Annotated in this window: 205 protein-coding genes, 2 tRNA genes, 1 other RNA gene and 2 pseudogenes (1 of these 210 cut by a window edge); 75 read left to right on the top strand and 135 right to left on the bottom strand. The window is 61.9% G+C overall.

The window, feature by feature from the left end; genetic code table 11:
- Window positions 1-969: the 5' portion of a quinolinate synthase NadA gene (nadA, locus tag ACIOTL_RS15305; RefSeq protein ID WP_400343362.1), read on the bottom strand. The gene continues 315 nt to the left of window position 1, outside the view; only the first 969 of its 1,284 coding nucleotides appear in the window; its start codon is at window positions 967-969; its stop codon lies beyond the left edge, outside the window.
- Window positions 970-1,020: 51 nt separating this feature from the next.
- Window positions 1,021-1,746: an NUDIX hydrolase gene (locus ACIOTL_RS15300; RefSeq protein ID WP_400343360.1), complete on the bottom strand. Its 726-nt coding sequence runs from the start codon at window positions 1,744-1,746 to the stop codon at window positions 1,021-1,023.
- 116 nt (window positions 1,747-1,862) lie between these two features.
- Between ACIOTL_RS15300 and ACIOTL_RS15295 the strand changes: the two genes are divergently transcribed.
- Window positions 1,863-2,612, top strand: coding sequence for an alpha/beta fold hydrolase (locus ACIOTL_RS15295; RefSeq protein ID WP_400343358.1), 750 nt, complete (start codon window positions 1,863-1,865; stop codon window positions 2,610-2,612).
- An 88-nt stretch (window positions 2,613-2,700) separates the two neighbouring features.
- On the opposite strand, the gene ACIOTL_RS15290 is transcribed toward ACIOTL_RS15295, so the two are convergent.
- From ACIOTL_RS15290 to ACIOTL_RS15280, 3 genes and pseudogenes are all read right to left on the bottom strand, one after another.
- A complete protein-coding gene (locus tag ACIOTL_RS15290) occupies window positions 2,701-4,479 on the bottom strand; it encodes an ATP-dependent nuclease (RefSeq protein WP_400343509.1) in 1,779 nt (592 codons plus the stop codon).
- A 66-nt stretch (window positions 4,480-4,545) separates the two neighbouring features.
- Window positions 4,546-4,692: pseudogene (locus tag ACIOTL_RS15285) on the bottom strand (AAA family ATPase); the annotation flags it as partial.
- A 119-nt stretch (window positions 4,693-4,811) separates the two neighbouring features.
- Window positions 4,812-5,591, bottom strand: coding sequence for a helix-turn-helix transcriptional regulator (locus tag ACIOTL_RS15280; protein ID WP_400343356.1), 780 nt, complete (start codon window positions 5,589-5,591; stop codon window positions 4,812-4,814).
- Window positions 5,592-5,676: 85 nt separating this feature from the next.
- Between ACIOTL_RS15280 and ilvD the strand changes: the two genes are divergently transcribed.
- The gene (ilvD, locus tag ACIOTL_RS15275) at window positions 5,677-7,596 is read left to right on the top strand and encodes a dihydroxy-acid dehydratase (RefSeq protein WP_400343354.1); all 1,920 of its coding nucleotides are present in this window, start codon (window positions 5,677-5,679) and stop codon (window positions 7,594-7,596) included.
- Window positions 7,597-8,042: 446 nt separating this feature from the next.
- Window positions 8,043-9,662 (top strand): hypothetical protein, encoded by a 1,620-nt coding sequence (locus tag ACIOTL_RS15270; RefSeq protein ID WP_400343353.1) that lies wholly within the window; start codon window positions 8,043-8,045, stop codon window positions 9,660-9,662.
- A gap of 284 nt (window positions 9,663-9,946) precedes the next feature.
- Here the strand turns inward: ACIOTL_RS15270 and ACIOTL_RS15265 are convergent, their stop codons facing one another.
- On the bottom strand, window positions 9,947-17,833 hold the full coding sequence (locus ACIOTL_RS15265) for an LPXTG cell wall anchor domain-containing protein (RefSeq protein WP_400343351.1): 7,887 nt from the start codon (window positions 17,831-17,833) through the stop codon (window positions 9,947-9,949).
- Between the two features lie 835 nt (window positions 17,834-18,668).
- On the opposite strand from ACIOTL_RS15265, the gene ACIOTL_RS15260 reads away from it, so the two are divergent.
- The 3 genes from ACIOTL_RS15260 to ACIOTL_RS15250 are packed head-to-tail and all read left to right on the top strand — an operon-like array spanning window position 18,669 to window position 21,677.
- The gene (locus ACIOTL_RS15260) at window positions 18,669-19,748 is read left to right on the top strand and encodes an efflux RND transporter periplasmic adaptor subunit (protein WP_105661078.1); all 1,080 of its coding nucleotides are present in this window, start codon (window positions 18,669-18,671) and stop codon (window positions 19,746-19,748) included.
- The gene (locus ACIOTL_RS15255; RefSeq protein ID WP_105658038.1) at window positions 19,738-20,445 is read left to right on the top strand and encodes an ABC transporter ATP-binding protein; all 708 of its coding nucleotides are present in this window, start codon (window positions 19,738-19,740) and stop codon (window positions 20,443-20,445) included. The genes ACIOTL_RS15260 and ACIOTL_RS15255 overlap by 11 nt, the downstream gene beginning before the upstream one ends.
- Entirely contained in the window at window positions 20,442-21,677 is a 1,236-nt protein-coding gene (locus ACIOTL_RS15250; RefSeq protein ID WP_400343349.1) for an ABC transporter permease, read from the top strand. Before ACIOTL_RS15255 ends, ACIOTL_RS15250 begins: the two co-directional genes overlap by 4 nt.
- A gap of 189 nt (window positions 21,678-21,866) precedes the next feature.
- Here ACIOTL_RS15250 and ACIOTL_RS15245 read toward each other — a convergent pair whose 3' ends face one another.
- Window positions 21,867-23,495, bottom strand: coding sequence for a hypothetical protein (locus ACIOTL_RS15245; protein ID WP_400343347.1), 1,629 nt, complete (start codon window positions 23,493-23,495; stop codon window positions 21,867-21,869).
- A 547-nt stretch (window positions 23,496-24,042) separates the two neighbouring features.
- Here ACIOTL_RS15245 and ACIOTL_RS15240 point away from each other — a divergent pair.
- The 4 genes from ACIOTL_RS15240 to hpaD all read left to right on the top strand — a co-directional run bounded on the left by ACIOTL_RS15240 (window position 24,043) and on the right by hpaD (window position 28,958).
- Window positions 24,043-25,566 (top strand): fumarylacetoacetate hydrolase family protein, encoded by a 1,524-nt coding sequence (locus tag ACIOTL_RS15240; RefSeq protein ID WP_400343345.1) that lies wholly within the window; start codon window positions 24,043-24,045, stop codon window positions 25,564-25,566.
- Window positions 25,566-26,225 (top strand): GntR family transcriptional regulator, encoded by a 660-nt coding sequence (locus ACIOTL_RS15235; RefSeq protein ID WP_332488680.1) that lies wholly within the window; start codon window positions 25,566-25,568, stop codon window positions 26,223-26,225. The genes ACIOTL_RS15240 and ACIOTL_RS15235 overlap by 1 nt, the downstream gene beginning before the upstream one ends.
- A 78-nt stretch (window positions 26,226-26,303) precedes the next feature.
- Window positions 26,304-27,797 carry a 5-carboxymethyl-2-hydroxymuconate semialdehyde dehydrogenase gene (gene hpaE / locus ACIOTL_RS15230; protein ID WP_105658032.1) on the top strand — a complete coding sequence of 498 codons (1,494 nt, stop codon included), beginning with the start codon at window positions 26,304-26,306 and terminating at the stop codon, window positions 27,795-27,797.
- A gap of 63 nt (window positions 27,798-27,860) precedes the next feature.
- Window positions 27,861-28,958: a 3,4-dihydroxyphenylacetate 2,3-dioxygenase gene (hpaD, locus tag ACIOTL_RS15225; RefSeq protein ID WP_400343508.1), complete on the top strand. Its 1,098-nt coding sequence runs from the start codon at window positions 27,861-27,863 to the stop codon at window positions 28,956-28,958.
- 126 nt (window positions 28,959-29,084) lie between these two features.
- Here hpaD and ACIOTL_RS15220 read toward each other — a convergent pair whose 3' ends face one another.
- Complete coding sequence (locus ACIOTL_RS15220; protein ID WP_105658031.1) at window positions 29,085-29,450, bottom strand: VOC family protein; 366 nt, start codon at window positions 29,448-29,450, stop codon at window positions 29,085-29,087.
- 64 nt (window positions 29,451-29,514) lie between these two features.
- Here ACIOTL_RS15220 and ACIOTL_RS15215 point away from each other — a divergent pair, with 64 nt between their 5' ends.
- A complete protein-coding gene (locus ACIOTL_RS15215; protein ID WP_400343343.1) occupies window positions 29,515-30,540 on the top strand; it encodes a helix-turn-helix transcriptional regulator in 1,026 nt (341 codons plus the stop codon).
- Window positions 30,541-30,619: 79 nt separating this feature from the next.
- Here the strand turns inward: ACIOTL_RS15215 and ACIOTL_RS15210 are convergent, their stop codons facing one another.
- Both ACIOTL_RS15210 and ACIOTL_RS15205 read right to left on the bottom strand, forming a co-directional pair.
- Window positions 30,620-31,933: an MFS transporter gene (locus tag ACIOTL_RS15210; RefSeq protein WP_105658029.1), complete on the bottom strand. Its 1,314-nt coding sequence runs from the start codon at window positions 31,931-31,933 to the stop codon at window positions 30,620-30,622.
- A gap of 9 nt (window positions 31,934-31,942) precedes the next feature.
- Window positions 31,943-33,358 (bottom strand): M20 family metallopeptidase, encoded by a 1,416-nt coding sequence (locus ACIOTL_RS15205; protein ID WP_388025811.1) that lies wholly within the window; start codon window positions 33,356-33,358, stop codon window positions 31,943-31,945.
- Between the two features lie 126 nt (window positions 33,359-33,484).
- Between ACIOTL_RS15205 and ACIOTL_RS15200 the strand changes: the two genes are divergently transcribed.
- On the top strand, window positions 33,485-34,381 hold the full coding sequence (locus ACIOTL_RS15200; protein WP_400343341.1) for a LysR family transcriptional regulator: 897 nt from the start codon (window positions 33,485-33,487) through the stop codon (window positions 34,379-34,381).
- Window positions 34,382-34,810: 429 nt separating this feature from the next.
- Here the strand turns inward: ACIOTL_RS15200 and ACIOTL_RS15195 are convergent, their stop codons facing one another.
- The 3 genes from ACIOTL_RS15195 to ACIOTL_RS15185 form a co-directional block, all read right to left on the bottom strand.
- Window positions 34,811-35,806, bottom strand: a complete 996-nt coding sequence (locus ACIOTL_RS15195) for a permease prefix domain 1-containing protein (RefSeq protein WP_400343339.1) — start codon at window positions 35,804-35,806, stop codon at window positions 34,811-34,813.
- A gap of 1 nt (window position 35,807) precedes the next feature.
- Complete coding sequence (locus ACIOTL_RS15190; RefSeq protein WP_105658025.1) at window positions 35,808-36,137, bottom strand: PadR family transcriptional regulator; 330 nt, start codon at window positions 36,135-36,137, stop codon at window positions 35,808-35,810.
- Window positions 36,138-36,670: 533 nt separating this feature from the next.
- The gene (locus ACIOTL_RS15185; RefSeq protein WP_400343338.1) at window positions 36,671-37,381 is read right to left on the bottom strand and encodes a FadR/GntR family transcriptional regulator; all 711 of its coding nucleotides are present in this window, start codon (window positions 37,379-37,381) and stop codon (window positions 36,671-36,673) included.
- A gap of 153 nt (window positions 37,382-37,534) precedes the next feature.
- On the opposite strand from ACIOTL_RS15185, the gene ACIOTL_RS15180 reads away from it, so the two are divergent.
- The 8 genes from ACIOTL_RS15180 (at window position 37,535) to ACIOTL_RS15145 (ending at window position 46,404) form a co-directional block, all read left to right on the top strand.
- The gene (locus ACIOTL_RS15180; protein WP_400343337.1) at window positions 37,535-38,896 is read left to right on the top strand and encodes an SLC13 family permease; all 1,362 of its coding nucleotides are present in this window, start codon (window positions 37,535-37,537) and stop codon (window positions 38,894-38,896) included.
- 44 nt (window positions 38,897-38,940) lie between these two features.
- A complete protein-coding gene (locus ACIOTL_RS15175; protein ID WP_400343335.1) occupies window positions 38,941-40,170 on the top strand; it encodes a CaiB/BaiF CoA transferase family protein in 1,230 nt (409 codons plus the stop codon).
- The gene (locus ACIOTL_RS15170; protein ID WP_400343333.1) at window positions 40,167-41,675 is read left to right on the top strand and encodes a carboxyl transferase domain-containing protein; all 1,509 of its coding nucleotides are present in this window, start codon (window positions 40,167-40,169) and stop codon (window positions 41,673-41,675) included. Before ACIOTL_RS15175 ends, ACIOTL_RS15170 begins: the two co-directional genes overlap by 4 nt.
- Window positions 41,676-41,876: 201 nt before the next feature.
- A complete protein-coding gene (locus ACIOTL_RS15165; RefSeq protein WP_400343331.1) occupies window positions 41,877-42,323 on the top strand; it encodes an HD domain-containing protein in 447 nt (148 codons plus the stop codon).
- Between the two features lie 162 nt (window positions 42,324-42,485).
- Window positions 42,486-43,097, top strand: a complete 612-nt coding sequence (locus tag ACIOTL_RS15160; RefSeq protein ID WP_400343330.1) for a TetR/AcrR family transcriptional regulator — start codon at window positions 42,486-42,488, stop codon at window positions 43,095-43,097.
- Between the two features lie 2 nt (window positions 43,098-43,099).
- Complete coding sequence (locus ACIOTL_RS15155) at window positions 43,100-44,029, top strand: ABC transporter ATP-binding protein (protein WP_400343328.1); 930 nt, start codon at window positions 43,100-43,102, stop codon at window positions 44,027-44,029.
- Entirely contained in the window at window positions 44,026-45,675 is a 1,650-nt protein-coding gene (locus tag ACIOTL_RS15150; protein ID WP_400343327.1) for an ABC transporter permease, read from the top strand. The genes ACIOTL_RS15155 and ACIOTL_RS15150 overlap by 4 nt, the downstream gene beginning before the upstream one ends.
- 66 nt (window positions 45,676-45,741) lie before the next feature.
- A complete protein-coding gene (locus ACIOTL_RS15145; protein ID WP_400343325.1) occupies window positions 45,742-46,404 on the top strand; it encodes a phosphoribosyltransferase in 663 nt (220 codons plus the stop codon).
- A 68-nt stretch (window positions 46,405-46,472) separates the two neighbouring features.
- Here the strand turns inward: ACIOTL_RS15145 and ACIOTL_RS15140 are convergent, their stop codons facing one another.
- Together ACIOTL_RS15140 and ACIOTL_RS15135 are read right to left on the bottom strand one after the other, a co-directional pair.
- The gene (locus ACIOTL_RS15140; protein WP_400343323.1) at window positions 46,473-47,465 is read right to left on the bottom strand and encodes an NAD(P)-dependent oxidoreductase; all 993 of its coding nucleotides are present in this window, start codon (window positions 47,463-47,465) and stop codon (window positions 46,473-46,475) included.
- 10 nt (window positions 47,466-47,475) lie between these two features.
- Window positions 47,476-48,570 carry an isocitrate/isopropylmalate dehydrogenase family protein gene (locus ACIOTL_RS15135; protein ID WP_105661067.1) on the bottom strand — a complete coding sequence of 365 codons (1,095 nt, stop codon included), beginning with the start codon at window positions 48,568-48,570 and terminating at the stop codon, window positions 47,476-47,478.
- Between the two features lie 210 nt (window positions 48,571-48,780).
- On the opposite strand from ACIOTL_RS15135, the gene ACIOTL_RS15130 reads away from it, so the two are divergent.
- Window positions 48,781-49,425, top strand: coding sequence for an IclR family transcriptional regulator (locus tag ACIOTL_RS15130; protein WP_400343321.1), 645 nt, complete (start codon window positions 48,781-48,783; stop codon window positions 49,423-49,425).
- Between the two features lie 81 nt (window positions 49,426-49,506).
- Here the strand turns inward: ACIOTL_RS15130 and ACIOTL_RS15125 are convergent, their stop codons facing one another.
- The 5 genes from ACIOTL_RS15125 to ACIOTL_RS15105 form a co-directional block, all read right to left on the bottom strand.
- Window positions 49,507-50,910, bottom strand: a complete 1,404-nt coding sequence (locus tag ACIOTL_RS15125) for a 2-hydroxycarboxylate transporter family protein (RefSeq protein ID WP_105661065.1) — start codon at window positions 50,908-50,910, stop codon at window positions 49,507-49,509.
- 93 nt (window positions 50,911-51,003) lie between these two features.
- Window positions 51,004-51,885: a hydroxymethylglutaryl-CoA lyase gene (locus ACIOTL_RS15120; RefSeq protein WP_286134517.1), complete on the bottom strand. Its 882-nt coding sequence runs from the start codon at window positions 51,883-51,885 to the stop codon at window positions 51,004-51,006.
- Window positions 51,882-53,117 (bottom strand): CaiB/BaiF CoA-transferase family protein, encoded by a 1,236-nt coding sequence (locus ACIOTL_RS15115; protein WP_105661063.1) that lies wholly within the window; start codon window positions 53,115-53,117, stop codon window positions 51,882-51,884. The genes ACIOTL_RS15120 and ACIOTL_RS15115 overlap by 4 nt, the downstream gene beginning before the upstream one ends.
- Before the next feature lie 310 nt (window positions 53,118-53,427).
- Window positions 53,428-54,672, bottom strand: coding sequence for an MFS transporter (locus ACIOTL_RS15110; protein ID WP_400343319.1), 1,245 nt, complete (start codon window positions 54,670-54,672; stop codon window positions 53,428-53,430).
- Between the two features lie 27 nt (window positions 54,673-54,699).
- Entirely contained in the window at window positions 54,700-55,065 is a 366-nt protein-coding gene (locus ACIOTL_RS15105; RefSeq protein ID WP_105658020.1) for a metalloregulator ArsR/SmtB family transcription factor, read from the bottom strand.
- A gap of 83 nt (window positions 55,066-55,148) precedes the next feature.
- On the opposite strand from ACIOTL_RS15105, the gene ACIOTL_RS15100 reads away from it, so the two are divergent.
- Window positions 55,149-56,789, top strand: coding sequence for an ABC-F family ATP-binding cassette domain-containing protein (locus ACIOTL_RS15100; RefSeq protein ID WP_400343317.1), 1,641 nt, complete (start codon window positions 55,149-55,151; stop codon window positions 56,787-56,789).
- Window positions 56,790-56,916: 127 nt separating this feature from the next.
- Window positions 56,917-58,017: a fatty acid desaturase family protein gene (locus ACIOTL_RS15095; RefSeq protein ID WP_400290833.1), complete on the top strand. Its 1,101-nt coding sequence runs from the start codon at window positions 56,917-56,919 to the stop codon at window positions 58,015-58,017.
- Between the two features lie 22 nt (window positions 58,018-58,039).
- Here ACIOTL_RS15095 and ACIOTL_RS15090 read toward each other — a convergent pair whose 3' ends face one another.
- The 7 genes from ACIOTL_RS15090 to ACIOTL_RS15060 all read right to left on the bottom strand — a co-directional run bounded on the left by ACIOTL_RS15090 (window position 58,040) and on the right by ACIOTL_RS15060 (window position 65,961).
- Window positions 58,040-58,456, bottom strand: a complete 417-nt coding sequence (locus ACIOTL_RS15090) for an META domain-containing protein (RefSeq protein WP_105658452.1) — start codon at window positions 58,454-58,456, stop codon at window positions 58,040-58,042.
- Between the two features lie 45 nt (window positions 58,457-58,501).
- Complete coding sequence (locus tag ACIOTL_RS15085; protein WP_332488224.1) at window positions 58,502-60,058, bottom strand: MFS transporter; 1,557 nt, start codon at window positions 60,056-60,058, stop codon at window positions 58,502-58,504.
- 98 nt (window positions 60,059-60,156) lie between these two features.
- Window positions 60,157-60,912 (bottom strand): TetR/AcrR family transcriptional regulator, encoded by a 756-nt coding sequence (locus tag ACIOTL_RS15080; protein WP_105662609.1) that lies wholly within the window; start codon window positions 60,910-60,912, stop codon window positions 60,157-60,159.
- Window positions 60,913-60,975: 63 nt separating this feature from the next.
- On the bottom strand, window positions 60,976-61,965 hold the full coding sequence (locus ACIOTL_RS15075) for a hypothetical protein (RefSeq protein ID WP_332595165.1): 990 nt from the start codon (window positions 61,963-61,965) through the stop codon (window positions 60,976-60,978).
- Window positions 61,966-62,066: 101 nt separating this feature from the next.
- Window positions 62,067-62,981 carry a sugar ABC transporter permease gene (locus ACIOTL_RS15070; RefSeq protein WP_105658448.1) on the bottom strand — a complete coding sequence of 305 codons (915 nt, stop codon included), beginning with the start codon at window positions 62,979-62,981 and terminating at the stop codon, window positions 62,067-62,069.
- On the bottom strand, window positions 62,981-64,576 hold the full coding sequence (locus ACIOTL_RS15065) for an ABC transporter permease subunit (protein ID WP_400343314.1): 1,596 nt from the start codon (window positions 64,574-64,576) through the stop codon (window positions 62,981-62,983). Before ACIOTL_RS15065 ends, ACIOTL_RS15070 begins: the two co-directional genes overlap by 1 nt.
- 116 nt (window positions 64,577-64,692) lie before the next feature.
- Window positions 64,693-65,961, bottom strand: a complete 1,269-nt coding sequence (locus tag ACIOTL_RS15060; protein WP_105658446.1) for a maltose ABC transporter substrate-binding protein — start codon at window positions 65,959-65,961, stop codon at window positions 64,693-64,695.
- Window positions 65,962-66,227: 266 nt separating this feature from the next.
- On the opposite strand from ACIOTL_RS15060, the gene ACIOTL_RS15055 reads away from it, so the two are divergent.
- On the top strand, window positions 66,228-67,916 hold the full coding sequence (locus ACIOTL_RS15055) for an alpha-amylase family glycosyl hydrolase (protein WP_400343312.1): 1,689 nt from the start codon (window positions 66,228-66,230) through the stop codon (window positions 67,914-67,916).
- A 112-nt stretch (window positions 67,917-68,028) separates the two neighbouring features.
- Window positions 68,029-69,036, top strand: a complete 1,008-nt coding sequence (locus ACIOTL_RS15050; protein ID WP_105658460.1) for a LacI family DNA-binding transcriptional regulator — start codon at window positions 68,029-68,031, stop codon at window positions 69,034-69,036.
- Window positions 69,037-69,233: 197 nt separating this feature from the next.
- Here the strand turns inward: ACIOTL_RS15050 and ACIOTL_RS15045 are convergent, their stop codons facing one another.
- Window positions 69,234-70,574 (bottom strand): MFS transporter, encoded by a 1,341-nt coding sequence (locus ACIOTL_RS15045; RefSeq protein ID WP_105658444.1) that lies wholly within the window; start codon window positions 70,572-70,574, stop codon window positions 69,234-69,236.
- A gap of 266 nt (window positions 70,575-70,840) precedes the next feature.
- Between ACIOTL_RS15045 and ACIOTL_RS15040 the strand changes: the two genes are divergently transcribed.
- On the top strand, window positions 70,841-71,536 hold the full coding sequence (locus ACIOTL_RS15040) for an IclR family transcriptional regulator (RefSeq protein ID WP_105658443.1): 696 nt from the start codon (window positions 70,841-70,843) through the stop codon (window positions 71,534-71,536).
- 115 nt (window positions 71,537-71,651) lie between these two features.
- Here the strand turns inward: ACIOTL_RS15040 and ACIOTL_RS15035 are convergent, their stop codons facing one another.
- The 3 genes from ACIOTL_RS15035 to ACIOTL_RS15025 all read right to left on the bottom strand — a co-directional run bounded on the left by ACIOTL_RS15035 (window position 71,652) and on the right by ACIOTL_RS15025 (window position 77,295).
- Entirely contained in the window at window positions 71,652-72,926 is a 1,275-nt protein-coding gene (locus ACIOTL_RS15035) for an MFS transporter (protein ID WP_105662606.1), read from the bottom strand.
- A 113-nt stretch (window positions 72,927-73,039) separates the two neighbouring features.
- A complete protein-coding gene (locus tag ACIOTL_RS15030; protein ID WP_400343309.1) occupies window positions 73,040-76,132 on the bottom strand; it encodes an AAA family ATPase in 3,093 nt (1,030 codons plus the stop codon).
- Window positions 76,129-77,295 (bottom strand): exonuclease SbcCD subunit D, encoded by a 1,167-nt coding sequence (locus ACIOTL_RS15025; protein ID WP_400343307.1) that lies wholly within the window; start codon window positions 77,293-77,295, stop codon window positions 76,129-76,131. Before ACIOTL_RS15025 ends, ACIOTL_RS15030 begins: the two co-directional genes overlap by 4 nt.
- A gap of 51 nt (window positions 77,296-77,346) precedes the next feature.
- Here ACIOTL_RS15025 and ACIOTL_RS15020 point away from each other — a divergent pair, with 51 nt between their 5' ends.
- Complete coding sequence (locus ACIOTL_RS15020; protein WP_400343306.1) at window positions 77,347-78,285, top strand: hypothetical protein; 939 nt, start codon at window positions 77,347-77,349, stop codon at window positions 78,283-78,285.
- 77 nt (window positions 78,286-78,362) lie between these two features.
- On the opposite strand, the gene ACIOTL_RS15015 is transcribed toward ACIOTL_RS15020, so the two are convergent.
- The 5 genes from ACIOTL_RS15015 to ACIOTL_RS14995 form a co-directional block, all read right to left on the bottom strand.
- The gene (locus ACIOTL_RS15015; RefSeq protein WP_105658459.1) at window positions 78,363-79,364 is read right to left on the bottom strand and encodes an exonuclease domain-containing protein; all 1,002 of its coding nucleotides are present in this window, start codon (window positions 79,362-79,364) and stop codon (window positions 78,363-78,365) included.
- A gap of 227 nt (window positions 79,365-79,591) precedes the next feature.
- Window positions 79,592-80,089, bottom strand: a complete 498-nt coding sequence (locus tag ACIOTL_RS15010) for a polyketide cyclase (protein WP_400343304.1) — start codon at window positions 80,087-80,089, stop codon at window positions 79,592-79,594.
- A 189-nt stretch (window positions 80,090-80,278) separates the two neighbouring features.
- Window positions 80,279-80,974: a hypothetical protein gene (locus ACIOTL_RS15005; protein WP_105658437.1), complete on the bottom strand. Its 696-nt coding sequence runs from the start codon at window positions 80,972-80,974 to the stop codon at window positions 80,279-80,281.
- The gene (locus ACIOTL_RS15000; protein WP_105662601.1) at window positions 80,971-81,888 is read right to left on the bottom strand and encodes an ABC transporter ATP-binding protein; all 918 of its coding nucleotides are present in this window, start codon (window positions 81,886-81,888) and stop codon (window positions 80,971-80,973) included. The genes ACIOTL_RS15005 and ACIOTL_RS15000 overlap by 4 nt, the downstream gene beginning before the upstream one ends.
- A gap of 29 nt (window positions 81,889-81,917) precedes the next feature.
- Window positions 81,918-82,277 carry a GntR family transcriptional regulator gene (locus ACIOTL_RS14995; protein WP_181148913.1) on the bottom strand — a complete coding sequence of 120 codons (360 nt, stop codon included), beginning with the start codon at window positions 82,275-82,277 and terminating at the stop codon, window positions 81,918-81,920.
- 383 nt (window positions 82,278-82,660) lie between these two features.
- On the opposite strand from ACIOTL_RS14995, the gene ACIOTL_RS14990 reads away from it, so the two are divergent.
- The gene (locus ACIOTL_RS14990; RefSeq protein WP_400343301.1) at window positions 82,661-83,788 is read left to right on the top strand and encodes an HNH endonuclease; all 1,128 of its coding nucleotides are present in this window, start codon (window positions 82,661-82,663) and stop codon (window positions 83,786-83,788) included.
- Between the two features lie 66 nt (window positions 83,789-83,854).
- On the opposite strand, the gene rdgB is transcribed toward ACIOTL_RS14990, so the two are convergent.
- The 3 genes from rdgB to ACIOTL_RS14975 all read right to left on the bottom strand — a co-directional run bounded on the left by rdgB (window position 83,855) and on the right by ACIOTL_RS14975 (window position 85,964).
- Window positions 83,855-84,487, bottom strand: coding sequence for an RdgB/HAM1 family non-canonical purine NTP pyrophosphatase (gene rdgB, locus ACIOTL_RS14985; RefSeq protein ID WP_105658434.1), 633 nt, complete (start codon window positions 84,485-84,487; stop codon window positions 83,855-83,857).
- Window positions 84,484-85,218: a ribonuclease PH gene (rph, locus tag ACIOTL_RS14980; protein ID WP_105662598.1), complete on the bottom strand. Its 735-nt coding sequence runs from the start codon at window positions 85,216-85,218 to the stop codon at window positions 84,484-84,486. Before rph ends, rdgB begins: the two co-directional genes overlap by 4 nt.
- Before the next feature lie 89 nt (window positions 85,219-85,307).
- Complete coding sequence (locus tag ACIOTL_RS14975; protein ID WP_332595123.1) at window positions 85,308-85,964, bottom strand: transcriptional regulator; 657 nt, start codon at window positions 85,962-85,964, stop codon at window positions 85,308-85,310.
- Window positions 85,965-86,052: 88 nt separating this feature from the next.
- Here ACIOTL_RS14975 and ACIOTL_RS14970 point away from each other — a divergent pair, with 88 nt between their 5' ends.
- Complete coding sequence (locus ACIOTL_RS14970) at window positions 86,053-86,517, top strand: hypothetical protein (protein ID WP_286134697.1); 465 nt, start codon at window positions 86,053-86,055, stop codon at window positions 86,515-86,517.
- 228 nt (window positions 86,518-86,745) lie between these two features.
- On the opposite strand, the pseudogene ACIOTL_RS14965 reads toward ACIOTL_RS14970, so the two are convergent.
- From ACIOTL_RS14965 to clpS, 4 genes and pseudogenes are all read right to left on the bottom strand, one after another.
- A pseudogene (locus ACIOTL_RS14965) lies at window positions 86,746-87,540 on the bottom strand (MBL fold metallo-hydrolase); the annotation flags it as partial.
- Window positions 87,537-88,460: a glutamate racemase gene (gene murI / locus ACIOTL_RS14960; RefSeq protein ID WP_105662596.1), complete on the bottom strand. Its 924-nt coding sequence runs from the start codon at window positions 88,458-88,460 to the stop codon at window positions 87,537-87,539. The pseudogene ACIOTL_RS14965 and the gene murI, both read right to left, overlap by 4 nt.
- A gap of 3 nt (window positions 88,461-88,463) precedes the next feature.
- Window positions 88,464-89,042, bottom strand: a complete 579-nt coding sequence (locus ACIOTL_RS14955) for a DUF2017 domain-containing protein (protein WP_105662595.1) — start codon at window positions 89,040-89,042, stop codon at window positions 88,464-88,466.
- A gap of 2 nt (window positions 89,043-89,044) precedes the next feature.
- On the bottom strand, window positions 89,045-89,329 hold the full coding sequence (gene clpS / locus ACIOTL_RS14950; RefSeq protein WP_105658428.1) for an ATP-dependent Clp protease adapter ClpS: 285 nt from the start codon (window positions 89,327-89,329) through the stop codon (window positions 89,045-89,047).
- 142 nt (window positions 89,330-89,471) lie between these two features.
- Here clpS and ACIOTL_RS14945 point away from each other — a divergent pair, with 142 nt between their 5' ends.
- Both ACIOTL_RS14945 and ACIOTL_RS14940 read left to right on the top strand, forming a co-directional pair.
- Window positions 89,472-90,770: a nicotinate phosphoribosyltransferase gene (locus tag ACIOTL_RS14945; protein ID WP_400343299.1), complete on the top strand. Its 1,299-nt coding sequence runs from the start codon at window positions 89,472-89,474 to the stop codon at window positions 90,768-90,770.
- Between the two features lie 104 nt (window positions 90,771-90,874).
- Complete coding sequence (locus ACIOTL_RS14940; protein WP_105658426.1) at window positions 90,875-91,468, top strand: isochorismatase family protein; 594 nt, start codon at window positions 90,875-90,877, stop codon at window positions 91,466-91,468.
- Between the two features lie 78 nt (window positions 91,469-91,546).
- Here ACIOTL_RS14940 and ACIOTL_RS14935 read toward each other — a convergent pair whose 3' ends face one another.
- From ACIOTL_RS14935 to ACIOTL_RS14910, 6 genes are all read right to left on the bottom strand, one after another.
- Window positions 91,547-93,313: a DEAD/DEAH box helicase gene (locus tag ACIOTL_RS14935; RefSeq protein WP_105658425.1), complete on the bottom strand. Its 1,767-nt coding sequence runs from the start codon at window positions 93,311-93,313 to the stop codon at window positions 91,547-91,549.
- Window positions 93,314-93,368: 55 nt separating this feature from the next.
- Complete coding sequence (locus ACIOTL_RS14930) at window positions 93,369-93,620, bottom strand: DUF3039 domain-containing protein (RefSeq protein ID WP_105658424.1); 252 nt, start codon at window positions 93,618-93,620, stop codon at window positions 93,369-93,371.
- 301 nt (window positions 93,621-93,921) lie between these two features.
- Window positions 93,922-95,487, bottom strand: a complete 1,566-nt coding sequence (locus ACIOTL_RS14925; protein ID WP_105658423.1) for a transporter — start codon at window positions 95,485-95,487, stop codon at window positions 93,922-93,924.
- Window positions 95,469-96,227 (bottom strand): ABC transporter ATP-binding protein, encoded by a 759-nt coding sequence (locus ACIOTL_RS14920; protein ID WP_105658422.1) that lies wholly within the window; start codon window positions 96,225-96,227, stop codon window positions 95,469-95,471. The genes ACIOTL_RS14925 and ACIOTL_RS14920 overlap by 19 nt, the downstream gene beginning before the upstream one ends.
- 139 nt (window positions 96,228-96,366) lie before the next feature.
- Window positions 96,367-97,278 (bottom strand): co-chaperone YbbN, encoded by a 912-nt coding sequence (locus ACIOTL_RS14915; RefSeq protein WP_400343297.1) that lies wholly within the window; start codon window positions 97,276-97,278, stop codon window positions 96,367-96,369.
- A 5-nt stretch (window positions 97,279-97,283) separates the two neighbouring features.
- On the bottom strand, window positions 97,284-98,978 hold the full coding sequence (locus ACIOTL_RS14910; RefSeq protein ID WP_332595122.1) for a hypothetical protein: 1,695 nt from the start codon (window positions 98,976-98,978) through the stop codon (window positions 97,284-97,286).
- A 161-nt stretch (window positions 98,979-99,139) separates the two neighbouring features.
- Between ACIOTL_RS14910 and ACIOTL_RS14905 the strand changes: the two genes are divergently transcribed.
- Window positions 99,140-100,507, top strand: coding sequence for an AI-2E family transporter (locus tag ACIOTL_RS14905; protein ID WP_105662591.1), 1,368 nt, complete (start codon window positions 99,140-99,142; stop codon window positions 100,505-100,507).
- A gap of 24 nt (window positions 100,508-100,531) precedes the next feature.
- Here the strand turns inward: ACIOTL_RS14905 and ACIOTL_RS14900 are convergent, their stop codons facing one another.
- Window positions 100,532-100,903: a hypothetical protein gene (locus tag ACIOTL_RS14900; RefSeq protein WP_105658418.1), complete on the bottom strand. Its 372-nt coding sequence runs from the start codon at window positions 100,901-100,903 to the stop codon at window positions 100,532-100,534.
- A 59-nt stretch (window positions 100,904-100,962) separates the two neighbouring features.
- Here ACIOTL_RS14900 and nucS point away from each other — a divergent pair, with 59 nt between their 5' ends.
- The 3 genes from nucS to nagA all read left to right on the top strand — a co-directional run bounded on the left by nucS (window position 100,963) and on the right by nagA (window position 103,880).
- Window positions 100,963-101,658, top strand: coding sequence for an endonuclease NucS (gene nucS, locus ACIOTL_RS14895; protein WP_105662590.1), 696 nt, complete (start codon window positions 100,963-100,965; stop codon window positions 101,656-101,658).
- Window positions 101,659-101,795: 137 nt separating this feature from the next.
- Complete coding sequence (locus ACIOTL_RS14890) at window positions 101,796-102,542, top strand: DUF4126 domain-containing protein (protein WP_146112977.1); 747 nt, start codon at window positions 101,796-101,798, stop codon at window positions 102,540-102,542.
- 129 nt (window positions 102,543-102,671) lie between these two features.
- Complete coding sequence (gene nagA, locus ACIOTL_RS14885; protein WP_400343295.1) at window positions 102,672-103,880, top strand: N-acetylglucosamine-6-phosphate deacetylase; 1,209 nt, start codon at window positions 102,672-102,674, stop codon at window positions 103,878-103,880.
- 23 nt (window positions 103,881-103,903) lie between these two features.
- Here the strand turns inward: nagA and ACIOTL_RS14880 are convergent, their stop codons facing one another.
- Window positions 103,904-104,890: an NAD-dependent epimerase/dehydratase family protein gene (locus ACIOTL_RS14880; protein WP_400343293.1), complete on the bottom strand. Its 987-nt coding sequence runs from the start codon at window positions 104,888-104,890 to the stop codon at window positions 103,904-103,906.
- Between ACIOTL_RS14880 and ACIOTL_RS14875 the strand changes: the two genes are divergently transcribed.
- A complete protein-coding gene (locus ACIOTL_RS14875; protein WP_181149085.1) occupies window positions 104,889-105,026 on the top strand; it encodes a hypothetical protein in 138 nt (45 codons plus the stop codon). The genes ACIOTL_RS14880 and ACIOTL_RS14875 overlap by 2 nt on opposite strands.
- A 130-nt stretch (window positions 105,027-105,156) precedes the next feature.
- Here the strand turns inward: ACIOTL_RS14875 and ACIOTL_RS14870 are convergent, their stop codons facing one another.
- The 20 genes from ACIOTL_RS14870 to argS form a co-directional block, all read right to left on the bottom strand.
- Window positions 105,157-105,585: a DUF2550 domain-containing protein gene (locus tag ACIOTL_RS14870; protein WP_105658413.1), complete on the bottom strand. Its 429-nt coding sequence runs from the start codon at window positions 105,583-105,585 to the stop codon at window positions 105,157-105,159.
- Between the two features lie 8 nt (window positions 105,586-105,593).
- On the bottom strand, window positions 105,594-105,863 hold the full coding sequence (locus ACIOTL_RS14865; protein WP_038990466.1) for a F0F1 ATP synthase subunit epsilon: 270 nt from the start codon (window positions 105,861-105,863) through the stop codon (window positions 105,594-105,596).
- Between the two features lie 2 nt (window positions 105,864-105,865).
- Window positions 105,866-107,311 carry a F0F1 ATP synthase subunit beta gene (gene atpD, locus ACIOTL_RS14860; protein WP_133834459.1) on the bottom strand — a complete coding sequence of 482 codons (1,446 nt, stop codon included), beginning with the start codon at window positions 107,309-107,311 and terminating at the stop codon, window positions 105,866-105,868.
- A 35-nt stretch (window positions 107,312-107,346) separates the two neighbouring features.
- Complete coding sequence (locus ACIOTL_RS14855; protein WP_133834460.1) at window positions 107,347-108,240, bottom strand: F0F1 ATP synthase subunit gamma; 894 nt, start codon at window positions 108,238-108,240, stop codon at window positions 107,347-107,349.
- Window positions 108,241-108,316: 76 nt separating this feature from the next.
- Complete coding sequence (gene atpA / locus ACIOTL_RS14850; RefSeq protein WP_332731252.1) at window positions 108,317-109,954, bottom strand: F0F1 ATP synthase subunit alpha; 1,638 nt, start codon at window positions 109,952-109,954, stop codon at window positions 108,317-108,319.
- A gap of 125 nt (window positions 109,955-110,079) precedes the next feature.
- Entirely contained in the window at window positions 110,080-110,892 is an 813-nt protein-coding gene (locus ACIOTL_RS14845; RefSeq protein WP_332488160.1) for a F0F1 ATP synthase subunit delta, read from the bottom strand.
- Window positions 110,892-111,446 carry a F0F1 ATP synthase subunit B gene (locus tag ACIOTL_RS14840; RefSeq protein WP_013348622.1) on the bottom strand — a complete coding sequence of 185 codons (555 nt, stop codon included), beginning with the start codon at window positions 111,444-111,446 and terminating at the stop codon, window positions 110,892-110,894. Before ACIOTL_RS14840 ends, ACIOTL_RS14845 begins: the two co-directional genes overlap by 1 nt.
- 80 nt (window positions 111,447-111,526) lie before the next feature.
- A complete protein-coding gene (locus ACIOTL_RS14835) occupies window positions 111,527-111,739 on the bottom strand; it encodes an ATP synthase subunit C (protein ID WP_013348621.1) in 213 nt (70 codons plus the stop codon).
- 107 nt (window positions 111,740-111,846) lie between these two features.
- The gene (gene atpB / locus ACIOTL_RS14830) at window positions 111,847-112,638 is read right to left on the bottom strand and encodes a F0F1 ATP synthase subunit A (protein ID WP_105658410.1); all 792 of its coding nucleotides are present in this window, start codon (window positions 112,636-112,638) and stop codon (window positions 111,847-111,849) included.
- 285 nt (window positions 112,639-112,923) lie between these two features.
- The gene (locus ACIOTL_RS14825; RefSeq protein ID WP_146112315.1) at window positions 112,924-113,280 is read right to left on the bottom strand and encodes a hypothetical protein; all 357 of its coding nucleotides are present in this window, start codon (window positions 113,278-113,280) and stop codon (window positions 112,924-112,926) included.
- Window positions 113,281-113,527: 247 nt separating this feature from the next.
- Window positions 113,528-114,649 (bottom strand): MraY family glycosyltransferase, encoded by a 1,122-nt coding sequence (locus tag ACIOTL_RS14820; protein ID WP_400343290.1) that lies wholly within the window; start codon window positions 114,647-114,649, stop codon window positions 113,528-113,530.
- Window positions 114,646-115,329: an L-threonylcarbamoyladenylate synthase gene (locus tag ACIOTL_RS14815; RefSeq protein WP_400343288.1), complete on the bottom strand. Its 684-nt coding sequence runs from the start codon at window positions 115,327-115,329 to the stop codon at window positions 114,646-114,648. The genes ACIOTL_RS14820 and ACIOTL_RS14815 overlap by 4 nt, the downstream gene beginning before the upstream one ends.
- Before the next feature lie 34 nt (window positions 115,330-115,363).
- Window positions 115,364-116,221: a peptide chain release factor N(5)-glutamine methyltransferase gene (prmC, locus tag ACIOTL_RS14810; RefSeq protein ID WP_400343286.1), complete on the bottom strand. Its 858-nt coding sequence runs from the start codon at window positions 116,219-116,221 to the stop codon at window positions 115,364-115,366.
- Between the two features lie 7 nt (window positions 116,222-116,228).
- On the bottom strand, window positions 116,229-117,302 hold the full coding sequence (gene prfA / locus ACIOTL_RS14805) for a peptide chain release factor 1 (protein WP_105658405.1): 1,074 nt from the start codon (window positions 117,300-117,302) through the stop codon (window positions 116,229-116,231).
- A gap of 188 nt (window positions 117,303-117,490) precedes the next feature.
- Window positions 117,491-119,731: a transcription termination factor Rho gene (rho, locus tag ACIOTL_RS14800; RefSeq protein WP_400343284.1), complete on the bottom strand. Its 2,241-nt coding sequence runs from the start codon at window positions 119,729-119,731 to the stop codon at window positions 117,491-117,493.
- Between the two features lie 335 nt (window positions 119,732-120,066).
- Entirely contained in the window at window positions 120,067-120,999 is a 933-nt protein-coding gene (gene thrB / locus ACIOTL_RS14795; RefSeq protein ID WP_400343282.1) for a homoserine kinase, read from the bottom strand.
- 130 nt (window positions 121,000-121,129) lie between these two features.
- On the bottom strand, window positions 121,130-122,230 hold the full coding sequence (gene thrC / locus ACIOTL_RS14790; RefSeq protein WP_400343280.1) for a threonine synthase: 1,101 nt from the start codon (window positions 122,228-122,230) through the stop codon (window positions 121,130-121,132).
- Between the two features lies 1 nt (window position 122,231).
- Window positions 122,232-123,518: a homoserine dehydrogenase gene (locus ACIOTL_RS14785; RefSeq protein ID WP_105662581.1), complete on the bottom strand. Its 1,287-nt coding sequence runs from the start codon at window positions 123,516-123,518 to the stop codon at window positions 122,232-122,234.
- Window positions 123,519-124,940 (bottom strand): diaminopimelate decarboxylase, encoded by a 1,422-nt coding sequence (lysA, locus tag ACIOTL_RS14780; protein WP_400343278.1) that lies wholly within the window; start codon window positions 124,938-124,940, stop codon window positions 123,519-123,521. It lies immediately after the preceding gene.
- 6 nt (window positions 124,941-124,946) lie between these two features.
- Window positions 124,947-126,590 carry an arginine--tRNA ligase gene (gene argS, locus ACIOTL_RS14775; protein WP_400343276.1) on the bottom strand — a complete coding sequence of 548 codons (1,644 nt, stop codon included), beginning with the start codon at window positions 126,588-126,590 and terminating at the stop codon, window positions 124,947-124,949.
- Window positions 126,591-126,756: 166 nt separating this feature from the next.
- On the opposite strand from argS, the gene ACIOTL_RS14770 reads away from it, so the two are divergent.
- From ACIOTL_RS14770 to ACIOTL_RS14755, 4 genes are all read left to right on the top strand, one after another.
- A tRNA-Arg gene (locus ACIOTL_RS14770) sits at window positions 126,757-126,832 on the top strand.
- Between the two features lie 181 nt (window positions 126,833-127,013).
- Window positions 127,014-127,850 (top strand): SDR family NAD(P)-dependent oxidoreductase, encoded by an 837-nt coding sequence (locus tag ACIOTL_RS14765; protein ID WP_332487232.1) that lies wholly within the window; start codon window positions 127,014-127,016, stop codon window positions 127,848-127,850.
- A gap of 276 nt (window positions 127,851-128,126) precedes the next feature.
- Window positions 128,127-128,609 (top strand): hypothetical protein, encoded by a 483-nt coding sequence (locus ACIOTL_RS14760; RefSeq protein ID WP_146112314.1) that lies wholly within the window; start codon window positions 128,127-128,129, stop codon window positions 128,607-128,609.
- An 826-nt stretch (window positions 128,610-129,435) separates the two neighbouring features.
- Window positions 129,436-129,561 (top strand): hypothetical protein, encoded by a 126-nt coding sequence (locus ACIOTL_RS14755; protein WP_286134315.1) that lies wholly within the window; start codon window positions 129,436-129,438, stop codon window positions 129,559-129,561.
- A 261-nt stretch (window positions 129,562-129,822) separates the two neighbouring features.
- Here the strand turns inward: ACIOTL_RS14755 and ACIOTL_RS14750 are convergent, their stop codons facing one another.
- From ACIOTL_RS14750 to ACIOTL_RS14740, 3 genes are all read right to left on the bottom strand, one after another.
- The gene (locus ACIOTL_RS14750; protein WP_133834474.1) at window positions 129,823-130,614 is read right to left on the bottom strand and encodes an ABC transporter ATP-binding protein; all 792 of its coding nucleotides are present in this window, start codon (window positions 130,612-130,614) and stop codon (window positions 129,823-129,825) included.
- Window positions 130,607-131,524: an ABC transporter permease gene (locus ACIOTL_RS14745; protein ID WP_105658396.1), complete on the bottom strand. Its 918-nt coding sequence runs from the start codon at window positions 131,522-131,524 to the stop codon at window positions 130,607-130,609. Before ACIOTL_RS14745 ends, ACIOTL_RS14750 begins: the two co-directional genes overlap by 8 nt.
- Window positions 131,525-131,623: 99 nt before the next feature.
- Window positions 131,624-132,619 (bottom strand): ABC transporter substrate-binding protein, encoded by a 996-nt coding sequence (locus tag ACIOTL_RS14740; RefSeq protein ID WP_105658395.1) that lies wholly within the window; start codon window positions 132,617-132,619, stop codon window positions 131,624-131,626.
- 398 nt (window positions 132,620-133,017) lie between these two features.
- On the opposite strand from ACIOTL_RS14740, the gene hrpA reads away from it, so the two are divergent.
- Window positions 133,018-136,977, top strand: coding sequence for an ATP-dependent RNA helicase HrpA (hrpA, locus tag ACIOTL_RS14735; RefSeq protein WP_400343272.1), 3,960 nt, complete (start codon window positions 133,018-133,020; stop codon window positions 136,975-136,977).
- On the opposite strand, the gene ACIOTL_RS14730 is transcribed toward hrpA, so the two are convergent.
- Both ACIOTL_RS14730 and ACIOTL_RS14725 read right to left on the bottom strand, forming a co-directional pair.
- Window positions 136,972-137,295, bottom strand: coding sequence for a branched-chain amino acid transporter permease (locus ACIOTL_RS14730; RefSeq protein ID WP_105658393.1), 324 nt, complete (start codon window positions 137,293-137,295; stop codon window positions 136,972-136,974). The two genes, hrpA and ACIOTL_RS14730, sit on opposite strands and share 6 nt — an antisense overlap.
- Complete coding sequence (locus ACIOTL_RS14725) at window positions 137,285-138,061, bottom strand: AzlC family ABC transporter permease (protein WP_400343271.1); 777 nt, start codon at window positions 138,059-138,061, stop codon at window positions 137,285-137,287. Before ACIOTL_RS14725 ends, ACIOTL_RS14730 begins: the two co-directional genes overlap by 11 nt.
- A gap of 81 nt (window positions 138,062-138,142) precedes the next feature.
- On the opposite strand from ACIOTL_RS14725, the gene ACIOTL_RS14720 reads away from it, so the two are divergent.
- Window positions 138,143-138,577 carry an Lrp/AsnC family transcriptional regulator gene (locus ACIOTL_RS14720; RefSeq protein ID WP_105658391.1) on the top strand — a complete coding sequence of 145 codons (435 nt, stop codon included), beginning with the start codon at window positions 138,143-138,145 and terminating at the stop codon, window positions 138,575-138,577.
- Here ACIOTL_RS14720 and ACIOTL_RS14715 read toward each other — a convergent pair.
- From ACIOTL_RS14715 to ACIOTL_RS14700, 4 genes are read right to left on the bottom strand one after another with little or no spacing between them, the layout of a single operon-like run.
- Window positions 138,574-138,954 carry a hypothetical protein gene (locus tag ACIOTL_RS14715; protein WP_105662574.1) on the bottom strand — a complete coding sequence of 127 codons (381 nt, stop codon included), beginning with the start codon at window positions 138,952-138,954 and terminating at the stop codon, window positions 138,574-138,576. The two genes, ACIOTL_RS14720 and ACIOTL_RS14715, sit on opposite strands and share 4 nt — an antisense overlap.
- Window positions 138,955-138,957: 3 nt before the next feature.
- Window positions 138,958-139,386, bottom strand: a complete 429-nt coding sequence (locus ACIOTL_RS14710; protein WP_105662573.1) for an HIT family protein — start codon at window positions 139,384-139,386, stop codon at window positions 138,958-138,960.
- A gap of 29 nt (window positions 139,387-139,415) precedes the next feature.
- Window positions 139,416-140,252, bottom strand: coding sequence for a sulfurtransferase (locus ACIOTL_RS14705; protein WP_388025369.1), 837 nt, complete (start codon window positions 140,250-140,252; stop codon window positions 139,416-139,418).
- On the bottom strand, window positions 140,249-140,953 hold the full coding sequence (locus ACIOTL_RS14700) for an MBL fold metallo-hydrolase (protein ID WP_133834478.1): 705 nt from the start codon (window positions 140,951-140,953) through the stop codon (window positions 140,249-140,251). The genes ACIOTL_RS14705 and ACIOTL_RS14700 overlap by 4 nt, the downstream gene beginning before the upstream one ends.
- A 152-nt stretch (window positions 140,954-141,105) precedes the next feature.
- Here ACIOTL_RS14700 and ACIOTL_RS14695 point away from each other — a divergent pair, with 152 nt between their 5' ends.
- Window positions 141,106-141,531: a Fur family transcriptional regulator gene (locus tag ACIOTL_RS14695; protein WP_105658386.1), complete on the top strand. Its 426-nt coding sequence runs from the start codon at window positions 141,106-141,108 to the stop codon at window positions 141,529-141,531.
- A gap of 114 nt (window positions 141,532-141,645) precedes the next feature.
- Window positions 141,646-143,106, top strand: a complete 1,461-nt coding sequence (locus ACIOTL_RS14690) for an HNH endonuclease (RefSeq protein ID WP_133834479.1) — start codon at window positions 141,646-141,648, stop codon at window positions 143,104-143,106.
- Window positions 143,107-143,151: 45 nt separating this feature from the next.
- On the opposite strand, the gene ACIOTL_RS14685 is transcribed toward ACIOTL_RS14690, so the two are convergent.
- The 5 genes from ACIOTL_RS14685 to ACIOTL_RS14665 all read right to left on the bottom strand — a co-directional run bounded on the left by ACIOTL_RS14685 (window position 143,152) and on the right by ACIOTL_RS14665 (window position 148,073).
- A complete protein-coding gene (locus tag ACIOTL_RS14685; RefSeq protein ID WP_133834480.1) occupies window positions 143,152-143,781 on the bottom strand; it encodes a maleylpyruvate isomerase family mycothiol-dependent enzyme in 630 nt (209 codons plus the stop codon).
- 78 nt (window positions 143,782-143,859) lie between these two features.
- Window positions 143,860-144,717, bottom strand: a complete 858-nt coding sequence (locus tag ACIOTL_RS14680; RefSeq protein ID WP_105658383.1) for a metal ABC transporter permease — start codon at window positions 144,715-144,717, stop codon at window positions 143,860-143,862.
- Window positions 144,718-144,726: 9 nt separating this feature from the next.
- Window positions 144,727-145,560: a metal ABC transporter ATP-binding protein gene (locus ACIOTL_RS14675; protein ID WP_105662569.1), complete on the bottom strand. Its 834-nt coding sequence runs from the start codon at window positions 145,558-145,560 to the stop codon at window positions 144,727-144,729.
- Between the two features lie 130 nt (window positions 145,561-145,690).
- The gene (locus tag ACIOTL_RS14670) at window positions 145,691-146,764 is read right to left on the bottom strand and encodes a hemolysin family protein (protein ID WP_400343269.1); all 1,074 of its coding nucleotides are present in this window, start codon (window positions 146,762-146,764) and stop codon (window positions 145,691-145,693) included.
- Entirely contained in the window at window positions 146,757-148,073 is a 1,317-nt protein-coding gene (locus tag ACIOTL_RS14665) for a hemolysin family protein (protein WP_105658381.1), read from the bottom strand. The genes ACIOTL_RS14670 and ACIOTL_RS14665 overlap by 8 nt, the downstream gene beginning before the upstream one ends.
- A 429-nt stretch (window positions 148,074-148,502) precedes the next feature.
- Here ACIOTL_RS14665 and ACIOTL_RS14660 point away from each other — a divergent pair, with 429 nt between their 5' ends.
- The 3 genes from ACIOTL_RS14660 to ACIOTL_RS14650 all read left to right on the top strand — a co-directional run bounded on the left by ACIOTL_RS14660 (window position 148,503) and on the right by ACIOTL_RS14650 (window position 153,255).
- Complete coding sequence (locus ACIOTL_RS14660; protein ID WP_105658380.1) at window positions 148,503-152,261, top strand: multifunctional oxoglutarate decarboxylase/oxoglutarate dehydrogenase thiamine pyrophosphate-binding subunit/dihydrolipoyllysine-residue succinyltransferase subunit; 3,759 nt, start codon at window positions 148,503-148,505, stop codon at window positions 152,259-152,261.
- Between the two features lie 215 nt (window positions 152,262-152,476).
- Window positions 152,477-153,082, top strand: a complete 606-nt coding sequence (locus ACIOTL_RS14655; RefSeq protein WP_105658455.1) for a GDSL-type esterase/lipase family protein — start codon at window positions 152,477-152,479, stop codon at window positions 153,080-153,082.
- A 98-nt stretch (window positions 153,083-153,180) separates the two neighbouring features.
- Window positions 153,181-153,255, top strand: a complete 75-nt coding sequence (locus ACIOTL_RS14650; protein ID WP_369299107.1) for a 50S ribosomal protein bL37 — start codon at window positions 153,181-153,183, stop codon at window positions 153,253-153,255.
- A 70-nt stretch (window positions 153,256-153,325) separates the two neighbouring features.
- On the opposite strand, the gene rsrA is transcribed toward ACIOTL_RS14650, so the two are convergent.
- Complete coding sequence (gene rsrA, locus ACIOTL_RS14645; protein WP_105658379.1) at window positions 153,326-153,586, bottom strand: mycothiol system anti-sigma-R factor; 261 nt, start codon at window positions 153,584-153,586, stop codon at window positions 153,326-153,328.
- A gap of 1 nt (window position 153,587) precedes the next feature.
- A complete protein-coding gene (locus ACIOTL_RS14640; protein WP_166650812.1) occupies window positions 153,588-154,241 on the bottom strand; it encodes a sigma-70 family RNA polymerase sigma factor in 654 nt (217 codons plus the stop codon).
- Between the two features lie 295 nt (window positions 154,242-154,536).
- Between ACIOTL_RS14640 and aroA the strand changes: the two genes are divergently transcribed.
- The 7 genes from aroA (at window position 154,537) to crcB (ending at window position 159,807) form a co-directional block, all read left to right on the top strand.
- Window positions 154,537-155,853: a 3-phosphoshikimate 1-carboxyvinyltransferase gene (gene aroA, locus ACIOTL_RS14635; protein WP_400343505.1), complete on the top strand. Its 1,317-nt coding sequence runs from the start codon at window positions 154,537-154,539 to the stop codon at window positions 155,851-155,853.
- Window positions 155,853-156,944, top strand: coding sequence for a ribosome small subunit-dependent GTPase A (locus ACIOTL_RS14630; RefSeq protein ID WP_105658377.1), 1,092 nt, complete (start codon window positions 155,853-155,855; stop codon window positions 156,942-156,944). The genes aroA and ACIOTL_RS14630 overlap by 1 nt, the downstream gene beginning before the upstream one ends.
- 14 nt (window positions 156,945-156,958) lie before the next feature.
- A complete protein-coding gene (locus ACIOTL_RS14625) occupies window positions 156,959-157,765 on the top strand; it encodes an inositol monophosphatase family protein (RefSeq protein ID WP_105658376.1) in 807 nt (268 codons plus the stop codon).
- Window positions 157,766-157,779: 14 nt separating this feature from the next.
- Entirely contained in the window at window positions 157,780-158,409 is a 630-nt protein-coding gene (locus ACIOTL_RS14620) for a metal-dependent transcriptional regulator (protein ID WP_105658375.1), read from the top strand.
- Window positions 158,410-158,483: 74 nt separating this feature from the next.
- The gene (locus ACIOTL_RS14615) at window positions 158,484-158,969 is read left to right on the top strand and encodes a universal stress protein (RefSeq protein ID WP_166650813.1); all 486 of its coding nucleotides are present in this window, start codon (window positions 158,484-158,486) and stop codon (window positions 158,967-158,969) included.
- Entirely contained in the window at window positions 158,966-159,427 is a 462-nt protein-coding gene (locus ACIOTL_RS14610; protein ID WP_105658373.1) for a CrcB family protein, read from the top strand. The genes ACIOTL_RS14615 and ACIOTL_RS14610 overlap by 4 nt, the downstream gene beginning before the upstream one ends.
- Window positions 159,427-159,807: a fluoride efflux transporter CrcB gene (crcB, locus tag ACIOTL_RS14605; protein ID WP_105658372.1), complete on the top strand. Its 381-nt coding sequence runs from the start codon at window positions 159,427-159,429 to the stop codon at window positions 159,805-159,807. The genes ACIOTL_RS14610 and crcB overlap by 1 nt, the downstream gene beginning before the upstream one ends.
- Before the next feature lie 47 nt (window positions 159,808-159,854).
- Here the strand turns inward: crcB and ACIOTL_RS14600 are convergent, their stop codons facing one another.
- From ACIOTL_RS14600 to ACIOTL_RS14535, 14 genes are all read right to left on the bottom strand, one after another.
- Complete coding sequence (locus tag ACIOTL_RS14600) at window positions 159,855-160,328, bottom strand: DUF2568 domain-containing protein (RefSeq protein ID WP_166650814.1); 474 nt, start codon at window positions 160,326-160,328, stop codon at window positions 159,855-159,857.
- A gap of 177 nt (window positions 160,329-160,505) precedes the next feature.
- Window positions 160,506-160,874: a transfer-messenger RNA gene (ssrA, locus tag ACIOTL_RS14595) on the bottom strand.
- Window positions 160,875-160,987: 113 nt separating this feature from the next.
- Window positions 160,988-161,467 (bottom strand): SsrA-binding protein SmpB, encoded by a 480-nt coding sequence (smpB, locus tag ACIOTL_RS14590; RefSeq protein ID WP_105658370.1) that lies wholly within the window; start codon window positions 161,465-161,467, stop codon window positions 160,988-160,990.
- A 54-nt stretch (window positions 161,468-161,521) separates the two neighbouring features.
- A complete protein-coding gene (locus ACIOTL_RS14585; protein ID WP_105658369.1) occupies window positions 161,522-162,985 on the bottom strand; it encodes a M23 family metallopeptidase in 1,464 nt (487 codons plus the stop codon).
- 53 nt (window positions 162,986-163,038) lie between these two features.
- On the bottom strand, window positions 163,039-163,953 hold the full coding sequence (gene ftsX / locus ACIOTL_RS14580; protein ID WP_105658368.1) for a permease-like cell division protein FtsX: 915 nt from the start codon (window positions 163,951-163,953) through the stop codon (window positions 163,039-163,041).
- Window positions 163,950-164,747 (bottom strand): cell division ATP-binding protein FtsE, encoded by a 798-nt coding sequence (gene ftsE / locus ACIOTL_RS14575; protein WP_105658367.1) that lies wholly within the window; start codon window positions 164,745-164,747, stop codon window positions 163,950-163,952. The genes ftsX and ftsE overlap by 4 nt, the downstream gene beginning before the upstream one ends.
- Before the next feature lie 280 nt (window positions 164,748-165,027).
- Entirely contained in the window at window positions 165,028-166,143 is a 1,116-nt protein-coding gene (prfB, locus tag ACIOTL_RS14570) for a peptide chain release factor 2 (protein WP_105658366.1), read from the bottom strand.
- 391 nt (window positions 166,144-166,534) lie between these two features.
- Window positions 166,535-166,990, bottom strand: coding sequence for a hypothetical protein (locus ACIOTL_RS14565; protein ID WP_133834484.1), 456 nt, complete (start codon window positions 166,988-166,990; stop codon window positions 166,535-166,537).
- Window positions 166,983-167,429 (bottom strand): hypothetical protein, encoded by a 447-nt coding sequence (locus tag ACIOTL_RS14560; RefSeq protein ID WP_105658364.1) that lies wholly within the window; start codon window positions 167,427-167,429, stop codon window positions 166,983-166,985. Before ACIOTL_RS14560 ends, ACIOTL_RS14565 begins: the two co-directional genes overlap by 8 nt.
- Window positions 167,422-167,841, bottom strand: coding sequence for a TadE family protein (locus tag ACIOTL_RS14555; RefSeq protein ID WP_400343264.1), 420 nt, complete (start codon window positions 167,839-167,841; stop codon window positions 167,422-167,424). Before ACIOTL_RS14555 ends, ACIOTL_RS14560 begins: the two co-directional genes overlap by 8 nt.
- A gap of 6 nt (window positions 167,842-167,847) precedes the next feature.
- Window positions 167,848-168,081: a hypothetical protein gene (locus ACIOTL_RS14550; protein ID WP_388025383.1), complete on the bottom strand. Its 234-nt coding sequence runs from the start codon at window positions 168,079-168,081 to the stop codon at window positions 167,848-167,850.
- 63 nt (window positions 168,082-168,144) lie between these two features.
- Window positions 168,145-169,086, bottom strand: a complete 942-nt coding sequence (locus ACIOTL_RS14545) for a type II secretion system F family protein (RefSeq protein WP_105662566.1) — start codon at window positions 169,084-169,086, stop codon at window positions 168,145-168,147.
- Window positions 169,083-169,934, bottom strand: coding sequence for a type II secretion system F family protein (locus ACIOTL_RS14540; RefSeq protein ID WP_388025386.1), 852 nt, complete (start codon window positions 169,932-169,934; stop codon window positions 169,083-169,085). The genes ACIOTL_RS14545 and ACIOTL_RS14540 overlap by 4 nt, the downstream gene beginning before the upstream one ends.
- Before the next feature lie 2 nt (window positions 169,935-169,936).
- Window positions 169,937-171,157, bottom strand: coding sequence for a CpaF family protein (locus ACIOTL_RS14535; RefSeq protein WP_400343262.1), 1,221 nt, complete (start codon window positions 171,155-171,157; stop codon window positions 169,937-169,939).
- A 249-nt stretch (window positions 171,158-171,406) separates the two neighbouring features.
- Here ACIOTL_RS14535 and ACIOTL_RS14530 point away from each other — a divergent pair, with 249 nt between their 5' ends.
- From ACIOTL_RS14530 to ACIOTL_RS14520, 3 genes are all read left to right on the top strand, one after another.
- Entirely contained in the window at window positions 171,407-175,216 is a 3,810-nt protein-coding gene (locus tag ACIOTL_RS14530; RefSeq protein WP_400343260.1) for an FtsK/SpoIIIE domain-containing protein, read from the top strand.
- A gap of 638 nt (window positions 175,217-175,854) precedes the next feature.
- On the top strand, window positions 175,855-176,103 hold the full coding sequence (locus ACIOTL_RS14525) for a WhiB family transcriptional regulator (protein WP_013348560.1): 249 nt from the start codon (window positions 175,855-175,857) through the stop codon (window positions 176,101-176,103).
- 202 nt (window positions 176,104-176,305) lie between these two features.
- Entirely contained in the window at window positions 176,306-178,522 is a 2,217-nt protein-coding gene (locus ACIOTL_RS14520; RefSeq protein WP_105659068.1) for a Stk1 family PASTA domain-containing Ser/Thr kinase, read from the top strand.
- Between the two features lie 72 nt (window positions 178,523-178,594).
- On the opposite strand, the gene ACIOTL_RS14515 is transcribed toward ACIOTL_RS14520, so the two are convergent.
- Complete coding sequence (locus tag ACIOTL_RS14515; RefSeq protein WP_105659067.1) at window positions 178,595-179,998, bottom strand: class II 3-deoxy-7-phosphoheptulonate synthase; 1,404 nt, start codon at window positions 179,996-179,998, stop codon at window positions 178,595-178,597.
- A 71-nt stretch (window positions 179,999-180,069) separates the two neighbouring features.
- Complete coding sequence (locus ACIOTL_RS14510) at window positions 180,070-180,741, bottom strand: 1-acyl-sn-glycerol-3-phosphate acyltransferase (RefSeq protein ID WP_105659066.1); 672 nt, start codon at window positions 180,739-180,741, stop codon at window positions 180,070-180,072.
- Window positions 180,742-180,876: 135 nt separating this feature from the next.
- Here ACIOTL_RS14510 and ACIOTL_RS14505 point away from each other — a divergent pair, with 135 nt between their 5' ends.
- From ACIOTL_RS14505 to ACIOTL_RS14495, 3 genes are all read left to right on the top strand, one after another.
- Window positions 180,877-181,650 carry a carboxylesterase gene (locus tag ACIOTL_RS14505; RefSeq protein ID WP_133834487.1) on the top strand — a complete coding sequence of 258 codons (774 nt, stop codon included), beginning with the start codon at window positions 180,877-180,879 and terminating at the stop codon, window positions 181,648-181,650.
- A complete protein-coding gene (locus ACIOTL_RS14500) occupies window positions 181,647-182,081 on the top strand; it encodes a hypothetical protein (protein WP_133834488.1) in 435 nt (144 codons plus the stop codon). The genes ACIOTL_RS14505 and ACIOTL_RS14500 overlap by 4 nt, the downstream gene beginning before the upstream one ends.
- Window positions 182,082-182,194: 113 nt before the next feature.
- Window positions 182,195-184,006 carry an AMP-dependent synthetase/ligase gene (locus tag ACIOTL_RS14495; protein WP_388025390.1) on the top strand — a complete coding sequence of 604 codons (1,812 nt, stop codon included), beginning with the start codon at window positions 182,195-182,197 and terminating at the stop codon, window positions 184,004-184,006.
- Here ACIOTL_RS14495 and ACIOTL_RS14490 read toward each other — a convergent pair.
- Both ACIOTL_RS14490 and ACIOTL_RS14485 read right to left on the bottom strand, forming a co-directional pair.
- Window positions 183,979-184,521: a hypothetical protein gene (locus ACIOTL_RS14490; protein WP_332487293.1), complete on the bottom strand. Its 543-nt coding sequence runs from the start codon at window positions 184,519-184,521 to the stop codon at window positions 183,979-183,981. The two genes, ACIOTL_RS14495 and ACIOTL_RS14490, sit on opposite strands and share 28 nt — an antisense overlap.
- A 98-nt stretch (window positions 184,522-184,619) precedes the next feature.
- Complete coding sequence (locus ACIOTL_RS14485) at window positions 184,620-188,072, bottom strand: pyruvate carboxylase (protein WP_332487295.1); 3,453 nt, start codon at window positions 188,070-188,072, stop codon at window positions 184,620-184,622.
- 351 nt (window positions 188,073-188,423) lie between these two features.
- Between ACIOTL_RS14485 and ACIOTL_RS14480 the strand changes: the two genes are divergently transcribed.
- Complete coding sequence (locus ACIOTL_RS14480; RefSeq protein WP_105659072.1) at window positions 188,424-189,239, top strand: ParA family protein; 816 nt, start codon at window positions 188,424-188,426, stop codon at window positions 189,237-189,239.
- Between the two features lie 46 nt (window positions 189,240-189,285).
- Here the strand turns inward: ACIOTL_RS14480 and ACIOTL_RS14475 are convergent, their stop codons facing one another.
- The 4 genes from ACIOTL_RS14475 to ACIOTL_RS14460 all read right to left on the bottom strand — a co-directional run bounded on the left by ACIOTL_RS14475 (window position 189,286) and on the right by ACIOTL_RS14460 (window position 191,927).
- On the bottom strand, window positions 189,286-189,879 hold the full coding sequence (locus tag ACIOTL_RS14475; protein WP_105659060.1) for a MerR family transcriptional regulator: 594 nt from the start codon (window positions 189,877-189,879) through the stop codon (window positions 189,286-189,288).
- 242 nt (window positions 189,880-190,121) lie between these two features.
- Window positions 190,122-190,604 carry a bifunctional nuclease family protein gene (locus ACIOTL_RS14470; RefSeq protein ID WP_105662558.1) on the bottom strand — a complete coding sequence of 161 codons (483 nt, stop codon included), beginning with the start codon at window positions 190,602-190,604 and terminating at the stop codon, window positions 190,122-190,124.
- Window positions 190,605-190,644: 40 nt separating this feature from the next.
- Window positions 190,645-191,400, bottom strand: coding sequence for a MerR family transcriptional regulator (locus ACIOTL_RS14465; RefSeq protein ID WP_286134412.1), 756 nt, complete (start codon window positions 191,398-191,400; stop codon window positions 190,645-190,647).
- Window positions 191,401-191,474: 74 nt separating this feature from the next.
- Window positions 191,475-191,927: an FHA domain-containing protein gene (locus tag ACIOTL_RS14460; RefSeq protein WP_105659058.1), complete on the bottom strand. Its 453-nt coding sequence runs from the start codon at window positions 191,925-191,927 to the stop codon at window positions 191,475-191,477.
- Between the two features lie 267 nt (window positions 191,928-192,194).
- On the opposite strand from ACIOTL_RS14460, the gene ACIOTL_RS14455 reads away from it, so the two are divergent.
- Complete coding sequence (locus tag ACIOTL_RS14455; RefSeq protein WP_133834491.1) at window positions 192,195-192,557, top strand: DUF488 domain-containing protein; 363 nt, start codon at window positions 192,195-192,197, stop codon at window positions 192,555-192,557.
- Window positions 192,558-192,793: 236 nt separating this feature from the next.
- Here the strand turns inward: ACIOTL_RS14455 and ACIOTL_RS14450 are convergent, their stop codons facing one another.
- Window positions 192,794-194,683 carry an FAD-binding monooxygenase gene (locus ACIOTL_RS14450; protein WP_105662555.1) on the bottom strand — a complete coding sequence of 630 codons (1,890 nt, stop codon included), beginning with the start codon at window positions 194,681-194,683 and terminating at the stop codon, window positions 192,794-192,796.
- A gap of 211 nt (window positions 194,684-194,894) precedes the next feature.
- Entirely contained in the window at window positions 194,895-195,206 is a 312-nt protein-coding gene (locus ACIOTL_RS14445; RefSeq protein WP_388025394.1) for a hypothetical protein, read from the bottom strand.
- A gap of 18 nt (window positions 195,207-195,224) precedes the next feature.
- On the opposite strand from ACIOTL_RS14445, the gene ACIOTL_RS14440 reads away from it, so the two are divergent.
- On the top strand, window positions 195,225-195,695 hold the full coding sequence (locus ACIOTL_RS14440) for a hypothetical protein (RefSeq protein ID WP_388025396.1): 471 nt from the start codon (window positions 195,225-195,227) through the stop codon (window positions 195,693-195,695).
- Here ACIOTL_RS14440 and abc-f read toward each other — a convergent pair.
- The 10 genes from abc-f to ACIOTL_RS14390 form a co-directional block, all read right to left on the bottom strand.
- The gene (gene abc-f, locus ACIOTL_RS14435; RefSeq protein ID WP_332487307.1) at window positions 195,688-197,394 is read right to left on the bottom strand and encodes a ribosomal protection-like ABC-F family protein; all 1,707 of its coding nucleotides are present in this window, start codon (window positions 197,392-197,394) and stop codon (window positions 195,688-195,690) included. The genes ACIOTL_RS14440 and abc-f overlap by 8 nt on opposite strands.
- A gap of 209 nt (window positions 197,395-197,603) precedes the next feature.
- The gene (locus ACIOTL_RS14430) at window positions 197,604-198,446 is read right to left on the bottom strand and encodes a PhzF family phenazine biosynthesis protein (protein WP_400343255.1); all 843 of its coding nucleotides are present in this window, start codon (window positions 198,444-198,446) and stop codon (window positions 197,604-197,606) included.
- A gap of 100 nt (window positions 198,447-198,546) precedes the next feature.
- Window positions 198,547-198,620: transfer RNA gene (locus tag ACIOTL_RS14425), tRNA-Pro, on the bottom strand.
- A gap of 101 nt (window positions 198,621-198,721) precedes the next feature.
- Window positions 198,722-200,254 carry a ribosome biogenesis GTPase Der gene (der, locus tag ACIOTL_RS14420; protein ID WP_105659051.1) on the bottom strand — a complete coding sequence of 511 codons (1,533 nt, stop codon included), beginning with the start codon at window positions 200,252-200,254 and terminating at the stop codon, window positions 198,722-198,724.
- A gap of 65 nt (window positions 200,255-200,319) precedes the next feature.
- Entirely contained in the window at window positions 200,320-201,015 is a 696-nt protein-coding gene (gene cmk, locus ACIOTL_RS14415; RefSeq protein ID WP_105659050.1) for a (d)CMP kinase, read from the bottom strand.
- Window positions 200,997-202,097, bottom strand: a complete 1,101-nt coding sequence (locus ACIOTL_RS14410; RefSeq protein ID WP_133834497.1) for a prephenate dehydrogenase — start codon at window positions 202,095-202,097, stop codon at window positions 200,997-200,999. The genes cmk and ACIOTL_RS14410 overlap by 19 nt, the downstream gene beginning before the upstream one ends.
- Before the next feature lie 3 nt (window positions 202,098-202,100).
- A complete protein-coding gene (locus ACIOTL_RS14405) occupies window positions 202,101-203,168 on the bottom strand; it encodes a pseudouridine synthase (RefSeq protein WP_400343253.1) in 1,068 nt (355 codons plus the stop codon).
- A 101-nt stretch (window positions 203,169-203,269) separates the two neighbouring features.
- On the bottom strand, window positions 203,270-203,860 hold the full coding sequence (gene scpB, locus ACIOTL_RS14400) for an SMC-Scp complex subunit ScpB (RefSeq protein ID WP_105659047.1): 591 nt from the start codon (window positions 203,858-203,860) through the stop codon (window positions 203,270-203,272).
- Window positions 203,853-204,755, bottom strand: coding sequence for a ScpA family protein (locus ACIOTL_RS14395; RefSeq protein WP_105659046.1), 903 nt, complete (start codon window positions 204,753-204,755; stop codon window positions 203,853-203,855). Before ACIOTL_RS14395 ends, scpB begins: the two co-directional genes overlap by 8 nt.
- Window positions 204,755-205,651, bottom strand: a complete 897-nt coding sequence (locus ACIOTL_RS14390; protein WP_013348536.1) for a ParA family protein — start codon at window positions 205,649-205,651, stop codon at window positions 204,755-204,757. The genes ACIOTL_RS14395 and ACIOTL_RS14390 overlap by 1 nt, the downstream gene beginning before the upstream one ends.
- Window positions 205,652-205,837: 186 nt before the next feature.
- Between ACIOTL_RS14390 and ACIOTL_RS14385 the strand changes: the two genes are divergently transcribed.
- From ACIOTL_RS14385 to ACIOTL_RS14375, 3 genes are all read left to right on the top strand, one after another.
- Complete coding sequence (locus tag ACIOTL_RS14385; RefSeq protein ID WP_332728413.1) at window positions 205,838-206,218, top strand: hypothetical protein; 381 nt, start codon at window positions 205,838-205,840, stop codon at window positions 206,216-206,218.
- Between the two features lie 44 nt (window positions 206,219-206,262).
- Window positions 206,263-206,433 (top strand): maleylpyruvate isomerase N-terminal domain-containing protein, encoded by a 171-nt coding sequence (locus ACIOTL_RS14380; protein WP_105662611.1) that lies wholly within the window; start codon window positions 206,263-206,265, stop codon window positions 206,431-206,433.
- Between the two features lie 69 nt (window positions 206,434-206,502).
- Window positions 206,503-206,853 (top strand): VOC family protein, encoded by a 351-nt coding sequence (locus ACIOTL_RS14375; protein ID WP_105659044.1) that lies wholly within the window; start codon window positions 206,503-206,505, stop codon window positions 206,851-206,853.
- A gap of 16 nt (window positions 206,854-206,869) precedes the next feature.
- Here the strand turns inward: ACIOTL_RS14375 and ACIOTL_RS14370 are convergent, their stop codons facing one another.
- From ACIOTL_RS14370 to ACIOTL_RS14360, 3 genes are all read right to left on the bottom strand, one after another.
- A complete protein-coding gene (locus ACIOTL_RS14370) occupies window positions 206,870-207,313 on the bottom strand; it encodes a cytidine deaminase (RefSeq protein WP_105662547.1) in 444 nt (147 codons plus the stop codon).
- 9 nt (window positions 207,314-207,322) lie between these two features.
- On the bottom strand, window positions 207,323-207,934 hold the full coding sequence (locus tag ACIOTL_RS14365) for a GDSL-type esterase/lipase family protein (RefSeq protein ID WP_400343250.1): 612 nt from the start codon (window positions 207,932-207,934) through the stop codon (window positions 207,323-207,325).
- Window positions 207,935-208,049: 115 nt separating this feature from the next.
- Window positions 208,050-209,348 carry a cation:dicarboxylate symporter family transporter gene (locus ACIOTL_RS14360; protein ID WP_105659041.1) on the bottom strand — a complete coding sequence of 433 codons (1,299 nt, stop codon included), beginning with the start codon at window positions 209,346-209,348 and terminating at the stop codon, window positions 208,050-208,052.
- Window positions 209,349-209,515: 167 nt separating this feature from the next.
- On the opposite strand from ACIOTL_RS14360, the gene ACIOTL_RS14355 reads away from it, so the two are divergent.
- Together ACIOTL_RS14355 and ACIOTL_RS14350 are read left to right on the top strand one after the other, a co-directional pair.
- Window positions 209,516-211,222 (top strand): ATP-binding protein, encoded by a 1,707-nt coding sequence (locus tag ACIOTL_RS14355; RefSeq protein ID WP_400343248.1) that lies wholly within the window; start codon window positions 209,516-209,518, stop codon window positions 211,220-211,222.
- A gap of 14 nt (window positions 211,223-211,236) precedes the next feature.
- Window positions 211,237-211,986, top strand: a complete 750-nt coding sequence (locus ACIOTL_RS14350; protein WP_332503127.1) for a response regulator — start codon at window positions 211,237-211,239, stop codon at window positions 211,984-211,986.
- A 13-nt stretch (window positions 211,987-211,999) separates the two neighbouring features.
- Here ACIOTL_RS14350 and ACIOTL_RS14345 read toward each other — a convergent pair whose 3' ends face one another.
- Window positions 212,000-213,916: an AMP-binding protein gene (locus tag ACIOTL_RS14345; protein WP_400343247.1), complete on the bottom strand. Its 1,917-nt coding sequence runs from the start codon at window positions 213,914-213,916 to the stop codon at window positions 212,000-212,002.
- 187 nt (window positions 213,917-214,103) lie between these two features.
- Here ACIOTL_RS14345 and ACIOTL_RS14340 point away from each other — a divergent pair, with 187 nt between their 5' ends.
- From ACIOTL_RS14340 to ACIOTL_RS14315, 6 genes are all read left to right on the top strand, one after another.
- Window positions 214,104-214,757 carry a GntR family transcriptional regulator gene (locus ACIOTL_RS14340; RefSeq protein ID WP_332487334.1) on the top strand — a complete coding sequence of 218 codons (654 nt, stop codon included), beginning with the start codon at window positions 214,104-214,106 and terminating at the stop codon, window positions 214,755-214,757.
- Window positions 214,754-216,271 (top strand): MmgE/PrpD family protein, encoded by a 1,518-nt coding sequence (locus ACIOTL_RS14335; RefSeq protein ID WP_400343245.1) that lies wholly within the window; start codon window positions 214,754-214,756, stop codon window positions 216,269-216,271. Before ACIOTL_RS14340 ends, ACIOTL_RS14335 begins: the two co-directional genes overlap by 4 nt.
- A 1-nt stretch (window position 216,272) precedes the next feature.
- Entirely contained in the window at window positions 216,273-217,202 is a 930-nt protein-coding gene (gene prpB, locus ACIOTL_RS14330; RefSeq protein WP_400343243.1) for a methylisocitrate lyase, read from the top strand.
- 95 nt (window positions 217,203-217,297) lie between these two features.
- A complete protein-coding gene (locus tag ACIOTL_RS14325) occupies window positions 217,298-218,437 on the top strand; it encodes a bifunctional 2-methylcitrate synthase/citrate synthase (protein WP_105659034.1) in 1,140 nt (379 codons plus the stop codon).
- A gap of 180 nt (window positions 218,438-218,617) precedes the next feature.
- Window positions 218,618-219,115, top strand: a complete 498-nt coding sequence (locus ACIOTL_RS14320; RefSeq protein ID WP_105662543.1) for a DUF2975 domain-containing protein — start codon at window positions 218,618-218,620, stop codon at window positions 219,113-219,115.
- Window positions 219,115-219,327 carry a helix-turn-helix transcriptional regulator gene (locus tag ACIOTL_RS14315; protein WP_105659032.1) on the top strand — a complete coding sequence of 71 codons (213 nt, stop codon included), beginning with the start codon at window positions 219,115-219,117 and terminating at the stop codon, window positions 219,325-219,327. The genes ACIOTL_RS14320 and ACIOTL_RS14315 overlap by 1 nt, the downstream gene beginning before the upstream one ends.
- 14 nt (window positions 219,328-219,341) lie before the next feature.
- On the opposite strand, the gene ACIOTL_RS14310 is transcribed toward ACIOTL_RS14315, so the two are convergent.
- The 10 genes from ACIOTL_RS14310 to ACIOTL_RS14265 form a co-directional block, all read right to left on the bottom strand.
- Window positions 219,342-219,848, bottom strand: coding sequence for an 8-oxo-dGTP diphosphatase (locus tag ACIOTL_RS14310; RefSeq protein ID WP_400343242.1), 507 nt, complete (start codon window positions 219,846-219,848; stop codon window positions 219,342-219,344).
- Complete coding sequence (gene xerD, locus ACIOTL_RS14305; RefSeq protein ID WP_400343240.1) at window positions 219,848-220,771, bottom strand: site-specific tyrosine recombinase XerD; 924 nt, start codon at window positions 220,769-220,771, stop codon at window positions 219,848-219,850. Before xerD ends, ACIOTL_RS14310 begins: the two co-directional genes overlap by 1 nt.
- Window positions 220,768-221,412: an NUDIX domain-containing protein gene (locus ACIOTL_RS14300; protein WP_400343239.1), complete on the bottom strand. Its 645-nt coding sequence runs from the start codon at window positions 221,410-221,412 to the stop codon at window positions 220,768-220,770. The genes xerD and ACIOTL_RS14300 overlap by 4 nt, the downstream gene beginning before the upstream one ends.
- 120 nt (window positions 221,413-221,532) lie before the next feature.
- Window positions 221,533-223,212 carry a CTP synthase gene (locus ACIOTL_RS14295; RefSeq protein WP_105659028.1) on the bottom strand — a complete coding sequence of 560 codons (1,680 nt, stop codon included), beginning with the start codon at window positions 223,210-223,212 and terminating at the stop codon, window positions 221,533-221,535.
- 107 nt (window positions 223,213-223,319) lie between these two features.
- The gene (gene recN / locus ACIOTL_RS14290; protein ID WP_400343238.1) at window positions 223,320-225,074 is read right to left on the bottom strand and encodes a DNA repair protein RecN; all 1,755 of its coding nucleotides are present in this window, start codon (window positions 225,072-225,074) and stop codon (window positions 223,320-223,322) included.
- Window positions 225,075-225,191: 117 nt separating this feature from the next.
- Window positions 225,192-226,217 carry an NAD kinase gene (locus tag ACIOTL_RS14285; RefSeq protein ID WP_105659026.1) on the bottom strand — a complete coding sequence of 342 codons (1,026 nt, stop codon included), beginning with the start codon at window positions 226,215-226,217 and terminating at the stop codon, window positions 225,192-225,194.
- A 74-nt stretch (window positions 226,218-226,291) separates the two neighbouring features.
- A complete protein-coding gene (locus tag ACIOTL_RS14280) occupies window positions 226,292-227,080 on the bottom strand; it encodes a TlyA family RNA methyltransferase (protein ID WP_105659025.1) in 789 nt (262 codons plus the stop codon).
- The gene (locus ACIOTL_RS14275; protein WP_388063492.1) at window positions 227,077-227,250 is read right to left on the bottom strand and encodes a hypothetical protein; all 174 of its coding nucleotides are present in this window, start codon (window positions 227,248-227,250) and stop codon (window positions 227,077-227,079) included. Before ACIOTL_RS14275 ends, ACIOTL_RS14280 begins: the two co-directional genes overlap by 4 nt.
- A 2-nt stretch (window positions 227,251-227,252) precedes the next feature.
- A complete protein-coding gene (locus ACIOTL_RS14270) occupies window positions 227,253-228,260 on the bottom strand; it encodes an HAD-IIA family hydrolase (RefSeq protein ID WP_105659024.1) in 1,008 nt (335 codons plus the stop codon).
- A gap of 48 nt (window positions 228,261-228,308) precedes the next feature.
- Window positions 228,309-229,229, bottom strand: coding sequence for a hypothetical protein (locus tag ACIOTL_RS14265; RefSeq protein ID WP_400343236.1), 921 nt, complete (start codon window positions 229,227-229,229; stop codon window positions 228,309-228,311).
- Window positions 229,230-229,310: 81 nt separating this feature from the next.
- Here ACIOTL_RS14265 and ACIOTL_RS14260 point away from each other — a divergent pair, with 81 nt between their 5' ends.
- Complete coding sequence (locus tag ACIOTL_RS14260; protein ID WP_400343235.1) at window positions 229,311-230,207, top strand: hypothetical protein; 897 nt, start codon at window positions 229,311-229,313, stop codon at window positions 230,205-230,207.
- Window positions 230,208-230,686: the final 479 nt, after the last annotated feature.

Genomic DNA, 230,686 nt, shown 5'->3' with positions numbered 1-230,686 from the left:
GTCCACAACTTCCATGGGGCATTCCGGATGCACAATCACGCGCACGCCGGGGAAATCCTCACGCGCCTTGGCGATCTGCGCGGGGTTGAAGCGCTTGTGCACGGAGCAGAAGCCGTGCCACAAAATAACCTTGGCATCGAGCAAGGTGATGGCTTCGTTCCCGCCTAATTCCTTGCGCCGGGTCCACATCGGCATCTGCTCCAGGGAAATGCCCATCGCCTTAGCGGTGTTGCGTCCAAGGTGCTGGTCCGGGAAGAACAGGACACGGCGTCCACGCTCGAAAGCCCACTGAAGAACAGTTGCAGCGTTGGAGGACGTGCAGACCAGTCCGCCGTTGCGACCGACAAAGGCCTTGAGCTCTGCAGAGCAGTTCATGTAGGTCACCGGAATGACCGGCATCCGCCCGCCATCGGCTTCATCCGCATATAGGGCGGTGAGCTCTTCCCAGCACTGTTGCACGCTCGGACCGTCTGCCATGTCCGCCATGGAGCAGCCTGCAGCAAGATTCGGAAGGATCACCGATTGGTCCTCACGGCTGAGAATATCTGCCGTTTCGGCCATGAAGTGCACCCCGCAGAACACGATGGCTTCGGCCTTGTCGCGGGTCAATGCGGCGTTGGCCAGCTGGAAGGAGTCACCCACGAAATCTGCGTACTTCACGACTTCATCGCGCTGGTAGAAGTGCCCGAGGATCACTGCCCTGTCCCCCAGGGTTTCCTTGGCTGCCAAGATGCGGGTATCAAGCTCTGCGTCGCTGGCCTCCAGGTATTCCTCCGGGATCGAACCCTGCACCGGGTAACCAGCTGGAACCGAATCCTCTTGGGAGGCACCTGGCCCGTAGCCCGCAGGGGTGTCCCACGGGTTGGAGGCCAGGTCGGTGGAACAGGTGGAAGCCGGAGCCAGCAGATTGAGCCGAGCGATATTCTGGGCTACCGAGGCGTTGGCGTTGTCAGTGATTTGGGTGCTCATGGGTTCGTCCGTTTCTTGCAGGATGACGGTGAAAAGTATGGATGGTGCTTGCTAGTCGTGCAGCGGGTCGACTTCCAACGGGTCCGGTCCGTGGCCTACGTAGCGATATAGCCGTGGTGGCCGGTGCTGTCCGCCAGCTAGGTATTCGTCGGTCTCCTCAATGGATGCCGTGCTCTTGAGCGTTCGGCGGAAGTTCGCAGGGTCCAGACGGCGTCCGAGGATGGCTTCATAGACTCCGCGCAGGGCCGCCAGGGTGAAGCGTTCGCCGAGCAGCCGATGGGCTATCTGCCCGTATTCGGTTTTGTTGCGCAGCCTCCACATGGCGTAGTCCAAGATCTTCCGGTGGTCGAAGGCCATCTGGGCAATCTGCGGATCATCGATATCGAACCAGGCCACGTTGTCGTCTTGGACGATGGCACCGACCTGGTCGGCGTTCAGCAGCGCAAAGTAGGCGATGGTGACGAGGCGGTGGGTTGGCGAGCGGTCGATATCACCGAAGGTGTAGAGCTGTTCCAGATAGGTGGGGCGCAGGCCCGTGGTTTCGGCAAGGTTGCGCCCGGCCGCTTGGCCGAGGGATTCGCGCGGATCAACGGGTCCGCCTGGCAGCGCCCACATTCCGGTGTGGGGTTGGCGAATGCGGCGCACCACTGGCAAGCAGAGTTTGTCGGGTCCGCCATCCTTGCCTTCACGGATTCCCAGGATCACAGTGGAGACCGCAAGAGCGGGTGGGAGGTTGCGGCGTTCGTCGACATTCGCCCAACCCGGTACGGATGACATTTCTTATTTGCCTCGTTTTCAGCACATTCGGATTCGTTAGAGTCATTCTGACATTAACGCTCTTCAGGCGCTAGCCCAGACCACATTTCGAGGGAGAATGGCCTATGATCAATGGCATGACATTGGATCTGAATCTTCGAGTGGTTCGCGCAAACACTGAGGTGAAAAGCCCATCCGTGCTTTTCATCCACGGCTTCGCCTCATCCGGCGAACTGAATTGGGACCGCTCGCGTTGGCTGAAATATTTCACTGATGCAGGACGAGATGTCCTTCTGGTTGACTTGCCCGGCCATGGAGAAGATCCTCGCCGCAATGACGGCAGCTGGGCGCCAAGCCAGATTCGCCAGGCCCTCGCTGCCATCGTGATGGATCTGGATGATGGTCCCGTAGACGTCATCGGCTACTCTTTGGGTTCCCGGCTGGCTTGGGAGTTCGCCGCTTTCAATCCGGATTTGGTGAATCATCTGGTCATCGGGGGTCCAGGAGCCGGTGATCCGCTGGCCGCCTTCGAATTGGGCCAGGCCCGCGCCTACGTCGAGACGGGCGAAACGATCCATGACGACTACACCGCCGCCATCATGCGGATTGCCGAGGCTGAACCGTCCAATGATCTATCAGCGCTCTTTGAGCTGATAGAAGCAATCAAATCCGAGCCTTACGATCCGGCAGCCAAGGTGCCGTCAGTTCCAACCTTGCTGGTCGCCGGAGACCAGGACGATCTCGCGACGACCATGCCGCATTTGCGTCGCCTCCTGAAAGACGTAGGAACACGCAATGAAGTGCTGTGGCTGTCAGGTCGCAATCACGCCAACGCTGTGACCAGTCGCGAGTTCAAAGAGAGAGCCCTTGAGTTCGTGAAGTCCTAGGCGCATTTTCAAAACCATTTAGCTGCCCTATAGGTGCGCCCTGAAACCAATTCAATCAACACCTGAAATGCATCCAACCATCTGCAAATCAGCAACCGTAAGAATTGTTGAATTCGTCATCTCCGTTCAGCCCTTTCGGTCGATCCATTATTGACATAGATCGCGAATTGACTAATTCATCCAACTCCACGTTTTCAACTACACTAATCACGTTACCCGTCTGCTCTCTGGCGGAGCTAAGTTCTTTGAATTTTTCTGATAAACGTGTCATTTCCAACGGCATCATTTCGCTTGATTCTCTTGACTTAATCAGGACGGCGTTCACCAGTAGTGCGGCACTACTGAATGCATTCCATTTTTTCTGCACACCCGCAAGAATCTTCTTCCCGGAAACTACCTTTCGCCAGTCATCATTCCAGAGTTCATCGATAAATTCTTCAATTTCGCCTCGCATAACCGAATAATTATCGACCCTAAAACTCAAATCATCGAACTGAGCAATTAGTCTTCCATGAACCCTATCAATCGCCTTCCTGGGAGTTTCACTTGATGTTGAACTGACCTGTAGGCGGCGGATTCCATATTCAACAAATTGATCATACGAGGCATTTTTATTCTGTTCGGCAAGTTGCTCCATAAACCTCTCTACGTCTCCAATCTCGGCACCTGTGGGCTCCAAAACCTTCGCTATGAGAGAAGCGTCAAGGAAGACATTTTCAAACATTCGGAAATTCCAGATAAACAAATTATCCTTGTTTGACTGGGTTCGATATTCAGCTTCTAGATAAAAATCACGGTCAATAATACATATCCAAGGTATCGGGAGTCCTAATGCTTCCATTGAACCGTGTAGTTTCAACACGTTTTCCCTACTCCCCGCAACGATTACCTTCGCCCGGGCGAAGTAGTCAGGGAAAGCCAAGCTCAAGCGAGCTTTATCATGCTCCCCTTCGATCACTACCATGAAATCAAATTGGAATAGCTCTCGCTTAGTGACGCCAAGCTCCGCGAGCAATCCGGCCGTGTCATCGGCATCCATAATCTTCGTAATTTGATTACCAGGGACATTCCAAGCACCTTCTACCACAAGCACCTTGTCCATCTGTGCCGCAGAAATAAGATTAGCTGAATGCGTCACTACCAGTAGCTGCCCCCTATCAGCTACATGCATCATTGCTTTTAGCACTGCGAGCTGAAGCGATGGATGCAAATGCTTCTCCGGCTCATCCAACAACAACACCCCGCCGTTCGCGGAAAGCTGGCTCACATAGTACAGCATTCCCAACATCTCACGTTCACCGTTCGATAGGTCTTCGAGCCTGTGAGTTGCACCGGACGTCAAATGAACGTTAATGAAGGTTTCAACTGCCATCGGATCAAACTTAGGTTTAAGAATGCCTTTGCCAGTTGCTTCCATAAAGATCTCCGCGAGCCGGTCATACTCTCCACGCTCGGCATGACCATCACGCGCTGCAATGAAATCCCTGTAATCCAGTGACGTGAGATATGTGCCAATATCCGGCATCTGCATGGAAGATTTCCACCGGATTTCCTGTTCGTACATCCTTCGACGGTCATCAGCTACCGATGTACGATCTAGCATTTTGAGATCTACAGATGTACTTGTATCAATGGAAACTTGCCGTCTGGCCGAAAGGAGATCGATACTAGTAAAAGGATGTGATCGAGAAAAGACTGGATTCATCAGTGTTTCCAGAACTTCATCTTGCTCCGAGTAGAAGCCAGATTCCTCAGAGTTCAAAGACATAACTTCTAGAATGTGTTCAGCCTTATGCTCCGCTCGGCTCATCCCCCTTGCATCTCGCCAAGAGTCGATTGCCGCTTTCTCAGATTGTTCTAGTTTCACGGCAATTCTTATTCGGAGACTAGCCCCATATGGTCCCACCAAATCCGGAAGATTAATATTTCCAGACCATACGGCTGCAATTGCTTCCAGAACCAGACTTTTCCCGGTACCATTTCGCCCAGTTATGAGCACCAAAGGACTCTCGTCAAGGTTCTCGGCCTTGGCATTTCTAATTCCCCTATAATTATCAATCTCAAACCATCTAATTCGCACGCTCACACCTTCCTAAAATTTCCATAGAATAATTCGGCATTTTATTAAATGGTACAATAAATGGCCAATCTGGTCCTTGATCATGAAATATTGGAAATTAATCCTTGAATGCTGTCGAATTACCGCGGCGTGTACATCAACAGGGTCAAGTCCGTGGCTTCCGTCGGCGTCAGGTTGTGCTGCTCGTAGCGCGTCAGCCCCAATTTAGGATGCCGGAACACCCGTTCACCGGTGCGGAAACCGGCAACGTCGCGTTCATTCCAGATAGCGGCAAATTCCGGGGAGGCCGCCGAGACCCGCGCAACGATGCCGCTCTCCCCCGATGGGCTGAGCCATCCACGCGTTTCGGCACGGAAGCTTCCCACGAAACCGCGGCTTTGCACTTCCCAATCCGGGAGCATCTCACGCAATTGCGCATCGGTGAAAACGAGCCACAACAGGTTCCGATCTTCGCTGTCCAGTGAAGCCACCCGCGGATACAGCTGTTCATAGGCCTCATTCCAGCCCAGGATGGTCCAGTCGGCGGAGAGCAGGAAGGCCGGGAACTGCAAAGCATCGAGCAAACGCTGCAGGGCTGGAGTCATGCCGCCGGTGCCAATCGGGTCAAGCTCACCGTGCCCAGCCAGAGAAAACAGGTACGAGGATTCCACCGGGGTGAGCCGGAACAGCCGTGCCAAGGACTGCAGAACCTGGCGCGAGGGATTGATGTCGCGGGCCTGCTCAAGCCAGGTGTACCAGGTAACAGAAACGCCGGCCAAGGTGGCGACCTCCTCGCGGCGCAGGCCGCGCACCCGGCTGCGTCCGATCTCCGGCAATCCATGGGAAGCCCTGTCAGCCCGGGCCCGGCGGTCCTTGAGGAATGCCGCGAGTTCTTCGCGACGTCTTTGACTTGGAGTCACGGGGTAAACCTCATTGCATGGTAGTAGTACTACTAGTATCGTCACCGTCTGGGTTTGAGGGCAAATATATGGTGAGATTTTAGGTATGACCACACTTCGTTCACACACTGTCACCCATGGCCGCAATATGGCCGGCGCTCGCGCACTGTTCCGCGCAGCCGGCGTGAACGGCGCTGACCTCGGGCGCAAGCCGATTATCGCTGTCTCCAACAGCTTCACTGAATTCGTTCCAGGGCACACCCACCTGCAGCCGGTAGGCCGTATTGTCTCCGACGCCATCACCGCCGCCGGTGGCATCCCCCGCGAATTCAACACCATTGCTGTGGACGACGGCATCGCCATGGGCCACGGAGGCATGCTCTACTCGCTGCCATCGCGCGACCTCATTGCCGACTCCGTGGAATACATGGTCAATGCCCACTGTGCCGACGCGCTGATCTGCATCTCGAACTGCGACAAGATCACCCCGGGCATGCTGATGGCCGCATTGCGCCTGAACATCCCTACGGTCTTCGTCTCCGGTGGTCCGATGGAAGCCGGCCGCGCCACCCTGGTAGATGGCACCGTGCGCACCTTGGACCTGGTGGATGCCATCTCCGAGGCCGTGAACGAGAACGTATCGGATGCAGACCTGCTGCGCATCGAAGAGTCGGCCTGCCCGACCTGCGGCTCCTGCTCGGGCATGTTCACCGCCAACTCGATGAACTGCCTGACCGAGGCCATGGGCTTGTCCCTGCCGGGCAACGGCTCCACCCTGGCTACCCACACGGCCCGCAAGGACCTGTATGAAAACGCCGGCAAGCTGGTAGTCGATATCGCCAACCGCTACTACGGCGAAGACGACGAGACGGTCCTGCCACGCAGTATCGCCACCAAGAAGGCCTTCGGCAACGCCATGGCACTGGATATCGCCATGGGCGGTTCCACCAACACCATCTTGCACCTGCTGGCCGCCGCCCGCGAGGCCGGCGTGGAATTCGGCCTCGATGAGATCGATGAAGTGTCCCGCCGTGTCCCGTGCCTGGCCAAGGTTGCACCCAACGCTGCCGGCAACGGCACCATCTACTACATGGAAGATGTCCATCGTGCCGGTGGCATCCCCGCAATCCTCGGCGAGCTGCGCCGCGGCGGCCTGCTGGATGAAACCGTGCACACGGTTCACTCGGCAACCCTGGGCGAATGGCTCGATGACTGGGATATCCGCAGCGGCAAGGCCAAGGAGGAATCCTTCGACCTGTGGCACGCAGCCCCGGGCGGCGTGCGTTCCTCCACCGCCTTCTCGCAGTCCGAGCGGTGGGCGGCGCTGGACACCGATGATGCAGAAGGCTGCATCCACTCGGTTGAGAACGCCTACTCCAAGGACGGCGGCCTGGCCGTACTGCGCGGCAATATCGCCGTGGACGGTGCAGTGGTCAAGACCGCTGGCGTTGACCCTTCGATCTGGACCTTCTCCGGCCCGGCAGTGGTCTGCGAATCGCAGGATGAAGCCGTCGAGAAGATCCTGAACAAGCAGGTGAAGGAAGGCGACGTAGTGGTCATCCGCTACGAAGGTCCCAAGGGCGGGCCGGGCATGCAGGAAATGCTCTACCCCACCTCGTTCCTCAAGGGCCGCGGCCTGGGCAAGGCCTGCGCACTGATCACCGATGGCCGCTTCTCTGGTGGCACCTCGGGCCTGTCCATCGGGCACGTCTCCCCCGAGGCCGCTTCCGGTGGCATGATCGCCCTGGTGGAAGATGGCGATACCATCTCCATCGATATCCCGACCCGCGAGCTGACCCTGAACGTCTCTGACGAGGTTTTGGCACAACGCCGCGAGCGCTTGATTGCTACCACCGGCTACCGCCCGAAGAGCCGCGAGCGCGTGGTCTCCCCTGCGTTGCGGGCCTACGCCGCCATGGCGTTGTCCGCTGACAAGGGTGCGGTCCGCGACGTGGATCGCGTAGAGCGTGCCATGCGCGAAGCCGATGAGCGTGACGCCGCAGCCCAAAGCGCGGCCCAAATCTAGCCAGAAGGCTTGACCACGGCAACAGGCCCGGACCACTTATGCGAATAAGCGGACCGGGCCTGTTCTGCTTCCAAGGCACTGTTGATGTCCGGAGAATATTCAAGAACCGCAGTGCCTGATCAATGGTGCAATTACTCCCGTGAGAAAAGTTCAATTGCGATTTGCCGACGCAGCTGCCATCGGCAGCAATTCATCAATCGCCGCTGATGGAAGTGACTCACCATCGTCTTCACCCGAATCACGCTTCGCCACGATGTTCAATCGAAGACAAGGCAATTTCATCCGAGCTCTTTGTTTGGCAAGCTCCCTCACCTACACCCGCGAAGCAACACTTGAGGTGCGCTGCACAGTGACAGATAGACTGCTGTGGTGTTCACTTGGCCTCTATTCTTCGATGGGGCCTTGCTACTCGCCGTCATGAACCACTTGCGCAGAAAGTCCATTGAATGCCTAACCCAGAAGTTCCCACGCCCGATACTCCAGAAGTCATTGGGAACAATGCATCCAGCTCAGCATTGGCCGCACAAGCATCCGAAATCGCATTGCTGGAGGTAGGTGACGGATACGCGATGCTTTTCGCGGACCATGCGCCGAAAGACGTTGATCTCTTTGGATTCGATTTATTGGGGCCGAATGCAAGCCAACGCCTCGTTGAACACTTTTCAGCTATAACCGGCGTGGGAAACCTCGTTGCTGTTGGTGTAGGCGCCTTGCCTCAACTCCAAGGTATTGTCCGCTTGGCTCCAGAATCTCTGCAAATTCTGAACCAGACCGGCAATTCTTTGATGCAGTCCGCAGGCCAGAGCCTGGGCACGATAGTGAACGGTAGCGGAACGGTCGTTGCCCATGCCCGATTGCTTCCCGCAGGAGTAGCTCAGGGAGCCATCCTTGGAGCAGCGCTAGCCCCGGCAATGGTGCTTCTGGCTATTCAGTTCCAACTTGCTTCGATCTCCCGCAAAGTCGACGAGAATATCGAGCTAACACGAGATGTGTTGCGTGCTCTTCACCAGGACCATTGGGCCACCTTGGTCGGCCTGCATGAAACCAGTATTCGTGCGCTCCAGGAAGCAGACGCCGCCGGAACAGTGAATGACCATATCTTTGCCCCCTTGGCTACTCGCGAAGCGGATCTGCGCAAGTGTCGAAACGTCTTCGTCGACTTTGTGCAGGTGCATGTCATGAACCTCGCCGGTGATGCCAAATCAAGACGAAGCTATGTCAAGCAAAATTTCGACCAGATCCTTGCCGACTCCCACGGCATGCTGATGGCCGAGTTTGCCTGGTACCGTGCTCAGGTACTCCGCGGAGTCCTTATCAGCCAGGACTCGCAGCATTCGGACGCCAATGATCGACTCCTTTCCCATCATGTCGAGGAAACGAAGTCCGCACATGCAGACGCGATGGTTGAAGTCACCAAATTGCTCGCCGAAGTGGAAAGCCAAGTGCGCTTGCTCGCACTCCTGCCTGCTGCCCGAAGCCTTCCATTTACGGCTAAACGCCGCAGCCTAGACAACGCGCTTGAGATGGCCGAAGCACTGGCAAGTGCGGTTGCTGAGTTAAGAAACCAACTTCGCCCTCAAAGGGAAATTCTGGCCCCAGCAGTTCCAGTCTTCAAGTCCGGCATGCCGGACAAGGTGGCAGACATTCTCACCTGGGCACTCCCGGAAAATGCCCAGCTACTGGCCTTGGCGGATGCAAATCAAGAGAAGCTGCTCGCGAACAATGTTTACCTCGGAATTACCGATAACTATTTCTTTGTCGCCGACCAGAGTGACCTCATCAAAGAAGGCTCTATCGAAAATGTGGTTCCTCTCGCAGATGTCCGTTACGTGCGATTCGCGGAACGGACCAAGAAAGGCCCCAAGCTGGACATCATAACCAGGGACGAGAATTACTCATTCACATTCGATTCCTGGGCAAGCGAAGGCACGGCGCTTGAGGCAACTCGGCGGATGGCAAACGTCTTCGCTAGCGTAATGAATCTGCCTGCTGAAGAGCAACGGACAGATCCACTCATTGAGACCAGTGTGGAAGGCAAAGCGACGCGCGATCAGATCGAGTCCTAGGACTTTTCCGCCATCGGCCATCAGCCGGACGATATCCTCCACTTCGGTCGTTCCCAGCAGAAACCTCATCAGCGGACGGTTCGCTAGTTAGATTCACTGACGCGGCCCAAATCTAGCCAGAAGGCTTGACCACGGCAACAGGCCCGGACCACTTATGCGAATAAGCGGACCGGGCCTGTTCTGCTTCCAAGGCACTAGCCCCGAAGCAGCAGGGATTGTTCCCCCGCACGCCGAATGCCGGCCCTGCCCCGAAAGGCAAGACCGGCATCCAGCTGGCGCGCGGACTATGGGTTCCGGCGACGGTACCGAAGCAGGATCAATGCTCCGGCGATAATCACCATTCCGGCAGCCCCTGCCAGCCACAACGAACCCTGGTCAAGGCCGGTTGCCGCTAGTGGTGCTGGCTGGGCTGGTGGCGCTGCCGGCACCGGTGGTGCTGGTGGAGCCGGTGGCGCTGCCTGCGGAGCCTCGGCGCAAACTTCCACGTCCGCCGAATCCGAATTGTTCCCATCCTCGCCGGACTTCTCCGGAATCGAGGCCGTATTCGTCATCGTCTGGCACTTGCCGGCTACGCCGTCCAGGACCAGTTCGTACGTGAACTTCTTGCTCTGCTCCTGGGCCTTGACCTTGCCCAGTTCCCGCGGTTGGCCGGGATTGGTGTAGTCATCGAAGACCGTCACCATTTCATCGGTGGCCGATGCGGCCTCGAATTCCAGCGGCGCCTTGGCACTGGCCGTATGAGTTTCCCCATCCTCACCGGTCCAGCTGGCGTTCACCGTGTTCTCGTGGCCGGTGTAGTCGGCCTCGGCAACAGGTGTTTCGAAGGTGCAGCTGTACTTCACAGTGCTGGTTTCCCCGGCGGGGATCGCCAGCTTCCCATCCGCCATTCCTTCGATGGAGCAGGTGGCCCCTTCGATGGATATCGTGTCTTCCAGGAGCACTTGCGTGTCCTTGAAGTCGTTCGGATTGCCCAGGGTGATCTCTCCGGTGACGGTGAAGTCCTGGTCTTCGTATCCCTCCAGCTTTGCCTCGACCGTGTATTGGGCCGTGGCTTGCCCATCCGCGTCAACCTCGAATTGCGTTTGCTTCGCCTCCTTGCGGGTTGACCAGTTGTAGTCCCGGACGTACTGGGCTTCGGCGCTCTTGGCGATCATCAGGTCCTGCTCGATGCACAGTTGCAGGTCCACCGAGGATTCGTCCTTGCCGTTGCCATCGGTACTCTCATGCACTGCCGCGGTATTGGTGTATACCGTGCAGGTTCCCGCTTCGGGTTCCAATACCTGTTCGTATTCGAACTGCATTGGCGCTTGCGGGACATGGACTTCTCCGAGCACCTTCGGCTCGGCTTCGGGATCCATCATGTCGTCGGTGACTCTCACCGATTCGTCGGTGACTGCATCGATCTGGAAATCAACCGGTGCTTCAGCGCGCACTTCGCGATCATCGAAGGTGGCAATCACGGTATTGACTGCTCCTTCGAATGCGTCGGTGGTGAGCCAGCTGGCGAGGTCGCATTCATACCGGGCCCCCAAGTTCTCCCCGGCATCGAGCACGACCTGCAATCCAGCGGCCGCCTCATCGGCGTCTTCCAGGTCGATCCGGCAGCTGGTGCCGGCGGTATCGATCCGGTCTTCCAAGGTGGCGGTGATGGAACCGAAGTCATTCGGATTCTGTACCTGCACCGTTCCATCCAGCCGCAGATTCTGCTCAGCCACTGCGGTGTTGCGGGCTTCCACCCAGTAGCGGGCGGTGACGGTGCCATCCTCGTTCTGCGTGAGCTGGCTCTGGTCTATCTGCTTCTCTACCTCCCATTCGTAATCCAGATCCACCAGTCCCTGTGCGGTCTTCTGCAGGCCCAGGGCCTTCTGTCCGCAGATGGACACGGTGGTTGAGTCTTCGGCCCCGGTTTGATCGATCACCGCGGTGTTGGTGAACTCGGTGCAGGTGCCAGCTTGGGCCTGGTGGCGCAGGGTGTAGTCGAAGTCGACCGGGGTGCCTTCGGCATTCCAGATCGCTTCGCCCAGCACTACCGGCGACTCGGGGTTGGTCTTGTCATCGATGACGGTGACCTGCTGATCGGTTTCAGCATCCAGCAGGTAGTCGACCGGTGCGGTTGACGTGGCCATCGAATCCTCGCCCCACGTAGCGGTGGCGGTATTGCTGCCGTGCAACTGAGCGGGGGTACCCGAGCAGCTGTATGGCAGTTGCACCGTGGCTCCGGCTCCGTCGCTGCCCACCGGGACCGCGACTTGCAGGCCCCCGGTTTGCGGATCGGCGTCCTCGGCGTCGATGGTGCACGTGACCCCTTCAATGCTGATCTCGTCGGTGATGGTGGCTACCGTCGAGGCTGCTTCGAAGCGGTTCGGATTCACCAGCACGATCATGCCGTTCACTTCATGGCCCGAATCCTCCGAACCGTCCGGAATGGCCGAAACGGTGTAGGAGAAGTCGGCGGTGCCGTCCTCGGCGACAGTGACCTCGGTGCGGTCTACCTTCTTCTCAAGATCCCAGAGGTAGGTCCGATCGAAGCTGGCCCCGGCATCCTTGGCAATCATCAGATCGAGCAAGCCGCAGAGCTGCACGGTCGCCTCATCCCTCGGATCCTCCCCCGCCTGGATATCAACCCATGCGGTGTTCGTGTAGCTCATGCATTCACCGGCGGGAGCATCATGTTCCAGCTGGTACTCGATGAGCACCGGCGAATCATCAATGTCCACGGTGCGCATCAGCACCGGCTCTTGTGGATTCGACTGGTCATCCCAGATCTCGACCTCCCGATCGATTTGGGAGTCAATGGCGAATTCGATGGGCACCTGCGTGCTCGATGCCCGGTCATCGCCCCAGCTGACCATGGCGGTGTTGGTGCCGCCGCTGTAGGAACCGGCATCGACTCCCGCGGATACATCGCAGCTGTAGCCGACGGTGATCATCCCGTTGGCCGGGATGCTCACCAGCGATTCCGAAGTGGTGCAGGTGATCGATTCCAGATCGACCACGTCCTGGATCGTGGCGTCAATGCCCGTGTACTGGTTCGGGTTGGTGATGGTGATCTGGCCTTCCAGCACCCATCCCGAATCCTCGTACCCGGTGTTCTCCACCTTGATCACGTAGTCCACCGGTTCGCTGGCCGCACCGTTGGTGGTGATCTGCTGGTCCTGGCCTTCGGCCAGCGACTTCTCGATCTGCCATTGGTAGGTGCGGTCGTACTCGGCTTCGACGGTCTTGCTGATCTCCAAGGCCGCCTCGCGGCAGGCTTCGGCGAGCGCATTGTCCGTCGCGGTGAAGCCGTCATCGCCGGTGAGCGTGGCGACGTTCTCGAATACCTGGCAGGTGCCTGCCTGGTCCACGGTCCACGTCACCGAGTAGTCCCGGCTTTGCGGCCCATCGGCCACATCCACTGTCCACGCCGGATCGAACTCATGAGCGCTGTCCGTGATGGTCACCGTGTCGTTCAGCGGCGTCTGGGTCCAGTCGGCTTCCGAGATCTGTACGGTATCCGAGTCCTGGCTATTGGCCGTGCTCAGCGCCTGGGCATCCCAATCCACGGTGGCGGTGTTGCTGCCGTTGTACTCCGGCTGGGATTCGAAGGTGCACGAGTAGTCCATCACCCATTCGGCTCCTGCGGGGATCACCGTTTGGAAGCCGGCTTGCCCGGCGGACATGTCCGCCACCGCTTCGCCCTGCACCCCGGTGATCGTGCAGCTCACGTCCCCGCCGACATCGGCGAAGTCCTGCACCGTGATCGGCGCGTCCTGCCAGTCGTTCGGGTTGGCGAGCGTGATTTCTCCGCTCATCGCCCAATTGCCATCCTCGTGGCCTTCGGGGGTCACGGTGATCCGGTAGTTCGCGGTGGCTTCACCGGTATTGGGGTTGGCTGCCAGCGGTTGCCCGGAGAGCAGTTCCTTGTCCAGCGACCACAGGTAGGAGCGGTCGAAGGAGGTCACGACGTTCTTGGCGATATCCAGATCGGCGCCGGCGCACACCGTGGCGCTGGCCGAAGCCGTGTTCTCCTCGCCCTCGCCGGTGGCCTCATCGAGCACCGCGGTGTTGGTGTAGTCGGTGCAGGTTCCTGCCACGCCATCCAGTTCCACGTCGTACTCGAAGGTCTTCGGCGATTCCTGGGCCTTGGCGGTGCCAAGGACCGTTACCTGTCCTTCAACGGTCTGGTCATCGGTGATGGCGACTTCGCCGTCGGTCAGCAGGGCCTGCTCGAACCCGAAATCGACGTCCGTTTCAGCCTGGCGTTCCTGGCCCCAGGCCACGGTTGCGGTGTTCGTGTACTGGGCGGTGATGTCGGTGTCCGCCGGGACCTGGCAGTTGTAGCCCAGGGTGGTGCTTTCCCCGTCACCGAGCACGAGCTGGAAACCGCCGGCGGTTTCATCCGCATCGGTGCCCTCGATGGTGCAGCTGGCCGACGGGATGGAGAGCACATCGGTGACCGTGGCCGCCAGGTCCCCGACTTGCGTGTTCGGGTTGCTGATGGTGATAGTTCCGGACACCTGCTTCGCGCTGTCCTGCGCTTCGCCGGCGGTGGCCACTACCGTGTAGTGCGCGGTGACCGTGCCGTTGCCGGCGACCGTGAATTCGCTGCGGTCCACCTGCTTGTGAAGCGACCAGTCGTAGTCGCGTGCGTAGCTGGCGTCCACGTCCTTGGTGATAACCAGATTCTTCTGGTCGCAGATGCCCACGTCCTGCGAGTCCTCGATGTCCTCGCCGGCCAGATCCACCCACGCGGTATTCGTGAAGACCAAGCATTCATCACGCGGCACTTCGTAGGTGATCTCGTAGCTGAAGCTCTGCGGGGCGTCGGCGTAGTGGACCGTGCCCAGCAGTACCGGGTCCCCGGAAGGATCAGCCTGGTCATCCCAGACTCCAACTGATTCATCGGTGCTCTCATCCAGGGTGAATTCGATGGGTACCGGCTGGCTCTCAGCCTGCAGCCCATCACCCCAGGTGACCACCGCGGTGTTGGTGTTGCCGGTGTAGTCGGCCTCCGCCACGGCCGATGCATCGCAGTTGTAGTCCACGGTGATCGAGCCGCTGCGCGGCACCACCTGCTGCATGCCTTCCATTCCCGGATTCGTGTCCTCGGCAATGATGGTGCAGGCGGCCGAGAGGGTATTCTCGTCGCTGATCGTCACTTCGAGGTCTTCGAATTCGTTGGGATTGCTCACCGTGATGGATCCGGAAAGCTGCTGCCCGGAATCCTCGTAGCCGGTGTTGTCCACCAGCACCGTGTAGTGAACGGTGGCGGTTCCGTCTTCCTCGACGACGGCATCTGGCGATTGGCCCTCGGCCAGCTGCTTGTCGATGCTCCACAAATAGGTGCGGTCATAGGAGGCTGTCACGTCCTTGGTGACGGTCAGCCCTGCCTGGCGGCACGCTTCGACTTGGGCGTCATCGCTCTTGACCAGCTGGTTGCTTCCGGTGATCGTGGCGGTGTTCATGAAGCTCTGGCACGTGCCGGCTTCCTCCACCGTCCAGGTGTATTCATAGGTCCGAGTCTGCGGTCCATCGGAGTAATTGATGGTCCAGGCCGGATCGAATTCATGCAGCGGGTCGGTCACGGTCACCGTCTGGTTCAGTGGTGTCTGCGTCCAGTCGCCTGCATCCACCGGTACAACTTCGGTGGCGCTGCCCGAAGCGGTGGAGGCCTCGCTGGAGGACCACGTCACTTCGGCGGTGTTGCTGCCCTCGTAATTCGGCTGCGATCCGAAGGTGCAGCTGTAGCTGAAGGTCAGTGTTTGGGAGGCATCCAGTGTTGCCTGGAAGCCCGGTGCCACCGGATCGGCGTCCAGCGTGTCCGGTTCGCCGGCAATGCCGACCACCTGGCAGGTTGCGTCCCCGCCCACATCGACCTGGTCGGTGACGGTCACGTCAATGGCTTGCCAGTCATTGGGGTTGGATACCGTGATGGTTCCGCTCATGGCCCAGTCGCTGTCCGAATAGCTTTCGGGAGTGACAGTGACGGAGTATTGCGCGGTGAATTCGCCGGTTTCCGGATCCGCGGTGAATGGCTGCTCGCCTACTGCGTCCTTGGCGATGCTCCAGTCGTAGCTGCGGTTGAAACTGGACACGACCAGTTTCTCGATAGCCAGGTCCTGGCCGATGCAGACTTCCACGGTGGCATTGTCGGTCAGCGTTTCACCGTCGTCTGCGGCGAGGCTGGCGATGTTCTGGTAGTCGGTGCATTCTCCGAGCACGCCGTCCCACTCGATGGTGTACGCGAAGGACTTCGGGCTTTCCCCGGCTGTAACGGTGTTACCGCCGGCGATGCCCGAAAGGTCGATTTCGCTATCGGTAACGGTGACTTCATCGTCGGTCACCGTTGGCGAGACGGACGCGAAATCGTAGTCGGCCGAGGCGCTGGCTTGGCCATCGGTGCCATAGTAGGCCTCCGGGTCCCAGGTTGCACTGACCGTGTTGGTGCCGGCGCTGGCGGCACTGGTTCCCTCGGGCAGGTCGCATTCATAGGTGAAGGAATTCTCGCCGGGCTGGACGGTCACCGGATTGGCGATCGGCGATCCGCCAGCGGAGATGACGCAATTGGCTCCATCAAGCTGGTCGGCCAGCGTGATCCCGGACATCTCCGTGTCATTCGGGTTCATCACGGTAATGGTGCCGGAGAGCTGGAAATTGCTGTCCTGGGCCTCGCTGGCGGTGGCGACCACGTTGTAGTCGACGTCCACTCCGGTGGCCGTGGCCTTCACTGTGGCTTGCTGGCCCTGGGCCAGCGACTTGTCCAGATCCCAGTCGTAGTCGCGGTCATAGGATGCCTGCACATCCTTGTGGACCGTGAGCTCGTCGTAGGTGGTCTTCGTGTTGGTGAAGGTACAGGTGACTTCATCGTTGTCGCCCAGGTTGAAAGTGATGGCCGAACCGCTGCGGATAGCGGCGGCGCCGGTGCAGGCGATCGAGGAAAGATTCCAGCCAGCTGGCAAGTCCTCTTCGGTGACGGTGATCGTAGCTGGCGCCACGGTGTAGGTGACGCTCTGCGGCAAGCTCGCGCCGGTATCGGAATCGGCACTGTCATCGAGGTTGAATGATGTCGAGTCGCCGAAGCGGTCCTCGGCGAGGGTGAACCCGAAATCAGTGCCATCGGCAGGAACCGCGTCCTTGATGACGGTCACGAAACCTGCTTGGACCGCCCCGGCCTGGATCTGGTTATCGCGTTGGCCAACGGACTTGCAGTTCAACGACGAGATCAGGACGTGGTACGGCGAACCGTTGATTGAGGAAGCGCCGGTACCCGGGCCGTGATCCAGCTCCGAGGCGATATGCGCATCGAAGTAGAGGGTGACGCTTGACTCGTCGCCTTCTTCTCCGTCGACCATCAATGTGATGAAGACGGTGTCGACGCGGTCGTTCCCGGCGCCTTCATCGACAGTCCAGCCGGTGATGTTCGCGCCGTCCACTGTCTCGTTGAGCAAATAGTCATAGGCCCATTTGCCGGCCTGCTTGACCTGGTAATTGATGACCAGCTCGTTTTCGCCTGCGGGCAATGTCATTTCCAAGCGCTGGTGAACCACACCGCCCTCATAGAGCCCGTCGTGGACATTGCCGTTGGCGAAGGTGGGCATCTCATCGGACTTCTGCATGAAGGTGTCGACCGAGCCGTCTCCTTCGTTGTACTCGCAAATCCGCGGAGCACCTGACTCAAGGGCAGCGGCCGTGATCGGCTCGCGGGCCGCTGTCGAGGACCCGGTAGAATCTTCCGATTCCGAAACTTCGGCCTTCGGCTGCGCAAGTTCCGGTGAAGCCTTGTCCACTGGCTTCTTCTCTGTCTTGGGCGCAGCTGATTCCACAGGTTGCGCTTCGGGTGCCGGCTGCGTGGTTTCCACAGCTTTTGGCTTTTCTGGCTTCTGAGTTGCCGGTGCCGGTGCAGGGGCGGACTCGGGTTCGGCCGCTGCTTCTTCCTCTGGCGCCGAGGTCTTGGCGCTGTCTACTGCTTCGGCAGCTGGCTGTTCTTCCCCCGTGTCAGCCGTGGACGATTCGTCGGCTTCGGCCTTGGTTTCCTCGGCCGAGCCGGTGGCCAGGACCGATTCAGAGTTCTCCGGTTCAGTCCCCTGCTGTTTGGCCTCGACTTCTTCCCCAACAGAAGCTTCGGCAGCAACTGCCATGCCCGGAATGGTCATGACAAAGCACAAGGAAATCGACGAAATTATCGCCAAGCATCCTTTTAATAATCTGTTTAAAGCTGTTTTACGGCGCAAATTTGGCACAAAAGTGCCACGCCTTTGATGCCTAGACATTTCTCCCCCATACAAGAATGTCCTGAGTGGATCGCGCGGCGTGCAGGAGCGATCCACCCGAAAAAGAGCGAGCTATAGTAAGGCTTTGACCTCAGATAATGAAAGCCTGGCCCATGATTCAGCCACCCCATGTGGCTCAACTGCTCAGGATAAGTTCCCCAATGCATCTAAAGATGCGAAATGAATGCGAGTGTTTCAATTCGTCTTTAAATCCCCCAATTCAAGACAACGATATGCCGACATCCTACGCCGGCATTCGGCTTTGTGCCAGCAAATGGAAGGAAATAAATTTGGCTGAAAATGAAGCAATCGGTGCACTTCTTTGCCCATGGATTAAACGTGCTTGTCACCTGCCAAATTCACGATTCAGGCCCTAGCGGACAGCAATGAAGGTCGATGCTCTGCGACAGCGGCTTCGGCACCCCCGCTCGCCCGCGGCACCCGAAAGGCTTGGCAGAAACCGGCCTGGAACAATCCTGCCGACCCCGGGGCCAGTACAGAAGCAATGGCACTGCGCCTCGGGAGCTCCACATCCACCGAAGAGCTCCGCGGCATCGAGCCCCGGAGACTGCCCCGCCTCACCCCGGGACGTCGAGAAGATTCACTACGACCTTCAACTACTAATTTGAGTACCCGGTCTGACCTGCAAAGTAAAAATAAATCTCAATCTGATAAAGGTTGCGTGTTTTCTCCGTTTGAGCTTGGTAGTTGCTGAACACTTTGGTAATCATTGAATGGTGAAAAGAGCAACCCTATGAGCCAACGACGCGCGTTCCGTCGCATATTCCTTCCCGCTGCATGGCTAGTTATCGGCGCCTTGATCGCCGTCAGCCTCGTGAAACTCGCGTTTGCCGGCGGCACTGCCAGCGCCGACGATGACCTGTTCCCCACCGGAGAGATCCCGGCAGAGACCATCTTTGCTGAGAAAGCCACGGTAGAGAACAAGCTGTCCATTCCCGGAACCATTAAGCTCACCGAATCGAAAGAGCTGAATGCGCCCGTGGACGGCGTTGTCAATTGGGCTTTCGTCAAGCCAGGCGACAATGTCTCCCTCGGCGATCGAATCTTCCAGGTCCGCGCCGAATCCCAGCCAGAGAGCGTTGAGGCCAACGACTCGGATAGTGAAGGTTCACAAGACGAGCAGCAACCGCAGGAAGCTGCGCCAGTGGTGAAGTACCACGACGTCTACGCAACGGCCACAGGCAAGGTCGGCGCTTTCCAGATCGAGGTTGGCGATGACGTCACCAAGGGCACAGGACTCGGCGCGATCCAGCCCCAAGAATTCTTGGCCGCCGGTTCGATCGATCCGCTGGACCGCTACCGGTTGCTCGATGAAAGCCTCGAAGCAACGATCACCATTGACGGCGGACCGGAGCCATTCACCTGCAAGGACCTGTCTGTCGGTGACAGCGCTTCGAAGAAAACCAGCGCCGGCTCCGCCGACCAGGACATGGTATCGCAGGTGGATCCAATGGCATCCGGAGAATCCACGGAGAGCTCTTCGGGCAGCGAGATTTCTTGTGCCGTACCTGCAGACATCGTGGTTTTCGACGGCCTGAGCATGAACATGGAAATTGATGCAGGCACCGCCGAGGACGTATTGACCGTACCGGTATCGGCTGTTCGCGGCCTGGTTGGCCAGGGTGCGGTGTGGAGGCTGGATGAAAACGGCAAGGAAATCCGCACCGAGGTAGAGCTTGGCGTGACCGACGGAAAGGTCATCGAGGTGATTTCAGGACTGAAGGATGAGACGGAAATTCTCCGCTTCGTCCCAGGATCCACCCCGGCACCTGAAGAAATGATGGATATGGAGTCCTACTCAGATGAGTGGTGAGCCATTGCTGAAGCTCGAGAATGTCACGCGCAGCGTCCTGCTGCCCGACGACAGCGAGCTGCATATCCTCAACGGGATTGATCTCACGGTGTCCGAAGGCGATCACATAGCCATTGTCGGCCGTTCGGGTACGGGCAAGTCCACGCTGCTGAATATCCTTGGCCTGCTTGATCGGCCCACCAACGGTAGCCTGCTGTGGCGAGGCAAGGATGCGACCCGGCTGAGCGCCAAACAGGCGGCCCATGCACGCGGGCGCGACCTCGGTTTCGTTTTCCAGCAGTTCAACCTCCTGCCAGGACGCACTGCCCTGGAAAATGTCATGGCTCCACTGATGTACGCCGGTGGACGCGACTTCTGGAATCGGCGCAAGCTAGCAACCGAATCCTTGGAGCGCGTGGGACTGGGCAAACGCTTGGATTCAATGCCCCAGACCCTCTCCGGTGGTGAGCAGCAACGTGTGGCCATCGCTCGCGCGCTGGTCCGCCGGCCACGAGTCGTACTGGCCGATGAGCCCACCGGTGCCTTGGATGTCACTACCGGACGTGCGGTGATGGATCTCTTGGATTCCGCCACGGTTGATTCCGGCGCTGCCCTGATCACCATCACGCACGACAGCAATGTTGCGGCCTTGGCCCGAGAACAGCTGCAGTTGGATGGCGGGCGGCTGCATCCGCTCAGTGAGGTGGCGGCAAGATGAAATCCTTAACTCGCTTAGGAACCGGTTTTGTTGCTGCGCTGCTGGAGGCATGGCAGGAACTGCGTATTCACAAGTTGCGCGTCTTGCTCTCCTTGGTTGGTGTCACCATTGCGGTGGCCTCGTTGACTACGGCATTGGCCGGAGCTGGCATGGCGCGTCAGATGATGACCGAAAGCCTTGAAAGCGAGGGTCGGCCAGCAATGATTGTTGTCTACGCCTACGACCCGAACTCGGATGCTGGTCCTGCGGGCAACGACCAAATCGATGAGGCCTTTCAAAAGACCAGTGACCGGTTCAAGGTCGAGTACACCACCATGATGGGACGCAGCTACGACCAGAAGGCTTCAACCCAAGGGCTGAGCCTTGATGCCGAGATCATGGTGGTTGATCCCGACTACGCTCCAATGCACCGGTTAGTTGTTACTGACGGCCGCTGGCTGGAAGCCGAAGATGCACAGAATCTTGCCCCAGCGGCGGTGGTTGACCACACCTTCATCAAAGAATTGGGACTGGAAGGCCAGCGACTGCCTTTAACCGTGGATTTGATGAGCAATGGGAACACCGTCTCAGTTACGGTCATCGGAACCACCAAAGCATCTAGCTACGGCATGGGCGGCAAGCTGTGGATGCTGCCGGCCACCTATGAGCACTGGTTCGGCATGCAAGCTCCGCTCAATGAGGTCAGCTACAAGCTGTGGGTGCCCATCGAGGGATCCGAAGAGCTGGCCATGCACTTCGGCCAGCAAATGCAGGCAGAACTTCCTGGTCTCACAGTTGATGCGCACCGCGAAGATTATCTGATGTGGGGTGCTGATGAGAGCTTGAAGATGTTGACCATGGTGGTTGCCGGGATCGCAATCATCATCTTGCTGCTTGGTTCCCTGAGTCTGCTCAATGTTGCCATGGTGACCATGAAGCAGCGTATCCGCGAAGTGGGTATCCGACGCAGCTTCGGTGCAACAACCGGACGCGTATTCTTCTCGGTGATGATGGAAAGCGTCGTGGCCACGGCCGTAGCAGGTGGCATTGGCGTGCTCATCTCCGTTGCCTTGGTCTCCAACGAGAATCTGCTGAATATGGTGATGGCTACCGAGCTGGATCAAATGCCGGCCTTCCCTATCGGTGCGGCCCTACTTGGCATGGGAGTTTCCATCGCCGTAGGCGCACTGACCGGTGTGCTTCCCGCGCTGGTGGCAGCCCGAGTCAAGATTGTGGATGCTATTCGCGTCTAATATGCAGATGCCGCTAAGGCGCTGGAACGGAATCATGACTTCCGTTCCAGCGCCTTCTGCGTACCCCTGGTGAGTCGGCTGATTAACTGCGGTAGCCGAGGACCGTTGAGAAAGCCTCCGTCGCCGAGGTCTCAAACCAAGAGGTTCTTCTCCAGCTCAGTGGCCGCGAACTGTGTTGAGCTGATCTGTTTATCCCTTGTTCACGGCAGGGAGGGATTCGTCGCTGCGCGATGCGCCTCCGGTCGCGCGTTTTCTATCCTTCTTCCTCTTTCCATCTTCCGTCTTCATCCAAGCAATCAGCCCGATAGTAGTGACAGCAGCGATGCCGATCCAAATAGTTCCCCAAAGTGTGGATAACTGGATCCCCAGACCTCCGGTAACGGTGAAAATCAGTGTGGCCGGCAGGAATATAAACGCAAAAATATTCACTCGGTGACTGAACTTCTCACGCTTAACCGCCTCTTCGCGCAGTTGTTCGGCTCGTTCGCGATTCACCTGCTCTTCTTCGGCGCGCTGGTTGGCTTCCAGATAATCCATGATGGATTTCTGCTCGATCAGTGAATGCTTGATTCTTTCTTCCAGCATGCGCACGTTCTGCATGGCTTGCAGCACCCGAGTTGCAGATTCACGTCCAGGTATCTCCTGCAACCAGCGCTTACCGTGGAACTCGATAAACCTTTTTTGAATGTCCTTGTATCGCTTAAGCGAAGCAGCGGAATCCTCAAGGTTTCCGGTTGCCGCTAGATTGGCCAGGTGTCCGGCGCGCTGGGTCAAGAATTCATCTTGCTGCATCGTCAAGACCGCCAAATCGACGAAGACTGAATGCGCTAAGGCCACCGTATGCCCAGTCTCTGCGATCCAGTGTTCAGGATCGCCATCCGGACGGGACTGGGCAACAATCCCCATCCCCCGATCACTGCACCAACCAATTGACGGGCCAAGGGAGACTTGGGCTTTGCTAACTCCGAGGTCGGACCAGTCGCTCAAAGTTGGCTTAGGCGTGGCGGTTTGAGCAATGCTCAGTGCATGCGCCCAGCGCACTGCAGGGTTGTCCATCGCGCTCGGTCCGTGCCAGTGTTTTTGGCACTGAGGAATCTTGTCTTGCGGAATAAAAGTGGAGATCGTATAGATGTTCCCCCATGGATCCTGCTTGTCTTTTGATTGCAGAGCGCCGCCATTATTCAGTTCTACTGCCAAGCCTGCTGAACGCAAGGCGTTGTTTACACCCGCTCGCAAGTCCTTGCCATCGATGTTTGTGCCCGGCAGTAGCCCAGCACGAGTCGGCCGGTGCAGCGCAGAGGTCACCCAACCGGGGTTTTGCAATGCCTCTTTCGAAAGCTTCAGGTGCAAGGCGACGTATTCAGCGTTGCCGGCTCCTGTTTCCGCCTCACTACGAGAACGTGAAATTCCAGCGATCCGGATACCGGCGCCGGTCAGCTTGCTGATTACCTTCTGGTTGTCGAAAGCAAACGTTGGAGCACCCGATAGTGCTTGCTTCGCGTCGGCAGTCATGGCCAGGAAATGAGGTCCGACCGAAGTCTTGTCGAACCAGCTTTTTGATGCTTTATGCAGATTTCCCGCGTCGTTTTGGAGAAACTCAGAGGTTTCGCTTTGCAGATCTTTGCAGAACATCTTCCACGTGATATCCGCGGCATTCGACGGGACCCACCACAAGTTTCCATCAGGTTCCGTGATCGAAGATGCCGGAACTCTGGCGACCAACGCCACGGATCCCCACATCCAGCTATTTGCGTGGACCTCGGTGGGGTGCGACGGCAGCGTCGAATCAATCACGCCTGTGTTTTGACCTGAAGACATCTTTTTCCTTGCGCTCTCATCTCAGCGAGTTTCGGATATTAAATACACTCCCCATAAATACAGGCTATCTACAATTACCCGGCATGCAGGAGGGAACAACGGAATATTTCTCGTGAACAATCCATGACTCCACTTGCCCTCACCCTCAGTGAAATGGCCTATTTCCACGATCGGCAAAAGAGCGCCTGCCGTAGCTCGGCTTCGGTTCGCGAGCGAGCTTGCCCCTGCCGCCCAGCTGGCAAGAGGATAGCGCCGGTCGGGCATCCTTTGCCGACTACAGGGCAACGATGGCCATGCAGGGAATCCGGCATCAGATCGACTGGCTAGCCAGGATTCCTGCTATCGATTGTGTGCTGCAGTACATCCGTTCCGGCGCCCCGCAACTGTCCATTTCGAAACATTCCCGCTCCCGGAGAATTCCGCGTGATCTTGCGGATTCCCAGGCCTTCACGATAATCATTTCCAAAGATCTCCAAAGCCCGCTTGACACCGTTTGAGATTCGGCGCACACTGATCGTATACGATTTGATGTACGAGATGATGTTCGATGAAAGCAGGCCGATCAACGGTGAGCAATATTGTCCCAGTAACCGAAGAGACCTTCGCGCAGGCAGGCAAGATCCTGGCCGTACACCTTAGCTACTCCTCGCGTGCGGCGCAGCGCGGACGCACCCCGAAGTTCCCCAGCTACTTCATGAAGGCCACCAGCTCGCTGGCCGCCAGCGGTTCCACCGTGGAACGCCCAGCTGGCACCGAGCTGCTCGCCTTCGAGGGCGAGATCGCACTGATCATCGGCAAGACCGCTCGCCGCGTCTCGGTAGACGAAGCCTGGGGCTACGTCGGGCAGGTCACCGCATCGAACGACCTCGGCGTGCACGACATGAAGTACGCGGACAAGGGCTCGAACATCCGCTCCAAGTCCGGCGACGGCTACACCCCGGTGGGTCCCAACGCCCTGGATGCCGCCACCTTGGATCCTGCCAAGCTGCGCGTGCAGACCTGGGTCAACGGCAAGCTCGCCCAGGACGCCGACACCTCCGAGCTGCTCTTCTCCTTCGCAACCATCATCGCCGACCTGTCCCAGCAGATGACCTTGCAGCCAGGTGACATGATCCTCACCGGCACCCCGGCCGGCTCCACCGTCTTCTTCCCCGGCGACGTTGTCGAGGTCGAGGTCACCGACCTGGTCTCCGGCGCCACGACCGGCAAGCTGGAGACCACCGCCGTCGAGGGCACTGCGGCCTTCGCCGCTTTCGGCAACCAGCCAAAGGTCACCGACAAGGACAAGGAAGATGCCTACGGCGATCGCGAGACCGCCGGCATGGCCCCGATCATCACCGGCAAGGACGTGCTGACCGACAAGGTCCGCGAGCAGCTGGCTTCGGTGGCTACCGCCACCTTGTCCGCCACCTTGCGCAAGCGCGGCCTGAACAACGTGAACATCGAAGTCCCCGGTGCCACCAAGGGCATGCAGCGCGTGATCGGCACCGCCCGCACCCTGCGCTACATCCCCAACCGCGAGGACCTGTTCAAGGCCCACGGCGGCGGCTACAACATGCAGAAGCAGTCCATCGACTCGCTCAATGACGGCGAGATCCTGGTCATGGAAGCCCGCGGCGAGACCGGCTCGGCCACCCTGGGCGACATCCTGGCCCTGCGCTCCCAGCAGCTCGGCGCCGTCGGCATCATCTCCGATGGCGGCGTACGGGACCTGGATGCCGTGTCCAACCTGGAAATCCCGGTCTTCTACAACGGCGCCCACCCGGCGGTTCTCGGCCGCAAGCACGTGGCCTGGGACAAGGACATCACCGTGGCCTGCGGCGGCGTTTCGGTGCAGCCAGGCGATGTGATCGTGGCCGACTCCGATGGCATCGTGGTCATCCCGCCAGCGATGGTGGCCGAGGTGGCCGCTGAAGCCGCGGTGACCGAATCCAATGACGAATTCATCTTCGCCATGGTCCAGCGCGGCCACGGCATCGAGGGCCTGTTCCCGATGAATGATGCGTGGAAGAGCAAGTACAACGCCTGGAAGGACGCAGGCAGCCCGGATCTGGACTCATGGTCGCTGTAATGACCGCCTCCAAGTCCGAAGCCGCCTACCAGCTGGTTTCCGAGCGCATCGTCAACGGGGCATACTCCCCCGGCTACCGGCTGGTGCTGGGCACCATTGCCGATGAGCTGGGCTGCTCCGTGGTTCCGGTGCGCGAAGCGATCCGCCGGCTGGAGGCCGAGGGCCTGGTGCACTTCACCCGCAACGTCGGGGCGACGGTGGCCCACGTGGATTCCACCCTGTACCTGCACACCATGCAGACCCTGATGGTCATCGAGCCGGCCGCTACCGCGCTGGCTGCCGATGCCATGGATGCCGCCTGGCTTGCCAAGGCGCGGGCGCTGAACGAGAACATGCGCCAGTGCTTGGCGGATTTCGATCCGGTGGCCTTCACCCGGATGAATACCGAATTCCACCAGCTGCTCTACGGCCAGTGCCCCAATCCGCACATCCTGGACCTGGTCCAGCGCGGATGGCGCCGGCTGGCGGCCATGCGGGCCAGCAGCTTCACCCACATTCCCAACCGGGCTCGCGCTTCGGTTCAGGAGCATGAGGCGCTGCTGGATCTGATCGGCAACCATGCCACCCCGGCGCAGATCGAAGCTGCCTGCCGGGACCACCGCTCGAATACGCTCAACGCCTATTTGAAAGCGGCCGGCATGGCACCTAGCGCCATCTAGCCAGCAGCACCGAGAACTTTCATAGATTTGCCACAACCCATCCGGTGAAAACACCGGCACAGCACGAAAGGAACTGCCATGAGCAAGCACTTCGTACCGGAAAACCTTCCGACCCACCTGCAGCACTACATCAACGGCGAATTCGTTGACTCCATCGGCGGAGCCACCTTCGACGTGCAGGAACCGGTAAGCAACACCAACTACGCCACCGTGGCTTCGGCACAGCCCGAAGACGTGGACCTGGCAGTTGCCGCCGCCAACAAGGCCTTCAAGGAAGGCCCTTGGGCCAAGATGCTGCCACGCGAGCGTTCCCGCGTGCTGCACAAGATCGCTGACATCGTCGAATCCCGCGACGAAGAGCTCTCGCTGCTCGAGTCCTACGACTCCGGCCTGCCGATCACCCAGGCCAAGGGCCAGGCCCGCCGCGCCGCGGAGAACTTCCGCTTCTTCGCCGACCTGATCGTCGCACAGGTGGATAACTCCTTCCGCGTCCCGGGACGCCAGATGAACTACGTGAACCGCAAGCCCATTGGCGTCGCCGCGCTGATCACCCCGTGGAACGTTCCATTCATGCAGGAATCCTGGAAGCTGGCTCCGGCCATCGCCACCGGCAACTCGGTGGTCCTCAAGCCTGCCAGCTACACCCCGCTCTCCGCTGGCCTGTGGCCAGAAATCTTCCGCGAAGCCGGCCTGCCAGAGGGCGTCTTCAACCTGATCTTCGGTTCCGGCGGCGTGGCCGGCGACTACCTGGTCAAGCACCCGGATGTGCCACTGGTGTCCTTCACCGGCGACTCCTCCACCGGCGCCACCATCTCCACCGCGGCCGCGCCATTCTTCAAGGGCCTGTCCCTGGAACTCGGTGGAAAGTCCCCTGCAGTGGTCTTCGCCGACGCTGATCTGGAAGCTGCCCTGGACGCCACCGTGTTCGGCGTGTTCTCGCTGAACGGCGAGCGTTGCACCGCCGGTTCCCGCGTGTTGGTCCAGCGCGATATCTACGATGATTTCGTAGCCAAGTTCGCAGAACGCGCCAAGAACATCCGCGTTGGCCTGCCGAGTGACCCGAAGACCGAAGTCGGTGCACTGGTGCACCCTAACCACTTCGAGAAGGTCATGGGCTACATCGAGATCGGCAAGACCGAAGGCCGCTTGCTGGCCGGCGGCGGCCGCGCCGAAGGCTTCGAAGAGGGCAACTACGTTGCTCCGACCGTCTTCGCCGATGTTGCCCCGGATGCGCAGATCTTCCAGGACGAGATCTTCGGCCCGGTTGTTGCCATCACCCCGTTCGACACCGACGAGGAAGCACTGGAATTGGCCAACAACACCAAGTACGGCCTGGCAGCCTACGTGTGGACCAGCAACTTGAAGCGCGCGCACAACTTCGCGCACCAGATCGATTCGGGCATGGTGTGGCTGAACTCCAACAACGTCCGCGACCTGCGCACCCCATTCGGCGGCGTGAAGGCTTCGGGCCTGGGCCGCGAAGGCGGCTACCGCTCGGTGGACTTCTACACCACCCAGCAGTCCATCCAGATCACCCTGAACGAAGCGCACTCCCCTAAGTTCGGCGTCTAGGAAGCACGCGCTTCCCGCCCCTAGTTTTTCTTGCTTGCAAAGGAGCAAATCATGAGCAAAGAGATCGCAAACCCGATCCCAACCCCTTCGGTTCCAGCACCGGATATCCTGCGCTGCGCCTACGCTGAACTGGTCGTCACCGACCTGGAGCGCTCGCGCAAGTTCTATGTGGACGTACTGGGCCTGCACGTGTCCTACGAAGACGAGAACCAGATCTACCTGCGTTCCTTCGAGGAATTCATCCACCACAACCTGGTGCTGACCAAGGGTCCGGTGGCAGCACTGAAGGCCATGGCTTTCCGTGTGCGCAGCGCCGAAGAGGTCGACAAGGCCGAGGCCTACTACAAGGAACTGGGCTGCCGCACCGAGCGCCGCAAGGAAGGCTTCGTCAAGGGCATCGGCGATGCACTGCGCGTCGAGGATCCACTGGGCTTCCCGTACGAGTTCTTCTTCGAGACCACCCACGTTGAGCGCCTGCACATGCGCTACGACCTGTACTCGGCCGGCGAACTTGTCCGCCTGGACCACTTCAACCAGGTCACCCCGGACGTGCCACGCGGCCGCAAGTACCTCGAGGACCTGGGCTTCCGCGTCACCGAGGACATCCAGGACGACGAAGGCACCACCTACGCAGCCTGGATGCACCGCAAGGGCACCGTGCACGACACCGCTTTGACCGGCGGCAACGGCCCGCGCCTGCACCACGTGGCCTTCTCCACCCACGAGAAGCACAACATCATCCAGATCTGCGACAAGATGGGCGCACTGCGCATCTCGGACCGCATCGAGCGCGGCCCCGGCCGCCACGGCGTCTCCAACGCGTTCTACCTGTACATCCTGGATCCAGATGACCACCGCATCGAGATCTACACCCAGGATTACTACACCGGCGATCCGGACAACCCGACCATCACCTGGAACGTGCACGACAACCAGCGCCGCGACTGGTGGGGCAACCCGGTTGTTCCATCGTGGTACACCGAAGCTTCCAAGGTCCTGGACCTGGATGGCAACGTGCAGGAAGTCATCGAGCGCACCGATGACTCCGAGCTGGAAGTCACCATTGGCGCCGACGGCTTCTCCTTCACCCGTGCCGGTGACGAAGACGGCTCGTACCATGGCCAGGCTTCCAAGGGCTTCAAGCTGGGCAACCAGCTCTAAGCCAGGCAAGCTCTTCTAGACCCAGAGCTTGGCAGCTTCCCTGAGCTGCAACACAAGAATCCCGGGACATCAGCGAATTTCTTCGCCGATGCCCCGGGATTCTGCTTTTATTGGCCACGCTAATTCCTAGTCCATCGGCGAGACCCTGATCAGGTTGCCATCTGGATCCGCGGCAACAAAGGTCCTGCCAAAGACTTCGTCGTAAGGTTCTTGCACGATGCGCACTCCCTTGGCGGACCATTGGCGGCAAGTTTCGTCAACGTCACCGCCGGAGCCGGGGACCATCAAACCCACCTCGCTGGTGCGCGGGGTTTCCGGGACCGCATCTTCATTCTTGCCGGACCACACAGCGAAGCTCACCTGCTCGCTGAGGGCGAATGCCACATAGCGCGGCGAGACGAAGACGGGATCCATATCGAACAAATCGCCATAGAATTCGGCAGCTTTCCGGGCATCCTTGACATAAACGAGGAACAGGTTCGGGCGGGGCATCGGGGACTCCTGGGATCAATGAATTAGTGGACATTAGCAGTCCACCAGAAAATCACGACAGAACATGTCTTCTTTTCTGGGATACTTGGAGGTCATGAAAGCTTCCAGGCTGTTGCACCTGCTCTTGCTGTTGCAGACTCGTCAGCGCATCAGCTCCTCGGAACTGTCCCAGACGCTGGAGGTCTCGCGACGGACCATCCTGCGCGATGTCGAAGCGCTGTCCATGGCTGGCGTCCCTGTCTACGCCGAGCGCGGGCGCCACGGAGGAATCGCCTTGCTGCCGGGCTCCCGATTGAATCTGGCCCATCTGGAGCCGCCGGAGCTGGAAGCCTTGTCCGTGGCGGGGCTCGATGAACGGCATTTGGAACTTCTGGGCTTGCGGGACGCACATGCTACGGCGGCGCGCAAGGTCGCGCTGAAGCAGGACGCAGCTCCAGCGGCCCATCCCCGGGCTACGTTGGCCGATATTGTCATGGTGGATAGTTCTGCCTGGCTGTCGGGCCGGAGCCTGCTGGTCGATATCGCGGATCTGGCAACCGCGTTGCGGCTTCGGCGCCAGCTGCGCATCAAGTATCGGCGCAGTACCGAGGCGCACCCAGCGTTCCTGCTCGTGGATCCCTATGGACTCGTGGCCAAGTCCGGTCGCTGGTATCTCGTCGCCGAACAGCAAGGTGAGCAGCGGCTGTTCTCGTTGGAGCGGCTCTACTCATTCGAAATCCTGCGGGCGCCGGCAAACTTGCAGGTCGACGCCACCCTGCGCACGGTGTGGCTCTCGCTCAAGGAACGCACAGAGGCACCCGGGGACGTGATGATCACGGCCCGCCTGCGTGCAACTCGACTGGATTTGGCCCGGCGAATCTTGGGCGAGCGTCTCCGGGACGTGGACGCAGCCGAAGGAGGGTGGTACCCGATCACTATCGTGTTCCGGCAAATCCAAGACGTGCGCCAACTGCTCCAATTTGCCGACCATATCCACGTAACTGGTCCCCCAGCGGCACGTGACATGATTCGCGCGCTGGCCACCGATCTGGTTTCGCGCCATCAGGATCCATCCGCCGCACCGGTGCCCCGAGAGCCGGATCGTTCGTGATCGTCGCGAGCGCGCAAAGGCCGGCAACCGCTGCGGTTGCCGGCCTTGTGCTTCCTGCGCTGCTTCACCAGTGGCGGGGTCAGCGCACCGCCCGGAAACGGAAGGCGGAGCCCAGCGCCGCGATGCTCACGATGGCCAGCACCGCCAGGTAGTAGCCCGGGGCAATCGGCTGGCCAGTGGCCTCGATCAGGAAGGCGCAAATCATCGGGGTGAATCCGCCGAAAATCGCCACAGAGGTGTTGTAGCTGAAGGACAGGCCCGTGGCCCGCGAGGAATCGCTGAAGACATCAGCCATCACCGACGGCAGCGCACCGAAGTACAAAGCCTTGAGCAATCCCAGGATGACCATTACGACCGCGAGGACCAGGAAGGTCTTGCCCGCAATCAACCAGAGGAACAGCGGGATGGTCAGCAGCATGATCGCCAGGGCGGCGGGAATCATGATGCGCAATCGTCCGAAGCGGTCCGAAAGGTGGCCCACCACTGGCGTGGCGAAGGTCAAGATCGCCCCGGAGATAATCAGCGAGGAAAAGGAAACGGTAGGGCTCATGCCCAATTGGCTGATGCCGAAAGTCGGCATGTACTGCAGCACGAAGTTCAGCGCTGTCGAAATAGCCAGCGCTCCGCCGGCGATGAACACCGAGGCCTTGTTCGAGCGGAACAGCTCGCGCACCGGGGCATGCACCGCGTTCTTGGCGCTGTGCCGATCCCCCGGGGCCGCTTCGGGCAGCGGCGCTTCATCGACGTGGCGACGGATCCACCAGCCGGCAGGGCCCACCAGCAGACCGATGAAGAACGGTATGCGCCAGGCCCAGTCGTTCATCTGCTCCGTCGTGAAGATACTGGTCAAAGCGACCACCGTGATGGCAGCCATCATCGCGCCCAGGCCTTGGCTTGCGAACTGGAAGCTGCCCAGGAATCCCTTGCGCCCCTTGTCCTGCGCCAAGAGGTACGAGGTGGCGGCACCGAACTCGCCACCGGCGGAGAAGCCCTGGATGAGCCGCCCCAGGATGAGCCCCAGCGGAGCGAAGATGCCGATGGTGTCGTAGCCGGGCAGCAGTGCAATGATCGCCGTACCCACTACCATCAGCCTGATAGTGAGGATCAACCCCTTTTTCAAGCCCTTGCGATCCGCATAGGATCCGAGTACAAGTCCACCTAGAGGGCGGATCAGGTAGGAGATACCGAAGACCGCAAAAGCCTGGATGACCTCTACTGCCGGATTTTCCGAGGGGAAGAAGTTGTGGCCGATATAGATTGCCAACAGCGCATAGATGGCCATGTCGTACCACTCCAGCGCATTGCCAATGGTGGCTGCGGCGATACCGCGAGCGGTGGACTGGCGTCGGGCCGGCGCTGTCTGGTCTTTAACTGGTAATTGCTGATTTTCCATGCTGGAGTCCTAGATCTTCTCGCTGCTAGCCGCTACCGTGCGCGGCAAGGTCGTGTTCGTTGCCAGGTCATGGAAGAGCCCGCACATCATTTTCAGTCCTTGGCGCAGCACCGGCTCCAGGGCGTGCTCGTTGGGCCCGTGCTGCTGGCACCCCGGATAGGAATGCGGGACCCACAAGGTCGGCAGGCCAAGCGTCGATTCGAAGACCGCATTGGGCAGCGAACCGCCGATATTGGGCAAGACCACCGCGGGCACGCCGGTGCTCCGCTGGATGGACTCGCTGGCCCAGCGCACCCAAGGGTTGTCGGGGTTGGTCCTGCTGGCCGGGAAGCACTGTCCCATGGCCAGCTGCACCATCGGGTAGCCGGCCTCGTCCAGTGCCCGCCGGATCGCCGCTTCCAGCCCCGCCAGATCCGTTCCAACGACGAAGCGCAGTTGCAGGACCGCCCGGGCCTCACCCGGGATGGCATTGACCGGCCGGGCGACGTCGGCCGATTGCAGGGCGATCACCTCCAGGGTATTCCAGGCGTAGAGCCGTTCTGCCGCGCTCAGCCTGGTGTCGCCCCAGCCGTCGGCCAATTGCGGGTCCTGCGCTCCTCCGCCCACCTGCACCGATTGGAGCGCTTGGCGCACCGAGTCGGGCAGTTCGTCGGGAAGCAGCCCTGGTACTTGGATACGCCCATGCCCATCGACCAGTGCACCGATCGCGCCAGCCAGCGTGGTTGCGGGGTTGCGCAGCAGGCCGCCCCAATTCCCTGAATGATAGCCGCCCGCGCGCAGCGGAATGCTGAGTTCGAAGGTCGCCCCACCCCGTGCGCCAAGGAATATCGTGGGTTCCTGGGCTGACAATCTGGGGCCGTCCGAGGCGATGAAGAGATCTGCGGCGAGTTCTTCGCGGTGCGCCGCGGCGTATTCATCCAGCTGCGGGGACCCGATTTCCTCGCCGGCTTCGAACAGGAAGACCGCGTTGAATCCCAATTCCCCGCGCTGGGCCAGCAGCATCTCGAAGGCCTTGAGGTTCACCAGGTGCTGGCCCTTGTTATCCGCCGCGCCGCGTCCGTACCAGCGCTCGCCTTGGGCATCCAGCACGAAAGGATCGCGCCCCTGCTCCCATTGCCCCGCTTGGCCGTCAACCACATCGGCATGCCCGTAGCACAGCACCGTAGTGTAATCCCGATGTTCTGTGCGAACCGCGCGCAGGAAAGAATTGCCCGATCCCCGCCAGTCCAGATCAAGCCGCACAGTAAAGCCCATGCCTTCGAGCCTCGATCGTAAGTTCTTATCCAGATATGAGTTCGTTGCAACCCTCTGGCTGGGGTCGGTGCTGACCGTCGGGCAGGCAACCAGCTCGGACAAGTCCTCGAACAGCTCCCCCGAGTCGACATACTTGTCCGCAGCTACTAGCAAATATTCTCTATTCGGCATGATTTCTCCCCGCTCGGCGTGTTGTACTGTAGATCACATTAGGAGATGGGCGCGACGGGAACCAGTGCCGTTTCGTGCATCAGGTTTGAGTTAAATGCAAAATGCTAATCGAACGGGAACAAGAGAATGCAAACATTGCCAACGGCGCTGCGCTACTTCCATGAGGTGGCTAGCACGGGATCTATTTCCGATGCCGCCGAATCGCAACATGTTTCCGCGTCGGCGATCAGCCGGCAGATCAGCCAGCTCGAACGCCACGTCGGCGCGGCAATTTTCCGCCGCCATGCCCGCGGCATGGAACTGACCGATGCCGGGGTGCTGCTGCTGGCCCATACCCGCCGCATGCTCTCCGAAGGCGAGCAACTGGCTCAGGATCTGAGCGAGCTCTCCTCGGGGGCTTCACGAGTCATCGAGGTGGCCAGCTCGGAAGGACTTGCTGCCTCGGTGACTCCTCGCGCCGTCTCCGCGTTCTGCAAGGAACATCCCGAGGTGACGGTTCACCTGGGCGTCTTGCCCTCGGCCGAGGCCACCAGGCAGGTTATCGAAGGCACTGCGGATCTCGCGACGATCTTTGCCCTGGGCCCGCAGCGCCATGTAACCGTCGAGCATTCCTGCCCAGCTCCGGCTTATGCCGTGGTTTGCGCCGACCACCCCCTGGCTGAGCGGACGCAGCTGTCGCTGGCCGAGCTCTGCGAGTACCCGATGTCCATGCCGGCCAAGGGCATCACCCAGCGCGAGCTTTTTGACATCGCCACCTCCATGGCCGGACTCACGCCGAAGATCGCGCTAACTACCGATCACATCAATCCGGCCATGGAGTTCGCGCGTTCCGGCGCGGGGGTGACCTTGCTCAGCCGCTTCGCTCGTCGCGATGGGCTGAGCCAAGGGCTGAGGTTCATCCCGATTGACCATCCGGCTCTGGCCGAACGCAGCGCACAGATCCTCACCATGCCGCGACGACGGCAACCAGCCTTGGTCAGTGCGCTGATCCAGCAGATCACGGCCCTGATGCAGGAATACTGATCCGGGAAGAAGACGGCCTCGCCGCAGGGGCCGGCATGGGATTCTACTGGCCGAACAGCGGCCCTTGCTAATGGGTGGCGGTGCGGCACGGAGGCAGTCGCATGTACCGTGATGGCCCCTCCGAGGGATCGCTGATTGCCGGAGGCTTCGCTCGTCGGGTGCACCCGGGATTCGAACGGCGAGTATTTGCGCAGGCGGAGCCGAGCGAGCACCGGAAGCGTTCGGAGCAGTCGTGGTTGACGGCGCTCTTCCTGATCGTGATGACGTGCTTTCCTAGGTGCCTTTCGAGCAACTGTCGGCCCAATTGATGGAGGGGCTTCCGTGCCGGAACACAAGCCGGGGGAAGTGACCCGCGAGCTCGTATCATTGCCGGCAGGCAGCTCAGCGCTGGACACGGTGGCACGGACTCCCACCTGCCATTCAGCGCGTTCACCCCCGGGCTGTGCCCCGTTCCCGCACAGCCTTGCGCCAGCCGTCAACGATATCCCAGCCAATGCCGGCCGCGATTCCGCACCCGAGCAGCACGGCGAGAATGCGGAAGATACCGCCATTGCCAGCGGCCTGTGCGTTTCCGGCGGCGAACCCGTCGCCTCCGGCAATCGCAACGAACGAGAGGAATTCCGGGTTGACGAGCTCGCCGTGCAACAGCAGGATCAGCGCCCAGGCCGCGAAGGCCAAGGCGAGCACGGTGTTCAGCACCGCCATGGCAGTTGTCCAACGACGCAGGCGGAACAGCGCGACGGCGAAGACGGCCTCGAGGATGATCAGTGCGAACAGGACGCCGATCCACCACGGCCACAGCCCCGGGTTGAGGATCGGGATCGGTTCACCGCCTGTGGGGAAGAATCCTCGGACCAGGTCCCACACCACCGCGCCGGCGGCGATGCCCAGGAATACCAGTGACGCGATCAACTCGCTGCGGCCCGCGCCATCCTCGGGAATTTCCGGCAGCAGGTCGACATCCCACTTCACGCCAGTGTCCGCGCCAGTGCGCTCGAGCACGACGAACACGAGCGTGGTCCAGAAGCCCACGTGCACGATGACCTGCAGCCCGACGGAAAGCGACTGGACGATGCTTTCGCCCACGTCCTGTCCAGAGACCAGCAAACCCAGCGCCATTGCCCCTGCCACGCAGAGCGGCACGATCCACAGCAGCAGTTTCAGCAGGCGCCACCAAGCCAGGTAGTACTTCGGCCCGAGCAGGTGCAGCGGCCGGTCTGCGTAGCCGGCGGCGAGGATGCCGGGGTCGCCGAGTTCGGCCAGGACTCGGCGTTCCGCCTGCTGCGCGGCTTCGCCTTGGGCTACGCGCGCCTCGATGGCGTCGGCAATGGAGGCTTCGAGTTCGGCGCGGATGTCGTTCCGCATCCCGGGCTCGAGGCTGCGGATCGTGGCCGAGATGTAGCGTTCGGTCAATGTGGCAGTCATGTCAGTGCTCCTCTTCGGTGAGCGAGGCGATCGCCGTTGCCAGTGATCGCCATTCCGTGGTCAACGTGTCGGCAAGGCGGATACCGTCAGGCGAGGTTCGGTAGAACTTGCGTGGCCTGGCCTCCTCGGTGTTCCACTCGCTGGTGAGGTAACCCTGCTTCTCCAGGCGCCGCAGCAGCGGATACAAGGTGTTGGCATCGGTGGAGAAACCGTGGTCGTCGAGCTGCTCCAGCAGGCTGTAGCCATACCCGGCACTGCGCAGCAGCTGCAGGCAGGCGAGCACAACGGTGCCGCGTCGCAGCTCTTGCAGTTGGGTATCGAACTCTTCCATGCCGCTCACATTACCGTGCGCCACACACTATCGTCAATCACACATTACCGTCACAAGGTGAGAACAGGTGTTCAATGCTATTCGTTGCAGAACTGGGCGCCGCAGCCGGAAGTGAGCTGGGCGCTGAGGCGGGACAAGCAAACCAGCAAGTAACGCATCGCGTAGCGGCAGGACTGGCGACTGGACTGGAGTGCCAAGATCCGTTGAATTCCAGCGCAGCGTGCTCCACGCTGCGCGCTCAAGGCCTTATGCGGCGACGAGATCAACAGCCTCGGCTTCCCCGAGCCCGGCAGCATGGTCCATAGTCGGCAGTGGCCTAGCTTTTCCCGCGCACCGCCCATCGCCTTTTGCTAACTGTGAACTTTCCGCAACGGGCCAACCTCCGGCCACGGCGGTCTTCCGCGCACTGCGCGCGGGAGAATAGCAAAAGCCAGCGGCCGGCAGCACCTCGAGCCGCCCGGACATTGAAGAAAACGGCTCCGGCGGAAAAGGGCCAGCCTCGCCCGGCAGCAATTGGCTGAACGGCTTTGCGGCTACCTGCCGTCCCTGAGCAGGGCCACGTCGGAGACCATTTCTATATGCTCGCCCATCGCGGCGGCGGCACCCGTGGAATCGCCGCGGCGAATCGCATCGGCGATTTTCAGGTGCGACTCCAGCGAACGCTCCGGGCGTCCTGGCTGCCCCAACGATTCGATGCGGGTTTCGAGCACCATCTCGGCGATAAACGTCATGAGTTTTTGCAAAACCGCTGATTTTGCTGCAGCGGTAATTGCCTCGTGGAAAAGCTCATCACCGCGCTCGCCGCGGCCACCCTCGCCAATTTCCGCGGCCATCACCTCCAGCGCGTGATCGATTTTGCGCAGGTCCGCCTCGGTGCGGCGTGCGGCAGCCAGCGCGGCCAGCTTGACCTCCAAGGTACTGCGCGCCTCGACGATATCCGGCAACCGGTTCTTGTGCTCGCGCAGTTCGCGCAGCACCGTGGCAACGCTCGGACGGTGCACGAGCACCGCGCCGGTTCCATGCTGCACGTCGATGACCCCGAGTACTTCCAGCGCCACCAGGGCCTGGGCCAGGGTCGCTCGCGAGACGCCGAGCTGCTCTGCCAGCTCGCGCTCGGCCGGCAGATGGTCGCCGGGCCCCAACTGCTCTGCTTCGACGAAAGCCAGGATCTGCTGCATCAACTGCTCATAGAGCCGAGGACGCTGCACCTTCGCGAACGCCCTGGCCTTCTTGGCTTCAGCCACAACCACTCCCCACCTGAAAATGTGTTCTTCCTCAAACTTACACCGAAAATTACCTTGACAAGACACCGAGAGTCTAGGAGGCTAGGCCAGTGAGCCAGTGACACCCGTCACAGCAAAACCACTCAGTGCAAAGCCTCCCGAAAAGGATTACCCATGTCTGTCGCACTCGTCTCCATCATCGTCTTGGCGGTGATGTTCATAATTGCCACGATGTTCCCGATCAACATGGGAGCCCTGGCCTTCGTTGGCGCCTTCCTGCTCGGCACGATATTCCTCGGCATGGATGCCAAGGACATTCTCGCCAGCTTCCCCGGAGGACTGTTCTTGACCCTGGTCGGGGTCACCTACCTCTTCGCCATAGCCCAGAACAATGGCACCATCGACATCCTGGTTGACCGGGCGGTGAAACTTGTCGACAACCGGATCTCGCTGATCCCCTGGGTCATGTTCGCCATCACCGCAGCCATTACCGCCATTGGCGCCCTGGGCCCGGCAGCGGTGGCGATCATCGCCCCGATCGGCCTGCGCTTCGCGCAGAAATACGAGATCAACCCGCTCATGATGGGCATGCTGATCGTGCACGGCGCGCAAGCCGGCGGCTTCTCCCCGATCGCCGTCTACGGCGTGATCGTCAATGGGCTGATCCAGGAAGCCGGGTTCGCCTTCAGCCCCACCGCCCTGTTCCTCACCAGCTTCGCCTTCAACCTGGTGATCGCCATCGTGCTGTTCCTGGTCCTGGGCGGGCGCAAACTGGCTGGCCAGCGGGCCAGCGCCATCGCCGAACGCGTTGCCGAGGCCCGCCTGTCGGTCTCCGTGGGCTCGCAGGCAGCCGATGTCGATTTCAAGGGAAGCGGCTCGGGAACCTACGGTCCCCGCGATCCTGCCGGCGACGGCGCCGCGCCGCATGCCCCGGGCCAGCGCTTCGGCCAGGCGATGACCATCCTCGGCCTGGCCGCCCTGGCAGTGATCGCGTTGGGTTTCAAGGTCGACGTCGGCTTCGTTTCGATCACCATCGCGGTCGTCCTGGCCTTGGTCAACCCCGCTGCCCAGAAAGGGGCGGTCAACAAGATCAGCTGGTCCACGGTCCTGCTCATCTGCGGCATGCTCACTTTCGTCGGAGTCCTGGAGGAAGCCGGCACCATCGAATACGCTTCGAACGCCGTGGCGACCCTGGGAGCACCGCTGCTTGCGGGCTTGCTCATCTGCTACATCGGCGCCGTTGTCTCGGCTTTCGCATCATCCACTGCCATCCTGGCCGCGCTCATCCCGCTGGCGATCCCGTTCCTGGGCTCGGGCTCGATCAGCGCTACCGGATTGATCTGCGCGCTGGCCATCGCCTCGACCATCGTGGATGTCTCGCCCTTCTCCACCAACGGCGCCCTGGTCCTTGCCAACGCCCCGGAAGGCACCGACAAGGACCGCTTCTACAAGCAGGTCCTGGGCTACGGCGGCATCATCGTCCTGGCCGGCCCCGTCCTGGCCTGGGCGCTGCTGGTCTTGCCCGGCTGGCTGTAGGCACCAGCGGAACCGCCAATCTTTCCACTCCTAGGAGGTATCTCTTGAGCTCGATTACAGTCCAACCCGAAGAAACCCTGGCCACCGGCACCGGCCCCCTGAGCGGCTACGTGGTCCTTGACCTGACCCGTGCACTGGCCGGGCCTCATGCCGGAATGATGATGGGCGACCTGGGTGCCAAGGTCATCAAGATCGAAGCGATGGGCACCGGGGACGACACCCGCGGCTGGGGCCCACCCTTCGTCGGGCCGGAAGACAACCGGCAGGCCACCTACTTCCTGTCATGCAATCGCAACAAGCAGTCTGTTGCGCTGAACCTGAAGGATTCCGCGCACCAAGCCAAGCTGGCCGAGCTGGTCAGGAACTCGGATGTGCTCATGGAGAACTTCCGCACCGGTGTGCTGGACCGGCTCGGCTTCAGCGTCGAGGTGCTCCATGAATTGAATCCGCGGCTGGTGATCCTGTCCATTACCGGCTTCGGGCACGACGGCCCCGAATCCCACCGCAGCGGCTACGACCAGATCCTGCAGGGCGAGGCCGGGCTGATGTCCATTACCGGCCCCGGCCCGGAGGATCCGCAGAAGGTCGGGGTGCCCATCGCGGATCTGCTCTCGGGGATGTATGGAGCGTACGGGGCGCTGGCAGCGCTGCTGGAACGCGAAAGGACCGGTCGCGGCCAAGTGGTCCGCACCTCCCTGCTGGCCTCGATCATCGGGGTCCATGCCTTCCAGGGCACCCGGCAGACCGTGGCCGGGGAGAATCCCCAAGCCATCGGCAACCACCATCCCTCCATTGCACCCTACGGCCTGTATTCCTGTGCCGATGGGAAAGTGCAGATCAGCATCGGCAGCGAAAAGCTCTGGCAGGCCTTCGCCTCCCGGTTCGGCTTGCCCGCCGAGGATCCCCGCTTTGCCAGCAACTCCCAGCGCGTGGAGAACCGCGCGGCGCTCAATGAGCTGATCGAACGGGCTTTTAGCGCATACGATGCGGCGCAGCTGCTCAACTCCCTTGACGCAGCCGGCATTCCAGCGGGAAAGGTGCGCTCCATCGAGGAGGTCTATGACTGGGACCAGGTCCACTCCCAAGGACTCATCGTGGAGGTGGAGCACGAAGTGCTGGGCAGGGTCAGCCTGCCCGGCCCTCCCCTGCGTTTCTTCGATGCCGCCACCAGCAAGGAGACCACCCGCAAGGCGCATACCGCTCCGCCCCTGCTCAATGCTGATGCAGCGGACGTGGACCGCTGGCTCGAAGAGCAGAAGGAAGACCAGTCATGAGCACCAGAACCCAACGGATTGACGCGTCGGCGCTACTGTCCATCGTCTTGGATGAAGACTCCTTCGAGTCCTGGGACAGCCAGCCGCAGCAGCCCGAGCTCAGCGAATCCTATGCGGCCGACCTCGATGCCGCCCGCGCAAAAAGCGGCACCGATGAGTCGGTGCTCACGGGCAAGGGACTGATCCAGGGCCGCGAAGTTGCGGTGATCGTCTCGGAATTCAACTTCCTGGCCGGTTCCATCGGGCAGGCCGCCGTGAAGCGCATCGTCGCGGCCATCGAGCGCGCAACGGCGGCCGGACTGCCGCTGCTGGCAGGGCCCGCTTCCGGGGGCACCCGCATGCAGGAAGGCACCTTGGCCTTCCTGGGGATGGTCGCCATCACCGATGCGGTCCGCCGGCACAAGGCGGCAGGAGTTCCCTATCTGGTCTACCTGCGCCATCCGACCACCGGCGGTGTCATGGCCTCCTGGGGCTCTTTGGGGCACATCACCGTTGCCGAACCAGGGGCGCTACTGGGTTTCCTGGGTCCACGGGTCTACCAGGCGCTCTACGGACAGGACTTCCCGGAGGGCGTCCAGGTCTCGGAGAACCTGTTCCGCAAGGGCTTGATCGACGCGGTTGTCCCGCCGCAGGACCTTCCGCAGCTCGTGGACCGGGCACTGCAGATCCTGCAGCCCGTACAAGATTCCGGCGCTTTCCCGGCACCGGTGGGCAGCATCTCGTGCAGTGCGGACGAGGACGCCTGGCGCTCTGTGCAAGCCAGCCGGAACCCGCGCCGACCGGACACCCGGATGCTGCTGGCCTCAGCTGACGACGCGCTGCCCTTGAACGGAACCGGACAGGGAGAGAAAGACCCCGGGCTGATGCTGGCGTTGGCGCGGTTCGCAGGACAGCGCTGCGTGGTGCTCGGCCAGCAGCGGCCGCGGCACCCGGACACGGCCAGCCTCGGGCCCGCCTCGCTGCGCGAGGCCCGCCGCGGGATGCAACTGGCCCAGGAACTCGGCCTGCCGCTGGTCACCATCATCGACACCACCGGCGCCGAGCTCTCGGTGCAGGCAGAGGAAGGCGGGTTGGCCGGAGAGATTGCCCGTTCGCTCAGCGAATTGATCGGCTTGCGGTCCCCCTCGGTGTCGGTGCTCCTCGGCCAAGGTACCGGCGGCGCCGCACTGGCGCTGCTGCCGGCGGACCGGACCATCGCAGCCCGCAATTCCTGGCTCTCGCCGTTGCCGCCCGAGGGCGCCAGCGCCATCATGCACCGCAGTACCAGCCATGCCCCGGATATGGCCCGCCAGCAGAAGATCGGCGTTGCTTCGCTGTGCGACTTTGGCCTGGTGGACCACGTGGTGGACGAGTTCGACGACGCTGCCACCCGGCCGCGCGAGTTCTGCCAGGAACTCGGAACGGCTATTGCTGCGGAGATCTCCTTGGCCCTTGCCATTCCCGAGGCAGATCGGTTGGAGCGCCGGCAGAAAAAGTTCCAGAACTTGGGACGAGCCTCCAGCTAGTTCCGCACTGGGACACCGGGCCGGTCCGGCAACGGCTGCTGGACCGGCCAATGGCATGCCTGCCACCGCCACTGCCGTCTCGCCGGGCCGGCCGGCTGCACTCTGCAGGCACGTGGAAGTTCAAGGATCACGCTTCCTGCCCAAATGCCGGCCGCCATGCGTAGAGTGGGACTCGACAGGAACTACCCAGCGAGGCGGACTATGCGCGAGCACAAATCGATGATCGATACGGCCAAGGACATCGCGTCCGGCGCCCACGAAGGACAGGTCGACAAGCTCGGCGCCGCGTATATCGGGCATCCGGCACGAGTGGCCGGGCACGCCCGCGACCTTGGGGGTTCGGCAGAAGCCATCGCGGCCGCCTGGTTGCATGATGTGATCGAGGATTGCGACGTCTCCGCGGCGGACCTGCGTGCCGCCGGCATTCCCGACACGGTCATCGTGGCGGTGGAACTGCTGAGCAAGCGGCCCGGGCAGAGCCTGGAAGTATATTGCGCCGGGGTGCGCGGCAATGCGCTGGCCTTGCTGGTCAAGGAAGCGGACCTGGCCGATAACACCGACCCGGAACGCACAAGCCAGCTGGATCAGGCTACCCGGCAGCGGTTGGTCGAGAAATACCAGCGCACCCGATTCCTCCTGGGTCTCTAGCAGCACTGGAGTCCCAGATTCCACCCGCGCCCCAAGGATTCGTGCTCCCCTGATGCCCGAGAATAGCTCCTTGCCAAGATCCCCCAAGCCCGCCGCCGAACGTTTTCCGGAAATTTCCTGCACCTCTTGACCCTCCGGCTGAACAAGCGTTCAATATTGAACATGTGTTCAACCAAGCGTGCCCCGCATACCGCCCCGCTAACTGCGCAGCGCATCCGCGAAGCGGCCATCGCGCAGTTCGCCGCCCACGGCTTCGCCAAGAGCACCGTGCGGGCCATCGCGGCACGTGCCGGGGTTTCCGCAGGCCTGGTGATCCACCATTTTGGATCGAAGCACGAATTGCGCGCGGCCTGCGATGAGCATGTGTTCACCACGCTGACCGAAACGAAGCGGGCGAACGCCACCAGCAATCCGCTGGTCGTCGCCGAAATGCTCAGCGAGGGACCGATGCGGATATATGCCGACTACCTGCTCAAATCGCTGCTGGACCCCTCCGAACAGGGCCAGCGCTTCTTCGACCACTACGTGGAATCCATCGAGCAGATCATCGAGGAGGGCTTCGCCGGCTACACGCTGCGCCAGGCCGAGGACCGCCGTGCCCAGTCCACCGCCATCGCCATGCTGGCACTGGCCCCGATGCTGCTTGAACCGCGCATCCGCCATGCCTTGGGCACCGCGGACCTGGCCGGATCGATGGCCCGGCTCACGCCCTACCTCTTCGGGCTCTACCAGCACGGATTCATCGAATCCGTCCCCGAGAAGAAGGAAGGCTGAGCATGCAAACTACTCCTCGTCCCACCGGTTCAGCCCCGGCGATCAGCATTGCCGGGCTGTCCAAGAACTTCGGCTCGGCAAGGGCCCTGGATGGCCTGGATCTGGACGTCGCCCCGGGCGAAGTCCATGGCTTCCTCGGTCCCAACGGGGCCGGCAAATCCACCACCATCCGCATCCTGCTGGGCATCCTGCGCCACGATGCGGGCACCGTTCGACTGCTGGGCGGGGACCCATGGAAGGACGCGGTGCCCCTGCACCGGCGCATCGCGTATGTGCCCGGCGATGTGGAACTGTGGCCCAACCTGACCGGGGGCGAAGCCATCGACCTGTTCGTTCGGCTGCGCGGCGGGGCCCATAAAAAGCGCCGCAACGAGCTGATCGAGCGTTTCGACCTGGATCCGCGCAAGAAGGGCCGCACCTACTCCAAGGGCAACCGCCAGAAGGTCGCACTGATCTCGGCCCTGGCCTCTAATGCCGAGCTGCTGCTGCTCGATGAGCCCACCGCTGGGCTTGACCCGCTGATGGAAGCGGTATTCCAGCAGCTCATCGGCGAGGCCAAGGATGCCGGGCGCACGGTGCTGCTCTCCAGCCACATCCTGGCCCAGGTCGAGGCGCTGGCCGACCGCATCTCGATCATCCGCAAGGGGAAGATCGTCGAATCAGGCACGCTGGGACAGCTGCGCCACCTGAAGCGCACCGCCATCAGCGTGCAGACCAGCTTGCCGCTGGCTTCGCTGTCCAGCCGGGAGGGGATCCACGACCTGCGTGAGGAAGGCGGGCAGCTGCGCTTCAGCGTCGATGCCCCGCAGCTCGATGCGGTGATGCGCGAGTTGGCCGCCCACGGCGTGCAATCGCTGACCGCTACCCCGCCAACCCTGGAGCAATTGCTGCTGCGCCATTACGGCGATGAAATGCACCGGAGCGCATTATGAGCCCGGCACATCGGCAAACCACGGCCAATAGCCGCAACGGTTCGCTGGCCGGAACCGGGCAGCTGCTGCGCTTCATGCTGCGCCGGGACCGCATCCGCTTCCCGGCATGGGTTCTGGGCCTGTCGCTGATGCTGGCCTATTTCGCCAATGCGCTGGGACTGGTGCTCGACGAGCAGTCGCTGGCCACCTTCGCCGCCTTCGCCGCGAATCCGGTGATGGCGCTGATCGGCGGGCCTGGCTACGGCTTTGAGGCGATCACCCTGGGCCGGTTCCTGGTGGGGATGTACGGAGTATTCCTCATGATCGGCGCTGGGCTGATGGGCATCACCACCATCTCCCGGCACACGCGCGCCGAGGAGCAGAGCGGGCGCGCAGAGCTGATCCGCGCCAATGCCGTGGGCCGGCACGCGCAGCTGGCCGCCGCCCTGGCGCTGGCGATCCTGATGAACCTGGCGCTGGCCGTGCTCATGGCCCTGGTTTTCATGGCCTCCCCGGCCCAGGCACCGGCACCCTCTGCCTTCCTGTTCTCCTGCGGCGTCGCCGCCGTGGGCCTGGTCTTCTGCGCGGTGGCAGCGCTGGCGGTGCAGCTCTCGGCTTACTCCCGAGCGACTTCCGGGCTGGCCGGGGCTGTACTCGCTGCCAGTTTCATGACCCGCGGCCTGGGCGACATGTCCGCTGCGCAAGGCGGGAATCTTTCCTGGCTGTCCTGGCTTTCCGCCTTTGGTTGGTCCCAGCACACCGCACCGCTGGTGCTGGACCGGTGGTGGCCGCTGCTGCTTTCGCTGACCGCCGCCGTGCTGCTTTCGCTAGCCGGGTTCGCGCTGCAGTCCCGGCGCGATCTGGCCGCCGGGATCCTGCCGGACCGGTCCGGCGGCCAACGCGCCCCGGGCTGGCTGGGCAGCCCGCTGGCACTGGCCTTCAGGCTGCAGCGCTCGGCGCTGGCCTGGTGGTCCTTCGCGCTGCTGCTCTCGGGCATAGTCTTTGGCGCGTTCGTGCAGCCGATGGCCGAAAATGCCGCGGGCATGCCCGAAGAGCTGCTGGCGGTCTTCGGCGGCGCCCAAGGCATGGTTGAAGGCTATCTGGGCTTCATGGGTCTGTACCTCGCCATCCTGGTCTCAGTGTTCGCGATCCTTTCGATTCTTTCCCTGCGTGGCGAGGAGCAGGCGGTGCGCGCCGAGCCGATCCTAGCCGCGTCCGTCTCGCGCGCCGGGTGGCTCGCTTCCTGGGTACTGGTCACGGTCCTGGGCTCGCTGTGGCTGATGCTGCTCGGCGGGGTCGGCAACGGCATCGGGTCCGGGCTGTCCACCGGCGACTGGACCCTGCTGGCCCGGGCAACCCTCGGCCACTTGGTGCAAACTCCGTCCGTCTGGGTGCTGGCGGGACTGGCTACCGCGCTCTACGGGTTCCTGCCACGGCTGGCAGCCCTGGCTTGGGCCGTGTTCGCCTACTGCTCGGCGCTCGGGTTCTTCGGCGAAATGCTGCAGCTGGACCAACCGGTTCTGGACTCCTCGGTATTCTTGCATATCGGCCAGTATCCGGCCGCTGAAATTGACTGGACCGCGGTGGGCGGCCTGAGCCTGCTGGCAGTGACCCTCATTGCCCTGGGCGCCACCGGCTTCCGGCGGCGGGACCTGATCACCGCGTAGAACTCGGAATGCATGAATTTCCCGCAGTCCCCTTGCAATCGGGCGCCATTGGGCAAGACTTGGACTATGGCAACAGGCAGTAGAACAGTGTTCGAAAACCGCAGCCATGCCGGCGCCGCGCTGGGCATGAAGCTGTCCACCCTGCTGCCCGCCGGCGAATACACCGTGCTGGGTTTGCTGCGCGGCGGAGTGCCCATTGCCCATGAAGTGGCCAAGGCCCTCGGGGCCACCCTGGGCGCGGTGGCAGTGCGCAAGCTAGGAGTGCCCCGCAATCCCGAACTGGCATTCGGCGCCATTGCCCGGTACGGGACTGGCAGCGCTCGCCACATCAACGAGGCGATCTACCGCCGGGCTCTGCAGTATTTCGGCAAGGACGAACTCGAATCCGTAGAACGCGGCGCCGGTGCCGACCTGCTGGCCCTGGCCAGCACCTTCAAGGACTACTGCCCCGATCTGGCCGGGCGCGACCTGCTGCTTTGCGATGACGGAATGGCCACGGGCGCCACGATGAAGGCCGCGCTGGATCTTATCCAGGGCCTGGCTCCCGCCTCCATCACGCTGGCAGTTCCGGTGGCTTCGCCTGGAACGGCTGCCGAATTGGCACCCGGGGTCAATGGCATCTGCCAACTGCTCACCCCGGAAAATTTCACTGCCGTCGGAGCCTTCTACGAGGACTTCGGGCAAGTGGGCCAGGACCAGGTCCTGGAAATGCTGCGCTCCGCGCGGTGAGGTCCCAGGACCTAGTCAGCCAAGCCGGTCATCTTGTTCAGGATAGACAGGCCTGGCCAACCGGCGGATCAACCTACGGCACCGCTTATCGGGACGCGCTTGGTTTCGGTGACCACCCCAAGAGGAACTTCTGAGCGCAAGACGGCATCGATGTTGTCCCAAACTGTGGCCAGCCTCCGCTGTACATTCTCCCAGCCCACCCCCGCCATATGGGGCGTGCAGATCACCGAGTCCAGGCTCAATAGCTCGCTTCCCAGTTCCAGCGGCTCCAGTTCGAAGACATCCAGCCCGGCACCGGCAATGCTCCCGGTGCGCAAGGCGTCAATCAATGCCTCTTCATCGATGACCTCGCCGCGACCGACATTGACCAGCACGGCGGACGCCTTCATCATGGCCAGTTCCTCGCGTCCAATGAGCTTGCCGGTCCCCTGATTCAGCGGAAGGCTTACGCAGACAACATCGGATTCGCGCATCAAAGTCTCCAATGACACCGCCCGTGCCGAGATCAGCTCGGACACTGTCAGCGGGATCTGGGCAGTGTCGTAGTAGACGACGTTGGCACCGAAGCCATGGTGCACCACCTTGCCAATCCAACGCCCAATATTTCCCAGGCCTACGATTCCCACGGTCTTGCCATAAAGTTCCGCATAGGAGGCTTCATCCAGGTCCTGGCGCCATTTGCCCTCGCGCAAAAGCTGCATCGAGGACGGAATACGGCGCAACAAGTTAAGGATCAGGCTCACCGCGTGCTCGGCCACCGAGATCGAATGGGTTTTCATTTGCGCCACGGGAATGCCCAGGTCGTTGAGCACCCCCAACGGCAGCTGGCCGTAACCCGAGCTCATGTACTGGATGAACTTCGCGCGGGTGGCTGCACGGAAGACTTCTTCGGGGACCTCGATGCCCGAAATGATGAAGTCTGCGTCAGCTGCCTCGGCTACCAGCTCCTCCACGCTGGTGCCAGCTGGCAATACCACCAGCTCGAACCCTTCGGGAGTCGATGCTTTCAGGCCGTCGATGTAGTCATTTAATGGGTTGATGAATAGGACTTTCCAGGTCATGATTATCCTTTCAGGATCCGGCCGGGATACTTGCGGAGGCTTGCAGGGCGCGGAGTACCGCGTCGGTCACTTCCCCGGTGCTGGCATTCCCGCCCAGATCGGCCGAGCGCGGACCGGTGGCGAGCACCTCTTGGACAGCGGAGTTAATGCTGCGTGCAGCGCAGACGAGCGCTTCATCCTCGCGTTTTTCTCCCAGCCAGTCGAGCATCATGGCGGCAGAGAGGATCATTGCTGTGGGATTGGCCTTGCCAGTGCCGGCGATATCCGGCGCGCTGCCATGCGACGGCTGGAAGACCCCGTGGGTCCGGCTCACATCAGCCGAAGGTGCCACGCCCAGTCCGCCAACTAGACCGGCGGCAATTTCCGAAGTGATGTCGCCGAAAATGTTCTCGCTGACGATCACGTCAAACCGCCCCGGATCAGTCACCATGTACATCGAACCGGCGTCAATATAGTACTTGCTGCTATCGATGTCGGTATTCTTCGCTGCGACTTCGTCGAAGACCTTTTCCATCAGCACGTTGCTGCGCAGGGCATTGGACTTATGCAGCAGGGTCACCCGGCCGGGGGTACCGCGCTTGCGGCGGGACCGGGCCTGGTCGAAGGCCTCAGCAAAGAGCGTTTCACAGGTCGCCCGCGTGATGGTCATCCGGTCGGTGGCTTCCACATCGCTGGGTTCATGCTTGTCGTGCAGACCTGCGAACATGCCCTCGGAGGTCTCACGGATCACCAGCATGTCTATGTTCTCAGCCCGTACCGCGTTCGGAACACCCTTGAAGAGCTTGACCGGACGCAGGCTGGCGAACAGCTTGTAGTGGGCGCGCATCTCGACCTGCGCTCCAAGTTCCAGGCCTTCTTCGTCTCGCACGTCGGGCAGCCCCATGGCCCCGAAGAGCACTGCGTCGCTCTTTCCAATCTCGTCCATGTCGGCAGCGGTGATCTTGCGCCCGGTGCGCCGGTACAGGTCAGCTGAGAAATCGTAGGTGACGTAGTCAAGGGTGAACCCGAACTGCTCCTGGACCTCTCCGAGCAACTTCAGCGCCGAGTCGACGACTTCCGGCCCGATCCCGTCACCGGGAATGACCGTAATCCTGTAATTGGCCATGACAACCTCCTGATATTCCTATGTAGTGGGATTCAATTGCTATTCAGCGGGAATACAATATCAGTACGTATCGAGGATCACTAGACCCCAGGGCAGTATTCATTACTGGCCAGCGAAATCCACTTCCCATACAGTAGGAATCACTGATTCAATCCCCGAGCACCGACCACGCCACCGCCCGTTTACCCGTTACCCTGAAAGGCCCGCTCCATGACTGAACCCACGACCAATCGGCAGCTGGAACGCATCTGCCAGCTCCTCGACGCGCTCGAATTCGGTGATGCAACGGCCAGCGAGCTGGCCCGCCAAACCGGACTGTCCACTTCCACCGCCCACCGGCTGGCACTGAGCCTAGTCGAGTACGACTTCCTCAAGCGCGAGCCGTCGGGCAACTACAGCCTGGGGAGGCGGTTCGTGCGCAGCCGGCTTGAACTGGTCGGACTCGGACACCTCACCGAACTGCGCGATGCGACCGGTGAGACGGCGCAACTATGGATTCGCCGCGGCGATCATCGGGTTTGCATCAGCTTCGTGGATTCCCGGCACGAATTGAAGGCGACCTTGCCCCCAGGAGCAAGCCTCGCCCTGCCGCATGGTTCCAGCGGACGGCTGCTGGCCTTCGACCAGGAGGCCATGGCCTCGATCGAAAGCCACGGCTGGGTGGAATCCGTGGGGCTGCGCACTCCCGGGCTGGGATCGGTGAGCGCACCGGTACTCCAGAGTGATCACATCATTGCTTCGATCTGCCTGGCCATGCCGCTCTCGCGATGCGAAGTCTCCCCCGGCACCGATCACGGCCAGCTGGTAGCGGGCACCGCAGCGAGGATCTCCGCGGCCTTCAGCGACCAGAGGTAGCGCCACCCCGGCAATCACCAAAAGGATCCGGCCCCGCCATCGATGCGTGGACCGGATCCTTGGCGAGCACGCCGCGGTTCGCTAGCCCATGAATGGCACCAGCAGTGTAGTCAAGAAGAGCACGAAGGCCCCTCCGATGCGGTTGGAAAGGGCCGCGAACGGCATCAGGTGCATGCGCTCCGACGCGCTGAGTACCGACACGTCGCCCGAACCGCCGGTGTCGGCCATGACCAGGCCCGGGGTGATGGCCGCTTCGACGAAGTTGAACTTCAGCAGCCAGCCCACAATTCCGGCGCTCAGTCCGGCGATCAGCACGGTAATGACCACCAGCACGATGAACATCGGGTCGCCCAGCGAAGCCAAGACCTCGTTGATGTCGATGTAGGAAATGCTCACGCCCACCAGCAGCGCCGGGACCAGCACCGAGGTGATCATCTCGCCCCAGTCGGTGGTGGCTTCCTCGATATCCTTGGGCAGCAACCCGAAGATCTTCAGCGCGGCCACGACGATGATCATCCAGGCGTAGGGATGCAGGAATGCGAAGAACCCGCCGAGCAGTTCCCCCAGCACGTAGAGCCCTGCCGTCAGCACCAGTCCCTTGCCCAAGGTGAGGAAACTCGCCATGGTGCGCTTGGGCGGGTTGGACAGCTCCTTGCTGGTTCCCTTCACGCGCATCAGGTCGCCGTTGCCGCTGAAGCCGATAAACAGCTGCTTGCGCTTGCCCAGTCCGTTGAGGATTCCGGCGAAGAGGATGCAGAAGACATTGGCGACGACCACAGCCGACATCAGGTCGCCCATGAATGCCGAGGAATCCTGCCCGGTCTGGGCGCCGTACATTTCGCTCATCGGCACCGCCCCCAGGCCCAGGCCGCCAGCCATGATCGGGGCCGCTACGGTGAGCATCGCGTTCCAGAAACCGAATCCTGCTACGGCTCCGATCAGTCCGATTGCAGCAAAGGAGATCAGGATGCAGGAAACCAGCGGGATCGCGAAGCGCGGACCTGCCTTGAGCAGCAGGGCGCGCGGCGCGCCGAGGATCGAGCCGGCGATCACCGCAGCCACGAAGAAGTCAAGGAACCCGTGGGTGGTGATGAAGTCAGTGACCACGGTAATGATCGCCTCCGGCATGAACCCGTAGAACATCACCAGCGCCGGGACGAAGGTGCACAGGATCGTCGGCAGCCCGAAGTCACGGACTATCGGGAACAGGTTGCCGAACCAGATCAGCAGGCCGCCCAGCAGCATCGCGACGGCGAAGCCTGGCAACATGCCGCCGGGAAGCTTGCCGGTCACGGCTGCGATGAGCACTACTGCGGCCATGGTCAGGTAAAGCCAGATCGGCAGGCCCGAGATGGCGAAGTGCCGGGGGTTGGCGTGGTGGGCGCCCTTGGGCAGCTGGGCCTTTTCGTTCAGCCGCCGCAGAAGGTCTTGGTCTTCACCCTGGATGGAACGCGGAAGCTGGGCTTCCTGGTTGGTCTTTGACATCGTATTCTCCCGATGTTTCGTGGCTTGCAAGGCTACCGGCGTCTTTGCGCGGAAGGCCGTTGCATGGCCAGCCGTGAAGGCAGGCCTGGTTGCCTAGTGGATGGAGAGGGAATCTGTTTGGACAGGTGGTGCGTTGGAGATCGTTGCGCGGGCCAGATCGGTGGCCTTTGCGAGCCCTGAAGGATCAATTCCTGTGATGTGCCCTTCGGCGTGCAGAAAATCCACGAGCTCTTCTGTGGACAGGTTTCCTGCCGCGCCCGGAGCGAATGGGCAGCCCCCATAGCCGCCCAGTGCGGCATCGAAGCGGGTAATGCCCGCATCGATGGCCAATTTCACCGTGTCCAGGGCCAGGCCGTGGGCATTGTGCAGGTGCAACGAGTAGGCCAGGTCGGGTTCAGCGTCCTGGATGTGCTTCACGCTGTCGATCAGGCGTTGCGGTGGCGTGGTTCCGAGGGTGTCAGCCAGCCCGATGTCCGTGATGCCCATGGACTTGAAGGCGCGTACCAGTTGCAGGAGACGAGAGGGGTCGATCTCGCCCTCGTAGGGGCAGGTGAAGGCGGTGGAGATCCCGGCGTGGAATCCGGTTTCCGGGTGGGCTGCGACATCGCCCGCGAGCGAGGCCAGTGACTTCTCGATGCCAGCACCGGCGTTGGCATTGCTGTGCGCCTGGCTGGCCGACGCCACCACCTGGACTTCGCGCGCTCCGGCAGCTGCCGCCCGGGCGATGCCCTGGCCGTTCAGGGCCAGGACCGTGAAACGCACCCTGGATTCCATGGACAGCGCGGACAACACGTCGCTGGCGTCGGCCATTTGCGGCACGCGCTTCGGGTTGACGAATGACGCGATCTCCATGCGCTCGACACCTGCGTCCATGGTGGCTCGGGCGATCTTCACCTTGTCGGCCGTGGAAACGATGACCGGTTCGTCCTGCAATCCGTCACGCAAGAACACGTCGGTGATTTCGATCCGCATCATTTCACCGCCTTGTTGCCCATGGCCCGGATCTGCCCTTCATCGAAGCCAGCCAGGTCCTTGAGGACTTCCTCTGTATGCTCCCCCAGGTCCGGGCCGACCCACTTGACCTCGCCCTGGTGGCCGGGAATCCTTGGCACCACGCCCGGGAAGCGGATCAGTTCGGGCTCCTGGTCGACCTTCACTTCGTGGGTCTCGATCATGCCGCGGGCAAGGTAGTGCTCGTCCTGGGCGATGGAGGCAGCGTCGTAGACCGGAGCCGCCGGAACCCCGGCCGCATCCAACGCGTCGAGCACCTGCGGCAGCGGCAGGGATCCGGTGAATGCCTCGATGGCTCCGTTGAGCTCTGCCTCGCGGGAACCGCGAGCCTCGGTGGTTAAAAGGGACTGGTCGTTGGCCAGGTCCTCGCGCCCGACAGCGCGCATCAACCTGGTGAATACCGAGTTGGAGTTCCCTCCGATAACCACCTCCAGGCCATCCTGGCAAGTATAGGAGCCGGTAGGCACCACTCCTGGAAGCCGGCCGCCGGTACGCTCGCGGACCATGCCGTAGGCATCGTAGTCCGGGACCAGTGATTCGAGCAGCGAGAAGACACCTTCGTACAGTGCCACATCGACGACGTTCTGCTCCTGGTTGCTCCCTCCCTTGGCCTTGTTGAGCATCAGCATCAAGGCGCCGATGACTCCGTAGAGACCTGCGACGGTATCACCCAAGGAGGCGGCGGCCCGTCCTGCGGGACGGTCGGGTTCGCCGGTGATGTAGCGCAATCCGGCAAATGATTCAGCAGAACTGCCGAATCCGGCGCGGTCCTTATAGGGTCCAGTCTGACCGTAGCCCGAGATACGCACGATCACCAGTTCAGGGTTGATTACACTGAGCACCTCAGGGCCAAGCCCCCACTTTTCCAAAGTGCCAGGACGGAAATTCTCGATCAGCACATCTGTGGTCCTGATGATTTCCTTAATTGCCCTCGCACCTAGCTCGCTGCGCAAATCGAGCTCGACAGATTTCTTGTTGCGCGCGATAGTGCGGAAGAGCATGGAGGTTTCACCGCGGGCCTTGCGCCAGTCGCGCAGTTCATCTCCCCCATCAGGTCGCTCGATCTTGATTACTTCAGCGCCGAAATCGCCAAAGATCCGGGCAGCGAAGGGAGCAGCAATGAAGTTTCCAAGTTCCAGCACGCGCACGCCTGCTAACGGAAGGTTGTTCTCGCCGAGGTTCAGCTGATCGTCCATCAGAATGACCCCTTTTCATGTTAATCTGAAGGTAAGTGTTCCCACTGAATGGGATCGGAATCCCTTTTAGCGGTAAGACTGTAGCAAGTGAGCCACAACACAGCAAGAACTTTTTGAAATAAGTGGATTCATCTCACCGTCCCGCGAGACACGGCAACCATCTTGTCATCGGCGCCCGTGCCTCGCCAGCTAGTAATTGGCCGACCGGCGGTGGCAGGATGAGCGCACCGCTCCGCCGCTGCACGGTACTTGGAACACGATCCACCGGCCTGTTGCCGTGCAGCCGCGCATAAATCCCGAAGACGACAGCTCAAGAATTGGCGTTGGGTATCGGATCAGCCTGGTGCGCCGAAACCGTTTCCGGGCGCCACGAGGCAAATGCCAGCACCGTACCGACCACTCCGATGCCGACCAGGACCAGAGCCGCACCCCACAGGCGGATCGAAGCGCCCAGGGCGCCGGCCACCGGATAGGTCAGCAAGAAGCATGCATGGGACAAGGAAAATTGCGCGGCAAAAACACCGGGGCGGTTTTGCTCGGTGCTGTTGCGGCGCAGCAGCCTCGACGAGGGCGTGAGGATAGTTGCGGTCGCCGCACCCAGGGCCAGCCACAGGCCAAGGAGCCCGGCCCATTGGCCAGAACCCTCGCCCCAGCCGATCACAGCGGCACCGATGAACAGCAGCAGCGGCATCATCACGGCGCCGGCGAGCATCACGCTGCGGTCTTCGAATCGCTCCAGCAACCCCGGCATGCCCAGTGCCACCGCCATCGAACCTGCACCGTATGCTCCGAGCAGCAGCGCCACATCCACCTGCGAGCGGCCCAGATCCCCCTTCACCAGCACCACTGTGTTGACGATGACCATGGCGGAGATCGCGGCGACCACCAGATTCAGCGCCATCAGGCTGCGCAGTTCCCGTGCCGCCCAGAATGCCCGGGTTCCCCCGGTGAGGCGATGGAAGAAGAGCGACTTCTGGGGCGGCGGGATCGCCGGGAAGCGCGTCGCGGCAACAAGCAGAGCAGACGCGGCAAAGCCGAGCACGGTCCCGGCGAAGAGGTTGTGGTAGCTGGTGACGGTCAGCAGCGCGGCCGCCAGCATCGGGCTGGCCAACGACTCCATGTCATAGGCCAGCCGCGACAGCGACAAGGCCCGGGTGTAATCCCGCTCATCGGGCAGGATCGAGGGAATGACCGCTTGGAACGCGGGGGTGAAGGTCGCCGATGCTGATTGCAGTACGAAAATCAGCACATAGATCTGCCACGCTTCGCTGGCGAATGGGAGGCAGAGCGCCACTAGTCCACGAATGATGTTGGACCCGATGAGCACGGGTTTGCGCGGAATATGGGAAACCAGGGCATTGGCCACAGGAGCAACGGCCACATAGGCGACCATCTTCACAGTCAAAGCCAGCCCAAGCACTAATCCCGCGTTGCTGCCGGCAATATCGAAAGCCAGCAGGCCCAGGGCAACGGTAAGCAGGCCCGTGCCCAGCAGCGCAATCATCTGGGCGCTGAAAAGCTTGGCGTACGCCTGGTCCCTGAGTACTGCGAGCATCTTTGCCGACTCCCGTATCTTTTGCCGCTAGCCTTGCGGGGCTTCGTGGTGCAGCGGCAGCTGGCCGTTGGATACCGAATGCTCCGCCTGCTTGATCGCTTCGCTGACCAGGCGCGCCGGGTGCTCATCGGTGAGGCTGTACAGGACCTTGGTTCCGTCCTGGCGCGTGGTCACCATGCGCGCCATGCGCAAACGGGCCAGGTGCTGGGATACCCCCGAAGGGCTCTTCTCGACCAGTTCCGCGAGCGCGTTGACCGAGAGCTCACCGGCACGGCGCAGATGCAGCACAATCCGGATCCGGGTGGCATCGGACAGCAAGCCGAAGACTTCCGCGGCCAGCTCCACGAAATCCGAGGAAGGATCCGGAGCATAAATCTTATTATCTGCATGCATGCTAATAGACTAATACTCTCGCCCGGTATTGCCTAGGGCACACCGGAAATATTCCGCGTCCGACTGGAACTAGAATTGGAGCCATGACTGCAACGCTCGTGGCCAAGGACCTGACTGGCGGCCACGCCCACCGAACCCTCTTCTCGAATCTGAACTTCACCGCCGCACCCGGTGATGTCTACGGCGTAGTGGGTGCCAACGGCGCTGGCAAGTCCACATTGCTCTCGCTGCTTGCCGGGGCCGCGGCCCCGCAGGCCGGAACGGTGAGCACCGCCCCGGATTCTGCGTTCATCGGCTGGATGCCCCAGGAACACGAGCGCATTCCAGGTGAAACCATCACCGCGTATTTGGCCCGCCGCACCGGTTGCGCCGCCGCCACCACCGCCATGGAATCCACCGCCGAAGAACTTGGCAGCGGCAAGCCCGGTGCGGACGACGCCTACACCGTTGCATTCGACCACTGGATGGCCTATGGCGCCATGGATCTGGAAGACCGCATCCCCGAGGTGCTGGCCAAGCTCGGTTTCACTCTCCCGGTAGAAACCGAGATGACTGCCCTGTCCGGCGGCCAGGTAGCCCGCGTGGCTCTAGCAGCCCTGCTGCTCTCCCGCTTCGATGTGGTGCTGCTCGATGAACCGACCAATGATCTCGATCTCGAGGGCCTGGAGCATTTGGAGCATTTCATCAATTCCCTGCGCGCGCCGGTGATCCTGGTATCGCATGACCGCGAGTTCCTCTCCCGCTGCACCACCGGCATCATCGAATTGGACCTGGCCCAGAACCAGGTAGCCACCTATGAAGGCGGCTACGACTCGTACCTTGCCGAACGGGCCATCAACCGCACCCATGCCCGTGAGGCCTACGAGCAGTTCGAGAACCAGAAAGCGGATCTGGTCTCCCGCGCCCGCACCCAGCGCGAATGGTCCTCGCAAGGCGTGCGCAACGCCATGCGCAAGGCGCCGGACAATGACAAGATCCGCCGCCGGGCCAACTCCGAGTCCTCGGAAAAGCAGGCCGCCAAGGTGCGCCAGATGGAATCGCGCATCGCCCGGCTCGACGAAGTGGCCGAACCGCGCAAGGAATGGGTCCTGCAGTTCTCCATCGCCGCGGCTGAGCGCGGGTCCTCGGTGATGTGCACGCTCAACGAGGCCTCGGTATCCCACGGGGACTACGCTTTCGGACCGGTTTCGGTGCAGGTCAACGCCGGGGACCGAATTGGCATCACCGGCCCGAACGGAGCAGGCAAGTCGACCTTGCTGAACCTGCTGCTGGGCAAGTTGGCCCCGCACAGCGGCTCGGCATCCCTGGGCAGTTCGGTGAATATCGGAGAAATCGACCAGGCGCGCACCCAGCTGCCCGGCGACCTGCCACTGGGCGAAGCCTTCGAATTGGAAGTGCCCGAGTACTCCGCCGCGGAGGTGCGCACCCTGCTTGCCAAGTTCGGCTTGAAGGCCGACCAGTCCTCGGCCCTGGTGGATTCGCTCTCCCCCGGCGAGCGAACCCGCGCATCCATGGCGCTGCTCCAGGCCCGCGGGGTGAACCTGCTGGTGCTCGATGAGCCGACCAACCACCTGGACGTACCGGCCATCGAACAGCTCGAAGAAGCCCTGGAAGCGTACACCGGAGCACTGCTGCTGGTCACCCATGATCGGCGCTTGCTGGAGAATGTGCGACTGGACGCCCGATGGGAAGTTGCACAGGGTCAACTAACGGCCCATTTCTAGGGCCTCACTTGGGCACTTATTGCACTGGCAAGTTCACAGCTATCCAACGTAGGATTGGCACTATGGGAGCCGAGTTTTTCAGTTCTTTCGACTGCGAGGTCGACGCCTAGTACCCAAGGATATTTTCTTGAGCAGCACTGCAACACTCCATCCCCAAGGGCCAACGGTCAAGCCGGGCGACCCCAAGAGCTTCTTCCACGTCAAGAAGCTGGTCACTGAAGCTGGACTGGTCGGCCGCCGCCGCGGGCACTATCTCGGGTTGGGCATCGTGCTGACGGTGCTGCTAGCCGGTACCGTTACCGGTTTCATCCTCCTGGGCGACAGCTGGTTCCAGTTGCTGATGGCCGCAGCCTTGGGCCTGCTGCTCACCCAATTCGCGTTCCTGGCGCACGAGGCGGCACACCGCCAGATCCTGGCTTCGCACAAGCGCAATGACAAGCTGGGCCAGTTCCTGGCCAATATCGTCGTGGGCATCAGCTACCAGTGGTGGATGAACAAGCACAACAAGCACCACGCCACCCCCAATACCGTGGGCAAGGATCCGGACATCGAGTGGGACACCATCTCCTTCCAGACCGAGGACGCCAAGCGCCAGCGCGGCCTGCTCAAGTGGATCACCAACCGCCAGGGCTACCTGTTCTTCCCGCTGCTCACCCTTGAGGGCTTGAATCTGCATATGCATTCGATCAAGTACCTGTTCAAGGCCGGCCGGGTCAAGAACCGCAAGCGCGAGATGACCGGCATTGCACTGCGCATCGCCATCTACCTGGCGATCGTGTTCTACTTCCTGCCAGTGGGCATGGCTTTCGCCTTCCTCGGCGTGCAGCTGGCAGTCTTCGGCGTCTACATGGGTGCCTCCTTCGCCCCGAACCACAAGGGCATGCCGATGGTTCCCCAGGACGCTCGCATCGACTTCTTCTCCCGCCAGGTACTGACCGGACGCAATGTCATGGCCAAGTCCAGCTGGGGAAACCGCGTGCTCTCCCACGTCTACGGCGGATTGAACTACCAGGTAGAGCACCACCTGTTCCCGTCCATGCCGCGCGCCAACCTGGCCGGCGTCTCGCGCATCGTGCGCCAGTACTGCGACGAGCACCAGGTGCCGTACACCGTGGCCAGTGTCCGCGAATCCTACGCACAGGTGATCACCTACCTGAACAAGGTCGGGCTATCGGCCCGGGATCCTTTCGAGTGCCCGATGATCTCCGGTTACCGCGTCAGCGCATAGTTCAGGCTGAAGCAGCAAAGAGCTAGGATCCCTTGCCACCAAAGGCAAGGGTTCCTAGCTCTTTCCCGTCTGCGTCAAGGACAAGCATCTTTTCGCCGTCCTCCAGCTTGGCGGAGGCAGCGCGCGAGAGCCAGTCATCCACGCCTTCGCAGAACATCTTGGTCGAAGCCAGCGCGGCGAATTCCAGGTCTTCAGATGCACTCCAGGTACCGGCGAGGCGGTTGCAGCCATCGCTGCCGGTGATCTTGCCGTCTTCGGCAAGCTCCAGCCACGGCTGGCCTTGCTCCTTGCTGCCCCACAAGCCGACCGGATCCTGGAGTATCACGCTGGTCTCGCTTTCAGTTGGCTGGCTGGCGCCCGGCTCGCCCGGGGTCGCCCCGCAGGCGGCAACACCGAAAGCCAAAGACAGTGCCGCGGTGCGCAGGAAGAATCGCTTCATATCCCCCAGCCTAGGTCTTCGGCCCACCCGCTGGCCAGTACCGGATTACGGCTGGGAGTCTACTGGCTGGGTAGGCTCCTTCGGCCCGACAACCTCGATTGCCCCGGTCACCGTACGCTGCACGCCGGTGCTGACGGGAACGACTTCTTCGGCAACTGGCTTGCTGCGGGCAGCATGGCTATGGCGCAGATCAAGGATACCGACCAGCAAGGTGGCCAGGACCAAGAGGGAAATGGCAGCGAATGAGAGCGCCATGGCGATCGAATACCCGGCTACGTGGTTCATGCCGTAGAAGACAGCGGTAATCACCGCAATGCCCACCGCAGTGCCCACGCGCTGGGAAGTCTGCATCAAGCCGCCGGCACTGCCGGAGTTGGCCACGGGAACTTCCATGAGGGTCAGCGCCTGGTTAGGCGAAATAATGAAGCCCTGGGCTACGCCGATGAAGGCCAGCGAAAGCAGCATCCACCAGATGTTCAGCAGCCCGCGATCCTCCAGGACCACCACGGCAATGGTGGCCAGCAGGCCGAACAGGGCGCTGAGAATGCCGCCGATGACCATTTTTCGCCCCACGGTCATGACATAGCGTCCGGCGATGTCGGAGCTGAAGGCGGAGAGCAGGGCCGCGGGAAGGCAGATCAGCCCTGCCTGCAGGGCACTGAAACCCTGGGATTGCTGGACGTAAATGGCCACCAGCACCCAGACGCTGGAAACACCCATGAAGTACAGGCCCGCAATGAGCGTGCCGTTGGTGAAGCTGCGGATCTTGAACAGGGCCAATTCCACCATTGGTTCGCGCCCGAGCTTCTTGTACTTCTTCTCCCACCAGACCCAGAGCACCATGACCAGCACTGCCAAGGCCAGCAGCGACCAGAGCCATGGGGTTTCGCGGCCCTGGACGAATGGCAGGAGCAGGGCGAAAATGCCAACCGCCAGCAGGAGGCCGCCAACCGGGTCCAGATCCACCTTGCCCGCTGGCTTGTTGAACAGCGGCTTGGGCAGCCACAGCAGCGCCAGGACAATAGCCAGCACGCCGACCGGGACGTTGATCAAGAAGGTGGCGCGCCAGCCGGCGTCTTCGCCAAACCAGTTGATCAGCAATCCGCCCAGCACCGGCCCAATAGCTACCGAGAAGCCGACGGCGGTGCCCAGCAGCCCGTAGGCCCGGCCACGGGCCGCGCCACGGAAGTGCTGCTGGATCATGCCCATCACTTGGGGGTTGAGCAGGCCCGAGCCAACGCCCATGATGAAGCGGGCAATGTTCAATACCAGTGGATCCGCGGCCAGCCCTGCGAGGATGCTGGCGGCTGTGAAGATCGCCAAACCCGCCACGAACATCACGCCACGGCCCAGCAGGTCGCCGGCGCGTCCGGCAGCAACCAGCACCACGCCGAAGGTCAGCGCATATCCGGCCAATACCCACTGCAGGTCCGCTTCGGTGGCGTGCAGGGTGGAACCGATGGCAGGAAGAACCACGTTGACGATGCTGACCGAAACCAGCGACATGAACATCGCTGCCAGCAGCACGCCCAGCAATCGCCATCGTGCTCCGGCCGAGAGTTCTTCAGCAACTGGTACCGGATGCGGCTTGCTCTGGGACATGGGCCAACTTTCAAACGAATTCCAGGCCGCACAATCCTGCGGTCCTTCAACCTACAGCGTTGGCCAGCTGGCTAATATTCCCTGTCGAGGTGCTTATTTCACTCTTTGTGGTCTTCGGCGGCCCGGTTGAGCTCGAGCATCTGCGCAATAGCCAGCAACCGCAACTCGACGACTTCCCCGAAAAGGTCATCGCTGTCCTGCTGCGGCAGCTCGAGCGCTTGGCGTGCCAGCGGTGTCGGAACTTCCGGGTAGGCGTCAAGCAATTGGACCGGCACCAGCGAGCTCACGTAGTCCGGGCTGTCCTTCGAGCGGCGGTCATAGTAGTAATCCACATGCATCACGAAACCCAGGACATCCCGTTCCAGGGCGCGGACCATGGCCACTGCCTGCTTGAGCGTCAGCCCGATATCCACGAAGAAGGCGAGGATCCGTTCCATCAATTCATTGCGGAACGGGCCGGGCTCCACCTTGAGCTTTTCGTCGAGCGTCAATTGCGAGGCCCGGGGGTAGGCCCGGTAGGCCCGGCGCGTCGCGTTGTACGCTTCGGTCACCCCGAGCTTCCAGTCGTTGCAGTCGAACTCGATCAGCGGATTGATCGAGATGAAGCGCCCCACCGCCAGGTTGATGACTTCTTGGCGATCCGCCACGTAGTTGTACAACGCCCGCGGGGTGACATTGAATTCGGCCGCAAGACGGTGCATGGTCAGCGCGTCGTAGCCCTCGGCACCGGCGATTTCCAGAGCCTTCTGGGCCAGCTGCTCTTTGCTCAGGGACTGGAATTCAGAGTCCTTGCGCGGGCGCCCGCGACCACGTTTTGTCGGTTCAGGAGAGGAATTTTCCTTATTCTCGGCCATGTCACGAGGATATACGCATTTTCTCTGTAAATTCCCATTAAGCGCCTACAAGTATTGAAACTCCTAAAACAGGGCCAGCAATTTCCTGGCTCGTTCGTGCCACATGCCGGCAGCTAGCGCGAGATGTCCTACGGCGAAGCTCATGCCGCCAGCCAGCCACGGCCAGGCCAGGACCGCCCCGTAGGTTCCTGGCAGCGCAGCGACGAATCCAGCGGCCATCACCAGCAGGCCGGCTGCGACCAGCGCAATATGAGCCAGCTTCCAGCGGAAGGGCAACAGCATCGCCAGCACGGCCAGCAGCGCGGCCGGAGCCAGGATCAGCCATGGCGCAGCGCTGAAGCTGGCCAGGCCTTGGTAGCTGGCATACCCCAGGACCAGGATCAGCAGCACCGCCGCGCACACCAGCCAGCCGGGCCCGGGGCTTGCCATGGAACCGCGCATCATCAGCAGCGGGGTGAAAACCTGTGCCCAGAGCAGCACGGTCACCGGAATGAAGAAGAGCGAGAGCTGTCCGCCACCGGCCGCGCAGATAACGGTCATGATCACAGCCCCGAGGATGTGGATGGTGGTGCCGGCACTATTGGGCAGCCACAAGGGAACCAGGCTGAGGATGACCGGAATGAACGCCAGCCAAATCAGCTGGGATCCGATCAGCAATTCGAGTTGCCCCAGCAGCCCGCCAACTCCCCCGGCAACAAAGCCGAAGCTCTGTTCGTTGGCCAAGGCGGCTTGCGGCGGGGCGAAAAGCACCACCATCAGGGTCAGCAGTGCGAGAGCGAAAATTGGCCACGCCAGAATACGCGTCAAGAAGTACTTGCCGCTGCCCACTTCCAGGGCTTCGGGCTCATGGCGTTCGAATTTGAGCGCGCGCGAGGCAGGCTCGCCGAGCAAGCGGATCAAATCGCTCTTGCGGCGTCCGCCGCCAGGCAGGCGGAGAATCTCCTGCTTGGTGGTTTCAATGACTTCGTTGCGTTCTTGCAAAGACAAGAAATCCAGCGCACGGCGAAGTTGCTCCAAGTAGTTGCGGGCGGCGCGCGGCAAGTAGGGCTTCATGCCTTTTACTCTACGTGCTCCGGCCCATGGGCTGACGCAGGCAAAATGGGGCAACGCCAGTGGCGTTGCCCCATCTGCCCGAAGCGGTCAGTTGCTGCGGGCTACTTGCCTGCGCCGGCGGTCAGGCCGCCGACAATGTACTTCTGCAAGAACAGGAACAATGCCATCACCGGGATCGCTGCCAGTACCGCACCGGCAGCGAAGACCGACCAGTTGGAGGTGAATTCCTCCGAGACGTAGGAGTACAGTCCCACAGCCAGCGTCTGGTTCTCCGGGGAGACCAGGATGACCGAGGCGATCACGAAGTCCGAGGTGCTGGAAATGAAGGACAGCAGGCCCACGACGGCCAGGATCGGTGCCACCAGGCGCAGGATCATGGTGAAGAAGATGCGGGCATGGCCAGCACCATCGATCTTCGCCGCTTCATCGATTTCCACCGGAATGGTGTTGAAGAAGCCGTACATCAGATAGGTGTTCACACCCAGTGCCCCGCCCAGGTACACCATGATCAATGCGATCTGGTTATCGATGCCCAAGACCGGGAAGACATCTCCCAGCGAGGTGAGCAGGATGAAGATTGCCACTACGGCCAGCAGCTGCGGGAAGATCTGCACAATCAGCAAGCTGACCAGGCCCACGCGGCGGCCGGTGAAGCGCATCCGCGAGAAGCTGTAGGCAGCCAAGGCGCCGAGGAACACCGAAGCGGCCGCCGTGGTCAGGCCGATCACCAAGGTGTTGATGAACCAGGCGCCGAAGGGACGCTGCTGATTCTGGAACAGCTCCACATAGCTGTTGAAGCCGATGGTGGTGAACAATCCATTGGAAGACAGCAGGGTTCCATTGGGGTTCAGCGAGGCCGAGAGCACGTAGAGCAGCGGGAAGGCCGCATAGATGCACAGGGCCACGCCGATCAGGTGGCGCCAGCCGGTGGAGGCGAACCATTTGCCCAGGCCCTGGCGCCCCGCGCGTCCCTTGGGTGCGCCGGCTACCGGCCTGCCGGTGATTTCGGTGCTCATTAGTTCAGCTCCTCCAGTGCCTTGGTCTGCTTGAAACTGATAATCGAGATGATCGCGACGATCACGAAAATGATGATGGAGAAGGCGCTGGCCAGCCCATAGTCGCGCTGGGAGCCAACGAAGGCCACCTTGTAGACCATGGAGATCAGGATGTCGGTGGATCCCACGTTCAGTCCTGCATCCTGCATGCGCGGCCCGCCTTCGGTGAGCATGTAGATCACGTTGAAGTTGTTGAAGTTGAAGGCGAAGGAGCTGATCAGCAGCGGAGCCACCGAGACCAGCAGCAGCGGCAGCTTGATCAACCGGAAGATCTGGAACGGCTTCGCCCCGTCGATGGTGGCCGCTTCGGAGAGTTCATTCGGAATGGACTGCAGCGCCCCGGTGCAGACCAGGAACATGTACGGGAATCCGAGCCACAGATTCACCCAGAGCACGGAGAACTTCGCCAGCCACGGGTCGGTCAGCCAAGGGATCTGCGCTCCGCCCAGGAGCACCTGGTTGACGAACCCGAAGTCGCGGTTGAGCATGCCGGCCCAGACCAGCCCGCCCAGGAACGCAGGGAATGCGTAAGGCAGGATCGAGATGACGCGGTAGACCTTCCGCCCCTTCATGCGCAGGTCGTTGAAGACAATCGCCAGGAACAGCCCGAGGAAGAAGGTGGTCGCCACCGACAGGAAGGCGAAGGCGAAGGTCCACACGGTGACAGAGAACAGGGCGTTGCGGATCGAGGAATCGGTGACCGCACGGGTGAAGTTCTCGAAGCCCACGTTGATGGACCAGCCGGGCATCAGCTGCGAGCCGTCTTGCGCGGTATACGCGCCCACGCCGGTGTCCCGGTACACCACGCCGGTCTGCTGATCGGTCATGGTGTCCGCGGCTTCATCATGCTTGATGGAGGACGTGTACTGGTAGGCGGTGCGGCCATCGCTGGTGCGCACGGTGCCATCTGCCGGGTTCTCGGTGAATGGAACGGCCAGCGAGGTGACCTCCTGCTGGCGGCCCAGCAAATCGGCGAAAGCCAGTTCGGAGTAGTCCCCCAGGCCAGCGGGGTCTACCGGGACGAAAGGATCATCCGCATCGCCGAGCAGCTGCTGGCCATCGCGCTCAATGAGCATCGCCAGCCCGTCTTGCCCCTCGAGGATGGACACCGGGTAGCCGGCTGATCCCTCGACGCGGTTCTGGTTGGATTGCAGCAGCGCGCTGATCGCGTCATCCTTATCCGAGTTGTGCCCCGAACCGTAGTTGGTGAAGGCGATATACCCGGTGTAGCCGATCACGAAGACCTGGAAGATCAGCAGGAAGATGGTGCCCGGCAGCAGGTACTTTGCCGGCAGCCATCCGCGCTTGAAGTAGACCACGTTGATCAGCACGGTAATGGCCGCGATCACCGTGGCGATCGCCCAGGCTTCGCGCCCCAGTGCGGTGAAGACCGCGAAGAGCGCGGTCGCATCGACGATCGCCACCAGGATGATCTTGGCGAGCATGGCGCCAGTGGAGGTACTGGTGGCGTTGGCGAAGCGCCTGGCTGCCGGTGACAGCTTGGGCTTCGTCTCCTCGGTGCCGGGTTGCGGCCCTTGGCGGGCGGTCTTTGTCATCTTCCAGATGTCCCTGTCGATCAAGTGCAGTTAGCGCTGGTGAATTGCAGGCGCTGGGGCCCGGAGGAGTTCCTCCCGGCCCCAGCGCCCATCGTTGTGCCTGGTGGCAGGCGTTCCTACTTCGAGATGGCCTTTTCGATGTCCGAGGTCATCTGCTTCCAGCGCTTGGCCGGATCAGCCTTGCCGGTGATGATCTCGGCCTCGGCTACGCCCCAGAACTCCCATACGGCAGCCATTTCCGGGATGTTCGGCATCGGCACGCCGTTGGCGCCGACCTCGCCGAAGGCAGCGATGGTTTCATCGGCCTTGGCCGCTTCGAATGCCGCCTTGTTTGCCGGCGGGCGGTTGCCTACCTCGTACAGTTCGGTCTGGACTTCTTCGGTGCCGATGTAGTTGGTCAGGAATTCGGTAGCGGCCAGCAGGTTCTCGGTCTTCGCGGAAACGAAGAAACCCTGCACGGCGACGAATGGCTGGGCCTGCTCGCCACCGGCCGATGGAATCGGGTCGATTTCCAGGTTGATTTCAGCTTCTTCTACTGCTTCCACGTTCCATGGACCGGTCAGGAAGAATGGCGAGTCGCCGGAGACGAACTTCTCCTTGGCAATGTCCCCGTCGAGGCTGGTCTTCAGGTTGCCTTCTTCGCCCTCTTCAGCCAGCCACTTGGCGAATTCGATGCCGCCCTCGTTGCCGATCTGCAGATCTGCCGGGTCATAAGCGCCCGTATCATCGGTGCCGAACACCGGTGCGCCGAAGGAGGTCTGGAACGGGTAGGCGTGGAATGGATCGCCGACATCAGAGACCTGGACCAGGAACGGGAATTCGGTGCCGGCCTTCTCGCCGGCGGCAATCATGTCATCGAAGCTCTTTGGAGCTTCCTTGACCAGATCCGCATTGCGCAGCAGGGCCAGGTTCTCGGTGGCGTAGGGAACGCCGTAGGTGTTGCCCTCGTAGCTCATGGCGTTGACCGCGACGTCCTGGAACTCGCCGGCCTTGTCGCCCAGCTCAACTGGCTGGACTACGCCGTTGTTGACCAGGTTGCCCAACCAGTCGTGGGCGCCGATGGTGATATCCGGGCCCTTGCCGGTTGGAACCTGGCGCAGGAAGTCTTCCTGGATCTTGGAGAAGTCCTTGATCACGAGGTCCACCTTGACCCCGGACTGCTTCTCGAAGTCAGCTGCTGCATCCTTGAGCACTGGCTCGCGGTTGGCGTCGACCCAGACGGTCAGCTTGCCGCCGGAGGCAGCTGCCGGCGAGGATTGCGCCGCTGCGGGGCTGGAGGAAACTGCTGGCGTGTTGGAGCCAGACCCGCCGCAGGCGGTGAGCGAGAGTGCGGCAATGGCCGTCAGTGCTCCGCCGAGAAGCCAAGGGTGCTTATTCACCTTCATGGGATGTCCTTTCGTGACAACTGTGTCATCAGGGACCGGGTCGGCCGCGATTTCCGCTGGGCCTGCCGGTCGGGTCTTTAGTGGTGCGAGTAACACATTGACTGTAAGCGTTTACAGCGTGGCACAGATCATGAAAATTGACAACAATGCCGATAAAATCAGTTTTATCGGCCGAGGCGCGAATTCTGACCTCACCATGGAACGAAGGCTTTGAAGCATAATTGCAAGCGTTTACAAACTCTGGTGAATCATTTATCGTTACCGTCATGACTTCAATTCGTTCAGCAGCTGATTCCCTTGTGCAATCCGAAGACTCGCAGTGGTGGCGCTCCTCGGTGATCTACCAGATCTACCCGCGCTCCTTCGCCGATTCCAATGGCGATGGGATGGGCGATCTGCGCGGCATTACCCAACGCCTGGAAAGCATCGCTCAGCTTTCGGTCGACGCGATTTGGCTGTCGCCATTCTTCACTTCCCCGCAGAAGGACGCCGGATACGACGTATCGGACTACTGCGATGTGGATCCGCTGTTTGGAACCCTGGAGGACTACGACGCGATGGTGGCCAAGGCCCACGCATTGGGCCTGCGCGTCATCATCGACCTGGTTCCGAACCACTGCTCGGACCAGCACCCGTGGTTCCAGGAAGCGCTCAAGGCCGCGCCCGGCTCCCCCGAACGCGACCGCTTCATCTTCAAGGACACCCCGGCAACCGGGCTCCCGAATAATTGGGATTCAGTCTTCGGCGGCCCCATGTGGACCGAAACCACGAATCCTGATGGCAGCGCCGGCCAGTCCTACCTGCATATCTTCGACTCCTCGCAGCCGGACTTCAACTGGCACAACGAGGAAGTGCGCGCGATGTTCCGCGACGTCCTGCGCTTCTGGCTGGACCGGGGCACCGACGGCTTCCGCGTTGACGTGGCCCACGGGCTGATCAAGGCCGAGGGCTTGCCGGACTTCACCCCGGACCCATCCGGTGCCTCCATGGGCGGCACCGACGAACTGGCTCCGTGGTGGGGCCAGGATGGCGTGCATGAGATCTACCGCGACTGGCGCAAGGTCATGGACGAGTACGACGGCGAGCGCGTGCTGTGCGCCGAGGCTTGGGTCAATCCCCTGTCGCTGATGGCCAAGTGGGTGCGCGAGGACGAGATGCACCAGGCTTTCAACTTCCCTTATCTCTCTTGCGACTTCGATGCCCAGCAGATCCGCGAAACCATCGACCAGTCTCTGGAGGAGTTCGGCAAGGTCGGCGCCCCGAGCACTTGGGTGCTCTCCAACCATGACGTGGTGCGCCATGCGACCCGCTTGGCGCTGACCGATGAGAACCCGCAGGGCGAGGGCATCGGCCTGAACACCCCGAACCTGCCGGAGGCTGCCGTGGGATTGCGTCGCGCTCGTGCTTCCAGCGCGTTGATGCTGGCCCTGCCAGGTGGCGCCTACATCTACCAGGGCGAAGAGCTGGGCCTGCCAGAAGCCGTTGAACTGCCAGATGAGGCGCGCCAGGATCCTACCTGGTTGCGCACCAATGGCGAGCGCTACGGGCGTGACGGCTGCCGGGTGCCCTTGCCCTGGGAAAGCGGCAAGCCCGCTTTCGGCTTCAGCGCGACCGGTGAAAGCTGGCTGCCGCAGCCGGCAGGCTGGGACTCCTACGCCCGCGATGCGCAGGTCGATGACCAGTCCTCCACGCTGAACCTGTACCGCCGCCTGTTGCAGCTGCGCCAGGATCATGCACTGGGCACCGGCACCCTGGATTGGGTCGAAGGTACCGGAGATGATGTTCTGGCTTTCGCCAACGGCACTGTGCTGGTCGTGGCCAACTACGCTGCAACTGCACAGCCTTTGCCTGCCGGTGCGCAGGGCGCCACCGAACTGGTGCGCAGCCAAAGCGAGATTTCGGCGGAATCGGGAATGATTCCGGGCGAAACCACGCTCTGGTTCCAGTTGCCGTAGCCGGCAATCTGCTGACCGGCTGCAGCCGCACCGGGTAATGTTGGGCAGGAGCCGTGGCCAGGGGAAGGAATTTCCCCTAGCCACGGCTGTGCCTATGAAGGAAGGAAGAGAAGTGGCCGGGATCAAAGACGTCGCACAAGCCGCTGGCGTATCCATTGCCACCGTCTCGCGCGCATTATCTGGCCGGGGTTCTGTCTCCGCGTCCGCGCAGGAGGCTGTGCAGCGCGCCGCCACCGAGCTGGGCTATGTGGTCTCATCTTCCGCGTCCGGGCTGGCCTCGGGACGCACCCGCAACATCGGCGTGCTCGTTCCGGTGATCAACCACTGGTTCTACGCCTGCGTGCTGGAAGGCATTTCCAGCCGCTTGATGGACGAGGGCTATGACACCACCCTCTATCAGCTGACCAAGGACCGCACCCAGCGCGAGAAGATCTTCTCCGATTTCCTGCTGCGCCAGCGCGTGGATGCGGTGATCGCGGTCAACGTCGAGTTGGCTGGGGACGAGGTCCAGGCGCTGCTGGCCATGGACAAGCCCCTGGTTGGCGTGGGAGGACCGCTTCCCGGTGTGCCGACCCTGCACGTGAATGACGAAGCGATTTCTGCCCTCGCGACCGGGCACCTCATCTCCCTGGGCCATGAACGCATTGGCTTCATCGGCGGCAACGCGGAAACCGATGTGGATTTCATGGTGCCCACCCACCGCCGCACCGGCTACGAGCGGGCGCTGGCCGAGGCTGGACTTGAACTGGATGAGTCGCTGTTCGCCAGCGCGGACTTCTCCATGGCCCAGGGCTACGCGGTGGCCAAGCAGCTGCTGGGCAACCCGGCATCCCGACCGACGGCAGTGTTCGCAGCCAGTGATGAAATGGCCATTGGCGCGATCCTGGCCGCCCGCGATCTCGGTTTGCAGCTGCCCCATGACCTGTCGGTCATCGGCGTGGACAATCACGACCTGGCCGAGCTCTTCGGCTTGACCACCGTCGAGCAGCGTCCGCATGAGCAGGGGCAGCTGGCGGTCGCCATGCTGCTGCGTGCTATCCGTGGCCAGGAACCGGCGCAGGCCCACGAGTTGGGCCATCGGCTGATCGTACGTTCCTCCACCACCCGCCCCGCCCAGTAACCTGGCCAGGCAGTCGGGTCCCGCATGCCGGCGGCCTAGGCGCAATGGATGGCGGTGGCCGGACGTCGGCCGTGCAGCAAACTGCCCGCTGCATCCGCCTGCTGATCGCCAAACCACCGGTCGCCAGACGCGCAAATGCCCGCGCGGGCCAGGATCGCTTGATCCCTTGCCTGCGCGGGCATTATGCTGCCGCGAAACTAGTGCGCCACGCGCGAGTCGGCCTGTTCGCCCTCAATTTCTTCCACGTGCAGGTTGCGTCCACGGGTCTCGCCCACCCAGAGCACCGCTGCCACGGAAATGATGGTCAGCACCATGATGTAGATGGCAATCGAGATCGAAGAGCCTGTGGTCTCCAACAGGATCTGCGCCACGGTGGCCGCGAAGGCGCCGCCCAGAATGGCGCCAATGGCGTAGCCAATGGAGATGCCCGAGTAGCGGATCTGCGCCGGGAACATCTCCGCGTACATCGCCGACTGCGGGCCGTAGGACAAGCCCAGGCCAACGGTCAGCACGAAGATCGCAATGGTGTACAGCACGATGTTTCCGGTGTCGACCATCAGGAACATCGGGATCATCCAGATGAACACCAGCGCGTAGCCGATCACGAAGGTATTGCGGCGCCCGATCTTGTCCGAGAGCCAGCCGCCGACCAGGGTGAAGATCAGCCAGCCCACCGAACCGATGGTAGTAGCCAGGAGGATCGGTGCCACCGGCATCTCGAGGACCTTGGTGGTGTAGGAAATGAAGAACGCGATCACCAGGTAGCCGGCGGCGTTGTTCGAGATGAAGATCAGCGCGGCCTGCAGGACCTGCTTGGAATGGCTGGTCATCAGCTCGCGCAGCGGGGTGTGCTCGGAAGCCTTGCGCTGGGCGAGCTGCTTGAAGACCGGGGATTCCTCAACCGCACGGCGGATCATGTAGCCCACGAAGATCAGCGCAATGGAGAGCAGGAACGGAATGCGCCAGCCCCATGCGGCGAACTCTTCCGGGCTCATCGCAACGCGCAGGATGTAGAGCAGGCCGGTAGCCAGGATCATGCCGATGGGCACGCCGATCTGCGGGTAGGCGCCGAAGTAGCCGCGGCGATCCTTCGGTGCGTGCTCTACCGCCATCAAGGCTGCACCGCCCCATTCGCCACCGGCCGAGAAGCCCTGGACTACGCGCAGGAGCACCAGCAGGATTGGCGCGGCCACGCCGATGGACGCGTAGGTTGGCAGCAGGCCAATCGCCGCGGTGGCAACGCCCATGAGGATCAGGGTGAGCACCAGGATGCGCTTGCGTCCGTAGCGGTCGCCCAGGTGGCCGGCAACCACTGCGCCCAGGGGACGGAAGAAGAAGGAGATGCCGATCATTGCGAAAGAAAGGATCTGCGCGACACCCGGATTCGACTGCCCCAGGGGCTCGAGGAACAACGGGGTCAGCAGGGTCGCGGTGAGCTGGGCGAAAATGAAGAAGTCGTACCACTCAATGGTGGTGCCCACCAGGGTGCCGGCAAGAACCCGGCGCTCCTCCTGGGTGCGAGTGACAGTCGATGACATGAGTTGGCCTTTTGCGAGTTGTTTACCGACCGTTCGGACGGTTTATGTCGCACACCATCATACGCCCACAGTGAAGCAGATCACAAGATCTATCCAAATCGTGACCAGCTCCAGCCAGGCGCCCTCTCCCGCAATGGGCTGGGAATTCGGTGTTCTAATAGAGAACGACTAAAATCGGATATAGATCACCGACCGCTTGGTCCCCAGATTCACTACGAAGGCCCTCGACGACGTTCCAGCAGCGCCGCACGCCAGATTGAAGAGCAATGCCTACCTCCCAGACGCTTTCGCGTGGAATCCGCGTCCTTGAAATCGTCGCCAATTCCCCGGTCAACCTTTCCATCGCGGAAATCGCCGCGAAACTGGAAGTCCACCGCTCCATTGCCTACCGCATCATCCGCACCCTGGAGCAGCATCACCTGCTCAACCGCGACGAGGCCGGGCACATCCGTTCCGCTTCCGGCTTGGCCGTGCTCGCCCGCTCGGTCCAGCGCGACCTGCAGGCGGCCGCCACCCCGGAACTCACCGCGCTGGCCAACGAGCTGTCGATGACTGCTTTCGTAGCCGTCTGGGAACACGACCTGTGCACCACCTTGCAGTCGGTCTCCCCGTTGAACTCCCAGCGCGCGATCGTCCATCGCCCGGGCTCGGTGCACGGCATGGATGTGGGAGCAGCCGGCATCGCGATCCAGTCGCGCTATGCCAAGGCCGAGTGGGATGCCCTGGACACGGGCATCGAGTACCGCGAAGCTGCCGTCGCGGCCCGGATTGACGGCTATGCCACCAGCGAGAATGAAGTCATCCAGGGCGTGACGTCCATTGCCGTTCCGATCCAGCATTCCGGGCAAACCCCGGCGGCCTTGGCCGTCGTCTTCGCCGCCAGCACGGTCGGCGGGTACGAGCGCATGATCGAGGAACTCAAGCACGCAGCGGCGCGCATCAGCGAAAAGCTCGCGCACTAGCAATTCCCGGCGGGGAAAGAAGCATCCCGTTGCCCTTCGCCTGCTGGGCGAGGTGCAACGGGATGCTTCTTATCCAGCTTTGCTGGCCGGCCGCAAGATGCGCAGAGTTCTTGCCCTAGCGGACGCGGGCCAGCGTCGGGGACTTCGCGACAACGATCTTCATCGCCACAGCGGCCAGGAAGATCACCAGTGCGCCACCGGTGGAGACCCAGAAGGCGCCGAGGTAGCCCAGGGTCTCGGCGAAGACGCCGGCCAAGCCGTTTCCGATCGCGGTTCCCACAACAATGCCGGCAGAGAGCATGGTCATCACGGTGGACAGGCGCTGCGGCGGAGCGACTTCGCCGCCCAGGGTCATGACCGTGACGATCACCGGCCCTACCGCAAATCCTGCGATGAACAGGGCAACCAGCATCAGCGGGACATTGCCGGCCACGTGCAGGCCGAAGCTGAGCACGGTCAGTGCTGCGCCGCACAGGATCCAGCGGTTGATCTGCTTGAAGGCCTGCGGCCAAGCGGCCACGGAGATCGCGGCAATCGCGCTGGAGAAGCCCATGGCGCCATAGAGCAGGCCGCCGGAGTTGGAATCGCCCTGCGCCCCGGCAAAGGCCAGGGTACCGGCCGCCGAGGAACCGAAGACCGTGCCCAGCGCCATCATGCCCAGGACCAGGGCACCGATCGCGGCAACCTGCGCGCCGCTGATCGAGACCTTGGGAGTGTGCTCGGCGGTTCTCGCCGGCTTCACCGCATTGCCGGTACGGTGCGAGGCGAACACCGGCACCAGCACCAGGGTCAGCAGGGCGGCAAGGTAGAGCGGCAGCACCGGATCCACCAGGGAGGCCAGCAGGCCCACGGCAACCGGGCCGAAGACGAAGCCCAGTTCATCGAACATGGACTCCAGGCTCAGTGCCGCCGAAAGGACCTTGTGGTTCTTCTTCTGCTGGCGGGTGATTGCAATCCAGCGGACGCGGGACATCGGGCCGACCTGCGGGCCGGTAGCACCGGCGGCCAGGCACATGATCGAGAGCAAGGCCGCGGACATGTCCGGTCCCGAATCGGCAAACAGCGTCAGGGCAACCAGCAGGATGGTGTGGATGACCGCGACAGTGGTCAATACCGGGCGCTGGCCCACCCGGTCAGCCAGATAGCCGATGCTCGGACCGCCAATGGCGGACCCCAGGCCAACCATGGCCGCGGCCAAGCCGCCCATGGCATATGAGCCGGTGGTAGCAGTTACCAGGGTCATGGACCCGATGGTGAGCATCGCCAGTGGGAGGCGTGCAAGGAAAGTAAGCGGCAGGAAGGGTGCTCCCACCAAAGGGACTAACGCGGAGTATCCGGACATCTTCTCGGATTCCTCACTGTTTTCCTTCGACAAAGTAGGCTGAGTCAACAAAACTCCATGAAGAAGCGTGCGTCGTCCCACACCCCCCGACGCACAAAATTTCCCAGGCATGCCTGATGGCACTACTTTCAAGATAGCTACTGCCCTGGGGCAAGTCCAATCTATCCAGCCAAGATCACAGTGCCATCGCGTTCAATGGTGGAACCGTGCTGGGTCTTGCTGACCGAAATCCGATTGGTGATGCGCTGCTTCATTTCTGCCACGTGGGAGACCAAGCCGATGGTGCGGCCCCCGGCACGCAAGTTTTCCAGCGCCTGCATGACTTCTTCCAGCGTCTCGGCATCCAGCGAACCGAAGCCTTCATCGACGAAGAGCGTCTGCATGTCCACTGCCCAGGAATGGTGCGAAATGACATCCGCCAGGCCCAGTGCCAGGGCCAGCGAGGCCATGAAGGTCTCGCCTCCGGAGAGCGTCTGGGTCTCCCGGCGCTTCCCGGTCCACGAATCGAGCACCTGCAGCCCCAACCCGGACTTCGAATTGCCCTGCTTGGAATCATCATGGTGCAGCGAGTAGCGGCCGCCGGACATCATGCCCAGGCGCTGCGTTGCGGCGATGGCCACTTCCTCCAGCCGGGCAGCGAGCACATAGGTGCTCAGCGTCATCTTGTAGAGGTTCTCTCCCCCGCCACGAATCACTTCAGCCAATCCGCGCAGCCGGCGGTAGGCTTCGATGACCGGGCCTGCCTCGGTCCGCTGGCGTTCAAGATCAGTGGCTGCTTGCTCGTGGCGAACGAGCTGGGTCTGCGCCAGCACTTCTTGTTCCCGCGCCGCTTCGAAGCGTTCTTCGGCGAGGGAAGAGAGCAGCTTCGCTTCGGCAATCCCTTCTTCGCTTGGCCCTTCCACACCCTGCGCGGATAATTCCTGGGCCTTGCGGCAGTCCTGCGACGCTTCAAGCGTGGCAATGGCACTGGCCAGGTCGACATCGGCACGCTGCAGCTGGCGCAGGCGCTCGCGTTCGGCGCTGTCCAGCAAGGCGGCCTCGAAGGCAGCCGGATTCTCGAAACCGGCGGCCGTGCGCTGGCTATTCCAGGTGGCCTCGGCCTTCTCCAGCGCCTCGTCCGCCTCGAGGAAACGGCGAAGGTGCCGCACCGCGCTGGCCAAGCCCTGGGACGTGGCGGACAGCTGCGCCACAAGTTCGGCCAGGTTCTCCCGGCCTTGGCGCAGCTGCTCCAGCTTGGCATCGAGTTCTGCCAGCTGGGTTTGCAGGGACTGCGCCCGCTGCTTCGCGGTGGCGTGCTCGAGTACCGCCCGGGATGCGCGCGCGTTCTGCTGCTCGGTACGCTGGCGCACCGCATCCAGCTTTGCCACGCGGGCAGCGATTTCTCCTTGCTGCTTCTGCTCCCGTTCCAGTCCGGCCTGCGCCGTGGCAAGCTCCGCCCGCAGGTCCGCGACCGGGGCATCGCCAGCGGCTTCCTGCGCGGCCTGGAACTTGGCCACCAGGGTGTCGCGCGCCTGCGCGGCCCGTTGCCCGGCAGCTCTTGCCGCAGCCACCGCGGCTTCCAGCGCTTGGATCTGCTCATCGTCGATCAGCGGCGCATCGGCATCCGCCCGGGCCGGGGCGGGATGCTCTTGCGCACCGCAGACCAGGCACGGTTGCCCGTCTTCCAGCGCGGCAGCCAATCGCAAAGCGCTCTGGGCCAGCTGCTCGGTACGCAGGTCAAGCAAGGTATTGGCTACGCCTACAATCTCCAGCTCTTGTGCGCTGGACTTCTCCCGTGCGGACAGCGCCTGCTTCTCCAGGGTGTCGCGCTCGGTGGCATGCTGGATCCTGGTCTCCAGCCCCTTCACGTGTTCCTTGGCCTGCTGGACCTTGCCGCCGGCGGCTACCTGGTCGAGGTCCGCGGCTTCCAGCGCAGCACGTTCGGCCTTGAGCAAGGCAACTTCGGCTTCGGCCTGGGCACGGGTCTCTTCCTGCGCAGCGGCCAGTTCGGCGGCCTTGCGTGCCTGGCCGGCCAGGACGCCGCGGCGCTTTTCATCGTCCAGGCCCGCCTTGGCCACCGCTAGTTCTTCGGCCGCTTGCTGCGCCGGCAGGCGCAGCTGCTCCAGACCGGCAGCGTCGGCGCTGGGGTCCAGCCCCTGTTCGGTTTCAAGCCACAGCTTGCTGTCCAGCCAGGTTGCCTTGGCCTGCTCCTGGGCGACGGATGCCTCCTGGAGCTGGGCCTGGTAGGCACGCACCGCGCCTGCCTTGGCATCGCTGTCCAAGCGCTCGGCAGCCGCTGCGGCCGCTTCATGGTTCTGGGCATAGCCGGCCTGCATGCCGCGCAGCTCGGCCAGGCGCGCGAAGATCCGGCGGCGTTCCTCCAGGGCCTGCGCCTGCTCGCGGGTGCGGGTCATCTCGGTGCGCAGTTTGGCCGCTTCTAGGGCCGAGTCCCGGTGAACCGCCGCGATCCGGCGGTGATAGCCGGCGAACTGCTCGGCACTGCTCAGGTCCACCGCCGCGGCCTGTCCAGCGCCATCGGCGTCGGCGTTCGCTTCGCCGTCGGCCTCGGCGGGCTCATCGCTGGCTTCGCGGCCGGCGAGGAACGCCCGGGCAGCGGAATGGATGGCCTCTTCGCTGGCGCTCAGGCGTGCTTCCAGGCTCTCGGTTTTCTTGCGCTCTTCGGCCAGCCGGGCGGCGAATTCATCCTCGATCCGCGCATAGCCGCTGGTATCGAAGAGATTCGCCAGGAGATCTTCGCGGTCCTTGGCCTTGGCCCGCAGGAAGTCCGCAAAGCCGCCCTGCGGCAGCATGACTACCTTGGTGAACTGCTCGCGGTCCAGACCCAGCAGGCTGCCCAGGACGTGGCCCACCTCGTCGTTGCGGGTGGACAGTTCCTTCCAGCCCGAACCGGTGAACTCGCGCAGGAAGCTGGCGGCCTTCTGCTCGGTGGTCTTGTTCTTGCCGCGCTTGGACGGGCGCATCCAGGCCGGCGAACGGGTGACCTCGAAGCGCCGGTCGCCGATGGTCAGCTCGCAGACCACTTCCGGAGCCAAACCGGCCGGGGCATGGTCCGAACGGATCTGCCGGCTGCCGGCGCGGCTTCCGGGCAACGCACCGTACAGGGCGTAGCAGATCGCATCCAGGATGCTGGACTTGCCGGCACCGGTGGGGCCATCAAGCAGAAACAGCCCGCCTTCGGCCAATTCATCGAAGTCGATCTCTTCGGTGCCTGCGAAGGGCCCGAACGCCTGGATCTGGAGTTTGTGGATTCTCACTGGCTGGCCTGTGTCTCTCGGGTGGCTTGGATGACGGCGCCGATGACTTCCCGTTCCAGTTCATCGGCCGCGCGTTCGCGGACATGTTCCATGAAGTCCCCCACCACTTGTTCGGTGCTGGCGGCCTTGGCCATGCGCTCGGCATAGCTCGCCGGCTTGGCATCCCCGCCGGCGTGATCGGGGGCGAAATTCAGCACCACGGTGTCGGGGAAACGGGTTCGAATCGTTGCCATCGCGTCGGCGGGGCGTTCGCTATCGGTCAGCGTGACCTGGCACCATGCATTGGCGGCGGATTCCAGTTCCGGATCCGCCAGGAGCTCAGCGAGCTTGCCCTTGAGGATGGCCAATTTCTTCGGCACCGGAAGCAGGATTTCCTGCACGGACTCTATGCCCCGGGCGTTGGTGTCGATCAGCCAGACGCCCTTGCGCTGCGTTGCCTCGGAGAAGGAGTATGCCAGCGGAGAGCCCGAATAGCGCACGTGCTCCTTGACCTTCTGCCGTCCATGCAGGTGCCCCAGCGCCGAGTAGTCGAAGCGCTCGAAAAGCTCTGCCGGAACCACGTCGAGGTTGCCGGTGCTCAGCTCGCGTTCGGAGTCGCTGCCGTAGCCGCCGGCGGCGAACAGGTGGGCCATCGCGATGGAAACTACCGGTTTTTCCCCTGCCCGCAGTTGCGCAAGATCTTCTTCGATCTGCGCGATGGCCGCACGGACCACCGCTTCGTGGCTGGCCTTTTCCACGCCCAGGCGTTCCATCACCATGCGCGGTTCCAGGTACGGGATGCCGTAGATGGCCACCCGGTGATCGCCGGCATCGTGGATAACCGGCAGCAGCATGCGCTGGAGGTCGGCGATGATGTGCACCCCGGCGCTGTCCAGGAGCTCTGCGCCGAAGCCCAGACGGGAGGCCGAGTCGTGGTTGCCGCTGGTGACCACGACGGCGGCCCCGGTGGCGCGCAGCTCGCGCAGCACCCAGTTGCACAACTGGACGGCATCCACATGCGGCAGCGCGCGGTCGTAGATGTCACCGGAAATCAGCACCGCATCAACCTGCTGATTAATCGTGATATCGATGATTTCCTGCAGCACTGCGCGCTGCGCTTCGATCAGGGAGGCCCCGTGGAAGGTCCGTCCCAAATGCCAGTCCGAGGTGTGAAGCAATCGCATGTGTCCAACCTTATGCAATGCCGCGGACAACTTGGACATTAGAATGGTGATGTGAATGAAACCGGTGAAACTGCACTCCTGCCAGAGAACTACTCAGACAAGGTGTTTGCGATCCTCCTCGGCCTAGCCGATGGCGCAACCCACGCCCGTGACGAAATTGACCCCGGGGCCACCGAAATCCTCCCGCTCTACCTGGCCGACGGCCTGCTGGAAGCGCTGGAATGGGCCAACGACGGTGTCGCCAGCGACGAAGCGGCCTGCATGTGGCTTGCGGCCCTGCGCGGCTACAGCAAGATCGCCGGCTCCTTCCCGGAACGCGCCCCGCAACCGCTGGGCCGCTGGATCGACAAGGAATTCGCCAGCGTCGAGATCTTCGAGAAGACCCTGGACGGCGATCCGCAGAACCTCGCCGGCCTGGACAGCCCCGACATGGGACAGCCGGGGCGTCCCACCGGCGCTGGCGCCGACTCCACCGGCGTGCTGCCGCGTGCCGCGATTGCCGCGCTGCTGGCTCGGGTCCCTGTGGGCACCACCGAGACCCTGGCCCGTTCGGCCGCCTTCCTGACCCACGACGACCAGGCGGCCAAGACCGCCATTGCCGCGGCGAAGATCATCCGCTCGGCCATGGAACGCTCCGAGGCCGCCACCGGCGAATGGGCCGAGCTGCTCGTTGGCCTGCAGGGCCCGTCGGCCGATGCGCTGCGCGAGGTGGCCACCAGGATCGCCGAGAACATCTCGCTGTCCCCCGAAGAGGCCTACGCGGCGTACTTCGGCGAGCATGCCGCCGAGCAAGACGCGGAATCGGACATCGAGGCCGCCCCGGCGGCAACCGCCGAAGAAGAAGCTGCCCGGGATCCCGAGGTCGACGCCTACGCTGTAGCGCTGCTGGCTGCCATCTACGGCACCGAAGCCGTCGGCGAGCGCCCCGCGAGCGCACTGGATGACATCATCTCCGAGCTGCATGACCGCTGGATGGCACTGCTGGTCTAGGAACCGCCCCCAGAAAAAAATGGCAGAAGCCCGGCCGGCACAGATTCGATCTGTGCCGGCCGGGCTTCTGCGGTTTGCTAGGCGGTCAGGCCGAACCCGCCAACCATCTGCATGAACTCGCCTTCGGAGATGATGCTGACCCGCTGGCCCTTTTCGCGCAGCCGGAGTACGTGCTTGGCCTTGTTGGTCAGCCGCCCGTTGGCCAGATCCTCCGGGACGAAGCCGTCTCCGACGACCAGCGCCGTGGTGGCGCGGGTGACCCGCGAGGCGGTCTGCGCGCCGTGTTCGGCGGCCAGTTCCTTGGCCTTGGGGCGCGGCATGGACAGGTTGCCGGTGAACACCATGATCTGGCCGAACAGCGGATGGCTGGGATCCGCGTTGTCGCTCGGCTTCGGGTTCGGCCCTTCCTGCGGCCAGTTGTTGAAGGAATCCTGCGGCGGCAACGGGTTGCCTGCAGCCAGCCAGCCTTGGGCGTCGCGGGTGGCGCGGGACAGTTCGTGGCCTGGCTGCCACGGCTGGGTCAGGCTCAGCCGGACGCCATAGTGGTCTGCCGTCTCCAACACGGACTGCTGTCCGCTGCGCCCGGCGATATCGATCATTGCCCAGGCACAGGCCACAGCATCAGCCAGGGCCTCGTGGTGGTTTTCGATAGGGTGCCCGGCTTCTTCGGCAACGAACGGCAGCGAGTAGCTGGGCAGATCGTAGGCCTTGCGGGAGAGCTTGACGGTGCACAGGTGCGCAATTTCCGGTACCGGCAGTTCGCCGGCTTCGCACGCCGCGCGGATCACTCCGGAATCGAACGAAGAATTGTGGGCCACCAGCACGTCGGATCCGATGAATTCCAGCAGTTCCGGAATCCTGTCGGTCACCCGTGGCGCGGCGCTCACCATGTCGGGGGTGATGTGGTGGATCGAGACGTTGCGCGGGTCGAAGTGGTCGAAGCCTGCCGGCGGCTGCATGAGCCACTGTTCGGTTTCGACGATTTGCCCGGAGCGTACCTTGACCAGGCCCACCGAACAGGCGGAGCCGATAAAACCGTTTGCTGTCTCAAAATCTACTGCTGTGAAGTCCAATGCCACGCCCAATAGCTTACTCGCTTAATCGCTGGCACCGGCATGCGTGACATTCGCGCACCGTGCACCGCGCGGTGACCGCCGGGCGATAACGTGCCAATAATTCGCTGCAATCCGATTTTGACCTGTATCGATCAAGTTATCGGCGGCCTGGCTGGCTTGGGCGCAAGGCAGGGCATCTCACAATCATCAGCCGGCCGCATTGAGCGAGTCGAACCCTGCACGCAGGGAACTCAGTGCCCGAACAGCTCCTCGTAATACTCGCTGAGCGCCGGATAGTAATCGGCCTCGAAGTCCACGCTGTCGGCATCGGCTCCGTTCACCACGGCTGCCAGGCGGTCCAGGTAGTAGTCCCAGCCCGGCCCGACGGAGCCGGCGAGCTGCGGGTCAAGGCCCGGCATCCGGAAGACCAGGGAACTGCCCTCGCCGCAGGACTGCACCGCGAGCTCCAGCCGCCAGGCCGAGGGGCCTGTTCCAAGTTGCACCTGCAGGTGGTGCATGCGCGGATCGCAACGCAGGATTTCGACTCGTTCGGTGGGTGAACCGTCCTCGAGCAGCATCACTACGTCCACCGCGCCGCGCTCCGGGTCCCCGTGCCATGGGCCATACCAGAGCGCCAAGCACTGGGAGTCAGCCAGATAGCGCCAGATCCTGCTCGGGGATTGGGTGAACTCGCGGCGCAATTCCAGCGCTCCGTCTGCGGTTCGAATTCCGGTCGGGGAGGCGCTCATGATTTCTCTCCTGGGTTGCTCCCCTGCCGCCGCGGCACGGGCGGCTCCAGCGCCTTCACCGGCAGTCATTGAAGAATAGCAAATCGCGGTCCCGGGCCGCTGGGCGCCTTCTTGCAAAAGCAGGCACCGGTTCCCTTCCCCCAAGGGAAAGGGAACCGGTGCCCATATGCCCTGCATTTCGGACCCGGGCTAGGCGGTTGCCTTGCGCAAGGTGAGATAGGATCCTCCTGCCATCAGCAGGGCCACCAGGCCGCCCCACAGCGTGATCCCCGCGGCGGTCCAGGTCAAGGCCCAGCTCCAGAACTGGTCCCAGTAATTGCCGAAGGTGAACAAGGCGATGATTCCCAGCACCACCACACCCAGCAGGGTGAAGAAAACCACCATGCCCGTGGTGCGCCACCTCATGTAGATGGTCGCTATCAGGAAGCCGACCATGAACAGCAGCACCATCAGCACGAAGTAGAACAGGATCTGGACCAGCCAGTTGTTATCCGCAATCCATTGCAGGGCGAAGAACTGGCCGCCCATGCCCCAACCACCGGTGGCGACTTCCAGCAATCCAATCAGGTAGTAGAACACCGACAGAACCAGTGCGCAGACGGAGAACAGTGCCACGGTTCCCAGATAGAAGGTACGCCGCGAAATGCTCATGGCCATGGAGAACGGGAAAGTCAGCGTCAGCGCCTGGATGCCCAGGGCCAAGAAGTACCACATCGGCGCTTGGGCGCCACCGCTGTACAGCCCTTCGTCGCTGCCGTTGCGCCGGACCAGCCACCAGATGGCCAGTGTGAAGAGGAACGATCCACCCAGGATTATCAGCGGGATTCCAATGAAAGTGGCTTTGTTGATCAGTTGCATGCGGGCGACTTTGATGATGCGGTTCATTTTCTTGCCTCCGTCCGTTCGTCGATCCCTGTTTCGGTGGTGCTGCTCAAGGCGCTGCGGACTACCAGTTGCTGCAGCGACACCGGACTCAGGTCCAGGCCCATGAGCTTCGCTTGTTCGCGCTGCTCCGAATCCAGCTTGGCCTTGATGGTGACGCTGGCCAGGGCGCCGAGTGCATCACGATGGATTATCTGCGCGGAGCCGATGAATTCCTGGACCTTGGCGTCCTCGCCAGTTACCGTTACCGCTGTGCCGCGCAGCTCTTCGGCATCCGAGTCGATGACGATTCGCCCCTTGTCGATCACGATGACGTGTTCGAGCAGGTTGGCGACTTCATCGATCAGGTGGCTGGAGAGCACGATGGTGCGTGGATATTCCGCGAAGTCTTCGACGAGGCGGTCATAGAAGATCTGCCGCGCTACCGCGTCCAGGCCGAGGTAGGGTTCGTCGAAGAACGTGATGTCCGCCCGCGAGGCCATGCCGATGATCACGCCCACCGCGGACAGCTGCCCGCGGGAGAGCTTCTTGATCCTGCGCCTGGTCGGCAGTGCGAACGCCTCGACGAGATCCTGGGCCAGTTCCTCATCCCAGTTCTCGAAGAACAGGGCTGCGGATTTGAAGGCCTGGTGGACCTTGAAGTCATCGGGGTACTTCTGGGATTCGCGGATGAAGCAGATGCGCGAGAGCGTCGGATCATGCTCGAAGGGGGCGTGGCCGAAGATTTCGGCGGTGCCTTGGTCCGCATAGTTCTGCCCGGTCAGGATGGACATGAGCGTGGTCTTGCCGGCCCCGTTCCGTCCAAGCAGCCCGTAGATACGGTCGGGTTCCAGTTCCAGGCTGACGTTGTCGAGCGCTCGCACGTCCTTGTAGGTCTTGCTCAGCTCGCGTGTGGCGATTGCTGTCGTTCGTGGCATGTCGTTCCTCCCTGCCTAGTAGAGATGTTTCAAGAATCCGAACCGGTCTTGATCATGGCGACCAGCTCATCCAGGCCAATGCCCAGCTTGGAGGCTTCTGCGGTCAATGGGGTGATGAATTGCTGTTGGAATTTCTCGCGGCGCTGTTCTCGCAGCCGCCGCGGTGCACCTTCGGTGACGAACATGCCGATCCCCCGCTTCTTGTAGAGCAGTCCGTCTTCCACGAGCCGGTTGATTCCCTTGGCTGCTGTGGCCGGATTGATCCGGTAGAACGCTGCGAATTCATTGGTTGATGGAACTTGCGCTTCTTCTGCAAGAACACCAGAGATGATGTCGTTCTCAATCAGCTCAGCAATCTGCAAGAAGATCGGTTTTGAATCATCAATCATGCTGGCTCCTCTCCGTGCTCATTTCCACTAGGTTAGTTAGTGGGTTAGTTACTCATGTAACTAACCATAGAACCTAGTTCGGTTCTGTGCAATAGCGGGGCGGCAAAATATCCACGGAAAATCCGGTACCCCAAACTGTCCGCCTCGCTATCTATGCTGGGAACTGTCGACGGGGCTGCCTGGAACGGGCACCGGCGATGGTGCGTTCAGCGTGGTGAGCACGGAAATGGAGCTGCAGACCGAGACAACGCATGGCGCAACCCGAAACCGGGAAGGGCTGGCGATGGCTACGAATAATTTGCAGTATCTGGCCCAGGAAAATAGTGATCGCACGCTGGGCAATGACCGCAATCCACGGATTGCAGGCCTTTATGGGAGGGACCATGCAAGAACTTTTCAATCGCCTTGAGGCTCCGGATCCGCTTCTCGGAGCATTGGATCGCCAGATCCTGCTCGGGCTGTACAAGGTGCTTTTCCCCGAATCCACCGGTGAAGAAATGGCCCGCGCTACCCGGCGCGAGCTGATCGCCAGAATCCAGGACTCGCGCGCTGGCACCATGCAGCGTCCCGGCCGCAATATCCTGGACTACCCCTTGCGCCGCCCGAACCAAGCGGCATTGAATCGCGCACTGCTCACCGGCACGAAGGGCCAGCCGGTATATTGGTGCCGCCAGGCAAATGCACTGGCTTCCGCGGCGGCCCCGGGGCAGGAGAACGAGTCATTCCGCTGGAATTTGGAGGAACCCCTGCGGGCAGGCGATCTCGTCCTGACGGCATTGGAGGGCACTCCAGCGTTGATTGCCAGCCTTGAAATCACCGAAGCGGATGAGGCGGAGCGGCTCACCTTCACCAATTTGGCGACCTTCACCGACCCGATCTCCGTGGCTGAGCTCGAGTCCATGATCGGCGCAGAACTTCCAGGACGCTCGCAGTATTTGGCAGATTCCCTTGCCCAGAAGCTTCTGGGCAGCATCGGGGATCTTCTCGAACGCCCCCGCCCGATATTCGTCACCGCCGGACCTTGCACTCCCTCGCAGCCTGCGAAGGCCAATGAGGTGCTGGGCGTAGTGGCCATCCTCCAGAAGGCTTCACCGTATGAACCGCTTGCTTGCGAAATCTGCGATCGGGATATTTCTGCCAGGCCCGAGGTCCACCTGCCGCAGAGCCATCACAACGGCCTGCGTTGGGAGATCCAGGACCATGCCGATGAGGTGGTGCTGCTTTGCCGTGGCTGCCACGACATGGCCCACCAGCCAACCCTGGAACAGCTCCGGAAGTTCGCGAAGCCTGCCTGCCCGGAATGCGGGGAACGCAATCCGCTGAAGATCATCTGGGGAATGCCAAGCTTCATGCCCGATGACGACGAGTACGTCACCGCTGGCTGCATGATGCCTGTGGGGCCTCCCGCACAGTGGCAGTGCCGCGCATGCGAAACCCAATACCTGGTGACCGAGTTCGACGAGCGGCCCTACCTGGCCCTGGCACGGTCCGGCGAGAACTTCCCGCACTAGCGCAAGAACGCCAGCAAATCCGTTTCAGGATTTGCTGGCGTTCTTGTTCTATCCAGGACTTGGAGGCTACTTGGCCAAGGCCTTGGTGACCTCGTCGATGATGCTGGGCAGCAACGCGGCGAAGGCGCGAGCCCGGTGCGAGATCGCGTTCTTCTCCTCTGGAGTGTGCTGGGCCATGGACTTGCCGGCACCGGCCGGTTCGAAGATCGGATCATAGCCGAACCCATGCTCGCCGGCACGCTCGGTGCGCAGCACGCCTTCGACCTTGCCCAGTTCCACGTGCTCGGCACCCTCTGGGGTAGCCAGTGCCGCGGCGCAGACGAACTGCGCTGCGCGGTGCTCGGCAGCAATATCGCCGAGCTGCCCGAGCAGCAGATCGATATTCGCTTCGTCATTGCCGTGCACCCCGGACCAGCGCGCCGAGAAGATTCCCGGCGCTCCCCCGAGCACATCCACGCTCAAACCGGAATCATCGGCCAGCGCCACCAGGCCGGTGGATGCCGAGATCTCGCGGGCCTTTTTCAGCGCATTGCCCTGGAAGGTGACCTGGTCTTCAACCGGATCGGCAGCCCCAGCGGTGGCGGCGTCGATGACCTGGCTGTCAACATCCAAGCCCGGCACCTGCCCGCGCAGCAATTCGCGCAATTCGCGCAGCTTGCCCTGGTTGCGCGAGGCAAGCACCAGTACCGGCTTGCTCATTTGGTGCTGCTCAGGGTTTCACGCTGGATCTCGGCCAGCTCGTTGGTACCGCCAAGGGCCAGGTCCAGCAGGGCATCCAGCTCCTCGCGCTTGAATGGAACCCCTTCGGCGGTGCCCTGGACCTCGACGAAGTCGCCGGATCCGGTGACCACGACGTTCATGTCGGTCTCGGCGCGAACATCTTCCTCGTAGGGCAGGTCCAGCATCGGGGTGCCATCGATGATGCCCACCGAGATCGCGGCGACCGAGTCGGTGAGCACCTTGGCGTTGGCCTTCACGATGCCCTGCGAACGGGCCCAGGAAATTGCTTCTGCCAGTGCCACGTAGGCACCGGTGATGGCGGCAGTGCGGGTGCCGCCGTCGGCCTGCAGGACGTCGCAGTCCAGCACGATGGTGTTTTCGCCCAGGGCCTTGGTGTCCACGACGGCACGCAGCGAGCGGCCGATCAGGCGGGAAATCTCATGGGTGCGGCCCGAGAGCTTACCCCTGACCGATTCGCGGGAGTTGCGGGTGTTGGTAGCACGTGGGAGCATCGCGTATTCAGCGGTGACCCAGCCGGTGCCTTCGCCCTTGAGCCAGCGTGGCACGCCCTCGGTGAAGGACGCGGTGCACAGCACGCGGGTGTTGCCGAATTCGATCAGCGCCGAGCCTTCGGCCTGAGCGGACCAGCCACGGGTGATGGTAATGTCTCGAAGTTGCGCGGCTCCTCGGCCGTCAGCGCGTAAAGTCATGCTTCCATCCTAACCACGCGCACCGCGCGATCTGTACGGGTGAACCCGCGAGTTACGGTGAAATGCACCTCGTGGCGCATCCTTGGCAGCTACTGAGGATGCACCACAACGCAGCATCGCCCGGGACGCGGGCTCAGCTCGGCCCGGCTGCAATCCAACTGGCACCCCTCCAAGACGCCTGAAACCAGTTCATAGTTCATGGAGCAGACCAGTTCGGTCTGCTGCTGCGCGACCAGATGGAAGGGGCAGTTCCCCATGGAGATCTCTCCTCGCTCGTCTGCTTCAGGCGCATAGCCCAGCTCGTCCAGCAGCGGCACGAGCCCGTCACCGGCCTGCCCCAGATTCTGCCCCTCGCCTCGTGCCGCCTGACGCAGCGCCTGGAGCACAACCCCCGAGGCATCGGCACTGGCCGCGTTGGCCAGCAAGCTGCCCAAGAGGCGGTAATTGCGCGCTGGCAAGCTCACGGAGACTTCCTCTTGGGCGAGCGCGTAAAGTTTCGCGGTGCGCCCGGCCCCCGGACCGTTTTTGCCCTCCGGCCGCGCGAAAGTCACCGCCAGCATTCCTGCGCTTGCCAGCCGGTCCAGATGGTAGGCGGCCAGGGTCCGGCTGATTCCTGCGGCCTTGGATGCCGCGTCGCGTCCTGCCGGTTGCGGGCTTTGCGAAATGAATTCGAACAGTCGCCGCCGAACCGGATCGTTGAGCGATTTGAGGACCGCATCTTGTTGCAAGCTCAGTTTTGTCGACATGCCAGAATTCTATCAACAATGGATATTGACAAATAGGCCCGAGAGGCGAATTCTGGGTATACGTTCAAACCTTTGGAGGGTGATCGCCATGAGCGCCTCATGGAGCGAGAAGCATCCGGTCTCGCACATACGGGCAACAACAGCTGCACGAGTCAACACCGACCCGTCGTTGAGCGCATTCTGGATCCTGCGCATTGGATTTGTCGTCCTGCCCCTGCTGATGGGACTGGACAAGTTCGCGAACGTCATGACCTACTGGCCGGAATACCTGGCCCCGTGGATCATTGACATCATGCCGTTCTCCGCGCAAACCGCCATGCATTTCGTTGGCGTGGTGGAACTGGTTGCCGCCGCATCGATGATCATCAAGCCGCGCTACGCGAGCTATGTGCTGTCACTGTGGCTGCTGGGCATCATCGTCAATCTGGTCTCGATGGGCGTCTTCCTCGATGTCGCCCTGCGCGACGTGGGACTGCTGGTCGCCGCATTGGCCCTGACCCGACTGGCCAGCAAATACGACAAGCCCTGGGGTGCCAAGCACGGCGCCGGCTAGGCTGCTTCCGGGAACGCGAAAAGCACCGGCGCAGAGGATATTTCTTCCTGTCCGCCAGTGCTTTTCTCCGGTTCCGCGTGCCTACTTCTTGCGTTTGAGCAAGGGGAACTTGCGGGTCTTCTCGTACTTGATGGTCGGCATGGTGCCTGTACGGGTCTTCAGGTAGTCGGTACCGCGCTCCCCCTTGAACAGGGCCGGGTCCTTGTCTTCCTTCAGGCTGCCGGAGTACACGCCGTAAGTCACCCCGGAAACGGCAACAGCGATCCCGCCGTCGTAGGTTTCCTTGGCTTCTTCGACTACCTTGTTGATGTCGGTCCATACCGGAATGTGCGTCAGCAGCATGCGCTCGGCACCGGCCGCGGTCGCCATCTCGCCAGCACGCTTGCCCGTCAGGTGCACGCCGTCGATATGGTCATCGCGGCCCTCTTCGAAGGCCGCTTCGCACAGGAACATGTCAGCGCCGCGGGCTGCCTCAACCAGGCCATCGCAGCTGTCGGTGTCCCCGGAATAGGTCAGCACGCTGGTCAGCAACTCGCCATCGGGGCCCGGCTCATGCGCTTCCACGCGCAGCGCATAGGCTTCCTTGATCGGGTGGCGCACCGGGTAGGGAGTGATGGTGAAGGGACCGATGTTCACCGGCTGCAAGGATTTCCAGACCTGGAAGTCGTAGTCCTTGGCCATGGTGTCGCCATCGGGCAGGGAGTAGGCCGTTTCAATGCGTTCGGCAGTATCTTCCGGACCGTGCACCAGCATCCGGTCCCGGCCCCAGCCCGTCGGGTCCCAGCGAATCGCCACATGCAAACCGCAAAGGTCCATGCAGTGATCGGGATGCAGATGGGAAATCATGATCCCGTCAATGTCTTTTAAATCGGTGTAACGCTGAAGCACGCCCAACGCGCCGGAGCCCAGATCCAGCAGGATCTTCCAGTCGCGCGTGCCATCAAAGGCCGACACCAGGTAGCAGGAAGCGGGCGATCCCGGCCCTGGGAATGACCCGGTGCATCCAATGATGGTCAGCTTCATTCGTTACTCGCTTTCGACGCGGCAATCATCTGCGGGGTAATCCGCGAAATAGCTCCGGTCGGATAGTGGGCGGCTACATGGTCCACGTGGCGCACCTGCAGCACCTCGGGTCCGAGGAATCGGCGAGCCAGTACACCAAAGCTATCAGCGTTGCCTGTGGCTAGGAACTCATGACGCGCCGCGGCGCCGTCGTTGCGCACCAGGGCATGGCGGGTCAACGCCCGGAAAACGTCCTTTGCCGTTTCCTCGGCACTCGAAACCAAGCTGACCGAATCCCCCATGACATAGGAGATCACGCCGGTCAGCAACGGATAGTGCGTGCATCCCAGAACCAGGGTGTCTACATCGGCGGCCTGCAGCGGCGCCAGGTATTCCTGCGCGATCTCCAGCAGCTCGGCACCGGCGGTAATGCCGGACTCCACGAACTCCACGAAGCGCGGGCAGGCCACGGTGGAGACCTGCAAGTTCGGCGCGGCCGCAAAGGCGTCCTCGTAGGCGCGTGAACCAACAGTCGCCTGGGTGCCGATGATGCCGATCTTGCCATTCTTCGTGCCGGCTACCGCACGGCGCACCGCCGGCTGGATGACTTCGACGACCGGGATGCCATAGCGCGCGGTATAGCGCTCGCGAGCATCGCGCAGCACTGCGGCAGAGGCCGAATTGCAGGCAATCACCAGCAGCTTCACGCCACCATCGACCAGCTCATCCATCACCCCTAGCGCATTGGCCCGAACCTGGGCAATGGGCAGCGGGCCATAGGGAGAGTTGGCGGTATCCCCCACATAGATCAGCGATTCGCCCGGCAGCTGGTCAATGATCGCGCGGGCCACGGTCAGCCCGCCAACGCCCGAGTCGAAAATGCCGATGGGGGTATTGGCCTCCGGGGCCGAGACCTGCCCGGTAGCAAAGTAGGAATTCATGGATTAGAACTCCGCATCCATCAGTGCAGCCATCAGGGTATCGAGGACCCATGAAATCAGGTTGTACACCAAGGACATGTATTCGTCCGGGGTGTTCACCTCGGATGCATCGAGCACCTCTGCGACCCGGGCCGAATCCTCTTCACTGCGGATTTCCAGGCGCTCTGCGAGCACCAGGCGCACGTCGTTCAGCGCTTGGGCAAAACGCGTCGCGGTGTCCTTGTCCAAGACCAGCTTTTCGGTGTCCAGCAGCATCTGGGCCTCGCGCAGGCGGCCAACCTTTTGCGCGATCAGGTCGGCTTCGGTCAGCCGGCGATGCTCCGCGGCGGCCACTGCGTCATCGCTGGCATCCGGCAGCAGCCTGGCCAGCGCTGGATCGGAAACCGGCGGCAGGTCCATGGACTCGGGCCGCATGCCGGTCAGGGCGTAAAGCGGATCAACATCTTCGGGCAGCTGGTGCAGCTGCGCACGCTCCTCGAGCATTCCAATGACATCGCCGAAGAGTTCGCGGATCAGTTTTCGTTCTGCGGAGTGCAGTGTTCCGGTAATGCCCTTGGAACCGTTCTTGAAGGCCTTCGCCACGTTCAGGCTCCCTGGGTCATCGTTGCGTTCAGGCCGAATCCGTGCATTGCCTGCACATCGGATTCGATAGCTTCGCGGCTGCCGCTGCGCACCGTGCAGAAGCCGTCATGGTGCACCTGCAGCATGAGCTTCTCGGCTTTTTCCGCGCTGAAACCAAAGTAGGAACGGAACACGTAGGATACGTAGCTCATCAAGTTCACTGGATCATTCCACACGACCAAGCGCCAGGGCTTGTCTTGGGATACCAGGGTTTCAAATTCGGAAAGTACATCGGGCATTGCGGTCATGGCTTCCATTTTACGCTTGGAAGCTGAACGCAACACCGGACACGGCAAATATCACCTTGAGCGTGAGCCGTTATACAGTAAAACCGGTCTGCTTTCCCAAGCAGCACCGTATAAGGCCTTTTCCGATCATCAGGAGCGTCACATGCGCACCAGTCTCTTCACCGACCACTATGAGCTGACCATGCTCCAAGCAGCGCTGGGATCCGGTGCAGCTCACCGCCCGTCTGTCTTCGAGGCATTCGCTCGCCGCTTGCCCGAGGGCCGGCGCTATGGCGTGGTCGCAGGTACTGGTCGCGTGCTCGAAGGGTTGGCAAACTTCCGCTTCGATGACGAACAGCTGCGTTGCCTCAGCGACAACAAGGTAGTCAACGCGGAAACCATCAAATACCTGGAGAACTTCCGCTTCACCGGCAGCATCTCCGGCTACGCCGAGGGCGAGTTGTACTTCCCGAATTCGCCGCTGCTGACCGTGGAGTCGACTTTCGCTGAAGCCTGCGTTATCGAGACTTTCCTGCTCTCGGTCATGAACCATGATTCGGCCATCGCTTCGGCGGCATCGCGAATGATCGCCTCGGCCGGCGAACGCCCATGTATCGAGATGGGCTCGCGCCGCACCCATGAGGAATCAGCAGTGGCTGCCGCGCGGGCCGCCATGATTGCCGGATTCACTTCAACGTCCAATTTGGAAGCCGGTGCCCGCTATGGCTTGAAGACCGTTGGCACTTCGGCCCACTCGTTCACCCTGCTTCACGACACCGAGCGCGCCGCCTTCGAAGCGCAGGTTGCCTCGCTGGGCAAGGACACCATCTTGCTGGTGGATACCTACGACGTGGAGAAGGGCGTACGCACCGCGGTTGAAGTTGCGGGTCCGGAACTAGGCGGAGTCCGGCTGGACTCGGGCGACCTGGTGCAGCAGGCAGGCTGGGTTCGCGAGCTGCTTGATGACCTGGGCAACTGGAACACCAAGATCACCGTGACCTCGGACCTCGACGAGTACGCGATCGCCGCCCTGGCCAGCGCCCCGGTTGACGCCTATGGCGTCGGCACGGCATTGGTCACCGGCTCCGGCCATCCGACCGCGTCGATGGTTTACAAGCTGGTTGCCCGCCAAGACGATTCGGGGCAATGGATTCCGGTCGCCAAGGCCGCGGCGAACAAGGCCAGCGTGGGCGGGCGCAAGTACGCGGTGCGCCAGCTCAATGAACGCAACCGCGCTGTCGCTGAAATCGTCTCCACTTCCGAGTACACCACCGGCGGCCCCGAGCGGGATCTGGTGGTCCCGTTGGTGCGCCATGGCGAGATCGATCAGGCGTACGTGGGTGCAGCTGGCGTCAAGCTCGCCACCGAGCGCCACTTCGCATCGGTCCAGGAACTGCCAGGCGTGGCACGCAAGATGCAGCGTGGCGAACCGGTCATCCCGACCGTCATGATCCAGGACTAGTCGAACACACGAAAATCCCAGCTGCGGGACGTAGGATCCAGATTCAAGGATCCTGCGGTCCGCAGTTTTCCAATCTCTACACTTCCCCCAGCCAGGAGGCAGCGATGAGCAGAGCCCTGTTGATCATTGATGTCCAACCCGACTTCTGCGAAGGCGGAGCCCTGGCCGTGACCGGCGGCAACGCCGTCGCAACGGCCATTGCCGCGGATATTGCCGAACGCCGCGATGCCTACTCGGCAATCGTCACCACCCAGGATTGGCATATCGAGCCCGGGAATCATTTCTCGGAAACCCCCGACTTCATTGATTCCTGGCCGGTGCACTGTGTCGCCGGAACATCTGGCGCCGCCCTGCATCCGCAGCTCGCCGAGGTGCCCCTGGATGCGCACTTCGCCAAGGGGCGCTTCACCGCAGCCTATTCGGGTTTCGAAGCCAGAGTGCTGGATCCATCGGCTGACCAGGCTGATGAAAGCGGAGAACTGCTAGGTCCATGGCTCAAGGCCAGAGGCATTGACTCTGTAGATGTCGTAGGGCTCGCCGCGGATCATTGCGTAAAGGCGACCGCCTTCGATGCAGCTGAAGCAGGATTCACCACGACCATCATTTCTCCGCTGACCGCAGCAGTCTCGCCGGAGAATCTGCCGGCGATACGCGAGGAACTGAGGGCAGCCGGGGTAACGGTGATTTCGCTGGGTTGATGATCCCCCGAAAAGCAGAAACGGCTTTGCTCCTGACTGAATTTTCCGGTCAGGGGCAAAGCCGTTCTCTCGTGGAACCTATTTTCGCCCGACGAACCAGTCCTGCAGCTTGTCAATGCGCGCCTGCAGCTGGTCAGCAGTAGCCTGCGGCACGGCAGGCCCGCCGCAGACGCTGCGCAGCTTGTTGTGGATCTGCCCGTGCGGGGTGCCGGTGCGGGCGGCCCATGCCGAGACGTTCTTCGACAGCTTGGTGCGCAGCTCCATCATGCGGCGGTGGTCCGAGACCGGCTCGGGCTTGGTGCCGCCCTTGGAAATCTGCTTGTTCTGCTGCTTGCGCAGCAGCTCGGAAACCTGTTCGGTATCCAGCAGGCCCGGGATCCCCAGGAAGCCGAGTTCTTCTTCACTGCCGATGTCGGCGCCGGTACCGAATTCGCCGCCGTCGAAGAGCACGCGGTCAAAGGAGGCCTGCGAGTTCAGCGCCTCGAACTTGTTGCGCGTCAGCTCGTCGCTGGCCTTGTCTTCCTTGTTCGCCGCTTCCAGCAGCGAATCGTCCAGCCCGTCTTCGTCCTTGGAACCTTCACGGTCCAAGGCGTGGTCGCGTTCGACTTCCATCTCGTTGGCCAAGGCCATCAGGATCGGCACCGAGGGCAGGAAGACCGAAGCCACCTCGCCGCGCTTGCGGCTACGCACGAAGCGGCCGACCGCCTGGGCGAAGAACAACGGAGTGGAGGTGGACGTCGCATAAACGCCCACGCAGAGACGCGGAACGTCCACGCCTTCGGACACCATGCGCACCGCAACCATCCAGCGCGCGTCGGATTCGGAGAAATCGTCGATCTTCTGCGATGCCTTGGGGTCATCGGAAAGAATGGTGGTGACCTTCTCGCCACAGATCGCTTCGAGCTGGGCCGCGTAGCCGCGCGCGTCCTCGTGGTCCGTGGCGATGATCAGGCCGCCGGCGTCCTTCACGGTGCGGCGGACCTCCGAGAGCCGCCGGTCAGCGGCCTGCAGCACCGACGGGATCCAGTCGCCGTGCGGATCCAGCGCGGTACGCCAGGCATGGGCGGTGACATCCTTGGTGAAGCCTTCGCCGAGGTTTGCTTCCATCTCCTCGCCGCCGGAGGTACGCCAGCGCATATTGCCCGAATAGGCCATGAACAGCACCGGACGGACCACGTGGTCGGCCAGGGCGCTGCCGTAGCCGTAGGTGTAGTCCGCCTTGGAACGGCGAATGCCATCGCCCTCGTCCACATACTGCACGAAAGGAATCGGGGCCGCATCGGAACGGAATGGGGTACCGGTCAGGGCAAGCCGCCGGGTAGCCGGTTCGAATGCTTCACGAATGCCATCGCCCCAGGACAGGGCATCGCCGGCGTGGTGGACCTCATCCATGATCACCAGGGTGCGGGCATCTTCAGTTTTCGCGCGGTGCACCGCGGGCTTCAGCGAGACCTGGGCATAGGTCACCACCACGCCCATGTAGTGCGAGCCGTGCCGGCCGTCGGAGTTCTTGTAGTTCGGGTCCAGTGAGATGCCCACACGCGCCGCCGCATCCGCCCACTGCTTTTTCAGGTGGTCGGTGGGCGCGACAACGATCATGCGGTTGATCTTGCCCGAGTCGATCAGCACTTTGGCCAAGCGCAGCGCGAAGGTGGTCTTACCTGCGCCAGGGGTCGCCACCGCCATGAAGTCCTTGGGCTCCGTATCGAAGTACAGAGCCAAGGCCTCGGCCTGCCAGGCACGCAGCTTCGGCCCAGTTCCCCAAGCCGCACGTTCCGGATACGCTACCGGCAGCTTGTCTTCTAGTGGAAGCTTGTCGCCAAAATCAAAGAGTGTCTCGGTCATTTACCTTTTCCCGGCCGCGTGCATTGTGTGAAGTAGTGCTAGTTCATTCGCAGCACTACCCCATCATGGAGTCGTAGACTTCCTTGCACTCGGGGCATACCGGGAACTTCTGCGGATCTCGGCCTGGCGTCCAGACCTTGCCGCACAGAGCGATCACTGGGTCGCCGGTCATTGCCGACTCCATGATCTTTTCCTTCTGCACGTAGTGAGCAAAACGCTCATGATCTCCGGCCTCGACACTCTGGGTTGTCTCGGTACGTTCAATCGTGGCAGTGCCACCGCGGGTTTCTTCAGACTGTTCCACCATGCCTCCAAGTCTAATACGGATTGCCACTGCTGTCCGCGTGGCAAGCATGGGAGCTTGTCCACATTGACTTTGCCGCGCTGCACTAGGCCGCCCCATCGATTTCTTCCTCGCTGCAAGTCAACAACCATTTTTCAATGTTCTTGCGATGCGTTGCGGTGCCGTTGGAAGTCGATATTGCGCCAATTGGGCGCGACCCGATCAATATCCTGTGAACCTCCTTGCACCCAAGGCAGGCAAACGGCCGCCTAGCGGAAAACAGCGTCCCGCTAGACGGCCGGAGGCAGCAATTCGGCTGCTGCGCCTACTTATTGAGGATGACCGACTGCATCAGCTCAGGAGTGCGCTTTTCGTACCATTTGCCACCGAGGGCAATGCCGCCGAGCATCAGCCCGATACCCACGGCCAGGCCCGCGCCCAAGGTGATGAAGCCGAAGGACTGCGACTGCTTCACCCAGCCGATGATGTAGGGAATGAGAACCGGGATCAGCAGGAGGCCCATGGCAAGCATGATTCCCAGCTGGGTCAGCGCAATGCGCATGCCATTGCCCGGAGGGGTCTTCATCGGGTTATCACCCGGCAGCGGCACCGAATAGGTGTAGCGGGCCGAGGACACCGACGCGACGCCCAACGCGATGAGCAGCCCCGCCAGTGACAGGCCCAGGTCTCCCGGGATGCGCCACAGCGCACCGGAGATGAGGCCCGGCAAAATGGCCGCCGCCAGGACCGGAACGATGGCAATTAGGAAACAGGACAGCACTCGCCCTGCCCGATCAGCACGTCCGGAAATACCGGTCAGCGCGTGCAGCGCAAAGGCGGTGTTGTCATAGGAAATGTCGGCCGAGATGGAGAAGCCCATCAAGATGCCGATCAACGGGCCCAGCAGGAACATCATCACGTAGCTGCCGGTCTGGTTGCCGGTGAACCAGAAGAGCAACGGCAGCATCGGCACAATGAGCACGCCAATGGCATAGCGCGGATCCTTGAACCAGTAGGTCAGTGCGCGGGCAGCCACTGCGCCCGTTGGCGTGGCCGGCATCAACTTGAAGAAGCCCAGCCCCTTGGCCGTGGCAGCGCGCTGCTCTGGCGGCGGGGTCACCGTGGCTTTGGCGGTAGCTCGAGCCAGCAGCAGGTAGAGTCCGCCAAGATAGAGCAAGCCCAGCGCCAGATGGATCGCCATCTGGCCGTAGTGCGCCGAGGCAAAAGCCCCGGGAATCGCGGCAAAGGCACCCAACGGGGTGTAGCCCAAGACCGAGGCAATCGGCTGGATCCAGTCGCTCATGCTCTGCGCGGCAGCCAATGCCGAGGTCACGATCGGCCCCAAGGCGATGAGCACCACGAACAGCAGCACGAAGGTCAATTCACGGAATCGGCGCTTGGCCCGCAGTGCGGTCGCCATGATCACCAGATACTGGCAAAGAAGAATCGCCATCACCGCGGTCGCCACCGCTGCCAGCAGGGCCAGCATGAGCGCGCCCGCATCGAAGCGCCACATCAGCGAGGCGCCGAGCAGGCCCGCAATGGTCAGCACCGCGGGAATCGAGATGAAGCCAGCCAGCACCAGCGCTGGCCCCAAGGTCTTTTCCGGAATCCCGAAGTGGACAAAGCGTGAAGGTTCCAGGGTGAGGTCAACACCGGTCAGCAGCGGCGGGATGATGGCCCAGCCCAGCACCACGGCCGAGCCGATCAGGGTGAAGATTTCGCTCTGGAAAGGAATATCGCCGGCGGTAAACCACATGGCCAAGGTCAGCATGGTGATCATGCCCAGTGCGTACAGGCCACCGATAATGACGCCGATGAGCTGGCCGACGGAGCGCTTGAAGCCGTTGGCGAGCAAGCGCAGTTTCAGGCTTAGGACGTGCGCAACCATGACAGCCCCTCATTATTGGCGCGGCCGCCCACCAGATCGACGAAGCGATCTTCCAGGCTCATGCCGCCGCGGACTTCATCCACGGTGCCCTGCGCCTTGAGCATGCCATCGGAAATGACCGCGACATGCGTGCACATGCGCTGGACGAGGTCCATCACATGCGAGGAAACGATGACGGTGCCGCCGAATTCAACGTAGTTATTCAGGATGTCGCGGATATTCGCCGCAGATACCGGGTCCACCGCCTCGAACGGCTCGTCCAGAACCAGCAGCTTTGGCGAGTGGATCATCGCGGTAGCCAAGGAAATCTTCTTGGTCATGCCGGCCGAGTAGTCCACCACCAGCTTGTCGCCGTCATCGAGCAAATCCATCACGCGCAGCAGGTCTTCGGTACGCTGGGCAACTTCTGCGCGTTCCATGCCGCGCAGCAATCCCGAGTAGGTCACCAGCTGGCGGCCGGTCAGCCGGTCAAACTGGCGCACGCCATCAGCCAGGACTCCCAAGGTGGCCTTGGCCGCTTGCGGATCAGCCCAGATATCCACGCCGTTGACCAGCGCTTGGCCTGAATCCGGGCGCAGCAATCCAGTGGCCATGGAAAGCATGGTGGTCTTGCCGGCACCATTGGGTCCGACAAGACCGTAGAAGGAACCCGCAGGAACTTGCAGGCTGACGTTGTTCACGGCAATCTTGGCGCCGAATTGCTTGGCAAGACCCCGAATGTCCAGTGCGATCTGATTCATAGCTTAAGGCTAGCAATGCCCCTAGTCAGAACGCATCATCCTTTGGAGTTAAACCCAGGTATAAGACAACCGCCGCGACCCAGGGAAAAACCCTGGGTCGCGGCGGTTGAACTGCTTGGTCCAGTCCCTGGACGTCAGCCTAGAAGAGTACGCGTGCCAGCTTCTGCCGCGAGGCAGCTACGCGTGGATCGCTGTTGCCGATCACCGCATAGAGCTCAATCAGGCGACGGCGGACCCGCTCGCGGTCTTCATCAGCCAGGCGGGAGATCAGCGAAACCAGTCGGGCGAAGGCATCTTCGACATGCCCGCCCACCACGTCCAGATCTGCTACATCCAGCTGGGCTGCGATGTCTTCAGGGTTCTGCGCGGCTTGCTCGCGGGACTTGTTCAGATCCAGGTTGTGCGTACGCGAGAGCAGTCGAACCTGGTACACGCCGATCTGCGCGTCCTTGTCGTTCGGCTTCTCGTTCAACGCTTCCAGGTAGGCGGCCTCGGCGGCGGCGTAGTCCCCGGCATCGATGGCGTCCACGGCCTTCTGGTGCAGCGGCGGCAGCTCTGGTTCAGGTTCGCCGGCCTGCCCGGAGAATGCCGGGGCGGTACCGCTCATGCCCTGCTGGACTGCGAGCTGTTCAAGCTGTGCGAAAACCTGGACAATCTGCTGTTCCTCGGCAGGACCCTGGAACAGCGGCACCGGCTGGCCCTTGATCAGCGCCACCACCATCGGGATCTGCTGGGCCTGGAAGGCCTGGGCGATCTGCGGGTAGGTTTCCGCATCCACCAGGCCGAGGATGAATTTGCCGCCCTTGGCATCCACCAGCTTGCGCAGCGTCGCATCCAGGTCTGCCGAGACCTGCACGCGAGGCGAGCCGAGGGAAACGATGGCAGGTACCTGCTGGGACATGCCGACGAACTGCTGGAACGCAGCCTCATCCAGATTGGTGGTCCAGCTTGCCGGACCAGCCGGCATGCTGCCGGTAGCTTCCGGGCCTTGGCTGGCCAGGGCGGAGAGATCTACCGCACCGCGGTTTGAGGGAATGTTCTGATCAGTCATGGGGGTTAGTCAACTTCCTTCACATCGAGCAGGATCTGGCTTGCAGAGATCAGCTGGATCTTGTCCTTGGAACCGTCGGCTGGCAGGTAGAACATCACCGGTTCGGCGTAGGTGCTTTCCACGTCGCCGTTCGAGGAGCTGGATCCCAGCAGCTGTTCGGTCAGCTTGTCGGTGCTCTTGAGCGGGTCAGCGTCTTCGGTGCGCACGAAGAGCGCCTTGTTGTTCAGCTTGCCGGTAACAATCGCTCCGCCATCCGGGGTGGAAACCACCTTGGTGTCGCCCTTGGTGACCGTGCGGTTGTACTTGACGTCCGCCTCGTTGGCTTCCTTGGACTCATCCTTCTGGGCTGCGTGCACCGCCTTGATGAAGTCCGATTCGGCAAACTTGTCCTTGTCCTTGGCATTGCCATCGGTCAGCACTTTGCCCAGTGCTTCCAGGGCCTTCTCCGGGGTCATCTGCAGGCCCTCGGCGTTGGCAGCAAGCTGCTTGGTCGACGGGTCGCCAACGGCGATGCCCGGGAAGGTGGAGTTCGGCAACATCTGGCCGGCGAAGACCACCTTGAAGTTATCGCGGGCGTTGGCCTGCACCAGGGTCAGCGCCTGCGGCAGGGTGTCGGCATCATTGTTCTTCGCGGTCACCACGGAGATTACGCGGGGGAACTTGGCTTCATTCGCATTCGGCACAGCGGCCGAGCGGATGACCTGGGTATTGAGCGCCAGCGGCTTGTCTACCTCGAACTTCTCCTTGAGCATGTCGTAGCGCTTATCGCGCAGGTACTTGAACGCACCGGCGGTGCGTGGTTCCAGGGCCTTGGCGTCGCTCTTCTCATCGGCCTTGGCTACCTGCTTCTGGGCATCAGCCAGAACGCGCTTGAGCTGCTCTTCGGTGATGACCGGGAAGCTGGATACTTCTTCAACCGAGGAAGAGGCGGACTCGGAACCCTTGGCATCATCGGACGCCTTGGCGTCCTGCGACTTCTGCTCGGATTCCGAAGGCTTGGCGCTGGACTCGTCGCTTGGCGCCATGGGCAGAGAAACACCGGAGATCGCCAGGGCCACCACGGCCACGGCGGCGACCGAGTGCTGGGTGTTCGCCCCGCTCTTCGGCTTGCCCGGGCGCATGACCAGCAGGGCCAGTCCGAAGACCAGCAGCAGCGAGCCGGCAATGATCAGCGGCAGGGCAAATGGCATGGCGTCGTCGTTCGCGTAGGTTACCGAGATATCCACCGGAGCGGCATCCTTTCCGCCTGCGGCCAGCAGCAAGGACCAGTCGCCGGAATCCGGAGCGGTCCAGCGGTAGGTCATGGTCTGATCCGCGGTCTGCGAGTCGAAGAAGATGTCATCACCGGCGGGATTAGGCGCATCGGCCTTGCCCTTGGCGTGCTCGGCGATCATCTTGTGGTTTTCGGTGTCGATGCCGGTGACCGATACATGCGATGCATCGCCGATCCACGCCTCGACGTCATAGTCGCGGCCCAAGGAAGCAGTGAATTCACCCTTCGACTTGATCACCAGTTCCACCGGGTCCAGCTTGGGGTCGTTGACCGAGGATTCAATCAAGGTCAGCGGTGCCTCATCAGCTAGTTGCGGCATGCTCGCGGTCACCGTTTCGGGCGGGGCCCAAAAGGTCTTCTGTCCGATGCCGACTACCAGGGCCGCGGCCCCCAGCAGCATCGCGATCACGGAGATTACTTTTCGCACAAGTTCACCTATTCGCCTACGTCTCACAGCTGTTCTTTGACAAGTCTAACGAGTTGCGGCCGATCATGGTTCCGATCCGCGCCTGTGAACTGGCTCAACAACGCAACAGCACGGTGTCTTGAACCACTTAATAGTGGCCGATGCGCGATATGCTCTGACCCATGGAGCCTGATCAGCCGCACCCGCATCGCGATAAGCACGTACCCGAGCAGCGTTCCGACGCGTCGGATCGCTCTTCCGGGCCGGCAACCTCCGGCCCGGAATCCACAGCGCATTCCCAGCCTCATGAGGGCAATTCCCAACCGGAATCACCTGCGGCCGCCAGCGCGCAGGCCCGTTATCCGGGCGCTGCGCCGACGGGCGCTAATCCGTCCCGCGAGGGCTGGTCCAAGAAGATCGCCGAACGCGTGGGCAAGATGCTCAACACCCCGCAGCGCAGTGCGGCCCTGGGCGAGGAACCGGAGCATCCGCTGGATGGCTCGCCGGAACCGATTCCGGCGCTGCACCCTATTTCCATGGGCTTCTTGGGCACCATTGGCGTGGGCATCGCCCTGGGCGGCTACTACCTGCTGACCAACGTCGGTTCGCTGATGACCTGGATTGCCATTGCGCTGTTCATCGCCTTGGGCCTTGATCCGATTGTGCGCTTCATGATGCGCAAGGGAATGACCCGTCCGCTGGCCGTGGCCGCGACCATGGTCAGCTTGCTGGCGATCTTCGGCGGCTTCATGGCCTTGATCATCCCTACCCTGGTCAACCAGATCACCGCCTTCATCACGCGGGCGCCTGAAATCGTGGATGATTTCCTCAATAGCGATTGGGTCCGGGAAATCGACCGGCAATACGCGATTTCCCAGCGCATCACTACCGAGGTCGACCGTTTCTTTGGCGATTCGGGCGCGGTGACCAATGTGTTCGGCGGCGTCCTGGGCGTATCGCAGACCGTCGCCCAGTCCATGTTCGGCGTGCTGATCGTGCTGGTGCTGGCCATCTACTTCCTGGCTTCGCTGCCAGGGATGATGGGCTTCTCGCTGCGCCTGGCCCCGCGCTCCAAACGCGACCGCGTGGCCGAATTGACCGTGCGCATTACCCGCTCCGTGGGCAATTACGTGATGGGCCAAGCCACTGTGGCCATACTGAACTGCCTGGTGGCGCTGGTGCTGATGAGCATCCTGGGCGTTCCGTTCACCGCGCTGCTCACCTTGCTGGTGGCGATGCTGGCCTTCATCCCATTGGTCGGCGGGGTGATCGCCGGCGTGCTGGTTACCTTGGTGACATTGTCACTGGGCTGGCAGACCGCCCTGATCTACGCGGTGTGCTACTTCGGCTACCTGCAGGTCGAGGCGTATTTCGTTTCGCCGCGCATCATGCGCCGTGCGGTGGCAGTGCCCGGCGCGGTCGCGGTGATCTCGGTGATTGCCGGCGGCACCCTGGCCGGGGTCACCGGTGCGCTCATGGCCATCCCGGTGGCAGCCAGCGCCATGATCCTGCTGCGCGAAGTCTTCATCGCCCGGCAGGACCGCCGCTAGCACCTGCCCCTCCAGGCAGCTGGCCTAGTAGCGGTAGGAACGGGTTTCCCAGCAGTGCGGATGCCAGTGGCGGCGCGCGTTGGCCGCGGCGTCATCGCCCGACCAGTGGTCCGCGCGCCAGGCGACAACATGGGCAACTCCAACTCCGATGGAACGGTGGCACCCCGGGCAGGAATAGGGCTTGTTGGCGTTCATCGGCGCAATCTTGCGCACATGCCATTGGCCGTCGGGGGCATCCTGGCGCAGCACCACGCCGAAGCGGGCACGCTGCATCCACTCTTCCTGGCCCGAACCGTAGCCCTGCTCTTCATCCCCGGAACCGTAGCCGGAGCCGGAGTTCCGGCCTTGGGCGGGTCGGGAATTCTTGGAGCGGCGCGGGCGGTTGGAACGTGGCATGTCTTTAATCATGCCGTATCTCCCGGCACAAGTCGCAACCAGCTAGTAAAGTGTGTGGGGTGCGTTTAGTGGTAGCGAAGTGTTCAGTTGATTACGAGGGCCGTCTTCGAGCCCACCTTCCGTTGGCGACCCGCTTGATCATGGTCAAGGCCGACGGCTCGGTACTCATCCACTCGGACGGCGGCAGCTACAAGCCGCTGAATTGGATGAATCCGCCGTTGATCCTGCGTGAGGCAGATCCCGATGAGGACGCCGCTGCATTGGGTGCCACCGCTACCTGGACCGTGTCCAGTGCGAAGACCGATGACAAGCTGACCATCCACTTCCATAGCTTCGAGCACGACTCGGCCCACATCCTGGGCACCGATCCGGGGCTGATCAAGGATGGCGTCGAAGCCGACCTGCAGCGCCTGCTGGCCGAGCAGATCGAGTTGCTCGGCGCTGGCCACCAGTTGGTCCGCCGTGAATACATGACCGCCATCGGTCCGGTGGATATCCTGGCCCGTGATGCCAAGGGCGCCACGGTTGCCGTAGAGCTCAAGCGCCGTGGCGATATCGACGGAGTGGAACAGCTGACCCGCTACCTGGAGCTTCTGAACCGCGACCCGCTGCTCAAGCCGGTTACCGGCATTTTCGCCGCCCAGCAGATCAAGCCGCAGGCCCGCACCTTGGCCGAAGACCGCGGCATCCGCTGCCTCACCTTGGATTACGACGCAATGCGCGGAGTCGACGACTCGGCAGGACGCCTCTTCTAGGGTTGCGGGTCCTCCCCGGGCTGCCTGGCAGCCTTAGTTTGGCCCTGCAGAAAACTGCATCCCGACTGCTAGTCTGATCTCCTCTACCAAAAGCGCTCGGTGCCGCACGGCCCGGGCCGCCAGGCTCGGGAGGTCCATTGGATCCGCTGACAGCTTCGCTCATGGCCATTGGCAGCGGTTCCGCTGCGGGCCTGCGGCCGTATTTCACGGTATTGGCCCTGGGCATCGCGGGACTCGTGATCCCCGATACCGCACCTGACATGATCGCTTCTGCGGCACGGCAGATTCCTGAAAGCATCACCAATCCGTGGGTCCTGGCGATCTGTGCCGTACTTGCCATCGGCGAGGCCGGCCTGGATAAGATCCCCTTCCTGAATTTGTCCATGGAAACCATCTCGGTGTGGCTGCGACCTGTTTTCGGCGCCCTGGTTGGCATCGGCCTTGGCGCCAATTCGGGAGTCGAGGTTGCCGTCCTCACCGGACTGCTCGGTGCGGGCTCCGCGCTGTCGGTGAGCCTGGGCAAATCGTCGATGACCGCGGCGACCAATGCCGTGCCCGAACCCATCACCCAATGGGTGCGCAGCCTGGCAGAAGATCTTGGCGCGCTGGTTCTCGTCTTCGCAGCTGTGCTGGTTCCGGTACTGGCCGCCGTGCTCGGACTCGTTGCCATTGCCATCGGCTTCTTCCTCTACCGCATGTTCCGCCGGGTCTACCGGTCAATGAAGAACCGGGTCGGCAGCATCAGGCAGAACCGGGCCGCCGCGCACTCCGCGCGCGAAGCGCAGCTGGCCTCCGGCACGAAGACCAGTACGCTGCAGGCGCTGCAGGCCCTGGCCACCGGCAACGCGCCGGCTTCCGAAGATCCTGCGGGCAAGGGCAGCTAGCTCCTTGCCGTGGCCAGGTGCCCGGCGCGCTGGGGCTGCTGCGTTCCCGGTTCGCTAAATGCCAAGTCCGCTGAGAAAATAATCCGTCGAGTCGGTGACTGGACGCGTTCTCTCTTCTAAGCTGGGAACATGACTACGACGCGCTACGCCCTTCATGCCACCCTGATTTCCGATGGCCTCAAGGTCACCGATGGCGTGCTCGCCGTGGAAGGCGACCGCATCCGCTTTGCCGGCAACCGCGATGACTTCAACGCCCTGGCCGATGCTGCCGACTACCCGGTACGCGAGGTAGCCCCCGGCTCCATCATCATCCCGGGCCTGATCGACCTGCATTGCCATGGCGCCCTCGGCGCGGACTTCTCGGCACCGGATCATTCGAGCGTCACCGAAGCGGTGGAGTACCTGCACCGCTCGGGCACCACTACCCTGCTCGCGTCGCTGGTCACCGCAGAGCCCTCGTCCATGATCGAGGCCGCCGAGCTGCTCGCCGAGCTGGCGGAGGCCGGCCAGATTGCCGGCATCCATGCCGAAGGCCCGTTCCTCTCCGTAGACCGCTGCGGCGCCCAGGACCCGCGCTTCCTGCAGGATCCGGATCCGGAATTCGTCAGCGAGCTGGTGGCTGCCAGCCGCGGCCAGCTGCGCACCATGACCTACGCTCCGGAATTGGCCGGCAGCGAGGAACTCGTTGAGCAGCTGGTCTCCCACGGCGTGGTCCCGTCGCTGGGGCACACCGATGCCAGCGCCCAGATCACCGCGGATTCCCTGCGCTTTGCCCGCGAACAGCTGCACAGCGCCGGGGTGGACGGCTTCACCGAACGCCCTACGGTCACCCACCTGTTCAACGGCATGCCTTCGCTGCACCACCGCGAACCCGGTCCGGTGGCCGCCTGCCTGGAAGAGGCGGTGAACCGCAATGCGTTCGTGGAGCTGATCGCCGACGGGGTGCACCTGTCCCCCGATACCGTGCGCCTGGTCTTCCGCTTGGTCGGTGCGGAGAACATCTTGCTGGTCAGCGATTCCATGGCGGCCACCGGCTTGGCCGATGGGCAGTACACCCTCGGCCCGCAGGATGTGAATGTGGCCCTGGGCCAGGCACGGCTGGCCAGCGACAATTCCCTGGCCGGCGGCACCTGCACGCTGCTGGAAATCGTGCAGCGCGCCGTGCAGGCCGGGGTCTCACTGGTCCAGGCGGTCAACTCGGCTACGTCCATCCCCGCCTCGCTGATCGGCCTGGCCGACGAAGTCGGTTCCCTGCACTACGGCTTCGCCGCCGATGCACTGATCCTGGATGCCAATCTGCAGCTGGTCCAGACGATCCGCAACGGGGAATACCTCTAGCCCACCGAAAATCCCGGACTGCGCTAGCCCTGCCGGATCCGCCCGAGCTGGCCGAGCAGCTCAAGCTCCTCGGCCCGGCCGAGGCCAGCACGCCGGGACCGGTCCAGTCCGCGAGCCCGTTCATCGGCCAGCACGTCGCCAAGCAAGTCCTCCAGGTCCCGCTCCGGGCCACCGGCCAAGGCGTACCGCTGGTTGCTGCGCTGGGCGAAGCCGTGGTCCTCCAGCGCAAGCCACAGCGGCAGCGAACGCGCCCCGGCCCAGTAATTGACCTGGCGTTCGCGCAGCCATGCGTCCTGGGCGGTGACCAGTTCCCCGCTGAATCCCGCAATCCGTGCGGCCGTACTGAGGAACTGGGCGAAGCCATGTGATGTTCCGGCCACGTTGAAGGTTCCGGTCAGCGAACGCGCGGCGGCGTCGATAATCCACGCGGCGGCATCGCGCACGTCGATGACCTGCACATGGCGGCCCGCGGTTGGCGGGATGAGGACCTGGCCGGCACCGGCCAAGGCCAAGCGCGAAACCCAGTAGGAAAAGCGGTCGCTGGGATCGCCAGGTCCGGCAATCAGCCCCGGACGGGCAATGAGCAGCCGGTCGGCAACCATCGCCGTGCTGGCCCGTTCGGCAAGGACCTTTGCATGCCCGTAATCGCCGGGATCGGACGGTTCATGCAGTTGCGCGTCTTCGCCGGCACCGGGCAGCTGCGCGCTGGCATACACCGAGATGGAAGAAACCAGGGTCCAGTGCCGCGCATTCGCGGCCAGGGCCGCCAGCGCTTCGTGCACCCATTGCAGCTCATAGGACAGCTCGATGACCGAGTCGAATCCGATGCCCTGCACGGCATCATAGGCCCCGGGCTGGCTCCGGTCGGCACGCACCAGCTGCGCGCCCTGGGCAACCTCGCCGGAATTGCCGCGCGCCAGGCAGGTTACTTCGTGGCCACTGCGGATCAGCTGCCGCGCCAGCTCGCGGCCGAGCCACGCGGTGCCGCCAAGGATCAAGGTTCGTTTCATGCGAACAGTCAACTACGTCCTGCGCCACGCGCCCAGGCATTTCGCACTCAGCGCAGTTCCTGCCGGCCGTTTCCGGATCGGTGGCTGCGGTGCCCGGGATCCGGAGGTGCTCCCCCAAGCCGCCACGCGCAGCTGAGCAGTGCGCCGAGCACGCAGGCGATCCGCAGCGGCCCCCCAGCCTGCCAACGCTGCCTGCCAGCATTGACTGGCCAGGGAACGCGAAAACCGCCGCTGCATCTGCAACGGCGGCTTTGCTTTATCAAGTTCTAGATCTGCCAGCTCCCGGCGATCGGCCCGGCTTCGAGCCAGGCCGAGAAGCCGGTGTAGTCGCGGTAGTCCATGGCCAGCAGCAGCTCATCACCGCTGCGCACCAGCATCACGATGATGAATCCTGGCGGGATCCGCGAGGTTTCCTCATCGGTGGGCTGGCGTGTCCCGGTGATATCCAGGCCACGGCGCTCGATCACGAAGCTCGGGACCGGGGAGACAGAGAAAAACCGCAACAGGTCCACATGCGCTCCGCCGTAGCGGCCGATGACCATCATCCATTTGCCCGAAGGCGCCAGGATGGATGCATCGAAGGTGCCCAGCGTGCGCCGCAATTGGATGCGGCGCACGGCCATGGCCCCGAAGAACATGGCGATGCCGATCAGGATCAGCAACGCGATCAGAACTGGTGCGGTTATCTCAAACAATTCATCGCCTACGCTGCGGTACCAAGCACAGCGTTGTCAGCAACGATCACTACGCGATCCGAATCAACAGAGAAGAAGCCTCCGTCGATCTGGACCGAGAAGCGGGACTCGGAAACCGGTTCGATTTCCAGGTCCCCAGCGGCAAGCACGGACAGCATCGGAACGTGACCGGGCAGAACACCGATCTCGCCGTCCACCGAACGAGCCTTGACCAGCTTCGCAGCGCCCGACCACACGAAGTGGTCAGCCGCGACGATTTCGACCTGAAGCTCAGCCATAATTAGCTGGCCTTCTGGATTTCGGCCCACTGGCGCTCGACGTCGTCAAGACCGCCGATGTTGAAGAACGCCTGCTCTGCAATGTGGTCCAATTCGCCATCGCAAATGGCCTTGAAGCCTTCGATGGTGTCCTTGATCGATACGGTCGAGCCCTCGACACCGGTGAACTGCTTTGCGGTGTAGGTGTTCTGCGAGAGGAACTGCTGGATACGGCGTGCACGGGCAACGACGATCTTGTCCTCTTCGCCCAGCTCGTCGATACCGAGGATCGCGATGATGTCCTGCAGTTCCTTGTTCTTCTGCAGAATGGCCTTCACGCGGATGGCTACATCGTAGTGATCCTGGCCAATGTACTGCGGATCCAGGATTCGCGAGGTCGAGGTCAGCGGGTCGATCGCCGGGTACAGGCCGCGCGACGCGATTTCACGCGACAGCTCGGTGGTTGCATCCAAGTGGGCGAAGGTTGCTGCTGGAGCCGGGTCGGTGTAGTCATCGGCCGGGACGTAGACAGCCTGCATCGAGGTGATCGAGCGGCCCTTCGTCGAGGTGATGCGTTCCTGCAGCAGACCCATTTCATCGGCCAAGTTCGGCTGGTAGCCCACGGCGGAAGGCATGCGGCCCAGCAGGGTCGACACCTCGGAACCGGCCTGGGTGAAGCGGAAGATGTTGTCGATGAACAGCAGCACGTCCTGGTTCTGGACATCGCGGAAGTATTCCGCCATGGTCAGAGCCGACAGTGCCACGCGCAAACGGGTTCCAGGTGGCTCATCCATCTGGCCGAACACCAGTGCGGTGTCCTTCAGGACGTTTGCCTCGTCCATTTCGACCCAGAGGTCGTTGCCTTCACGGGTGCGCTCGCCAACACCGGCGAATACCGAGGTACCACCGAAGTTACGTGCAACACGGGTGATCATTTCCTGGATCAGCACGGTCTTGCCAACGCCGGCGCCGCCGAACAGGCCGATCTTGCCGCCCTTGATGTACGGGGTCAGGAGGTCGATCGACTTGATGCCGGTTTCCAGCATTTCGGTCGAGCCCTCGAGCTCCGAGAACTTCGGAGGCTGGCGGTGGATTGGCCAACGCTCGGTGACCTGGATCTCCGAGTTGTCAACGTCCAGGGCGTCGCCCAGAACGTTGAAGATGTGGCCCTTGACGCCGTCGCCTACTGGGACGGAGATAGCAGCGCCGGTATCGGTCACCGAAGCACCGCGGACCAGGCCGTCGGTGGCCTGCAGCGATACTGCGCGGACCAGGCCCTCACCGAGGTGCTGGCTGGTCTCGAAGGTGATCTTCTTGGTTTCGCCGTTGAGGGTCAGCTCAGCGGTCAGTGCGTTGTAGATAGCAGGCAGTGCGTCGGCTGGGAACTCGACGTCCACGACCGGGCCAGTCACGCGCGCGATGCGACCGATGGCCCCTGCGGTAACCTGCTCGTTGAGTTGGGCAGTCATCTTTCTCACTTCTTGTCTGGTCGGAGTATCGGTAATTAGCTGTTCAGCGCGTCGGCGCCGGCGATAATTTCCGAAAGCTCCTGGGTGATTTCAGCCTGACGGGCATTGTTGAGCAATCGGGTGTACTTCTTGATCAGTTCACCAGCGTTGTCGCCTGCGGCCTTCATGGCGCGCTGGCGGGCAGCGAGCTCGGAAGCAGCGGACTGCAACTGGCAGTTGAACAGTCGAGAATCGATGTAGCGCGGAAGCAGTGCGTCAAGCACTTCTTCCGGCGATGGCTCAAACTCGTACAGTGGCAACAGCTCGTCGGTTGGAGTCTCGGATTCATCCTCGACAACCTCCAACGGCAACAGACGGATGACCGTCGGTTCCTGCGTGACCATCGACTTGAACTGGGTGTAGACGACGTGGATCTCGTCCACGCCACCCTGCTCGAAATCGGTGTCGAAGTCCTCCAGGAGGACATCGCGCAGCTCGCGTGCGGTTTCGAAACGCGGGGAATCAGTTTCCCCGGTCCACACTCGTGCGTACTCGCGTGAACGGAAATCAAAGTAAGCCTGGGCCTTGCGGCCGACCAAGTAGGTCTTGACTTCCTTGCCTTCTTCACGCAGGAGTTCCACGAGGTGCTCTGCCTGCTTCAGAACGCTGGCGGAGTAGGACCCGGCAAGTCCTCGGTCCGAAGTCATCACCAAGACCGCGGCGCGGCGTACCTGCGCCGGCTCGGTGGTCAGTGGATGCTCGACATCGGCCTGGGACGCGACGGCGGTTACTGCACGGGTAATCGCATTGGCATACGGCAGCGAGGCCGAGACACGCGTACGTGCCTTACCAATGCGGGATGCAGCGATCAGTTCCATCGCCTTGAAGATCTTGCGCATCGACTTGGTCGATCCGATCTTCTGGCGGTAGACCCGAATCTGGGCTCCCATGTGTGTCCTTTCCTTATCCCCTACCTCGGGAGGGCGGCGCCGTTACCGGCGCCGCTCCCCCTTGGCAAGGAAATTGTCAGCGCTTCTGCTTGACGATCTTTTCCTGGTCAACGGACTCGGAATCGAGAGCGTCGTGCTCTTCGTGCCCGGCGGCGACAAGCTTGTCGTCGCCTTCGCCGAAGAAGCCGGCCTTGAAGTCCGCAACAGCGGTCTTCATGGCTTCCAGAGTCTCGTTCTCCAGCTTGCCGGTCTGGCCAATCACGGTCAGTACATCGGTGCGGTGGCGCAGGTAGTCGATGAACTCGCCCTCGAAGCGGCGTACATCCTCAACCGGGACATCGTCCAGGTAGCCGTTGGTGCCGGCCCAGATCGAAACGACCTGGTCCTCAACCGGGTACGGGGTGTACTGACCCTGCTTGAGCAGTTCCATCAGGCGCGCACCACGGGTCAGCTGCTGCTTGGAAGCAGCATCCAGGTCCGAGGCGAACATTGCGAATGCCTGCATGTCGCGGTACTGGGCCAATTCCAGCTTCAAGGTACCGGAGACCTTCTTCATGGCCTTGACCTGTGCCGAACCGCCAACGCGGGATACCGAAATACCCACGTCGACAGCTGGACGCTGGTTGGCGTTGAAGAGATCCGACTGCAAGAAGATCTGGCCGTCGGTGATCGAGATGACGTTGGTCGGGATGAACGCGCCCACGTCGTTGGCCTTGGTTTCGATGATTGGCAGACCAGTCATCGAACCTGCACCCAACTCGTCCGACAGCTTGGCGCAACGCTCAAGCAGGCGGGAGTGCAGGTAGAAGACGTCACCTGGGTAAGCTTCGCGTCCTGGCGGACGGCGCAGCAGCAGGGACACGGCACGGTAGGCTTCAGCCTGCTTCGACAGATCATCAAAGACGATCAGAACGTGCTTGCCACCGTACATCCAGTGCTGGCCGATGGCCGAGCCTGCGTATGGTGCCAAGTACTTGAAGCCTGCTGGGTCAGATGCGGGGGAAGCCACGATGGTGGTGTATTCCAGTGCACCCTGCTCTTCGAGGGTCTGGCGTACGGCAGCGATGGTCGATGCCTTCTGGCCAATTGCCACGTAGACGCAGCGAACCTGCTTGGTCTGGTCGCCGGATTCCCAGTTGGCGCGCTGGTTCAGAATGGTGTCAACCGCGATAGCGGTCTTGCCGGTCTGGCGGTCGCCAATGATCAGCTGACGCTGGCCACGGCCGATCGGGATCATGGCGTCGATAGCCTTCAGACCGGTCTGCATTGGCTCGTGCACGCTCTTGCGCTGGGTAACGCCTGGTGCCTGAAGCTCCAGGGCGCGGCGGCCCTCGGAAGCGATTGGGCCCAGATTGTCCAGTGGCTCGCCCAATGGGTCAACCACGCGGCCGAGGTAGCCGTCGCCAACTGGAACCGAAAGGATCTCGCCGGTGCGCTCGACCTTCTGGCCAGCTTCGATGCCGGTGAAGTCACCAAGCACAACGACACCGATTTCGCGGGTATCGAGGTTCTGGGCAAGGCCCAGGGTGCCATCTTCGAACTTCAGCAACTCGTTTGCCATGACGGAAGGAAGGCCTTCCACTCTGGCGATGCCGTCGCTCGCGGCGACGACGCGTCCCACCTCGGTGCGCTCTGCCTTACCCGGTTCGTAGGAAGATGCGAACTCGTTTAGGGCATCGCGGACGTCGTTGGCATTGATGGTCAAATCGGCCATCTGCAGTCCCTGCTCTCCTAAATTGTGATCCGGTCCATTGGACCGAATCGAATGTGAATGAAGTCTGTTGTGGTCCTGGCAGCCAGGAACACCAGGCGAAGGATCACTCCCTAGCCCAATGAGTCCTAGCTGGCCAAGGCGCGGCGCAACTCGGCCACGCGTGATGCCACGGAAGCGTCGACAACTTCGTCGCCAACCTTGACTACCAGTCCACCGACCAGCGATGGGTCGGTAGTGGCGTTGAGCTTGAGCTGACGACCGTATAGCTTGTTCAGGCTGGTCTCCAGGCGCGAAAGCTGGGCTTCGGAAAGTTCTACAGAGCTGGTTACCGAGGCAATCCAGCGCTGCTGGCGCTTGGCCACGAGCTCTACGAAACGTCCAACCAAGGCTGCTGGCTTCAAACCGCGGGGGTTCGAAACTGCCTGGGAGATCAAAACCTGCGAGGTCTGCGACGCGTTAGGCACGAGCTTCAGCGCGAGAGTGCGCTTAGCCTCGACTGGGGCCTGTGCATCATCCAACGCACGCTGCAGTTCGTGATTGCCACGCACTACCTCGATGAAGGAGAACAGATCCTGCTCCAGCTTGTTCAGCCCCGAAGCGCCGTCCTGCTGCTCTGCCACTGCGGTGACCGCAGTGACAGCCAGCGATTCGAGCGCATCGCTAATGTCGCGTTCCGAGCTCCAGCGGGTAGAAGCCAGCTGTGCGACGACGTCCTCGGCGTCAGCCGAGACCTTTCCGTGCAGCAGCTGAGCCAAAAGGCCTGCCTTGTCGGCATTTCCACGGGCTGGGTCAGTCATTGCGCGGCGGAGACCGGCATTTGCATCCAGTACTTCCAGGACCGCGAACAGTTCCTTAGGCAGCTCAATAGATGCCAGTGCCAGCTTGGGTTCCAGGAACGCCAAAGCCTTTGCCAGTGACTCGCTCGATACACTTGCCATTAGTTCGATGCACCTGCGTTCTGCTGAGCTTCCAAATCGGTCAGGAACTTGTCAACCACGCGCTGGGCACGGGCATCGTCCTGCAGAGCTTCGTCAACAACCTTGCTTGCAAGCTCGGTAGCCAATGCGCCCACGTCGGTGCGGAGCGAAGCCAGAGCGGATACGCGCTCAGCTTCGATCTGGCGGTGCGACTGCTCGGTGATACGAGCTGCCTCATCGGTTGCCTTGGTCTTCAGATCCGCAAGGATCTGAGCACCTTCGCTACGAGCTTCCTCACGGATGCGGTTTGCTTCGGTGCGTGCTTCCAGAAGCTGGGCCTTGTACTGTGCCAAGGTCTCCTCTGCTTCCTTCTGCGCTGCTTCAGCCTTCTCAAGGCCACCTTCGATCGCGGTGACGCGATCTTCATAGGACTGCTCGAACTTTGGAGCAATTACCTTGATGACGATGAACAGAAGGACCGCGAAACCAACACCCGTGACGAGAATTTCCCACGGGTTCGGCAACAGCGGGTTGACCGATTCGCTCGCAGCGAGGATGAAATCAGTGCTGTTCATTCTCACTATTCCTTATCTACTAGTTTCCGCTTGTGTGTACGCCTCGCGATAGTGGCGAGGCCACTACAGTTGCGAAAAGACTAGGCGCCGATGACGAAAGCGAAGACCAGGCCCAGGATGGCCAGTGCTTCAGCAAGTGCGAAGCCAAGCATGGCGATTGGCTGCAGGATGCGCTGAGCCTCAGGCTGACGTGCAACACCGTTGATGTAGGCAGCGAAGATCAAGCCAACGCCGATAGCCGAACCGATAGCAGCCAGGCCGTAGCCGATCATATTCAGGGAGCCGTGCAACATGTGATTATGTTCCTTTCAAGATACCGAGCTTTTGCCGGTAGGTTGTGAGGTATTCCTTGAGCGACTCAAGGAAGATCTTTATGGGTTGGAAGAAAAGAAGTGTTGGCCTAGTGGGCGTCGGCTTCGATTGCACCCTGGAGGTAGATCGCGGTCAGCAGGGCGAAAACAAACGCCTGCAGGACCATGATCAGCAGTTCCAGGAAGTACATGGCGACCGAGCCAACGATGACCAGGATGCCAAGGCCGTTCATGGCCAGGGAGTCCTGGACAACGATCAGGTGACGAGCGCCGGCAGCTGCCAGCATCACGATCATGTGACCGGCCAGCATCGTTGCCATCAAACGCAGCGAGTGCGTCAGCGGGCGAACGATGAAGTTAGAAATGATTTCCAACGGAATCATCAGTGGCATGATCCAGCCCGGAACACCGGACGGGACGACGGCCAACTTGAAGTAGCGGATACCGTGGTTCTTCAGGCCTACAGCAATCCAGGTGCCGTAGATGATGATAGCCATCGCGTATGCAGAACCAGCGTGTGAGAACGATGGAAGCTGCAGGAACGGAATCGCGCCGAAGAGGTTGTTCAGCAGTACGAAGAAGAAGGTCGCGAACAGCAGAGGAATCCAAGGACGGAAGTTCTTCTCGCCGATGATGTCGCGGCCAATTCCGTTACGTACAAACGCGTAACCGGACTCAGCGATGTACTGCATCTTGCCTGGAACCAGCTTCGGGTTCTTGATGGCCACGGTGAAGAACCAAGAGATAAGCACGATCGACAAAACGATCATGAGCATCTGCTTGCCGAAACCCGTGCCATACTCAGCCATCCACGGGAAAAGATCGGGGAGGTGGGTATCGGAAACGGATGGCGGTACGAAGCCGCCTTCTTCTGAGGCCATTGGGAGCGCAAACGCGAACAACGCGCTGTCCTCTCTGCAGTAACGGTCACGGGCAAAAGGCGGTGACTGGCGGTAACTGCCTCTCACCGTGTGAAGAAAAGATCAAACGGGGATCCCATCATGGCCCATGCCAGAAGCATCAACCCTGATGAAGGTCCATCTGCGGGTTACCCCGCGGATGCATATTGCGTATTCCGCCCGCAGTTGAGCGGACGGCCAAAAATGACCCGAAGTAAGCTTATCAAACTCACAGCACCCCACCGACACAAAGTCGCGCGGAATACTCTATTCCTCGTTGTAGATAGCCAGGCGCGCCTTCATGAAAGCACGCACCTCGCCAACCTGCCAGGCAACAAGGGAGATAGCTGCTGCAAGAACGAATCCCTGGCGATTAACCCAATCGGGCAACCCCAGGTTCAACAACACGAAGGCGATGCCAAAAACCTTGATGACAAAGACACCCAAGAACGCGGGCATGGCCCACGAGTGGCGAATTCGCCCTGCAGCTTCGGCAATGAGAATGCCAATCGCGAAAAAGCCAATCACAATCCCGGCAGCCAGCGCGCCAGAAAGCGCGTAGCGAAGATCGGCAACCAACCATGAAATCAGGAAAAATATGGCGGTAGCGATCAGCGAATACACCAGTGACAAGCCAAGAATCGGCAACCAGATGGATTTCGGGGCTGACGAAGCACTGACGCGGGCAGAACCAGAATTCACGTCCGCAACCTTTCTTCGTCAACACCGAGGAACCATCGTGCACCCATCGATGCTGATGAAACTTGAAACTTCCACCTATTCCCTAAAGAGCAGATGAAAGAAGATCCAGATTGAATTCTACACGAGATAGAAACAGATTGCTTGTGCGTTACCCTGCTATTTGATCGGGCTAGGCTTTGCCCATGCGCTTGCGTAAGGCCTCGACCCGCTTGATCACCAGGGGACGCCACGTTGCAACCGCTGCCACTAGGAACAACAGCAAGGCCATCGGGACCACCAGAATGAACGGGATGAAGGCGATGGAAACCACTGAGACTGCAATCACGGCGGCCCACAGGTAGAGCAGAACTACCGATTGGCGCACCGAGTGGCCTTGGGCCAGCATCCGGTGGTGGATGTGCTTGGCATCCGGGGAAAAGGGTGAGCGTTTGTTGGCCAGCCGGCGGAAGACCGAGAGTACAAGGTCCAGTACTGGTAGGAAGACGATCACCATCGGCAGCAGCATCGGCATGTAGGCCGGGATGTTGCGGAAGCGCCGGGCCTCCAGGCCCTGCACATCACCGGTCACCGCCACCGCGGCCACCGAGAGGATCATGCCGATGGCGAGAACGCCGGTCTCCCCCATGAAGATATTCGCCGGGTTGAAGTTGTGCGGCAAGAAGCCCAGGCAGGCACCGAGCAGCAAGGCGCAGAGCAAGGCCCCGATGTTCGCGTAGTCATCGGCGCTCACGTGCGTAGCCAGCACATAGGAGTACACGAAGAAGGTCGCCGCGCCAATGGCGGCCAGGCCCGCGGCCAGGCCATCCAATCCATCGGAGAAGTTGATCGCGTTCATGGTCAGCACGATCAGGAAAATGGTCACCGAAATCTGCATCCATTGCTCATCGATCTGCCACGACCCCACGGGCAGGGACTGGATGACGATTCCGTTGGTGGCGACCAGCCAGCCGATCAGGATCTGGCCGGCGAGCTTCAGCCACCACTTCAGGTCGAACATGTCATCGGCCAGGCCCATGAGCACGATGACGCCCAGGGCGTAGGCGATTCCGCGGATTGCGTCGTCATTGCCGAAGACCCCGCGGAAGAAGTGGAAGTTGCTGGCCAGCCATAGCCCTGCGGCGAAAGCGGCGATAATCGCCAGGCCGCCGAACTTCACGATCGGTTTTTCGTGCTGGTCGCGTTCGCGCACCAGCTGGTTGCCGGTGAAACGGTGGCCAAGGGTGCGGATGATCGGGGTGAGCAGGAACGAAACCGTAAAGCTGAATGCTATGAGCAGTACGTATGTTCTCATGCGCCGGTTTCCGGTGCGTCCTGTCCCAAATCGAGAATGCCAGGGACGACCACGCGCAATTCCTCAATGGAAATCGCGCCCGAGCGAACCACCTGCAGGTTCTGGCCGGTGCAATCGATGATGGTCGATGGCAGGACCTCTTCCCCGGCCTCGCCGCGCGGGCCGCCGTCGAGGTAGACATCCACCGACTCCCCGAGCTGCGCGAAAGCCTGCTCGACATCCAGCGCCGCCGCGTTGCCGGTGCGGTTGGCCGAGGACACGGCCAGCGGGCCGGTCTGACCCAGGAGTTCCAAGGCGGTGTCGTCGTTGGGCACGCGCAGCGCCACGGTGCCGCGGGTCTCCCCCAGATCCCAGGTCAGCGAAGGCTGGGCCTGCAGGATCAGGGTGAGTCCGCCTGGCCAGAACGCTTCGGCCAGCTTGCGCGCGGCCTCTGGGATGTCCCTGGCCAATCCGTCCATGGTGGAACTCTGGGCGATCAGCACCGGCGGGGGCATGGTGCGGTTGCGGCCTTTGGCAGCCAGCAGCATCGCCACGCCCTGGGCGCTGAATGCATCGGCGCCGATCCCGTAGACGGTATCTGTAGGCAAGACGATGCAGCGCTTGTCCGCCAGCGCGGCCTTGGCTGCGGTGATGCCTTCAGCGTGTTCCTGCTCGTTGCTTACCGAAAATGTTGTGCTCACGGGATCATTCTTTCATGCACTGGGTGTGGTTTGGTTATTGCGGCGCGTAGCCGGATGTGGCGCGGGCGCGCCCGGTCAAATCTTCATGGCCAGCTACCTGCGTGAAACCGGCCGCGCGCAGCATGGCTGCCGCGGTTTCGTGCTGCACTTCGGCGTGTTCCATCACGTAGTAGCCGCCGGGACGCAAGAGCTTCATGGCTTGGGCGGTAATGGCACGCGGAATGTCCAGTCCGTCCTCCCCGAGCCCGTACAACGCCATTTCCGGGTCGTGCTCGCGCACTTCCACTTCGCGCGGCACCGCGTTGGGCGGAATATACGGCGGATTGGAGATCACCAGGTCCATGGTGCCTTCCAGTTCCCCGGGGACCGCCGTGGCATCCTGGTGCAGCACGGTGACCCGGTGCGGCTCGCAGTTGGCCCGGGTGTAGCCGATGGCATCCTCCGAGAGCTCCACGGCCCAGACGCTGGCTGCTGGCACTTCGCTGGCCACGGACGCTGCAATGGCGCCGGAGCCCGAGCACAAATCAATGCACCGCGGGGTGCCGATGCCTTGGCCGGCCAGGAAATCAAGGCCGACCTGCACCACGGTTTCGGTTTCCGGGCGCGGGGTGAATACTCCCGGTCCCACCTTCAGCTCCAGGTAGCGGAAGTACGCCACGCCAGTCAGGTGCTGCAGCGGGATGCGGGTGCGCCGGGCGGCCACCAGGGCGGTGAATTGCTCCCGGGATCCAGGGTCGAGGTCCTCGCCACGCAGTTCGCGCAGCTTCAGTTCCGAGCGGTCAATGCCCAGCACGTGGCACAGCAGCAGGTCGACGTCGACGCCGGGGCTTGGCACCCCGGCGTCGGCCAGCGCCGCAATCGCCTGGCGGCGTACGGCAGTGAGTTCTTCCAAGGCGTCGTTACTCGCCCAGCGCTGCCAAGCGCTCTTCCTCGTCCATCTGGATGCAGGATTCAACCACCGGCTGCAGGTCCCCGTCCATCACGGCGTCAAGGTTGTAGGCCTTGTAGCCGGTGCGGTGGTCGGCAATGCGGTTTTCCGGGTAGTTGTAGGTGCGGATGCGCTCGGAGCGGTCCATGGTGCGGATCTGGCTTGCACGCTGGGCCGAGTTCTCCTTGTCGATGATCTCCTGCTGGTGGGCCAGCAGGCGCGAACGCAGCACGCGCATCGCGGCTTCGCGGTTCTGGATCTGCGACTTCTCGTTCTGCATGGCCACCACGATGCCGGTGGGCAGGTGGGTAATGCGCACCGCGGAGTCGGTGGTGTTCACCGACTGGCCGCCGGGGCCCGAGGAACGGTAGACATCGATCTTCAGGTCGTTCTGGTGGATGTCGACTTCTTCGGGCTCGTCCACCTCGGGCAGGACCAGCACGCCGGCAGCCGAGGTGTGGATGCGGCCCTGGGATTCGGTGACCGGCACGCGCTGCACGCGGTGCACGCCGCCTTCGAACTTCAGCTGGGCGTAGACGCCTTCGGCCGGGTCATTCGATTTGCCCTTGATGGCAACCTGGGCGTCCTTGTAGCCGCCGAGGTCGGACTCGTTGAAGGAGATCATCTCCACCTTCCAGCCCTTGTGCTCGGCGAAACGGGTGTACATGCGCAGCAGGTCGGCTGCGAACAGCGCTGCTTCGTCGCCGCCCTCGCCGCCCTTGACTTCGAGGATCACGTCGCGGCCGTCGTTCTCGTCGCGCGGGATCAGCAGGCGGCGCAGCTTCTCCTCGAGCTCTGGCAGGGCGGCGGTGAGGGTTTCCACCTCTTCTGCGAAGTCCGGATCCTCGTCAGCCATTTCCTTGGCTGCTTCCAGGTCCTCGGTGGCGGCGTGCCACTTGTTGTAGGCCTCGACGATGCCGTTCAGCTGTGCCGAGCGGCGGCCGAGCTTGCGGGCCAGCGCCTGGTCGGCGTACACCGCTGGATCCGAGAGCTGCGCCTGGATTGCGGCATGCTCTTCTAGTAGCGACTTGACGGACTCGAACATGGTGGGTGTGCTTCCTTGTTGGCGTTTTCCGCGCAGTGCCGCCGGCTATTGCGGCTGGGGCACTGCTGGAATTCAATTCTAAACGCTGCGCCGGCCGGGGCCGGCGTGCGAGGTGTCACTACGCGCCGATGGCGTCCAGCCAGCTGCCGGTGCGGCAAGCTGGCTGGACGCCATGGCGGTGGGTGGTGCTAATCCTTGTTTGGAGTGGTCTTGTTGACCAGCATCAAGAATTCCGCGTTCGATCCGGTTTCGCGGATCTTCCCGGTGAGCACTTCCAGTGCCTGCTGCGGATCGATGCCCGAGAGCATGCGGCGCAGGCGCCACATGATGCGCACCTCTTCGGCACTCATCAGCTGCTCTTCGCGGCGGGTCGAGGAAGCGTTGACATCCACTGCCGGGAAGATGCGCTTCTCGGCCAGCTGGCGCGAAAGGCGCAGCTCCATGTTGCCGGTGCCCTTGAATTCCTCGAAGATGACCTCGTCCATCTTGGAACCGGTCTCCACCAGGGCGGTAGCCAGGATGGTCAGCGAGCCGCCATTCTCGATGTTGCGGGCTGCACCGAAGAAGCGCTTCGGCGGGTACAGCGCTGCCGAGTCGACGCCGCCGGAGAGGATGCGGCCCGAGGCCGGAGCGGCCAGGTTGTAGGCACGGCCCAGGCGGGTCATCGAGTCCAGCAGGACCACGACATCCATGCCCATTTCCACCAGGCGCTTGGCGCGCTCGATGGCCAGCTCGGCCACGGTGGTGTGGTCATCGGCCGGGCGGTCGAAGGTCGAGGCGATGACCTCGCCCTTCACGGTGCGCTGCATGTCGGTGACTTCTTCGGGACGCTCATCAACGAGCACCATCATCAGGTGCACTTCCGGGTTGTTGATGGTGATCGCGTTGGCAATGGCCTGCAGGATCAAGGTCTTGCCGGCCTTCGGAGGCGAAACGATCAGGCCGCGCTGGCCCTTGCCGATTGGCGCGACCAGGTCGATGACGCGCGGGCCGACCAGCTTCGGATCGGTTTCCAGGCGCAGGCGCTCGGTCGGGTACAGCGGGACGAGCTTGTTGAACTCGACGCGTTCGCGGTTGTCCTCTGGCTTCTTGCCGTTGACCGAAGTCAGCTGCACCAGGGCGTTGAACTTCTGGCGGGGGTTCGGGGTCTCGCCCTCGCGTGGCTGGCGGATCGCGCCAACGATGGCGTCGCCCTTGCGCAGGTTGTACTTCTTGACCTGGCCCAGGGTGACGTAGACGTCGTTCGGGCCGGGCAGGTAGCCGGAGGTGCGCACGAAGGCGTAGTTCTCCAGCACGTCCAGGATGCCGGCGATCGGCAATACGACGTCGTCCTCGCTCAGCTGCGGCTCGTCGTCATCACGGCGGTTGCGGCGGTTGCGGTTGTTGCGATCGTTGCGGTCGTTGTTGCGATCGTTGCGATCATTGTTGCGCTCGCGGCGGTTGCTGCGGTCATTGCGATCGTTGCGGTCGTTGTTGCGCTCACGGCGCTCGCGGCGGTCATTGCGGTCGCCACGCTCGGAACGGTCCTCGATGTTCTCCGAGTCGTTCGAGTCGTTGTTGCGCTCGTTGCGATCATTGCGATCGTTGTTGCGCTCATTGCGGTCGTTGTTGCGCTCGTTGCGGTCGTTGTTGCGCTCGTTGCGGCGGTTGTTGCGCTCGCGGCGCTCTTCGCGGCGGTCGGTGCGCTCTTCAGCGTTCTCCGACTCGGCAACTTCGGTGCGCTCGGTGCGCTCAGTGTTGCGATCGCGGCGGTTGCCACGCTCACGGCGGTTGCCGCGCTCGCGGCGCTCTTCGCGTGCTTCGCCGTTGTTCTCGGCGTTCTCCGCCGGTGCCTCGGCCTGCTCGGCTACCTGCTCTGCTGGCTGGTCAACCGGCTTGTTGTTCCGCGAGTTGCGGCGCTGGCGTGGAGCCTTGGGCTCCTCGGCTGGTGCCTGGTTCTCGGCTGGTGCCTCGGTAGCGGCTTCGTTGGCTTCGGCAGGAGCCGCAACCTTGCCCGAGTCGGTCACGCGGCGCGAGGTGCGGCGTGCGCGAGCTGGCTTTTCCGCCGGATCTTCAGCAGCCGCGCCGGCCTCTGGTGCGTTCTCGGTCTCGGCCTGCGCCTGGGCCGCGGCCTTTGGCGCACGACGTGCACGGGTCTTGGTTTCCTTGGCCTGCTCGGCTGGAGCTTCAGCCTTCGCTGCGGGAGCTTCGGTCTTGGCAGACTTCGCTTCCTGTGCGGCCTTGGCGTCCTTGGCGGCAACGGAGCCACCGCGCTGGTGGTCGCCGATGGCCTTGACCAGATCAGCCTTGCGCATCCGCGAACCGCCGGTGATACCCAGCTGCGAAGCCAACTGCTGGAGCTGGGTCATTTTCAAAGAGGCCAGTCCGGCGCTCTTGTTTTCGGAAGTCTTGGTGTCCACGCCTTCGTTGAGGCTCGTGGTTTCGGTCACGAAAGTTCCTTCTGACTCGTAGGATGGGCCGCTTCAAGGCAGGCCCACTATGCCGTAAATGATGTTCAGCAGCCGAAGATTTCGTGGCTACTTCACTTTCTCCCCGCAAGATGGCCCAGAATTCGGGGCAAAACTGCAGTGGATTAGAGAGACTGACATCTCCTAGGCACGAAGACGTACCTGAATGCGGGATATCAAAGTTGCTGCGAACTGCAGGAAGATCCGGGACGGCTGGACGGATGAAATGGGGTTCGAGAACCGAATTTATCCGCATCAACACTGGCCACAAAGGATTCGGACCGGGCTACTGCCCAGCTATCCGGCCTGCCATGGTGTTACAGCACTTCTACTGTAACACCGTTGGCGGCCAGCTTGGGAACTTCAGCACGCCAAGACACTGGAGATCCTGCAGAGAATTCATCGATGGCCGCTTGCACGGCAGCGACCTGTTCATCGCTGGCCACCAGGGTCAACACGGTCGGTCCGGCACCGGAAACCACTGCGGCCAGGCCTGCACCGCGCAGCTTGGCAATCAGCGCCGCGCTTTCGGGCATGGCCGCGGCGCGATAGTCCTGGTGCAGGTAGTCCTTGGTGCCGCCCAGCAGCTGGCGCGGATCGTTGCTCAGCGCATGGATCAGCAGCGCGGCGCTCGCGCTGTTCGCCGCGGCTACCGCGTGGTCGACCCGTTCAGGCAGCGCGCCGCGCGCGACCTCGGTGGACAAACCGTTGGACGGGATCGCCAGCACTGCGCGCAGGTCCGGGTGCAGGGGCACCTGCACCGAGCTGAAGCTGCCGGCGGCATCGGTGGCAGAGATGCTCAGCCCGCCAAAGACCGCCGGAGCCACATTGTCCGGGTGCCCTTCCCACGCTGCAGCCGACTGGAAGATCCGCTCGGTCCCGCCACGGGCTTGGGCTGGAAGCAGCGCATCGGCGGCGGCGTAGGCTGCGACAATCGCCGCGGCCGAGGATCCCATGCCGCGCGCGTGCGGGATGTTGTTATGCGCCACCAGCTGGACGCCTACCGGTTCAAAACCGGCGTCTTTCCAGTAGCGGTGCATTTCCTTGATGATCAGATGCGACTCATCGCGTGGCAGCTCCTGCGCCCCATCGCCGAAAATCTCGACACTGCTGGACTGCGCGGTGCGCACTTCGAGGCGGTCGCGGTATTCCAGGGCCAGGCCCAGCGAATCGAAGCCAGGACCGAGGTTGGCTGAGGTGGCCGGCGGGGAAACGATCAACTTCTGGCCCAGGGCGATCTGCTGCGTCATGGTTCCTTCAAGAATTCGGTGCGATAGGTATCAGGTGCGCAACGGCCCGCCGCGATTGGCTCCCCCAGTCCGGGAGAGCCAATGACGCGGCGGGCCGTCGTGCTGCCGGCGGCTGGCCGGCGAAAAGCTGCTAGGCCAGGCCCAGCGCGCCGGCGACCTCGACCACGTCGAAGGCCACCTTCTTCGGCGCAACTTCCGAGCCGTCGGCCTGCTTCAGGGCCCAGTCCGGGTCCTTCAGGCCGTGGCCGGTCACGGTGATCACGATCTTCTTGCCGGTCGGCGCAGTGCCGGCGGCGTGGTGCTTGAGCAGGCCGGCCACGCCGGCTGCCGAAGCTGGCTCCACGAAGACGCCTTCGCGGCTGGAAAGCCAGCGGTGGGCTTCGAGGATCTGCTCGTCGGTGACCGAGTCGATCTGCCCGCCGGACTCATCGCGGGCGGCTTCGGCCTGTTCCCAGGATGCCGGATTGCCGATGCGGATGGCGGTGGCAATGGTATCCGGTTCGGTGATCGGGTGGCCGGCCACGATCGGGGCGGCCCCGGCGGCCTGGAAGCCCCACATGACCGGGTTCTTGGTGGACACCGGCTCCAGCACCTTGCCCGCCTCATTGGTCCACTTGGAGGAATACTCCTTGTAGCCCTTCCAGTACGCGGTGATGTTGCCCGCGTTGCCTACCGGCAGCAGGTGGTAATCCGGGGCGTCGCCCAAGAAGTCGACGACCTCGAAGGCGCCGGTCTTCTGGCCCTGGATGCGGGCCGGGTTCACCGAATTCACCAGGAACACCGGGTAGTTCTCGCTGAGCTTGCGCGCCACTTCCAGGCAGTTGTCGAAGTTGCCGTCGATCTGGATGATGTCCGCACCGTGGGCGATCGCCTGGGACATCTTGCCCATGGAGATCTTGCCATCCGGCACCAGCACCGCGCACTTCAGCCCGGCCTGGGTAGCGTAGGCGGCGGCCGAAGCGGAGGTGTTGCCGGTGGAGGCGCACACCACGGCCTTGGCGCCGGCAGCCACCGCTGCGGTCATCGCCATGGTCATGCCGCGGTCCTTGAAGGAACCGGTCGGGTTCATGCCCTCGACCTTCAGGTACACCTCGTTGCCGGTCTGCGCCGACAGCGCCGGGGCGTAGACCAGCGGGGTGCCGCCCTCGCCCAGGGTGATGACCTTGGTGTTTTCGTCTACTGGCAGGCGATCGGCATATTCGCGGATCACTCCGCGCCACTGGTGAGCCACGTTAGTTTCCTTCAACTCGCATAACGGATAGAACAGAGTGCACCGCGTCCAGCGCGGTCAGCGCCTCGACGGTGCTGGCCAGGGCCGCTTCGGTGCCCTGGTGGGTCAGGATGCGCAGCTGCGCGCCGGCTTCGGCGTCCACCTGCTGGCTCATCGACTCGATGGAAACCCCGTGCTCGCCGAAGACGGTGGCGATGGCGGCCAGCACGCCGGACTGGTCCTTGACCGACAGGCCAATCCAGTAGCGGGTGTCGATGGCCTCGAAGTCCAGCATCCGTGGCGCCTGGTTAACCGAGCCGTTGGGCAGCGGGGCTCCGGCAGCGATCTGGCGGGCCACGGCAACGACGTCGCCCATGACCGCCGACGCGGTCGGGTTGCCACCGGCTCCAGCCCCGTAGAACATCAGGTCGCCGGCGTTCTGCGCTTCGACGAACACGGCGTTGAACGCGCCATGCACGGTAGCCAGCGGGTGGCTGCGGCGCACCAGGGCCGGGTAGACGCGCACCGAAATCCCGGCTTCGGCCTGCTCGGCGATGGCCAGCAGCTTGATCACGTAGCCGGCGGCGGCCGCGGCCGCGACATCGGCGGCGCTGACTTCGGTGATGCCCTGGGTCCAGACCTGGTCCGAGGACACGGTGGTGTGGAAGGCCAGCGAGGCCAGGATCGCGGCCTTCGCGGCGGCATCGTGCCCGCCCACGTCGGCGGTTGGATCGGCTTCCGCGTAGCCCAGCGCCTGGGCTTCGGCCAGCACGTCGTCGAACGCGGCACCGGTGGTGTCCATGGCGTCGAGGATGAAGTTGGTGGTGCCGTTGACGATGCCCATCACCTTGGTGATGTGGTCCCCGGCCAGCGAGTCAGCAATCGGGCGCAGGATCGGGATGGCCCCGGCCACCGCGGCCTCGTAGCGCAGCTGGGCGCCGTTGCCGGCAGCGATCGCGTTCAGTTCGGCGCCCTTGAGCGCAATCAGCGCCTTGTTGCCGGTGATGACGCTGGCACCCTTGGCAAGGGCGGCGGCGATGTATTCGCCGGCCGGCTCCATGCCGCCGAGCAGTTCGATGACCACATCGGCCTGGGCGATCAGCCCGTGGGCGTCGGTGGTGAAAAGCTCCTGGGGCAGCACTGCATCGCGCTTGGCATCCGGGTTGCGCACGGCAATGCCGATCAGCTGCAGGCCGGCGCCCGAGCGGGCAGCCAGTTCGTTTGCATCTTCCAGCAGGATCCGGGCCACTTGGGCTCCGACCGTGCCGCAACCCAGCAGGGCTACCTTCAGGTTCTTTTCGCCGCTCAATTAAACTCCCATGTCACGGGCCAACAAGTCTGTTTCCGTTTCCCTGCGCACGATCAGACGGGCTTGGCCATCGCGTACCGCTACCACCGCGGGGCGGGTGAGGTAGTTGTAGTTGCTCGACAGCGCCCAGCAGTAGGCGCCGGTGGCCGGAACGGCGATCAAATCGCCGGCCGCCACGTCATCGGGCAGGTAAACGTCCTTCACGACTATGTCACCTGACTCGCAATGTTTCCCAACTACACGAGAAATAATTGCGTCGTTTTGCGTCATACGGCTAGCCAGCACGGCGGTATATTGCGCGTCGTAGAGCACCGGGCGCGGATTGTCGCTCATCCCGCCGTCCACCGAAAGGTAGCGACGCGGGTGCAGGGCTCCGGCCTCGTCTTCCACCTGGACGTCCTTGCGCACGCCGGCCTCGTAGAGGGTGAAGGTGCTCGGGCCGGCGATGGCGCGGCCCGGCTCGATGGAAATGCGCGGGCATTCCAGCTCGAGTTCGGCGCAGGTCGCCGAGACCACTTCGGCCATCTGGCCGGCCAGCTTGGCCGGGGTGGAGGGGTGGTCCTCGGAGGTGTAGGCAATGCCGTAGCCGCCGCCCAGATCCAGTTCGGGCAGGGAAACACCATGGATCGAGCGGATCTTGGCCAGCAGGCCGAGCATGGTGCGGGCGACCATTGCGAAGCCTTCGGCCTCGAAGATCTGCGAACCGATGTGGGCGTGCAGGCCCAGCAGGTTGATGTTCTGCGCCTCGATCGCCTGGGCGACCGCACGCAGCGCAGGAGAAGTGCAGGAGGCATCGTCCAGGATGGACAGCCCGAACTTCTGGTCCTCGTGCGCGGTGGCGATGGCCTCATGGGTGGAGGCGTGCACGCCGGGGGTAATGCGCAGCATGACCTGCGCGCTCTGGCCCATGGCGTCGGCGATCGAAATCACCCGGTCCAGCTCGTCCAGCGAGTCGATGACCAGGCGCCCGACGCCCATTTCGATGGCGCGGGTGATCTCGGCAGCCGACTTGTTGTTCCCGTGCAGCGAGAGGTTGGCAGCGGGCACCTTGGCGGCGTTGGCCACGGCCAGTTCGCCCCCGGAGCAGGTATCCAGGCGCAGGCCCTCGTCGGTCACCCAGCGGGCCACCTCGGTGCACAAGAACGCCTTGCCGGCGTAGTAGACGTCGACTCCCCCGCACAGCTGCCTGAACGCGTCGTCGAAGGCGGTCTTGAAACCCCGGGCGCGGGCGCGGAAGTCGTTCTCGTCGAGCACGAACAGCGGGGTGCCGAACTCGGCGGCCAGCTGGGAGACGGGAAGGCCCTGGATGGACAGTTCGCCGCCAACCTCGCGGGAAACCCCCGAAGCCCACTCGATCTGTCGAAGTGCGTTGATGTTTTCCGGGAATTGCAGCCATTGCGGGGCTAGCGGCGATACGGCCATAAGGTCTTACATCCTCTCTGGGGCGGAAACGCCCAGCAGTTCCAATCCATTTGCCAAAACGGTGGTGGCGGCGTCGTTCAGCCACAGCCGGGTGCCGTGCACCGGCGCGACCGCTTCGCCTTCGCCCACCGGGGTGATGCGGGTTGCGGCGTACCACGAGTGGTACGCGCCGGCGACCTGCTCCAGGTAACGGGCAATGCGGTGCGGTTCGCGGAATTCTGCGGCACCGGCAACCACCGACGGGAACTGGCCGAGCACGGCCAGCAGCTCGCTTTCGGTCGGGTCGGTCAGCAGCGCGGCATCGAAGCCGTCACGGGTCACGCCCTTGGCGGCGGCATTGCGGGCCGCGGCGCACGAACGGGCGTGGGCGTACTGGACGTAGAACACCGGGTTGTCATTGGTGTTCTTCTTCAGCTGCTCGGGGTCCAGCGCGATCGGCGAATCAGCCGGGAAACGGGCCAGCGAGTAGCGCAGCGCGTCGGCGCCGATCCAGTTGATCAAATCGCGCAGCTCGATGATGTTGCCCGCGCGCTTGGACAGCTTGGCTCCGTTGACAGAGATCAGCTGGCCGATCAGCACCTCGATGTTCTTGTCCTTGTCATCTCCCGCGCAGGCGGCGATCGCCTTCAGGCGGTTGACGTAGCCGTGATGGTCGGCGCCCAGCAGGTAGATCTTCTCTTCGAAGCCGCGGTCCTTCTTGGACAGGTAGTAGGCGGCATCGGCGGCGAAGTAGGTCGGCTCGCCGTTGGCGCGGATCAGCACGCGGTCCTTGTCATCGCCGAAGTCGGTAGTGCGCAGCCAAACCGCGCCCTCCAGATCGAAGATGTGGCCCTGTTCGCGCAGGCGGGCCACGGCGTCAGCCACCGCACCGCCCTCATGCAAGGTGGTTTCGGAGAAGAACACGTCGAAGCTGACGCCGAAGTCGGCCAGGGTGGACTTGATGTCTTCGAGCTGCGCCTTGTAGGCGGCGTCGCGCAGGGCAGGAATTGCTTCTGCTTCGTCCAGCTCGCGCAGCTGCGGGGCTTGGGCCAGGACGGCGTCGCCCAGTTCCTTGATGTATTCGCCCGGGTAGCCGCCCTCTGGCACTGGCAGGCCGTGGATGCGGTTGTACACCGAACGGGCGAAGACGTTCATCTGGTTGCCGGCATCGTTGATGTAGTACTCGCTGGTCACCGAAGCGCCCGAAGCGCGCAGCACGCGGGAGATGGCATCTCCCAGCGCGGCCCAGCGGGTGTGGCCGATGTGCAGCGGGCCGGTGGGGTTCGCGGAAACGAATTCCATGTTGACCACGTGGCCGGCCAGGGCCTCGTTGCTGCCGTAGGCGGAACCCGCCTCGACGATGGTGCGGGCCAGCTCGCCGGCAGCGCCGGCTTCGAGGGTGATGTTCAGGAAGCCGGGACCTGCGATGTCCACGGCGCCGACTCCTGGGACCGAAGCAAGTCGGGTGGCCAGGATCTGGGCGAAGTCGCGCGGGGCCATGCCGGCCTTCTTGCCCAGCTGCAGCGCGATGTTGGTTGCCCAGTCGCCGTGTTCACGGCTTTTCGGGCGGTCCACGCGTACGGTCTCTGGCACCTCGACGGAGATTTCGCCGGCGGCTACGGCTTCGGTGAGGCATGCGGATATTGCTGCGGAGAGTTCTTCAGGAGTCACCGTTCAAGAATACCGGCAATTGCCGTGCTTCTTCAGCATTCATGACTTGCATCGACTGTGAGACTGGCCCGACCCGGTGACTTTTGCAACACATGCGTGCCAAGGTGCTGGAATTGCGCAGATCAAGTGACGACCTGATAGTATTTTTCCTGTTGCCCAGCAACACGCCTCTGTAGCTCAGTGGATAGAGCGTCTGCCTCCGGAGCAGAAGGCCGAAGGTTCGATTCCTTTCAGGGGCACCACCTAAATTGCAGGTCCTGGTTACCAGGGCCTGCTTTTTTTCGCTCTTCTTCTCACGCCGCAGCTCGCGCGAGGCCGCGAACAATCTCCTGTCAGCATTTTCTGGCAGCTTCCCCGTCGCCACAACCTTTAGCTTCGGCTAGGCCCTAAACTCGGATAAACCAACAAGCGCTTAAGGGCACCATGAAAAAAACCATTCTCATTACCGGAGCCAGCGACGGGATCGGGGCCGCATCGGCCCGAGAACTGTCACGACAGGGGCACCAGATTGTCGTTGTCGGTCGGTCGCAAACCAAAACCCAGGCCATCGCCCATGAGCTAGGCGCCAGCTATTTCGTGGCAGACTTCAGCCAGCTCGCACAGGTACGCGGCCTGGCCACGCAGTTGCTCCAGAAGTATCCCCGAATTGATGTGCTGGCTAATAATGCCGGCGGGATCAAGGCAGAGCGCGAACTGACCGTGGATGGATTCGAAAAGACTTTCCAAGTCAATCATCTAGCGCCCTTCCTGCTCACGAATCTGTTGTTGCAACGACTAATCGATTCGGGTGCCACGGTCATTCAGACCGCCAGCATGGCTGCGCGTCTCATGGCCAAATTCGACATTGCGGACCTACAGGGCGAAAACAGCTACTCACCGAGGGCCGCCTACGGCAATGCAAAGTTGGCGAACATTCTGTTCACCTCGGAATTACAGCGGCGCTTTGGCGGTTCCGGGATTAACGCCGTGGCGTTCCACCCCGGGATCGTTGGCACCAGTTTCGCCTCGGACTCCAAGGGGTTATTGAAGTTCCTTTACCACGGTCCGCTTAGGCGCTTCTTCACGGTCGACTCGACCAAGGGTGCCGACCAGCTCGTCTGGCTTGCGGAGGCGAAGCCTGGCGTGCAATTCGAACCGGGCGCCTACTACGAGTCGGGAAAGATCGCATCGAAGGTCAACCCGCTGATCCATGATGAGGTACTAGCGAAGCAACTCTGGGACCGCTCGGCGACCTTGCTTCAAATCCAGAACTGCACATAGGGGATCTCGGAGTCGACCCGACCGGCCTATTCGGGAACTACTGCCGGCATGGACCGGGCTCGTCACCAATCCGAGATGGCGATACCCGCATCAAATTGCCCGCGGCCGCTAACTGCCCACCGCTTGATGGAAAGAGCGATACTCCATCCACTCGACACTGAATTCGCATCGCTACCATTCAAGAGTTCCTCGGCAAACTACCCGAGCGAAAACGCGGGAAATCGAAGTACTCTCATGAACTCTTGATTTTATCCCGCTAAAAGATAATCTTGACACATGACGAAACGCCTCTTTGGAATCATTTCACTTGCTTCTGTGATTGCTTTGGCACTGTCTTCATGCAGCCCTTCGACTTCCCCTGAGACAGCGCTTGGAGAGATTCCTTCGTCAGATACGTCGGGCAGCACCTCGGAATCGCCAGATCCCCTAAAGAAGCATGCCGAATTCCTCGCCCAGAGCGAAGACTCCTTCAAGATTCTCAATGAAACTCATTCCGTGGGCTCGACCACTCTGCGCCTCGGGGATCTTCCCGGAGGATTTGATTCAGTTGGCTTCATAATTTCATGTGATGCAACGTCCCCTTGGGAGATTATCCTGCTAGGTGGATCAAAAACCGGTGCGAGTGGTTGCGATTCGAATTCAGAAATATATACGAGCCTTTCTACCCCGGCACATCAAATCAACACCAATGAGGTACAGCTCGAATTCAAAGTGCCGGTGGGAGTCTGGGTCACTGTTTATGCCACGAATGAAGAATAAACAGGCGTTTCCGATGTTTCATTTGGACACTAGGCGAAAAGCCTAAAGACATCGCGCGGCAGCTGACTGTCCGCGCTAATGATTCGGCGAAAGCCTAACCGGCATTGCCGAGAGGGAACCAAAGCTCCACTTAGAGCAATAGCCGGGGAAATTTCGCTTTGTATCGCGCTTACGAGATACCCGGATGCCAAGAATCCTGAATCACTAGAATTGCAAAGCTTAGGGATCAACCGTGGATGACTGGGATGCCGGATGCTCGGGCGCAGCAGGATACAGTTCCTCCGGTAGCCCTATAGTGAATCCTTCCTCACGGATACTATGGCCACCGACCCACAGTGAGTGCCGAGCATACTGGTTACCGTCAGTCAGGTGAACGGATACTGCGCTTCCAAACTGCTCTCCAACCACGACCGACACATTTTCAGGTGTAATGCCGTGGTTCTCTAGAATCTGCCGAGTCTGGCTGACCATCTCGTCATCCAAGTTTCCTCCTGGAAATGGCGAAGTAACCCGGCAAACTCCAGTGCGATCGCCAGCATACGCAGCAACTACCAATTCCGTGCCCGCCTGCTCTAACGAGCTGACGGGTTTGTGGCCATCGCAGGTTTCATCGGAGTATTTCCCAGTCAAAGAGCAACCCGACAGCAATCCAGTGATGAGAGCCAGACCGACGACTCCTGTCGCTGCAGCTATGTACGCGCTACGGGTTCTCAATAGTCCACCATTCGTTTCGCAGAAGGTGTTAATCCTAGGCAGGTTTATAGCAATGCATCTTTAACTGCATGAATATTTCTCAAATTCATATTGAGTATCGAAGATCAGCTGCATGAGTAAACCCATTAATGCCACCTACGATGCCAGAGCTGCGGCCGCGCATGTCGCGCTCTCTCATGAGCTAGCAGTTGAAACGGCAGAAATCGAGTCTTCTAGCATGCCGTACCTCGTGAACTAGGATCTTGACAGCGCAGGCAGGCCGACAGGTGTAGAACTGATCCATCCTGCTGGTCACTGCCCCAGCCATGTCCAGTCTGCTTATCGCCAGCAATGCATGTGCCGAGGCGCTCTATCGCCGTTGCGGGTACCAATGGACAGGACAGCAAGTCATCGACCGGAGCTCGGGACGCGTCGAGCACCGCCTGCGCAAACCGCTGACTTAAACCCGACAGGCCCCGCACCCATCGGGTGCGGAGCCTGCACGGATACTGGCCAGCTGCTACTGCAGCATGGTCTTGTCATCGAGCTGTGCGCCCTTGATCTTGCTGAATTCCTCCAGCAGGCCCTTGACGGTCATCTTGGACTTCTCTTCCTGGTCCAGGTCCAGGATGATCTGCCCGTCGTGCATCATGATCAGCCGGGTGCCCAGCTGCAACGCCTGTTCCATATTGTGCGTCACCATCAACGTGGTCAGCTGGTGGCGTTCGACAATTTCCTTGGTCAGGCGCGAGACCAGCGCGGCACGCTGCGGATCCAGGGCCGCGGTGTGCTCATCGAGCAGCAGGATCTTGGGCTTGGAGAAGGTGGCCATCAGCAAGCTCAGCGCCTGGCGCTGGCCGCCCGAGAGCAGGCCCACCTTGGTCTTCAAGCGGCCTTCCAAACCGAGTTCCAGGCTCTTGAGTTCCTCGACGAACAGCTCGCGCCGCTTGGAGCCTACGCCCAGGCCCAGGCCGCGGAAACGGCCGCGGGCGTAGGCCAGAGCCATGTTCTCCTCGATGGACATGGTCGGCGCAGTGCCGGCCATCGGGTCCTGGAATACCCGGCCGATGTACTTGGCGCGGGTGTAGTCGGCCATCCTGGTGACGTTCTTCCCCGCGATGGACACCGAACCGGCATCGGGCTGCAGCTTGCCTGCAACCATATTCAGCACGGTGGACTTGCCGGCGCCGTTGGAGCCGATGACGGTGACGAATTCACCGTCCGACAGGTTCAGGTTGATGTTGCGCAGCGCCTTGCGCTCGTTGACAGTTCCCGGGAAGAACGTGCGCGACAGGTTCTTGATTTCAAGCATTGGTGCGAACCTCTTCCTTGGTTTCAACTGCTGCTGGGGTGCGCTTGAAGTTCTTGATGATCTTCTGGAAGCCCTTCCACTTCGGCAGCAGCAGGGCGACGACGACGAGGACCGCGGAGATCAGCTTCATGTCGTTGACCTCCAGACCTGCCGACAGGGCCATCTGGATCACCAGGCGGTAGATCACTGCGCCGAAGACCACCGCGATGGCGGCCAGCCAGATATAGCGCTGGGTGAAGATCGCCTGGCCGACGATGACCGAGGCCAGGCCGATCAGGATCAGGCCGATGCCCATGCCGATATCGGCGAAGCCCTGGTACTGGGCGATGACCGCACCGGACAGCGCCACCAGGCCGTTGGACAGCGCCAGGCCCAGGATCTTCTGGTTGTCGGTGCTCACGCCGAAGGAACGGATCATTTCCTGGTTGTCGCCGGTGGCCCGCATGGCCATGCCCAGCTCGGTGTGCAGGAACCAGACGATCGCTGCCACGAAGACCAGGCAGACGGCAAAGAGGATGGCCACCGACGCCCATGAGCCGAGCAGGCCCGAGACGCGCATCGGGCTGATCAGGGTCTCCTCCCCCAGCAAGGGGGTGTTGGCCTTGCCCATGATGCGCAGGTTGATCGAGTACAGCGCGATCATGGTCAGGATGCCGGCGAGCAGGCCGTCGATCTTGCCCTTGGTATGCAGCAGGCCGGTAATGACACCGGCAACCATGCCGGCGAAGAAGGCCAGCACGGTGGCCAGCCAGGGATTCATCCCGTTCACGATGCCCACCGAGGCGACGGCGGCACCGGTGGTGAAGCTGCCGTCGACAGTCAGGTCGGGAAAGTCCAGGATACGGAAGGTCAGGTACACCCCGAGCGCCATGATGGCGTAAATCAGGCCGAGTTCAACCGCTGTGATCATGTGTGGATCCTTGAGTTGTAAGTTTTGCAGGTAATCACGACGAAAGGCGAGGCACCAGGTTATGCGCCTCGCCTTGCGTCGGTAAGTTGTTGCCGGGGCTTAGTAGACCTCTACGGCTTCGGACTTCATCTCGTCGGTGAATTCGATGCCTGCCTTCTTGGCGGCATCTTCATTCAGGTAGAGATCGACCTCGGAGATGGTCTCCACCGGCAGGGTTGCCGGCTCGGCCTCGCCCTTGAGCAGCTTCACGGCCATGGCAGCGGTCTGCGCGCCCAGCTTCTCGTAGTTGATGCCGTAGGTTGCGGTAGCGCCGCGCTTGACGGACTCGCCGTCAGCCGAAATGACCGGCACGCCGTTCTTCTCGGCAACCTGCAGCAGGCCTTCCAGGGCGGAAACGACAGCGTTGTCAGTCGGAACGTAGTACGCGTCGACATCCAGCGAGCTGGCGGCCTGCTGGACTTCGCTGGACGCCGAGACTGCGGCTTCTTCAATGGTCAGACCCAGGCCCTTGGCTGCTTCCTTGGCCATCTTCACCTGGACTGCGGAGTTGGCTTCACCCGAGGAGTAGACAATGCCGACCTTCTTGGCATCGGGCACCAGGTCCTTGAGCAACTGCAGCTGCTCGTCGACCGGGTTCATGTCCGACGTGCCGGTGACATTCGCGCCCGGAGCTTCATTGGAGGCGACCAGCTTGGCATCAACCGGGTCGGTCACAGCGGAGAAGAGCACCGGAACCTTGGTAATCGCCTGCGCCGCAGCCTGGGCCGATGGGGTAGCAATTGCCAGCACCAGGTCGATATCCGAATCAGCGGCGAGCTTGCCGGCAATCGAGGTGTTGGTAGCCTGATCGGTTTCGGCGTTGTTCTCGTCGTAGCTGATCTTCTCGCCGGTGTAGCCGGCTTCTTCCATGCCTGCCTTGAAGCCGGTGACCACTGCGTCCAGCGAAGGGTGCGAGACGAACTGGGAGATGCCGATCTTGACGGCCTCGTCGCCGCCCTCCGCGGTGCCCTGCTCGCCACTGCCGCCGCAGGCGGTCAGGGCCAGTGCGCCAGCTGCTGCGATGGCAGCGAATTTCATGGCGGTGAAGCTCTTCATTGAAGTTCCTTTCAAAGTTCCCTTGCGAGTGATTCCCACCGATAGCGCGGAAGCCTGGTTATGAAGCGCAACTGGTGCGCAGCATGCGGGAACCGTCCAGGCATCACATCGATGATTACCCCCGATCTTACATGTGAACGACCTCACCTCGCCTACAATCAAGGTCGATTCCTAGACGTTTGCATCTTGATACGGATTCTTGTGGACACAAATGCTCCGCCGGGAAGCAGAATCTGGAAGTTTTGTATTTACCGGCCCGAACTTGTCGACAATTGCTTGGACAATCTGAAAATTTGACTCATGGAGCAATGCGTCCGGGAGCACATTTCCTGCCCCGAATCGGGCTTCGGCCCGGCGGCCACCACGAAAATGCGTGGCGCGAATAGAATGGGAACATCATGGCGCTCAGCATTACGTATCCCGAAGCCCTTCCCGTTTCAGCCCGCCGCGAGGACATCCTCGCCGCGGTCCGCGAAAACCAGGTCGTGGTAATCGCCGGCGAAACCGGTTCGGGCAAGACCACCCAGCTTCCCAAGATGCTCATCGAGCTCGGCCTGGCCGAGAAGGGCATGATCGGGCACACCCAGCCGCGCCGCCTGGCCGCGCGCACCGTGGCCGAGCGCATCGCCGAGGAAATGGGCACCGAAATCGGCGAGGAAGTCGGCTTCCACGTGCGCTTCACCGGCGAGGTTTCGCGCAAGACCAAGCTGAAGGTGATGACCGACGGCATCCTGCTAGCCGAGATCAAGCGCGACAAGCTGCTCAAGAAATACTCGGCGATCATCATCGACGAGGCCCACGAGCGCAGCCTGAACATCGATTTCCTGCTGGGCTACCTCAAGCAGATCATGCCCAAGCGCCCCGAGCTGAAGATCATCATCACCTCCGCCACCATCGACCCGCAGCGCTTCGCCGAGCACTTCGGCAAGCCGCTGCCCGGCGGCGGCGTCGAGCCTGCCCCGATCCTGGAGGTTTCCGGGCGCACCTTCCCCGTCGAATTGCGCTACCGCCCGCTGCAGGCCGAGCTCGATGTCGACGCGGACGAGGCCGCGGAGAACACGCTGGAGGAAGAACGCGACCCACTGGATGCGGTCACCGACGCGGTCAAGGAACTGAGCGGCGAAGCGCCCGGGGACATCCTGATCTTCTTCTCCGGCGAGCGCGAAATCCGCGACGCGGCCGAAGCCTTGCGCGCCATGGTCACCGCCAATAAGCGCCTGCCGCGCTATGAGGTGCTCCCGCTGTTCGCCCGGCTGTCGCTGGCCGAGCAGCACCGGGTCTTCCACCCCGGTGGCGCCCCGCGCATCATCCTGGCCACCAACGTCGCCGAGACCTCGCTGACGGTGCCGGGCATCAAGTACGTGATCGATACCGGCACCGCCCGCATTTCGCGCTACTCGCACCGCACCAAGGTGCAGCGCCTGCCCATCGAGCGCGTCTCCCAGGCCAGCGCCAACCAGCGTTCGGGACGTTGCGGCCGCGTGTCGGAGGGCATCGCCATCCGCTTGTACTCGGAGCCCGACTACGAGGCGCGTCCCGAATTCACCGACCCGGAAATCCTGCGCACCAACCTGGCCAGCGTGATCCTGCAGATGATCTCCATGGGCGTGGTCGCTTCGGCCGCCGAGGTTGCCAGCTTCCCGTTCGTCCAGCCGCCCGAAGCCAAGTCCATCACCGATGGCGTGAACCTGCTGCGCGAGCTCGGTGCACTGGAGCAGGACAAGGCCGCGAAGCTGACCGAAACCGGCAGGGCGCTGGCGGTGCTGCCGCTGGATGTGCGCCTGGGCCGGATGATCGTCGAGTCCGCACAGCGCGGGGTCGCCAAGGAAGTGATGGTGCTGGCTGCCGGGCTGAGCATCCAGGATCCGCGCGAGCGTCCCAGCGAGGAAACCGGGCAGCGTGATCGTGCGGTGGAGCTGCATAAGCGCTTCGCCGCTGACAAGTCCGACTTCATTGCATTGCTGAATTTGTGGGCCTACCTGCAGGAGCAGCAGAAGGACCTGTCCTCCTCCGCTTTCCGCCGGCTGTGCAAGAACGAGTTCATCAACTACCTGCGCGTGCGCGAGTGGCAGGACCTGTTCACCCAGCTGCGCCAGCTGGCCAAGCCGCTGGGCATCACCATGGCGGCCGCCCCGATCGACCCGGCGGCCAATGAGGACCAGGTGCACAAGTCGCTGCTGTCGGGCCTGCTGGGGCACATCGGGCTCTACGATGAGCGCAAGCGCGACTACCTGGGCGCGCGCGGCACCCGTTTTGCGATCTTCCCCGGCTCGGGCCTGTTCAAGAAGTCCCCGACCTGGGTGATGTCCGCCGAGCTGGTGGAAACCTCGCGGCTGTGGGCCCGCACCAACGCGGCCATCTCCCCCGAATGGGTGGAAGAGCTGGCTCCGCACCTGCTCAAGCGCACCCACTCCGAGCCGCACTGGTCCAAGCGCACCGGTTCGGTCATGGGCTACGAGAAGGTCACGCTTTTCGGCCTGCCGATCATCCCGCGCCGCCAGTTCCACTACTGGCGGGTGGATAAGGACCTGGCTCGCGAGCTGTTCATCCGCCACGCGCTGGTGGAGGGCGATTGGCGCACCCACCATAAGTTCTTCGCCAAGAACCGGGCGCTGCTCGAAGAAGTCGAAGAGCTCGAAACCCGCATGCGCCGCCATGACCTGCGCATTTCCGATGAAGACCTGTTCGCCTTCTACGATGCCCGGGTGGGCGCCGAGGTCTACTCGGAGCGCCACTTCGACCGCTGGTGGAAGAAGGCCCGCGCCACCGATCCCTCGCTGCTGGACTTCGACCCCGAGGCGCTGCTGGCCGAGTCCGATGCGGTTGACGAGGCCGCGTTCCCCACCACCTGGCAGCTGGGCAGCATCCACTTGCCGCTGTCCTACGAGTACAACCCGGCGGCCGCCCCAGGAGAAGGCGATGGCGTGTCGCTCACGGTCCCGGTGGTGTTCTTGAACCAGCTGGATCCCGCGCGCTTCGCCTGGCTGATTCCGGGGTTGCGCCACGAGCTGCTCACCGCGCTGATCCGTTCGATGCCCAAGGCCATCCGCAAGAACTTCGTGCCTGCCCCGGATGTGGCGGCCAAGGCGCTGGCCATGCTGGAGGCGGACTTCGATCCGGCGGCCGATGACCTGGCCGATTCCCTGGCCTTGGTGCTGCGCCGGCTGCGGGGCATGGTCGTCGAGCCTTCGGTCTTCGACTTCTCGACCCTGCCTGCGCACCTGCGCTTCGGCTTCACCGTCACCGATGCTTCGGGGAAGGCGCTGGGCAGCGGCGGTGACCTGGCCGCCTTGCAGTACAAGTTCGCCGCGGCCAACCGCGCCGCGCTGGCCAGCGGGGTCAACTCCCCCGGTGTCGCCACCGGCAAGCCGGGGGTGCCTGGCAAGCCTGCGGCCGCGTCGAAGGCGCAGTCCAAGAAGAAGGGCGCCGCGGCCACCGCATCGGCGGCCACCGGCGCCTGGGACCAGAAGTCGCTGGATCATTGGCCGCAGCTGGAATCATCAGGCGATACCCTGGGCGATACGCTGCCTGCCAAGGTCACCACCACGGTGATGGGCCAGCAGATCACCGCCTATCCGGGGCTGATGGACACCGGCGAAAAGGTCGACCTGAGTGTTTTCCGCACCCAGGCCGAGCGCGATGCGGCGCACCGCACCGGTGTCATCCGGTTGCTGATGCTGCGCTTGCCGCCTGCCGGGAAGTTCGTGATTTCGCACCTGAAGAACGCTGAGAAGCTGGTGTTCACGCAGAACCCGCACGGGTCCATCGAGAAGCTGATTGCCGATTGCACCATGGCCGCGGTAGACCAGCTGGTGCCCGAGAAGCTGCCGATGAACCGCGCCGAATTCGAGGCGCTGTTCGAGACGGTGCGCGCCGAGCAGATCGACACGGTCTTCACGATTACCGCGATCGTGGCGAAGGTCTTCGGCTCCTCGACCCGGATCAACAAGGATCTGAAGAGCACCAACTCCCTGGCGATGTTCGCGGCAGTCACCGATATCCGCTCCCAGCTCGAGCAGCTGATCTATCCGGGCTTCATCGCGGCCACCGGGGCAGCGAACCTGATGCGCCTGCCGCGCTATGTGCAGGGCATCGAGAAGCGCTTGGAGAAGCTGCGCGCAGGTGCGGTCACCCGTGATTCCCAGGCCCTGGTCGTGATCCAGAAGCTGGAAGACGAATACGATACCGCCCTGGATCGGGTTCCGCCCGGAGCCCGGGTGCCGGCGGACTTGGCCCAGGTGAAGTGGATGCTGGAGGAAATGCGCATTTCGCTGTTCGCCCAAGAGCTGGGCACCGCCTATTCGGTCAGCGAAAAGCGCATCCGCAAGGCGATCAAGGATTCGCTGGCGCAGCTATAGCGGCCAGCTGAGGATCCCAACGTAGACGGCGGTACCGCCCAGCACGCTGAGCACCGCATTGGACTTGAGCAGGTGCAGCACCACGGTGGCCGCCAGGGCGGTGGCCACCGGCCACGCCACGGCCGGATCCGCAATGCCGGCAGGCACCGTGGAAGCAACCAGCACCACCATGATTCCCAAGGGCATGCGCAGCGCCAGGTAGTTGATGAACGCGTTGCTGCGCAATTTGGCGATGAAGGCGAAGGGCAAGGCACGCAGCCCGAAGGTCACTGCGGTGCTCAACGCGATGGCCGAGAAGAGGTAGAGGCTATCGGGCATCGGCTGCTTCTCCCGCCTGCTGCCCGCCGGCCTGCTGAGCGGTGCCGGTGCGCCGTCGCAGCAGGTAGGCCGCCGCAAGTCCGGCCAGGAAAATCGCCATGGCTACCACCATCATGCTCTGCGGTGCGATCCAGCTGGCCGCCACGGCGCTGATCAGCGCCAGCATGGACAGCGGCACACTGCGGTAGGCCTTGAACGCTTCGATCGCCAGCACGGCAAACAATGCGGTCACCGCGAATTCCAGACCCCTGATGGATTCGGGGATCATTGCGCCCAGCAGCGATCCGCCCAGCACGCTGGTGGTCCAGCTTGCATGGAACAGGCTCTGGATGGCCAGGATCGGCGTCGAGGAATAGTCCTTCCGCTCGGCCTGCAGGGTCAGCGCATAGGCCTCATCGGTCAGCGCAAACATGCTGTAGAACTTCGCCCCCTGGCCCTTGACCCGGTGCAGCGGGAAAGAGATCGCATAGAATACGTGGCGGAAATTGACTACCAGCGTGGTCAGGGCGATATGGGACAGCGGCGCCACGGCGGCAAGCAGCCCGATCAAGAGGAATTCCAGGGAACCGGCGAACACCAGCCCGGCAAGCAAGGGAGCTGACCACCAGGGCAATCCCGAGCGCACCAGCAGCACGCCCAGGGCCAGGCCCAATGGCATGACCGCCAGACTGGCGGGAAGCACATTTTTCGCGCCCAGCCTGATCTGCTGCCATCGGCCCTCGTCGGACAAAGGCCGGGAACCTTTAATTGCCAGTTTTTCGCTCATGAAGCAATATTAGGAAATTCCAAGCCAAATATGGTTGCCAATTCTAGCCAACCGACGGGTTGGATCGGCAATAATAGATGCATGGATGATCTTGACCGCGCAATTATTGCCGAACTGGAAAATGACGGCCGCATCAGCAACCTCGAGCTCTCGCGCAGGGTGGGCCTGACCCCCGCTCCCTGCCTGCGCCGCGTCCAGCGCCTGGAGGCCGAGGGAATCATCCATGGCTACAAGGCGATCGTCAATCCCAAGGCCTATGGCAGGGGCTTCGAGGTTACCGTGGCCATTGACGTCGAAATGAACAACGAGCACAGCCTCGACGAATTCGAGAAGGCGGTGGACACCGTTGCCGGCGTCACCGAAATACGCCGCCTCTACGGCCAGCCCGACTACTTCCTGCGCATCCAGGTGGCCGATGCCGAGGCCTACGACCGGGACCTGATTCCCAAGCTGACCGCGCTGCCGGCGGTCCGCCGCGTCACCTCCCACATGACCATGCGCCGGGTGAAGGGCTAGGGCACTGCGGGCGTGGCGATCACCTGCACGTCATCTTCGTAGATGATGGTGCCCGGAGCACTGCTTTCCAGCTTCTCCCAGCCGATCCGGTGCGCGTCGAGCAACCGCAAATACGGCTCGACGCGCTCCAGCAGGTGCTGCGCGCTGCCCTTGAACCACGCCACGGCCCCGGGGTTGATCGCATGATCGTAGATTGCCCGATGGGTGCGGCTCGGGTTCGGATAGGCAGCGTCGTACCAGTCGTTGCCCGCACGCCAGATGGCGTGTTCGGCGGCGCTCAGCTTCCCGCCGTGGCCCAGGGAATTGGCCAGCGCGAAAATCCCCAGGTGCACGCCGCGGTGATTGGGCTCGGTGCCCTGGTAGCGGATGAATTGCACCGGCTAGGCCTCGGGCACGAATTCCCCGTGGCCATCTTCGCGCAGGCCCGCGCGAAGCGCTTGCGCGTTCTTGTCCATGGCCACCGGATCCGGGTTATCGGCCGCATTGGACAGGTCGAAGTCCGCCAGCGAGTTGGTCGGCCAGACATGCACATGCAGGTGCGGCACCTCGAATCCGGCGATCATCAGGCCCGCGCGCTGCGCGGAGAACACGCGCTTCTGGGTGCGCCCGATCTTGGCCGCGACCAGGGTCAGGTGCGCAACCAGCTCGTCGGAGGCATCGGTGAACTCGTCGATTTCCTCGCGCGGAACCACCAGTGCGTGCCCGTCGGAGAGCGGCCCGATGGACAAGAACGCCACGCAGGTTTCGTCCTCCCACACGAAGCGGCCCGGGATCTGCCCGTTGATGATCTTGGTGAACAGCGTACTCATTGCTGCCTTTCTTGCTCGATGGCTGAATTCTAGTGGCGGTGCTTCTCGTCGCTCGTAGCGACCGGCGCACCCGGGTAGGAGCAGTATTCGGACCAGCTGCCGGGGAAGAGCCCCAGCGGGATCCCGGCACTTGCCGCGGCCAATACCTGGTGCGCCGCGGTGATCCCCGAACCGCAGTAGGCGGCCGATCCCGGCCTGTGGGCACCCAGCGTCACGAAGCTGGAATGCAGCACCTCCGGCGCCCGGAAACGCATCTGCGCGTCGAGGTTGTCGGTGGTGGGACGGTTCAGCGCACCGGGAATATGCCCGGCCACCGGGTCGATGGGCTCCTCGATGCCCAGGTAGCGCGCGGTGGCCCGCGAGTCGATCAGGGTGCCGGGCAAGGTGTCCAGCTCCTCGTACTCCACCACCGGCATCCGGCCCCACGACAGCGAAACGCTGCCCTTGGCGGCCTGCTCGTAGCCCAGCGCCAGCTCTCCGCCGGCGTCCGTCCAGGCCCCGAGCCCGCCGTCGAGCACCTGCACGCGGTCGAATCCGGCATGGCGCAGCAGCCACCAGGCCCGGGCCGCGGCGAGGGCTCCGGAGTTGTCGTACGCCACCACGTGGCTCTGGGCGTTGATGCCCCAGCCGCGCGCGGCCTGCTCGAAGTCCGCCGGCAAAGGCAGCGGGTGGCGGCCGGTATGCTCGCCCGGCGCACCGGAAAGCTCTTTTTCCAGGTCAGCGAACACCGCGCCGGGGATATGCCCGGCAGCGTAGCTCTGCGCCCCGTCGTCGCGGCCCAGGACCCACCGCACATCGAGCAGCACCGGCTGGCCCCCGGCGTCCAGGATTTCGCGAAGCTGCGCGGCGCTTATCAAGGGGTTCATTCGTTGGTGCCTCCCAGCAACTCGTCGAGATGATGTTCGATTCCAGGTTCCAAGCGCACATAGCTGCATCCTGCCCGCTGGGCGATCGCGCCGAGCTGGCGATCGAAAAGCCCCAGTCCGTCGGCGTTGAGCAGCCCGTCGTGGATCGGCATCCAGCACTTCGCATCCACGGCCACCGCGAAGTCGGCAGCCTCGGCCATCTTGCCCCACGGGGCCATCACCGGCAGCAGCAGCACATCCGGCTGCGCCCCCACCGGCACCTGGTAGCTGTCGCCCGGGTGGAAGACCTCCAGCTGGCCTACCGCGCGGTCCCCCAGGAGGTAGCCCACGTTGGCAACCACTGCAATGGAATGGTGGATGGTGGCGTGGGTGCCTCCGAAAGTCCGTACGCGAATGCCGCCGACAATGAAGTCGGCCCCGGCTCGCACCGTCACCACCTGGGATTGGGCCGCTGGCGGCAGCTGGTCGCGCATCGCCTGCGCCAGCGCGGCCGGCGCGTAGAGCTCCAGGATGGAATTCGCCTCCAGCGCGGCGGCAATGGCCGGCTGGTCGGCATGGTCAGCATGCTCATGGGTGACCAGCACGGCATTGATGCCGTCGAACGCGTCGTCAAGCTGCGAAAATCCGCCCGGATCCAGCAAGACCTTGCCGTCGATCGTGCTCGCTTCCAAGCAGGAATGGCCCCTAAGTTTGATGCGCATATCCTTAGCGTAGGCTCAGCGCCCCGCCCATGCCAGAGCCAGACACGCATTGCAACGCAAAGTTGGCTAAAATTGAGGGAAACCGCAGGTGATTGGCCCAGTTCGCTGGCTCATCGCCGGTCCGCAACAAACTCAAGGAATGGTGCACGTCGATGTCCCAGCCAGAAACCCGGGTCACCAAGCAGCGCCTGGCCGTCACCGAGGCACTGGGCGAGGTCGATGATTTCGCCACCGCCCAGCAGCTGCATCGTTGGCTGCAGGATTCGGAGAAAAAGGTTTCGCTGGCCACCGTGTACCGCCTGCTGCAGTCCATGGCCGACGATGGCCTGGTCGATGTGCTGCGCAGCGGAGATGGCGAAGCCCGCTTCCGCCAGTGCGTCACCGAGGTCCACCACCATCATCTGGTCTGCCGCGTTTGCTCCAAAACCGTCGAGGTACTTGCCCCTTCCGTCGAGCGCTGGGCCGCTCGGGTTGCCGCGGAGCACGACTTCTCCGATCCCGAGCACACCGTGGAAATCTACGGCCTCTGCGCCGACTGCCGTGCCAAAGCCAAGGCTGGCGCCCCCGCTGCCTCGTAGCCCTTTCCGCTGCCTGGACCTGGGTCCAGCGGACTGTTCGGCGCCCCAAGAATTCGGTAATCCACAGCTGAATCATTCGAAGACATATTCGAGCAATGGGCGTATACTAGTACTATGTTCGAAGCAAAGGCGCAAGGAAACAGCCTAGCCCGCCCAGCAGATCAGCCGGATTTCGAATCCCACCTGATCCAGCTGCAGAACGACCTGTCATGGTTCCATGACCACGGCGGCAAGGCCGCGTGCGCCCGGGTTATCGAGTCCGTCGAAGGACTGGTCTCATCCTTGCGCTATCAGCAAGCCGGCCTGGCTCACCAGTTGGAGAAGGAAGTCCTGCGCGAGAATGAAGAGCGCGGCACCAACATCGATGACCAGGTCCGCGGAGCGGCCAGCCGCGTTGCCATCGCCCGCAAGCAGACTCAACGTGGTTCCAGGAACTACCTGGCCAATTGCCGCATCCTCTTCGAGGACACCCCGAATATCGCTGCCGCATTCTCCCGTGGTGAATTCACCGAAGCGCAGATCAACGCAATGCTCACCCCGCTGCAGGAAGTCCGGCCATTGCGCCGCACCGAGTTCGATGCGATCTACGGGCAGAATCCAGACATGTTCGAATCCATGGGCCCCAAGCGCATCAAGGAAACGGTCACCAGCTTCACGATCAAGTACGCATCGGACCGGGAAGACAAGAAGCTGAAGGAAGCCAACCAGCAACGCTACGTTCGCTTCCGCACCGATCGGGAAGCAGGGTGCGTCTTCCTCCAGGCCCGTCTGCCTATCGTTGGCGGAACCGGATTGCAGATGACGCTGCGAAACCAGTCATGCAGGATCAAGCGCAAGGGCGATGCCCGCACCCGCACCCAGATCCAGGCCGATCTGCTGGCCCGCTACATGTTCTTCGATGAAAACAATGAGCAGAAGATCAACGTCCAGCTCGGACTGGTCATGACCGATAGAGCGCTGTTCATGGGTGATCGCGAACCGGCCTACTTGGAAGGCTACGGCTTCATCCCCGCGCAGACTGCGCGGGAACTCATTGGCGGCCACCAGATTCCCAACGAGCTGACCTTCGCGGAAATGGAAGCCGAACTCGCCCCCGAGAATATTGAGCGGATCGAAGTGATGACGGAGATAACTCGTCTCTACACCGCTCCCGGGGACCAGGAACTAATCGCGATGGATTCCAAAGCCCGGATCTTCCCGGATAAGCTCAAGAGGTTCATCGGGATTCGCGATCGGCATTGCCGAACGCCCTTCTGCGACGGGCTGGTCGAAGAAACAGACCACGTGCTCCAGTATGCACGTGGCGGCAAGACGACCGTGGCCAATGCCTCGGGCCGTTGCGCGACCTGCAACAAGGCAAAGCAGGCCGACGGCTGGTACGAGTACACCGCTTTCCGCGATCGGCACTCGATGATGATCTGTCCGGGCTCGGCGATGTCCTATCGATCCACTGCGCCACCGGCAACTGGATTCATGCACAAGCCATTCCCGCAACTAATGCGCGACTCGAAATGGTTCGCTGATTTCAAGGAACGGCTCACCAGGCCCGACGGACCAGGAACTACTGAAACCTAGGCAGCGGCGCGCGTTCTGCCGCGCGGCCCCTCCCTATTCTGCAATTTACCGCACGAGGGCCAGCCCCGGACCCGTCAGGCCCACAGCGTGCTTGCCTCGGCCTGAAACCAGCATCAGCAGTTCAAGGCGCGGTCCTGCGATCTGCGGGCCGATGCCCAGCCGGAAGTCTTCGTCTTCGCTGCACAGCTGGACCCTGCTCGCTAATTCCTTGGCACCCCCGACACCCTGCGGGGTCGCTGCCTGGTATTTGATTGCTGGCTCCAGGGATTCTGCAGGATAGGCCCGTTTCAGGCCCACGGCACGACGGATGTCTTCCCCATGGGCGATTTCCTCCACCAACCTGCTGGCAAGCGGAACCGGTGGAGTGGCCCGCAAAGCCGCGACCTCGACGAGCCTGCGCAATGTCCCATCGGGAGTCGCGGCCTTCTCGGCGGCCACGCCATTGTCGTTCTGGCGGTCCAAGCTGAATCCGGCCTTGGCCATCCCGGCAAGCAGGCGGAAGAAAGTCGCACGCGCGTTATCTGCCAAATGAGCAGCCACGTCATGGACGCTCCACCCATCGCACAGGGAGGGAACTTCCCACTGATCCGGATCCAAAGTTCCCAGATCGTCGATCAGGGCCAGGCGTTCGGCATGCACCAATGGCCAGATCTCACTGGCTGGAATTTTGCTCATGCTCCAGCTTGGAGGTTCGGCTGCTTGCTAGTCAACCGGGCCCGGAACCAGCGGGGGCGCGCTGGCCGAATGCAGCTCCTAGACTTGGTGGCGGCGAGGGGAACGCACCGCTTCGATTCCGCGGCAGACCACATAGATCACGAACGAAATCGTGGTCACATATGGACTGATCGGCAAGGAACCAGCCAGGGCAAGAAGGATGCCGCCCACGACAGCCAGTTCCGCGAACACGATGGAGAGCACGACGGTGATGACCGGATTGGAGCTCACGCGCATGGCGGCTGCGGCGGGCGTGATCAGCAGCGCCAGCACCAGCAAGGCACCGACCACTTGAATCGTCACCGCTACAGCCAGCGCCAGGATCATCATGAAGACGATGGACAGGCCAGCAGTGCGCACGCCCCGGGCATTGGCAACCACCGGGTCCACCGAAGCGAAGGTCAGCGGACGCCAAATAACCAGCAGCGCGATCACTACCACCGCCGAAAGGACCAGCATTCCTGTCAATTGCACGTCATCCACGGCCACGATCTGGCCGGTCAGCAGGCCAAACTTATTGGCGCTTCGCCCTTCATACAGCGACAGGAACAAGATGCCCAGGCCAAGGCCGAAAGGCATCAGCACGCCGGTGATGGAATTTCGATCCCTCGCCCGGGTTCCGAGAATGCCAAGGATCAGCGCCGCGATCATGGACCCGAACACCGAGCCAGTCACCACGTCGGCGCCGATGAGCAAAGCGAAGGCCGCCCCCGCAAAGGACAGCTCAGCGATGCCGTGCACGGCGAAAGCCATGTCCCGCATCATGATGAAGATGCCGATCAGACCGCCAACCACGCCCAGGACTGCACCGGCAATCAGGGAATTGGTCACCAGCGGAAGCAGCAGTCCGTAATCCTGGAAGTTGAACGCCTTCTCGATGAGATCCGAAAAGTCCATGTCCTGCTCCTACTTTCCGGTCTCTAGATCGATTTCTTCAACGTGGTCGTGCCCATCGGCCGGCAATGCCCGATTGCCATCGCCCGAGACCACCACGATGCGGCCATTGACCCGCAGCACCTCGACCGGAGCACCGTAAAGTTCGGTGAGCACCGCAGACTGCATGACTTCATCCACGCTGCCCAGATGGAAGCGACCTTCGGCCAGGTACAAGACGCGGTCGACATAGGGCAGGATCGGGTTGATCTCGTGCGTCACGAAGACTACCGCGCTGCCGCGCTCTGCGGCCTGGCGGTGAATCACTTCGCTGATCGCCTGCTGGTGATTGAGGTCCAGGGAGAGCAGCGGCTCGTCGCATAGCAGGACCCGGGGATCGCTGGCCAAAGCCTGCGCTGCGCGCAGGCGCTGCTGCTCGCCTCCGGAAAGGTCGGACACCGCACGGTTGGCGTAGGCGGTAGCGCCGACCAGTTCCAGCAGTTCGTCGACCTTGTTGCGCACGGCCCTGCGGGCCACGCGAATCCCGGGCCGGGTTCCATCCAGTCCCAGTGCGACCAGGTCGCGAGCGCGCAGGGGAACGTTGTCCCCGAAGGGGCGCTGCTGCGGGATCAACCCCACGGCAGCCGACCCCCGGCGCACGGCCTCCCCGGCGATCGAGACCCTGCCTCGATTGAGCGCGGTGGTGCCGAGCATCGTGTTGATGAAGCTGGTCTTGCCCGAGCCGTTGGGCCCTAGAACTGCAAGGAACTCCCCCGCCGCTATGGATAGGTTGAGTTCATCCCAGAGCACGCGGGAGCCATAGGCAAGGCGCGCGTCTTCAAACCTGACGATGGGGGTCTCTGTCATTGACTGCTTTCTGGATTGCGCTGGCTGAGGATGGGCCGGCAACGAAAAACTGCGGCACCCGCAATGGGTGCCGCAGTCAATCGTATCAGTTGCGAGTCATTCGCAATATGCACTCAGGGGTGAGCTTGAGCTAATTTGCCCGTTTTTCGCTGCGAGGCGGGTTGACGCGTTTTCGCGTGGTATCGGTGATTTCACCGACCAGCACCTCGATCACGTCCTCCAGGAAGAGCACGCCGAGCGTTGCCCCCGACTCGTCGACAACCGCCGAAAGGTGGTTGCCTTCCTGCCGCATCGCTTCCAGGGCGGCCTCGATTTCGGTGTCCTGCTCCAACCGGCCCAGCGGGTGCAATGGCAAATCAAGCAGTGGCTGCGTGGAGTGGGCATCATCGATGAGCATCACGTCCTTCACATGCCAGTAGCCCACCGGAACCTCGTTCTTGGTGATCACCATGCGCGAGAATCCGGTCTTGCCGACCTTCTTCTCGAAAGCGCGCGCGGTCGTCTGCCCGTATTCCAAGGTGAACAGGTCATCCAGCGGAACCATGCAGCTGCGCGCGGTAACCGAGGAGAATTCCAGCGCTTTGGTCAAGCGTGCGGCATCGTCCTCATCCAGTGCGCCTTCCTCGGATGAAGCATCGATGATCGATCGGACTTCAGCGGCGGTATACGAGCTGGCCACCTCATCCTTCGGTTCGATACCGAAGGCGTGCAGCACCAGGTTCGCCACGCCATTGAGCGACGCCGTAATCGGCTTGAGCACCTTGGACAGGCCGACCAGTGGCATGGCCAGCAGCAGCACGGCCTTGTCCGCAACGGAAACCGAAATGTTCTTCGGCACCATTTCGCCGAAGGTCACGTGCAGGAAGGTCACCACGATCAAGGCAATCAGGAACGCTACGGTGTCCGCAGCTGATTCGGCCATGCCGATTATGGTCAGCGGTTCGGCCAGCAGGTGGTGGATCGCCGGCTCCGAAATATTCAGGATCAGCAGCGAGCAAACGGTAATGCCCAACTGGCACACCGCGAGCATGATCGAAACATGCTCCATGGCGTACAGCGCGATCTTTGCCCGCTTATTGCCCTCGTCGGCCAAGGGTTCAATCTGCGAACGACGCGCACTCATCACCGCGAATTCGCCGGCAACGAAGAAGGCATTGCCAGCCAGCAAGACAATCAGCCAGACCAGGCCCATGAAGTCATTCATTGCCATCCTCCTGCACTGCTGGTTCGAAACGAACCTGCGAGATGCGGCGGCCATCGAGCTCGGTCACCGTGAAGGTGCCGTGCTCGGTGGCGACGCGGTCGTTGAGTTCAGCCAAGCGGCCCAATTCGGCGAGCATGAAGCCGCCGATGGTTTCGTAGGTCGACTCTTCCGGGATGACGTCCGTATCGAAGTTCTCGTTGATCTGGTCCGGGCGGTACATGCCCGGGAACAGCCAGTTGCCGTCGGGCTGGGTGACCGCTTCTTCTTCATCCTCGTCGTGCTCATCGGAAACTTCGCCGACGATTTCTTCGACCAGGTCTTCAAGGGTCACCAGTCCAGCGGTTCCACCGTATTCGTCCATCACGATCGCGACCTGGAACTCGGCGGCGCGCAACTGCTCAAGCAGCACATCGAGGTGAATGGTTTCCGGAACGTACAGCGCGTCGCGGGCGAACTCGCCCACCTGCAGCGCTGCGCGGCGTTCGCGGGGCACCGAGACAATTGCCTTGACATGGCAGATGCCTTGGATTTCATCGGTGGAGCCGGTGGTGACCGGGAAACGCGAGAATCCGGTGTCCGCGCTGACTTCGATCAGCTCGGAAAGGGCCGCCTCGGAATCAATGGTGGACATCGAGGTTCGCGGGGTCATCACGTCGGCGGCGGTGCGCTCGGAGAATTCAATGGTGGATTCCACGAAGCGAGCGGTCTGCACATCCAAGGTGCCCAGCTGAGCCGAACGGCGGACCAGCGATGCCAGTTCCTGCGAGGAGCGGGCCGCGGAGATTTCTTCCTTGGCTTCGAGTCCGAAGAACTTGCGCAGTACCGCATTCGAGAAGCCGTTGAGCACGATGATGGCCGGCTTGAAGATGGCGGTGAAAACCAGCTGCGGGCGGGCCAGCAGCTTGCCAACCTTCATCGCCTGGGCAATTGCCATGTTCTTCGGGACCAGTTCGCCGATCAGCATCGAAAGCAAGGTGGCAACGACCATCGAGATCACCACGGCAATGGCCAGCGAACTTGCGGCCGGAATGCCGAATTGTTCCATCAACGGCTCGAGCAGCGCGCTCATTGCGGGTTCAAGCACGTAGCCGGTCAGCAGCGTGGTCAGCGTAATGCCCAGCTGGCAGCTGGACAGCTGGGTAGAGAGGGAGGTGAGGCACTGCAGCAGCGGCTTGGCGCCACGCTCGCCGTCATTTACGGCACGCTGCACGGTGCTTTTATCCAGGGCGACCAGGGAGAATTCCACGGCCACGAAGAAGCCGGTGCCGAGAATCAGCAGCAGGCCGAAAAGTATTGAGAGCCATTCCATAGGCGTTTACCGCCGCCTATTCACTGGCGTGCGAAGTTCAGTTCCAGTGCCGACAGGGCGGCAACTAGAAGGCTCCAAAAGGGAGGCGGAACTTCCTGAACATGGACTGTTGTGGCCGGCACTGCGCCCTTGGGCGGCACACCGGCTTGGAGAGTGGGATTCCATAGTGCGAATTAGTCTATCGAACGAAGGGCCATTGCGCACCACTTCGACACATGCTCGCCCAGCGGTGCTTTGGATACGCTGAACGGCATGTTAGGCGCAACACTTTCGTGACATTACATACGTGCCGTGGCCAAGTGGGCGGAAAAGTCACTAGACTGGTGCGCAGGTCTAGAAATCTTGTGGGCCGCAGTGGTCGTATCACGTCCTCGAAAGACCACCGGCTCAAGCTAGAACAACGTAGAAATCAGGGAAGAGGCGTTGCACGTGCCAGAGCAAGCACACCACCGACTTACTGAAGAGTTTGGTGGAAACGAGTGGCTAGTAGACGAGCTGTTCGAACAGTATCTCGTCGACAAGAACTCGGTAGATAAGAAATGGTGGGATATTTTCGAATCTCTCGCCGCCGAAAAGAAGGCACCAGCAGCACCGGCAGCGCAGCCGGCGCCAGCAGCGGCAGCACCTGCCGCAGCATCTGCAGCCAACGGGCAGGGCGCGCCACGCGCCGCAGCCCAGGCCCGTGCCTCCGAACCAGCACCGGCTGCCAAGGCAGCACCAGCTCCGGCCGCTGAAGCCAAGAAGGCCGAGCCAGCACCGAAGACTGCGCCGATCCCGGCACAGGCTCCGAAGGCTACGCCGTCCACCGAACTTTTCGGTGAGGAAAAGCGCACCCCGCTGCGTGGACCAATGAAGGCCATCGCAACCAACATGGATGCCTCCCTCACCGTGCCTACGGCCACCACCGTGCGTGCCGTACCGGCGAAGGTGATGATCGACAACCGCATTGTCATCAACAACCACCTCAAGCGCGCTCGCGGCGGCAAGATCTCCTTCACCCACCTGATCGGCTTCGCCGTGATCCGTGCGCTGAAGCAGATCCCGTCGATGAACGTCACCTACGACGTGATCGACAAGAAGCCAACTGCGATCCAGCCAGCCCACGTGAACTTCGGCATCGCGATCGACATGCCGAAGCCGGATGGCACCCGCATGCTGGCCGTGCCGAACATCAAGGCTGCCGAGACCCTGAGCTTCAACGAGTTCTGGGCCACCTACGAAGACCTGATCAAGCGCGCCCGCGGCAACAAGCTGACCGCTGACGACTACGCAGGCACCACCGTTTCGCTGACCAACCCAGGCGGCATCGGCACCGTTCACTCGGTTCCACGCCTGTCCAAGGGCCAGGCCGCGATCATCGGCGTTGGCGCACTGGAATACCCGGCAGAGTACCGCGGCTCCTCGGAGAAGACCGTGGCCGCCCTGGGTATCGGCAAGCACATCACCCTGACCTCCACCTACGACCACCGCGTCATCCAGGGTGCAGGTTCGGGCGAATTCCTGAAGCTGGTCGAGTCGCTGCTGCTGGGCGAGCAGGGTTTCTACGACGAGATCTTCGAGCAGCTGCGCATCCCTTACGAGCCGGTTCGCTGGGCCGTTGACAACCAGGTCGACATCGACCTGCAGGTCAACAAGGTTGCCCGCATCCAGCACCTGATCAACTCCTACCGCGTGCGCGGCCACCTGATGGCCGATACCAACCCGCTGGAGTACGTCCAGCGCAAGCACCCGGACCTGGACATCAATTCCTACGGCCTGACCCTGTGGGATCTGGACCGCGAATGGCTGGCCGGCGGCCTGGGCGGCAAGGACCGCGGCCTGCTGCGCGACATCCTCGGCGTGCTGCGCGATGCCTACTGCCGCACCATCGGCACCGAGTACATGCACCTGCAGAACCCCGAAGAGCGCGAATGGTTCCAGGCCAAGCTGGAGTCCGGCTACGCCAAGCCAAGCCGCGAAGAGCAGCTGCGCATCCTGTCGAAGCTGAACTCCGCCGAGGCTTTCGAGACCTTCCTGCAGACCAAGTTCGTTGGCCAGAAGCGCTTCTCGCTGGAAGGCGGCGAATCGCTGATTCCACTGCTGGATGCGATCATCTCCGACGCAGCCGACGAGCAACTGGACGAGGTCGCGATCGGCATGGCCCACCGCGGCCGCCTGAACGTGCTGACCAACATCGCCGGCAAGACCTACGCACAGGTCTTCCGCGAATTCGAAGGCACCGCAACCCCGGGCTCGGTCCAGGGTTCGGGCGATGTGAAGTACCACCTGGGCACCGAGGGTTCGTACACCTCGGATGCGGGCAACCAGACCAAGATCTACCTGGCTGCCAACCCATCGCACCTGGAAGCAGTCGATCCAGTGCTCGAGGGCATCACCCGCGCCAAGCTGGACCGCCTGAACCAGAAGAACACCGTGCTGCCGATCCTGGTCCACGGCGATGCGGCATTCGCCGGCCAGGGCGTGGTCTCCGAGGTACTGGCCATGAGCCAGCTGCCCGGCTACAAGACCGGCGGCACCGTCCACGTGATCGTGAACAACCAGATCGGCTTCACCACCGCGCCGAGCTCCTCGCGCTCCTCGGTGTACGCAACCGACGTTGCACGCACCGTGCAGGCTCCGATCTTCCACGTCAACGGGGATGACCCGGAGGCAGTGGTGCACGTGGGCCAGCTGGCCTTCGAGTACCGCCAGAAGTTCGGCAAGGACGTCGTCATCGACCTGGTGTGCTACCGCCGCCGCGGCCACAACGAGGGCGATGACCCTTCGATGACCCAGCCGATCATGTACAACCTGATCGAAGCCAAGCGCTCGACCCGCAAGCTGTACACCGAGGCCCTGGTGGGCCGCGGCGACATCACGCAGGAAGAAGCCGAGAACGTGCTGGCCGAGTACAAGGAGAACCTGGAGCGCATCTTCGCCGAGACGCATGCGGCCCAGACTTCGCCGATCCCGATCATCACCCCGGGCTCGACCATCAACGACCTGGAGAAGCCATTCGCCCAGGCTGCCGACGAGAACACCGTCGACGGCGCACGCGGCTCGGCCATCACCGCCCAGACGCTGGCGAAGATTGGTGCCGCCCACCTGGATATCCCGGCCGGCTTCACCATGCACACCAAGCTGAAGTCGCTGCTCGAGCGCCGCGAGAAGATGTCCCGCGAAGGCGGCATCGACTGGGGCTTCGCAGAACTGGCAGCCCTGGGCACCTTGACCATGGAAGGCGTGCCGGTCCGCCTGGCAGGCCAGGACTCGCGCCGCGGCACCTTCGTGCAGCGCCACGCAGTCTTCCACGACCGCGAGAACGACACCGAGTGGTACCCGCTGCACCACCTGGCCGAAGACCAGGCACCGCTGTGGATCTACGACTCCCTGCTCTCCGAATACGCCGCGCTCGGCTTCGAGTACGGCTACTCGGTAGAACGCCCGGATGCACTGGTCATGTGGGAAGCGCAGTTCGGCGACTTCGTCAATGGCGCGCAGACCGTGATCGACGAGTTCATCTCCTCCGCAGAGCAGAAGTGGTCGCAGTCCTCCTCGCTGGTCATGCTGCTGCCGCACGGCTACGAAGGCCAGGGCCCGGATCACTCCTCGGCCCGCATCGAGCGCTTCTTGCAGCTGTGCGCCGAGAACAACATGGTCGTTGCCCAGCCTTCCACCGGTGCAAACCACTTCCACCTGCTGCGCCGCCAGGCCTACGCCCGTCCGCGCAAGCCGCTGATCGTCTTCACCCCGAAGCAGCTGCTTCGCCTGAAGGCCGCGGCCAGCTCGGTAGAGGACTTCACCACCGGAGGCTTCCGCGAGGTCATCGGCGATGCGTCGATCACCGATGCGAACGCCGTGGACAAGGTGCTGCTGTGCTCGGGCCGCGTCTACTACGATCTGCTGGCCGCTCGCACCAAGGCGAACGACACCAAGACCGCGCTGGTACGCGTCGAGCAGCTCTACCCGGCTCCGGCCGAGCAGATCGCTGCCGAACTGGCCAAGTACCCGAACGCCGAGGTGGCTTGGGTCCAGGACGAGCCTGCGAACCAGGGTCCATGGCCGTTCTTCGGCTTGTACGTTGCACCGGCACTGGAGCAGAAGATCACCTTGATCTCCCGCCCGGCATCGGCTGCGACCTCCGCTGGCAATGCAAAGCGCCACGACGCAGAAAACGCAGTGCTGATCCAGCAGGCTTTCGCCCGCTAGACCGCATCGCCTGAACGCTGCTGGCCAACTGTTGCCGGCGAACTATCCGGGGGTTCCACCTCGGACGTTCGCCGGCAACAGCGCTTTAACCCCGGCGCTGGTTTTTCGCAGGGAATTGTGGGGTTTAACCAATGACCGCCTCCCCCGATGCCAGCGTTCCGACTGCTAAGGTGGGGAGCGATTCATCATTTTTGAGCCAACGAAAGGTCGCCCAGTTGGAGTTACGCACAATCCGAATTACCGCAATCGGAGATGAGCTACTGGCCGGACATGGCGACCCGCGGGGCCTGGGCTGGTTCGGCCGCGTCGTGGCCCGCACCCAGGATCCGGCCCTGCGCCTGCAGTCCTTCGTCCTGGCTTCCCCGGCCGAGGGATCCGAAGCGCTGGCCGAACGCTGGCTGGGGGAAGCTTCCCGCCGATTCAGCGACCAATACGAAAACCGCCTGGTCATCGCGCTCTCGGACCGCGACGTCGATCTGGATGTCACCACCGCGCGCAGCCGGCTGAACCTGGCCAACATCCTGGATTCGGCCTCGCAGATGAACATCAAGGCCTTGCTGGTCGGCCCGGCCCCGGGCCTGGATGATGCGCGCAACCAGCGCGTGGCAGAACTGAACCGCGTCTACTCGGATGTGGCGCTGCGCCGCAACCACCACTACGTCGATACCTTCACGCCCCTGCGTTCCCATGCCCAGTGGCGTGCCGATCTGAACGCGTCCGGCGGGGTGCCCGGCCAGGCAGGCTACGGGCTGATGGCCTGGCTGGTGCTGCACCGCGGCTGGTATTCCTGGCTGGAGTTGCCTGAGCCAGGCGAGGGCTAGGGGCCGCCGGTCCGTTAGGAAAATGGGCCGGAAGTGTGAAAGACTATGAGCCGGCCCGAATTTTCGGGAAGCAATATTGTTCCCTCTAAGGAGTCACCATGTCGAAGCGCGCTCGTAAGCGTCGCGATCGCAAGCGTGGCGGTGCCAACCACGGCAAGCGCCCAAACAGCTAAGCGAAGCGAACAAAAAAACCCCGTACCCTTCGAGATCAACTCGGAAGATACGGGGTTTCTCTTTGCCGTGCTAGTGGCCTGATTCCACGCGGATCTGCGAGATCCGCGCGATGATGCTGGCCTTCAAGGTCTGCGGGGCATGCTCCTGGCAGCTGCGGCGCACCACCGAGCGGATGATGCACTCCAGATCGTACTGCTCGGTGCATTCCGGGCAGCCATCCAGATGGGACTTGACCTCCTTGAGGTCATCGAGCGTCAGCGCCCCGTCGAGGTACTCGTAGATGCGGACGATGCGGTCATCGGCGCAATCACCCATTGAATTGCAATCCATCTTATTTCGCTCCTCGGTCAGCCTTGGCGGCACTCTTGCTCTGGGTGCCGGTGGCGATCCCACGATCTGCTGCGTAATCGGCCAGCAGTTCCCTCAAGTTCTTGCGTCCGCGATGCAACCGGGACATCACGGTGCCGATCGGCACGCCCAGGATCTCGCTGGCTTCCTTGTAGCTGAAGCCCTCGACATCCACGAAGTAGACGGCCATGCGGAAATCCTCGCCGATCGACTGCAGCGCGGCTTTCACATCCGAATCCGGAAGGTGGTCCAGCGCCTCGGCCTCGGCCGAGCGCAAGCCGGTCGGCGAATGCTCCATGGCCTGGGCCATCTGCCAATCCTCGACCGTATCGGTGGAAGTGCGCAGCGGCTCGCGTTGGCGCTTGCGGTACAAATTGATGTACGTGTTGGTCAGGATGCGGTACAGCCAGGCCTTCAGGTTGGTGCCCGGCTTGTACTGGTGGAAGGCGGAATAGGCCTTGGTGTAGGCCTCCTGCACCAAATCCTCGGCATCCGACGGGTTGCGCGCCATGCGCAGGGCAGCCGAATAGAGCTGGTCCACGTACTGCATCGCGTCACGCTCGAAGCGTTCGCGGCGCTGCTGCTCGGACTCGGAGGCCACATCGGGCAAATTCTCGTCCACACTCTTGTTGTTCATCACTGCCGAGTCTACGCGTTCGAACGGCTTTATGCGCGTGCCAGCGCGGGCCCGGGCCGGCCGCGGTTGCTCGGCGACGGCGCAAGCGGTGCCGCCGGCGTTTGAAGTGTCCTGTCGTATCGTCACAGTAGGTATAACCAGCGGAGCTAAAGCCTTATTCCCGCACCGATCTCGGCTAGAATTAGGCAGTGGGCGCACAGTACTTGCGGTACTGCCAGCGGCCCCGAATTGAAGCCTCGAGCCTAAGGATCTACCAATCAGCACTGCAAGCGCCCCCGGGAGCCCCCTCGATCAGCTGCACGACGCAGAAAAGAACTGGTGGGCAGCGCCCTATGCCGCCGCCGGACTGGATGCAACCGTCCCGGTGCCAGCTTCGAAGTCGCTGACCAACCGGTACCTGATCCTTGCGGCCCTGGCCTCCTCGCCATCCACGATCCACAACACGCTGATCAGCCGCGACACCGAGCTGATGCTCAGCGCCCTGGCCGGATTCGGGGTCGGGATCAAGCGCACCGAGCAGGCCGACGGCTCCACCACCGTGGACATCACCCCGGGCCAGCTGGCCGCCGGACCGCTGGCGATCGACTGCGGCTTGGCGGGCACGGTGATGCGCTTCGTTCCCCCATTGGCTGCCGTCGCCGGCGCCAAGGTGGCCTTCGACGGCGACGCCGCGGCCCGCGTGCGGCCCATGGCCCCGGTACTGGACGCGCTGGCAGCCTTGGGCGCCCGCATCGACTACGCCGGGAGCACCGGCATGCTGCCCTTCACCATTGATGCCAGCGAGCTGAAGCAGGATGCCGAAGTGGTCATCGACGCGTCGGGCAGCTCCCAGTTCATCTCCGCGCTGCTGCTGGTTGGCCAGGCACTGCCCGGCGGGCTGAAGCTGCGCGCCGCGCCGGGGCCTATCGCTTCCCCGGACCACATCGCGATGACCGTCCAGACCCTGCGCGATTTGGGCGTAGAGGTAAGCGTCGATGCCGATGCGCGCGGCTGGAGCATCGCCCCGGGCCAGCTGGTGGGCTTCACCGTCACCGTGGAACCGGACCTGTCCAACGCCGGACCGTTCCTGGCCGCCGCGCTGGCGAGCCATGGCACCGTGCGCGTGCCCTTCTGGCCTGCCAGGACCACCCAGGTCGGCGGCAAGTGGGTAGAAATACTGGCCGCGATGGGAGCGGAAGTCAGCCACGGCGGCGACGGCGTGCTCACCGTGCGCGGAACCGGAGTCATCCGCGGCATCGACTACGCCGATGCCTCCGAGCTGGCCCCTACCCTGGCAGCACTGTGCGTGCTGGCCGATTCGCCGAGCAAGCTGACCGGCATCGGGCACCTGCGCGGCCATGAAACCGATCGGCTGGCCGCGCTGGAAACCGAATTGTCCAAGGTGGGCGCCAGAATCACCGCCACCGCGGACGCGCTGGAAATCGTTCCCGGAGCCCTGCAGGCAGCGGATATCGATTCCTACGAGGACCATCGCATGGCGACCGCCGGTGCCCTGCTGGGCCTGGCCATCGACGGGGTGCGCGTGGAAAACATCGCCACCACCGCCAAGACCATGCCGGATTTCCCGCAGCTATGGTCCCGCATGGCGGCTACCGTAAAGGGCCAGGGCTAATGCGCTACTCCGACTACGACGAATCCTCGGTCCGCGTCCGCCCCAACAAGAAGGGCAGCCGTCCGCGCACCAAGGACCGCCCGGCCTACGAACAGGCGGTCATCGGCCGCATCATCACCGTGGACCGCGGCCGCTACACCGCAATCCTGGATGAGGACACCGCCACGGAGCGCATCGTCATCGCCGCCCGGGCCCGCGAGCTGCGCCGCCAGGCGATCGTGCCCGGGGACCTGGTGGGACTGGTGGGCGACACCTCCGGAAAGCCCGATACCCTGGCCCGGCTGATCCGCATCGAAGAGCGCACCACGCTGCTGCGCCGCAGCGCCGACGACACCGACGCCACCGAGCGCGTGGTCGTCGCCAATGTCGACAAGCTGGTCATCGTCGTGGCCGCCGCCAATCCCGAGCCGCGCACCGGCTTCGTGGACCGCGCGCTGGTCGCCGCCTTCGACGCCGGCATCCAGCCGGTGCTGTGCGTGACCAAGGCGGATGTGAAGGATCCGGCCGACTTCCTCAAGCACTACGAGGGACTGGAGTTCCCCGTGGTCATCTCCCGCACCACCACTGCCGACGCCTCCGGCGTGGACGCGCGCGGCGCCGACGGTTCCAGCGCCCGGCTGGATGCCGGCGCGCTGGCCGAACTCGAAGAGATCCTCTCCGGCTGCGTCTCGGTAGTGCTGGGCCACTCCGGAGTAGGCAAGTCCACCCTGGTCAACGCCCTGACCGGTTCGACCCGCGCCACCGGGCACGTCAACGCGGTCACCGGCCGCGGACGCCATACCTCGTCCAACGCCCTGGCACTGCGCCTGGGCGACACCCCTGGATCCTGGCTGATCGACACCCCCGGCATCCGTTCTTTCGGGCTGGGACTGGTAGACCGGGACAATATCCTGGCCGCCTTCGAGGACCTGGCAGAAATCGCCACCGGCTGCCCGCGCGGTTGCACCCATGCCGCCGGCGAGGCGGGCTGCGCGCTGGAAGCTTGGGCCGAAAATGCCGAAGGCACCCAGGCCGCTGACCGGTTGGCCTCCTACCGCCGGCTGGTCACCACCGAGGAAACCACGCACGAAAAGGAGCTCGGCGCGCTCTAGGCGCCCGCAACACCATGGCTGAATACACCCTGCAGCAAGATCTCGACTTCGCCCTGGCTCTGGCCGGGAAGGTCGACGCCTTCACCCTGGCCCGCTACGGCGCCAACGACCTGGTGGTCGAATCCAAGCCGGACATGACCCCGGTCTCCGACGCCGACCGCGGCGCCGAGCAGCTGATCCTGGCCGAGCTGGCCGCCCACCGCCCCGATGATTCGGTGCTCGGCGAAGAATTCGGCGTGCACGGAACCGGCTCCCGGCGCTGGGTCATCGACCCGATCGACGGCACCAAGAACTTCGTGCGCCGCGTACCCGTCTGGGCCACGCTGATCGCGCTGGAGATCGACGGCGAACCGGTGCTGGGAGTCATCTCCGCCCCGGCCATGACCCGCCGCTGGCATGCCGCGAGCGGCCTGGGCGCGTACGTCACCGAACCGGGTGCCACCGCCGGTACCACCGCCACCCGCCAGATCAAGGTCTCCTCGGTGAGCGAGCTGTCTGACTCCTCGCTGGCCTACGCCTCGCTGAACGGCTGGAAGGAGGCCGGCAAGCTCGAGGGCTTCCTGGAACTGCTGGATACCGCGTGGCGCACCCGCGGCTACGGGGATTTCCTGTCCTACGCGCTGCTGGCCGAAGGCGCGGTCGATGCGGCCTTCGAACCCGAACTGGAGCTCTACGACATGGCCGCCCTGGTGCCGGTGGTACGCGAAGCCGGGGGCCGCTTCACCTCGGTGGCCGGAGAAGAGGGCTGCCATGGCGGCAACGCCCTGGCCACCAACGGCAAGCTGCACGAGGCGATCCTTCCCTACCTGAACCGCAGCTAGGCAGCGCGAGGACGATGGCAACTGCACGACGCGGGCCGGCCGGGCTGACCACCAGCGAAGAGGACTACCTCAAGGCGGTGTACCTGCTCACCGAATGGGAAGACACCGAAGTGGGCACCGGCGCGCTGGCCGACCAGCTGGGCTTGTCCCCTGCCTCGGCCACCGCCATGGTGCAGAAGCTCGCAGCCAAGCACCTGGTCCATCACGTGCCGCGCGGGGCCATTACGCTCAGCGGCACCGGCCGGCGCGAGGCCTTGCGCATGGTGCGCCGCCACCGCCTGCTGGAAACCTTCCTGCGTGATGAGCTGGGCTACGGCTGGGATGAGGTGCATGACGAGGCCGAGGCCCTGGAGCACACCGTCACCGACCGCTTCATCAACGCCCTGGAAGCCCGGCTGGGCCACCCGCGCCACGATCCGCATGGCGACGCGATTCCCAGCGCGGAAGGGGAACTGCCGGTCTCCGGGGCCATCCGGCTTGACCGCTTCTCCGGTGCCCGGGCCGTCATCGACCGGATCAGCGATGAAGATCCCCAGTTCCTGCGTCGTGCCGCCGCCCAGGGGCTGGTTCCCGGGGCGGTCATCGAGCTGCCGCATCAGCTGGATTTCATTGAGGCTTCGCTGATCTGGGTGCGCAAAGCCTAGCTGATTGCCGGCTGTGCAAGAATTAAAAGCAGCGACGCGCTGCACGGTGCGCCCCACTGCCAAAGGGAGGGCCATTGGAGACACGACCGATCATCCTGGGCATCCCGGATCGCCTCGATCCCCACGTTCTGGACGCAGCCGCAGACCTCGCAGGCGCGCTCGGAGCGCGGTTGCTTTGCGTCCACGTGGATCCCACCCGCTATCCGCTCGAAGAGCTTCCCGATGGCACCATCCGCAGCGCACCGCTGGATCCCGAATCCGGGGACGAAGCAATTGAGCGCTTCCCGGCACGGCTTCTGCAGCAGCTCGAAGCCCAGCTCGGCGGATCGGGACTGGAATGGCAGGCGCATGCCGCGGCCGGTGGCCCCGGTCAGCAGCTGTCGCATCTTGCCCTGCAGCATGATGCGGCGCTGATTGTGCTCGGGGTTCGGGAGCGTTCCATGGCCAACACTATTGGGGAACTGCTCAACGGTTCGGTAGCGGTGCATCTGACCCATCGACAGCGCCATCCGGTGCTCCTCGTCCCGCCACGCCGCGCAGAACAGATTCGCAATTCATGACCCGTCCGCCAACACCCATGGCCCAGCGCCCCGCGCAGGGTTCCTTCCTCAACCCGCGTTTCCTGCTGCTGGTATTCCTTGGCGGCGCTGCCGGTACTGCCTGCCGGCAAGGCCTGGGCCTGCTGCTGCCAGATCCCGGCGGTTTCCCGATCGCGATTTTCCTAGCCAACATGCTGGGGGCGTTCCTGCTCGGCCTGCTGCTCGAGGCGCTTTCGCATCCCGGCCTCGACGAGGGCAAGCGTCACCGGCTGCGGCTGCTGCTGGGCACCGGTTTCCTGGGCGGCTTCACGACCTACAGCGCGCTGGCCACCGGCAGCATGCAGATGTTCGCATCCGGCGCAGCGCTCCATGCCCTGGGTTACGCACTGTTCACGGTGTTCTTCGGTGCATTGGCAACCTGGTGCGGAATCGCCGCCGGTGCTAGGCGCATGGCCCGGAAATCGGGAGGGCTTCACTAGTGCTCTCCCCCGGCTTATTTCTTATCGTTGCGCTCTGCGGCGGCCTTGGCGCCTGCCTGCGTTTCGTGGTCGATGCCCTGATCAAGCGGTGGCTTCCGGCCCCGCTGCCCTGGGGCACGATCCTGGTCAATCTCTCCGGCTCCTTCGCGCTGGGTGCGCTGACCGGGCTGATGGCCCAGCAGTTGTTGTCGGCGCAATGGCTTGCGGCCATAGGTTCAGGATTGCTCGGCGGCTACACGACGTTTTCGGCGGCCAGTTTCGAAACTGTCCGGCTGCTCCAGGCCGGCCGCCTCGCAGCCAGCCTGGCCAATGCATTGGGGACCCTCGCTGGAGCGGTGCTCGCGGCATTGCTCGGCTACCACGTCGCTGGGCTCTTCTAGCCGCAAACGAAAAATGCCAAGCCTTTCGGCTTGGCATTCCATCAGTTCTAGCGTGCTGCCCGGCGTCCCTTGGGAGCACCCGCTCGTGCCCGGCTCGGAACTTGCTTCGGTGGCTGCTTGGTTCGATCGTGCGGGACCACGTATCCGCCGGTGGCGATGACCAGAATGGCGCTGATGCCGGTCAACGCAAGCATTCCGATGGCCCAAATCTGCGATTGATCGTAGAAGGAATGGTCGACGCTCAGCCACAGCACGTAGGCTCCGATGAGGTAAATGATATGGACCAGGAGCAGACGGGTTCGCAGCCTCAACTTGATGACGGCTTTCGGCGAGAAGAAAATCGACCAGAGGATCAGCAGCGGGACAACTACTACAAGGATTGCTGGAATTGTCGGCCATGGGATGAAAGCGATAGCGGCTAGTGCCGCGGCGAAAAGCAATCCTACTTCCAAGAGGAAGGCAACTGCCGCATAGCTTGCTGAAAGGAAAGGCGATACCCGCTGGGAACTGTTTTTACCCATCGACTTCAATCTCACTCCGTTTCTGCACACGCTGTCGTTTCGAAAGCCTTGGACTTTCATTTCAAGTCTATGTGTAAATTCTCCATCCCGCGAACAGGCTCGCGATGTGACTGCGGACTCCGAAACAAACAAAAAGCTCCGGAGCCAGACCTATGGGCCTGGCTCCGGAGCTGGATATTGTGGAGATGGGGAGAATTGAACTCCCGTCCGATGTGGTGTTGCCAGGTCTTCTCCGGGCGCAGTTTGCTGCGGATTTTCTCTGCCCCAACCATCACGCAAACATGTGGTTGATCCGGGCACAGTTGCCTAAATGTGTATCCAGAAGCGGCAACATCCGCTGGATACATTGGCTATCTAAATGACGTTAGGAACAGGGGCGATAGCGTCCCCTGGCTAACGGACCGTCTGGCTGCTTAGGCAGCGAGAGCGAAGTCAGTGCGCTTTGATTCGGCACTTATTGGTTTGCAAAGGGCGTTTACGAGATAACTTTGCGTCCTCGGCCCGCTTCATCTGTCGCGACTCACACCGTCGAAACCGATCATCCCCGTATTTTGTTGTCAGTCCCGGTCTCCCGGGTACAACCACACCCTAGGGCGTGTCTACCAATCATAGCGCACTGCCCGGGTTTCCCCCAATGCGAAATGCGCCACAAGCTAGCCTTATGCGTTTCCGCGGTTGCGTTCGCGCATGGCACGCAACGCCTCGCGATTATCCTGCTTTTCCCTCAGGGTCTGGCGCTTGTCGTATTCGCGCTTACCGCGGGCAACGCCGATCTCCAGCTTCGCCCGACCGGATTTGAAGTACAAGCTCAGCGGGACGACGGTCAGGCCGGCTTCACTGATTTTGCGTTCGATCTTGAGCAGTTCCTGGCGGTGCAGCAAGAGCTTGCGGCGACGACGGGCCGCGTGATTGGTCCACGATCCATTGAGGTACTCGGGGATGTAGACGTTCTCGATGTACAGCTCGCCACGGTAGAACTGGCCGAAACCGTCAACCAGCGAGGCCTTGCCTTCGCGAAGCGACTTCACCTCAGTACCCGTGAGCACCATGCCAGCTTCGAAGGTGTCGAGTATTTCGAAATCGTGGCGCGCCTTGCGGTTGCTCGCGATTACTCGATCTTCTTGATTCTTCTTAGCCACGTTACTCCTTGCATGTCGCGGGCGGATTCCCGCGCACAGATTACAAGTCTAGCGCTAGAGAAGTCCCAAGGGGTTCACATGTGAACCATTGATGATCGTTTCGAAGTGCAGATGGCAGCCGGTCGAATTGCCGGTGGTGCCAACGTAGCCTATAACCTGGCCCTGCTTCACATGCTGGCCGACGCTTACCGCGATGCGGGACATGTGGTGATAGTTGGTGGCCAGGGCCTTGCCCTTGATGACGCCGTGAGAAACGGTGACCTTGTTACCCGAGGATCCGCCCCAACCGGCCATCCACACTTCACCGGAGGCAGCAGCCGTGATTGGCGAGCCGCACTGGCCGCCGAATCCCCAGTCAATGCCTGCGTGGACATAGCCGCCACGGCCGCCATAGTCGATTGTTCCAGCTGGAGTCGGGCGCCACCCGAAGGTCGAGGTCAATCGGTTACTGGTAGTGGGCTTAACCAAACCCCAGCTGCTTGGCTCGGCATATGTCGGTGCCTTTGGCTCGGATTTGGGTGCTACATAGGCCTTCTTCTTGTAGGCCTTTTTCTCTGCGCGAGCTTCTGCTGCCTTGCGCTCCTGCTCAGCTTCGTAGGCCGCCTTTTCCTCGGCGATGCGCTTTCGCTCGGCTTCTGCTTCGCGGCGCGCTTTTTCTTCTGCCTTGCGCTTGCGTTCGGCAGCTTCCCTGATCAAGCGCTCCTGGCGTTCCTTGATCTGCTGGTTGACCGCGGCGTATTCCTTCTGCTGCGATTGCAGTTTCGCCTGGATACGCGGCTTCTGCGCTTCAAGTTCAGCACTGAGTTCTTCGGTGCTGGCAACCAGCGCATCCAGTTCGTTCTTGGCGTTCTGCGCAGCATCTCGCGCCGCCTGCTCCTGCGCCAAGGCTTCCTCAGCCTGGGCTTTCAGGGAGGAAATTTCCTTTTCAACAGCAACCAGGCGAAGCTTGTTGCTTTCATTGCTGGCTTGTTCCTGGGCCAGGTCATTGTATGCGGCATTCTGGGATTCCATGGCGCGGTTGGCCATGTCCAGGCCATCGGCCATCTTGGTCGCCGAATCCATGTTGAGGATCATGTCCAGCCCGCCAGAAACGCCGCCGCGCTTATAAGCCTCAGAAGCGATCTGCGCCATCGCATCTTGAGCGTCGGAAAGCTTAGCCGCGTTTTCCTCGATCTGCTTAGCCACTTCATCACGAGTCGCTTGCGCGCTGATTAAGCGGTTGTTGAGATCGGAAAGGGTGGCCTGCGCATTGGCTACGCGGCTTTGCGCGTCAGCCAATGCCTGCTGGGCTACAGGAACCTGTGCTTGCTGGTCACGCAATTTCCTGTCGGTTTCTTGAATGTCGGCATCCAAGAATTCCATGTCGTTCTCGAGGGTATCGATGTTCTTTTCGACTTGAGCTTTCTTGTCGTCCAGCTCATCGGCGGCTACCAACCCTGCGGGCAGCGTGAGCGCGAGAGCCATTGCTCCACCGATGGAGGCGCGTAAGAATTTACGTCGCACTGCGTTCGACAGCATAAAGCTCCTTTTAGAAATTGCGTACTTCAGTTCAAGCCTAGATAACGTTTCAGCTAAACCTTCAGGTAACGCTTCAACGTTACCACTGATGAAATTGTGGCCAAAACGATACCAATAATCAAGAGTATCGGAGCAACTAGCCATATTTCGCTGGTGGAGATGAACGCTACACCGACGTTTTCATTGGCCAACTTATCCTCGACGAGGAACTTCAGCAGCAACCACAAGGTGCCAGAAGCCAGCAATCCACCAATCAGCGACGCGATGACTCCTTCGATAATGAACGGCAGCTGAATCGTTGCTTTCGATGCACCAACCAGTCGCATGATCGTTGTTTCGAGTCGCCGGTGCATGGCTGAGAGCTGGATAGTCGTACCGGTCAGCAGCACCGCGCAAACAATCATCACGATTGCAACGACAGCAGCGGCGGCGGATGCCACGCGCACCAACTGGAAGACCTTTTCAAGCAGTTCCCGTTGGTCAATGACCGAGTCAACGCCTTGTACCGTGGAGAACGCTTCGTTGATCACCGGATACTTCTCCGGATCTACCAGTGCGACGCGGAATGATTCGGGCAGCTGCTCAGCAGTGACCTGGTCAACCAATGCCGAGTTCTCGTATTGGTCGAGGAAGTTTTCGTATGCCTGGTCCTTCGACTCGTAGGCGAATTCCTTGATATACGGCGCAAGCTGCTCTGATTTGAGCATCTCTTCAATGCTCTGGCGCTGCTCTTCGGAAACCGCGCTACCAGCGCAGTTGGGCGAAGTGCTCGTGTCATCACAGAGGTACACCGCAACTTCCATGCGGTCGTACCAGTAGCCCTTCATCTGGTTGATCTGGAGCTGCAGTAATACCGAGGCACCGACGAAGGTCAACGATACGAAAGTCACCAGCACCACAGAGACGACCATGACGACATTCTGCCGCAGGCCCTTCGCCGCTTCGCGGAGAATAAATCCTAGTCTCACTGGTCCTCGTCTTTCTTGTCCTCAGCAACCTGTGACTCTTCGTCGTACTCCACGGCGGAATCGCCGACGAGCAGTTCGCGCGAACCGTCCTGGTTCACCACGGTGGTCATCGGGGCGTACTGTCCATCAATTTCATCGCGGATGACCTGCCCGCGACTCAGTTCAATAACGCGGTGGCGGTATTCGCTCACCAGTTCATGTGCGTGCGTAGCCATCAGGACAGTCGTACCGTTCTGGTTAATGCGGTTGAGCACGTTCATGACTTCGATGCTGTTCTTGCGGTCGAGGTTACCCGTAGGCTCATCGGCAAGCAGGATCGAGGGCCTGTTCACAATGGCGCGGGCAATGCCGACGCGTTGCTGCTCGCCACCGGAAAGTTCAGTTGGCTTGCGACGCGCCTTATCTTCAAGGCCGACCATTTTAAGTGCATCTGGCACACGCTCGCGGATCTGGGCCCGTGAAGCTCCAATGACCTCCATGGCGAACGCGACGTTGTCGAAGACCGTGCGCTCGCGCAGCAGGCGGAAGTCCTGGAAAACGAAACCGATGTCACGGCGCAGCTTAGGCACACGGCGGCTCGGAATGCGGTTGAGGTTCTGTCCCGCCACGTAGACGGATCCGTCGGTGGAGCGCTTTTCGCGCAGCACCAAGCTGAGGAAGGTCGACTTACCCGAACCGGATTCGCCAACCAAGAAGGCGAACTCGCCACGGTCTATCTCGATGTTTATATCGTCCAAAGCTGCATTCTGCTGCTTTGGCTCGTAAACCATCGAGACGTTTTCGAATTTAATCATGTCTTCAATCGCTAGTCTTCGTCGGGGCGCGACCCACGAATACCAATCTCGAGATCAAACGTCTTTTGGTGCGCCAGTCTTCCAAACACTATCGGTGCCAGGTAGCTAACCAGCCGAAATATAAGGTGTGTTGCGAGATTCATGCCGTACATACAGCTAACGCAGAATGCCCAGCTTAGGCATGACTAGCTGGAATTAGCGAAACGGAGTTCGTAACGGTGATGATACTTACACCCTCTGTGGCAAAAGCGTTTAGACCAGCTGGAATTCGCGATTTCGCTTACTTACTAGGGCGACGCTGTCCTGCACGCCAGCGGATGCCTGCATCAATGAAATCGTCAATTTCACCATCAAGTACTGCCTGGGTATTGCCGACTTCATGTTCGGTACGCAGGTCCTTGACCATTTGGTACGGATTAAGCACATAGGATCGCATCTGATCGCCCCAAGATGCCTTCACATCTCCGGCGAATTCCTTCTTCTGGGCGTCTTCTTGTTCCTTCTTCAGAAGCAGCAACCGCGATTGCAGAACTCGAAGTGCGGCAGCACGGTTCTGGATCTGCGACTTTTCGTTCTGCATCGAGACGACAACTCCGGTAGGAATATGCGTCATGCGTACTGCAGAGTCGGTGGTGTTAACGCTCTGTCCGCCAGGGCCAGAGGAACGGAAGACGTCCACGCGGATTTCAGATTCAGGGATTTCGATGGTGTCAGTCTGCTCAATCAGCGGCACGACCTCCACTGCGGCAAACGACGTCTGGCGACGTCCCTGATTATCGAATGGTGAAATACGAACCAGACGGTGCGTGCCGGCTTCTACCGAGAGTGTGCCGAAGGCATACGGTGCGTCGATTTCGAAGGTTGCCGATTTAAGGCCGGCCTCCTCGGCATACGAGGTATCCATAACGGTGGCCTTGTAACCACGGCGTTCAGCCCAGCGCAGGTACATGCGCAAAAGCATCTCTGCGAAATCGGCGGCATCAACGCCGCCGGCACCGGAGCGAATCGTGACAACCGCTCCGCGAGCATCGAATTCACCGTTGAGAAGGGTAACAATTTCGAGTTCGGCAAGGGACTTCTGGACGCTGACGAGCTCTCTATCCGCTTCGTGCAACGTATCATCGTCGTCTTCAAGTTCAGCAAGCTCAACCAAGACTTCCAAATCGTCGATGCGGGTCTTCAGCCGGGTCAGCCGTTCCAGCTCAGACTGGCGATGCGATAGCTTGCTGGTAACGATCTGCGCGGCGGCCGGATCATCCCAGAGGTTCGGAACGCCAGCTTCCTCCGAGAGGACTGCGATGTCAGCTTTGATCTGCTCGACATCGCTCACGTCTTCAATTGCGGAGAATGTAGAACGCAGTGAGCGGATTTCAGCGGAGAAGTCAGTTTTTGCCATGGTCCTCTAAGACTACGTCATTTAGCCATTGATCAATGAGTCCGGTGCTATCGCCGAAAAGAAGTTCCAATCAAGGTTTTCACTGAAAATCGCGCTGTGGAACCCCTAGCCAACTTGCAAGGCTTGCATCCACGGGTCGATCGGGAATCCGGCCAGTCAGTTCTCGAACAGTATTTCTGAACTGGGATTTGGAGGTGGGGTCCGCAAGCTTCCAAAGAAGCCCGAACTACCGCAAAAATGATGGATCCGGTTGCGCTGGATCCATCCTTCTTGGATTCCGCTCCTGGGGCATGCAGCAGCGTTGCTCGCTGACACGTTCTTTCTCTTGCTTCCCCGTACTTGTGCATTTCCCGCTTCCCTGGAACATCCATGCTGCTCTGCGCGGAGGTGTTCACCTGCTCAGTACAGTTCTTGCTGATGAATCTACAGATATTGGTACTCCGTCTGGAACGATCCACCCCACTATCGGCGGTTGCACCGAGCCCTGCAGCACGAGATTCGCGCCTTGCCCATCAGGCGTGATCTGCACCCGGCCAATGCGTAAATTGTCGACGCGGCCGGCCGCACCCACATCCGAAAGGTACTGTTGCACGGCTTGTTGCACGCGCTGCTGGTCCAACTGAATCCTCGGGTCGCCATTGTCCGCAACAAATTCGAATTCATCCACGGCAGCCACGACCGCCCCGTCGGCAATTGACAACAGCTGACGCGCTTTGAGGTTGACTGCGCTGACTGCTAGCACCACTGAAATTGTCAGCAAAGTGATGGCGCACAAGCCGATTGCCAGCACTAAGGATTGTCCATCCTCGTCCCGTGGATTCAGGGCAGCGCGTTTTGTCCTAGCCAAAGCGATCAGTCCTTTGCGAGGCTGAAGAATCCACGGTGAAAGCAGATACCTCTGCCCAGTCGGAAACGAAAGGAAGGGGAACATCCAACGCTACCGTCACAGTGACGACACTGCCCGGACTCAAGCATTCCTTGTCGCAACTAATCGATGTGCGAGCGTCGGCATATCCAAAGTTGTTCATGGTTCTTCGTACGACTGCGTGCGCATCTGACCTTGCCTGGGCGGGGTTATCGGCGGCGGCGAAAACCTTCGCTGCATGATCAGCAGCTCCAACCACGGCATAGCTACCGCCTTGCAGCTGTCCGACGGCCAGAATCAGGTACACCATGGGAATCAGCAAGACAGTTGAAGCAAAAATAAACTCCACTATCGCGCTGCCGCGATCTTCGGCCCGGATTCTCTTGTGCATCGCGGCAGCGAGATACTTGGCTCTACCCATAACGCACAGCTTCTCCCTGAACCTGCAAATCCCACCCGTTGGGCAAGAACCCGATTAAGGGCACCCTCGTGTTAATAGATACGGTTACCAACTGGCTATCACCAACGCGGGTTGTGCTCACAGCAATGTCACGGGCAAATCCGCCATGCAAGCTTTCGGTGATCAACATCCGAGTTCTGCTTCGAGCGTCGGATACTGACCGATTGGCCAAAGCACCGTAATGGGCGCCGTTCGATGCTGCGTCAATCAGGGTGTTGCGCACATGCAGTACCAACGCGAGTTGGATGAGCGTCATTGCGATGACCACAAGCAACGTTGTGACCATGACAAATTCGGCTACAGCAGACCCGTTCTCGCAATCTACAAGTTCCGCAGATTCCGAATTTCCAGGAGACCCCGCACTCGACCACATGCGCGGTCATCCCAATCCGGAAACTCGATCGATCGCTTGGTTGAACAGGTCCTGCAGCCTAGGCCCTGCAATGGCCAGCAAGGCGGCAACCAGCAACGCGGACATGAGTGTAATCATGACCCATCCGGGCACGTCGCCTCTGCTATCCCTGAGTTTCGGGGAAACCTTACGAAAGAGTAGTTCACCGGTTGCAGTGATTTGCAATACCAGTTTGAGCATCATTTCTTGTATGTGATTCATGACGGCCCTTCTAACTTGCTAAAGGATTTCAAAGTGGGAGATTCAAGCTTTTCTATGCTCCGATCAATAACTCATCTCCAATAACGCCAGACCGGGGAATACGGCGAAAACGATCGTGAGAGGAAGAATTCCGAACACGACCGGTACCAGCATGGAAATCTCGCGTTTTCCTGCAACTTCCATAAGTTCTCGTTTGGACGCATCGCGGACATCTTGTGCTTGGTCTCTGAGCACTTGAGCCAATGGTGTGCCTCGCTCTGTTGCAACAACGATTGCATCGACAAATCGCGTCATGGCTCCAACTTGCATCCGGTCGGACATATTCTGCATCGCTTGGACCATCGGTGTGCCTGCGTGAATGTCGTTCAAAGTCTTGGTGAATTCGTCACCGATCACCCCGTGGCAGATTCGTGAAATTCTTTCGATGGCCCCGGTGGTTGATTCGCCTGCGCCGACAGTTAGCGCCAGCACTTCGGCCACGGTTGGAAACTGAGTCAATATTTTCCTGGCCCGCCGATGGATCTGTTCGCCAAGCCACCAACCACGCAATGCATAGCCAACAATCCCGAAACCAATAACGACTAGCACCGATAGGATCAAAGAGACATGATACTGAACGGCGGCAAAGGCCATGAGCGCAGATCCTGCTACTAGGCCTGCCAGAGCATAAACAATTTCTTGAGACCGGTAGTCAATTACGCTCATGTCCAATCCGGCAGCGTTCAGACGCTTCCGAAGAGTACTTGCCGAAGGACTGTGTAGGCTAGCCAGCTTCTTGATTTGCAGCAACATGGGGGCAGCGAGTTGGCCTAAAGCCGAGTGCCCGGAGTCAGAGTGCCATGAGTCTTCCAGCATGCGTGAGCTTCGAACGCCAACGCGAACATGGGGCGCAATACGATCAGCGAAGGCCATTCTTCGCCAGCCCGGCAGGTTCACAAAGACCAGCCAAAGGCCTATGCCAAGTCCCAAACCGCAAAGCGCCGCCCACGGTGTATAGCTGTTCATGCCAGGACTCGTTCTTCTACTGGCAAGGTGCCCAGCCGGAGCATGATTCGATAGCAAACGAGGGAAACCAGCATGCCCAGGCATAGCACTATCACTCCCCCGAACGTCATATATGCATCCTTCGCAGCTTCCTGGGTGCCCAAGACCAACAGCAAGATCCATGGCGCGGCGACTGCCAAACGCGCTGCCGAGACAATCCATGATTGGCGGGCAGCGAGTTCCCCTCGTGTTCTCACGTCATCGCGCAAGAATGCCGACAAAGTTGTGAGCGTATGCCCCAAGTCGGTGCCCCCGACTTCACGCGTAATCCGCAATGTCGTGAGAATCTTGTCGGCTACCGGGTCTGCCAAGCGTTCGCCCAGCTGGTCCAGCGCCACGGAGAAGTTCGCTGTGGCTCGATAGTCCAATGCGAAATCCCGAAATAGCGGACGCAATACCTGCGGGCCGACGACAGCCAATTGGCTCAATGCTTCGGGAAGAGATAGGCCCGCCCGGATGGCACTTCGCAAGTGATCAACCACCTCTGGCCATTGTTCTTGCAATTCTGTGCGGCGCTTGGTGGCTTGATGGCGCAGGTAGACCCATGGTGCGAATGAACCGAAGATGCTAAACACCAAGGCGAAGAGCCACGAAGCGGTGAGTCCCAACGTCACCAACGCGGAAGTCAGCCCGCAGACCAGGCAAATCACGATGAATTTTGCCGGAGCCAGATTGCTCATTCCTGCATGCAAAAGAGCATTCTTGATGGCCGAGCTACGTTTGGGCGATTTTGCCCACGGGGCGAAGAGCAACCAGTCAACCATGAGGGCAATGCCTAGCCCGCCAAGGAGAGCAAAGAAAGCAACCACCGCTACACCGCCATCAATTCGGCAATATTGATTCCAGCGACATCAAACTTTTCATGGGACCAATCGGCTCCCCGAGCCGGCAGCAGGCGATCGGCTTGCCGCTCGAATAGCGTCGAGGACTCAATTTGCCCTTCCTCCACGCGGTTGCGCACGCTGAGAATCTCGTTGACATAGCGATGGCCCTGTGGACTCCGCACGCAATGAACCACAAGGTCAATGCATGCAGCCACGGTCTTGATGGTGAAGTCGCTGGTGATATTTGGTCCTGCAAGCAACGGCAAAGTGCAAATTTTTGTGATAGCGTCGCGGGCAGAATTCGCATGCAAGGTACATAGCCCCGCGATTCCCGAGTTCAGGGCAATGAGCATATCCAAGGACTCTGCTTCGCGGACCTCGCCGATAATGATCCGTTCCGGGCGCATGCGCAAGGCCTCCTTGACCAGCCGGCGCATCGTGATTTCACCGGTGCCTTCAAGATTGGCGAGGCGAGTTTGCATGGCAACGACATCTCTTAGTGAAAGATTCAGCTCAAAGATTTCCTCGATGGTGATAATGCGTTCCCTGGGGCCGATCGCTGATGCCAGACAGTTGAGCATTGTCGTTTTGCCGGCTTGTGTAGGGCCAGTAACGATGACATTCAGACCGGCACTGATCGCCGTAGAAAGGAACCTCGCTGCTTGTTCGCTCAAGGCTCCCAGCTCAACTAGATCTTCAAGTTTTCCCGCGCGAGCAATGAACTTACGAATGTTGATGGCCCAATGCTCATGGGTGATGTCTGGAATCACGACGTGAAGACGAGACCCATCAGGCAATTGGCAGTCGACGAATGGCTGGGAAAGGTCCAGACGCCTGCCCGACGTTTTGAGCATGCGTTCTACTAGAGCCGCGATTTCTGCCGATTCCATGCGTATGTGGGTCAGTTCGCTTTGGCCACCTCTGGCGCAAAATACTTGATGTGGAGAATTTACCCAGATCTCTTCAACAGAAGGATCATCCAATAAGGGTTGCAGCGCTCCGAACCCGGCCACATTATCGAATACTGAACGTTGGGCGGCCTCTAGCGATCCAAGTGAAGGCACGGCGCCAAGCAATGCGCGTTCGTCGTAGTCGCGAATGACCTCTTCAATAAGTGATCGGATCATCGCTGGCTGCTTTGCCGGGTCCAATCCACGCCGGGGAACCAGCTCGCGTACTTCGTCTTCGACAATGGACAGCGCATCCACGACTGACTCCTTTGGCTTCCCTACTGGAGGATCCCGATCTCGGGGACTATCGGCGAGCGCGTCGTCGGTGCAGCATACCTATTCGTATGACAAGGGATGCTATCTGCAGCAGAGACCGCTTTCAAGAGGTTCCCGAAGTTGTGGATAGTTCTTGGTACTTTCTCCACACCAAGATTCTTATCTTCCAGCGCCGCCCTCAATGCTGGTTTAGATGGGAACGACAACATTCCATTACATTCAGGAGACCTCATGGTCCGCTATGAATTACTTCTGATTTCCCGAAAATTCCAGCATCCGCGGCAATTCGAACTTGTCATGTCCGGACGAATATCGGGCGAGCAGCTCGCCGCACTGCTGCAGCAGCATTTCCCGGGACAACGATGGTATTCGGGAATAACGCGGATAGAAGAGTTGGGGATCCTGCATGCGTCTGAACGTCTTCTGCTCAATGAATTGCCCCAACCTGTTCGCGCCACAAGCACCACAGCTTCGTGCCTCAAGTTATATGTAGTTCGCGGCCCCGACGCTGGTGCCTGGATTCCGCTCACAAAGGGAGAACATGTCATCGGCAGAACCGCCCCATTATGGTTAGAAGATCCGCTGGTGTCCCGGGTTCACGCGAAGTTATTCGTGACAACCCGGAGCTTGCGCCTGGTAGCCTGCTCTGAGCAGCAACTTGCCATGCCAGATGGCAGCCGCTGCGAGTCCGTGGAATTGGAACACGGATCGCGCTTCTTTCTGGGCAACACTGAATTCGCTGTCGGCGATCCATTAACCGCCCAATCCGGTCAATTGGTAACCCCCGAACAATTGGAAATCCAAGTACCTTCCAAGCCCGAGCTGTCCCGCTTAATTGCTCTGGTCCTCGCAGCATTCGTTCCGATCATCTCCGGCGTCTTGCTTGCCTTGGTTACCGGTTCGATGCTCTTTCTGATCTTGAGTGGCGTTTCGGCCCTTATGGGTATGGTGCCTGCCGGTCAACTGTTCGTGGAGCGTCGCGAATGGAAAAGGGAAATGGAAGTGCAACGAGCTTCCGCCATTATCGCGAGAAGTAAATATTCTCCGGCTCTCGGAGAATCGTTCGTAGCCGGACTGGATTCCGCTTCTTTGGGACTGTCGCATGCCCGGATACCACCACTGGTTTGGGGCGAGGGACTGTGGTCTCCGCAGGACACCTCTCGTTCTGATCCCACGGGGATCCGCAAAGTATTTCGTAGCCTCAGGAAGACGAAGTCGGACGCGCCCTGGTTCGGTCCAGTATTTTTCCCGAGTACCCCGAGCGTCTGGCAGCTGAATTCTGCACAAGGGCAAAGCGCTGGGGCTATTCTGGCCGCAGTACTTGCACGCTATCTCCCGGCCATACATTCCGGCCAGATACGGCTCGTGCTCGATCCCAGTGTCAGGTGTCTTCCGGCGTCGCTGCTTTTGGTGAGCAACGTTTCCGTGGCCCACCTGTCGATTCCCGAAGAATCGAGCTTCACCAGGAAAGAGGAAACCAACCTGGCGACGTTGTACGTCACTGCCCAGGAACCTCAACCTATTTCCGGCGCCCTGGTGCTGGGCGTTTCACCGGTGCTGGCCGAATCCGTGGAGAATTGGATTGTTCCAAGCCCCGTGTCCTCGCGTTTGCCCGACGAACGCTTAGTGCTGCAGAACCTAAGCACGCTGAGCCTTTCGCGGTTCGACAGGATGGTGCAGCAGTATGTGCAGCTGCAAAAGCAGGCAATAACCAAGAACGCAGAATCCATTGCATCCCCGTCACTAGCCGTACGGGCACATCTGGGCCTCGATGAACAGCAAGAGGACGTGTTCCTTGATCTTCATGAGGATGGTCCGCATGTACTGATTTGCGGCACTACAGGGTCAGGCAAGTCAGAAGCGCTCAGGCGCCTGATTGCTGATTTTGCCCGGAACTACCCGCCGACTCAGCTTGCCTTCGCACTTATTGATTTCAAGGGTGGAGCTGGACTAGGCGTCTATGCAGGTTTGCCCCATGTCCAGCTCTTCGCAAGCGACCTCGATGAGGCAGCGGCTCAGCGCACGTTGGAACAACTAGAACATGAGGTGCGGCGGCGCGAGGAGCTTCTGGCAGCACAAGGCTGCAGCGACATTGCGGAATATCAAGATCTCGACGAATCAGGCCCGATTCTGCCTCGCTTGCTGGTAGTCATTGACGAATTCCGTGTTTTCGTCGAGACGCTTCCTCAAGCCAGCGCCAGAATTGATCGTTTAGCTGCGGTGGGTCGAGCTCTAGGAATCCATCTGATTCTCAGCACGCAGCGTCCGGCTGGCGCTTTGACGGGACAAACCAAGGCGAACTTAAACACGACAATCGCATTGAGGGTAAACGACCCGGGTGAGTCCGTGGAACTGGTGGGCTCCACCGAGGCGTCCAAACTCCTCCACTCCGGACAGGCGATCATCAAGGGCGCTTCCAAGCCCACTAGGAACATGCAATTCCAGCTGGCCATCGAGCCGCCACTGCACGGCGAACTATTCGAGCGGAATCGTCAAGATCTCAGCCTTCGTCCGTTGTGCCGATTCGAAAAGAGCATCGCGTCAGTCGCTGGAGATCGCTTGCAAAACCATGCAGCAGAACTTTCCTCACAGTGGTCCACTTCGGAGCTCCCGGTATCTGGTTTTGCTCCAGCGTTGCCTCGGCCAGCAGAACCAACGCACTCGCCAGATACGTGGGATGGGAAGGAACGAGGAACGATTTACTGCGGCGTTGCAGATAATCTGCATTTGGCCCGGCTTGAACCTTTGATTCTTGACCCTGCCCGTTCACGATCAACATTGATCTGCGGCTTGCCAGAAGCCGGTGCCCGAACCCTGTTCGCTTCCCTCGCCCGTTCGCCCAGAAAAATACTTTGCTTCGGTCCGTCGCCGATCCCGGATGCCACTGAAAACGTCAAGGTTGTCACGGGTGAGGATCCCTATGGCTTTTTCGATGCTGTCGACTTCCTGGAATCCATGCCCAGTGATCCAGCATTGATCATTCTCGTTCATTCACTGGCCCAGTTGCAGTCCAATATCCACCCGCAACATTTCCAACGCCTGGACGAAGCACTCGGTACGCTATTGCGTTTCGGCGGCCCGCAATCGCCTATGGTGATTTGTTCAGTTGACCGCGACCAAAACGCGTTGAAGTCCACCGGTCTTTGTACAGAGCAATGGTTCTTCCCATTCAACGCTACCGAGTCATTAAAGATGATGTGGCCCAAGATCCCGGCCTGTTCGCTTTTGCCGGGTCGAGGGGTCAAGCTGAGTTCGGGGCATCCTCCGCAGGTCTTCCAACTCACCGAAGTTCAATTAGCTGAAATCCCGGGAAGCACCTGGCCCGAAGTGCCTTCGGCTTGGCAGATGCCTTCAGGTTCTGCCCTTCAACCGGCAAACTTTCTGGGATACTCGCCCTTCGATGGTGAGGCGGTCCCTCGACCAGCAGGTCCGATGGTTGTTGTGCTGTGCCCCGATACGCAACAGCGCCGGCAGCTGACTGCCGTACTCGCTGTGCGTTGGAACTCCCCGCATATTTGCGGCCTACCGGACTTTGAACGGTTCGTACGTTCTCTCGAGGACGGCTCGTACCGTGTTCGGCAGGACTTGCTTTGCCTCTTCCTCGAAACCACCAATGACTCTCGGTTGCCACCGCTCTTGAACGCTCTGAATTCGAGGGGAATCGGTGTCGCGCTATTCGTTCCGCCGTCCAGCAGGATGGCCTTCGACCTGGGATTGAGCGCCAACGGGTTCGATGATCGCCAGGTAGTCGCTGTCGAAGCCCATCATCCGCAAGATCTTCAACCGATGAATTGGCAGCCAATCCATCAGGTGCCTCATCAAGGAGCCAAAGACTATTGGTGCGCGGTCATCTCCAAACGAGGCAAACCGCGGATGATTCATATTCCGTACGAATTATCTGCTGGCAATTCAGCGGTTTGGCCGGTCTCCGAGGAATGCGGTGGTCTTCGGCGCGAAGAGCATCACCACAGTGGTTCCGGCGACCACGATGGAAAGTACCGCCGCGGCCGTCACCATCGGGATATTGGAGCTCAGGAATGAAACAGAGAGGATGAGCTGGAATAGTTGCCAAACGACAATCGGAGCACGAGTGAACGCTTTTCCCTTGAAGAAGTTGACAGCTACCGAGCCTTGCCAAACGGCAAGAAGCAAGCACAGGGCCAGCATGAATAACTGCCCGCCCATATTGACTGTTCCGTTGGTGTCGAGGTTCAACATGTAGCTGATGGCGTACGCCAGAACAGCCAGGGCCTCAATTAGGACAAGCGCGGCAACCACGAAAACACTGGTTGGGCGGGACGAGATTGCATTTTCGTTGCTCACATCAACAATTTTCGTTGACCTTCTGCAGGAACTCAAACCGCAACAATTGACTTTTGCTGTTGCTCGCGCCACACCTCTGATAACTAGCGGATCCTAGTGCCAAATGCCATGTGAGAAAGCACTCAGGCATTCAGCAACATTTCGCTACCGTGACTCTTGTTTACTTCCGCGTTACATGAAAACCTTATGTGGTCGGTTAAACGAAGTGCCCGAATGGACTTCTCCGACCTTTCGAGACGCCAGATGTTAACCGCTAGGCAACCAGGATTTCATTTCACTCCTAGTTATTTTTTGCCTGTGTGTTGATTGTCGTTGGTGTTTCACACCCTCTCAGATTTCAAGGAGCATCAATAAGCATGGATTGGCGTAGCCGCGCGGCGTGTCTGGAAAAGGACCCGGAACTGTTTTTCCCAGTGGGAAACACCGGTCCGGCCCTGTTGCAGATCGAAGAGGCCAAGAGCGTCTGCCGTCGATGTGAAGTAACCGAAACCTGCCTGCAGTGGGCTATTGAGTCCGGCCAGGATGCAGGCGTCTGGGGTGGCATGAGCGAAGATGAGCGTCGTGCCTTGAAGCGTCGTGCAGCACGAGCTCGCCGCGCTTCCTAATTAAGCTGCGCTCGAGGTAATTCTCGCAACCCGAGACGCTATACGAAATCCGCCAGAGGTAAACACCACTGGCGGATTTCGAGTTTAAGCGACAAATTGTCAGCTCAGCTAGGTACATTAAAAGTAGTATTCATGTTCGAAAGGATCCGTTAGTGACTCTGGCCCGCTTCGCGTGCACCGTTCAGGCAGGTGCGACCGCAAAATGAGCCCGGCCCTGACCGACCCCAACCTGGGCAAGACGCTGGATGGTCGATACCGACTGGACCATCTGCTTGCCCTGGGTGGCATGTCACGCATCTACCGCAGCATGGACAAGCGCCTGCATCGAGCGGTTGTCGTGAAGATCCTGAACGACAACTTCTCCAGCGAGCATACAGTGCGTGAGCGATTCGAATCCGAAGCTGTCATCGCTGCGAATATCACTCATCCGAATGTGGTCTCCATCCGCGATCACAACGTGAGCGATAATCTGGTGTACCTCGTGATGGAGTATGTTCGAGGACGGAACCTCGAACAGGTCATTGAAGAACGCGGCCGCTTTACTCCGCGTCAGGCGCTAAGCGTCCTTGAACAAATTTGCCACGGTCTCAGCGCCGCGCACAGCGAGGGAATCATCCACCGGGATATGAAACCGGCAAATGTGCTGCTCTCCGATACCGGCGAAGTGAAAGTTACCGACTTCGGCTTGGCCCGTGCTGCCAGCGCCCATACCCAGTCAGCCACGCTCGTCGCCACGCTGTCCCATGTCTCCCCCGAACTAGTTTCAGGGGCACCAGCCGATTCGCGCAGCGACATCTACGCACTGGGCATCATGATCTACCAGATGCTGACTGGACAAGCACCGTATACCGAGACCAATGCCGCTGCATTAATGAAGCATCATCTGGACTCCCCCATGCCCATGCCCTCGGACTTGGTTCCGGGATTGGCCGAAGATCTCGATGAGTTGGTTCGATGGTGCACCGAGAAGGATCCAGAGAAGCGCCCGCAAGATGCTTCGCTGCTGCTGGAGGAGATCATCCAGATCCGCTCAACGCTCAACGATGCGCAACTGGACCTGGGCGCCGAGGACCTCGGCGGGATTGAAGATCTCACCCCGCAAACTATGGCGCAGATGCCCACTACGCTGCAGCAGCGTCTTGATGCGATGCAACGCGAGCGCGAAGATGAGCGTGAACAGCTATGGCTGAAGCGGAATACTGCTCAGCACGAGGACAGCTACGTTATCGATGATGCCCCCGCCGATCCTGACCAGACAACCGTCATTGCCGCGGTTGACGCCACCGAAGTCTTGGATCTTCGCGATGCGCAAGCCACACTGGCCCAGCCTCGTCCCACTGATCTTGCCGCTGATTCTGGCATAGCCGCAACGTCGGTGTACACCCGCGGCCGCGATCTGGAACCGGCCCACGAGAATGACGCCGATTCCGAAGCACCGCTGTCGGTACGTGGCCAAAAGCGTGCGCAGAAGCAGGCTGCAAGAAAGTGGCGCAAGGAAGCACAGGTACCCACCCACCGGTTGCGTCAGCCTCGCTCGGGTACGCAGAAGTTCGTCATCACCGTGATGTGGATCCTCATCGTGGCTCTGGTCGCAGGTGCCGGATGGTTCTTCGGCCGCGGCCCCGGAACCGTCATCCGCATCCCGTCATTGACCGGCATGCTTCAATCGCAGGCAGTCGCGCAAATGGATGGCCAAGGTGTTCCAGTTCGGGTAGGCACGACCTACAACGATGAGATTGCCATCGGCAGGGTGGTCGACTCGCAGCCGGGGACCGGCGAGAACATCATGAAGTTCCAGGGAATCGATCTGATCGTTTCGCAAGGCCCTCAGCTTTTTGCAGTTCCGGATTTCACCGGGAAAACCCTGGATCAGGCCACCAAGTTGCTCGATGAAATCGGTTTCGAAGATGTCCAGGAAGCCGAGGCCTACTCGGAATCGGTGACGAAGGGCGAGATTATCAGTTCCTCCCCTGCCGCCGGCAAGAAATTGCCGCGGAAGAACATCATCACCCTCACTGTTTCCAAGGGACATGCTCCGGTTCCTGTTCCTGCGGTCATTGGTCTTGGCAAGGATGCGGCCAAGGAAAAGCTTGAGTCCATGGGCTTGAAGCTGGAAACCGGTGAATCCGTCCATTCCACGACGACCGAAAAAGGCCTAGTCGCCGTCCAGGACCCGGCCCAGGGCACCGTTGCGTACGGCAGCACCGTGACAGTGAATCTCTCGGAAGGACCAGAATACGTCCAGATCCCATCCGTGCTCGGCATGGGCGTCGAGGAAGCACTCTCTGCACTGGAAGCCGCCGGCTTTTCCGTGAAGACGCACAATGTCTTTGGCGGTTTCAGCCAGACCGTTCGCATGCAGTCTCCATTGCACCAGCAAGCCGTGCGCGGCAGCGAGATCAGCATCTACGCCTTCTGAGGCCTGCGCCGTTCCCCCAGGCATAAAAATAATCCGGTTCCCGCTGTCGGGAACCGGATTATTCTCTAGCTGCTAGCGGTTTCGGCTGCGGCTCTGCAGTGCCGAGGAGACCAGGAAGGCCATCTCCAGGGACTGGCGGTGGTTCAGGCGCGGGTCGCACAGCGACTCGTACAGCGAGTCGAAGTCTTCCTCGCGGATCGGATCCGCTCCGCCGAGGCACTCAGCCACATCGTCGCCGGTCATCTCCACATGCAGGCCGCCTGGGAAGGTGCCCAGCGCGTCGTGCACTTCGAAGAAGCCGCGGACTTCGTCCATGACATCTTCGAAGTTGCGGGTCTTGTAGCCGTTCTGGCTGGTGACCGTGTTGCCGTGCATTGGGTCCGTAACCCACAGCACCTGGGCGCCGGAGGCCGTGACCTTTTCGATCAGGTTTGGCAGCTTCTCGCGGATGTTCTTCGCACCCATGCGGGTGATGAAGGTCAGGCGTCCTGGTTCGCGGTTCGGATCGAGCTTTTCGATCAGCGCGAGGACATCTTCCGGATCCGAGTTCGGGCCCAGCTTCACGCCGATTGGGTTGCGCACGCGCGAGAGGAAGTCCACATGTGCGTGGTCCAGCTGACGGGTTCTTTCACCGATCCACAGGAAGTGGCCGGAGGTGTCGTACGGCAGGCCGGTCCGCGAATCGGTACGCGTCAACGCACGCTCGTAGTCCAGCAGCAGTGCTTCATGGGAGGCGAAGAACTCGGTGCGCTTGAGCGCCTCGAAGTCTGCACCGCAGGCATCCATGAAGCGGATGGCCGAGTCGATCTCGCCGGCCAGCTGCTCGTAGGCGGAGTGCGCCGGGTTGGCCATGAATCCGCTGTTCCACGAGTGCACGCTGCGCAGGTCTGCGAAGCCGCCCTGGGTGAACGCGCGGATCAGGTTCAGCGTGGCCGATGAGGTGTTGTAGGCCTGCACCATGCGCTTCGGATCGTGGGCACGGGAATCGGGTGTGAAGTCGAAGCCGTTGACGATGTCGCCGCGGAATGCCGGCAAAGTAACACCATCTCGGGTTTCGTCATTCGAGGAGCGCGGCTTGGCGAACTGGCCAGCCATGCGTCCCATCTTGATTACCGGCATCGAAGCGCCATAGGTCAGCACCACAGCCATCTGCAAGATGGTGCGAACTCGCGAGGAGATCTTGTCGGCGGTTGCATCGGCAAAGGTTTCGGCGCAGTCGCCGCCCTGCAGCAAGAAGGCCTTGCCCTGGGCTGCTGCGGCCAAGCGTTCGCGCAGTACGTCGACTTCGCCGGCAAATACCAGTGGCGGACGCGAACCCAATTCGTTGATGGAGGACTGATAGTCCTTGTGCTCACGCCAAGTCGGCTGCTGGGCAATTGGCAATTCACGCCACAAATCTAGTTGCGGATCGGTGGCGGGGCCGGCTACGGAGGAGCCTGGCAATGGGGTTCGGTTTTCTTCGCTCACCTTGCCCATTCTACGTGGCATCAGCTCAAAGGACCGCGATGAATGTAACAAGTCGCCGTAACACTGCGCATAGCGGCCTGCTACTTCTTTGGTTTGCGTGGAGCATAGATGTCGACGTAGCTCTGACCTGACAGGACATTGATTGCCTTGCGGATCTCGTCGGCGCAAGCGCGAAGCGTTTCAGGATTCGCGGACCTGCCGTTCAGGTGCTCGAAGGTCAGCGGCTTGCCGATCTTGATCCCGATCCGGCCCGGATGCGGCAGGCTTTGGCCGATGGGCTGGACCTTGTCGGTGCCAATCATTGCAATTGGTATCACCGGTGCACCTGTTTCCAGGGCGAGTTTGGCGACGCCGAGCTTGGCCCGGTACAACCGTCCATCCGGTGAACGGGTGCCTTCCGGATAGATGCCCAGCACCTGGCCCTGCGCCAGTGCGTTCTTGGCACTGGCCAGCGAAGCAGCCGATTTCTGCCCGCCTGAACGGTCCATGGGCAGCTGGTTGATATTGCGGAAGAACCACGCGGTGATCCGGCCCTTGATGCCCTTGCCGTTGAAGTACTCGTCCTTGGCCAGGAAAATCACGGTACGATCCAGCGCCGCTGGGAGGAACACCGAGTCGCTCACCGACAGGTGGTTGGAAGCCAAGATCGCCGCACCGGTTTCAGGCACATTGCCGATGCCCTGGATCTTGACGCGGAAGAAAATTCGTATTAGCGGCCGGACAGCGAAACGCTTGAGGAAGTCGTACAGCACAGCGGGAAAATTCCTTCTTCTAGTTGACCAGCTACGCGGGAAGAGAAACCGCGACCTTACTGGTCGAAGCGCACTCCGCACCCTTCAATTGTGCACTACGCTCGAAGGTGAAGGCAGAAATCCGGAGGGTTCACGATGAAACTTGATGCAGGCAATACTCCGCTGGACGAGCGCAAACGTCCATGTGCAGTACTTTTGATCCACGGTTTTACCGGCTCCGCTGTTTCCATGCAGCCATGGGCGGATTCCTTGGAGCAGGCCGGATTCGACACGGACATTCCCCTTTTGCCCGGGCACGGAACGCAATGGCAGGACATGGTCGGTCGAGGTTATGGCCAGTGGATCCACGCTACCGAAGCGGCTTTTGACAGGCTCGCGCGCACGCACGAGCAGGTATTCGCCGCTGGCCTTTCCATGGGCGGCGCCCTGGCCCTGCATCTGGCGACCCGCCGCAATGTAGCCGGTGTTTCGCTGGTCAATCCGGGCCTGGTCGTGGACTCCCCCTTGTCCTCCTATACTCCTTGGCTCAAGCATGTAGTGCGCAGCGTTGCCCCTATCAGCAATGACATCGCCAAGCGCGGTGTCGATGAAGGGGCCTACCCGCGCACCCCGGTAGCAGCCGTAGCCGAACTCCGTTCGCTCTTTGCCCAGACCCGCCGGCGCTTGGAGCTGGTGAACGCCCCGGTGCAGCTCTTCCGTTCCACCGTCGACAACGTAGTCTCAGAGCAGTCGGTGCGCGAGCTGGTCGAGGGCCTGAACTCGGGCACCCTGGCCGAGCACCACATGCTCTTGCACTCCAAGCACGTAGCCACCCTGGACTACGATGCGGAGCAGATTTTCCACGAATCCGCTCGCTTCTTCGCGCAGCTGGCCGCCACGGAACAGAAGCGCAAGGAGGAGCGCGCATGAATCCGGAAGATGCCCATCCTTCAAACCAGAATGATCCGCAGTGGGATGAGCTAGTCGAGAATTTCCGTCAGCTTGATGCCTCGGTACCCCGCGAACCCAGCGCCGACGAGCGCGCGGCGAGACTGGAGAAGCTCTTCAACACCGGGCCTGCCGCGGTTCGCGGACCGCGCGACTATGTTGCTGAGCAGACCCCGGAAGAGTTCGTTCCAGAAGAACCCGCCGCGCTGGGTTCAGGTGATCCGATGCTGAACCTCGCCTGGGTTGGCGCCGCTGGCGGTCCGCTTGGGTTGCTGCTGTGCGTGGTGTTTTTCCGCGCAGCTCCGGTGTTCATCTATTTCGGGCTGGCACTCGCCGCCCTGCTCGGAATCGCCTACTTGCTCAAACGTCTTCCCACTGAACGCGATCCGGGAGATGATGGGGCTCAAGTATAGAAAACGGCTTTGAGTACACCACACGGTAGGTTACTCTATAGTAATAAATATGTGATGCGGGTTACCCGCTATTGCTAATGGGGTCACACAGAGTTTCAGGAGTTGAAGACCAGATGCGCGAATACAGCTCGCCAATTCGCATTCATTCGCCACAGCAGTCGAATATTACAGATCTGCTATTACGCCACGCGAATTCAGCGGCCAACCCGGCATTGTTCTCAAAGCCGGGAACCGACGGAACGTGGAATGATGTCACGGCATCGCAGTTCGCTGCCGACGCCCGGGCTATTGCGAAGGGGTTCATCGCCAATGGCATCGAACCTGGCGACCGCATCGCGCTGATGGCCAAGACCCGCTACGAGTGGACGCTGGTTGACTTCGCCATCTGGTTCGCCGGCTGCGTCACCGTCCCCGTCTATGAAACTTCCTCCCCTAGCCAGGTTGCCTGGATCGTTTCCGATTCCGGTGCCAAGGCCGTCGTCGTTGAGGCCGCCGCCCAGGAAGCCGTGGTCCGCCGCGCCGCCCATCAGGAACAGCTCGACGGACTGGATCACGTCTGGCAGTTCGATGGCGGGCTGGAACAGCTCTCCGAAGATGGCCGGAACGTCGATGACCAGTTGCTCGAAGCCCGCCGTTCGGGCACAGCATTGGATGACATCGCCACGATCATCTACACCTCGGGCACCACCGGCCGCCCCAAGGGCTGCGAGCTGACCCACGGCAACTTCGTGGAGCTGGCGGAGAACGCTGTGGCTACCTTGCCCGGCGCCGTTTACCCGGGCGCATCGACCATCATGTTCCTCCCGCTGGCTCACGTTTTCGCCCGCTTCATCTCGGTAGTCAACATTGCCGCTGGTTGCCGCACCGGACACACCCCCGATGTCAAGCACCTGCTCGAGGACCTCCAGTCCTTCAAGCCGAACTTCATCCTCGCTGTGCCACGCGTCTTCGAGAAGGTCTACAACTCGGCCATGCTCAAGGCTGAAGATAGCGGCAAGGGCAAGATCTTCCACGCCGGCGTTGACGTTGCAGTGGCATACTCCCGCGCCAAGCAGGAGGGCAAGGTACCGCTCGTGCTGAACCTGAAGCACAAGCTCTTCGACGCCCTGCTCTACCAGAAACTGCGCACCGCGATGGGTGGCAACATCCGCCATGCGGTCTCCGGCGGAGGTCCGCTGGGCGAGCGCCTCGGCCACTTCTTCAACGGCATCGGGGTCACCATTCTGGAAGGCTACGGCCTGACTGAAACCACCGCACCGATCACGGTGAACACCCTGGACCGGATCAAGATCGGCACCGTAGGCAAGCCGCTGCCGGGCAACGCCGTGCGCATCGCCGCGGACGGAGAGATCCTCACCAAGGGCATTTGCGTGATGCGCGGCTACCGCAACCGTCCAGAGCTGCAGGATGAGACCTTCACCGATGGCTGGTTCCGCACCGGGGATATCGGCGAACTCGACGCCGACGGATTCCTGAGAATCACCGGGCGCAAGAAGGAAATCATCGTCACCGCCAGCGGCAAGAACGTGGTTCCTGCGCTGCTTGAGGACCAGATCCGCGCCGACGCGCTGGTTTCCCAGTGCGTGGTCATCGGCGAGGGCCGCTCGTTCATTGCGGCCCTGGTGACCTTGGATCCAGAAGCCCTGCCAGGTTGGCTGGCCCGTCACCAGATGGACCAGAACCTGTCGCTGGACGAGCTATCGACCCATCCAAAGGTGCTCGAAACCGTGCAGGCGGTCATCGACAAGGCCAACACCTCGGTATCCAAGGCCGAGGCGATCAAGTCCTTCCGCGTTGTGCCTGCTGACTTCACCGAGGAAACCGGTCATTTGACTCCCTCGATGAAGATCAAGCGTGCAGTAGTGCTCAAGGACTACGAGGCCGTGATCGAAGGCATCTACTCGGCGCCCAAGCCGACAGCATAGTCCAGCACTGCATTAGCCAGCTCCCACGATTCGCGAGCTGAGGCGGCCCAAGGCAACTTGAGGCCGCTTTGCTGTGTTCGGGCATAGTAGCTGCGCGGCAATACCACGCGGCTGAATGCCTGGGTGGCGTGATTCTGGTGCTCGTGGCCAAGCACCGCGTAGATCAGGTTCCCAGCCAGGTCCTTGCGGCCATTGGCCAGCAGCCATTCGACCAATTCCATGAGCCGGTCTTCCGAGTCGGCACTGGTATCGCCCACAACCACCAACACGTTGGTGGTTGTGAATTTCCCGTCCATCACCGATTGCACGCGCTGCGGTCCGGCCGTGGCCACCTGGGCCTTGCAATCCAATTCGCCGAATTGTTCGGCCAGGTGCTCTGCGATTTCGCAGAACGGAAGATGCGTGTCGAGGGTGAAGACCAGTACCGTGATCGGCTGGCCCTTGGATCCCAGCTCGGCAACCTGCTGCCTCAGCCGGGCGGGCACAGCCCCGGGCGTCATCTTGCTTGGGCGCATCACAGCTCCTTCTGCTTTGTGGTTCGCACGATTAGTTGGCAGAGCGCAGGGGCCCGCAACCTTGGTCACGAGCCCCCGTGCTCTGGGTACTGCGGATGCTACTTGGGTTCGATCACCAGCAGCAGATCGCCACCCTGTACCTGGCTGGTGCCATTCAGGGTTACCTGGCTGACCACGCCACCCGCGTTGGCAGTGATGCCAGCTTCCATCTTCATTGCTTCGATGGTGGCCACAGACTGGCCGGCCTCGATCAGGTCGCCGACCTTGACGTTCACAGTCACCGCTCCCGCGAAGGGTGCAGCGACGTGGCCGTTGTTGTTCGGATCGGCCTTCGGCGCGGACTTCACGGTGGATTCTACCGATTCGTCGCGGACCTTGAGCTGGCGGGACTGGCCGTTGAGGTTGACCACGACGGTGCGCAGGCCCTTCTCATCGGCTTCCGATACCGATACCAGCCTGACCAGCAATCGAACACCGGTACCCAGCGAAATGACATGCTCAAAGCCGGGAACCAGGCCGTAGAGGTAGTCGCGGGTGTGCAGGACGGACAAATCGCCGTAGTTCTCCACCGACTTCTCGAAGTCACGGGTTGGGCCAGCGAAGAGCAACCGGTTCAGGGTACCGCGAATCGTCTGCGAATCCGCCTGCAGCGCTGTCAGGTCCTCTGCCGAGAGGTCCTCGACATGGGCCTTGACATTGCGTCCCTGCAACGCCTTGGTGCGGAACGGTTCCGGCCAACCGCCTGGAGGGTTGCCCAGCTCGCCCGAGAGGAACTGGATGACCGAATCCGGGATGTCGTAGTTCTGCGGGTTCGCTTCGAAGTCCGCGGCTGGGACTCCGGAACCCACCAGCTGCAAGGCCAGGTCGCCGACGACCTTGGACGATGGAGTCACCTTGACCACATTGCCGAGCATGTCATTGACCGAGGCGTACATCGACTCGATCGCTTCGAAACGCTCGCCCAGGCCCAATGCAATGGCCTGCTGGCGCAGGTTCGAAAGCTGGCCGCCCGGAATCTCGTGCTGGTAGACACGGCCGGTTGGCGCTGGCAGTCCGGATTCGAATGGCTTGTACATGGCGCGCACTGCTTCCCAGTACGGTTCCAGCGACGCCACGGCATCCAGTGACAGGCCGGGATCACGCTCGGTGAACTCCAGCGCTGCGACCAGTGCAGAGGCCGATGGCTGCGAGGTGGTGCCCGCCATGGCCGCGCTGGCCACGTCGACGGCGTCCACACCGGCGTCGATGGCAGCCATCAACGTCGCCAGCTGCCCGCCGGAGGTGTCGTGGGTGTGCAGGTGCACCGGAAGATCGAAGCGTTCGCGCAGGGCCGTGACCAGCTTGGTTGCTGCCGCTGGGCGCAGCAGGCCGGCCATGTCCTTGATTGCGAGGATATGCGCGCCAGCGTCGACGATCTGCTGTGCCAGCTCCAGGTAGTAGTCCAGGGTGTACAGCTTCTCGTTGGCATCCAGCAGGTTGCCGGTGTAGCACAGGGCCACTTCGGCGACTGCGGTGCCGGTGTCGCGTACCGCCTTGATGGCCGGAGCCATCTGCGAAACATCGTTCAGCGCATCGAAGATGCGGAAGATGTCGATGCCTGCGGACGCGGCTTCCTTCACGAAAGCGTCGGTGACCTCGGTTGGGTATGGAGTGTAGCCCACGGTATTGCGGCCGCGCAGCAGCATCTGCAACGGGATGTTCGGCAGCTCCGCACGCAGCAGCTCCAGGCGCTTCCAGGGATCTTCGCCCAGGAATCGCAGGGACACATCGTAGGTGGCACCGCCCCAGACTTCCATGGAGAACAGCTGCGGGACGTTGTGCGCGTAGGCCGGTGCTGCCGCGAGCAGGTCGCGGGTGCGGACGCGGGTGGCCAGCAGCGACTGGTGCGCATCGCGGAAGGTGGTATCGGTGATGCCCACCGCTTTCGACTCGCGCAGGGCCTTGGCGAATCCTTCCGGACCGAGATCCAGCAGCTTCTGGCGCCAGCCATCGGCCGGCACGGCGGACTTGGAGGGGCCATCGAATGGCGAACGCTCTGGCTCGTCGGTCTTGTCACCCGGGAAAGCAGGAAGCTTCTTGCGCGGGTCGATTCCCTCGACACGGCTGCCATTTGGCTGGTTCACCGTGACATGGGCCAGGAAGTTCAGCGCCTTGGTACCGCGGTCCTGGGATTCATTGCCGGTGAGCAGATCCGGGCGGGAGTCGATGAAGTCGGTAGCGACATCACCGGCCAGGAACTGCGGATCACTGAGCACATTCTGGATGAACGGGATGTTGGTGGCCACACCGCGCACGCGGAACTCGGCCAGCGCACGGCGGGCGCGAGCCACAGCCGTCTGGTAGTCACGGCCACGGCAAGTGAGCTTGACCAGCATCGAGTCGAAGTGCGGGGACACCTCGGCGCCGGTGTAGATCGTGCCGCCATCCAGACGGACACCCGAGCCGCCGGCGGAGCGGTAGACGGTAATGGTTCCAACATCCGGACGGAAGCCATTGGCTGGATCTTCGGTGGTGATGCGGGACTGCAAGGCCCAGCCACGCACCTGGATGGTGTCCTGGCTGATCTCCAGATCCTTCAGCGACTCGCCAGCAGCGATGCGCATCTGCGCCTGCACCAGGTCGATGTCGGTAACCTCTTCGGTCACCGTGTGCTCAACCTGGATGCGCGGGTTCATTTCAATGAATACGTGCTGCCCGGCGCGGTCGCCCACGGTATCAACGAGGAATTCGACGGTGCCTGCGTTCTGGTAGCCCAGAGTCTGCGCGAACTTCACGGCGTCCCGGAACAGCGCCTGGCGAATCGATTCATCCAGATTCGGTGCTGGAGCGATTTCGACAACCTTCTGGTGGCGGCGCTGCAGCGAGCAGTCGCGCTCATGCAGGTGGACAATGTTGCCCTGCTCGTCGGCGAGGATCTGCACCTCGATGTGGCGCGGACGCAGCACTGCTTGTTCCAGGAAAACGGTGGGGTCCCCGAAGGCGGTGCCGGCTTCGCGCATTGCCGCGCCCATCAGCTCCGGCAGGTCTTCGCGCTTGTCGACACGGCGCATGCCGCGACCGCCGCCGCCGGCTACAGCCTTGACGAAGATCGGGAAGCCGATGCGATCGGCCTCGGCAATCAGGTAATCAACATCATCGCTTGGCTCGGAGGATTCCAGTACCGGAATGCCTGCCTCGCGAGCAGCCTTCAGCGCCGCTACCTTATTGCCGGCCAGTTCAAGCACGTCCGCCTTTGGACCGATGAACTTGATGCCTGCTGCTTCGGCAGCTCGTGCGAGGTCAGGATTTTCCGAGAGGAAGCCGTAGCCCGGGTAGATTGCATCCGCGCCGGCTTCTTTGGCAACGCGGATAATCTCGTCGATATCCAGGTAGGCGCGGACCGGATGGCCCTCTTCGCCGATCTGGTAGGCCTCTGCGGCCTTCTGACGGTGGATCGAATTGCGATCCTCATGTGGGTAGACAGCAACGGTCTTTGCGCCCAGCTCGTAGCCGGCGCGGAAAGCGCGAATCGCAATCTCACCGCGGTTGGCGACCAAGATCTTTTCAAACATAGTGTCCCTACATCGAATCTGTACACGCTGGTTCAACGGCACAATCAGGACTGTTCCCCTCAGGTGCAGGCCCGCCATCCCAGCGTGTCGGGTCTCGAAAAGCAGCTAGCATTTGCCACTTCTGTGAAACACACTACACGGGGATTCTCCAGAACGTCCAAACATTTCGCCTTGTGGTCAGACCACATGAAATAATTGGATCTTTGAAGTTTTAATCACTAACTGGTGCCTAATGGCAAAAACTGACGTTGCAAAGTCGGAGAAACACGGCTCGGCACACTATGATGATGAGAGACTAAAAATTCGGTGGGACGTTTAAACTAACGAACAGTGAAAGGCGTGGTCTGGTCCGTGCACGTAGTGAGCATCAGCAGCCTCAAGGGTGGCGTAGGAAAAACCTCCGTGACACTCGGATTGGCTTCAGCAGCACTTGCCGCCGGCATTCCGACTCTCGTCATTGACCTGGATCCCCATGCGGATGCCAGCACTGGCCTTGGAGTCCGGGCTAATGGGAAGCAGCCAATTGGGCAAATGCTCAAGAACGCTCGTCGCGCCCGTCTGCAAGATCAGGTTGTCGCCAGCGCTTGGCAGTCCAAGGCAGCAGAGAAGAAATCCCGTACCCGCATTCCAGTGCTCGATGTTGCCGTTGGCGACGCATTCACCGGCATCTACGATCGACCAGATCTGCGGACCCGCGACCTACGCCGCCTCTCCCAGCTTCTGAGCCGCACCAGCGGTTACCAATTGGTTCTCATCGACTGCCCGCCATCGCTGAACGGCTTGACCCGCATGGCATGGAGCGCGTCGGATCAGCTCGTGCTAGTGGCAGAACCCAGCTTGTTCTCCGTGGCCGGCACCGAGCGCACCCAGCGCGCATTGGAACTCTTCCGCCGTGAATTCGCTCCTTCCCTGGGACCGGTACGTGTTGTCGCCAACCGCGTCCGCAAGGACTCCGCGGAGCATACCTTCCGTTTGGGCGAAATGCGCCAGATGTTCGGCGACTCCATGGTCAAGCCCGAGATTCCCGAACACCCGGAATGGCAGCAGATCCAAGGTGCCGCGTACTCGGTGCACCAGTGGCCTTCCAAGGCTACTGCTCCGATGCTGGCGCAGTTCGACGCGTTGCTCAAGGAAGTCATGTCCGCAGCAGGCCCGAACAACACCTAGGCCCGGATACGGATAGCAGCTTAAGCAATTGAATTATCTGCCGGCCCTAGCCGACGTTGCGCGCCGCCTTGGCAGCCCGACGGGCAGCCAATTCATCTTCTGGCAGGGTCTGCTGCACAGAGCTCTCTGAAGGCAGCTGGGCAAGGGAACCTTCCACCTCGCGCCAAACACGGCCTACGGCGATGCCGAATACGCCCTGGCCCTTCTGGACAAGGTCAATGACCTCGTCGGCGCTGGTGCATTCGTAGACCGAAGCTCCATCGCTCATCAACGTGATCTGGGCAAGGTCCTCAACGCCGCGTTCACGCAGGTGCAAAACGGCCGAACGGATCTGCTGCAGGGATACTCCGGTGTCCAGCAGCCGCTTGACAACCTTGAGCACGAGGATATCCCGGAATGAATAAAGGCGGTGGCTGCCGGATCCCTTGGCTCCGCGCACTGCCGGCTCTACCAGGCCAGTACGTGCCCAGTAGTCGAGTTGGCGGTAGGTAATGCCGGCTGCCTTGCACACAATTGGACCGCGGTAGCCGGCATGTTCATCCAGCTCAGGCAGGTCATCGGTGAAGAGCAGTCCCTGGGTGCTGGATTGCTTGTTGCCACCGTCGACCCCATAGTGAGGCCCAGTCTGGCGAGACTCCATCCAATTGCTCCTTGCGTGTCAGCACGTTCCTAAACGAGTATCCAGGGACCGAATGAGAACCGCGCAGATGCGAGTGATGACCATCAAAAAACAGCTCTTTTTAAATGTCCCTATGCAAAGACGGTACGGCGATAACGACTAATGGTCAAAGACCTTCAAGCTTAACTTTAAGGCGTGTCGCGCAGGCTTGGGGAATTACCCAATTCAAGGCCAATATTCCACTGAAACCAAACGCGCGATATCTACGAAGAAAAATCTTCTGGATCAATATTGTCCAAGAATTCACGGAATTCGCGCAACTGCTCTTCGGGTGCCTCTTCGCCGCCAGTTTCATTCTCGATGGCCACGCCAGCTTCTTCCAGGACGTGCTCGGCGCACATGATCGGGCACTGGGCGCGCACGGCAAGGGCGACGGCATCCGAGGAACGGGAATCTACGCGTTTGCCGTTGGAAAGGACAAGCTCCGCGACGAACACGGCATTGTTTACCGAGACTATTTCGATCCGCTCAAGCTTCACGTCCATGCTTTCAATGACGCTGAGCAGCAGATCATGGGTCATCGGCCGAGGCGGAGTGAGCCCTTGTTCAGACATTGCGATGGCCGAGGCTTCGGGCGCACCTATCCACAGCGGAAGGTAGAGATTACGCTCAGGGTATTTGAGCAGCAACAGCGGCTGATTCGCCGGCAATTGAATACGGATTCCGGCAAACTCCAGTTCCAGCATGCTAGCCCCTTAGAGTTGTTGTTGCCTGTTCGAATTCAGCCTAGCGATCCAGTTGGGAAATAGCACGTTGCACCAGGGCCTCGTGAATTTCCAGGCACTGGCGCGAGATTTCCTGGGCCTCTTCCGCAGCGCGGGCACGAGCGGAGACTTCAGGCTTCTTCAGTTCGTTGCCGACAATCGATTCAATCAGCGAGAACTCGCGATCAGCTGCGGTACGGAACTGCCGCAGGTGGCGAGGTTCAACGCCATGGCCCGCCAGCTGAACGGCCGATTTGGTGACCTTGATGCTGTTGGCGTCGAACAGGCCAGCAACCGGTTCGATCAAGCCGAACTTTATCAATTCGCCAACGAGCTCCTCGCTGGCACCGGTCAGCCCCTGCAGTTCAGCCAAGGACACCGAACGGGTTTTGCGCTCCACGGCCTCAGCCATGTCATCGTTGACCGCCTGGGGCGCCACCGGGGCTCCCCCAGGCAATGCTGCTGGCGCTTCACCGCGATCCACCGAGTCGAGATGGTCCTTGATGACCTTCAACGGCAGGTACTGGTCGCGCTGAACCGAAAGGATGAAACGCAAGCGGCTCACATCCGACGCGGAGTACTTTCGATATCCAGCGGAGGTACGTTGCGGGATGATCAGTCCCTTGTCTTCCAGGAAGCGGATCTTGGACGCAGTGACACGTGGGAACTCATCCTTGAGTTCCGAGAGCACCTCGCCGATATTCAGCGCGGCCTGCCGGAAGGTCTCGTGGCGTTGAGCCTCGAGACGTGGGCTGCGGGCTGCGTCAAAGATCGGCAAAGGGTCTACACCTCGGATGTATGGATATGTCGGCGTGCCAGACGCCGGCGGACAAAACCTCGAACTCTACTAGTTTAAAGGTTCGGAACGCTTTGGTAGAAATTCAGGCGGAATTTGCCGATCTGAACCTGAACACCAGTGCTCAACGGGATCTCGTCGATACGGTCGCCGTTGATGTAGGTACCATTCAGCGATCCGATGTCGCTGAGCGTGAACCTCGCGTCCGTTCGGGAGAACTTGGCATGCCGACGCGAAACGGTCACATCGTCCAGGAAGATATCCGCGTTTGGATGGCGGCCTGCGATGCTCTCGTCGGTGTCCAGCAAGAAGCGTGCGCCCTTGTTTGGTCCGGAATGGGCAATCAGCAGCGCAGAACCAGCTGGCAGGGCGTTAACTGCGTTTTTCTCATCCTCACTCAGGGTGTAGATGACCGAAGGTTCAGCACCCTTGTGCACCGCAGGAAGAGCGATATTGGTCGTCTCAGAGGCAGACTCGTTGTGCGGGTCAACCGGCCGATGTTCCGACATTATGGGGTCCTCCAGAAAATTCTGTTAACAGTTCGTGCGTGACGACCTTGAGTTCTGTGTTGGCACAGTCAGTAATACCAAACTATTTACAGATTAGCCTACTCACTGCCCAACTGATAACAGAAAAGTACATATTTTCCGCTGCAAGGGATTGCCAGTGTGGCAAGATGCCAAGAGAGACGATGATGCCTTGGCAGCCCCTGCACTTCGATCCTTTCCCACAGATGGAGGCGATGCAATGAGAATTCAGGAACTTTCAGGTGAATCATGACGAAGATACTTCTCAAACGCGCGTATACCGCGCCCAGCGTCGAGGACGGCTACAGGATCCTGGTTGACAGGCTCTGGCCGCGCGGGAAGAGCAAGGCTGCCCTTCAGCTGGATCACTGGGCCAAGGCCTTGGCACCGAGCACCGGGCTTCGCAAAGGCTGGGATCACGATGCCGACCGCTTTGGCGAATTTGCGCAGCACTATCGCGCCGAGCTAGATCAGAACCCCGCTGTCGATGGCTTTCTGGAAGTACTGGACCAGCATCCCGTGGTCACTTTGGTCTACGGAGCAAAAAATGAGCAGGCTAATCATGCTGTGGTGTTGCGTGACTATCTGCTCGATCAGCTCTCTGGTCCGTAGGCGGCACGAAGCACACGCCGTCGGCACACACCATATCCGAATCGACCACCTGCTGAAGGTCAAAGCTGAATTCCTGGCTCACCGTGGCACCTTTCATCGAAGTCCTGTCCCTTGGTGGTTCAACCACGTTGCGCCGAAAAATATTCCGCACTTCCACGCGACGCCCTGCGCAGGGAAACCGATGGCACCGCGAGATACTCGCGGTGCCATCGGTGATATGTGGAGCGAGGGCGCTACTAGTTCTGCTCCAGCAGGATCGGCTCGAAGAAACGGGCCAGCTCGTTGGCCGCATCCAATGGCAGGATGCTGGCAACATACATATCCGGACGGACGATCACGATCGCGCCATCGCGGGAGATCTGGCGCTCCTCGAAGATGTCCGAGCCGTCCAATGCGGTGTAGACCTTCTCGTAATCCATCAGGCCGAACACGCCGGTGTCCGGACGGAACACCTTCGGCGCGTCATTCACGTTCATCGTGGTGTAGTCCTGCTGGTAGACCACCTTGACATCGAACAGCGCGTCGGCGTCGGCACCCTTCGGCGTGAAGCGAACCAGTGGCGAGCGCTCATTCTCCAGCAGCCAACTCGACAAGGCGGCAATTTTCTGGGACTCTCCCACCGGCTGCTGATCAGCAAAGACGTAGATGCGGTAGCGGCCGTCGGCACGATGGTGGTGGCCCAGGTGCGTTGGGTTGGCATCGGCCAAGCGCATGACTTCCGAAGAGCGGAAGCGCTTGCCCACGGGGAATCCGGCGGCCAGCTCCTGGTGCTCCTTGCCGGCGACCAGCGCAGATGCCGCGTACTCGGTCATGAAGCCGGCAGGGAATTCGGCCGTGCGTACATAGAACTCGGCAACGCCTTCTTGGCCTTCAAGCTCCTTCGCAGTAGCAGCCATGATGGAGGACCACTTCTTGTCGAAGTCGATCAGGTCCTTGGCGATCACCTTGCGCTCGTCCGAGTAGGTGCGCAGCAGGCTTTCCGGAGCTTGGCCCGAGAGCACATAGCCGATCTTCCAGGCCAGGTTGAACCCGTCCTGCATGGAGACGTTCATGCCTTGGCCGGCCTTGGCCGAGTGGGTGTGGCAGGCGTCGCCGGTAATGAACACGCGCGGCTCACGGGTACCGATCTCTTCAACCGGCACATCATCGAAGCGGTCAGCCAGCCGGTGGCCTACTTCGTAGACGCTGTGCCACGCGACGTCCTTGACCTCGAGGGTATAGGGATTCAAAATCGCCTTGGCGCGCTCGATGATTTCTTCCAGCGGAGTCTCGCGGACCTTGCCGTTATCCCCTTCCGGAACTTCACCCAGGTCGACGTAGAGGCGGAAGAGCTGCCCGCCTTCGCGCGGAATCAGCAGGATCGAACCAGCCTTGGAATGGATGGCGCACTTGGTGCGCACATCCGGGAAGTTGGTCAGGCCCAGGGTGTCCATGACGCCCCAAGCGTGATTGGCCTTGTCACCGGAGAGCTTCGCGCCGATCGAGCGGCGGACATTGCTTCTGGCCCCATCGGAACCGACCACGTACTTGGCACGCACTACACGCTCAATGCCGTCATTGCTCTCGCCGCAGCCGATCAGGGTGACCTTCACCGGGTACTCTTCGCCGTCTTCAACGACCAGTTCCTTGAAGTCCCACCCGTAGTCCGGGACGGTGCGAGCTGGGGAGTTCGCCGCGAAATCAGCGAAATAGTCGATAACGCGCGCCTGGTTGACCACGAGGTGCGGGAATTCGCTGACGCCGGTTGGATCATCGGCGGTGCGGTCGGTGCGGATGATCTGATCCGGGTTCTGCGGATCAGGGTTCCAGAAGGTGGTTTCCTTGATGATGTAGGCCTCGGCGGTGATGCGCTCGGCAAAACCGAAAGCCTGGAACGTCTCCACCGTGCGTGACTGGATCCCGTCGGCCTGGCCGATTTCCAGGCGGCCGGGCCGTCGGTCGATGATGCGGGTGTGCACATCAGGGAACTGGGAAAGCTGGGCGGCGGTGATGATGCCTGCGGGACCGGCACCGACGATCAGCACATCCATGACATCGGGCATCTCCATGGGACGGTTTATGCCCACGCCAGCCGCTGGCTGCACCCGTGGATCGGCTGAAATGTATCCGTTGTGGTGAAACTGCACCGTTTCATCCCCCAATTCCCTGTGATGACCTCAGTCAATAAATATGATGTTCGATATTAGAACTGCATGATCTTTTATCGCACACTAATCATATACAATCTGTGAGCTCAGGCACAAGTTCACGCACGCTGCGCCGGCCACCCTAAGCCGCAGATGGGCAGAAGCCCCGGCGCAATAACCTCGCGCCGGGGCCCATCACTGATGCCAGCTGCTACCGATGCTCCCACTCGGGTCCGGCATACTCCAGCATCTGCTCTTCATTAAGTTGCGAACACCCATAGGCTCCGTGCACCGCGTTGAACTTCCCGCCAATCTCCAAGTCGCGCGAGGACGAGATATCTCCGACCAGCCACGGCTTCCATTTGGTGGCCGACAGATAGGGGCGGATGATGCTGGCCGTGGCAGCGCAATCCGCGGCAAATCGCAGGATCGCCGATGGTTCCCGATCCGCTCCCTCGCGAATGATGGCCAGGACCAGGCAGCACCGGTCTTGCGCGAGGCCCTGGGCCTGGCCCAACTTCACGATTCGCGCACCGAGCTAGTGCCTTATCCGCTGATCGTGCCAGCCCCGAATTCGCCGCATGCCGGTCAGCAGCGCATCAAAATGCGTGATGTCCTGGTCGATCAGGCGGATGAGCAGTTGGGCGATGCCATGGCGCAGTCATTGGCCCATCGGGCCAGCCTGGTCGGCGAATTGCGGGCCTTGGGCGGTGCCGTAGCCCGGGTTCCGGCCCACGCCACCGCCTGGGGGTCGCGGCATCAAGAAGTGCTGGCAGCTACCTGGATCCACCCGTTGGGCATCGCCGAGCAGGACCAGTCGTTCGCTGCCCTGCAGGTTCTGGGCACCGGCGCGTACGGCGCCTACTCTTCGGACGTTCGCCGTTCGGCTGCCGAGCTCGCCTGGCCTGGGCAGACCGGAACCCGGCTGCGTGCCCTGTCCGAGAGAACTGACCCGCAGCACCTGTTTGATGGCGGACTGAACTTGAGAAGCCAGAACTCCAGCGCTACCTGATCAGCTCGACGCGTCCTGCTTCCACCCCGAGCCGATGCACCACCGAATGCTCGCGCATTTTCTGCTGCCAGCGCCGGTCGTGGCTGACCGTGACCACGGCGCCCGGATATTCCGCCAGCGCTGACTCCAGCTGCTCCACCAAGGCCGGTGAGAGATGGTTCGTCGGCTCGTCCAGGAACAGCATCTGCGCTTTGGTGCTGACCGCAATAGCCAGTTCCAGGCGGCGGCGCTGGCCTACCGAAAGCGCCATGGGGTGCCGCAGGAAATCCTGCGGCGAAAACAGGCCCAGCTGGGCCAGGGACGCACCGGCGTCCTGGACATACTGGCCGGTGGCCGCGGCGAAGGCTTCAACCAGGGTGCTGCCAGGAAAAATTCCGACTTCCTGGCGGAGCCAACCGCAGTGCAAGTTGGCAGCGCGCTCGATCTTCCCCTCGGCGCATTCCAGTTCTCCGGCGAGCATTTTGAGCAATGTGGATTTGCCAGCACCATTGGGGCCGGTGACTAGCCAGCGCTCGCCGAGCTTGATGTCGAAGCGTGGCGTGGACAGTTTCGGATCCGAGCCGCGCCAGGCGTTCATCACCTGCAGCAAGGTTTCGCCACCAGCCTGGTCCTGGGTGCTGCCGGGCATCAAGAACGACAGCTCAGCAGCCGGCTCGGGTGCCCGGTGGGTTTCGAGGTCTTCGATTCGGGATTTTGCCTGGCGGATCTTGGAGGTCGACCCATGGCTGGAATCGCGGGCCCGGAAATTTCCATGTCCAAAACTGGATTTCTCCTGCTTGCGCGGAATGGCGCTGACGCGTGAAGCATACTTATCAACCAAGTTCTGTGAACGCTCAAGCTCCTGCACCCAATTTTCGTAGGCGACGCGGATCGCGATGCGCTCCTGCTCCTTGGCATGCAGATAACCGTCATAGCCATTGCCGTAATGCGCGACCGACCCGTCGGCAACCTCAACGATGGATCGGGCAAAACGCTTGAGGAACATCCGGTCATGGCTGATCAGCACCAGCGCACCGCGATGCTTATCCAGGGTGCGCTCCAGCCAGTTCATGGCCGCCTCGTCCAGGTCGTTCGTTGGTTCATCGAGCAGGAGCAATTGCGCACCCGAACACAGGACACAGGCCAGCGACAGCCGGGATCGCTGCCCACCGGAAAGTTGGGACACAAGGCGCTGGCGATCCAGATCTCCTAGGCCCAGCTGCTCCAAGGCGCTATCCAGGCGCGGAGCCAGCGAATAGCCGTCGGCCGCCTCATACAGGTCGGTAACCTGCTGCAGCTGCTTCATCAAACGTTCGGCGACAGGTTCTGGAGCATCTTCGAGCTTGGCCGAGACGACGCGCATCAAGCCTTCCAGTTCACGGAAGCGCCGATGATAGGAATCGATCACCTGTTGCACGCTCATGTTCGCAGCGAAGCTCGGGTTCTGCGCAGCGTAGGCAACGGCACCGGGCGCGTTCATCTTCCGCTGCCCGTGGTCGGGTTCGAGATTCCCTGCAATCACGCGCATCAGCGTGGATTTTCCCGAACCGTTATCGCCAAGTACTGCGATGCGGTCGGTACCGGAAATTGCAAGGTCGATGCCGGTCAGCACATCCCGTTCGCCGAAACTGACTGCGATGCCTTGCAATGAGCATACGTAGTCCGGTTCGGTTTCGCGCTCATGCTGGGAAGACTGGTGGATATTTTGGGACTGGGTCATGGGAGTTTCCTGCCTAGCACCGGTTCGCCGAGTAATCAGGGCCGGTGCGGTGCTGGTGGTTGGCGGGCACCACAAAGGTGCAATGAATATGGCGTCAGCGGAGCGAAGCTCGACACTGGTTACCGCCTAGAGGAAATGGACTCCATGAATTAACGTTCCCACCATTCAAGGCTAAGCCCAAGCCATCACAACAGGCAAGGTTTTGCGCACTACAGCTCGATGATGCCCTCAATCAGGACGTTCGCGGCCCCGCCAACCCAAAGCTGGCCGTCGGCCAAGTCCAGATGCACATGCCCATCGCGTCCGACTTTCGCACCCTGCCGGTTGACCAGTGGCGCGGTGGCGTGCCCGGTGGCCATCAGCCATTGCGTGGCCGCTCCATTCAGGCTTCCGGTGACCGGATCCTCGCGCAAGCCCCCGTTTTCGATGGCCAGAGCTCGGACTTCGAATTTTTCCGGTGCCGACGACTGCGGCAGTGCGCCGAAGACCCCGATTTTCCAGCGTCCCGGCCTATTGGGGATCCGCGGTGCGATGTCCAAAACCTGCTGCGAGTTTTCCAGCAGCACCGCGGCCCACCCCGGCCCGTTGTCCGTCCACTGCGAATCCACAATCTGCTCGGGCTCAATGCCCAGGATCTGGATCATTTCCGTCAGTTCGTGCGGCGCAATTGCACCGGTTCGAACAGCCGGCGGCGAAGCAAAGGAAAGCGTTTCACCTTCGATCCTGATCGGTACCAAACCAGCTTCGCACTCGACGACCAGCTGCTTCGGATCCTGCGGCACTCCTCCGGCCTGCAGCCAGGCACGCGCTGTGCCCAAGGCAGGGTGGCCGGCAAATGGGAATTCGCGTTCGCGCGCAAAGATGCGGAAACGGTAGTCGGCCCGCTCATCGCTGGCCGGCAGTACGTAGGTGACCTCGGAGAGATTGGACCAGAGCGAGTAGTCCTGCATCGACTCGGTATCCAGGCCCTGCCCGTCGAGCACCACGCCTAGCGGGTTGCCCTTGTACGGGGTGGCGCCGAAGACATCGACCTGCTGGAATCTGCGTTGCATTGGACCATCTTCCGGATCTTCGCCGTGGGTGTGGAATTCTGGGGAGGCACGGCAAAACCCCGCCGAGAGAAACTCTCGACGGGGTTTTCCGATTGGATCGTCGGGCTAACAAGATTTGAACTTGCGACCTCCTCACCCCCAGTGAGGCGCGCTACCAAGCTGCGCCATAGCCCGATGCCCTCGCAGCCGTTATCCCCAAGTCGTGAGAACCAAGGGTGCCGTCTGCGAAAAGCTCCTTTATTAGCCTACACCAAGTGAAGGGCTAAATTCGAAATTTAGCGATTGCGTCCGCGGCGCTCGCGGATTCGCATCGAAACCTCGATGGGGCTTCCTTCGAAACCGAAGGTTTCGCGCAGCCGCCGGGTGATGAAGCGGCGGTAGCCTGGATCCAGGAAGCCGGTGGTGAACAGCACGAAGCGCGGCGGACGGGCCGAAGCTTGGGTGCCGAACAGGATGCGTGGCTGCTTGCCGCCGCGCACCGGGTGCGGGTGGGCTGCGACAAGTTCGCCCAGGAAGGCGTTCAGCTTGCCCGTTGGAATGCGCTTGTCCCAGGATTCCAGCGCGGTATTCAGTGCGGGAACGAGCTTGTCCTTGTGCCAGCCGGTCTTCGCCGAGATATTCACGCGCGGTGCCCACTCGATATGGGCAAGGTCGCGCTCGATCTCCTGGTCCAGGTAGTAGCGGCGATCCTCATCCACCTCATCCCACTTGTTGTAGACGATGACCATCGCGCGGCCGGCTTCGATGGCCAGCTGGATGATGCGCACGTCCTGCTCGGAGATGGTTTCATTGGCAGCCAGCAGGATGACGGCGACTTCGGCCTTCTCCAGCGCCGTCTGGGTACGCAACGACGCGTAGTAGTCCGAGCCGACGGCCATGTGCTGGCGGCGGCGGATACCGGCGGTATCCACGAAGCGCCAGACTTCGCCGCCCAGCTCGACAAGTTCGTCCACGGGATCGCGGGTGGTGCCGGCCAGATCGTCGACAACTACGCGCTCGGAGCCGGCCACCTTGTTCAGCAGCGAGGACTTGCCCACATTCGGACGGCCGATCAGCGCAATGCGGCGCGGACCGCCCGATGGGATCATGCCGCCGAAAGCCGAATGGGCCGGCATTTTCTCCATGACAGCGTCCAGCAGGTCGGCGGTGCCGCGGCCGTGCAGGGCCGAGACTGGCCATGGCTGGCCGAATCCCAGTCCCCACAGCGCGGCGGCTTCGGCTTCCTGGTTGAAGTCGTCGACCTTGTTGGCCACTAGGAAGACCGGCTTGCCCTTCTTGCGCAGCATCTTCACCACAGCCTCGTCGGTTGCGGTCGCGCCCACGTGGGAGTCGACCACGAAGAGGATGGCGTCAGCGACGTCGGCGGCAATTTCGGCCTGGTCGGCAACCGAGGCGTGGATGCCCTTGGCATCGTGCTCCCAGCCACCGGTATCGACGATGGTAAATGGGCGTCCCACCCACTCGGCGGAATAGGACACGCGGTCGCGGGTGACGCCCGGGGTATCCTCGACTACCGCTTCGCGGCGGCCCAGGATGCGGTTGACCAAGGTGGACTTGCCGACGTTAGGTCGTCCGATAACAGCCAGGACCGGCGGAATGACAACGTCTTCATCGTCGTCATCGAAGCTATCCAGGCCTGCAAGCAGGGCGGAGTCCTCTTCGTCCAGTTCGTAGTCTTCCAGTCCGCTGAGCAGGGCCTGGGCGCGAACCGCGGCCTCTTCCTCGCTCAGTTCGGCCAGGCGCTCGGCGATATCGTCGTCTCCAACGGGGATGTATTCCTCGTCGTGGGTGGAGTTGTTCTCGCTCATGATTTTCCCTTCACAGCGATCGTAATCTTCATCGGCTCTCGCCGAGGATGGGCACCAGCTTTAGGCTAGTTTTTCGTTGCAGTGCCGACTGCGTCAAGCACTGCGTCGATGGTCTGCTCGAAATCCAGGTCCGAGGAGTCTACGGTCATGACTCCGTCGGCAGCCTGGGTGAAGTTCACCACGGTGGAGTCCTTCGCATCGCGCGCCAGCACCTGGGTAGCCAGCTGCGACTCGTTCTGCGATCCGCCCAGCTGCAGGCCGCGGCGGCGCAGGCGGGCTTCTTCCGATGCGGTCAGCAGGATGCGCGCATCGGCATCCGGGGCGACCACGGTGGTGATGTCGCGGCCTTCGGCCACGATGCGGGTGTTGGCCGCAATGATTTCCTGCTGGCGGCGGACCAGTTCGGCACGCGCGTCCAGGTTGGTGGCAACGGTGGAAACCTGCTCGGAGATGCGTGGTTCGCGGATTGCCGCGGTCACGTCTACACCGCCGATTTCAACCAGTTCAGCATCAGGATCGACCGAGATGGACAGCTTGGCATCGCGCACGGCCTGGGCAATGGCCTCGGCGTTGGACAGATCGGTGCCATCGGCGAGCACCGAGTAGGTGATCGCACGGTACATGGCGCCGGTGTCCAGGTAGGCTGCGCCCAGCTTGCGGGCGACGGCCTTGGAGACCGAGGACTTGCCGGAGCCGCTAGGGCCGTCGATGGCAATAACCAGCTTGTCGTTGTTCAAGGTGCTCACTGGGCTACCTTCCATCCGTTCTTGGTCAATACATCTATCAATTCATCGCGCCGGCCGGGCACGACCGAAACATCCACCATGCCGACCTGATGGCCCGCGGAGTGCTCCATGCGCAAATCCTCGATGTTGATCTGCGCGTCGCCGATTTCGGTCAGCAACTGGGCGATCTGCCCCGGCCGGTCATCGATCACGACGGTGACCAACGCGAACGCCTGCGGCGGTGCGCCGTGCTTGCCCGGAATCCGGGCCTTGCCGGCGTTGCCTTCGGTCATCAGCTGCGAGAGGTCCAGCAGCGCGCCGGGGCCCTGCGGGTTCTGCAGCGTGCTGATCAGCCGGTCCAGATCTTCCTTCATCCCGGTCAGGATCGGCACCAGTGCGGCGGCATTGTGCGAGAAGATCTGGATCCAGAGCTTCTCGTCGCTGGCCGCGATGCGCGTGGTGTCGCGCAGCCCGTTGCCCGCCAAGGCCAGCTGGTGGCTTTCGGCGTTCAGCAGGCGCGAGGCGATCATCGAGCTGGCCGCTTGCGGGAAGTGGCTGATCAGCGCGACGGACTCATCGTGCTCGGCCACGCTCATCCGGTACATGGTCGCACCCAGGTCGATGGCCAGGGATTCGGCGGCTTTGACCCGCGAAGCCTGCGCGCCTTCATGGGCGCAGATGACCCACGGCATGGAGGTGAACAATTCGCCACGGGCCGCGGCCGGTCCGGACTTCTCCCGGCCCGCCATCGGGTGCGTCCCCACATAGCGGGAAGTCTCGGCCTCGCCCAGCCGCTCGTCCGCCAGCACGCCGGCCAGGATCGAGCCCTTGACACTGGCGATGTCCACCACGGCCGCGTTCGGATAGGCCAGCAGCGCGTCGCCCACCAGGGCGGAGGTGACATCCGGTGGAGCACCGATCACGACCAGTTCCGGGGCGATCTGCTGGTGCTCCAGCAGCACCCCGGCGCCAATGTCCTGGGCTACTCCGGCAGCGGTCGGCGAAATATCCGACAGGTAGACGTGCACGCCCTTGGCGCGCAGGCCCAATCCCACCGAGGTGCCCAGCAAGCCGGTGCCGATGACCAGCACCGGGCCTGCAAGGTGAGAAGACGCCATGGGCTACATCCCCACCATGGCCATGAGGTGCCCGACTTCCTGGTTGCCCAGGGAGCGGATGGTGCCCTGCTTCTGGTCGCCCAGCAGCACCGGACCCACGGCAACGCGCACCAGGCGCTGGACCGGGTGGCCTACGGCGTCGAACATGCGGCGCACGATGCGGTTGCGGCCCGAGTGCAGGGTCACCTCGACCATCACGTGCTTCGGGGTGGTGGCGATGATCTTCAGGTCATCGACCTTGATCCAGCCATCTTCGAGCTTGATTCCCTCGCGCAGCTGGTTGCTTACCGCACGCGGCAGCGGGCCGGGGATCTGCACCAGGTAGGTCTTGGGGACTTCGTACTTCGGGTGCTGCAGGCGGTTGGCCAGCTCGCCGTCGTTGGTCAGGATCAAGACGCCTTCGGTCTTGTAGTCCAGTCGGCCAACGTGGAACAAGCGCAGCGAGTGGTGCTCGTTCTTGAAGTAGTCGGCGATGGTGCGGCGGCCCTCCGGGTCATCCATGGTGCACATCACGTGCTTCGGCTTGTTGAAGACGAAGTAGCGGTTTGCCTGGTTCATCTGGATGCGCATGCCATCGACGTGGATGCGGTCCTTGGCTGGATCCACGCGCGAACCCAGCTCGACGACCAGGTTGCCGTTGACCTCGACGCGGCCTTCGAGGATCATCTCCTCGCAGACGCGGCGCGAGGCCACCCCGGCGTTGGCCATGGCCTTCTGCAGGCGGATGCCGTCCTGCTGCTCGCCGTTGATCTCGCGAGCTGCCTGGCTTTCGGCACGAGCCTGGGCGCGGGCGCGCTGGGTCGGGCGCGCATAGTTGGTCGGCACGGAGTTGCCGAAGCGTTCCTTGCCGAAAGCACGCTCGGAGTTCTTGCGCGGTGCTGCGGTGTTGCGCTTGGCCGAATTCGACTTTTCCCCTGGCTTGCCCGAGGCGGACTTGCCATACGGCTTCTCGCCGAATGGCTTCTCGCCGAAGGACTTGCCACCGGTAGTGCCGCGGCCGCCTGCTGGCTTGCCGCCGAAGTTTGAATTGTTGCCGCGATCGTTGCGGCCTGAGGATGGTCCCCTGCTCATGCTTGCCTGTGTCCCTTGCTGTTACGTGTTCGCTGCGCGAGCCCGCCAGTCTTGGGGCTTCACGCGTGGTTGGTCCGTTGTAGCTGCCGGCTGGCAGCTACCTAGTCGTCGTAGGTTGCCGAATCGAGCGATTCGAGGTCGGCCACCCCGGGAAGATACGGGGACAGCGCAGGCAACTCATCAAGCGAGCCCAGTCCCAGTCGTTCCAGGAAGTATTCGGTGGTTTGGTACAGCGTCGCTCCGCCATCCCCAACTTCCGGATACTCCGTGATCAATCCGCGGGTGAGCAGCGTGCGCACCACTGAATCGACGTTGACACCTCGAATCGCCGAAATACGTCCACGCGAGACCGGCTGTCGGTAAGCGATGACAGCCAGGGTTTCTAGGGCGGCCTGTGACAGGCGTGCTGTCTGCCCGTCGAGCACATAACTGGAGACGAAATCGGCGTAATCGGCCCGCGAATAGAAGCGCCACCCGGAGGCGACGCGACGCAGTTCAAATCCGCGCGGGCGATCCTTACTATCATACTCGGTAGCAAGGGTCTCCAAAGCGGCGGCAACCCTGGCGGTGGGGACTTCGAAGATTTCGGCCAAACGCGCCGAAGATACGGGGATATCGGCGACCATCAGCACCGCTTCAAGGCCCGATTCCAGGCCTCCTGGCAGCTGGTCAATGGGTGCAATCTCACTCATGATCCACCTCACCACCACTCCCCTCGTAGTCGTCTTGCACGGCCTGCGCATCGAAACTGGACTCCTGGACCAGCGAGATCAGCAGCGGGCCGAGCGGATCTTCCTGCGCAAAGCTAATGGCTCTCTGCCTGAACATCTCCAACAATGCCAGAAAACGCACGACCACCACCAGCTGCGCATCCGCGTCTGCCACCAGTTCGGTGAATGCCAGCGTGCCGCGGGCTTCGAGCAGGGCGGTGATCGCATCGGCTTCCTCGGCAATGGTGACGTTCGCCCCGTGCAGGTGCCCGATGCCGACCTCTGTTTCCGGTTCCGGCTTCGGCGCCAGCGCCTTGGCCGCCATCGCGGCCAAGGCGTCGGGCCCGATGCTGAACACCAGTTCCGGCAGCAGGGCAGCGAACTGCGGTTCCAGCGAGACTTCGCGGGGATGGCGCGCTCCCTCGATTCCGTAGCGTTCGCCCAAGAACTCGGCGGCCTGCTTGAAGGCCTTGTACTGCAGCAGCCGCGCGAAAAGCAGGTCGCGGGCTTCGAGCAGCTCGAAGTCCTCCTCATCGGCCATTTCGCCGCGCGGCAGCAAGCGGGCCGCCTTCAAATCCAGCAGCGTGGAGGCGACCACGAGGAATTCGGTGGTTTCATCGAGCACCTTCATCCCGTCGCTCCCCTCGGCGGCACTGGTGGCTTGCAGCTCGCGCAGGTAGGCGATGAATTCGTCGGTGACCTCTGCCAACGCGACCTCGGTAATATCCAGCTCGCGTTTGGTAATCAGGTGCAGCAGCACATCAAAGGGCCCGTTGAAATTCTGCAGGGCAAGGCGAAAACCGCCAGCCGATTCCTGCTCAGCTCCTGCTGGCGTGGTGGAATCGGTGGCGGCTTCTTCGCTGAGCGTGGCGCTCATTACGGGGCACCACCACGCCAAATCAGTTCGCGGGCGAGGTTGCGGTAGGCCTCAGCGCCCGGGTGGTTGGCGGCGTAGGAAGTAATCGGTTCGGCGGCCACGTTCGCGTCGGCGAACTTGATGGTGCGCTTGATGACGGTCTCGAAGAGCTTGTCGCCGAAGGCCTCATCCAGCCGGGTGATGACCTCGCGGCTGTGCAGGGTGCGGGCGTCGTACATGGTGGCCACCACGCCGTCCAACTCCAGCACCTGGTTCAGCCGGTCCTTGACCTTGTCGATGGTTTCCATCAGCAATGCCACCGCACGCAGCGCAAAGAACTCTGCGGTCAGCGGGATGATCACGCCATGGGCGGCGGTGAGCGCGTTGATGGTCAGCAGGCCCAGCGATGGCTGGCAGTCGATGAGCACCACATCGTAGTCGTCGATGACATTGCGCAGCGCACGTTCCAGCACCTGCTCGCGGGCGACCTCGTTGACCAGCTGCACCTCGGCTGCGGACAAATCGATGTTGGCTGGCAGCAGATCGATGTTCTCGACGTCGGTCTTCACGATGGCGTCGGTGATCTTCACCTTGCGGTCCATCAGCACGTTGTAGACGGTGATGTCCATTTCATGCGGGTTGGTTCCGAAGCCGGCAGACAGCGCGCCCTGCGGGTCGAAGTCCACCAGCAGCACCTTGCGGCCGTACTCGGCGAGCGCGGCGGCGAGATTGATGGTGGAGGTGGTCTTGCCAACGCCGCCCTTCTGGTTCACCATGGCGATCACGCGTGCCGGGCCGTGCGATGGCAACGGTGCTGGCACGGGGAAATCTGTCAATGGCTTGCCAGTAGGACCCACTGGGCGAGGCTCCTTGAGCATCCCCGCTCCGCGGTGCTTGTTTCCCTGTTCCTCGCTCACGATGGGTAAACCACACTTCCCGTTCGATAAACCTGATTCTTCGAGCTGTAAGCTCTTTTCAAGGTTATCGGTCGAAGCAAAAGATCTTGGTTTTTTGGGTTCTTCCACGGCGAGCCTTTACCTTGAACCTTAGCTCTAATGTTGTATGCGAGCTGAACGCAATCTGGCATTTACGGGAAGGGCGCGATGCGCACCATTGAAAAGCTCGCCAGCTGGGCGGAAGCCGAGCCAGGCAGCAAGCAGGCAAGGGTCCGTGTGCTCCTCCAGGCCCAACTGGACGACGGGCTATTCATCGTGGTGCTCGACGACCGCGGATGGTCCAGCAGCGAAGAATGGGCGCAGGTGACGCCGGCCGGAATCCGCGAAACCGCGTTGGTTGTGGTGGGCCCGGATGAACCGGCACCGGGGTGGACACGGGCCGAGGAGCTGCATGCTTATTGGCAGTACATCCAGTCGATTCTCGCTGCGCAACAGCTGCACGCGTCGATCGACGAGCTGATGGCTCTGGATCATGAGGTCCAGTTCGGCCCGCGCCTGCAGCGCCTGCTCACCGCGGCCGGCCACTGACCTGCGTGCTTCTGGGCCGAAAACCGGAATCATCATGAACCAGGATTCCCGCGCCATGCACCGCTTGGACGGTACGCGAACTGCTTGACCACCTCTGCGATCTGGCCCTAGCCACCGGCCAGGCACTGGAGGGTGATCCTGCCGTGGAGTCCCCGGCTGGGCAGCGCCCTGGTGCCCATCCCGATCATCCGCTGGCTATTCGGATAAGTTCTTGATCCTGGCGCATTCCGGTGGTCGAATGGTTCCACACGCGCCGGCATCCGGCGGCATAAGGGGCGAGGCAGATGTTCACGGGAATGCTCAGCAATTGCACGGTATCGAATTTGGCCCGAGCCGAGCACTGGTACGCGCGGCTCTTCAACCGGGCGCCGGACCAGCGGCCCATGGACGGGCTGCTCGAATGGCATCTGGCCCCGGGATTCGGAGTCCAGGTCTTCGCGGAGCCCGACCGTGCCGGATACAGCACGCTGGTTCTGGAAGTGGCCGACCTCGACGCGCAGGCCGCGCGCCTGCTGGATGCGGGCATCGGGCATCACGGCCCGCAGCCCGGCGGCGGAGCACGGATCGTGCAGCTGCAGGATCCCGACGGCAACCGGGTGGTGCTCGCTTCGCCCTTGCCCGGCCTCTCGCGCTGAGCCGGGCATCAGGCTCTCAGGCTTGCTCGGCCAACCAGTCGAAAGACAACGGCAGCAGCTCGCGAATGCCGATGCTGCGCGCCCCGTGCGGGGTATCGACGATGACCCGCAGCCACGGATAGCTATCAGCCATCACCTGGCGGCAGCGCCCGCACGGGTTTTTGATGCCGCGCCCCTGGTTGCCCACTGCCACCACCACCTGCGGATCCCTTGCCCCGGCCGCACGGGCCGCACCGAAGGCCACCAGCTCTGCACACGGGCCTCCGGTGAAGTGGTAGAAATTCACGCCCGCGTGCATGGCGCCGTCGGCAGCCAGCACCGCGGCACCCATGGTGTGCACTCCGTCGCCGCCATCGGGCGCGTCGGTTGCTGCCTCAATGGTCCGCCGGGCGAGTTCGACCAGTTCTTCTTCGGCGTCTGCCAGTGCACGATACTGCTGCCGGTGCGGTGTCCCGTTCATTGCTCCAGCCTAGCTGCACAGTTCCGCAAGCCAGGGGTCCCAAGCCTGGCTGGCCATCTCCGCCAGCAGGTCGTAGCCTGCTGCGCGCGGGTGCGCTCCATCATCGGCGGCCACTTGGCGGCGCCACAGCTCATGTTCCGCGAGATCCCCGAACACGCTTAGATAAGGCACATTCCTCGATGCGCACCGTGCCCGCATTTGCGCATCCAGCTCGCGCAGTTCCGCGTTCAATGCATCATCGGCGATCGGCGGCGGACCGATCATGAGAACCGGCCAATTGCGTTCCTTTGCCGCATCCAGGATGGCCTCGAGGTTCTGGATCCGTTCTCCGGCGGCCACCCGCGGCTTCGCGTCCCAGCGGATCACGTCGTTGCCCCCGAAGCAGAGCACCACGCCTGGCGCGTAGTCCCCTGGCGGAAAGCGTGCGGCGTATTCAGCTTCGAATCGCTGCCGGATCATGGCGCTGGTATCGCCGCGAACACCGAGGTTGTAGCCGGTGAGCCCATGGCCCCGTTCGATTCCCCGGGCGACCAGCCGCCCCGCCCATCCGCGATGGGTTTCATCGCCGACTCCTGCGACGAAGGAATCGCCGACAAAGCACACTCGTACCGCTGAACCCATGATGCCTTTCCGCCTGCTGGCTGCTGCGCCCGGCTGGGCCCTATCTTGCCAAAGGCGCCCAGACGCAGAAAATCCGTTACCCGAACGTGTCGGATAACGGATTTCCAGCAAGGTCCTAGTGGCCTTCGACGCTGCTCTCGTCGAATGGAAGGCTGCCCGCTAGTACGGCCTTGGCCTGGTCCATGTCGATCTCCCTGGTCCACTTGCCGATCAGCAAGGTTGCCACGGCGTTGCCGGTGAAGTTGGTCAGCGCGCGGGCCTCGGACATGAACTTGTCGATGCCCACGATCACGCCCATGCCGTCCAGCAGTTCCGGGCGGTGCGACTGCAGGCCGGCTGCCAGGGTGGCCAGGCCCGCGCCGGTCACGCCGGCTGCGCCCTTGGAAGCGATGATCATGAAGACCAGCAGGCCGATCTGCTCGCTCAGGCTCATGGGCATGCCCATGGCCGTTGAGACGAAGAGTGCCGCCATGGTCAGGTAGATGGCGGTGCCATCGAGGTTGAAGGAGTAGCCGGTAGGCACGGTGATGCCCACGACGGGCTTGGACACCCCTGCGTGCTCCATCTTGGCGATCAGGCGCGGCAGTGCCGACTCGGAGGATGAGGTTGAGAAGATCAGCAGGTATTCGCGAGCCAGGTACTTCAGCAGCAGGAAGATGTTCAGGCCGGTGACCAGGCGCAACAGGGAACCGAGGACGACGACGATGAAGAGCGCGCAGGTGACGTAGAAGGCACCCATGAGGATCGCCATCGAGCCTATGGCGGCCCAGCCGGTAGCGCCGACCACTGCGGCAATGGCACCGAAGGCACCGATCGGGGCAGCCCACATGATCATCATCATCAGGCGGAAGACCACCGCCTGGATGTGCTTGACTGCGTTGAGCACAGGTTCGCCGGACTTGCCCATGGACTGCAGCGCGAAGCCGACCAGCAGGGCCAGCACCAGGGTCGGCAGCACGGGGATGTCGCCCGGAATCATTTCCAGCAGGAAGGCCACGGTGGAGTTCTCCCCGCCGCCGGATCCCGACTCGTACGGCTCGAGCTTCAGCCCCGAACCCGGGTGGATGATGTTGCCGACGACCAAGCCGATGGCCAGCGCAAAGGTGGACATGGTGATGAAGTACAGCAGCGCCAGGCCGCCGACCTTGCCGACGGTTGCCGCCTTGGCAATGGAACCAACGCCCAGGACGATGGTGCAGAAGATGACTGGACCGATCAGCATCTTGATCAGTGCGACGAATCCGGTGCCCAGGGGCTTGAGGGCCTTGCCCACCTCCGGGGCCAGCAGGCCGACCGCTGCGCCGAGCACCACGGCGGCAATCACCATGATGTACAGCCAGTGGGTCTTGTCTTTCTTCTTCGTTCCGGCCTGCGGCGAATTGCCTGCCGGCGGCATCTGGTCTGTGACAGCCATGGTAGTCCTACCCTTGTGAGCGCATGGAACCGAACCGTGCACCCTTGCACAGCCGGCATTACGTAGAATCGTTCTGTATCCATGGTGCGGCTCGAAGTGATCCGCATCTCCATTGCGTTCATATTGGTCACGCGGTGAACAGTACAAGGACCAGGCAGCACAAGGAGATGAGCGCAGTGACCGATCATTTCACCGACCTGTCGCTGGCCCGCCCCACCCGCGAGGCCGCCTCCCCCGCACCGCTCAGCCGCGACGGCTGGTCCCTGGCGGTAGTCATCTTCGCCGCCCAGATGCTGGTGGTCATCTTCGTCGTCGTGGGCCTGGCGGTCGCCACCTACCAGCACCAGGCGCAGGTGATCCAGGATGACAAGCAGGCCACGGTGGCCACGATTTCCATCACCCTGGCCAACGATCCTTTCGTGTCCCAGGCCCTGGCCGGCGATCGCCCCACCGAGCAGCTGCAGCCCTACACCGACAAGATCCTGGACCGCGGGCAAGGCGTGGATTTCATTACGATCATGACCCCCGATGCCCTGCGCGTCACCCACCCCGACCCCGAGCAGCTGGGCAAGGGATATTCGGGCAGCATCAACCAGGCACTGGCCGGCCAGACCCACAACGAGGTGGCCGCGGGCACCTTGGGCCTATCGGTGCGCACCATCGCCCCGGTCTACCACGACGGCGAGCTAGTGGGGATGGTCTCTTCGGGCATCACGCTGGAGAGCCTGGAGTCGATCTACCGCAGCGAACTTCCGCAGATCATGACCGTTTCGGCGCTGGCCCTGCTGCTGGCGGGTTTCAGCTCATGGTCCTTCTCCCGCTACGTCAACCAGGCCACGCTCGGCTTCGGCCCGCACGGGCTGCGCCGGCTCTACGCCTTCTACTTCTCGGCCCTGCACTCGGTTCGCGAGGGCCTGGTCCTGCTGGACCGGCGGCACCGCATCGTGCTCTACAACCAGGAAGCTTCCAGATTGCTCGGCTTCCCCGAGGAGGTGCCTTCCGGCGGATTGGACCTCGACCAGGTGCAGATCCCCGAAACCCTGCGCACCCTGATGGCGACCGGACGCAGCTGCAAGGACGAAATCCATTTGGGCACCCACACCGTGCTGTCCATTTCCCAGGGCCCGGCCCGCCTGACCAACGCGCGGTTGCCCCGCCGCGGCGGGCTGCCGGCCCGCTGGTTCGGTTCCCAGCCGGTGACCGGCCAGGTCATGACGCTGCGCGATTTGACCGAAGTGCAGGAACTGGCCGGCGAAGTGCAATCGCTGAAGACCTTCTCCACCGCCCTGCGAGCGCAAACCCATGAGCATGCCAACCGCCTGCACACCATTGCCACGCTGATCGAAAATGGCCAGAGCGACAAGGCGCTGGCCTTCGCGGTCGATGACCGCCAGCATTCGCAGAAGCTCACCGATGCGATCGTGCATTCCATCGACGACGTCTATCTTTCCAGCCTGCTGGTGGCCAAGGCCGCCCAAGCCCATGAGCGCGGCGTGAAGCTCGATATCAACGCGCAGGGCATGATTCCGGGCAATGCCTTTGCCGCCACCGACATCGTCACCATCGTCGGCAACCTGCTGGATAACGCGCTGGATGCTTCGGCGGGCACCCAGGACGCGACGGTGTGGGTGGAAGTGGCCGCGGCCGATGACGAGCTGATCATCGCGGTGGCCGATTCCGGCCCGGGCATCGAACCCGAGTTCCTCGATCAGCTGCTGCGCTTCGGGGCCAGCACCAAGGCCGGCGGCCAGCCGCGCGGCCTGGGGCTGGCACTGGTGCAGCAGGCGGTGCTGCGGCTAGGTGGCACAATGGGTGTTGATAACGATGCCGGCGCAATCTTCACCGTCACCTTGCCCTTGAGAATCAGCGACTAGCCCAGGAGGGTACCGTGCACGAATCCCCTGCAGCCACGCCCCCGCCGGGCACCGCCTCGCACAGCTTCAAGGTGCTCGTGGTCGACGACGAGCCGCAAACTGCCGCCTCCCACGCCAAGTACGTCAACCGCGTTCCGGGATTCGCCACCGGCGCCATTGCCGCCAACGGCCAGCAGGCGCTCGGGCTCCTGGCCGCGGCCCGCGATGCCCAGGATCCCTTTGACCTGGTCCTGCTGGATATGACCCTGCCCGACCTGCACGGCATCGACGTCGCCAAGCGCATGCGCGGCCGCGGGCTGACCACCGACATCATCGCCATTACCGCGGTGCGGGATTTGGCTGTGGTGCGTTCGGCGGTAGCCACCGGAATCACCCAGTACCTGATCAAGCCCTTCACCTTCGCGGCGTTCACCGAGAAATTGGAGAACCACCGGCGGTTCATTTCCGAGATCAGCTCCACCGGCCCGGATACCAGCCAGGCCGCGCTGGATAATGCGTTCTCGGCCCTGCGCACCACCAGCGCTTCCGCGTCCCTGCCCAAGGGGCTGATTCCGGAAACGCTGGCGCAGATCACTGACCATCTGCGCAGCAAGCCCGATACCTGCCTGTCAGCGACCGAGCTCGGAGAAGAGCTGGGTATCTCCCGGGTCACCGCCCGGCGCTATCTGGAGCATCTTGCCGAGGTCAAGGCCGTGGTCAAGCAGCCCCGGCATGGCACGCGAGGCCGCCCGGAATACGAATACCGGGCAGCCTCGCGCAGCTAGGCTCTGGTTTCCCCTAGGCTTCGGGACGCAGTAGCGGCACCAGCTCGTCGAGCACCGCGGTGTCCTCGATGGTCGACGGGACCGAGTAGTCCTTGCCATCGGCAATCTGCCGCATGGTCTTGCGCAGGATCTTGCCCGAACGGGTTTTGGGCAGCGCCGCCACGACGGTGACTTCGCGGAAGTCGGCCACCGCGCCGATATGCTGGCGCACCAGCGCGACGATTTCCTTCTTCAGCGTTTCCTCCTGAATCTGCACACCGGACTTGAGCACCACATAGCCGCTGGCCCGCTGGCCCTTGAGCGCGTCGGCCAGGCCGATCACCGCGCATTCGGCCACGGCGGGATGGCTCGCCAGCACCTGCTCCATGGCACCGGTGGACAGGCGGTGCCCGGACACGTTGATCACGTCATCGGTTCGCCCCATGACGAACAGGTAGCCGTCGTCGTCCAGGAAGCCGGAATCGCCGGTGAGGTAGCACCCCTGGATCTGCGAGAGGTAGGTGTCGATGAAGCGCTGGTCGTTGCCCCACAGGGTGGTCAAGGCGCCGGGCGGCAAGGGCAGCCGGACAACGATGTTGCCTTCCTGGTTCGCGCCGAGCTGCTCGCCCAGCGCATCGCGGATCTGCACGTCGAACCCCGGTACCGGGGTGGTCGGCGAACCGGCCTTGGCAGGCAGCTCTTCCAGGCCCAGCGGGTTGGACGCGATCGGCCAGCCGGATTCGGTCTGCCACCAGTTATCCACCACGGGGATGCCCAGCAGCTTCGAGGCGAAGTGGTAGGTATCCGGATCCAGCCGCTCGCCGGCAACGAACAGTGCACGCAGCGATGACAGATCATGGCTGGCGATCATCGCGCCTTCCGGGTCGGCCTTGCGCACCGCGCGCAGCGCAGTCGGCGCGGTGAACATCGTGGTGACCTTGTGGTCCTCGATGATCCGGCCGAACGCGCCGGCATCCGGAGTGCCAATGGGCTTGCCCTCGTAGAGGACCGTGGTAGCCCCGGCGATCAGCGGCGCATAGACGATGTAGGAGTGTCCGACCACCCAGCCCACGTCGGAGGCGGTGAACATGGTATCTCCCGGATGCACGTCGTATACCGCGTTCATGGAGTACTGCAGGGCCGTGGCGTAGCCGCCGGTGTCGCGCACCACGCCCTTGGGGGCACCGGTGGTTCCCGAGGTGTAGAGCACGTAGAGCGGGTGGGTGGATGGCACGGAGACCGGCCCGGCCGGCGAGGCGGTCTTCGCCTGCTCATCCCAGTCCAGCCAATTGATCTGCTGGCCGTTGACCGGCTTTGCCTGGTATTCGTCCAGGCCGTGCTCGAAGCCATCGCGGTGGGCAACGATCACGTCCCTGACCGCAGGCTCGGCCAGGCCCAGCGCTTCGGCCACTGCCGGCAGGTATTCGATGCGGCGGCTTGGCTCGATGCCGCCGGAGGCGGTAATGATCGCGACCGGGGCGCAGTCGGTGATGCGGGCCGCCAGTTCCTTGGGCGCGAAGCCGCCAAAGACCACCGAGTGGATTGCACCCAGGCGTGCGCAAGCAAGCATCGCGATGGCCGCCTGCGGGATCATCGGCAGGTAGACCAGCACGCGGTCACCGGCCTTCACGCCGCGTCCAGCCAGCACCCCGGCGAAGATTTCCACTTCGCGCAGCAGTTCGGAGTACGAGTACTTGGTGGCGGTGCCCAGCATTGCCGAATCGTAGACCAAGGCGGTGCTCTCTCCGCGTCCGGCTTCGACGTGGCGGTCCAGCGCATTGGCCGAAAGGTTCAGCATGCCATCCGGGAACCAGCCATACAGCGGCTTGCGCGAATCATCCAGCGCAATCCGCGGCACCTTGTCCCAGTGGATATCCCGGGCAGCTTGCAGCCAGAATGCGGCGGGGTCATTGGTGGCTTGGTCATAGGCCTGGCGGTATTCCTGCACCATGGTTCTCTCCTCCTGGCTCCGGGCATCATCACCCGGCACCTGTGTGGTGGTTGAGGTCGTCCTCTTGGCGTTAATTGTATGAGTACGATCACATCACCACAACCACTTTGTATACAGATTTCGAAAAAATTCCAAAAGAATTTGGCGCAACTCACACATTTTCGGGTTTCATGTATACACTGGAGCCATGAGAGCAAGCGACAAGGTTTACGAGAGCCTCCGCGCCGACATTGTCGAATGGCGCCTGGCTCCAGGGACCGTCCTGGCCGAAGTGGAACAGTCAGAACGCCTGGGCGTTTCCCGCACTCCGGTGCGCGAGGCCTTGGGCCGGCTGGTCGCCGACGGCTTGGCGGTTCAGCATCGCGGACGCGGCGCTGTCGTCTCCGAGGTCAGCGAAGACCATGTAGAAGACCTGTTCGTACTGCGCTTGGCATTGGAATGCGCCAGCGCACGCGAAGCTGCCAAGTCCGCGCAGCGATCGGCCTTCACGCAGCTGGCCAGCCGCTTCGAAGCAGCTCTCACGGAGGTGGAGCTTCCCGGATCCCGGGAGTCCTACTACCAGCTGGTGCAGCTGCTGGACGAGTCCATCGACGAAGCAGCTGGCAATAATTACCTGTCCAACGCCCTGCGCACCTTGCGGGTGAACCTGCAACGGGTGCGGCGCATGGCCAAGGACAATCCCGAAAGGCTCAAGGCTTCCGCTTCCGAGCACGCGGCCATCGCCAGGGCAATCGCCAGCGGAAACCCAGAGGTCGCGGCCGCGGCCACCACAGTTCACCTGCACGAATCCTTCACCCACATCATGGCCCATGCGGCCGGATCAGAAAGGCAGTTACCATGATCAACCACCCCGTACGCGTATACCGCTCAGAGGAAAACCTGGCTCGCGAAGACCAGCTGGCACATAAGATCGCCACGGTTGCTGCCGATCCGGTAGAGGTCACCGCAGAAGTGGCCGGCATGATCATTAACCGCATCATCGACAATGCTTCGGTCGCGATCGCTTCGCTGAACCGCGGCCCGATCGTCGCCGCCCGTGCCCAGGCACTGGCCCACGCCCCATCCACCGGCGGTGCGGGCGCCAGCGTCTTCGGCATTTCCGAGAAGGTCTCCCCGGAATGGGCCGCATGGGCTAACGGCGTGGCCGTGCGCGAATTGGACTACCACGACACCTTCCTGGCTGCCGAGTACTCCCACCCGGGCGACAACATCCCGCCGATCCTGGCGGTTGCCCAGCACACCGGAGCTTCCGGCAAGGACCTGATCCGCGGCATCGCCACCGGCTACGAGATCCAGGTGGACCTGGTCAAGGCCATCTGCCTGCACAAGCACAAGATCGACCACGTAGCGCACCTGGGCCCATCGGCCGCTGCCGGCATCGGCACCCTGCTGGGACTGGATGTCGAGACCATCTTCCAGGCCGTTGGCCAGGGCCTGCACACCACCACCGCCACCCGCCAGTCGCGCAAGGGTGAAATCTCCACCTGGAAGGCCCACGCCCCGGCCTTCGCCGGCAAGATGGCCGTCGAGGCTGCCGACCGCGCGATGCGCGGCCAGACCTCCCCAGTGCCAATCTACGAAGGCGAAGACGGCGTGATCGCCTGGATGCTTGACGGCAAGGATGCCGCTTACGAGGTGCCACTGCCGGAGGCTGGCGAAGCCAAGCGCGCCATCCTGGACACCTACACCAAGGAGCACTCGGCCGAGTACCAGGCGCAGGCCTGGATCGATTTGGCCCGCAAGCTGCACGGCGAGCACCCGGAGGCCACCGACCCGCAGAACGTCAAGTCGGTGCTGATCAAGACCAGCCACCACACGCACTACGTTATCGGCTCCGGAGCGAACGACCCGCAGAAGTACGATCCGACCGCATCGCGCGAGACCCTGGATCACTCGATCCCTTACATCTTCACCGTGGCCCTGCAGGATGGCGCATGGCACCACGTGGATTCGTACTCGCCAGAGCGTGCCGGCCGCGCCGACACCGTGGATCTGTGGAACAAGGTCACCACCGAAGAAGATGCCGAATGGACCCGACGCTACCACTCGCTGGATATCGCGGAGAAGGCTTTCGGCGGCTCGGTGGAAATCACCTTGAACGATGGCACCGTGATCACCGATGAAATTGCCGTAGCCGACGCGCACCCACTGGGCGCACGGCCATTCGCCCGCGAGCAGTACATCAACAAGTTCCGCACCCTGGCCACCGGCCTGGTGGACGACGCTGAGATCGACCGCTTCATCGCGGCCGCCCAGAACCTGGAAAACCTGGCCGCCGGCGAATTGGATCAGCTGAACATCGCCGCCGCAGCGGGTGTCATCGACGCCGCGGCCGCACCGAAGGGCCTGTTCTAGCATGTTGTACTCAACCAAAACCCCCGCAGAAAAGCGCCTTGCGCTGCGCGAGATGCTCACCCCGGGAGCTGCGCGCCAGTTCCCCGGAGCCTTCAACCCGCTCTCGGCCAAGCTGATCAGCGAGAAGCAGTTCGACGGAATCTACATCTCCGGCGCGGTCCTGGCCAACGATCTGGGCCTTCCGGATATCGGCCTGACCTCGCTGACCGAGGTAGCAACCCGCGCCGGGCAGATCGCGCGCATGTCGGACCTGCCGGCGATCGTGGATGCCGATACCGGATTCGGCGAGCCGATGAATGTGGCCCGCACCATCCAGGAACTCGAATACGCCGGCCTGGCCGGCTGCCACATCGAGGACCAGTTCAACCCGAAGCGTTGCGGGCACCTGGATGGCAAGAATGTGGTGGACACCGAGACCATGCTCAAGCGCATCGCCGCTGCCGCTGATGCTCGCATCGATGAGAACTTCCTGATCATGGCCCGCACCGATATCCGTGCGGTCGAGGGCCTGGATGCGGCGATCGACCGCGCCAAGGCGATGGTCGATGCTGGTGCCGACGCGATCTTCCCGGAGGCGATGAAAAACGTCTCCGAATTCGAGGCAGTATGCAACGCGGTAGACGTGCCAGTGCTGGCGAACATGACCGAGTTCGGCAAGTCCGAGCTGTTCAACCGCCAGGAACTGGCCGATGCAGGCGTCGCGCTGATCATCTATCCGGTCACCTTGCTGCGCAGCGCCATGGGCGCGGCTGAACGCGTACTGGATGCCATCAGCGAGGATGGCACCCAGGCCCGTGAAGTGGATAGCATGTTGACCAGGTCACGTTTGTACGAGCTCGTGGACTACGAGGCCTACAACCGCTTCGACACCGGAATCTTCAACTTCCAGGTCCCAACCCTGGACATTGATTCCAACAGCGCGAACCTCTAGGCTCGCAAGCACCTACTACCCCCTGCGCCGGCCGGCACCCGCCGGCCGGCGCGACCCAAAGCATTATTATTCTCCGGCAATGAAGAGGAGCAAGAATGACTGCCACCGAGGAAATCAAGAAGGGCCTAGCAGGCGTCGTCGTTGACTACACCGCCGTCTCCAAGGTCAATCCAGACACCAACTCGCTGCTCTACCGCGGCTACCCGGTCCAGGACCTGGCCGCGAACAAGTCCTTCGAAGAGGTCGCCTTGCTGCTCTGGACCGGCGAGCTGCCAACGCAAAGCGAACTGACCGAGTTCAGTGCTTTCGAGCGGGCCAACCGCGCGCTGGACCCGCGGGTGAAGGCCGCCATCGACCTGCTGCCAGCTGACTGCCATCCCATGGATGTGGGCCGTACCGCCGTCTCGGTAATCGGCGCCAACCACCCCGAGGCCGAGAACTCCTCCCCCGAGGCAGAGCTGCTCAAGGCCAAGGAGCTGTTCGCGGCCTTCCCCGCGGTGGTTGCCTACGACCAGCGCCGCCGCCGCGGCCAGGACGCGGTAGCACCGCGCGGAGATCTGGATTACTCCTCGAACTTCCTGTGGATGGCCTTCGGCGAAGAAGCAGCCCCCGAGGTTGTCGACGCGTTCCGCGTATCGATGGTGCTCTATGCCGAGCACTCCTTCAACGCTTCGACCTTCACCGCGCGCGTGATCACCTCGACCCTCTCCGACCTGCACTCGGCCGTCACCGGGGCGATCGGCGCACTGAAGGGCCCCCTGCACGGCGGCGCCAACGAAGCTGTCATGCATACCTTCAACGAGATCGGCATCGACAAGGAAGAATCCCGCGAGGATGCTGCCAAGCGCGCCAAGTCGTGGATGGAAGAGGCACTGGCCGCCAAGAAGAAGGTCATGGGCTTCGGCCACCGCGTCTACAAGCACGGCGACTCCCGCGTGCCAACCATGAAGGCCGCGCTGGATCGCATGATCGAGCACTACGGCCGCCATGAGATGCTGGGCTTGTACGACGGCCTGGAGGCAGCCATGGACGAGGCCAAGTCCATCAAGCCGAACCTCGACTACCCGGCCGGTCCTACCTATCATCTGATGGGCTTCGACACCGAGATGTTCACCCCGATCTTCATCGCGGCACGCATCACCGGCTGGACCAGCCACATCTTCGAGCAGCGCGCAGCCAATGCGTTGATCCGCCCGCTTTCGGCTTATAACGGCGTGGAGCAGCGCTCGCTGTAGACACACTTCGACTCCCGGTATTGGCCGCGGGTATGGCACAGCCGTGCCAGCCCGTGGCCATTGCCGTGCCAGCTGCGGAACGGCATCGGCTTGCCGTCGTTGCCCGAAGTTGCAGTTCCAGGCCAATGGGCCTATCGTTTAACGATAGATACATTCCGAAGAACGATAAGGTCTATTGCCATGGGGAAATTCAGCATTATCGGTTTGAAGGTAGTTCTGGCCGTGATCCTGGCCGGCACTCTTTTTGTGCAGTTGTTCATGATCCCGATGATCTTGATCCACGAGTCGCCGAGCAACGGCACCGACAAGTTCTTTCAAGCCTCCTTCCTCGGCTACTTGCTTCTCGCCGGGCTCATCATTGAAACCTGCGTCTACAGCGTGTGGAAACTAGCCACGAGAGTTAAACGCGGCACCGTTTTCGATCCCGCTTCCCTGGGCTATGTAACACCGATCATCATTGCCTTCACGATCGGCGCCCTATCCACTTTTGCCCTCGGAGCGATCTTCGCCGCCAGCACGGAAATTGCACCCGGAGTCGTGCTTCTTGTTGGTGGAGCCGGAGTGCTGATGATCGGCATCAGCATCATCGTGCTCGTACTGCGGCAGTTGCTCGCACAAGCGGCGATGACCGAAGCCCAAGCCGATGCGCTCCGTACCGAACTGGGCGGCGTGATCTAATGGGAATCCGCGTAGATATAGACGTGATGCTGGCCCGCCGCAAAATGGCCGTCGGCGAGTTGGCCGAACGCATCGGCATTACCCCGGCCAACCTCGCGGTGCTCAAGAACGGGCGCGCCAAGGCCGTACGTTTCAGCACACTTGAAGCCCTCTGCCGGGAATTGGAATGCCAGCCCGGCGACCTCTTGATCTTCGAAACCGAACAGGACTAGATGCAGCTCGCTGGCTAGTCCCAGTTCTCGAAGCTGATGCTCTGCACCGAGGTGTTGTCCTGCGCCAGCACGATCTCGACGGTAAATTTCCCGCCGGCTACGAGTTGCGGCAGCCACAACGGGGAATCCTGCCACATCTGCTCCAAGGGCAAGGCCGCCGGATCGGCCCACAGCGGCTCGAGCTCCTCGGTGATGTGCAGCTGGCCCGATGCCTTCCAGACAATGAAGGTGGCGCATTCCATGTCGGCTGCCGGCTGGGCGGGGAACCGGAAAATGACCTGCGCCGCAGGCTCCAGATCCTCCGGAGCGAGAAGCAGTCCGGTTTCCTCGGAGAATTCCCGGACGGCCGCTTGCCGCGCGCTCTCTCCCTGCTCGATCTTGCCGCCGGGCAACACGATATTGCCCTTGCCGAATCCGCGACGCTTGCGTCCGAGCAACACGTGCAGCCGTCCTTCGCGCTCCTGCAGCAGCGCCACGAGGGCTACCTGCTTGGCAGAACGCACTTGGTGGCCGGCGACCACTAGTTCACCCTCGGGTGGGCCAACTGGTAGGCCTCACGCAGCGAATCCACGGTGACCTTGGTGTAGATCTGCGTGGTGGTGACCGATGCATGTCCCAGCAGCTCCTGGACCACCCGCACATCCGCGCCGCCCTCCAGCAAATGAGTGGCGAAGGAATGGCGCAGCGTATGCGGAGAAACCTCGGTGGAAACCCCGGCGCGCTCAGCGGCCTTCGAAAGCAACAGCCACACCGATTGGCGGGAAAGCCGTCCCCCGCGCTGGTTCAGGAACAACGCTGGAGTTCCCTTGCCCTTGGCGGCTAGCCCGGGACGGGCACGCACCAGATAATCGCTCACCGCACGCTGGGCATAACCGCCCACCGGAACGACCCGCTCCTTGGATCCCTTGCCGAACAAGCGCACCACCGCATCGTCTGCAAAGTGCAGGTCATCGACGTCCAGGTCCACGACTTCGGAAATGCGCGCACCGGTGGAGTACAAGAATTCCAGAATCGCGCGATCCCTCAGCCCGGCAGGGGTTTCGATGCTCACCGATTCGAGGATCCTGGTAACAAGGTCGATGGAGATCGCTTTGGGCAGGGATTGCCCGATAGCCGGAGGCTGGATCTCGCGGGCTGGGTTAGGCGCGCAAATCCCTTCGAGCTCCCAGTACTTGTGCAGTTGGCGGATGGCTACCGAATGGCGAGCGACGGAGCGGGCGCTCAACGGCTTATGCTCTTGGTCCCCGCGGGATAGATCCTGAAGGTAGCCGCTGATGACCAGCTCGGTAATCTGCTGCGGTTGTGCTACGCCGGCTGCCTGCAGCGCTTCAACGTAGCGAAGCAGATCCCTCCGGTAGGAAGCCAGTGTATTCTCGGCCAGCCCGCGCTCGATCGCCAGATGCTGCAGGTAGCGCTTGAGCGGGGTCTCGAAGTGGCCGCTCATCCTTCGCGCAGGTATGGGTGCACATCGAATGGCTCGTTCGCATCGCGCAGGTCCAAGTACTTGCTGGTACGGGCTGCATGAGCGGCAAGGATCGCGATTGTCGCGGTGGGATTATGGATCTTGCCTGCCAGCACGGCTGCGACGGCTTCCTCCAGCGGCACCCAGGTGCTGATCATTTCAGCTTCCTCCTCGGTACGCTCATGGCGCTGATCGGCGGCAACCAGTTTCGCATCGCGCGCGAGGTAGACTCGCACTGCCTCGGCCGAGGAGCCCGGGCTCAAGAAGACATCGGTGAGGATCGACCAGTGCTCGGCGGTACGATCCGCTTCTTCCCATAATTCGCGCTTGGCAGCTTCCAAAGGTGGTTCTCCAGCCACATCGAGCAGCCCGGCAGGGATTTCCCACAGCCGCATGCCTACCGGGTGGCGGTACTGGTTGACCATCAAAATGCGTTCTTCAGCATCCATGACCAGAACGCATACAGCACCGGGGTGGTTGATGTAATCGCGTTCAATGGTCGCCCCGGATTCGGAGAGCTTCACCGTGTCATGGACGACGTCCCAGATCCGTCCCTCATACACGGTTTCACGGTTCAGCAATTCACGTGGTGAGAATTCATCGGCTATCGGATGCAGCGGCACGAGGATCGTCCTTCGGTAGAAAAAGCTGGTCGGTATTCTCCAGCTTAAACAGCTACGCGCCGGTCAGTAACGACCGGCGCGCAGTGCCTTCAGAGTTTTACCTCCGGCAAGCTGTATTACTTATTTGCGCAGCCCCAGAGCTGCCTCGACCAGACCTGCAAACAGCGGGTGCGGGCGAGTCGGGCGGCTGGAGAGCTCAGGGTGAGCCTGCGTTGAAACGTAGTACGGGTGTACTTCCCTTGGCAGTTCAACGAACTCGACCAGGTTGCCATCTGGCGAGGTGCCAGCGAAGACCAGGCCAGCCTCTTCGAGCTGCGCGCGGTACGAGTTGTTGACCTCGTAGCGGTGGCGATGGCGCTCCGCAACCTCGGTCTTGCCGTAGGTCTCAGCCAGAACCGATCCCTCAAGCAGCTTTGCGTCGTACAGGCCCAAACGCATGGTGCCGCCCAGATCGCCCTTGCCTTCAACGATGTCCAGCTGCTCTTCCATGGTCGCGATGACCGGGGTCGAGGTTTCAGGATCGAATTCGGTGGACGATGCATCGGTGAGGCCAGCCATGTTGCGGGCGTATTCGATGACCATCGACTGCAGTCCCAGGCACAGGCCCAGGGTTGGCAGCTTGTTTTCGCGAGCGAAGCGCAGCGCGCCCAGCTTGCCTTCCAGACCGCGGATGCCGAAGCCACCGGGGACGCAGATTGCCTCTGCACCCTCAAGCGCCTTGGCGGCCCCTGCTTCGGTAGCGCAGTCATCTGCTGGTACCCAGCGGATGTTGACCTTGGCGTTGTTTGCGAACCCGCCGGCACGCAGAGCTTCGGTGACCGACAGGTAGGCGTCGGGCAGATCGATGTACTTGCCCACCAAAGCTACGGTCAGCTCGGTTGCGGGGTTGTGCACGACTTCGAGCAAGCGATCCCACGAAGCCCAGTCGACGTCGCGGAACTTCATCTCCAAGGTCTGGACGATGTAAGCGTCCAGGCCCTGGGAGTGGATGACCTTTGGGATGTCGTAGATGCTTGGAGCATCGGCGCAGTTGATCACTGCTTCGGTGTCCACATCGCAGGTACGGCCGAGCTTGGCGCGCATTTCTGCCGGGATTGGACGGTCCGAGCGGATTACCAGCGAATCTGGCTGGATACCGATCGAACGCAAAGCGGCAACGGAGTGCTGGGTAGGCTTGGTCTTCAGTTCATGGCTTGGGCCGATGAATGGAACCAGGGAAACGTGTACGAAGAATGCGTTCTTGCGGCCGATGTCCTGGCGGACCTGGCGTGCTGCTTCGAGGAATGGCTGGGATTCGATATCGCCGACGGTGCCACCGATTTCCGTGATGATCACGTCAGGTGCCGACTTGCCGGCCCCTGGTTCGGTTGCTGCCAAGCGCATACGACGCTTGATCTCATCGGTGATGTGAGGGATGACCTGAACGGTATCGCCGAGGTATTCACCGCGACGTTCGCGTTCCAGAACGGTCGAGTAGACCTGTCCGGTGGTCACGTTGGCGGTACCCGGAAGGTTCTCATCCAGGAAACGCTCATAGTGTCCGATATCCAGATCGGTTTCTGCGCCATCGTCAGTAACGAAGACTTCACCGTGCTGGAAGGGGTTCATAGTACCTGGATCGACGTTCAGGTACGGGTCGAGCTTCTGCATGGTCACTGAGAGACCACGAGCTCGAAGTAGATGTCCAAGGCTGGATGCCGTCAATCCCTTACCCAGGGAAGAGGCCACACCGCCGGTGACGAAGATATGCTTTGTCGTTTCAGACGACCGAGAATCACGAGTTGAATTACGCTGCACCACGGGATTTCATCCTATCACCATTCCAATATTTCGCATCCTCATAAGACTCTAGTGCACCTCCGGCCAATGCCCTAGCATTGCCGTAATTCAGGGGCTCACCAAGACTTTTAGGCTTTCGCCATTTTATTGGAGGTGAGCGATGACACTAGGTTCTGCGCTTCTTCAAGCAACTCCTCAGCATGCGCCTGCGCCGTGCCGGATTCCTCTTGGCCGGCGAGCATGCGCGCAAGTTCCTTGACGCGGGCTTCCTGATCCAAGCTGATGACATCGCTGGCAGTGTAGCCAGCTCCCGCCTTCGACTTGGCATCTGAATTCTTGATCACACGAATGTGCCGATCCGCATAGGCGGCCACCTGGGGCAGGTGGGTCACGACGATGACCTGCACATGCTTTGCCAGCATCGCCAGGCGCTCGCCAATGGCCACCGCCGCTTTGCCACCCACGCCCTGGTCCACCTCGTCAAAGACGAAGGTCGGCACCGGGTCGACCGCCGCTAGGACGACTTCAATGGCCAGCATGACGCGGGAGAGCTCGCCGCCGCTGGCACCCTTGCCCAGCGGTCGCGGCGAGGCTCCGGCATGCGGGGCCAGCAGCATGGAAATCGCGTCCTGGCCGAAGGCACCTGGTTCTTCCAGTTCCTTCACCTCGATGACGAGCTTGGCATCCGGCATCGCCAGGGCCTTGAGCTCGGCTGAAACCTGCGCGGAGAGTTTCTTGGCAGCCTTGCGGCGCGCGTCGGAGAGGTCCGAGGCCAGCGAGGCCACCTTGTGCTCCAATTCAACGACTTCTGTTTCCAGCTCCTCGATGCGCGAGTCATCCCCACCGAGTTCTTCCAGACGGGTACGGGATTCGGCAGCCCAGGCGAGCACCTGATCAATGCTCGGTGCGTACTTGCGCATGAGCTTGCTCAAATCGGCACGGCGGGCTTCAATCTGCGCCAAGCGCTCCGGGCCTTCCTCATCGAGGTCGGCAACGTAGGCGGCAAGATCACTGGAGAGTTCCGAGGCGAGAATGCCCAGTTCCGCTGCCCGCTCCGCGAAGGCGGCCAGCGCAGTGTCATCGTCACTGGCCTGGGCCAGCACGCCGCGGGCGGTCTCCGCCAAGGTGGTAACGCCCGGGTTCTCGAAATCCTCGGAGTCGATGACGGCTTGCGCCTGCCGGCCGGCGGTGCGCAGGGACTCGACATTGCCCAGCTTCATGGATTGCTCGCGCAAGGCTTCGTCCTCGCCCGGCTGCGGATCCAGGGAATCGATCTCGTCCAGCGCCAGGCGCAAGTTTTCTGCTTCGCGAACACGGTTGCGCGATTCGGTTTTGAGCCCCGCCAGCTCCTTGGAAGCCGATCGCCACTGGCGGTAGGCTCGCTGGTAGTTGCTTAGCGTGCGCGACAGCGAGCTACCTGCAAAGCGGTCCAGGGCATCGCGTTGCGCCACCGGCTCTTTCAGGCGAATCTGGTCCGATTGGCCATGGACGGCCACCAGATCGTGCCCCAGTTCGGCTAGCAGGCCGACAGGGGCGCTGCGTCCGCCGATGGTGGCGCGTGAACGGCCTTGGGCCGAGAGCGAGCGGGAAAGCAGCAGTTCACTGTTCTCCCCCGCTGGTTCGATGAATGCGCCTGCCTGGCCTGCGGCATCGAGCACGTGGTGATCTGGCGGCAAGTGCACCACGGCTTCAGCAAGGGCGTGCTTGGCGCCGTTGCGCACCGCACCGGCATCGGCCCGGCGCCCGAGCAGCAGGGACAAGGCGGTGATCACCATGGTCTTGCCAGCGCCGGTTTCACCGGTGACTACCGTGAGTCCCGGACCAAGCGGAAGCGTGGCCTCGGTGATCACCCCAAGGTTGGATATCTGGATTTCCTGAATCAATGCCTGCTCCCGAATGTCGAGTTCAAGTCGTACCGTGCGCTTTTAGTATATGTGTTCTAACCCTATTTTTCGTAACTATGTTCGAGCGTGTGGAAAGTTTTTCTTCGAGGCCGCTATTCAGTCCTGGTCCTCGGGGCGTCCCACCATGGGAATGCCCGGTTCATCGCGGTAATGCGGATCGACGCTTTGCAGGCCTGGTCCGATCACCGGCAGTGCCGTAGTGGCCGGACGGCGCGCCTCTTCCTTCGCTGGTCCGCGCCAACCGGTAATGGGCAGCTCGAACTTGTTGACCAGGCGCTCGGAAAACGGCGTCGTGTTCAATCGCGCCATGTACACCGGGCGGTCGCTGCGCGTTACTTCCACACGGGCTCCCGGCGGCAGCTCGATGGTGCGCCGTCCATCGCACCAGAGCACGGCCCCGGCATCGGTGCGGGTCAGCATTTCGACGGCCATGATCGAATCCGGGGAAATGACCAGGGGCTTGGCGAACAGTGCGTGAGCGGAGATCGGCACCATGATCAGCGCCGCCACGTCCGGCCAGACCACCGGGCCGCCGGCGGAGAAGGAGTACGCGGTGGAACCGGTAGGCGTGGCCATCACGACACCATCGCAACCGAAGGTGGAGATCGGCCGGCCGTCGACCTCGATCACGACCTCGACCATGCGTTCGCGGTTGGCCTTTTCCACCGCGGCCTCGTTCAAGGCCCAGGTCTCGGCGAGGCAGACGTTGTCCAGCCACACCTTGACCTCCATGGTCATGCGTTCTTCCACGGTGTAGGTCTCATTGACCAGTGCTTCCACGGTGGAGGCCAGTTCGCTGCGTTCAGCTTCGGCGAGGAAACCCACATGCCCGAGGTTTACCCCCACCAGCGGCATCGGGGATTCCCGCACCAATTCCGCGGCACGCAACACGGAGCCATCGCCACCGAGCACCACGCCCATGTCGACGTCCTCGATCTGGCAATCCTCGCCGAGCACCTGCACCGAAGGCACAGCCGCGCCGATCGCTTCGGTCATCGCCAGCTGGTCCTTGCCGCGCATCACCGGGATAGCTCCGGCGGCGTTGAGCAGGGCGCAGGTTTCTATGGCCGCGGTGATCGCTTCTTGGCGTCCGGTATGGGTGAAAATCAGGATTCGGCGCAAGGCGGTCGGCCCCTCTCAGCATCGCGAGGTGCAAAATGACCGTGGTTATCGACCACGGCTAAAACACGTCACTACTAAGAATAGTCAACATCCTGCCCGATGCGTGGAACATCGGCAGGCTGTGGATCCTCTCCTGCGGCAAGCCAAAGGAAGAATTCGACATTGCCGTCCTGTCCCGGCAGCGGGCTGCGTGCCAGCCCGCGCAGGTGCAGTCCCGCGGCTTGCGCGCTGGCGACCACCGCTTCAACGGAGCTGCGGCGCAGGGCGGGATCGGTGACCACGCCGGTGCGGTTCAGGTGTTCGCGCCCGACCTCGAACTGCGGCTTGACCATCAGCAGCAGGAAGCCGCCGTCCTTGGCGGCCCCGGCCAAGGCGTCGATCACCAGGCGCAGCGAAATAAAGGACAAGTCGGCTACTACGAGGTCGACTGGTCCCCCAATATCTTCGGGGGCCAGATAGCGGACGTTCAGTCCTTCGTGGACCGTGACGCGGGGGTCTTCGCGCAGCTCGTCGACCAGCTGGCCATGGCCTACATCGGCTGCGACCACAGATTTCGCACCGCGGCGCAACAGCACGTCGGTGAAGCCGCCGGTCGAGGCACCGGCGTCCAGGCAGTGCAGGCCAGCGGGGTCAATAGTCGTAAAAGCATCTAGGGCTCCGGCGAGCTTATGCCCGGCACGGGAGACGTATTCTTCGCCTTCGCTGGGCACCAGCGCCAGCTCATCGGTGGCGGAAACCTTCTTGGCGGCCTTGGTGGCGGCCTGCCCGTTCAGCAGCACCCGCTGGGCATCGATCAGCTTGGCTGCTTCGGTGCGCGAGCGCGCCAGCCCACGGGTGACAAGTTCTTGATCCAGGCGATTCACGCGCCGTGCTCCGTACGATTCAGTTCTTGCTGCAGGCCGGCGAGCAGTTGCTCATAGATTCCGGCATGCTCGGTAATGTCATGGTCGGCCAGGGAAGACAGCGCCTGCTCCACTGCTGCATCATCCGGCCCGCGAGGGCCAGGGCTCGGAAGAGGATTCTGCGGCTGCATGCTTAGCCCCGGATCTTGCGCAGGGCATCGAGCCCGCGTTCGGTAAACCGAATTTCCGGTTCTTCGTGCCCCGACTGGCGCGGATGGGCCAGCCACCAGGCATGGCAGGCGGCGCGCCAGGCATTCAGGTCCTGGTCGCTGCCCGAGACTTCGATCGCGCCGTTATCGACCTTGGCAACCGCGTCGCCGACCTGCACGCCGTAGCCCAGTACCTTGATGGTCGGGTACGGCCGGTACAGATCAGCCATCGAATTGATGAGGTAGTTGGGGCGCTGCTCGACCGGTGCGCCCAGTGCTGTGCGCGGAGTGTCCACACCGGTCAGCACCAGCGCGGTGGAGAACCCGGCACGGAAGCCTCCAAGGATGTCGGTATCCAGGCGGTCGCCGACGACCAGCGGGCGCTGGGAATCCAGTCGGTCCGCGGCCCGAGCGAACAGGTAGGATTCGGGTTTGCCCGCCACGCGTGGTTCCACGCTCGTGGCCAGTTTCACCGCATTGACCAGCGATCCGTTGCCCGGGGCCAGGCCCTCGGCGCGCGGAATCGTCAGGTCGGTGTTGGTGGCAACCCATTGGGCACCGTGATTGATCGCGTAGCTGGCCTCGGCCAGGTTCTTCCACGAGATGTCCGGGTCGAACCCCTGGATCACCGCTACGGGTTCTTCCTTATGGGATTCGACGACTTCCAACCCGCGCACGGCAATGCATTCGCGCAGGTAGGGGGAACCCACCACCAAAACCTTGGATCCCGGATTCAATTCGCGGGCCAGCATCTCCGCACCGGCGTCGGCAGAACCGAAAACCTGCTCAGCGCTGGTTTTCACGCCCAGCTGGCGCAGGTGGGCCGCGACGGACATCGGCGAACGCCCAGCATTGTTGGTAATGAACGCCAAGGTGACATTCACTTCCGCGAGGGTGTTCAGCGACTCCACGGCGTCGTCAATGGCGTTCGGGCCAGCATAGACGACGCCGTCCAAGTCGGAGAGGACGGAATCAAATCCGGAAATCAGCATTCGGTGGTGGTTCCTACTACTTGAGGTATTTGGCTACTACGCCAAAGCTTACTTCGCCGATTCTTCTTCCACGTCAGCTTCGCCAGCTTCCGTGTCGGATTCGATGACTTCGTTCAGGTCATCTTCCTCGTCGATGCCGGTCTGCTCGGCTTCTGCCTCTTCTGCTTCTTCGGCCTCGGCTTCTGCATCTGCTTCTTCAGCCTCGGCGTCGGCATCTGCTTCTTCAGCCTCGGCGTCGGCATCTGCTTCTTCAGCCTCGGCGTCGGCATCTGCTTCTTCAGCTTCCGAAGGCTCGATCAGATCCTTGGCGCGTGGGGTTTCCTCTTCCTCATCCATCTCCGGAGCCAGGTCTATGATGAAGGATTCGGTTTCACGCTCGATGCCCAGGGCGCTTTCTGCAACCTCGACCTGAGCGTTCCAGCGCTTCGCGTCTTCTGCACGGCCGGCAGCCGACAGCAGATCAGCGTAGGCAGTGAACAAACGTGGGCTGAAGGAGAAGGCACGGTTGAAGTTCAGCTGTTCCAGCGACTCCAGCTCAGCCAGAGCCTTATCCAGCTTGCCCAAGTCACCATACGAACCGGCAGCAACCATCTGCATTTCAACCTTGACGGCGCTTTCCAGATTGGCGCATTCCTCGGACTGGGCGAGCTCGATTGCCTTCTCTGGGCGGCCCAGGCCACGCAGCGAGTCAGCGATCAATGGCAGGTTGTAGTCCGAACCGGAAATACGACGGTGGGTACGCAGTTCGCGCAGTGCATCGGCGTACTTGCCAGCGTGGTAGGCAGCGATGCCAACGGCCTCGCGAACCACCGCGACACGGCCGCCGCGGCGCGATGCTGCCAGGGTGTGCTCGTATGCCAGCTCTGGGTCGTCTTCCAGCAGGCGGCCAGCCATCACCAGGTGCTTTGCGACCCAGCTTGCCGAGCGCTCTTCGAGGTAACGCAGCTGGGCGCGTGCTACGCGGTCCAACTCCTTACCGGTAACATCCTCATCGATATCTGGGGACTGTTCACGATCGGCACGGTTCGAGATGCGAAGATCGCCAGGATTATGTGCGCGCGGTGCGTCACCGCGCTTATCAGCAAAGCGGTCTTCACGTGCTGGGTACTCACCCTTCGAGCGACGGTCGTCGGCACGCTTGAAGCCACCATCGCGGTTGTCATCACGCTTGAAGCCACCGCCACGGTTATCGTCACGCTTGAAGCCGCCACGATCGTCATTGCGGAAACCGCCACCACGGTTGTCATCACGCTTGAAGCCACCGCCACGGTTGTCATCGCGACGCTCGCCGCGGAAACCACCACGGTCTTCATTGCGGAAACCGCCACCGCGGTTGTCATCACGCTTGAAGCCGCCACCGCGGTTGTCATCACGCTTGAAGCCGCCACCGCGGTTGTCATCACGCTTGAAGCCACCGCCACGGTTGTCATCACGCTTGAAGCCGCCACGGTTGTCATCACGCTTGAAGCCGCCACCGCGGTTGTCATCACGCTTGAAACCGCCACCGCGGTTGTCATCACGCTTGAAGCCACCACGGTCATCATTGCGGAAACCGCCACCGCGGTTGTCATCACGCTTGAAGCCACCGCCACGGTTGTCATCACGCTTGAAGCCGCCACCGCGGTTGTCATCGCGACGCTCGCCACGGAAACCACCACGGTCATCATTGCGGAAGCCACCGCCACGGTTGTCATCGCGACGCTCGCCGCGGAAACCACCACGGTCATCAATGCGGAAACCGCCACCGCGGTTATCGTCACGCTTGAAGCCACCACCGCGGTTGTCATCACGCTTGAAGCCACCACCACGGTTGTCGTCGCGCTTGAAGTCACCGCCGCGGTCAGCATTACGGTCACCGCGGAAGCCACCACGGTTATCGTCGGTGCGCTTGAAATCACTACGGTCGTCGCGACGCTTGAAGCCATCGCGGGAGTTGTTGCGGTTTGAATCTGAGTTCCGGAAGTCGCCTCGTCCGTTGTCGGAGTTACGGCGGAATTCGTTAGACATCTAATGTCCCCTTCAGCGGCTATCTCAATACCGCAACCTTCGTGTTTGCCTTTGCAAATCACTTCACTATTAACTATTCAGCATGCCCTCGAGGCATGTACATCTAAATTCAAGTCTACGGGAGGCACGAGTCATACCATAGGGAAACGGGTCCAATGTGGCAAGACACTCAGTGGCGGCCCTAAGGTTGTCCCCCCAGCCATCGACGCATGCGTAGCCGATCGAAGCCCCTTGAAAGATTCAACTCTTCTAAAAGGGGTTAACGACAAAAAGGGCCCAGCATGAAACTGAACCCATAGGCTGTAGCAAGTCGATTACCAGGGGACGGGTTAAACAGGTGAGGCCCCGGCACCAAACGGTACCAGGGCCTCAAACCATCTACTCAAGTTAAGTCCGGCGGTGACCTACTCTCCCACACC

The sequence above is a fragment of the Glutamicibacter sp. NPDC087673 genome, from assembly GCF_044743255.1.
Classification (GTDB): Bacteria; Actinomycetota; Actinomycetes; order Actinomycetales; family Micrococcaceae; genus Glutamicibacter.
Note: the sequence above shows the minus strand (reverse complement) of the source record. Positions and strands in the feature narration are given on the sequence as shown.

Coding starts and splice junctions, on each gene's coding strand:
- ACIOTL_RS15260 (WP_105661078.1), top strand. CDS start 18,669: ATGAGCCAACGACGCGCGTTCCGTCGCATATTCCTTCCCGCTGCATGG.
- prfB (WP_105658366.1), bottom strand. CDS start 166,143: ATGGCAAAAACTGACTTCTCCGCTGAAATCCGCTCACTGCGTTCTACA.
- ACIOTL_RS15145 (WP_400343325.1), top strand. CDS start 45,742: ATGGCAACAGGCAGTAGAACAGTGTTCGAAAACCGCAGCCATGCCGGC.
- ACIOTL_RS14460 (WP_105659058.1), bottom strand. CDS start 191,927: ATGTCGGAACATCGGCCGGTTGACCCGCACAACGAGTCTGCCTCTGAG.
- ACIOTL_RS14365 (WP_400343250.1), bottom strand. CDS start 207,934: ATGGGTTCAGCGGTACGAGTGTGCTTTGTCGGCGATTCCTTCGTCGCA.
- atpB (WP_105658410.1), bottom strand. CDS start 112,638: ATGGCCTCAGAAGAAGGCGGCTTCGTACCGCCATCCGTTTCCGATACC.
- ACIOTL_RS14705 (WP_388025369.1), bottom strand. CDS start 140,252: ATGAACCCCTTGATAAGCGCCGCGCAGCTTCGCGAAATCCTGGACGCC.
- ACIOTL_RS14475 (WP_105659060.1), bottom strand. CDS start 189,879: ATGGAGTCTCGCCAGACTGGGCCTCACTATGGGGTCGACGGTGGCAAC.
- ACIOTL_RS14405 (WP_400343253.1), bottom strand. CDS start 203,168: ATGAGCAGGGGACCATCCTCAGGCCGCAACGATCGCGGCAACAATTCA.
- ACIOTL_RS14325 (WP_105659034.1), top strand. CDS start 217,298: ATGACTGCCACCGAGGAAATCAAGAAGGGCCTAGCAGGCGTCGTCGTT.
- ACIOTL_RS15135 (WP_105661067.1), bottom strand. CDS start 48,570: ATGGCCAATTACAGGATTACGGTCATTCCCGGTGACGGGATCGGGCCG.
- ACIOTL_RS14720 (WP_105658391.1), top strand. CDS start 138,143: ATGGATGATCTTGACCGCGCAATTATTGCCGAACTGGAAAATGACGGC.
- atpD (WP_133834459.1), bottom strand. CDS start 107,311: ATGACTGCCCAACTCAACGAGCAGGTTACCGCAGGGGCCATCGGTCGC.
- der (WP_105659051.1), bottom strand. CDS start 200,254: ATGAGCGAGAACAACTCCACCCACGACGAGGAATACATCCCCGTTGGA.
- ACIOTL_RS14880 (WP_400343293.1), bottom strand. CDS start 104,890: ATGAAACGAACCTTGATCCTTGGCGGCACCGCGTGGCTCGGCCGCGAG.
- ACIOTL_RS14915 (WP_400343297.1), bottom strand. CDS start 97,278: ATGACTGATCAGAACATTCCCTCAAACCGCGGTGCGGTAGATCTCTCC.
- ACIOTL_RS14485 (WP_332487295.1), bottom strand. CDS start 188,072: ATGTTTGAAAAGATCTTGGTCGCCAACCGCGGTGAGATTGCGATTCGC.
- ACIOTL_RS15000 (WP_105662601.1), bottom strand. CDS start 81,888: ATGCCACGAACGACAGCAATCGCCACACGCGAGCTGAGCAAGACCTAC.
- ACIOTL_RS14495 (WP_388025390.1), top strand. CDS start 182,195: ATGCGCGAATACAGCTCGCCAATTCGCATTCATTCGCCACAGCAGTCG.
- prpB (WP_400343243.1), top strand. CDS start 216,273: ATGTTGTACTCAACCAAAACCCCCGCAGAAAAGCGCCTTGCGCTGCGC.
- rsrA (WP_105658379.1), bottom strand. CDS start 153,586: ATGGATTGCAATTCAATGGGTGATTGCGCCGATGACCGCATCGTCCGC.
- ACIOTL_RS14620 (WP_105658375.1), top strand. CDS start 157,780: ATGGCAACTGCACGACGCGGGCCGGCCGGGCTGACCACCAGCGAAGAG.
- ACIOTL_RS14270 (WP_105659024.1), bottom strand. CDS start 228,260: ATGCTGATTTCCGGATTTGATTCCGTCCTCTCCGACTTGGACGGCGTC.
- ACIOTL_RS15190 (WP_105658025.1), bottom strand. CDS start 36,137: ATGGAAGAGTTCGATACCCAACTGCAAGAGCTGCGACGCGGCACCGTT.
- ACIOTL_RS15040 (WP_105658443.1), top strand. CDS start 70,841: ATGCCTACCTCCCAGACGCTTTCGCGTGGAATCCGCGTCCTTGAAATC.
- ACIOTL_RS14900 (WP_105658418.1), bottom strand. CDS start 100,903: ATGCCACGTTCCAACCGCCCGCGCCGCTCCAAGAATTCCCGACCCGCC.
- ACIOTL_RS14455 (WP_133834491.1), top strand. CDS start 192,195: ATGACGAAGATACTTCTCAAACGCGCGTATACCGCGCCCAGCGTCGAG.
- ACIOTL_RS14675 (WP_105662569.1), bottom strand. CDS start 145,560: ATGACAGAGACCCCCATCGTCAGGTTTGAAGACGCGCGCCTTGCCTAT.
- ACIOTL_RS14995 (WP_181148913.1), bottom strand. CDS start 82,277: ATGATTGATGATTCAAAACCGATCTTCTTGCAGATTGCTGAGCTGATT.
- ACIOTL_RS15155 (WP_400343328.1), top strand. CDS start 43,100: ATGCAAACTACTCCTCGTCCCACCGGTTCAGCCCCGGCGATCAGCATT.
- ACIOTL_RS14550 (WP_388025383.1), bottom strand. CDS start 168,081: ATGAATCACATACAAGAAATGATGCTCAAACTGGTATTGCAAATCACT.
- ACIOTL_RS14755 (WP_286134315.1), top strand. CDS start 129,436: ATGAGTAAACCCATTAATGCCACCTACGATGCCAGAGCTGCGGCCGCG.
- ACIOTL_RS15080 (WP_105662609.1), bottom strand. CDS start 60,912: ATGGCCGAGAATAAGGAAAATTCCTCTCCTGAACCGACAAAACGTGGT.
- ACIOTL_RS14990 (WP_400343301.1), top strand. CDS start 82,661: ATGCAAGAACTTTTCAATCGCCTTGAGGCTCCGGATCCGCTTCTCGGA.
- ACIOTL_RS14690 (WP_133834479.1), top strand. CDS start 141,646: ATGTTCGAAGCAAAGGCGCAAGGAAACAGCCTAGCCCGCCCAGCAGAT.
- xerD (WP_400343240.1), bottom strand. CDS start 220,771: ATGAGCGGCCACTTCGAGACCCCGCTCAAGCGCTACCTGCAGCATCTG.
- ACIOTL_RS14315 (WP_105659032.1), top strand. CDS start 219,115: ATGGGAATCCGCGTAGATATAGACGTGATGCTGGCCCGCCGCAAAATG.
- ACIOTL_RS15125 (WP_105661065.1), bottom strand. CDS start 50,910: ATGTCAAAGACCAACCAGGAAGCCCAGCTTCCGCGTTCCATCCAGGGT.
- ACIOTL_RS15205 (WP_388025811.1), bottom strand. CDS start 33,358: ATGCCGAATAGAGAATATTTGCTAGTAGCTGCGGACAAGTATGTCGAC.
- ACIOTL_RS15245 (WP_400343347.1), bottom strand. CDS start 23,495: ATGTCTTCAGGTCAAAACACAGGCGTGATTGATTCGACGCTGCCGTCG.
- ACIOTL_RS14375 (WP_105659044.1), top strand. CDS start 206,503: ATGTTCACGGGAATGCTCAGCAATTGCACGGTATCGAATTTGGCCCGA.
- ACIOTL_RS15110 (WP_400343319.1), bottom strand. CDS start 54,672: ATGCTCGCAGTACTCAGGGACCAGGCGTACGCCAAGCTTTTCAGCGCC.
- ACIOTL_RS15210 (WP_105658029.1), bottom strand. CDS start 31,933: ATGGAAAATCAGCAATTACCAGTTAAAGACCAGACAGCGCCGGCCCGA.
- ACIOTL_RS14260 (WP_400343235.1), top strand. CDS start 229,311: ATGTGCGCGCGGTGCGTCACCGCGCTTATCAGCAAAGCGGTCTTCACG.
- ACIOTL_RS15180 (WP_400343337.1), top strand. CDS start 37,535: ATGTCTGTCGCACTCGTCTCCATCATCGTCTTGGCGGTGATGTTCATA.
- ACIOTL_RS14855 (WP_133834460.1), bottom strand. CDS start 108,240: ATGGGAGCCCAGATTCGGGTCTACCGCCAGAAGATCGGATCGACCAAG.
- lysA (WP_400343278.1), bottom strand. CDS start 124,940: ATGGCCGTATCGCCGCTAGCCCCGCAATGGCTGCAATTCCCGGAAAAC.
- ACIOTL_RS14335 (WP_400343245.1), top strand. CDS start 214,754: ATGATCAACCACCCCGTACGCGTATACCGCTCAGAGGAAAACCTGGCT.
- ACIOTL_RS14710 (WP_105662573.1), bottom strand. CDS start 139,386: ATGAGTACGCTGTTCACCAAGATCATCAACGGGCAGATCCCGGGCCGC.
- ACIOTL_RS14320 (WP_105662543.1), top strand. CDS start 218,618: ATGGGGAAATTCAGCATTATCGGTTTGAAGGTAGTTCTGGCCGTGATC.
- ACIOTL_RS14740 (WP_105658395.1), bottom strand. CDS start 132,619: ATGAAGAGCTTCACCGCCATGAAATTCGCTGCCATCGCAGCAGCTGGC.
- ACIOTL_RS14355 (WP_400343248.1), top strand. CDS start 209,516: ATGAGCGCAGTGACCGATCATTTCACCGACCTGTCGCTGGCCCGCCCC.
- ACIOTL_RS15300 (WP_400343360.1), bottom strand. CDS start 1,746: ATGTCATCCGTACCGGGTTGGGCGAATGTCGACGAACGCCGCAACCTC.
- ACIOTL_RS15005 (WP_105658437.1), bottom strand. CDS start 80,974: ATGAACCGCATCATCAAAGTCGCCCGCATGCAACTGATCAACAAAGCC.
- ACIOTL_RS15025 (WP_400343307.1), bottom strand. CDS start 77,295: ATGCGATTGCTTCACACCTCGGACTGGCATTTGGGACGGACCTTCCAC.
- ACIOTL_RS14410 (WP_133834497.1), bottom strand. CDS start 202,097: ATGGCGTCTTCTCACCTTGCAGGCCCGGTGCTGGTCATCGGCACCGGC.
- ACIOTL_RS15010 (WP_400343304.1), bottom strand. CDS start 80,089: ATGAGCGCCTCCCCGACCGGAATTCGAACCGCAGACGGAGCGCTGGAA.
- ACIOTL_RS14385 (WP_332728413.1), top strand. CDS start 205,838: ATGCGCACCATTGAAAAGCTCGCCAGCTGGGCGGAAGCCGAGCCAGGC.
- ACIOTL_RS14430 (WP_400343255.1), bottom strand. CDS start 198,446: ATGCAACGCAGATTCCAGCAGGTCGATGTCTTCGGCGCCACCCCGTAC.
- ACIOTL_RS14945 (WP_400343299.1), top strand. CDS start 89,472: ATGCGCACCAGTCTCTTCACCGACCACTATGAGCTGACCATGCTCCAA.
- ACIOTL_RS14730 (WP_105658393.1), bottom strand. CDS start 137,295: ATGCCCGATAGCCTCTACCTCTTCTCGGCCATCGCGTTGAGCACCGCA.
- ACIOTL_RS15075 (WP_332595165.1), bottom strand. CDS start 61,965: ATGAAGCCCTACTTGCCGCGCGCCGCCCGCAACTACTTGGAGCAACTT.
- ACIOTL_RS15120 (WP_286134517.1), bottom strand. CDS start 51,885: ATGATGCGGATCGAAATCACCGACGTGTTCTTGCGTGACGGATTGCAG.
- rdgB (WP_105658434.1), bottom strand. CDS start 84,487: ATGAGCAAGCCGGTACTGGTGCTTGCCTCGCGCAACCAGGGCAAGCTG.
- ACIOTL_RS14340 (WP_332487334.1), top strand. CDS start 214,104: ATGAGAGCAAGCGACAAGGTTTACGAGAGCCTCCGCGCCGACATTGTC.
- hpaE (WP_105658032.1), top strand. CDS start 26,304: ATGAGCAAGCACTTCGTACCGGAAAACCTTCCGACCCACCTGCAGCAC.
- ACIOTL_RS15195 (WP_400343339.1), bottom strand. CDS start 35,806: ATGACTGCCACATTGACCGAACGCTACATCTCGGCCACGATCCGCAGC.
- ACIOTL_RS14525 (WP_013348560.1), top strand. CDS start 175,855: ATGGATTGGCGTAGCCGCGCGGCGTGTCTGGAAAAGGACCCGGAACTG.
- ACIOTL_RS14520 (WP_105659068.1), top strand. CDS start 176,306: ATGAGCCCGGCCCTGACCGACCCCAACCTGGGCAAGACGCTGGATGGT.
- ACIOTL_RS15270 (WP_400343353.1), top strand. CDS start 8,043: ATGCCTAACCCAGAAGTTCCCACGCCCGATACTCCAGAAGTCATTGGG.
- ACIOTL_RS14360 (WP_105659041.1), bottom strand. CDS start 209,348: ATGGCTGTCACAGACCAGATGCCGCCGGCAGGCAATTCGCCGCAGGCC.
- ACIOTL_RS15060 (WP_105658446.1), bottom strand. CDS start 65,961: ATGAAGGTGAATAAGCACCCTTGGCTTCTCGGCGGAGCACTGACGGCC.
- ACIOTL_RS14555 (WP_400343264.1), bottom strand. CDS start 167,841: ATGTGGTCGAGTGCGGGGTCTCCTGGAAATTCGGAATCTGCGGAACTT.
- ACIOTL_RS14920 (WP_105658422.1), bottom strand. CDS start 96,227: ATGAATCAGATCGCACTGGACATTCGGGGTCTTGCCAAGCAATTCGGC.
- atpA (WP_332731252.1), bottom strand. CDS start 109,954: ATGGCCGATTTGACCATCAATGCCAACGACGTCCGCGATGCCCTAAAC.
- cmk (WP_105659050.1), bottom strand. CDS start 201,015: ATGGAAGGTAGCCCAGTGAGCACCTTGAACAACGACAAGCTGGTTATT.
- ACIOTL_RS14680 (WP_105658383.1), bottom strand. CDS start 144,717: ATGGACTTTTCGGATCTCATCGAGAAGGCGTTCAACTTCCAGGATTAC.
- ACIOTL_RS15200 (WP_400343341.1), top strand. CDS start 33,485: ATGCAAACATTGCCAACGGCGCTGCGCTACTTCCATGAGGTGGCTAGC.
- ACIOTL_RS15065 (WP_400343314.1), bottom strand. CDS start 64,576: ATGACAAAGACCGCCCGCCAAGGGCCGCAACCCGGCACCGAGGAGACG.
- ACIOTL_RS14395 (WP_105659046.1), bottom strand. CDS start 204,755: ATGAGCGCCACGCTCAGCGAAGAAGCCGCCACCGATTCCACCACGCCA.
- ACIOTL_RS14670 (WP_400343269.1), bottom strand. CDS start 146,764: ATGAATGACTTCATGGGCCTGGTCTGGCTGATTGTCTTGCTGGCTGGC.
- ACIOTL_RS15295 (WP_400343358.1), top strand. CDS start 1,863: ATGACATTGGATCTGAATCTTCGAGTGGTTCGCGCAAACACTGAGGTG.
- ACIOTL_RS14560 (WP_105658364.1), bottom strand. CDS start 167,429: ATGGGTAGAGCCAAGTATCTCGCTGCCGCGATGCACAAGAGAATCCGG.
- murI (WP_105662596.1), bottom strand. CDS start 88,460: ATGAATTCCTACTTTGCTACCGGGCAGGTCTCGGCCCCGGAGGCCAAT.
- ACIOTL_RS14700 (WP_133834478.1), bottom strand. CDS start 140,953: ATGCGCATCAAACTTAGGGGCCATTCCTGCTTGGAAGCGAGCACGATC.
- ACIOTL_RS15160 (WP_400343330.1), top strand. CDS start 42,486: ATGTGTTCAACCAAGCGTGCCCCGCATACCGCCCCGCTAACTGCGCAG.
- ACIOTL_RS14745 (WP_105658396.1), bottom strand. CDS start 131,524: ATGATCACAGCGGTTGAACTCGGCCTGATTTACGCCATCATGGCGCTC.
- ACIOTL_RS14600 (WP_166650814.1), bottom strand. CDS start 160,328: ATGGGTAAAAACAGTTCCCAGCGGGTATCGCCTTTCCTTTCAGCAAGC.
- ACIOTL_RS14610 (WP_105658373.1), top strand. CDS start 158,966: ATGACCCGTCCGCCAACACCCATGGCCCAGCGCCCCGCGCAGGGTTCC.
- ACIOTL_RS14630 (WP_105658377.1), top strand. CDS start 155,853: ATGCGCTACTCCGACTACGACGAATCCTCGGTCCGCGTCCGCCCCAAC.
- ACIOTL_RS14370 (WP_105662547.1), bottom strand. CDS start 207,313: ATGAACGGGACACCGCACCGGCAGCAGTATCGTGCACTGGCAGACGCC.
- ACIOTL_RS14975 (WP_332595123.1), bottom strand. CDS start 85,964: ATGTCGACAAAACTGAGCTTGCAACAAGATGCGGTCCTCAAATCGCTC.
- scpB (WP_105659047.1), bottom strand. CDS start 203,860: ATGAGTGAGATTGCACCCATTGACCAGCTGCCAGGAGGCCTGGAATCG.
- ACIOTL_RS15170 (WP_400343333.1), top strand. CDS start 40,167: ATGAGCACCAGAACCCAACGGATTGACGCGTCGGCGCTACTGTCCATC.
- ACIOTL_RS14685 (WP_133834480.1), bottom strand. CDS start 143,781: ATGAGCAAAATTCCAGCCAGTGAGATCTGGCCATTGGTGCATGCCGAA.
- ACIOTL_RS14345 (WP_400343247.1), bottom strand. CDS start 213,916: ATGGTGCAGGAATACCGCCAGGCCTATGACCAAGCCACCAATGACCCC.
- ACIOTL_RS14500 (WP_133834488.1), top strand. CDS start 181,647: ATGAATCCGGAAGATGCCCATCCTTCAAACCAGAATGATCCGCAGTGG.
- abc-f (WP_332487307.1), bottom strand. CDS start 197,394: ATGACCCAGTCCCAAAATATCCACCAGTCTTCCCAGCATGAGCGCGAA.
- hrpA (WP_400343272.1), top strand. CDS start 133,018: ATGGCGCTCAGCATTACGTATCCCGAAGCCCTTCCCGTTTCAGCCCGC.
- ACIOTL_RS15150 (WP_400343327.1), top strand. CDS start 44,026: ATGAGCCCGGCACATCGGCAAACCACGGCCAATAGCCGCAACGGTTCG.
- ACIOTL_RS15140 (WP_400343323.1), bottom strand. CDS start 47,465: ATGACCTGGAAAGTCCTATTCATCAACCCATTAAATGACTACATCGAC.
- ACIOTL_RS15055 (WP_400343312.1), top strand. CDS start 66,228: ATGACTTCAATTCGTTCAGCAGCTGATTCCCTTGTGCAATCCGAAGAC.
- ACIOTL_RS15070 (WP_105658448.1), bottom strand. CDS start 62,981: ATGAGCACCGAAATCACCGGCAGGCCGGTAGCCGGCGCACCCAAGGGA.
- ACIOTL_RS15165 (WP_400343331.1), top strand. CDS start 41,877: ATGCGCGAGCACAAATCGATGATCGATACGGCCAAGGACATCGCGTCC.
- prfA (WP_105658405.1), bottom strand. CDS start 117,302: ATGTTCGAGTCCGTCAAGTCGCTACTAGAAGAGCATGCCGCAATCCAG.
- ACIOTL_RS15045 (WP_105658444.1), bottom strand. CDS start 70,574: ATGTCATCGACTGTCACTCGCACCCAGGAGGAGCGCCGGGTTCTTGCC.
- ACIOTL_RS14875 (WP_181149085.1), top strand. CDS start 104,889: ATGCGAACAGTCAACTACGTCCTGCGCCACGCGCCCAGGCATTTCGCA.
- ACIOTL_RS15115 (WP_105661063.1), bottom strand. CDS start 53,117: ATGGACGATCAGCTGAACCTCGGCGAGAACAACCTTCCGTTAGCAGGC.
- ACIOTL_RS14935 (WP_105658425.1), bottom strand. CDS start 93,313: ATGACCGAGACACTCTTTGATTTTGGCGACAAGCTTCCACTAGAAGAC.
- ACIOTL_RS14820 (WP_400343290.1), bottom strand. CDS start 114,649: ATGAGAACATACGTACTGCTCATAGCATTCAGCTTTACGGTTTCGTTC.
- ACIOTL_RS15250 (WP_400343349.1), top strand. CDS start 20,442: ATGAAATCCTTAACTCGCTTAGGAACCGGTTTTGTTGCTGCGCTGCTG.
- rph (WP_105662598.1), bottom strand. CDS start 85,218: ATGACTTTACGCGCTGACGGCCGAGGAGCCGCGCAACTTCGAGACATT.
- ACIOTL_RS14840 (WP_013348622.1), bottom strand. CDS start 111,446: ATGAACAGCACTGATTTCATCCTCGCTGCGAGCGAATCGGTCAACCCG.
- ACIOTL_RS15255 (WP_105658038.1), top strand. CDS start 19,738: ATGAGTGGTGAGCCATTGCTGAAGCTCGAGAATGTCACGCGCAGCGTC.
- ACIOTL_RS15235 (WP_332488680.1), top strand. CDS start 25,566: ATGACCGCCTCCAAGTCCGAAGCCGCCTACCAGCTGGTTTCCGAGCGC.
- ACIOTL_RS14760 (WP_146112314.1), top strand. CDS start 128,127: ATGACGAAACGCCTCTTTGGAATCATTTCACTTGCTTCTGTGATTGCT.
- ACIOTL_RS14470 (WP_105662558.1), bottom strand. CDS start 190,604: ATGCTGGAACTGGAGTTTGCCGGAATCCGTATTCAATTGCCGGCGAAT.
- ACIOTL_RS14530 (WP_400343260.1), top strand. CDS start 171,407: ATGGTCCGCTATGAATTACTTCTGATTTCCCGAAAATTCCAGCATCCG.
- ACIOTL_RS14865 (WP_038990466.1), bottom strand. CDS start 105,863: ATGGCTGAGCTTCAGGTCGAAATCGTCGCGGCTGACCACTTCGTGTGG.
- ACIOTL_RS14275 (WP_388063492.1), bottom strand. CDS start 227,250: ATGCAGCCGCAGAATCCTCTTCCGAGCCCTGGCCCTCGCGGGCCGGAT.
- ACIOTL_RS14940 (WP_105658426.1), top strand. CDS start 90,875: ATGAGCAGAGCCCTGTTGATCATTGATGTCCAACCCGACTTCTGCGAA.
- ACIOTL_RS15220 (WP_105658031.1), bottom strand. CDS start 29,450: ATGCCCCGCCCGAACCTGTTCCTCGTTTATGTCAAGGATGCCCGGAAA.
- ACIOTL_RS14515 (WP_105659067.1), bottom strand. CDS start 179,998: ATGGGCAAGGTGAGCGAAGAAAACCGAACCCCATTGCCAGGCTCCTCC.
- ACIOTL_RS14725 (WP_400343271.1), bottom strand. CDS start 138,061: ATGAGCGAAAAACTGGCAATTAAAGGTTCCCGGCCTTTGTCCGACGAG.
- clpS (WP_105658428.1), bottom strand. CDS start 89,329: ATGACCGCAATGCCCGATGTACTTTCCGAATTTGAAACCCTGGTATCC.
- ACIOTL_RS14750 (WP_133834474.1), bottom strand. CDS start 130,614: ATGCTTGAAATCAAGAACCTGTCGCGCACGTTCTTCCCGGGAACTGTC.
- ACIOTL_RS14665 (WP_105658381.1), bottom strand. CDS start 148,073: ATGGAATGGCTCTCAATACTTTTCGGCCTGCTGCTGATTCTCGGCACC.
- ACIOTL_RS14970 (WP_286134697.1), top strand. CDS start 86,053: ATGAGCGCCTCATGGAGCGAGAAGCATCCGGTCTCGCACATACGGGCA.
- ACIOTL_RS14695 (WP_105658386.1), top strand. CDS start 141,106: ATGTCCCAGCCAGAAACCCGGGTCACCAAGCAGCGCCTGGCCGTCACC.
- ACIOTL_RS14905 (WP_105662591.1), top strand. CDS start 99,140: ATGGAGCCTGATCAGCCGCACCCGCATCGCGATAAGCACGTACCCGAG.
- ACIOTL_RS14765 (WP_332487232.1), top strand. CDS start 127,014: ATGAAAAAAACCATTCTCATTACCGGAGCCAGCGACGGGATCGGGGCC.
- ACIOTL_RS14545 (WP_105662566.1), bottom strand. CDS start 169,086: ATGAACAGCTATACACCGTGGGCGGCGCTTTGCGGTTTGGGACTTGGC.
- ilvD (WP_400343354.1), top strand. CDS start 5,677: ATGACCACACTTCGTTCACACACTGTCACCCATGGCCGCAATATGGCC.
- nagA (WP_400343295.1), top strand. CDS start 102,672: ATGACTACGACGCGCTACGCCCTTCATGCCACCCTGATTTCCGATGGC.
- ACIOTL_RS14625 (WP_105658376.1), top strand. CDS start 156,959: ATGGCTGAATACACCCTGCAGCAAGATCTCGACTTCGCCCTGGCTCTG.
- ACIOTL_RS14845 (WP_332488160.1), bottom strand. CDS start 110,892: ATGGCAAGTGTATCGAGCGAGTCACTGGCAAAGGCTTTGGCGTTCCTG.
- ACIOTL_RS14930 (WP_105658424.1), bottom strand. CDS start 93,620: ATGGTGGAACAGTCTGAAGAAACCCGCGGTGGCACTGCCACGATTGAA.
- thrB (WP_400343282.1), bottom strand. CDS start 120,999: ATGACGCAGCAGATCGCCCTGGGCCAGAAGTTGATCGTTTCCCCGCCG.
- ACIOTL_RS14925 (WP_105658423.1), bottom strand. CDS start 95,487: ATGGTTGCGCACGTCCTAAGCCTGAAACTGCGCTTGCTCGCCAACGGC.
- ACIOTL_RS15215 (WP_400343343.1), top strand. CDS start 29,515: ATGTCTTCTTTTCTGGGATACTTGGAGGTCATGAAAGCTTCCAGGCTG.
- ACIOTL_RS14835 (WP_013348621.1), bottom strand. CDS start 111,739: ATGTTGCACGGCTCCCTGAATATGATCGGCTACGGCCTGGCTGCTATC.
- ACIOTL_RS14640 (WP_166650812.1), bottom strand. CDS start 154,241: ATGAACAACAAGAGTGTGGACGAGAATTTGCCCGATGTGGCCTCCGAG.
- ACIOTL_RS14505 (WP_133834487.1), top strand. CDS start 180,877: ATGAAACTTGATGCAGGCAATACTCCGCTGGACGAGCGCAAACGTCCA.
- ACIOTL_RS15090 (WP_105658452.1), bottom strand. CDS start 58,456: ATGAAGCGATTCTTCCTGCGCACCGCGGCACTGTCTTTGGCTTTCGGT.
- ACIOTL_RS15240 (WP_400343345.1), top strand. CDS start 24,043: ATGAAAGCAGGCCGATCAACGGTGAGCAATATTGTCCCAGTAACCGAA.
- ACIOTL_RS14585 (WP_105658369.1), bottom strand. CDS start 162,985: ATGCTGTCGAACGCAGTGCGACGTAAATTCTTACGCGCCTCCATCGGT.
- ACIOTL_RS15100 (WP_400343317.1), top strand. CDS start 55,149: ATGACTGCAACGCTCGTGGCCAAGGACCTGACTGGCGGCCACGCCCAC.
- ACIOTL_RS15130 (WP_400343321.1), top strand. CDS start 48,781: ATGACTGAACCCACGACCAATCGGCAGCTGGAACGCATCTGCCAGCTC.
- ACIOTL_RS15085 (WP_332488224.1), bottom strand. CDS start 60,058: ATGTCCCAGAGCAAGCCGCATCCGGTACCAGTTGCTGAAGAACTCTCG.
- ACIOTL_RS14490 (WP_332487293.1), bottom strand. CDS start 184,521: ATGCGCCCAAGCAAGATGACGCCCGGGGCTGTGCCCGCCCGGCTGAGG.
- ACIOTL_RS15105 (WP_105658020.1), bottom strand. CDS start 55,065: ATGCATGCAGATAATAAGATTTATGCTCCGGATCCTTCCTCGGATTTC.
- ftsE (WP_105658367.1), bottom strand. CDS start 164,747: ATGATTAAATTCGAAAACGTCTCGATGGTTTACGAGCCAAAGCAGCAG.